Genomic DNA, 229,994 nt, shown 5'->3' with positions numbered 1-229,994 from the left:
TTATACCATTGCCAATTATCTGGCCGATGAGATTCATACCGGAAAAATTTCACCTGATGCTCCTGAGTTTGATGTGGCAGAAAAAACGGTGAAAGAACAGATCCAGGGTTTCATGGATATTAAAGGAACCAAAACAGTTGATTATTTCCATAAAACTTTGGGGAAACTTTTATATGATTACTGCGGTCTGGCCAGAAATGAAGATGGTTTGAAATACGCGATAGAAGAAATCAGGAAATTAAAACAGGAATTTTACAGAGATGTCCGGGTTTCCGGACAGGATAATCAAATGAATTCAGAACTAGAAAAAGCAGGACGTGTAGCCGATTATTTCGAGATCGGTGAGCTCATGTGCTATGATGCTTTAACCCGGAATGAGTCCTGTGGTGCCCACTTCCGCGAAGAATTTCAAACTCCGGACGGAGAAGCGTTAAGAAATGATACCGAATATCAGTTTATCTCAGCATGGGCATGGAAAGGCGAAAGTGCCGAACCGGAACTAATTAAAGAACCGTTGATATTTGAAGAAATACAGCCGACAGTAAGAAGCTACAAATAAAAAACAGAAATTATGGATTTACATCTTAAGATATGGAGACAGAAAGACAGAAAGAGCGAAGGGAAACTGGTCAGTTATGACCTGAAAGAACTGAATCCCCATATGTCTTTCCTGGAAATGCTGGATACTTTAAATGAAAAGCTCATTACGGAAGGCGACGAACCTGTAGAATTCGATCACGACTGCCGTGAAGGGATCTGCGGACAGTGCGGTATGATGATCAACGGAATTGCCCATGGTCCTTTAAAAAATACAACGACCTGTCAGCTTCACTTACGGTCTTTTAAAGATGGTGAAACTATTTTAATCGAACCTTTCCGGGCAAAAGCTTTCCCGGTGAAGAAAGACCTTAAAGTAGACCGATCGGCTTTTGACAGGATTATTTCTTCAGGCGGATTTGTATCGGTGAATACGGGTCAGGCTCCTGATGCAACAGCTATAGCGGTGACTCACCAAACGGCTGAGGAAGCGTTCGATTCTGCAGCCTGTATCGGGTGTGGTGCATGTGTAGCCACCTGCAAAAACGGAAGTGCTGCCTTATTCACTTCGGCAAAAATCACCCACATGGTCCTTCTCCCTCAGGGTAAGGAGGAAAGGAACGAACGTGTCCTGAGTATGGTTACCCAGATGGATCATGAACTTTTCGGGCATTGCTCCAATACGGAAGCCTGTGAAGTGGAATGTCCTCAGGGAATTTCTGTGCTGAATATCGCCCGGATGAATTATGAGTATGGAAGAGCATTGTTTTTTAAGAAAAGGAATAAATAAAAGGACATAAAAGTAAGCGGAGGAAGCAAATTGCCAATCCGCTTTTTTCTATTTTACCTGAGTTCCGGTTATTAATTTTTCATCATTCTAAATTTCCGGGATCGTTATTTTTTTAGGATCGTTTTCGTTGTACAGAATTTCCACAGTTCCCTGTTTTGGAACAGAAGAAAGATCAAGAAGCCGTACAATCTTTTTGTAAACTGCCATGTGTTCAATATCTTTAAAATCTTTAAATCTAACTTGAAACATGATTTGGGGCTGATCATTCACCGTTAATCCGGTTTGACTGACACTGATGATTTCTGCCTGGGCACTTCTCCCGGCAAACAGGATCTGCTCTTCTTTTTTATTCCTTATAAATTTTCCAACGATCAGCTTATATACCAAAAGGGTTAAAATAAACATGACCCCGCTGAAAATAATTGGATGCATAAAGGTAAGGAACCTCCAGCCGAAATCAAATGATTCCCTGAGGTAAAAATAAGCGTACAAACCTATGACATAAACGATCATAAAAATCACAAATAAGATCCTCAAGATCATATTTTTAACTTTAAATTTAGTCTGTGCTCCACTTAGAATAAAATAAGGCTCTTTCGATGGATCAGGATTCAGAAGTATCTTAACCATTTTTCCGACGTCAAATCTTTTTTCCTGGGGTTTTGTATCATAGAACATCATTTCGTGCCGGATCAGTGTATTGCGGAGATTCTGAAAAGAAAGTACAATATGGATGAGATTGATATTGGTTCTGGGATTATATTTTACAAGCTTATAGTCTGTAATTTCCGCTTCCCTCGGAAGTCCGTTCTGCAAAATATAGCTGATAGTATTTTTTTCCTTAAAGGTTTTAATAAGAAGATTGTTGATCAGAAAAGCTAAGACATACAGCCATATTAACAAAGAAAAACCGAGATATACATAGCTCACTGCCAATGTATTTCTCGGTTCCGTTGTTATTTCCGAAGTCGTCATATAAATAAAGATCGGAAATGGTATGCAGAAAAAAAGCATATAAAGCGTCCAGAAAATGATCATAAATTTCATAACTGTTTATTTTGCGGTGCGATATAAAGTTATGATATTATTCTTTAATGGGCTTTTCTCTTTTTAAACTTCTTTATCGAAGTAAAGTCTGTAGTATTTTCCTTTGTCATCTTCTCCCATTTCTAGCTTCTGCCTGTCACCGTGAATATAGATATGGAAGTTCTTGTCCAGTTTGATAATACTTTTGAAATGACGCTGGGTTTTCTTTACTGCTGCTTCACTGATCGGGAATTCTTCAGCAATATTCACCTGCATATCCTGTTCATAATCGGTCTTGAAGTTCACGAAACTTTCAATGACGTGCTGGTCTCCCAATACTTCATTGGCAAAATCATCCAGCTTAAATTCTTCTTTTTCCTTGAAGAAATTGATGGATTTATTGAGGAAATCTGCCTGGTCTGCTTTGGAAACTTCAAATTCCTGCGGAAGTTGCTTGGTGATATAATCTTTGTACACCATCAAAGCTTCCTGGGTATGAAAATATTCGTCGTCACGCTGTTTTACTTTCAGGAAATCTTCGAACCAATAGTACATATCTCCGTTTTTGTTATTATCAACTACAGAAAGTACATATCCGGTCTCTTTATTATTGTTATAGATCAAAGCTGCCTTATCAATTTTAGACAAACCGATTCCCTGGTCTTTTTCAATATCAAATGTTTCTTCCTTAGGCGAAATTTTCAGGAAAGATTCTCTCTTTTCGGTTTTAAAGATCCCGATCTTATCTACTTTATCCGGACGGTCACTTTCTTCCTCGAAAAGTACAATAAACAGCTCCCCACCCTGAACTCTTGGATTTTCAGCCGCTTCAAAAAGATGTTTTGCAATATTTTCAGATTCCCAAAGAAATTTGGCCTTGTCTTCAAAGATCTCGGACACTGAACTGTATACCGGATTATTGACCAAATACGTGTCACTGTAAAAATTGAAGGTTTCTTCTGATTTAAAAGAACCTAAAAAGTAATCTTCAAGCAATTCTGCCATTCCTTCTTCCAGCTTCAGCTCTTCCTGAGACAGCGTTAAAGATTCTCCGTTGATTTTATTTCCTACTCTGTGTACTATAATTTTTGAAAACATGTCCTGAATAATTTGGAGTGCAAAGATATTCATTCTATTCTTTCCATCATACAAATAAAATAATCCCAAAAACCAAAAATTGATATTACATTAAGTTTTGTCAACTGATAAACTAAGACTAAAAAATCTGCTCCATCTGCAAAATCTGTGAGAGATAAAAAATTAAAATATCAACTGTTTATGTTTCCCGCAGATTTTGCAGATGAAGCAGATAATTAAATCATAAATAAGTTCCTTCATTTCGTTTTGATAAAAACCTTATCATTTTGACATGTTTTTTAAGATCGAATATTTTTATTAAAATTAAATAATTATTTGATTTTCAATTGATTAAATAAAAATCACTTTCGAAGGAATGCCATTCGCTTCATTATTTTAAAAATATATAATATGGACTTAAATACCTTAAACCGCATCGACAAGCTAAGAAGATTAAAAAGCAGAGGTCCGAAAACTCCGAAATGGCTGAAACCTTACCATATGCTATTCATGGCTTTCCTGACCATTTTCATCTTTGGAGCCATCATTAAAGTCTTAGAACAAAATCATTAATCATATGAACTATTCAGAAGCTGTCCGGGAAATTTCAAAAATTATCCCTGACTTTGAAAACGAACTTACGAAAACGATGCCCCAGAACTCGTACAGTGTGATTCGTACTTTCACAGAACGCATCAAAAATATGGTCCGACAGGATGACAGGAGTATTCTATTTAAAAGTCTTCAGAAAATGGACAAAATTTATACAGAAGGAGATATTGCATTAAAAAACGCAGTAGAAGGAATTTTCATTTATTCTCTGGACAATTTTACAGCTTTCTGCACCCTAGAATATAGAAAAGTGATCTTTAGTCACATTTCAAAAGATTTACAGCAAAGCTATTCAAGACAGATTTACAATCATGGCACATAAATTTTGTTACATATTTCATGTGTTTCATTACAAAAGCATTTTTTATTCAAAAATTAAAACCATTCAAAATCAATACGTTATGAAAACAAAAATCAGAAAAATTTCAGACTGGAAAACATTGAAAACCACGACTAACAGACACAATGCAGAGGTATTGGCTACTCACATCGCAGTGATTATAGGAGTTTTTATTTTTGCTGCCATGCTGTAAATTTTGGTATACATTTCGCTGAAAGATAAGTACTGAAAAATATTAGTTATGATGAAAGTACAAATGCAGGCTATTAATAAGAAAATAGCCGTTGAATACTTAAAATTTTTCTATCCGCCACTTCGAAATGAAATTACACAGTTATCTGTTCAGGAAAACTTTGCCGGCGTTATTCAGGCTACCATCAATTATTTGAAGGATATGCTGCAGGAATCAAAGATCTACATTGTAGCCCATCACATCAAACTGATGGACTGGATCTACAGAAACGGCGATTCTTATGTAAGAACCGTCATTGAAAACCTGTTTGTGAGATCTTTGGAGAGCTTTAAAAAACATGCAAAGATCCAGCACTGGAAGCTTCTTTATCAGAATATGCCTGATAATTTTCAGCTTATTTATCATGAGCAGCAGAAACAGGACGAGATCTTTTTCGGTAAGTAAAATAATTTAATTTGTAAATAGGCTCTTCAGGCATCTTGTCTGAGGAGCTTTTTATTTAAGTTTTTTGAAATATTGGGCAAAACGGAGACTTAACAAAATATTATTATGCTTTACAGATATTTTATTGAATTATATTTCACCATATGGTGCAAAATACATACTTTTACAAAATGATCCGATGCTGCTGATAATCATCGGAGATACTGATCTTTAGTCAGCTACTGATTATAAAAATTTACAAATTTTGACGATGTGTAATCAGATCATAGAAATATCCTTTCATACATTTATTTGATCTGAGAACAACCTCCCCCGACTAATTGCCAGGGGAGTTTTCTTTTTATTTATCTTTTTTCACAAAGACTTTCTGGATGATCTGAAGTTCCTCTTTATTCATTTTTGAACTCTTTTCCAACTTGGCTAGAAACGAAGAAACTTCTTCAGGAGTTGCGGGTGACCCCAAATTTTCTCCCTTACTGTCGAATGAATCAGCAAGCACTTCTCCTTTCGGATTTAATATCAGCCAGAAAGGAAGTCCGGCATTTTCTCCTTTATAGGTATTCATCAGTTCCTGCCCGCCGGGATTTTCAAGCTTTTTCTTTTCTCCTCTTTCCTGAACATCAATATAAGTCGTTACAAATTTCTTGTCGAAAATAGGCTTTGTTTCAGGAAGATTCATATTCTTTTCCATCAGTTTGCACCAGCCACACCATGAAGCGTGAAATACCAGCAAAACATTTTTCTTTTGGGTTTTAGCTTCTGCAAGAGCTTTATTCAATTCTATATCGGCTTTTTCCTGAGCAGCATTCAGCTGAAACAGGAATAAAGATGCTAAGATGATTACTTTAAAAAATTTCATTTAAATTTTGGTTTGGTTTACTGATACTAATTTACATAAAAGTGAATATCTATATTTCATTTATTTAGAAAAAATGTATTTAAAAAACAAAAATCCCCAAACATGAGTTCGGGGATTTTATATAGTCTGGGATTATTAATCCTTATTTTACTTTTTCGAAAATAATTCCCATTGTAAATCGTTAATTAAATTTTATGATACAAAATGATAAGACTTAGCAAAGATTTTAAGCCTATCATTTTATTTCTTTTCTTTCAACAACGTTTCCAACTTTTCTTTTGTTTCCGGAATTTCTTTTAGCGTCAACGCTTTTTTAAATGATTCTATTGCCTTTGCTTTGTTTCCCATGGCAAGGTAAAGATCTCCAATAGAATCGTAGCAATTCCAACTTTTGGGATTGTTTATAATATTTAGTTTAAATAATGATTCTGCTTTTTTGAATTGCTTATTTGCCATCATCTGATACCCGAAATTATTGACCAAATTCTCATTTGGATTCACAATATACCCCATTTGTTTAGATACATTTTCGTAGTGAGCAACTACTATTGAATCTAGTTTAAAGTTTGGATCGCCCATCTCACTGTCATAAATCTTAAGACGATAAAAATCAAAGATATATCGAAGTGCATCATATTCACCGATCAGTCTTACTGATGGATGGTTATCATTTTCGTAAAATTTGTATTTGTAACGTAGCTGATTTCGATTCGATTTTTTAAGTTCCTCTATAAACCTTAAGTTTGCCCTGATAAGATCTGTACTCCCGCTCGTATCTTTCATCACACTTACCGTATCAACTCCTTTTTCCAACCGATTAGCCATAGCAATATACAATGTCTTTCCTTCATAATTCTGATTGGCTAAAATGCTTTTAGCATCCTCTACAACCTTTGCCTTATTCCACCACAATGCTCCGTCTAGAGAAGCATACGAATTAAACAAATTAGGTTTATGAAGTAATGTATTAATCACTGTTAAACCTCCTACTGAATGACCTATAAATGTCTTATATGATGTGGTAGGATAAGTTGAATCAATATAAGGAATAAGCTCCTTTTCAACAAAAGACATAAAGTTTTCTCCTTTACCGACAAATCCTTTAAATTCTTCATCAGAGTTTGTTGTCAATTCACTCATTCTATTAGAATGTACTATCCCAACTACAATCATTGGCGGAGCTAGGCTTGTTTCTTCCATGTGCTCGGTAATACTTACGACACTATTAAAATTATCATTACCGTCCAACAAATAAATTACTGGGTAACGACCTCTGTCTTTTATTTTGCTTCCACCATTACTGTTTGGAATATGTATTAGAATTTCCCGATCTTCTCCCAATATTTTTGAAGATATGGTTTCTGAAAATCCAGTGCTAAAGCGATCGTAATTCTGTGCTTGAACAAAGAATGAAAATAAAAGTAAGATGAGAGAACTGTAAAATGATTTCATGGTTTTATTTAAAGTATTTTAAATTTAGACTGCAAAGATATATGAACTATCCCATTATGAAATAACATCTTGAACATTCTCTGTTTTTTGAGTCTTAAATTCTATTAAGGTGCATAAGACGCACATACTATCTAAGATATTGCTCGATACAAGTAAAATATAAATTTACAGTAAAAATCGATTAAAATCAATTATTAATGAAAAATGTAAAATAAAAAAATCGCCGTAAACATTAAATTTACAGCGATTTGATAATTTATTTTAATCGATATTAACCGATGATAATTGCTACTTACTTGACTTCTTCGAAGTCTGCATCCTGTACATCATCAGCACTTCCTGCATTACCTCCAGGATTCTGCGCTCCTGCATCTGCACCCTGAGCCTGCTGTCCTGCTGCATACAGTTCTTCTGAAGCAGCCATCCATGCTGCATCTAAAGCTTCAGTTTTAGCCTTCACATCGTCTGCGTTTTTAGCTTCGAAAGCTGTTTTCAATTCTCCGTGAGCTGCTTCAATAGCTGCTTTTTTATCAGCAGACAGCTTTTCTCCGAATTCTTTTAACTGCTTTTCAGTCTGGAAGATCAATCCGTCAGCTTTGTTAAAGATTTCAACTTCTTCTTTTTTCTTAGCATCTGCTGCAGAGTTTTCCTGAGCTTCTTTCTTCATTCTTTCGATTTCTTCGTCAGAAAGACCTGAAGAAGCCTGGATCTTAATTGTCTGCTCTTTTCCGGTACCTTTATCCTTCGCAGAAACGCTTAGGATACCGTTGGCATCAATATCGAAAGTTACTTCGATCTGAGGAACTCCTCTTGGTGCAGGTGGAATATCTGCAAGATCAAATCTTCCGATTTCTTTATTATCGTTGAACATTGGTCTTTCTCCCTGTCCTACTCTGATGCTTACAGCCGGCTGGTTGTCAGAAGCTGTAGAGAATACTTCAGATTTTTTAGTTGGGATCGTAGTGTTCGCTTCAATTAATTTCGTGAATACAGAACCCATTGTTTCAATACCTAGAGAAAGTGGTGTAACGTCAAGAAGCAATACATCTTTTACGTCTCCTGTCAATACTCCCCCTTGGATTGCAGCTCCAACAGCTACTACCTCGTCCGGGTTAACTCCTTTTGAAGGTTTTTTACCAAAGAATTTTTCCACTTCTTCCTGAATGATCGGGATTCTTGTAGAACCACCTACCAGGATTACCTCATCGATATCAGAAGTTGATAAACCTGCATCTTTTAATGCTTTTGCTACCGGCTCCATAGATCTTCTTACTAAATCTGAAGCCAATTGCTCGAATTTGGCTTTAGTTAAAGTCTTTACCAAGTGCTTAGGACCTGTTGCTGTCGCTGTGATATAAGGTAAGTTGATCTCTGTCTGAGCAGAAGAAGATAGCTCGATTTTTGCTTTTTCAGCAGCTTCTTTTAATCTCTGAAGTGCAATAGCATCAGATTTAAGGTCTACTCCTTCTTCAGCCTTGAATTCATCTGCCATCCAGTTGATGATCACATCATCAAAGTCATCACCTCCTAAGTGTGTATCACCGTTAGTAGATAATACTTCGAATACTCCGTCACCTAAATCAAGGATAGAGATATCAAAAGTACCTCCACCAAGGTCATATACAGCAATCTTCTGGTCTTTATGGTTTTTATCCAAACCGTAAGCCAATGCAGCAGCTGTAGGCTCGTTGATGATTCTTTCTACTTTAAGACCTGCGATTTCTCCAGCTTCCTTAGTAGCCTGTCTCTGTGCATCGTTAAAATATGCAGGAACCGTGATTACCGCTCTTGTTACTTCCTGTCCAAGATAATCTTCAGCTGTCTTCTTCATTTTCTGAAGTATCATTGCTGAAATTTCCTGTGGTGTATATTCTCTGTCGTCGATTTTTACTTTTGCCGTATCGTTTGGTCCGGATACTACTTCATAAGGTACTCTTGAAATTTCTTTAGCATCTTCCTTAAAATGAGTTCCGATAAATCTTTTGATAGAGTATACAGTTTTCTTTGGATTCGTTACAGCCTGTCTTTTTGCAGGATCCCCTACTTTTCTCTCACCATCTTCTGTAAATGCTACGATAGATGGAGTCGTTCTTTTACCTTCCGCGTTAGGGATAACAACAGGGTCTTTACCCTCCATTACAGCAACACATGAGTTGGTTGTTCCTAAGTCAATTCCAATTATTTTACTCATAATATTTATATTTTTTCTAATTTTTATATTTTAATTTACACTCTCAATTTCTCAATATCTGTACCATATCCTATTTTGTGACAAAATGACAGAATCAAAAATGGTCAAAGTAAACAACATCCGCCAGATTATGTTAAATTGTACTATTCAAGACAGTTTGAACATTGAGAATATTAAAAAATTAATCAAAGTTTAACCTTAGAAATATCAGATTAAACTGTACGAATTGCTATTTTTGATAAAATATAAACTTTAGAATGTCAGTACACTTCAATCCGCGAGATATTACATGGCTTGCTTTCAATGAAAGGGTTTTACAGGAAGCTATGGATGAAAATGTCCCCTTACATTTAAGAATACGCTTCCTGGGAATTTTCTCCAACAATTTAGATGAATTTTTCAGAGTACGTGTGGCAGGGTTAAAGCGGGCAATGGATTTTAAAGAAAAAGTGATCGCTGAATCTTTCTATCAGCCACCATCAAAGATTCTTCAGCGTATTAACGAAATTGTGATCAGACAACAGCAGAATTTTGATAAAACCTGGAAGCATATTCAAGCTGAAATGGCAGGGCTTAAGGTTTCTATTAAAACCTCTAAGAACCTGACCGCCAAACAGAAGGAATTCGTGAGACAATATTTTGATGAAATAGTAGAATCCAATGTCATCCCTATCCTGCTTCATGAAAATACTCCGATGCCTTATCTGAGGGATAAAAGCCTCTATCTGGGTGTCGCCATGAGAAAAAAAGACTGGCAGTATTCCAGCAATTATGCAATTATTGAAATTCCGTCACGTTTTGTAGGAAGATTTGTCCTGCTGCCTACGGAAGATCCGGAAGAAAAAAACGTTATGCTGCTTGAAGATGTTATTACATTCAACCTTCCGCATATTTTTTCTTATTTTGGCTATGACGAATTTTCTGCCAATGCCTTTAAAGTAACGAAAGATGCTGAACTGGATCTTGACAATGATATCCGGACCAATTTTGCAGAAAAAATAGAAAAGGGACTTAAAAACAGAAGAAAGGGAAAACCTACCCGTTTTGTTTTTGATAAGGATATGGACAAGGCTTTACTAGAACTTCTTATCCGAAAATTGAATTTAACAAAAAAAGACAGCATTATTCCGGGAGGAAAAATTCATAATTTCAAACATTTTATGGATTTTCCTGATGTTTTTGAAACGTATGAAAGACCAGAGGAAAGATCTTCTTTTACCCATCAGGCTTTTGAAAACGGAGAAAGAGTGACTGATGTTATCTTAAAAAAAGATGTTCTGCTTACTTTTCCTTATCACAAATACAATCCGGTAATCGATCTTTTACGCGAAGCTGCCATGGACCCGGATGTAAAATCTATCCAGATCACTGCTTATCGCCTTGCCAGTAATTCAAAGATCAGCAATGCCCTGATCTACGCCGCCAGAAATGGTAAAGAAGTAACGGTCATGCTGGAACTTCAGGCAAGGTTTGATGAAGAATCCAATCTTAAGTGGAAAGAAATGTTTGAGCCTGAAGGAATTACCGTATTGGTAGGCCTCCCGAATAAAAAAGTACACGCTAAGCTTTGTGTAATCAAAAAAAGAGCACACAATAAAACACTCCAGTATGGTTTTGTAAGCACCGGGAACTTCAATGAAAAAACGGCAAAAATATATGGTGATCATTTATTGATGACTTCAGACCGTGGCATCATGGCGGATATCAATAAAGTATTTAATGTCCTGAAAAAACCAAAAGATGATGTTCTTCCGGTTCTGAAAACCTGTAAAAATTTAATGATCTGTCCACAGTTCATGCGCGAAAAGATCGTTCACCAGATAGATAAGGAAATCGAAGAAGCCAAAGCAGGAAGAAGAGCAGAGATCATCGTTAAGGCCAATTCCATGAGTGACAGAGCCCTTATTGAAAAGCTTTACGAAGCTGCAAAAGCCGGAGTCATTACAAAAACGATCGTAAGAGGAATTTACTGCCCCGTCAACCAAAAAGAGTTTAAAGAAAAAATAAAGGCAATAAGTATTGTCGACGAATACCTGGAGCATGCAAGGGTTATGTATTTTTATAATAAAGGCGCAGAAGACATTTACATCTCATCTGCCGACTGGATGACCCGAAATCTGGACTACAGAATTGAAGCGGCTGCAAAGATCACAGACAAGGAACTGAAGAAGGAATTGAAAGATATTCTCGACATTCAGTTAAGAGATAACGTAAAAGCTCGTATTTTAGACAAAAAATTGAGCAACGAGTATGTGAGGAATGATAAAAAGGAATGCCGTTCTCAAATAGAAACCTACAAATATTTAAAAGCTAAAACAAGCAAAAAATGAAGATTGCAGCGATAGATATAGGAAGCAACGCCGCCAGACTTCTGATCAATGAAGTAAAGATCAGCAACAGGAAACCTGAATTTATAAAACTAAATCTTTTAAGAATTCCTTTGAGGTTGGGTATGGATGTCTTCACCATGGGAATGATTGGTGAGGAAAGAGAAAAAATGGTCGTCGATTCTATGAAAATTTTCAGCGACCTTATGAAGATCTATAAAGTAGAGCATTACCGTGCCTGCGCCACCAGTGCCATGCGTGATGCCTCCAATGGAAATGAAATCATCAGACGGGTTCAGGAAACTTCGGGAATCAATATAGAAATTATTTCCGGTGACGAGGAAGCTACCCTTATCTATGAAAACCATGTTGCTGAAGGTCTTGATAAAGAGTTTGCCTATCTGTATATTGACGTGGGAGGAGGTTCCACGGAACTTACTTTTTACGAAAACGGAAAAATGGTCTACGAAAAATCCTTCAATATCGGAACCATCCGTCTTCTAAACAATCTGGTAACTCCGGAAAACTGGCAGGAAATGAAGGATGAGATCAAAAAGAATATAGTCAGTAAAAAGCCTGTTGTAGCTATTGGTTCCGGAGGAAATATCAATAAGGTTTTCTCGATGAGTAAGACTAAAGACGGCAAACCGATGACACTTTCCCATCTTAAAAAGGTTTATAAGGAGTTTAATGAGCTTTCTGTAGAGGAAAGGATGACCAAGCATACCCTCAGAGAAGACAGAGCCGATGTTCTGGTTCATGCTCTCAGGATCTTCAATAACGTCATGTCCTGGTCGGATATCAACAGGATATTTGTTCCTAAAATTTCCGTAGCTGATGGGCTTATCCATAATATCTACAGCCAGTTGCACGAAAAAAAGTAAATTTCTACTCTATATTATTTGAAAACCAGCCATCATTTGGCTGGTTTTATTTTTATGTCATTGAAGTAATCTCAATCTTTAAATTTTTAAAACATTAAAAGTATCCCAGTGATTAAGATTATTAAAAAGATTGCTCACATCATTCACAATGACGGAAGGTTTCATCCTCTAAAGCTACTCTTTAGTATTATCTTTCAAATTGTAAAATTTTTACTGTACATTTAAAGTAAAACTAAACGTAGTACGTCATACATAATATCAACAGAAAAAAATGAATCCGATTAAAATAATTCTTACAGGTGCGACCGGTATGGTAGGTGAAGGTGTTCTAATGGAATGCCTTGAAAATCCTAATGTTTCCGAAATATTAAGTGTAAGCAGAAAGCCTTCCGGAAAAACACATGCTAAACTCAAAGAATATTTAATTCCGGACTTCCTGTCTATATCTCTGAATGATGAAAATCTTAAAGGCTATGATGCCTGTTTCTTCTGTGCAGGAATCAGCAGCGTGGGAATGAGCGAAGAAGATTACACGAAAATCACCTACGATACTACGATTCATTTTGCCAAAGCAGTTCTGAACCAAAATCCGGAAATGGTCTTCAACTATGTTTCAGGAGCATCTACGGACAGTACAGAAAGCGGAAAGCTCATGTGGGCAAGGGTAAAAGGCAGGACAGAAAATGCTTTGAAAAAAATGGGTTTCAGAAACGCCTTCAATTTCCGCCCCGGATTCATGAAACCCGTTGAAGGTCAGATTAATGTGAAATGGTTCTTTAAACCATTTATTTGGATTTTTCCTGTTTTATTACCTTCAAAATCATTAACTTTACACGAAGTAGGTAGAGCAATGATCAATGCCGTACATAGAGGCTATCCTACATCTACTTTGGAAATTAGGGACATTAAAAATTTAGCAATATGAGGGATATGTTAAAAAGAATAGTTCTTGTTGTTTTTATACTTTTGATTCTGATGGCTGTTTCAGGCTTTTTATATATGCAGAAACATCCTCTGGAAGGGAAAAATTCTGCAGATAAAACACTGAATCTTTCAGGAAGCAAGGTAACTGATTAAACAATAAAAATAAAAGAAACCTAGAAAGCAGATCAGTTGGTTTGCAAATTTGCCTTTTTTTCATATACCTTTCTTTCCATTTTGACTTTTCACAATAACTGTTACCTTTTTATTAAACATTTCTTAAAACTCCATTAAAATACTTGCCGTATATAAAGTTCATTTTTGCATACATCTAATGCAAGTAAAAAATGACCCACAATTACCTATTAAAAGGATCTGTCATTGCCGCATTTTTCCTTCAGGGCGGACTTTTCGGACAGACACTTATCCATTACTGGAATTTCAACAACAATGCTTCAGCCACATCTATTACAACTCCCTCTTCCACTCTGGTCAGCGGATCTCTTACTGCTGTAGCAGGCGGGACCAGCGAAATCGATTTTGCAGGTGGGACAGGACAAAATTTCAGTATTGCCAATTTAAATACAAGAAACGGCGATCCTTCCGGAACCCATTTACGATTCAACAATCCAATCGGGGGAGCTTTACAGTTTAATCTTCCTACAACAGGGTATCAAAATGCTATTGTAAAATTCACAACAAGAAGATCCGGTCAGGGGGCAGGAACGCAAACCTGGTCTTATTCAACAGATGGAACTACTTTTGTTCCGTATCAGACTGTTAATCCTCAAGATACCGATCCTCAACTGATCACTTTTGATTTTTCTTCAGTTTCAGGAGTTTCCAACAATCCGAATTTTAAATTAAAAGTAGAATTTTCCGCCACAGGAGGTGGAACGGGAGGAAATAACCGTTTTGACAATTTTACAGTAGATGGCACTGCTACCGGAGGAATAGATACTACACCTCCAACGACTACCTATTTTCCTGCTCACAACACAAATAATGCTTCCATTTCGGTAAACCCAACTATTTCTTTCAATGAAAATGTAAGACTTACTGATAATTCCGCGATCAACGATTCTAATGCACAAAGCCTTGTAGAGTTCCGTATTGGAAATGCTTCAGGCACTCAGGTTCCCTTCACTACAACTTTTAACAGTAATAAGATTACAGTAATTCCGACAACGGCACTTACTCCCGGACAGACCTATTACCTGGCTTTAAAACCCAATACGGTTGAGGATATAAGTGACAATGAAGTAACAACAATAACTTCCAGTACCTTTGCTACAGCGGTAACAACGGTTTCTCTGGATAAAAACTTCATTAAGGTTAATGAAAATGCAGGAACTCTCGCGTTCAAGATCAATGTAATCAATCCTTCCGCAGCTACAGTCAATCTTGTGGTAAAGCCGGCACCGTTCAGTACGGCAGACGGCAATGACTTCACTTTAGCCAATCAGACGATCAATATTACACCTTCTACAGCAAGTTACACAGTCAATATCCCGATCATTGATGATACGATGGAAGAACAGCAGGCAGAATATTTCGTGGTAAGCCTTGAAAATCCAACTGGAACGGCTATTTCCGGAGATAATACAGCCACTGTTTATATTGTGGATAATGATAAGCCTGCACCGGTTCCTTCAGGGCAGATTCAGCTGAACTATGTCGGAAGTTTTGATCCTTCAGGAAATAACAACAGTTCTACGGAGATTGTCGTTCATGACCCGGCCAGCCAGAAATTATTTACCATCAGTTCGATCACGGATGTTTTTGATATTATTGATTTCACTAATCCTAATGCTCTTTCTGTAGTTAGAACGGTGAATATGGCCCCTTATGGAGGAATCACAAGTATCGCTGTTAAAAACGGAATCATTGCAGCGGCTTCCCCGAATGCAGATCCACAACAGAATGGTTCCGTGGTCTTTTTTGATATTAACGGAAACTTCCTGAAACAAGTCACTGTAGGTGCTCTTCCTGATATGATCACTTTCACTCCGGATGGAACAAAAGTGATCACGGCTAATGAGGGTGAGCCCAATGATGCCTATACCACAGATCCTGAGGGAACGATCAGCATCATTGATATCTCGGGTGGTATCGGAAATCTTACGCAAAGTAATGTTACAACCCTTAATTTTAACAGTTTCGATTCTCAGACAGCCGCTTTAATGGCAACGGGGCTGAGAAAAGTGAGAACAAATAATACTCTTTCCCAGGATCTGGAACCTGAATATGTCACGGTAAGTTCAGACAGCCAGAAAGCATGGGTAACGCTACAGGAAAATAATGCAATCGCCGAAATCAATTTAGCCACAAAAGCAATTACAGGAATCTGGGGATTAGGTAAGAAAGATATGAGCCTTCCGGGTAATGGTTTTGATGCTTCGGATAATAATGGTGAGGTACTAATCGCCAACTGGCCTGTAAAAGCCTACTACATTCCTGATGCAGTGCAGAATTACAAAATAGGAACCACCAATTATATCGTCACAGCCAATGAAGGGGATGAAAAAGATCTTTCCGGATACAGTGAAAGAACAACAGTTGGGGCTAACACTTATACTTTAGATCCTGTGTTGTTTCCCCAGGCATCTGTTCTAAAGGCTTCCTATAATTTAGGAAGATTCAGGGTTTCCAGCGCAACAGGAAATACAGATGCAGACTCAGAATTCGAAGAGCTCTCAGCTTTGGGAGCACGTTCGTTCTCTATTTTCAATGCAGATACAAAACAGTTGGTGTATGACAGCGGTGACCGTTTTGAAAGATACATTTTCGCAAAGCATCCACTTATTTTTAATGCTGATAATGAAAGCAACGGTGTTAAAAACAGAAGCCGTGCCAAAGGTCCTGAACCGGAAGGGGTTGCCTTGGGCACCATCAATGGACAGACTTATGCTTTTATCACTTTAGAAAGAACCGGAGGAGTAATGGTTTATAATATTACTGATCCCAATAATCCTACGTTTACGGATTACAAGCATTCCCGTTCTACCTCAGCTTACGGTGGTGATAATGGACCTGAAGGCATTACTTACATCGCTCCGGGAAATACAACAACCGGAAAAGGTTATGTGATTATTGCCAACGAAATCAGCGGAACATTATCACTGTACGAAGTTGCTTCTCCTATAACATTAGGAACCGGAGAAATAAAAACAGATAGAGCGACATTCAATGTATTTCCTAATCCTGTAACGAAAGGAAATACATTATACTTCAACAGGACACAGGATTATGAGCTGTACGATATGTCCGGGAAAATGCTCGGAAAAGAGAAAAATGCTTTAACAATAGATAGTTCAAAGCTTTCTGCAGGCGTTTACCTTGTGAAAACATCAGAAGGTCACATCAAGAGAGTTATTGTAAAATAGAATATCTGATTGAGTTGATTGAAAGGCCCTGGATTTCCGGGGCTTTTTTTTGACGCTTAAATTCAGTAGTTTTGAAGCTACTATGTCCTGAAATAATTAAAACTTAAAATCTTTGCAGATCGCCACGTAAAAGTTATTTTAAAATAAAAAGCCTCGGGCGGAAAGCAAAGCTTTCCGCCCGAGGCATATCCATTATCTTAATGTTACGCTTTCGGAGTTTCAGGCTCCGGATTCATATCATCAAAATTCTTTTTCTCTTTCTTCTCGGGAACCAGTACAACTTCTTTCTGTACCTCATCTGGCTTTCCTTTTAAATATTCGGGTAAATTAAGACCAGCCATATTAAACAGATCGTTCAGCGGCGGTACCGTTTTCATCATTCCTGAAACAAAATTAGCGGTAGAACCATTTCCATCCTGTCCGTTTCCACTGTCCCAAACCGTAATTTTATCGATTTTAATATTCTTAACGGCTTCCACCTGGGTTTTAACCAATTCAGGAAGTTTTTCAATTAACAGTAACTGGAAGGCACTGTTGGTATCCCCTCCTGCAGCCTGTACTATTTTATCATAACCTTCAGCCTGCTTGGTCAGGATCTCATAAAGACCTTTTGCTTCTGCTTCCATTTTTGCGAAAATAGCATCAGCCTCACCTTTTGCCTGTAATCTGATTTTCTCAGCTTCAGCCTGCGCATCAATAATGGCTTTCTGTTTTGCAATTTCTGCATGGACTACAATATTGGCCTGTTGCGTAGAACGTTCTCTTTCTGCTCTTGCGGCTTCCGCTTTCTGTTCTGCAAGGTAAGATTCTTCCAAAGATCTTGCGGCCTGTACTTTTTCTGCTGCAGTGGCAATTCTTAATGCTTCCGCCTCTTTTTCTCTTCTTTCGGCATCAGAGTTGGCTATGGTAATTTTAGCTTCATTCTCTCCTTTTACTGCAATGGAATTTGCTAGTGAGGTGGCAATTCTGGATTCTTTTTCCGCTTCCGCCTTACCGATAGATTCATCTTTTATGGCCGCTGCAATACTGATCTCTTTATCTTTTTGCGTGATGGCAATTTTTACGTCTCTGTCTCTCTGTGTTTCTGCAATCTGAGTATCTTTTTCCCTGTCGGCAATTGCTTTTCCGGTTTCCCCGATCTTCGTTTGCTCGGCAACACTGATAATAGCTTCGTTAATAGCTTTTGCTGCAGCTTCTTTACCCAAAGCTTCAATATATCCGGATTCATCTCTGATATCCGTTACGTTCACGTTGATCAGCTTTAAACCGATTTTCTTTAATTCAGTATCTACGTTTTTAGAAATATTGTCTAAAAATTTATCTCTGTCTGAGTTGATTTCTTCAATCGTCATCGTAGCAATCACCAAACGAAGCTGCCCGAACAGGATATCTTTGGAAAGCTCCTGGATTTGTTCCTGAGCCAGTCCCAATAATCTTTCTGCTGCATTTCCCATAGAATCCGGTTCTGTAGAAATGGCGATGGTGAATCTACATGGTACATCTACACGGATATTCTGTCTGGACAGGGCATTGGTAAGATTGGCCTCTATAGAAATGGGTTTCAGATCAAGGTAAGCAAAATCCTGAATAACGGGCCAAACAAAAGCACCACCTCCATGGATACATTTTGCTGAGGTACCGCCTGTTTTACCGTAAATAACCAAAATTTTATCCGAAGGACATCTTTTGTACCTAGAGATAAGGGCCAAAAATGTGACGAATAGTACAAGTACAATAACTAATGTTAAAATAAGACTTCCTGGTATTGCCATAAATAGTTTTTATAAAATGGTTGATAATAATTAAATTTTTGAAACGACAAGAATCTTGTCATAGATGTAAGTGACCCTCACAGAATCACCGGACGGAATATTTTCTTTTGCTTCCGTCATTGCAGGAAGTTCGTGGCTGGTTCCGTTTACAGAAATGGTGATCTTGCCTTTTCCGCTCATATCTGCAGGAATGGTAAGATAAACTTCTCCTGCCCTTCCAATCAGGTTTTCCATCTTGAATGTATTGTCTTCTGTAAGTTTAAGGATCTGCATGATAAGAATAAAGAACAGAAATATAAATCCGGCCCCTACAAGCACTGCAACAAAAATCAACAGTGACTTGTTGCCTATTGAACCGTAGAATGCTACACCACTCCATCCAAATCCTAAAAGGAAATTGATCAGGTTTCTGAAAGAAAATAACTGAAAAGGACTGTCAGCATGGCTGTCGCCGCTAAAATCAGCATGAATTGTATCTCCGTGGCCGCCTCCGACAAAAGTAAGAACCGTTTGAATTAGAAAGATAAGGCTAGCTGCTATGGCTGTATACCAGAACCCCTGTTGCAGTGGTTCTAAGTTTTGCAGAAATTCAAACATAAGATGCGTTTTTAACAAATATAATTAAAAAAAATAAATAAAGCCAATAAAAATCAGTATAAAAGACAGCTATAAGTGTAAATCGTGGAACGTTAAAATACTCATCAAACATATCCTTAAAAATAGTATCAGGAAATGGGAGCACAAAAAAAGACAGGCTGAAAAAACCTGTCTTAAAAAAATATTTCGTGTAATTTTTTACTCTACATTGATTACTTTTTCAATTTCCGGGGCATGTTGCTTAATGGTATTTTCTACGCCCAGTTTCAGGGTTGAAAAATTCAGCGAACACCCGGAACAGTTACCCAAAAGTTTTACAAAAACCTGGTTATCCTTCACGTCAATAAGCTCGATATCGCCTCCATCCTTATTCAGGAACGGTCTGATGCTTTCCAGAGCTTCCATTACTCTCGTTACTGTATCTTCGTGTGTTATATTTGTTTCCATATTTCTTTAGTTCAATTCGGTTTTTTCAAACTTAATTGAAAATCATTATTTTTTAGCTTTCGGCGAGCATCCTGCCATAGTGGTAATCTTTACAGCTTCTGTAGGCGGAAGGTTTTTATTTCTTTCCACAAGACTTTCCACCATATTTCTTGCCGTTTCGGTGTAGATCTCTGCAATCTTAGACCCTTCCTGAAGCGCAGCCGGTCTTCCGACATCCCCCGCTTCTCTGATACTCTGGATCAATGGAATCTCTCCCAATACCGGAATCCCCAGATCTTCAGCAAGATACTGAGCTCCCTGTTGTCCAAAGATGTAATACTTGTTATCAGGAAGTTCTGCCGGCGTAAAATACGCCATATTTTCGATTAATCCAAGAACCGGAATGTTAATACTTTCCATCTGGAACATTGCGATCCCCTTTCTTACGTCTGCCAATGCTACATGCTGAGGGGTACTCACAATTACAGCACCGGTTACAGGTACTTCCTGGATGATGGATAAGTGAATATCTCCCGTTCCCGGAGGAAGGTCAATCAATAAAAAGTCAAGTTCACCCCATGCTGCATCTCTGATCATCTGGTTCAAAGCTTTGGAAGCCATAGGGCCTCTCCAAACTACAGCCTGATTGGCTCCTGAGAAATATCCTATAGACAGCATTTTCACCCCGTAATTTTCTACAGGCTTCATCATACTTTTACCGTTAACTTCTACAGAGATCGGCTTTTCACCTTCCGTATCGAACATCGTAGGAACAGACGGTCCATAGATATCAGCATCCAGTAATCCTACTTTGAAACCCATTTTAGCTAAAGTAACTGCCATATTTGCAGCCACTGTAGATTTTCCTACACCTCCTTTTCCGGAAGCAATAGCTATAATATTCTGAATTCCTGCAATCTGCTTACCTTTAATCTGGCTCTGCTGAATCTCGCTGGGCTCCGGAGAAACAATTTTTAATTTCAGATTAATATCTTCTCCAAACTCACTGGCAAAAGCCTGCTTCATAGCTGCCTCCAGCTTTTTCTTTTCGTGCATTGCCGGTGAATGGGCAGTCATGTCAATATAAACATCATTACCCATGATTTGAAAGTTATTCACCAAATCGTCTACTTCTATCTCTTTAAGGAAATCTTGAACCTTTTCTTTCGTCAACATACTAAATATAAATTGTTCACAAATTTACGTATTTTTTCGACAATTTAGAATCAATAAAATCTATAACCCGATGTGATAAATAAGATTACAAAAATTCTACCGTTATATTTATTATCCTCACTCTTACAATATAATTTATTACCATAAAAATAACCCATGAATACCAACAGCTATCCTTCTAAATATGCATCTCCCAAAGGTATTTTTGTGCCAGGAAAGACAAGATTCAAATGGTATGACCTTGCCGAAGATCTGTCTGCAGTTTCTGCTCAGGATATTATCAATGCAAAAACCTGCATCGAAAATGCTGAGGAAAATTTCCAGAATAAAGATGACCTGGGTTTTGTCATTATGCACAGATGCGGTGAGCATTACCTGTTATTGGTCTGCACATGGAGGAGCGAAAACGAACTATGGGAAAGCGTTTATTATGATGGTTCAGGAAAATTTGAAGTCTGGGACAGGAACAAAATTCATCTTCCCACGTATTGTGTTTGGGAAATGGGCATTGTATATCATGAGTCCAGAGCCTGGAAAAAATTCCTGGGGACAGACCGAACGGAAGTTGATCAGCAAAATTATTTAGATGATCTTTTTGAAGGAGAAGTTTAGGTCTTAAGATTAAAAGGTGTAAGCAATCTATATAAATTCAAAAAGGATGGGCTTTAGCCCATTAACCAATATATTATTACCATTCATCCGGCTTTAGCCAAAACTTAATCCTGCGAAATATGCACAGGTTTTATTCCTGCTTCTCACAATTCCGGTCTTCTTTTATTACATTCCGTTCTGCCGTTTTTTCAATATATTCGTTGATATAAAATTATGATATGAAAAAAAGCCTGGCAGTTTTCTCACTATGTATTGCCCAGATTATCTATTCCCAGAATTATTCGCAGCATGTAAATCCTTTTATAGGAACCGGAGGTCATGGCCACACCTTTCCCGGAGCCGTTGTTCCGTTCGGAATGGTTCAGCTTTCGCCGGATACAAGGATAGACGGGAGCTGGGACGGATGCAGCGGTTATCATTATTCAGATTCTGTGATCTATGGTTTTTCGCATACGCATCTCAACGGAACAGGGGTTTCGGATTACGGAGATATTATGTTGATGCCTACGATGGGAAATGCAAGCCTTAATTACAAAGATTATTCTTCAAAATTTTCGCATAAAAATGAAAAGGCTTCTGCAGGATTTTATTCCGTCAAGTTAGATAAAAACAATATTGATGTTCGCCTGACCACCACCAAAAGAGTTGGTTATCATGAATATATTTTTAATAATTCAGGTAAGGCTAATATTATTCTGGACCTCAACCACAGGGATAAACTGCTTGAAGGTGAAGTAAAGATTATTGATGACAAAACTATAGAAGTTTTCAGAAGAAGTGAAGCCTGGGCAACCAATCAGTATATCTACGCCAGAATTGAATTTTCAAAACCAATGAAAATCTCAAAGAAAGAGGTTAACGGAAAGCAGGAAGACAAGCTTTTCACAGGAACAAAACTGGCTCTGGCATTTTCGGGAGATGTTAAAAAAGGAGAAAAGATTAGTGTAAAAGTGGCTATTTCCCTCACAGGTTATGAAGGAACGGAAAAAAATATGATGGCAGAAGGAAAATCCAATGATTTTGAAACTGTAAAAAAACAGGCCGAAACTGATTGGAATAAGGAACTGTCAAAAATTGAAGTAAAATCTGATGATAAGGATAAACTTTCTGTCTTTTATACAGCTCTTTACCATGTTTTTACCCAACCGAATATCAATATGGATGTGGATGGAAAATACAGAGGCAGAGACAATAAGCTATATACAACAGCAGGCTTTGATTATTATTCTGTATTCTCGCTTTGGGATACTTTCAGAGCTGCTCATCCGCTGATGACACTGATCGACAGAAAGAGAACAGCCGATTTCATCAATACTTTTATCAAGCAGTATGAGCAGGGCGGAAAACTTCCGGTTTGGGAACTGGCTTCCAATGAAACGGAATGCATGATTGGCTACCATTCTGTTTCTGTAATTGCAGATGCGATGGCGAAAGGCATTCAGGGATTTGATTATGAACAAGCATTCAATGCGTCTAAAAATTCTGCCATGCTGGATATTTTTGGCTTAAATGCTTATAAACAGAATAATTACATCAGTATTGATGATGAACACGAGAGTGTTTCAAAAACGGTAGAATACGCCTACGACGACTGGTGTATTGCACAAATGGCTAAGATTTTAGGCAAAAAAGAAGATTATCAGTATTTCATGAAGCGTTCCCAGAGCTGGAAAAATCTTTACAATCCGAACAACGGCTTTATGCAGCCGAGAAAGAACGGAAACTGGTATGAACCTTTTGATCCGGCGGAAGTCAACAATAATTACACAGAGGGGAATTCATGGCATTATTCCTATTCGGTACAACAGGATATTCCGGGACTGATCGCAGCTCATGGCGGAAAGGAAAAATTTGAACAGTTCATTGATGCTATTTTTGCGGCACCGGATAAAACAACGGGAAGAGAGCAGGCAGATATCACAGGATTGATGGGGCAGTATGCTCAGGGAAATGAACCAAGCCACCACATTGCTTATTTATACAACTATGTGGGGAAACCGGAAAAGACGGATGCGAAGATTAAATATATCCTTGATCATTTTTATAAAAATACGCCGGACGGGCTTATCGGAAATGAAGACTGTGGCCAGATGAGCGCCTGGTATATTTTAAGCTCACTGGGAATTTATGCTGTAACACCGGGATTGCCCGAATGGCAGACAACTACACCTTATTTTGATGAAGTTAAAATTCATCTGGAAGATGGCAGTACAAAAGTGATCAGCAAAAACACCAGCAGATCCGAACTGCAGAAATTAGGTTTTGAAAACAGCAAACCATCAAAAGATTTTAAATATACACAGCTGACTCCAGCACCGGTTATTGCCTCCGACAGGATCTTTGATTTTTCCGCAAAAGTACAGATTACTCCACTGAACCCTGCTGATAAAGTCTATTATATGACCTTAAGCGAAAGTGATGCTAACGTAAGAAAAACCTTCACAGCCTATAAAGGACCTTTCACCATCAGCAAAACCACTCAGGTTCTTGCCTATTCGGAAAGAAATGGAGAAAAAAGCTCTGTTACTGTAGCCAATTTCAACAGAAGACCCAATTATTGGGATATTACTATCAATTCAAAAGTTAATCCACAATATACCGCCAATGGAAAACTGGCTCTGATCGACGGCATCAACGGTGATGTGAACTGGAGAAAGGGTGAATGGCACGGCTATCAGGGACAGGATTTTGAAGCAGTGATCGATTTAAAATCTCCACAACAGATTACTAAATTATCATCCACTTATCTTCAGGACAGCAGAGCCTGGATCCTGATGCCTAAAAAAGTGGAATATTATGCTTCCATGAACGGAAAAGACTTTGTTCTTCTGAAAAACATCGACCATACGATTGATGCCAGAGAAGAAAAAGTACAGATTAAGGATTTCTCCGCTGAAATCCTTCCTACTGAAGCCAGGTACATCAAAGTAAAAGCGTATTACTTCGGAAAGCTTCCGGAATGGCATCAGGGAGCTGGCGGTGAGGCTTATATCTTTATTGATGAGATTTCTGTTAAATAATTAATGGTAAAGAAGCTGGAAAACAGCAATCTAAGATGGCTGAATTTCAATTTTATTAACTCTATCTTTACTAATCAAAAAAATGCACTTCAATTTCGAAGTGCATTTTTTATAGGGGTCTATAAGTTTTTCTTTAGATTATACAAATCCAGGACACCGGGCGCAATTTTCAAATCAGGTCTGAACAGACTAATTCCTTTTAGGAAATGTTTTTTTAATGAGTTTCCATTAGTAATTACAATATCTCCTTCTATGAATAATGCTTTCCTTACCACTTTATTTACCGCATCATCGAATACATAAAAACACAAATCCATATCAGTATCGCTCTGGTCAAGATATATAAAAATGTCATATTCTCCGTTTTCAGGATTTGGCATCAGTTGACTATACTGTATTGATTTTACTAAGCCCTGATTACTATAATGATGAATTCCTGTTTTGTCAACCGTTGCCCGAATTATTTTGGTGGTTGATTTTTCTCTTATTTGTACCATCAAAAGCCATACAAATAAACCAATAACTAATATCGCTAATACAACAATTAAAATTTTTATTTCAAACTTAATGCTGTTTGAAGCTAAGGTAAACCATACCATTAAAATCATCATCAGCGGTGTCAATATGGTGAATATTGAAAAAAAAACTTTAATAGCCAAAGTCAAGCCTTTAGAAGTTTTTGAATCAATGGCCGGAAATTGATTTTCGTCTGATACCATTTTATAGCTGATTTTAATTTAATTTTTCAGACCATTTTAGTCCCTGTGGCAGCTCCATATCAGAAAATTCTATGTGGATCACTCTTCTTCTCCTGCCATCGGTAGTTCTGTTGGAACCGTGAAGCGTAAGAGGTTTCATAATCATGACCCCACCCTTCTGTACATCACAGAATCTTTCCGTTTCCTTACTCCAGTCTATCGTTTCCGGTCTGTAGATTCCTTTGGTGTGAGATCCCGGAATAACTTTCAATGCTCCGTTATATTCATCCGTATCATCCAGATGGATCCTGATGGTACATATGTTCTCAAGAAACGACAGAGGCGGCTGTACAGCAAACTGATCTTTTTTAGTGGTCCAAGGCCCGAAACCCTCCATTTCCAGCTTTTTATCTACTGAAATTGTCAGATCCTGATGATACGCCACATACCAGTTTGAGGTTTCCGGTTTGTCAAAATAAATGCTTTTTACAGCAAAATACTTTTCTCCGAAAAGTTTTCTGACAATGGTTTTAATGGTATCGTTAAATATCAGATCTTTAATTTCCGGAATTTCTTTCAGGAACTGTCTTACAGCAAAAAGGTCATCGGATTTTCTGAAATTCTCTCTCGATTTATCAGCATTTCGAATACTCTTTGCGATCTTTTCAATCTCATCATCAGAAAAGACCGAATTGATTACGGTAAGGCCTTTTGTAAGGAAATATTGTCTATGATTCTCTATATATTGTTTTGTCATGTGCGATTAAACTTCCTGAGGTGTATTTTCAAGCTGTCCTTCCCATTTGGAAACAGCGGAAGTGGCCAATGCATTTCCTAATACATTTGTCATACTTCTTCCCATATCACAGAAATGGTCGATCGGCAGGATCAAAGCGATACCTTCCGGCGGAATTCCGAACATGGAACATGTTGCCACGATAATCACCAAAGAAGCTCTCGGAACTCCGGCAATTCCTTTCGACGTAAGCATCAGAACTAAAAGCATTGTGATCTGTTGCCCAATTTCCATTTCAATACCATAGATCTGGGCAATGAAAATGGAGGCGAACGTCATATACATCATACTTCCGTCAAGGTTGAATGAATATCCTAAAGGCAGGATGAAAGATACAACTCTATTGTTACATCCAAATCTTTCAAGCTCTTCCACCAGTTTTGGAAATACAGCTTCTGAACTTGTTGTTGAAAAAGCAATCAGTAACGGGGCTTTTATTCTTTTAAGGAGTTCGAAAAGACGGTTTCCTAAGATCAGATAGCCTACCAATAGAAGAACAAGCCAAAGTACACCCAATGCAAAGAAAAAGTCTCTCAGGTAAATTGCATAAACTTTGAATATTTCAAACCCGTTCATGGCCACTACGGCAGCAATAGCTCCCAAAACTCCAAGTGGTGCAAACCACATGATATAGCCTACCATTTTAAGAATAGCATGGGCAATAATATCAAAAAGTTTAACTACCGGCTTTGAATACTCTTCCCCTAAATTAGCAAGGGCTACCCCAAACATAATGGAAAAGACAACAATCTGAAGCACCTCATTGGTAGCAAAAGCTTCAAATAAACTTTTAGGGATCATATGCTTTACGAAGTCTTCCAGGGAAAACCCTTTACTGCTTTTTAAAAGATCTTCTGCGGCAGCTGCATCCTGGATAGGCAGTTTGGTTACATGTCCCGGCTCCAGCCAGTTGACCAATACCAGTCCTATAAAAAGAGAAACCAAGGAAGCACTGATAAACCACAGCATGGCTTTTGTCCCTACCCTCCCGATCATTTTGATATCACTCATTTTGGCAATTCCAACGACGAGCGTAGTAAAAACCAACGGTGCAATAATCATCTGTACGAGCCTGATAAAAATGGTTCCCAACAGTTTGATGTTTTTGGAAAACGGTTCGGCACTTTCAGGATACTGTACGTGTACCAGACCTCCGATTCCTACTCCCAGGATAAGCGCAATGATAATGGCAATAAAAAGTTTATTCTGTCCTTTCATATAAATAGTTCAATTCCCACAAATATAATAGTTTTTCAATTGGTACAAGATTTTGTCTGAATTCGGTTAAGATTGGGTTAAGTTTATAATACATTAAAATTAAATCACTGATTCCGAAAATATTGTAAAAAAATTAAGAAACATTTATTAAGCTTTTATTATTTTGGTACAAATTTTATTATTACATTTGATTGTATTAACAACATTAATAAATATACAACTATGAAAAAAACTATCGCAATGGCTGCATTAGCTGTAGCTATATCTTTTGGAGCGGTGTCTTGCAAAAAGAAAATTTCAGATGCCGATCTTCAGACTCAGGCTACAACTGTGGTAACTTCTAATCCCAATGCTTCTGTAGAAGTAAAAGAAGGAGTAGCTCATTTAAGCGGAACTTTCGAAGATCAGCAGTCTAAAGATGCTATGATTGCAAAATTAAAAGCAATTAATGGTGTAAAAGAAGTGATGGATATGTCTACTGTAGCTGCTCCGGTTACAGCTGCACCAGTGGAAACAGCATCTGCTGTAGATCCGGCGGTTCAGAAAAAAGTTCAGGATGCTGTTAAAGATTTCCCATCTGTAAAAGTAGAGGTTGTAAACGGACAACTTACGCTTACAGGAAATGTTTCAGGCCCTCAGGCAAGAAAAATCAAAGAATCTGTAGATGCTTTGAAAATCGGAAAGTATAACAATAACCTAGTGGTAAAATAATTTTAAGATGAGCACATTACAAGATAAATATTCAAGTGTAGTTTCAGCAGCTCAGTCTGCAGGAATTTCTAACCTTCAGGTTCAGGAGCAGGATGGTATTCTTTATGTTACTGGAAATGCTTCCAGCACAGCAGCGAAAGATGCAGTATGGAATGCTTTAGGAACTATTGATTCTACTTATTCGGCTTCAGATATCAATATTGATGTACAGGTAGCAGGATTAACTTCAGGAGCTTCTTTAACGGTAGCTACGGAAGATTCTAATCTGAACATCAGACAGGAGCCTTCTACTGAGGCTGCTGTAGTAGGAAAAGCTGCAAAAGGATCATCGGTAACTTTGATTGAGCAGACTTCTGATGACTGGTGGAAAGTGAAAACTGATGACGGTCAGGAAGGTTATGCTTATTCAAGATATTTAAAAGCTTAATTTTTCAAATAGTTAATCTTCAATAAATATTTACGAAACATCCCCAAATGGGGATGTTTTTTTTATAATTCCCCACAGATCCGGCAAGTGTTTATACTTTGAGAGCTTTATAGTTTTTTATTTCCTTCTATTTTCCATTGAAAGATTGTGTCTATAAGGTATATTAAAGCCATTTTATTTCTAAATTAGCGGTAAATTTTATTTATGAAGATCCATATTTCAATTTTATTTATTTTCTTTTTTATCCTTGGAATTGCACAGAGTACAGACCAGAAGGATACTTTCGTAAAAGATAATTTCACCAAAAAGGAATTCTATATCCCAATGCGTGACGGAGTAAAGCTTTTCACAGCGGTATATATTCCGAAAGATATTTCAAATAAGAACAAATATCCTTTCCTGATGCAGAGAACCTGCTACAGCATTGCTCCTTACGGAGAAAATGAATACAGAACCAAACTGGGGCCTAACCAGTTCCTGATGAAGGATAAGTATATTTTTGTCTTCCAGGATGTCCGCGGAAGATACATGAGTGAAGGTACTTTTACCAATATGACCCCTCAGGTGGACCGCAAAACCAAAAAAGATGTGGACGAAAGCACGGATACTTATGATACCATAGAATGGCTTTTAAAGAATATCAAAGACAATAACGGTAAGGCAGGACAATACGGAACTTCATATCCGGGATTTTATACAGCGGCAGGCATACTGGCACAGCACCCGGCTTTGGTAGCTTCATCTCCCCAGGCTCCTATTTCGGACTTCTGGAATGATGATTTTCTTCACAACGGCAGATTCATGCTGGGATATTTCAGAACCTTCCCTGTTTTCGGGATTCAGAAGACAAAGCCTGAAAACAAAGCCTGGTATATGGATACTTTCGTAAAGCAAACTTCGGAAGACGGCCTTAAGTTCTATAGAGATATGGGAACTTTAAAGGATGGCTACGAAAAATACTACAAGAACAACTTCTTTATGACGGAGATTATGAACCATCCTAACTATGATGAATACTGGCAGAAAAGAAGTCTTCTTCCCCATTTAAAGAATGTAAACCATGCCGTAATGACTGTTGGAGGCTGGTTTGATGCAGAAGATCTTTCAGGACCACTGAATATTTACAAAACCATAGAAAAGACAAGCCCGAAAGCTAAAAACACCATTGTGATGGGTCCTTTCTCTCACGGAGCATGGGCACAGGAGCAGGGAAAACATTTCCACAACCAAATCTATTTTGGAGATAGCATTGCAACGTATTATCAGAAAAATATTGAAACTAAATTTTTCAATCATTATTTAAAAGGAAACACAAAAGAGGATGCTGGGCTTCCGGAAGCTCTGATGTATGATACAGGATCTAAAGAATGGAGAGAATTTGCCTCTTATCCTCCGAAGAATGCCCAGAAAATCAGTTTTTATTTAACTGACGGAACATTGAAAAAAACAGCAGGACAAGGCTTTTCAGAATACTACAGCGACCCGAATAATCCGGTCTTAAGCTCTGACAATCTGAAAGACTTCAATGGTTTTACTCCTAAAAATTATATGTCGGAAGATCAGAGATTTGCAGTTGGCAGACCCGATGTTTTAACCTTTACAACAGATGTTTTAACGGAAGACATCAGTTTTGCGGGAGAGATTATGGCTAAACTGAATATTGCTTCCACTTCTACAGATGCAGATTTTGCAGTAAAGCTGATTGATGTTTACCCTGAAGATTTTAAGCCTGCAGAGAAGAAAGACGGTGTGATTTATCCAAACTACCATCAAATGGTAAGAAGTGAGATCATGCCTGCCAGATTCAGAAATTCAAGAGAAAAGGGAGAAGCATTGGTTCCCAACCAGAAAACTGCAGTGAATTTCAGGCTGCAGGATGTGATGCATACTTTCAAAAAAGGACACAAGATCCAGATCCAGATCAGCAGCACCTGGTGGCCGCTTTTTGCCATCAACCCTCAGAAATTTATGGAGAATCCAAATTTTGCAACGAAAGACGACTATACGAAAGCCTTCATCAAGGTGTATAATGACAGCTCTATTGAAGCTGAAGTATTGAAATAGAAAGAAATGGTAGCTTCGAGAACCTCAGTCACCAGTCAAGTATAGATATATATCAGAAAACATAAAAATCCGGTCGCTTGGGAAACCTCAGCGACCTGATTTTTTATTATGGACCGGCTGACTTCAAGAACCTCAGTCAACAGACGTTAATAATTTCTGTCCAAAAAGATGGTGGCTGAGGCTCCCGAAACTATCATCTTTTTTTATTCCTCAATCGTTCTGAACGTAAGATTCACCCGTGGCGTTTTCACTTTGGTGGTCGGTGGCAGTCTGTGCAGCCAGTTTTCCTGAGTTGTTCCTTTCATGATCAGAAGGCTTCCGTTTTCAAGAAATATTTCTACTTTCTCTTTGGTTGTTTTATGCTTAAATAAAAACTTTCTTTCCGCCCCAAAAGTCAGGGAAGCAATAGCACCGTGTTTCTTAAGATCGGTTTCGCCATCGCTGTGATATGCCATTCCCTCACTTCCGTCGTGATATAAATTGAGGAGACAGGAATTATAAGTTTCGCCTGAAACCTCTTCACATTTTTTCTTTAATTCTAACAGTTCCGGAGTCCAGAATTTCGCCAATTTTGTCCGCTTTGAATAGGTATATTCAAAGGCTTTTTCTCCAAACCAGGCTACTTTTCTTTTTGTTAAAATTAATTTTCCGAAGATCATCGCCTCATCGTTTTCCCATGGAATCTGATTCAATAGATAATTATAGAAAAAATCTGATTTTTCCTTACTAAAAACTTTTCCATAATAATGGACGGTTCCGTCATGCGGAAGAATATTCAAAGGATATTCTGATATTTCTTCAAACAGGCTGTTCATGATTTTGATTTGTAAAAAGTATAATGGATTAGTAACTTTTAATTAATTCTTTAACCATAAAAGTCGTAAAATTTTTTAACACTTTAGTTTTTAAGCTATTATTAAAACATTGAATAAATTGCACTTAAGTTTTTGAAAAAAACTAAGATTTTTATTCTGTAATAATATTTTAAATATATGATTTGCAGTATTTACATCAAAAGGAACGGACTTTAGTCCGTTTTATAAATAAAAACATCAATCTGGCTTTAGCCAAAACTTAAATCAGATTAAGGCAACACGGAATCTAATCTCCAGCGTAAACCTGCGAGCTTTCCCACCCCACGATCAGCTGCTTTCTTCCGCTACCCCATCGGTAACCTCCAATATTTCCGGTAGACTGGATCACACGGTGACATGGAATAAGAAAAGCTACAGGGTTGCTGCCAATCGCTGTTCCAACAGCTCTTGAGGCATTCGGGTTTCCTATTTTCTCAGCAAGATTTCCATAGGTGGAAAGTTTCCCCATTGGAATAGAAAGAAGACTTTCCCATACTTTAAGCTGAAAATCTGTTCCTTTTAGATGAAGTTTAATCGTGTTCAGCTTCGTCCAGTCTTTATCAAATATGGAGAGGGCATTTTTCTGCAGGGCATCCTGTTTTTCAAAAAAAGAAGCATTGGGAAATTTAGCATATAAATTCCCCAATGCTGTTTCTTTATCGTCTTCAAAAGCCATATAGCAGATCCCTTTTTCCGTAGATGCTGCCATTACATATCCAAAAGGACTTTTGGAAAAACTGTAATTGATGTTCAGGCTTTTTCCGCCGTTTTTATATTCCGCAGGAGACATTCCTTCTATATTCACAAACAGGTCATGAAGCCTGCTTGTGCTGGAAAGTCCCGTCTCGTAAGCGGTATCAAATAAAGTCGCTTTCTCTTCCTTCAGCAAATTTTTAGCATGTTCAAGACTGATGAACTGTAAAAATTTCTTAGGACTTGTTCCTGCCCATTCTGTAAATATCTTCTGGAAATGAGCCGGACTCAAGTGAATATTCTCTGCCACTTCCTCCAAACTTGGCTGAAGCCTGAAATTGCTCTGGATATATTCTATCGCTTTGGCAATTCTGTTATAATCTATCTGACTTTGTGCGGACATACTATTTCTTTTTTACCTCACAAATTTCCAAAGAATATAGGGCAGAAAAAATCTGATTCTTGCGGAATTTTAGTTATTGTTATAAATATGGTTGTAAGCAAGCATTTTATAATATAATTTAGCTGCTAAGAAAGCTGTTGGCTTAGCCATCGGAGAATCCATTAATTCTACAATATCGAACGCCACTACATTACATTTTTCAAATACTTTTCTCAACAATTCCAGAGTTGGGTACCACTGAAGTCCACCTGGTTCCGGAGTACCTGTAGAAGGAGCAATTGACGGATCAAAAGCATCAAGGTCGATGGTGATATATACGTTTCCTGAAACTTTTTCTAAAACATCATTGATCCAGTTGTCATTGTTCGCGATCTCATGGGCAAAAAATACTCTTCCTTCCGGCAGATATTGAGCTTCTTCAGCATCCATGGAACGGATTCCCACCTGAACCAGGTTATGCTTCTGATTCGCTTCAAAAACCGCACATGCGTGGTTAGAAGTAGACCCATGGAATTCAGGACGCAGGTCGGTATGAGCATCCAGCTGAAGGACTGTAAGATTTTCAAACTTCTCTCCTACCGCACGGATAGAACCGATAGAAACCGAGTGCTCCCCTCCAAAAAGTGTAAATACTTTTCCTTCGTTGTTCAAAAGCTCTTTTGTTTTTTGGTAAACGGCTTCTGTCATTGCTTCAGGACTTGAATTTTCAGAAATTTCTCCTGCCAGATATACACCGTCAAGGAAAGGCTCAGTTCCTGTTTCAATATCATAAAGCTCCATGTTTTCTGAAGCATCTAAGAATAATTCAGGGCCTTTATCAGCTCCTTTTCCCCATGTTGAAGTTCCATCGTAAGGAACAGTTACCAGCATTACTTTAGAGTTCTCTAGCGTTGCATTTTCTTCAGGAATTCCTGCGTATGTTCTCATGTTTTATTTAAAAATTTAAATGATTTAAAGATTAAATGATTTCACAAAGATACAAATAGTCGTTGAGTTATAAATCAAGAGTGATGAGCTCCGAATTTTTTAATTCTAAAATCTTTTTAATGTTTAAATTTTAAAAGTTATTTTTGTAAAAAACAAAATATGTCCTTAAAAGCTGTTCTTTTCGATATGGACGGGGTTATTGTAGATACGGAACCACTGCACAGAAAAGCTTATTTTGCCACCTTCAACGAACTGGAAATTGCTGTTTCCGAAGATCTTTACACTTCTTTCACAGGAGCTTCCACAAAAAGAGTCTGTGAAACGCTGATTCATAAATATGGTTTAAGCCAAACTCACGAAGCCATTGCCGGCATTAAAAGATCATACTTCAAAGATTATTTTGATAATGATGAGGAATTTGATCTGATTCCGGGAGTAAGGGAATTGATCCAACATTATCATGAAAACGACATTAAACTTATCCTCGCTTCTTCGGCTACAATGACGACCATCAATATGGTTTTTGAGAAATTCGGGCTTGAAGATTATTTCAGCGGGAAAATAAGCGGTGCCGCTCTAAAGGAATCCAAACCTCATCCTGAAGTATTTCTTCTCGCAGCACAAATGGCAGAAGAACCGGTAGAAAACTGCATGGTTATTGAAGATTCCACCAACGGGATCCTTGCCGCCAACAGGGCGAAAATTTTCTGCGCCGCCTACAGAAGCCCGCATTCCAAAAATCAGGATTATACTTTAGCGGATATCGTAGTTACAGATTATGAAGAACTGGAGCTGGATAAGCTTTCAAAATATTTTTAAAAGAAAAAGCTCTCAAATGTTGAGAGCTTTATTTTTCACAAAAATCTTAATGATTAAAATTGAAACATTAAGAAGCAATTTAAATTGTTAAGAGTATTAAGATGAGATTGCTTTATCACTCCCATTCCTCGTTATACTAGTAACCCAGAATTTTCAGAATATCTTCAGGTTCCTGTTTTTCACGAAAAATTTCGTACTGAAGTTCTCCGTTTTCGTCTTTCTGGATCAGGACGTGTCTCGGCTGAGGCATCAGACAGTGGTGAACTCCACCATATCCTCCGATTGTTTCCTGATACGCTCCTGTATGGAAAAATCCGATATACAGAGGCTTTGTATCGCTGAAAACCGGCAGATAGATTGCATTCGTATGCTGTTCAGAATTATAATAATCATCTGAATCACAGGTTAGTCCTCCTAAGAATACTCTTTCATAAGTATCTTCCCATCTGTTCAATGGAAGCATGATAAAGTGTCTTGAAATTGCCCATGTATCAGGAAGTGTGGTCATGAATGAAGAATCGATCATATTCCACTTCTCTCTGTCATTCTGACGCTTCTGAGAGATGATTTTATAAAGGTTTGCACCGCTTTCCCCTACGGTAAAGCTTCCGAATTCTGTATAAATATTAGGTTCTTCTACTCCTTCTTCTTCACAGAACTTTTTGATCTGAGAAACGATTTCCTCTACCATATATTGATAATCGTACTCGAAGTTTAAAGATGTTTTGATCGGGAAACCACCACCAATGTTCAGTGAATCCACTTCCGGAGCAATCTTCTTCAAACGTGCGTATACACGGAGACATTTATATAATTCGTTCCAGTAATAAGCTGTGTCTTTGATTCCTGTATTAATGAAGAAGTGAAGCATTTTCAGCCTTGCATTCGGATGCTCAGCGATTTTCTGGCTGTAGTAAGGGATAATATCTCTATACCCGATTCCTAATCTTGAGGTATAGAATTCAAATTTAGGCTCTTCCTCTGAAGCAATTCTGATCCCGATATCGAAAGTGGTATCTATACTTTCGGTAAGCTTATCCAGCTCACGGTAGTTATCCAGGATTGGGGTAATATTTTCAAAACCGCTGTTGATCATTTCTGAAATTTTCACCAGATAATCATCGGTTTTGAATCCATTACAAATGACTTCAATATTTTTATCTACTTTTCCTTTCTCATAAAGAGATTTTACAATGTCCATATCATATGCTGAAGAAGTTTCGATAGAGATATCGTTCTTAAGAGCTTCTTCCAGCACAAAATTGAAATGACTGGATTTTGTACAGTAGCAGTAGGTATAATTCTTTTTATATTCGGCTTTCTCAAAAGCTTCCTTAAACCAGCTTTTCGCCTTCTGGATATTTTGAGAAATTCTTGGCAGGTAGCTAATTTTTAGCGGGGTGCCAAATTTTTCAACGACTTCCATTAAAGGAACATCGTGAAATAACAAATTGTTCTCAGAAACATTAAATTCTTCCGTAGGAAAATATAATGTCTGATCAATAAGTTCCGAGTACTTTATTTTCATTTCTTGACAAGTGAATTACGAAATGCAAAATTGCTAAAAAAGTTTGATTTTTAAGCGTTAAATTTATTATAAATTTCAAAACAGGATCAGACAAAAACCTGAACAGATTATTAATTTGTAAACTTCTTAATGTATTCTTCCCTCTTATCTGCCGAAATTCCCAATACCTGTTGAATATAAGTGTCGGTGGAACCATATTTCTTATTGATTTCATCAAAAGCTGCATCGAGATAAGCGATTTCTACCCAGCTCAGTTTTTCAAGGACCTTCACATCCATCTTGGGATATAGAAAATGTAGATTATTTGCCAGATTTAGTCTTTTCAGGACCAATTTCTCTCTGTAATTATTGGATAAAAGATAATCATTGTAAATTGTTTCTTTATCAAACTTTAGAATAGTCAGAATTAAAGCCGTTGTGATTCCTGTTCTGTCCTTTCCTGCGGTACAGTGATAGAGAACCGGCTGATCGGATTCCAGGATTTCAGTGATGATTTTTTTGATCACTTCCGGGTTTTCCGTTATATATTCACGGTAGAAATCAATCATTCTTTTATCAGCATCGGAACCATTAACTTTTCCTTTTAAAACAAGCTTTTTAGCTTTGGTCAGCTGGTCTCCCTCATCTTTAAAGGCTGAATATTTTTTATAAATGATGTCATCGGGAAGCTGATCCGGCTTATCAGATATTTCTTTTGAATTTCTAAGATCAATGACTTCTTTTATTCCCAGGCTTTGCATTTCTTTGAAGGATCTTTTCCTCAATTGGTGAAGATGACCACTTCTGTAAAATTTTCCTGCTTTTAAAGTTCTGCCTTCAGTATTTTTAATATTCCCGACTGTTCTGAAATTGTATACTTTTTTGATTTCAATAGATTTCCCTGATTTATTTTTCCCATATTCAGGTTGGATAAAATCCTGTGTTTTACAGGAAAAAACACAAAATGCTGCGATAAGCAGAACCGATATCTTTATGAATTGTTTCAATATATTCCGGGATATTCTATTTCATTAATTCCTACAAAAAACAACAGATCTCCGGACTGATACTGAATGGAAACTTCATCTTCAACCGCAAAATTTCTTGTTCCTATTCTTGAAGTGATACTTAAATTCCCGTTCGCCAAAGGCCAGTTCAATCCTGTTGTTGTTATATTTTCAACCGACGGAAAAGGATACAATGAGATCATTCTATTCTTAACTCCTTTTATTTTAAAATCCTGCGGGACAAAATAATATTCAGAAAAATCATCATAGAATTTTATCCCCAACCGGTCTTTAAATGCATAAGCAACGGTAAGGTTCCCTAAAAAATGATCCTGCTCGCCGCCACTTCCCCCGAAAACATCTACAGAAAGACATCCCCTTTCTAAAATAATTTCCAAAGCTTTATGAAAATCTGTTTTGTCCTGATCCAGGGTAAGAATAAATTTTTCCTGGTAAACATCTTCATCTGCTCCTGAATGGGAATCGAAATCACCGGAAATAAAATCCAGCTTGTCTAAAGGAAAACCCAACTGCTTCAGATAATGAAAAGCGCCATCCGTGCAGGCAATTAAGCCATACTGATCCGGGTTTGGAAAAGTTTTGGGATGGTCTCCGTTGATGAAAAGTAATGCTTTATCTTTCATTCGGATTCCAGTATTCTTCCGGTTCGTTGTTGATTTTTGAAATATATCTTGCTAAAACAAAAAGGTAATCAGAAAGCCTGTTCAGGTACTTGATGAGCTCTGGACGTACTTCTTCAGATTCATTCAGGAAAACCAGAGATCGTTCCGCTCTTCTGCAGATGGTTCTTGCAGCATGTAAAAATGTTGCAGATTTTCCACCACCGGGAAGAATAAAGTATTGAAGGGGCTCCAGCTTTTCTTCAAAAGCATCCATCCACTGCTCCAGCTCTTCGATCTCAGTGTCTGAAATAATCAGTGGCAAACGGGATTTTCCGTTGGCCAACATTAATTTATCAACCGGCGTTGCAGCTTCTGAGCCTACCGTAAACAGATCAAACTGAATTTTCTTCAACTGTTTTAGAACCTCTTCATCTTCAATATGACTTTTAGAAATACCAATGAATGAATTAAGCTCGTCTATATTTCCGTAGCTGTCCACTCTTGCACTGGCTTTGGAAACTCTTGTTCCGCCGTATAATGCAGTCTGACCTTTATCTCCTGTCTTTGTATAAATTTTCATACTACTAAAGTACTTTTTTTTGTACAATGTAAAAAGTAAAATGTAGTAATAACTTCCTATTCTATCTGAAAAAATGATTAACTGACATTAGGAATTAATGTCAGTTAATATTTGTACATGTGGGTTTTTACATCTTTTGAGATTGCTTCCTCTTTGGTAAGCATGACAAAGCAAACGCCAGTTCCTTTATTTATAGATTAAAAAGTATAATTAACATTGAGCTGAAAAGTTGTTCCGTTAAATCCGAACTGATTCACCTCCCAAGGATATTTGAACCTTCCTCCAAGATCTGTTACTACATCGCCTTTGCTGTCTATTACATCCGGATAAATATTAAATAAATTATTTACGACTCCGGAAACTTTAAGATCTTTGGTGATTTTATACGTTAAAACGATGTCAGTAATTACTTTACCGGAAAATGTCTGATCTTTGACAGGATCAGTTGCATGCTGCCATGTAACAGAACCAAAATAAGTATTATTAAGGTTAAAGTTAAACTTTGAAATGTCATACGAAAGACTAAGAATAGTTTTTGTTTTTGGCCTTGCAGAGGTAATTCTAGATTGTTCTTTTCTATCAAAAAAGTTTTCCGAGTAACCATTTTCAGCCAAAATAGGCGGAACGGCAATATTATCTACTATTTTAGTTTCGTTATAATTGAAAGCAGCAATAACTCCCAATCTTCCTTTGCCAATAGCGGAAGTATAATAATTAGCTACGAAATCTATCCCCTCAGTAACTGTATTTACAGCATTAGTGAAAAACTTCAAGGAGGTTATTTTATTATTATCTAATATTACTTCCACAGGGTTTGTTATATCCGGACTACCCGGAGCACCGGTTTTGTAACCAATATCTCCTGAGAAAAGTACCCGGTCTTTAATTTTTATTCTATAATAATCTGCTGTAATCGTCAGGTTTTTAAAGGGTTTTATGGCAAATCCCCCAGTAATGTTAAAGGCTTTTTCAGCATTTAATTTTTGTACCCCAAGATCAGATCTTACAATTTGAGAGTCATTGTTAAAAGTACCCTGATTAGCTACCGTATTCCCTGTAATTTTGGTTTGAACATTGGAATAATAAATCTGGTGTAATGAAGGTGCCCGAAATCCTGTAGAAACAGACCCACGGAAAACTAATTTATCATCTAACAACTTGTATCTTGCATTTCCTTTCCAGGAAACATTATTTCCAAAATCACTGAAATTTTCATATCTCACAGTTCCTCCAAGTAACAGGTTTTTCGTAACATCCCATTCAGCATTCATATAAGCTCCAATATTCTGACGATTTTTATTGACTTCATTTTGAGACTGCAGTCCTGGAAACGATTCTGCACCACTTCCTATATAAGATGCCTCTTCTCCTGCCTTCGCCTGATAGTTTTCATTACGTACTTCAACACCAGCTCCTAAAACAAATGCACCAAAATTTCGGTTGATGTCTATATTTCCTATAATATTACTAAACTGATGACCACCTGCTTTAAAACGGGTTGGTGAATTTGCTCCCAAAGACGTATTAATCGTGTTTCCTACAACATAATCTACTGCATTAGAGCCAAAAGTTGCACTCCCATCAAAACTCCATTTTCCAAACATTCCCTTCCACCCGGAGGTTAAATTATAATCATAAACATCCGTTTTAAATTCCGGCTGAAATCCATTATAAGGTTGCCCTTTTGGAGTTAATAAACCAAAATCTGAAGTTACCCAATAGGGTGTTCTATACAAGCCAAAACTAGTTCCATTCCTGTAAGTTGTACCACCAAAAGCATAAAACTTGCCTGTTTCACCTGTTGGCAATTCAAAATTTACAAACATATTGGCCACTTTTGTCTCCGGCTGCCCTATAATCATTCCTAAACCAGGATTAGCCTGCGTCCAGGCATTATCAACACCAAAAAGTTCATCTTTTGTAACAGAACCTGCGCGGTTAGTTTTATTTTGGGAAGAATATCCCAATGTAAGGTTCAAACTTCCATTTTTTGCAACTCTGATTCCTGTATTAAAATCTGCTCCGATATTAAAGCCGTCTCCTTCTGAAGTAATACCTGAAAAAAGATTGACTGTACTTTTTCCAACGCTGTTCTTAAGAATAATATTGATCACTCCTGCAATAGCATCAGAGCCATATTGTGCAGATGCACCATCTCTCAATACTTCTACATTCTGTAAGGCGGCAGATGGAATACTCTTCAGATCCGTACCTACCTCACCTTTTCCCGGCGTATCATTTACATAAATTAAAGCGCTTTGATTTTTTCTTTTACCATTAACCAAAACTAATGTTCTGGAAGGCCCTAATCCTCTTAAATCTGCCGGATCAAAATGAGCCGTTGCATCAGAAACGGTTTGCTGTGATGAATTAAAAGATGGTACCGAGTACGTCAAAGCTTTATCAAAAGTAATTTGTCCTGTGGATTTTAGCTGTACTGCCGAAATATTATCAATAGGAATTGCTGATGTAATGATGGTTCTAGGTTTAGTTCTACCTGTAGTAACCACAACTTCATCTATACTATTTTCTTTTACACCTTCCTGAGCATATACCATAGTACCCGCTCCGCTTAATACTAATACACAGATTTTTTTATTAAATAATTTTCTTTTCATATATTGTTAATAATTCAATAAATCTAGTAAAAATATCAATATTAAACACAAAAAATAAAAATATAATAAAAATCCCTTTCCCAACTTATGCAAAACATATTATCCTATAAAAATTAAGAATTGATTTACAAAACATTAAGTAGCTTATTAATAATCTGTAAAAGAAATAGTAATAACTTCCTATTCTGTCTGAAAAAGTGATTAGTAGACATTAGAAATAAAAATGATTTCCTTCTAATATGTAGTTTTCAACAGATTAAGATTGCTTCGCGAATAGTTCGCAATGACTGTGTACAAAAAATGACCGGAAAAATCCGGTCACTTACAAATTATTTATTTACCTCTACATATTGTATGACGGTCTGGTTTTTGGGGTTATAGATTATTGTACTGTTGTTGGGAAACCTTTTCAGCTTATAATATTCTATATTTTTATCGTTTTTGATATCCTCCAGGAAACTGGTATCAATAGTATTTTCAGGAAGGAATTTAGAGACAAAGCTTATTTTGTCAATGATGCTTTGTCCGTCTATTTTACGGGCTGTTTTGTCTGATTTGTTTTCGTCGGAAGAAGGCTGCTTTTCCAGAAAAGGAAGCAGTACTGCGATATCCGATTTATATTTGAAAATATAGCCTTCGGAACCGTTAGGGAATTTAAATTTCTTTCCGGTCTCTTCTGAAACTACAGGCTTTCCATCATCGGGAAATACCTGGCTGAACTTTACATCCTGGGAATTCGTTAAAGAATTAATTGATTCACTGACTGTTTTCTTCACTGTTTCTTCAACTGCCTGCTGAGCTTTCTGCTGTACAGTTTCAGTAGTTTTCTGAACAGTCTGGTCGATTTTTTCTTCGATTTTATTACATGACAGTAATAAAAGAGCTGGAATAACAGGTAAAATATACTTCTTCATTTTAAAATTCTAATAGGGATCAATTTTTTTTACCCATACATTTTCTCTCTAACGGAAAAACAGGTATAGATATTTTAATAAAGAAATAAAATATTTTTTTAATATCAAAAATCCTACTGACAAACTGTTGTCATAATGCTGTCATACCTTTGTATCAACAATAACAAACTAAACAATACAATTATGACAACTACAGCAACAGCCACAAAACAGTTCATGACATCCGATCAATTATTAGAGCACTGGCAAGGACACAGAAATCTGACAAGAAGAGTAATAGAAGCTTTTCCTGAAAAAGAATTATTTGAATTCTCTGTAGGAGGCATGAGACCTTTCGCAAAGCTGGCAGTAGAACTGATCAGTATCGGAGGATCTGCTTTGAAAGGAATAGTTGATAAAAACATGGAAGCCTATAATGAGGAAGGATTCAACCCAAAAACAAAAGAAGATATCCTGAAAAAATGGGATGAAGAAACAGAAGTGATCAACCATTATTTCAGCCTGATTACTGAAGAGCGTTTCCAGGAAACCTTCAATTTATTCGGACAGTATGAATTCCCGGTATATCAGAATATTCTTTATTTCGTGGATAATGAAATTCATCACCGCGGACAGGGTTATACCTATCTGAGAGCATTAGGAATTGAACCTCCTTTTTTTTGGGAGAGATTTTAGGATCATTAATGCCTTTATTTAGACTGAAAATGATAATTCAATCCAGGCAAAAAGATGAAACAGCAGAATCAAAATTATTCAAATTATCCATTCATTAAGTATAGACACCCCGATTTTGTTGTTTCTGATTTTTGTCATTCAGTTGAAGTGAAATTTTTTATTCAGATGATATAAATTTCTAAAACTCGGGCTTCACGAATGTGAAGCCCGAGTTTATGTTTTTTATTCCAATCTTTTTGAAATATTTTCCGCCAAATTTCTGAGCTTTGTTTTTAATGATTCCGGCTCCAAGATAGTTGCATAATCTGCAAAAGTGATCAGCCACCTCGGAAAACCTTCATCTATCCATTCTGTATCAAAGATCATTTCCATTCCATTTTCCGTTTCCGTTTCTTCAATAAACCCATAATATCTCCTGGAATTTACGATATGTCCTATTATTTTTTTCTCAACTAAAAGCCTGACCCTTGTTTTCTCTCCGCTTGAATACCTTCTGTAATCATTGATCTGTCCGTATTCCTGGGAAAAAGGGTTCTGGGTTTTGAAAATCTGCAGAATCCTGTCAACACGAAACTGCCTGAAATCTTTTCTCATGGTACAGAAAGCCATAATGTACCAATAATTGAATTCAAAGAAAATACCAACAGCTTCAATGGTTCTGTTCGTCACCCGGGAATCAACTGTTTTATATTCAATAATCAGCTGTGTTTTATCTGCAATACTTTCCAGAATGGTGGGTATCACATTTTTGATCGTATCATTTGTCTGTGGATGGTGATTATAAACATCGATCTGTTTTTCAATATTCAGGATCAGGTTTTTATCTGAATTCCGAAGCACAGAGCGGACTTTCTCCATGGCCATCTGGTAATGGCTTCCAAGGCTTTGGTGAGAAAATTTCTGCATTAGTTTTTCCGCAGTGATGAAGCTCAATACCTCTTCTTTTGTAAACATAATGGGCGGAAGCTTATAACCGTCCATCAGGGAATAGCCGTTTCCCGCTTCTCCTATAATGGGAATTCCGGCATTTTCCAGCGTTTTCACATCCCGGTAGATCGTACGGATGCTGACATCAAATTTTGCAGCAAGGTCCTGTGCCCTTACGGTCGGTTTTGACTGTAATTGTGTGAGAATAGCCGTTACTCTGTCGAGTTTTTTAAGATAGTGATCGTTCATATTGTTATGGCAAATCTATCAATCTTTTTTGGTGTACAGAATATAAATTTAGGTGCTTTTTTATTATATTTAATTTCTTTATAAACAATATTGTTGAATATGAATTCTCCCCGTTTCACTCAAACCATTGAAAGTATTATAAAACCGGAACAATCTGTAATGGAAGCTCTGACATCAAATTTAGAAGCAAAAACTTACAGAAAAGGTGACTTTCTTTTAAAAGGAGATGAAACCTGCAGGTATTTTTATTTTCTTGAGAAAGGTCTGGTAAAGCTGTTTTTTGATAACGGCGATAAAGATTTTATCATGACTTTTTTTGCAGAAAATTCTTTTTTCACAGAACTGAACGGTTTTCTGACGGGCAGTGCTTCAAAATATATGATCGTTGCACTGGAGCCATGTGAAGTTTTGCGCATACACAAAAATGTTATTGAGGAACTATGTAAGAAATACCATACGGCGGAAACACTTTTCAGTAAACTGTATTCAAAAGCTCCGATCAATATGATGGGACGGATCAGCGAAATGCTTGAGGACGACGGTAAAAAACGATACAACAATTTTCTGAAGCAAAGACCTGATCTTATCCAAAGAATCAGTCTTGGGGACATGGCAGATTATATCGGGATCACTCAGGTTTCTTTAAGCCGGATCAGAGCACAGAAATAGTTTTTTATCAAATGTTAAAAAATTCCGGAAAATTCCGGTCTACATTTGTTTCATAATTAATCAAAAAACCAATTATTATGTCACAAAGAATCAATGCATTTGCAATGGGAAACAAAGCTGTAAACGCCCTCCACAATATGGGGTTTCAGGTACAGCATTCATCACTCGACAGTTCATTTCTGGAGCTTCTGTATTTCCGTGTTTCCCAGATAAACGGATGTGCTTTCTGCCTGGATATGCACTCCAAGGAATTAAGAGCCAAAGGTGAAACTGAACAACGAATTTTTCTGGTAAGCGCATGGAGAGAATGCTCTTTTTACACAGACAGAGAAAAAGCCGGATTGCTTTGGGCTGAAAGTTTAACCTCTTTAAATGGTAAAGAAATCCCTGACGAAATTTATTCGGAAGTCAGCAGATATTTTTCTGAAACTGAAATGCTGGATCTTACCATGGCTGTGATTGCGATCAATAGTTATAATAGAATCAATATTGCTTTTGGAGCGGATGTAGGTGCTTATCAGGTTGCTGAAAAAGCACAGTAAATTGATTGTATTTTTTTAACGCAAAGTTTTATGGTGAGAACTTTTAAATATGGAGTCTTACCATAAAATCTTGCGTTTAATCTCTATTTAAGCCCTCAAAAGTTTACTATAGAAAATATATATTCTCTCACTGATTAAGCAGATTTGGCAGATTCATTAATTAAAATACGCGGAGCCTGTATGATCTGCGAGAAATAAAAAGCATAAGATCAGTTATCTTTAAAAGAATTCACCAGCTTATCCAGATTTAAGCTTCTGGCAGAAGCATCGAAAATCTCACGGTATGTTCCATTCATCTGAACCAGCTCATCATGAGTTCCGCTCTCCACTACCCTTCCTTTTTTCATCACATAAATAGTGTCAGAATCCAGGATCTGCGACAGTGAATGAGAGATAATAACCACGGTACGGCCTTCTTTGATGGCATCCAATGAATTTTTGATCTGTTCAGTAGCAATAGCATCCAGACTGGCAGTTGGTTCATCCAGGAAAATAATAGGTGGATCTTTCAGGAATAATCTGGCAATGGCAATTCTCTGCTGCTGGCCACCGGAAAGCTGGGTAGCATCGTGCTGATAACCATCTGGAAGATCCAGAATCTGATCATGAAGATAGGCTTTTTTTGACGCTGCCTGAATTTCCTCGAAACTGGCATTCATATCACCATACCGGATATTGTCTTCAATGCTTCCCTGAAAAATATGATTTTTCTGCAATACCAGACCAAGATCGTCCCTCAGGAAGGTATTGTCAAAATTATTTAAATTGACTCCATCCAGTAATATTTCTCCGGAATCCGGAAGGTAAAATTTACAGAGAAGATTAATCACCGTTGATTTTCCGGCCCCACTCAACCCTACTAATGCAGTAGTTTTTCCGTTCTCTATTTTCATAGATACGTCGTGCAGGGCTTTTGTTCCGTTCGGATAGCTGAAATCTACATTTCTTAATTCAAAATTCCCTTTGATTTCTTTTTCTATAAAAGTTCCGTTCGGTTCTTTCTCATCGTCTGCATTAAGGATTTCAAAATAGCCTTCAGCATAGATCATGGCATCGTTCATATCGTCATAAATCCTATGCAGCTGGCGTATAGGTGCTGATATATTATTGAACAGCATGATATGCAGCATGATCGCCCCAATGGTCATCTGCTGATCCAGCACCAGATAAACAGTCAAAAGAATAATTAAAACCACACCGAACTGCTCTATGAATGTTTTTAAACCATCATAAATAAAGTTGGTTTTTCTGGTGAACATCTGGCTTTCCATCAGTTCCATCTGCAGGTCGTACTGTTTTTTTCCTTCAAATTTTTCACGGACAAAGCTTTTGATCACCATAATAGAATTGATCAGATTCAAAAGCCCTGAAGTTTTTCTCTCCCTTTGATTTCTAAGCTGGCGGCGAACTCCTCCAAGCTTTTTTGCCTGTAGTGAACTTATATAAAAATAAATAGGGACAATGATCGTAGAAACCATCCCTACATATACATTCTGCATATACATGATGATCAGGGCAATAATGGCATTGGAAAAAAGCGGCAGTATATCGATGAAAAAATTCTGTACCAGCCTTGTTAAACTTTCTATTCCGCGGTCTATTCTGATCTGTAATTTCCCGGATTCATGATTCTCATCATTGAAATAGGCCACCCGGTACATCAGTATTTTATCAATAGCAGACTGAGCCAGAACGGAGCTTACATTGATCCTTATTTTTTCACCGTAAAATTTCTGTCCGAAGTTGATAAAAATATTAAGCAGTTCTTTTCCAAGCAAAATAATGGAGATCACCACCAGAATATGAATACCCTCAGACATCGGATGCGGAAGATGGGTAAGCTCTGTTACCTCATCCACCGTATATTTTAATACAATAGGATTGACCTGTGCTGCGAGAGCTCCTAAAAAAGTGAGAAAGAGCGTCCCGTAAATCATCAAACGGTAAGGTTTTATAAATGGAACGAGCTGTTTGTAGATCCCGAATAAAGTAACTGTTCTGTTAAAGGGTTTTGCCATAAGAGTTATTTTAACTAAAAAACGTACCGTTTCCGAGAGAAAAGGTACGTTTAATTCTATTTTTCAGCAAATGCTTTTATTACAGATGTGATTTTTATCCCTCGTAAAAATAGGTTGTAAGGTAATGCAGCTCTGGTTTGCTGGCGGCTTTGGATTCAGCCTGCGCCTGCTCCAGAGGATATTGTGAGGTAAGTTCTTTTCTTTGGAAAACGAATGAATTATTAGCATTTTTATCTACTACATCATTGAAAATATGTTCGATCTCAGAATTGGCAAGCGATGCGAAGCTGATGTCTTCAAATCCGTACATCAGTCTCAGATCGTCATACTGTCCAAAGTGATCATCTACAAATCCCTGCAGCTGCGCTTTAGAATCGAAGTTACCTGCCCAGATATTATAAATGTACTTTTTCTTTTTCGGTTTGTCTAAAATACTCTGGTACACAAAGTTCTCACCAAGATAGGCCTCTCTTACCTGCGGATCATTGGCAAGATCTTCCGGAAGCCCTTCTTTCAGGATTTTTCCTTCAAACATGATGTATGTTTTATTGGTGATGGCTAAGGTTTGCTGTACGTTGTGGTCCGTGATCAGAATTCCGATATTTTTATCTACCAGGCTTCTTACAATTTTCTGGATATCTTCCACCGCAATGGGGTCTACTCCGGCAAAAGGTTCATCGAGAAGAATAAAGTTAGGGCTTGTGGCCAGGCAGCGTGCAATTTCGGTTCTACGTCTTTCCCCACCCGAAAGAAGGTCACCTCTGTTTTTACGTACGTGCTGCAGTGAAAACTCTTCAATCAGCTCATCACATTTAATCTGCTGCTCACGCCTTGAAAGCTTTGTAAGCTGCAAAACACCCATAATATTGTCTTCTACAGACAGCTTTCTGAAAACTGAAGCTTCCTGTGCCAGATACCCGATTCCTTTTTGAGCACGGCGATACATGGCATCGGTAGTGATCTCCTGTTTATCCAGGAAAATTTTCCCTGAAGTAGGCTTAACCAGTCCTACGATCATGTAAAACGAAGTGGTTTTTCCTGCTCCGTTGGGACCAAGCAAACCAACAATTTCTCCCTGTTGAACCTGTACAGAAACGCCTTTTACTACTTTTTTAGGACCGTATTCTTTGATTAAGTTTTCTCCTCGTAAAATCATAGGAGCAAAGATAAAGTTTTTTTGAATTCAAATTTTAGATTATGAAATGTACCTGTCGTTTTTAAGCGAATAATCTTAATTTTTATATTGTTTATAGGTCAGGCCTTATAAAACTCCGAATCTCCTCAGCAAGAAAACATTAGTGAAAGTAATTATTTAAACTGCTATTCTGTAACTCTTAAGGGTTTTATCCGACGTATTGAGAAATCATTTTACTCATCACAAATAAATTAACAATGGAAAATTACGGTTATACAAAAACAGAAGGTACCCAGAATCAAAATCAGCAGAATAATGTTCCTTACCGTTCGGAAAAGAAAATTCCGGCAGCAATACTGGGAATTCTCGTAGGCTGGCTGGCGTTGAATAAATTCTATCTTGGCTATACGAAAGAAGGTGTAATTCAGCTTGTCCTTAATATTGTCACTTTAGGAGCAGCCTCTATTATTCCTTTTATTGAAGGGATTCTATACCTGTTCATGAGCGATAAGCAGTTTGATGATACTTATGTTTACGGAAGAAAAGGCTGGTTGTAAGAATTATTTTATTTCATAATTTTATACGACCAAACCAAGAATTAAAATAATATGGAAAGTAATCAAGACCTGACAGATCTTCTTGCGCTGGATCTGGGTATTAATATTGTCGACAGAAGACCTTATGCCAAGGAAGTTTTCAAATGGCAGGATATGGATCTTCTTCCCCATTCATCCACAGATACACTCCTTTGTGAGATTTTCGAATGGAACGGGAGAAACTGGCGAACTACAGGAAACAACCTTATCGGATACCTGTTTTCGGGGGATGCTCTTAATACAGTAAAGGAGCAGCTGATTAATACGCCTAAACATCCTGCACTGATCCCTGATTTTGAATTCACAAAAGAGAGCATGGTTGAATACGGCCTGTCGCTTCCGTCTTTATTCAATATCGGGGTGAACGGAAATATTAAAAACGCCAAAAGCTTTTCAGTGAGAGTAAACGGCGTAACCAAATCCCGAGTTACCAACATTGATTCTCCCGGAATTGAGATTCTGAAAAATTATTCTCTATTTACACAAAGTAAATCTAAAACCTATAGAAAGAATATTAAGTTCAATTATCTGAGCACCTCCCTGTTTTATGCTGAAAGTGTAGAAATCTTCCTTGAAAAAGAATCGGGAGTGGGGTTAGAGGTGAGTTTTCAGACACAGAATGTAGAAGTGGATGCTAAAATAAATACGGATACCAAGAAACATTTTGTTTTGAAATACTCCGGAAACCAGGCTCCTTTTGCAGCAAAATTCACAAAAGGAAAAGATTTCAACATCATGTGATAAATTTTTACTATTTTAGTTTCACTAACCTATAAAATATTTTTCATGAAAAAGTTAACGAAAAAAGAACTAAAGAACATCAGCGGAGGAAGCATCAGATTTCCTGATGCCAACGGTAATTGCCCTGCTGGATGGTACTTATGTCCTACCAATGTTTGTGTAAATGATAATGGAGGCGAAAATCCTATTCAACCGGGTGATCGCGATTATTACACATGCTTCGGACACAACTAAGAGTATTTCTTACAATAATAAAAACTGCCCCTAAATTTTATTTTAGGGGCAGTTTATTTTGTTCAGTAATTATTTTATTTATTCAGAATCATTGCTGCTTCTTTTGCAAAATAAGTAAAAATCATATCTGCTCCTGCTCTTTTGAAACATGTCAGGCTTTCAATAATAGTTTTATCATTATCCAGCCAGCCATTCTGTGCAGCTGCTTTTACCATGGCATATTCTCCACTCACGTTGTAAACTGCTATGGGAAGATCAATAGCTTCACGGACTTTAGCAACAATGTCCAGATAAGGAAGTCCCGGTTTGATCATGATAATATCGGCTCCTTCATCAATATCTTTGAATACTTCGTTCAGCGCTTCACGGGAATTGTGGAAATCCATCTGGTAGGTCTTTTTATCTTTCGGAATTTCCATATTATCTTTCGGGGCACTGTCCAGGGCACTTCTGAAAGGTCCATAGAAAGAGCTTGCATATTTTGCTGAATAGCTAAGGATTCCTACATCGGTAAATCCGCTTTCCTCTAAAGCTTCACGAATTGCCAGTACTCTTCCGTCCATCATATCACTTGGCGCCACAATATCAGCTCCGGCTTCAGCATGAGATACGGACATTCTTGCCAGTGCATCATTGGTAGCATCATTCACGATCTTTCCGTTTTCAATAATCCCGTCATGACCGTAGATCGAATAAGGATCTAAAGCGACATCAGGCATCACAATCATTTCCGGAACTGCATCTTTGATGGCTTTGATCGTCTGCTGCATCAGCCCGTCTTTGTTCCAGGCTTCTTTTCCTGTATTGTCTTTCAAATGTTCTGACACTTTCATGTACAGATTGACAGATTTTACACCCAAAGAAAATAACTCTTTACATTCTTTTACCGTTAAATCCATACTCCTCCTGAAAATCCCCGGCATCGACGGTATCGCTTCCTGTTGGTTTTCGCCCTCCATTACGAAAATCGGCATTACAAAATCATCAGTTGTAAGACTATTTTCTCTTACTAAACTTCTGATAGATTCATTAACTCTAAGTCTTCTATTTCTTGAATGTATCATTTTGGAATACTTTTTGAATAAGTTTCTACAAATTTACTACAACTTATATAAAAAACTATTGTATAGAATTGTAGAATTGTTTATTTTTGTTTTAATACATTCGAGAAATTATAATTTGATGAAAAAACTTTTACTTTTATTTCTATTTACGGGCGCTTTCGTTGGTTTTTCCAACAATATGCAGGCACAGCTGAGAGAGCCGGGTTCCATCACACAGAAGTCTGATGACGGTGTATTGGTAGCATATCCAAATCCTGCAAAAGATTTCCTTTTGATCAAAGCAAAAGATTCTGCATTAAAGATCAAGAGTGTCACCTTTTATTCAATTTTAGGAACGCAGGTAGCCAATTACTCTGTCAACATGAATTCCGGAGAAATCAATATTGAAAAACTGAAACCCGGGAAATATCTGATTCGCTATATTTTAAGCGATAATACCCAAAAGGTTACTCAAATCGTAAAACAATAAAATTAAATCCTGATAATCATCAGGATTTTTTCTTTTGCATCAGTTCTGCCTTAATATTTCCGTAACTTTAAGGACTTTTTATACTCATTGTTAAAAACAATTTAATGCTTAAAGCTGAACATATCAGAAAGACTTATAGTGCCGGGAAAAAAGTAGCATTGGATGATTTCAGCATCCATGTACCACAAGGCAGTATTTATGGTCTTCTAGGCCCGAATGGAGCGGGGAAAACTTCCTTCATCCGTATTATCAATCAAATTACCCAAGCCGATTCCGGAGATGTATTCATTAATGGAAATAAGCTTAATCCCAGCCACATCAGAGACATTGGTTATATGCCTGAAGAAAGAGGACTGTATAAGAACATGAGCGTGGGCGATCAGATCCTTTATTTCGGGGAACTGAAAGGAATGAGTAAGAATGATGCTCTGAACGAAGCCAAGAAGTGGTTTGAAAAACTGAACATCGACCAGTGGTGGAAAAAGAAACTTTCGGAACTTTCGAAAGGGATGGCACAGAAGATCCAGTTTGTAGTTACGGTTCTTCACCGCCCGCATCTTCTGATCCTTGATGAGCCCTTTTCTGGTTTTGATCCGGTAAATGCCAACTTAATTAAAGACCAGATCATTGATCTTAAAAATAATGGAACTACGATCATTCTTTCTACCCACAGAATGGAAAGTGTTGAGGAAATGTGTGATTACGTGGCGCTGATCAACAATTCTAAAAAAATTATTGACGGAAGAGTTTTTGATGTAAGAGAAAAATTTAAGAAGAATATTTTTGGAGTCACTCTTTCTGAAGTAGATGAAATAAAATTTGAGAATTTCAAAAACAGCTATGATATTTTTAATTTCTCTAATGAAAACAATATGGTTTCTTTCGATCTGAAAAATGAAAGCAGGCAAAATGATATTCTTCTGGACCTTGTCAACGTAGGAAAAGTAAGATCATTCGACGAAAGAATTCCGAGCATGAATGAAGTGTTTATTAATGCTGTAAGTAACCATTCTTAATTTTTTATGAACAATATTTTTTTAATTACAAAAAGGGAGTTTCTTACGCAGGTTAAGAAAAAATCCTTCATTATATTAACATTGCTGGCTCCTCTTTTACTGGTTGGGTTTGGAGCAGTGATCGGATTAATGTTTAAAGCCAACGAATCCCACAGCATTATTGAGGTTGTGGATAAAAGCGGGCTTTTCAAAGACCAGCTAAAATCTAATGACAAGCTGAATTATGTATTTGTTTCTGCAGCGGATGAGAAAGCTAAGATCAATAACCTGAAGGATAATGAATCTCTGGATGGCATCCTGATCCTTCCCGAATTGAAAGATCATGACTATACCGGACTTGAAAATAGTACAAGACTCATCGTAAATGTCAAAATGGGCCCTGATACGAAACAGAAGATCGTTTCTGATATTACGGATGTGATCAAAAAGGAAAAAATCAAGCAGCTCGGTATTGAAGAAGCCCAACTGAACAGCCTTGACAAAGGTTTTACTTTAAAAACCATTAATGTTTCTGATAACAATAAGGAAGATTCTGATCTTGCTTTTGGGGTAAAAAGCGGTTTAAGCATCCTTTTGATGTATGTAACTTTCATGTTCATTATTATCTATGGAGTAAGGGTTATGAGAAGCGTTCTTGAGGAGAAAAACAACCGTGTGGTAGAGATCATTATTTCATCTGTGAAACCGTTTGAGCTGATGATGGGTAAGATATTAGGGGTAACACTGGTTGCTTTGACGCAGTTCCTGATCTGGATCTCCATGTCTGTTATAGGTGCATTGGTTTTAAATACCGGATTTTCTTCTTTCCAAAAGAACATTCCGGGAGGCAATGAGGAGATTGCCAGTAAGCTTGATATTGCCCAGATCGCAACACAGGTTTCACACAGTTTACTGGAACTGAATTTCCCGCTGATCATTTTTGTATTCATCGTATTTTTTCTTTTGGGATATATTTTTTACAGTTCCATTTATGCAGCCATTGGCTCTGCAGTAGATAATGAAACTGAGACACAGCAGTTCACCTTATTTGCTATTTTACCGCTTACCTTAGGAATGTATGGCAGCTTTTCCCTGATGAACAATCCTGACGGTCCGTTAGGCTTCTGGCTGTCTATTATCCCGTTTACCTCTCCAGTTGCCATGATTGCGAGAATACCTTTCGGCGTTCCTGCGTGGCAGATTGCTTTGTCTATTGTATTATTGCTGGGAACTACCATTCTTATGATATTCCTTGCCGGAAAAATCTATCGTGTAGGGATTTTGATGTATGGGAATAAAGCGACTTTAAAGGAGATCTGGAAGTGGATCAGAGGTTAATAAACTCATAGATGGAAGTCTGAAGAAGGAAGATGGAAGTTTACCGGAAGTAATTCCGGTTGTTCTTGGTATTCTTAATAACTTTTCTCTTCCAACTTTATACTTCTATTAAAAACAAAAATCCCGGAAATTAAAATTTCCGGGATTTTTTATCATTGAATAACGAGTTATTCTATTTGAAGATATAGCTTAAGCTGAGGCTGATCACCTGCTCGGACTTTTTCTTATCAGAACCTCCTTTTTCTTTTGCAAGATCAGGATAAGTATCTGAAAGACCTAAGTCATATTTAAGAGCTACTTCCAGCTGTCTTTTATAGCTATAACCAACTCCTAATCCTAAAGCAAGGTTAAAGCTTGATGCTTTTCCACTTACTGACGGATATAGAGGATCGGTAACATCCGGATCATAATATGGTCTGCTTATAGGAGCATTTTTAACATTCTGACTCATCAAAAAGTTAAATCTTGGCCCTATCATTCCAAAGAATTCTGATTCTGCTTCAGAAAAATATCCTTTAAAATAGATAGGTACGCTCAGATAATTGTTACCATATACTGCATCATAACCATCTTTTCCTTTAGCATCTTTATCTTTTCCGGTTTCTCCTGCACCGTAATACACGACTTCGGGCTGTATAAAGAACTGGTTAGCTTTTCCTACGGGGATAAGAGCTAAAGCTCCACCCTGGAATGCGAATCTTGGACCAGAAGGGTTATGGGCATTTCTTACTCTGGAGTAATTACCTCCTGCCGTGACACCAAATCTTGTATTTGCAAAATCAATTTGGGCAAACGACAGTGTTGAAAGGGCCAATGCTGAGGTTAATAAAAGTTTTTTCATATGTTTTGTTTTTGTATGTCTTATCCTAGAACTTTAGCAACTGTAACACCGATATCTGCAGGAGAATCTACAACGTTGATTCCGTTTTCTCTCATGATCTGCATTTTTGCCTGAGCAGTATCTTCATCGCCACCTACAATAGCACCAGCATGTCCCATAGTTCTTCCTTTAGGAGCAGTCTGTCCGGCAATAAATCCTACAACCGGCTTAGTAGATCCGCTGGCTTTATACCATCTTGCAGCTTCAGCTTCCAATCCACCACCAATCTCACCGATCATTACTACCGCTTCAGTTTCAGGGTCATTAATGAATAGTTCCAAAGCTTCTCTTGTAGTAGTACCAATGATTGGGTCACCCCCAATACCGATTGCTGTAGAAACACCGTAACCAGCTTTTACAACCTGATCAGCAGCTTCGTAAGTAAGAGTACCTGATTTTGAAACGATACCTACTTTACCTTTTTTGAAAACGAACCCTGGCATAATACCAATTTTAGCTTCTTCAGAAGTAATGATTCCCGGACAGTTTGGACCGATTAATCTGCAGTCTCTGTCAGCGATGTAAGATTTTACTTTCACCATATCCGCTACAGGAATACCTTCAGTAATACATACGATAACTTTGATACCTGCCTCAGCAGCCTCCATGATCGCATCAGCAGCGAATGCAGGTGGTACGAAAATGATACTTACATTGGCTCCAGCTTTTTGAACGGCATCAGCTACTGTATTGAATACAGGCTTTCCTAAATGCTCAGATCCTCCTTTTCCCGGAGTAACTCCTCCCACTACATTGGTTCCGTATTCAATCATCTGGCCCGCATGGAAAGTACCTTCGTTCCCTGTAAATCCTTGTACAATTACTTTAGAATCTTTGTTTACTAAAATTGACATTTTATTGATGTTTTAATTTATTTAAATATTTTATTAATGCTCACAAATTTACTTATTTTTCTTTGATTTTAGACAAAACCAAGTGAATAGTTTATTTGAGATTTCTCAGCTTTACTTCTTTTTTCAAATAGCCTTTGAAATCTTCTGCAAACATCCCAATATAGGTTCCTTTTTTAAGATCTCTGTTGACTCCTGTTTTACCAAGAATAACAGATCCGCTTTCAATTTTATTTCCGGAAGCGATGCCTACCTGTCCCCAAAGTGTTACTTCATCTCCTATGACACAACAGCCTGCAATTCCCACCTGTGATGCAATGAGACATTTTTTTCCGATAACAGTGTCGTGTCCTATCTGAATCTGGTTATCTAAAACAGAACCCTCCCCGATTACGGTAGAATCCGTAACACCTCTGTCTATCGTACAACCATTTCCAATTTCTACATTGTTTTCGATGACTACATTTCCAACCGAAATAAGACGGTCAAAATTTCCATTCAGCTTTCTGTAATAAAATGCATCACCTCCTAAAACCGTGTTTGACTGAATGACAACATTATCACCAATTACCGTTCTGTCTCCAATAACAACGTTTGGAAAAATTAAAGTATTTTTTCCGATCACAACATTATTTCCGATAACAGCCGTACGATGGATCTTTGTTCCCTCACCGATTTCTACGTCGTGAAGTTCCTCAGTGAAATTATATATTCTTGTAAAGTGGGTATTGATCTTATTAAAATCTCTGAAAGGATCATCAGAAACCAGAAGTGCTTTTCCTTCCGGACATTCTACCCTTTTGTCGATCAGAATAATCGTTGCTGCAGAATTTAATGCTTTATCATAATATTTCGGGTGGTTGACAAAAACAATGTCACCCGGCTTAACCATATGAATCTCATTGGTTCCCAAGACTTCAAAGTCTTCAGGGCCAACAAATTCTGAGCCTATTAAATCGGCAATAGTTTTGAGCTTTTGTGGAGAATGGAATCTCATAACAATTGGTTTTCTTATAAAAACAAAATTCGGACTGCTGATGCAAACCGAATTGATGTAAATTTTATTATTATTTTACTCTTTCTAAGTAGCTGCCGTCTTCTGTACTTACTTTAATTTTGTCTCCCGGCTCGATGAATAGAGGAACCATCACTCTGGCTCCGGTTTCAACGATTGCGTTCTTAAGAGCATTGGTAGCTGTATTTCCTTTTACTCCCGGATCAGCTTCAACAACTTCCAGGTAAACAGACTGAGGAAGTTCAGCAGAAAGCGGCGTTTCGTCAGCTTCTTTCAGAATGATCGTTACTTCTTCTCCTGCTTTCATGAACTGTGAATTTTCAATCATTTCTTTGTTCAAATATAATTGAGAGAAATCATCATTATTCATAAAGTGGAATCCGTTCTCATCATCATAGAGATACTGGAACTTTCTGGTGATTACTTTTACTTCGTCAATTTTATGTCCTGCAGAGAAAGTATTATCAATCACTTTCCCGTTAGTTACTGACTTTAATTTTGTTCTTACGAAAGCAGGTCCTTTCCCCGGTTTTACGTGAAGAAATTCTATTACTTTAAAAATATCGTTACTGTACTCAATGCAAAGTCCTTTTCTGATATCGTTGCTTGTTGCCATTAATTTATGTTATCTTTTATTTTAGTTTTTTACTTCAGGTAAAGTATTAGTTACTTTCCTTGGTTGTTCCGTATCCTTTTACAATACCTCTTGGTGAGTTTTGGATAAACTGAAGGATTTCATCTCTTTCAGCAGTTGGAAGCATTTCTTTTTCAATGTAAGTTACAGCCTGAGAAACGTTCATTTTCATTTGGAAAATTGTTCTGTAGATCTTTTGGATCTCAAAAATTTTCTCATTAGTAAACCCTCTTCTTCTCAAACCAACCGAGTTGATTCCTGCATAAGACATAGGCTCTCTTGCTACTTTTACATAGGGCGGAATATCTTTTCTTACCAGAGTTCCTCCGGAAATCATTACATGTTTCCCGATTTTACCGAACTGATGCACAGCACTAAGACCTCCCATTACAGTATAGTCTCCAATTTCTACATGTCCTGCAATACCGCAACCGTTTACAATGATAACATGATCTCCGATCACACAATCATGTGCAATATGAGAAGTTGCCATGATAAGGCAGTTTTTACCGATTTTAGTAAATCCGAGAGCTTTTGTTCCCCTGTTTACGGTAACGCATTCTCTGATTGTTGTTTCATCACCGATAATTACCTGGGTATCTTCACCATCAAACTTTAAATCCTGAGGAATTGCAGAAATTACCGTTCCCGGAAAAATTCTGCAGTTTTTACCTATTCTGGCTCCATCCATGATGGTAACATTAGGACCAATCCAAGTTCCTTCTCCGATCTCCACGTCCCCTGCAATTGTAGTAAACGGTTCTACAATAACGTTTTTGCTGATTTTTGCACGTTTATCTACGGCGGCTAATTGATGAATCATTTAATCAACTTTATTTTTTGCAACTTGAGCCATTAACTCTGCTTCTACAGCCACTGTGTCTCCCACATATCCGTATCCCTGCATATGTACAATTCCTCTTCTGATAGGCTCTATCAGTTCAATTTTGAAAATCATTGTATCTCCGGGAACTACTTTTCTCTTGAATTTTACTTTATCTATTTTAATAAAATAAGTGGAGTAATTTTCAGGATCCGGAACACTGGCCAATACAAGGATACCTCCTGTCTGTGCCAAAGCTTCTACTTGTAATACTCCTGGCATTACAGGCTCTTTGGGGAAATGTCCTACAAAGAAAGGCTCATTCATGGTAACATTTTTCAGGCCTACTACGTGGGAATCTGAAAGTTCAAGAATTTTATCGATCAATAAGAACGGTGGTCTGTGCGGCATAAGACGCATAATTCCGTTGATATCAAAAACCGGCTCTTTGGTTAAATCAAAATCCGGAACATTTTTTTTCTTTTGCAATTTCCACTGTCGGTTCAGTTTTTTCGCAAACTGGGTGTTCACATAGTGTCCCGGTTTGTTCGCAATGACTTTACCTTTTATTTTTACACCAGCCAATGCCAAATCGCCAATTACATCGAGTAATTTGTGTCTTGCAGCTTCGTTGGGATAGTTTAACGTAAGATTATCAAGAATACCATTCGGTCTGATAGAAACGTTATCTTTTCCGAATGCTTTTTTCAATTTTTCTGTGGTGTCAGGTGTAAGATCCTTATCCACATATACAATAGCGTTTGAGATATCTCCGCCTCTGATCAAACCGTGATCCAAAAGCATTTCCAATTCATGCAAAAAGCTGAATGTTCTTGCAGAAGAGATCTCGTCTTTAAATTCTGAAATATTTTTAAGGGTAGCATTTTGAGTTCCCAAAACTTTGGTTCCAAAATCTACCATAGTAGTCACTTCATAGGTATCCGAAGGAATAATGGTAATTTCTGATCCCGATGCAGGGTCTGCATAGCTCAGCACTTCTTTGATGACCAGGTATTCTCTGGCAATACCCTGTTCTGCAATTCCTACACTTTCAATAGCTTCTACAAAGAATTTGGAAGATCCATCTAAAATTGGCGGCTCGGAGGCATCCATTTCAAGAATGGCATTATCAATATCACACCCCACTAATGCAGCCAAAAGGTGCTCACAAGTAGTAATTTTTACACCTAATTTCTCTAATGTTGTTCCTCTTTCTGTCGCTACTACATAATTAACATCAGCTTCTACCTGAGGATGTCCCTCCAGATCTGTTCTTACGAACACAAAACCTGTATTTTCTTTAGCTGGTTTAATGGTAAGTTTTACTTCTTTACCTGTATGAAGGCCAATTCCAGAAAGTGTTACTTCTTTCTGGAGTGTTTTTTGCATATCACTCATTAGTTTTATCTTTTGAGATATCCTCAAGATTATTTATTCTCTTTACAATTTCAGTGAAATTTCTGAAATGGACATAATTTCTAAGATAGTCATTGTAGCTTATCGCCGGGGACCCATACAATGTTTCTTTATCATTAACACTGGAATTCACACCACTCTGAGCCTGAATTTTCACCTGGTTCCCAATTTTAATATGGCCAACCACTCCTACCTGTCCACCGATCTGATTCCAATCTCCAATTGTAGTAGATCCTGCAATTCCGGCCTGTGCCGCAATAACGTTATTCTGCCCGATCTTCACATTATGTGCGATCTGGATCAGGTTATCGATCTTTGTTCCTTTTCCGATAATGGTAGACCCTATTGTAGCTCTGTCGATGCTGCAGTTTGAGCCGATCTCTACATCGTCTTCGATAATCACGTTTCCTAGCTGAGGAATTTTTTTGAATCCTTCTGCAGTAGGCTGAAAGCCGAATCCGTCGCCACCTACAACCGTATTGGAATGGATCACACAATTGTCTCCGATAATACAGTAGTCATAGATTCTGGCACCGCTGTCGATTTTACAGTTTTTACCAATCTTAACTCCTTTCCCAATATAGACCTGCGGATAGATCTGAGAACCTTCTCCAATCTTAGCTTTCTCCGAAACATAAGTAAATGCTCCGATATAGGCCTTTTCTCCAATTACTGCAGTCTCATGAATAGAAGAACCGGTTTCGATTCCCTCTTTTCTTCCCTGCATTTCCTGGTACAGATTCATTAAAACCTGGAAAGAAAGGTAGGCATCCTTTACAACAATTAAGGTAGGATTATAATTAACTTTATCTATAAGTTTTTCCGAAACAATAATAACGGAGCATTTTGAGGTATTTAAAAAATGTGAAAATCGATCCTGTGCTATAAAAGAAAGATGTCCTGATTCACCATTCTCAATTGGTGAAACCCCTGTAATAACCGTACTTTCGTCGCCTATTATTTGTCCGTCAATAAAACTTGCAATTTGCGAAGCTGTAAATTCCATATTCTGCAAAGATAAGAAATTCTGTAATTCGCAAACATTTTTTGATTTTAGGAACGTGAATTTTAAGATTATTTAAGATATTATGTGGGAAATATCTCTTGGAAAGGTAAGAATATACCGGGCAGTCTTGTGTACCATAAGCCCAGACAATAACTGGTCCTGTGACTCTTCTAACCTAATCTTTTTACCGTTTTTCTGGAGTAAATAAATTGGCTGTTTTTTGGTGTCATAAGGCAGTAATTTTCTTTTAATCTCGTGTACAAGCTCTTTTCCATTATTGATTCCGAAAAATTCATTGGTGTTTTTTATTTTTTCCTCAATAAATTTTCGTTTGAAAGGACGTGTTGAGATAACCGTTTTCGGAAGGTTTCGCTGGATCACACATCTGCACCAATAGGAAAGAATAAAGTCTTCTGAATCCTGCCAGGATTTCATCGCATGAATTATATCATTGTCATCAAGTTGCGTAAATCTATAAATATCTTCATCGGTAGCAGAACTTTTTCCACGATTCAGAAAATATTTCAGGTTTTCCCCGGCAGGCAGATCCATCCCTTCTGAAATCAGATATTTTGCTCTTTCCAGGATCTTAACTAAAAGAAACTCTGCCAATGCGGATGTTTTATGATAGTATACCTGCCAATACATGAACATTCTGGCTGTCAGAAAGTTTTCAATGGAATAGACTCCTTTGGCATCAATAACTAACTCGCCCTCGCTGCAGACATTCATCATAGAAATGATTCTTTGGGTATTGATGTTTCCTTCAGAAACGCCTGTGAAAAAGCTATCCCTGTTCAGATAATCAAGCCTGTCGACATCAAGCTGAGATGAAATCAGTTGGTTAAAAAACTTTTTATGATATTTTCCCTGAAACATTTCAATAGCTATAGAAAGCTGTCCGTCAAATTCCTCATTCAACTTATTCATTAACAGCAGTGAAAGTTTCTCGTGATGCCAGTCGTCCATCAGCATGTTTTCCAATGCATGAGAGAAAGGCCCATGACCAATATCATGCATCAGGATGGCAAGCATGGCTCCTTTTTCTTCCTCTTCAGTAATTTTAACTCCTTTCTGGCGTAGGGTTTCTAATGCCGTAAACATCAAATGCATCGCTCCCAAAGCGTGATGGAATCTTGTATGGGTGGCTCCCGGAAAGATCAGATTCAGAAGTCCGGTCTGTCCGATTCTGCGCAGTCTCTGGAAATAAGGATGCTCTATAACGTCAAATAAAATTTCGTGTGGGATTCTGATGAAACCATGAACGGGGTCGTTAATGATCTTTAGCTTATTCTGCATTGAAACTTTGGTATTAGTAAACAAAGTTAGGGATTTTAAATTTTAAGCATGATAAATTACTATTAAAGAATTCAAACTTGAGAAAACATATTATCTGCATGGCCCATGAAGTAATTATTTGTGATACTTGTGAAGATATTTGTGTGAGTGGTGTTTTATTTTTAACCACAGATTATACAAAATTTACACAGATGTTTTTCGCCATATTCTGTTTTAAACATATATCTTTGATAGCATAAATAATGCTTCATTTTAATGAGAAAAATTTCTCTTTTCATCTTATTTTTTTTCAGCTTACATTTTTCTGCGCAGTCATTATCTGAAACTCAAAAATTAGAATCACTCTGTAAAGTCTGGGGATTTTTAAAATACTATCATCCCCGTGTTGCAAAAGGGGAATTTGATTGGGATCAGCAGCTTTTTCAAAAAATTGAACAGCTTGAGCATATCCAGGATAAAAATCAATTGAACGAATTATATTCCAAATGGATCAGCAGTCTTGGAAAAGTGGAGGAATGTAAAAAATGCTCGAAAGAAGATAAAACGAAAATATATTTTCTGAAAAACTTTGATCCAGGCTGGATGAGTAATGAACAAATATTCAGTAAAGCAGTAACCCAACAGCTATTGTTTATCCAAAACAACAGAAATTCAGGCAGCAGTCATTATTTCGGAAAAGGTGGAAAAAAGGTTTACTTTAAGAATGAAAATTCATACGGTTCACAATTCACTTCAAAAGAAATCGGTCTTCTGGAACTGTTCAGATACTGGAATCTGGTAGAATACTTTTTCCCATACAAGTATCAAACGGATCAGAACTGGAATGATGTCTTAACGGAAATGATCCCAAAGTTCCTCAATATTAATAATGATGAAAGCTATCATTTGGCTCTTGCGGAACTGGTGGCAAAAATTGATGACTCGCATGCTTTTCTTTATTCACCTACCTTCAATTCCCATCAATATGGGAGACGAAAAGTTCCTGTGGAATATATTTATGCAGAAGGAAAACTGGTGGTAACAAAGATCATTAAAAATAAATTGAACGAAGAAACATTTTTGAAAACCGGAGATGTCATTTACGACGTCAATGGGCGGACAATTCCTCAGATGATCAACAGTTTTGGAAAATATATTCCGGCTTCCAATTCCTGGGGGAAGATTTCAAAAGTGAAACATCTTTTTCTTTTCAGTAATAATGATTCTATTGCCTTAAAAATAGAGCGCAACGGACAAAACCTTGCTGTTACTGCCAAAACCTATCTTCTTAAAGATATTGTCAGGGAAACACCAACTGTTCAGCCGAAGTGGAAATTTCTGGATGAAAGTAAAAAAACAGGCTATGTCAATATGGGGAGTATTGAAAAAAGTGACCTGAACGATATGTATAGGGATTTAAAAACCACAACATCCATCATTTTTGATCTCAGAAATTATCCTAAACAGACCATTTTTCCTTTAAGCAAGCTGATTCTTCCGGAAAAATCAATTTATTATCAATTTAATTTCCCGGAGACGGATTATTTAAGTAAATTTTATAGCGCAAAAAGCAGCATCGGCAGAAAGAATCCGGATTACTACAAAGGAAATGTTGTGATCTTAGTGAATGAGAATACACAGAGCCAGGCAGAAACCACTGTTATGATGTTTAAGCAGCACCCTAAAACTAAGGTAATCGGGAGTAATACTTCGGGAGCCAACGGGGATGTGATCAGATTTAAAATTGCGGATCTGGATACCTGTTTTACAGGACTGGGAGCATATTATCCTGACGGAAGGGAAACCCAAAGGATAGGAATTATCCCTGATATTGTCATAAAGCCCACTATAACAGGCATAAAGGAAGGAAAAGATGAAGTTCTGGAAAGAGCTTTAAATTATATAAAGACCGGTTTTTAAATGAATTGAATATCAATAATAATGGCAGGATTTTCATTTAACTAATATTTAACTTTTGTTGTCTCTAATTTGTGAGAATTTAAAAGGGATTGGTCAACATTTTGATGCTATAACCATGTAAAAAAATAAATTATGTCGGAAAAGATATTATGGATAGATGATGAAATAGATTTACTCAAGCCCCATATCGTATTTTTAGAAAAAAAAGGTTACCAGGTAACCCCTGTTAACAACGTGAATGAAGCTCTGGAACTAATGGATTCAGAGAAATTCGCATTAACGCTTATTGATGAAAATATGCCCGGCATTTCGGGATTGGAAGCCATTCCCATGATTAAGGAAAAAGATAATTCTTTAAAGATTGTGATGGTAACAAAAAGTGAGGAGGAACATATCATGGAAGAAGCCATCGGATCTCAGATTGCTGATTACATACTAAAGCCGGTAAACCCTAACCAGATTTTATTGTCGTTAAAAAAGAATCTTCAGGAGGATAATCTTGTAGAGCAGAAAACAATTCTCCAGTACCAGCAGGAATTCAGAAACCTGTCTATGGAACTTTCTTATATCAGAACTTACCAGGAATGGGCAGAATATTATAAGAAGATTCTGAGCTGGGAGATTAAATTTGATAAGGTAGCGGATAATGAGTTTTCCGATCTTCTGCAATCACAGAAAGAGGAAGCCAATATCCAGTTTGCCAAATTCATTGAAAAAAATTACGAAAGTTGGCTTACGGATCCTGATAAGCCATTAATGAGCCATACTCTTTTTAAAGAAAAAGTAAAGCCCGAGGTAGAGAAAGAAAAGGTTCTTCTTCTTATGGTGGATAATCTCCGCTTTGACCAGTGGAGGGTTATTGAACCATTATTCACAAAATATTACAATAAAATATCGGAAGATTATTATTACAGTATTCTTCCTACGGCCACTCAGTATGCTAGAAACTCTTTCTTTGCCGGACTGATGCCTTCTGAAATTGAGAAGCGTTTTCCGGATAAATGGTTCAATGATAATGAAGAGGGAAATAAGAATGAGTTTGAGCGCGATTTCCTGGAAGACCAAATGAAAAGAATTGGTTTAGGGTCTAAATCTATGAAGTATCTTAAAGTTTTGAATGCGGATTTTGAGCGAAAGATTTATGATGATTTCAACCAGCATAAAAATAATGACCTTCTGGTAATTGTTTACAACTTTATTGATATTCTTTCTCACGCTAAAACTGATAATCATATTGTAGACCAGCTAATCAGGGACGATAAAACATTCAGATCCCTTACGCTTAACTGGTTTGAGAATTCATCATTGCTGAAGATTATTAAAGCGGCTGCAGAAAGTGGATACAAACTTGTGATCACTACAGACCACGGAACGGTATACGTTAAAAAACCTAGTAAAGTAGTTGGAGACCGTGAAACATCAACCAATATCCGTTATAAAACCGGAAAGAGCTTAACCTATGACGACAGTGATGTATGGGCCGTTACCAACCCTGAAAAACTGTTTCTGCCAAAAGGGAATTTAAGTTCGAAATATATTTTTGCAAAAAACAATATTTTCCTGGCTTATCCGAAGAATTACAATCACTTTGTGAATTACTATAAAGAGACATACCAACACGGAGGAATTTCATTGGAAGAGTGTATTATTCCTATCAGCATTTTAGAACCCAAGTAGTTTTTTTCATAGTTTATTTAAATTTTGGGTTTAAGGCGGCAAAAATCGAATGATTTTTGCCGCTTCTTTTATAACCACTTTTAATAATGTTAAAGAGTTCATATCTTAGCCAAAAAACAATGTTTATTATCTCGCTGACCTACAAAAGTGACCTGGAAAATGTGGAACGGTTGATCCCGGAACACAATAACTTTCTTGAAAAACATTACGCCTCCGGAAACTTCATTGCTTCCGGAAGGAAAGAACCGAGAACGGGAGGAATTATTCTTGCCAATGCTGGTTCTAAATATGAAATTGAAGACATCATTAAAGAAGATCCTTTTTATATTCATCAGGTAGCAGATTATGATATCACTGAATTTATTCCAACAAAATATAACGAACATTTTAAATTTCATTAAAAACTCATGAGGTTAATCACATATAACGTTAACGGAATCAGGGCTGCCTTTACTAAGGATTTTTTGGGATGGCTGAAAACTGCTGATCCGGATATTGTCTGTATTCAGGAAAGTAAAGCAGGAAACGATCAGATAGACATTGAAAGTCTCGAAAAAGTCGGTTATCACAGCTATTGGCATTCTGCCGTAAGAAAAGGCTACAGCGGCGTCGGAATTGCGTCTAAAATCAAACCTAATCATATTGAATATGGATGTGGTATCGAAAGCTATGATAATGAAGGCAGGATCATCCGTGCAGATTTTGACGGATACTCTGTCATTTCAGTGTATGTTCCGTCTGCCAGCAATATTGAAAGGCTGGATTTCAAAATGCAGTTCTGCCATGATTTCCTGGCTTATATAAAGGAGTTGAGAAAAACGATTCCTAACCTTATTATTTCCGGCGATTTCAATATATGCCATCAGGCTATTGATATTCATGATCCGGTCCGTTTAAAGAATGTTTCCGGCTTTCTGCCAATGGAAAGAGAATGGATGACCAGTTTTATTGAGGAATGTGAACTGATCGACAGTTTCCGTTTTTTCAATAATGAACCTGACAATTATACGTGGTGGAGCTACAGACAGAATTCACGGGCGAAGAACAAAGGCTGGAGACTGGATTATAATTTCGCAACCTATACTTTGAAAGATAAGCTCTCACGAGCAGTAATTTTAAAAGAAGCTGTACATTCTGATCACTGCCCAGCTTTATTGGAATTTAATGTATAGAAAGACTAAAAATAAAAAGCCAGCTGAATCAGCTGGCTTTTATAAATTTAAATCATAAATTTAATCGACAATTTCATATTCAACCGGAATGGTACCACGATTGGTATCCCCGATTTCATCGAACGCAGCTTTAGAAATATCTAATGCTCTTGATGCATGGAAAGGTCCTCTATCATTGATCTTCACTATCACCTGTTTTCCATTGTTCAGATTGGTAACTCTAATATTAGTCCCAAACGGAAGCGTTCTGTTTGCAGCAGTGAACTTTGAGTTACTAAAAATCTCTCCGCTTGCTGTTTTTCTACCATTAAACTTATCGTGGTAGTACGATGCATAACTTGTTTTCTTCGCATCTAAGGTATTACCTGTAAAAGAATAAACACCTAAGGTTGAAATCATCATTATGATTACGAGAATGAATCTTTTCATCATCTTGAATTTTATTGGTTTTGACGGAGCAAAAGTATAAGGAATGTTGTAAAGTCCCTACTCCATATGTTAAAAACCGTTAATGAAAACAAAATTATATGTTAACAAGAGCTGTAAGTCCCTATTATCAGGGGTTTTAGATAGTACTGTTAAAAAACGTTAAAAAAATAACCTAAAAGTTAATATAATTAACTTATTGTCAAAAAAATTCAAAATATGAACTAATCAAATGATTGATAATCAATGTTTTATATATTCAATGAAAATTTAAAATATAAGTACAGCTCACTCGAAAAAATAAAAATTTTATGATATCAAATGGACAGAAGCGTTTAATAGAAGTCAACAAGAGCACAGCATATATCACTCTATATTTATTTTAACAAAGGTTTTAACAGTAGAATGGATTAAACATCAATTTCTATGTTTAAAAAATATAATTAGTAAAATCTTCATTTTAAACATTCTTCTTCATATTCAAATTAAGTACCAAATGAGATTTTGAATATTAAGGATTCTTCTTATTAATAAACTTCATCATATTAAAACAAAAAACCAATGATTTCTCATTGGTTTTAATTTATATTTAGATATAAGTATTATCTTATTTTAAATATTCTATTACATAGTCATATGTTCCAGAAGGATAAACCACTGACATACTTGGCGAACCTGTAATTGCATTTCCTGCAGTAGTTGCAATTGTATAAGAATACAAGCTTCTGTCATATACAGTGTTTGTACCCGCTTTATAAATAGTAATACCATATAAAGCAGTCATACCTGTCGGCGCTGGGATATTTACAGCTGTTGAACTTCCTGTTGCGTTAAATGTCCCTTTAATAGCGTAAACTTGCTTATTTGCTACTAATGTATTTGTAGCTGTTTCAGCAGCGGTTACGTCAAATTTAGCGTTACCTCCTCCTATTGGTAGCCATCTACCTCCGGTAACATCAGTACTTTTATTAGGGTTATCAAAATAATAGAAACCACGGCTTACTGGTGTAGAAACAACACCATCATTTGTAAGCGTGTTACCAACACCAATATTAAAAACTATCATGCCATCATAAGCAGAAGGGAAGTTAATACCATCTAAACTAGCTACTTTAAATGTAAAAGCTGTTAGATCTGTTGTAGGAAACAATAGACCTTTACCGTCATTTACTGCAGCATTGTTATTTGTAGAGGCATCTAAGAAAATGTTTTCATTAGGGAAAGTGTTTGCAATTACACCGTTAGATAAAGCCTGTGCACTGGCCAATGTACCTAGTGATACAAACAGTGCTAATATGATTTTTTTCATCTGTTTAAAATTTAATGATTGTTATTATCTACCTGAAAGAATACCCCAGTTATTTACACCAGCATTACTCACTACAATAAAGCAGAAAGATCCACCTGAAGTTACCGTTGATGGTATGCTATTCATTCCTCTAGTGATACCTGGAACCGCTGCAGGATCCCAACCCACGTTACCTGGGCCATTCGCAGATACACATCTTACTGAGTTTAATGGCAGTGACGTGGCTGCAGGCAATAATAGCTGGCTAGTTCCTCCCATAGCAGTAGTAACGACAGAATAATCATCCGATGCCCATGTAATAGGAGCATTTAAAGAGTGAAGTCTACCTTTCTGAATCTGGAAGTTTGGAGGTGTTGAACCACCACCACCTACAGCAACCCAAACAGAATTTGGAGCATCATAGTAATAGAAGCCAGTTCCAATTACATTTACTGTCTTACCAGCTGCACTACCATCTAAAGTGGTAACAAATGTAAGGGCACCATTCTGAGCAGCCGTATATGCTGCGTCTTTAGCTGCTAACTGAGCTCTTGACAAACGAGGGACTAGCAAAGCATCAGGTCTAGCATTGTCAGTAGTATTAGCTACTACGTCTAGTGTTGCGGCTGGTGTAGTTGTGTTAATACCTACACGACCCGTTGTCTGAGCCTTGGAAACTGCCGAAAGGCCAACGAGCATTGTCGCTGTTAATAAAAATTTTTTCATAAGTTTTTAAAGATTTTAAATTACATTATTTTCCATCAATATTTGCAAATGGGACATGCATCCCAACTTGTGCTAAACATTAAAGTTCCTATTTAACATTATTAGATAGATAACTTATTGAAGCATTTGATTTTAAAACATTGCTTATTGCGCAAATTTAAGACATAATTTTCAAATTTATTCATTTTATATAAAAAAAATAAAAGAGTTTTACCATGCAAAACACCAACTACCTGAAAATCAGCCTAATCATTAAATTAATAACTACTTTAATTATGTTAAATTTTATTAATATTTTTAATTATCTGAGAAAACCATACAATTGTTATAATTGCAACAGGACTAGATTGTTAAACTAATTGTCCATATAAGTCAAATTCTTCTGCAGAAGTAATTTTCACTTCAGCAAATTCTCCTATAGAAATGTAAGTTTCATCGGCCGAAACCAAAACAGTATTGTCTACGTCAGGTGAATCAAATTCTGTTCTTCCTATAAAATAATTGCCTTCTTTTCGATCAAATATACATCTGAAAGTTTTTCCGATCTTCTCCTGATTCTTCTCCCAAGAAATCTGTGATTGCAACTCCATAATCTCTTCTACTCTTGCTTCTTTCACTTCCTGTGGAATATCATCCTCTAAGACATAAGCTCCTGTATTTTCTTCATGAGAATAGGTGAAGCAACCCAACCTGTCGAATTTTTGCTCTATTACCCAGTCTTTCAATTCCTGGAATCTTTCTTCTGTTTCTCCCGGGTAACCTACAATCAAGGTAGTTCTAACAGCCATATCCGGAACCTTTTCTCTAAACTTAGCTAATAATGCATTTGTTTTTTCATGAGTTGTTCCACGTTTCATTGATTTCAACAGATCAGAATTGATATGCTGAAGAGGGATATCAATGTAATTGCAAACTTTAGGCTCTTCGCGGATAATATCAAGAACATCTTCTGGGAAACCACTCGGAAAAGCATAATGAAGGCGGATCCACTCTATCCCCTCAACTTTTACAAGCTCTTTTAAAAGTTCTCCAAGCGCACGTTTTTTATAAAGGTCCAGACCATAATAAGTAAGGTCCTGCGCAATAAGAATAATCTCTTTTGTTCCTTTTTTTGCAAGCTTTTGAGTTTCCAAAACCAATTTTTCGATAGGTGTGGATATATGTCCGCCTCTCATTAAAGGAATCGCACAGAAAGAACAAGGTCGATCACAACCTTCTGAGATCTTGAGGTACGCATAATGTTTGGGAGTTGTTGTCAGTCTTTCTCCTACCAATTCATGTTTATAATCTGCACCAAGGTGCTTTAGGAGAATGGGCAAATCTCTTGTCCCGAAATACTGATCTACATCAGGAATTTCTTTAATAAGATCCGGTTTGTATCTTTCGGAAAGACAGCCTGTAACAAAAACTTTTTCGACTTCACCTCTGTTTTTTGCGTCTACATAATCAAGAATTGTATTAATTGATTCTTCCTTGGCATTATCAATAAATCCGCATGTATTAATTACTACAATATCTCCGCGGCCTTCGTGAACCACTTCCTTTCCATTTGCTTTCAGCTGACTCATTAATACTTCAGAATCATATACATTCTTGGAGCATCCAAGTGTAACCACATTGATTTTCTTCTTCCCTACAGATTTTGTGCGCATCGTTTTGATTTTGAGTGTGCAAAGATACAAAATATAAAAGAGTGAGGTGTAAAAAATAATAACCACTTTAGGAAAGTGGTTATCAATATATTATTTAAAAATTTTTCTCTTTAAAGCTTGGTGCATTTAGATCTTTTTCCGAAAGTACCATATCTTTTTCATTAATCTTCCAGTCTATGTTAAGATCAGGATCATTGAATTTCACGCTTCCTTCAGATTCTTTATTATAAAAATTATCACATTTATAAGTAAAAACTGCAGTTTCACTTAACACTGAAAATCCATGTCCGAATCCACGAGGAACGTACATTTGTAGTTTATTTTCTGCGGTAAGCTCTATTCCGTACCATTTACCAAAAGTGGGAGAATCTTCTCTGAGGTCAACCGCAACATCCCACACTTTCCCTTCTAAACAGGAAACTAATTTTGCTTGGGCATGGTCTCCTTTCTGCAAGTGAAGCCCTCTAAGTACTCCATATAATGACTTTGAAATGTTATCCTGAACAAAATGTCCATTCAAACCGGTAAGCTCTTCAAATTTTTTTTCATTGAATTTTTCAAAAAAATATCCTCTATCATCTTCGAATATAGTCGGTTCTATAATATAACAGTCCTTAAGTGGAGTTTCTTTTATTTTCATGGTATACTTCTATAAATTATATTTTTTTTTCAAATTCCATTTTAACCCTAAATAAATTCCGCCTGCAGGAATAAATATAATTAAAATAATGATCCAAACAGGAAGTTGTGAATGAATTAAGAATATATTAATTAACAATTGACAAACAGCATAAACTGAACTTATTAGTAAGTGTGAAACTTTTTTCTCGTTGGCCAAAAGTTGGTATAAGTGCCGTCTGTGTGCTTCAAAAATATTCTCTTTTAATAATATTCTTTCAGTAATTGTAAGGACTACTTCCATCCCGTAAATTGAAAGTAACAATATATATTTGTATTCCCCTGTCCTCATGATAAGAAGCGTAATAAGACCTATTACCCAAAAGCCAATCCCCATGCTCCCAACATCTCCGGCAAAACACTTCGCTTTCTTTCTAAAATTAAAAAAGAGAAAGACAAAACACGCTAAAATTGAATACAATATGAAATTCTCATCTGTAAACTGGATAATATTCTTATTAATATATGCTAATGAACTCAGAGTTATAAGACTATAAATGCCTGTCATTCCATTTATTCCATCCATAAAATTATAAGCATTTAGGGTACCAATTATAATTACAAACAATATTGGCCATACCCAGAAAGGCATCAGGGCAAAAGCATCTGTAAAATATAAAAGTAAAACTACTGAAGCCAAATGAACTGAAAGTCTGATTTTATTTGATAAAGTCTTAACATCATCAATAAAACTGATTATACATATGGCTAAAAGTCCTAACCCGAAGGACCAATAATTCTGTATGGCTTCATTAAGATTGAAAAGACAGAAAATAACAAATGCTACTGGAAAAATAATTCCTCCTCCTCTTAATGTAACCTGGGTGTGTGCACTTCTGTGATTGGGTTTATCAATAATACTATATTTATTGGCAATTCTGAAATAAATCAGCATTGCAATAAATAAAACAATTATTATAACTATATATTCCATTATGTGTTTTTGAAGCTTTTTATTGTTTTAAGAAGGCCCTCTTCTGCAGAGACAGGCATATTTTTTATATTTAAAGCTTTTTTAATTTTTTCATTGGAAACTTCATAGCTTTCCGTTAGTTTTTTTAATCTTTCAGAGTTTAAAGGCAACTTTAATGTATCACCTAATTTTGCAAGTGAAGAAATAATTCCAGAAGGTAGCCTCCACAATATGCTTTTTCTACCTGAAGCTTTTCCTATAATTTCTATCAAATCATTTGTAGAAATACTTTTATCATCCGCAAAATTATAAATTCCGGAAGAAATACTTTTATTCTTAAGCAATTCATATATTAAAAAATTTAAATTATCAATGCTCAGAAATGAACGCTTATTTTCGAAAGCGGCTAATGGCCATGGAATACCTTTTTCTACAATTCTATATAGTAGATTCAGATTCCCTTTATTTCCAGGACCGTGTATCATGCATGGACGGATTATAAAAAATCTCTTTCCCTCAGGAAGGATTTTAGATAATAAATATTCTTCAGCAAAAAGCTTAGATTTTCCATAAGGTGTCTTAGGAACAGAGACATGTTCTTCATCTAAAATTCCATCAACTGTATCTGCTGTTGCTTTTACGCTACTGAAGTAAATAAAATCTTTGATATCTGAAACCAAAAAATCATCAAAAAGTTTTTTTGTAAGTTCAGTATTTATTTTAAAGTATTCTTCTTCGAAAGAAGTATTTGCTGTATCGTGAGCTTTTCCAGCAAGATGAATGATTGCATCTGCGTCTCTTTCTAGTCCCCATTCTTTTCGTAATGAAAGGCTTTGAAGGTTATAACTATTACCTTTTAAAAATTTTGAAAGGTGTTTTCCTACAAACCCTGACGCTCCCGTAATTATAACTTTCATTTTCGTGAGATTATTTTTTCAAGATTTGAGATGCATTCTTCCAGTTTGAAATTCTTTTCATAAAATGACTTGCCGTTTAATCCCATTCTGTTCAGTTCCTCCACATTTTTTTGAGCTGCATCTTTTAGTACCTGGGCAAGTTTTCCGCCGTCTCCGGCAGGAACAACAAATCCACAATCCGCTTCTTTTATATTTTGTGATCCTTCTCCGTTAAGCATAGCCATAATAGGTTTTCCTGAACTCATATATGCCTGAACTTTAGCCGGAACTGTAAGATTAAAAATTGGATCATCTTTAAGACTAACCAGCAGTATATCTGCAGCACTGAAAAAAGAAGCCATGGCTTCAACAGGAAATCTTCCCAATGTATACACAGTTTCCTGAAGATGATGCTCTTTAATAAAATCCTGAACAAATGGCATTTTACGACCGTCCCCTATTAAAATAAATTTAATATTGGAATGCCTATCTTTAAGTTTTAATGCTGCACCCATTATACTTTCCATATCCTGAGCTTCTCCAATATTTCCTGCAAACATTACTTTGAACCCCTCCGGAAGAACTGGTATAGGATAATCAAGATTCCCAGAAGAAATAGTATCCTCTGCCCAATTAGGAAAATACTCAATTTTATGATCATAATCTCCTTTTTCTAATATTGATTTTTTAAAACCTTTGGAAGTAATCAATATCTTTTCAGATTCGTTATAGAATTTCTGAACCATTCTTTTAAAAAAGTTTAATATAAACTTATTCTTTACTCCACCTGCAATTTCTAAACTCTCAGGCCAAAGATCCATCACCCAGAAATAAACAGGTGTTTTTTGAATTCTTTTAACCATTAAAGCCGGATAAAATTGAGTAATGGGAGAAGGTTCATGAACAATAACAGCATCGAATTTTTTAGTATATGAAAGCCTTATTGATTTTAAAGAAGCAAAAAAGGCCCAGCTAAAATAGTTAAGGAAAAGCCTGATTCCTCCTCCAACTCCTCTGGGTAATAATAATGCCCGTATAATTTCCACCCCATTTATTTTCTGTTTCCTTTTTTTGAAAACACTATATCCATCATAAATTTTTCCTTCAGGATAATTGGGTATACCTGTCAAAACAGTAACGTCGTGTCCTCTTTTCTGAAGTTCAAAAGCAAGATCGTTACTTTTAAAATTTTCCGGATAAAAATACTGAGTTACGATTAATATCTTCATTACCTTTTGCTCCAAACTACTCTGTTAACGTAATCGGTATAACTTAAGATAATTCGTACCATTTTCTCAGACACATTTGGCATCGAATAATCAGACACGGATCTGTAGTTTCTTTCTTTACCTGTTTTTTGCTGTTGAAGTTGGCTCAGTCCCTGTAAAATTCTTTCCGGAGAAAGTCCCACCATCATTACTGATGCTTCTTCCATAGCTTCGGGTCTTTCGTGAGCATCTCTGATATTAAGAGCTCTGAAATTAAGGATAGATGATTCTTCGGAAATTGTTCCAGAATCAGACAGCACAGCATAACTTCTCATCTGCAATGCATTATAGTCATGGAAGCCCAATGGTTTTAAAAACTGAATTTCAGGCCTTACTGCAATCTGCTTTTTATCTATCATATTTCTTGTTCTGGGATGGGTAGAAACAATGATAGGATATCCAAATTTTTCGGCAATAGCATTAAGACTTTCCATTAAACCGTTAAAATTCTTTTCCGAATTAATATTTTCTTCTCTATGCGAGGATACTACAAAGTATTTTCCTTCTTCAAGGTTTAATCTCTTCAAAACATCAGAGTTTTCTATTTCCGGTAAATAGTGGTTCAATACTTCGAACATAGGTGATCCTGTTTTAATAATTCTATCTGCAGGAAGACCTTCTCTTAATAAATATTCACGGGCAATATCTGAATACGTCAGATTGACATCCGCCGTATGATCTACAATCTTACGGTTAGTCTCTTCCGGAACTCTCTGATCAAAACATCTGTTTCCTGCTTCCATATGAAAGATAGGGATCTGTCTTTTCTTTGCCGGAATTGCACAAAGGCAAGAGTTGGTATCTCCTAAAACCAGGAAAGCATCAGGCTGAAGTTTTTCAAGAAGCGGATCAATTTTGATCAGGATATTCCCAACGGTTTCGGTGGCTGTTTTTCCTGCTGCTTCCAGGAAATAGTCTGGTTTACGTAAGCCCAGATCTTCAAAAAAGATCTGATTCAACTCATAGTCATAATTTTGCCCTGTATGGACAATAGTATGTTCTACAGCTTCGGAAGCATCCAAAGCAGATAATACTCTTGATAGTCTAATAATCTCAGGCCGTGTACCTACGACCGTCATCACTTTTAGTTTCTTCATTTTTCATTGTGTTTAGCCATTGCTAATGCTTTAGCTGTTACTTCTGCCTTTTTTAATTTTTCAATTGAAGTTATTCTAATGAAATACTATACTTCCAAAAAGTATGTATCAGAATCTTCCGGATTGAAAGGTTCATCAATCCAGAAAATGGTATACAGCTCCTCATCTCCAATATTTTTGATATTATGAGTATACCAAATCGGCATATCTACATAAGCGGGCTCTGTTCCATCTAAGTAAAAATCCAAAACTTCATTAGTATTAATTTTTCTTAACTGAATTAATGCTTTTCCTTTTATTACTGCAAAACGTTCTATTTTTCGGGTATGATAGTGATTACCTCTGGTAATACCCGGCACTGTAGTTGAAAATGAACACTGCCCACCAATTCCTAAACGGATTACTTCCACAAAAGCTCCTCTTGGATCAGTATGTTGTACAAATTTTACTGGATAACGTTCTTTATGGTTAATATAAGAACGGTAGGTATTAAACAAATTATGTTCAAATTGATCTTTTAAAACAGGTATTTCTCCTCCATCAAAATATTTAATTTTAAAATCGTTCAGTAAAGCTAAAACTTCTGAAACCTTTTTTGTAGAAGTTGCTTCAACTATTACCTCCTCCTGGCTTTGTGCTGAACGGATTTCTGCAATTATTTTCATAACCAGCTCCTGAACATAAATCAATTTCACCTCTGCGTCATTATCAATTTTGGGATTACCTCCATTGGTTAGTTGATAGCAAAACGTTGCAATAAATGAATTATAAAATGGTTTTCCAAATGCACCAAAAACATTAGGAATGATTAATCCTGTTACTTTTCCTCCATTTTCATTGGCCCAGTTCACAATGGCCTTGCGACCCTCGAGTTTGGATCTTCCATAAAGGTTATCACGTTCTTCCTGAGTAGATGATGAAATCAAAACATGTGCTTTAGACTTCGCTCTCTTTAATGAATTTAATAATTTCTCAACTAAATCAAGATTGGTTTCATAAATAACTCCTTGATTTTCATGACGATTCATTGCAGCCAAATGCACAATAACATCACATTTTGAGACAAAAGCATCTAATTGGGTTTCGTCTTCAAAGTACTCTTTTTGGAAATCAATACGTACAAATTCTTCAAAAAATAAGCCTAAAGTATTGTATAAATGTTGGCCAACAAAACCATTTTGGCCAGTGATTCCTATTTTTTTCATAGTTTAATATTAAAGTAATTCAGGGGAAAACGGTATTCATCTTTTATTTCTCCTAATCCATAATCAGCAAGCACTAACAACTTACTGTCTTTTTCTGCTGCTTTGATAGCTGTTATACAACCGGCCTTTATATAAAGGAAATCTAATGTGTCTTCCCTAAGATCATAATATTCGGCTATTAAGTCTAATGATGGATGATCAAAATCATCAACCTGAATAACAGCAATTCTGAAACTTCCTTTGATACAAGAGAACCAACGTTGTTCTATTGCATGCCCCTGCCATCCTCTTACAAAATCAATCTGTGAGTTCTCTATCATATAGATTCTCTTAACTGCAGAGGCATCAAAATCATTATTGAACCTGATAATTCCTCTTTCGTCTTCAAATTTATTTCCTTTATTAAGCATCATAATCTCCTTTTATAATTTTTTACAGTAAAGAGATTAAATCTTAATAAGGATATTGCATCACATCCTCTCCAAAAACTTCTTTCCGTATTAAGGGTAAAGAAGAAACGAGCTTCTTGAGCCCTTCCACATCCTGTTGTTCAGTATTATGAGAATGATAATCTTCTACTTTTGAGATATCTTTTTCACCTTCTGAAAAATATTTAGCATAATTAAGATCACGGTTATCTGCTGGAATTCTATAGAATTCTCCCATATTCTCTGCTTTCATCATTTCTTCGCGTGTACACAACGTTTCATACAGTTTTTCACCGTGCCTTGTTCCGATGATCTTAATCGGAACCTCCTTTCCTGTTAATTCAATTAACGCTTTTGCAAGATCACCAATACTCCCTGCCGGTGCCTTATTCACAAATAAGTCTCCTGAATTTCCATTTTCAAAAGCAAATAATACCAAATCTACGGCGTCCTCTAGGGACATAAAAAAACGAGACATATTTGGATCTGTGATCGTAATCGGTTCTCCTTTCTGAATTTGATTCAAAAATAATGGAATAACTGAACCCCTTGATGCCATTACATTACCATATCGTGTAAGGCATACGACAGTATCTGTAAGGTTTCTTGCTTCAGCAACCGCTACTTTTTCCATCATTGCTTTGGAAATTCCCATAGCATTAATAGGATATGCAGCTTTGTCCGTAGAAAGACAAATCACTTTTTTCACTCCGTTTGCTGCAGCAGCGCGAATAACATTTTGAGTCCCCTCTACATTGGTTTTTACAGCCTGCATGGGGAAAAATTCACAGGAAGGAACCTGCTTTAATGCCGCTGCATGAAAAATATAATCTACCCCCCGCATTGCTGGTTCTACAGAATTGTAATCACGAACATCACCAATATAGTATTTTATTTTTTCATTTTTATAAAGATTCCGCATATCATCTTGTTTCTTTTCGTCACGGGAAAAAATACGGATCTCTTTAAAATGATCAGTTGCTAAAAAACGGTTAAGCACAGCTGTTCCAAAAGAACCAGTACCACCGGTAATCAAAAGTGTTTTATTTTGAATTTGCATAATTATTTGCTTAATAAATTTTCTTTTTCTTCTTTAATAGGATAGTTAATCAGAACAGCCTTGTATTTTCCTTTAAAAACAAATAGGCTTCCTGCTGCAACCCCTATTATTTTGTGTTTATTAATAACTTTTTTAATATCATCCAGATTTCCGGCTCCCCCTAGCACAGTCATTGGAAGTGATGTTTTTTCTCTGGCTTTATCAATCAGTGGCATGTCATAGCCTTTCATCACACCATCTTGATCTATAGAATTAATTACAATTTCTCCGGCTCCTAATCTTTGTGCTTTTTCAATAAACTCGAAAGGATTAATTCCGGTTCCTTTTTTACCGTTATGAGTATAAACTTCATAGCCTCCGAATAGTTTTTTCTTAACATCCAAAACTACAATCACACTTTGAGCTCCAACTCTATCGGCAATCTTGGTAATAAGATCTGGATGTTCCAGTACCGCTGAAGACAGAGCAATTTTTTCAATTCCCAATCCAAAAATCCGTTGAGCTTGTTCTAATGTCTTAACTCCTCCCCCATAACACAGCGGCATTCTAGACTGATTAGCAATTCTCTCGATCAGACTATAGTTTGGTTCTAATCCTTTAGTAGTTGCATCAATATCAAAAATAGCTAATTCATCAACTTCTTTTTCGTTAAAAATTTTAACGGCATTGATAGGATCTCCAACATATTTCGGATTTTTAAAATTAACAGTTTTTACCAGTCCATTATCTTGTATCAGTAAACTTGGTATAATTCTCGGTCTAAGCATCTTTATTAGAGTTTAGCAAAATTGTGAAGTAATATTTCTCCGTAAGAATGACTTTTCTCCGGATGGAACTGTATACCATATTTGTTTTCATGATGAGCAGCTGACGCAAATTCGCCACCATAATCAGTTATAGCCATAATATCTTCCCGGCTGTTGCATTCAAAATAATAGGTATGGAGAAAATAAAAGATAGCATCCTTTTCTAAACCTCTGAAAAGATCAAGGTCTTTAACCGGCTTCACATCATTCCACCCCATATGAGGAAGACGGGTAACTTGTTTGATTTTGCTTTCATCAAATTTCTTAACAGTGGCATCAATCCATTTTAACCCCTCCATATTTCCTTCATCACTATTATTAGCCATCATTTGCATCCCTACGCAAATACCTATTACCGGAACTTTTTTATCCAAGACCAATTCATCAAGCGTTTCTCTCATACCAGAATTATTAAGCTGAGACATGGCATGATCAAAATGCCCTACCCCTGGCAGGATCAGCTTTTGTGCATTTAGCAAATCTTCTTTTGTTTTTGCAATTTTTACTGGAACATTCACTCTTTTATATACATTGACAAAGGCGTTGATATTACCAACACCATAATCTATAAGTGTTATCATCTGAATAATCTTTTTTCTAATCCAAGCTTTTGCATAGCCTGTGCTCCAAGCTTGATGATGCCCATTTTATTTTTATAATTCTTGTAGGTTTTGTTTTCACCTTCAAAAATTTGTTGTAATTCCTCTTTTGTTAAATCCAGCTTATTAGCTACATATTCAAATTCTTTTTGTAAGAACTCTTCAGAGAGTTCAGGTCTTGAAACTCTATCTAATGCTTCTTCTCTAGTCATTTGTCCAGTCAGAATCAAAGAAGAGAAATGAGCCTTTCTTTTTTGATAGCCAAATTTTCTAGGTAACCAATAATCTTCGTAAAATCTTGTAAACCTTGATTCGTGATGCTTGTGTTGAAAAGGTTCCCAGCCAAATTTAGTTTCCAAAAGATTTTCTGCATCTTTTTTGATATATGGAATTAAATTAAGCGGTTTAAAAACTTCCATACCATAGACGTATTTATAATAAATCTTGTAAGAAAGAATATCAACTAATGGAAATGTTTTTAAAGGTCTCTTACCAAATTTAGAGTGAATATCTTTTACTAAAGTCGTATCAATACCTGGAAAACCTCCCCATTCTTCTGGTTCACGACAACATTCTGTGGAAAAGTTCCCACCTGTAAGCACATAATTGATCTTATGTTTTTTCGCAAATTTGTAAAGTCCTGAGAAAAATGCATAATCCTGGGGAAGGTCCTGATCTGAAATTTGAGATTTCAAAAATGCTACCTGCAGATCTTTCATCTCTTCCCAATTAATTACTTCTGTATATAAATCGAGATTAAGACCATTAATCAACTTCTCAATATTTCCTACCGCTTTATCAGTATTCCAACCTGCATCTACGTGAAATATCAGTGGACGTATGCCCATAATTTCTTTTGCAACATATGCTGCATATGAACTATCCAGGCCGCCACTAAGGCCAATAATACAGTCGAAGTCTTTATTTTTACTGGTTTTTTTGATTTTATCTGCAATTTTCATCAGCTCGTCATATCCGCTCTGATCTGTATGCCAGTTGGGTTCAATATTTTCTTTGAAATTTGTATAATAATCACTTTCACCTTTTTCATTGAAAATGATATTTGGATCGGTAGTATCCATTATTGTCTTAGTACAAATTTGATATAGTCTGTTATTCACCATTTTCAATATTCTATTTGAGTTTTTTAATATTCAACTTTTTTAATTTGTTTATTAGAATTAAATCCTTCTATTATCCATGCCATTGTAACATATCTATATATTATATCGATATAAAATTTTTTGTTGCCATCTGTTGCAAAAACAAACTTCTCAGCTGGTACACGAAAAAAAGAAGAACACAATATTTTTATCATTAATTTAGATAAGGTTTTCTTCAAACTTTCTTTTTTTGTATTCACAGGCATTAATAAATCATATAAAGAGTTTTTAATTAATTCAGGCTCTTTTTCTTTTAGTGTTTTTAGACTATATCTTCCTAACTCTTTGTACTTAATTCTCCAATAATGAGGAAGGATATTGCTATCATAATGAATTAACTTCGCTTCTGTACAAAATACTATTTTAAATCCTGCTTTTCTAAGCCTATATCCAAAAAGCTCATCCTCGGATCCATATTTTTTTAATCCTTCTTCAAAAAGCCCAATTTTAAAAGCGTCATCCTTTTTACAGGAAGAACCACCTCCCGCAAAAAAATTACTTGGTAAATCTGATAAATCAATTCCCCGCATATATTTTTCGGAACGATATCCTATCGCTCTGCTTTGAATAAAACGTCCAAAATTTGTTTTATCAAGATCGTTAGGTTGATAAGTTACATTACTAACAATCGCTATATTTTCGTTTTGTTTTACCTTATAAAGCTTTAAATGCGCTTCTAGAAATGTATTTGACATTAATAGGTCATTGTCCAAAAACAGTACTATATCCCCTTTCGAAACTCTAATTCCAACATTTCTGGTTGTTGCCTGCCCCAGATTTTTATCATTACGAATATATCTTACATTTTTAGATTTTAAAGTATAGTTTTTGCAAAATTCTTGGGTATTATCAGTGGAACAATCATCCACAATAATCACCTCATAATTTTCAGTCCCAATACTTTGGTTTTCAAGATGATGAAGGCATTTAAAAAGTGTATCAACTCTATTATATGTTGGAATAATAACGGATATGAACATAAATATATATAATTTTTAATCTTAATTTAGTGTTTTTTATTCTCTCTCTTAAAAAGTTATTTTATTATCTGTTCTTCCCCAGCTTTAATTTTTTTTACAAAAATATCCAAATTATTAGCATTTATCTTTTTGTTATTAATTTTTAGATTTTTAAAATTTATCTGAATGTTAGATTTTGAACTATAACCATTTCTCATCGCATATTTATTATTATACAACTTAATATTATTAATGTTAATTGTTCCTTTTAAAGGTTCTAAAAATTTATTATATCCTCTATCCACATAAAATTCAATCCCTTTATTTGAAAAATAATCTACAAAGTTATTAACATCTATTTTTATACGATCCAATCGACTTCCTTGTAAATTGTCTAATGCAAAAATAAGCCCGCTTTCCGCATTATTATAAGTAACAATATTTTCTAAAAAAATATTATTAATATAATCAGTCGGCTTATTTGGTTCAATATCAATCCCAGATTGCGGAACTGCACCATAAGTATTAGCAATTAAACTATTTTTTATTTTCACATTTTCCCCTGCCACAATTGATATACCATTTCTCCTATTATCATCAATCACTGCATAATTTATTTCAATTTTCTCAGAAGGCCTATCCAAATTTCCCACATAAATACCATCGCCCCACATTTTTTTAATAGAAGGATTGTATATTTTTACATTTTTACTATTCCGGATAAAAAAACCCATTCCCCATTCTCCTTTATTTCCCTTATGCTGATCTCTATCTCCGACTAAGCTTGCAAAATATACCTCTACATTTTCTACTCCTTCAATATAAAGCAAACCGTATAATTCTTCACTATTGGGCTCCAGCAATAACTTCGAATTTTCCTGAAACAAAACTGAAGAATTAGACTGTAATCTTAATCCTCTAAAATCGATAAGTACAGGAAAGTCAGGAAGAATAACTTTCTTATTATCATTAATTCCCACCTGTAAATATTTTGTATAATTTACATCTCCTTTTTTAGAAAAATTCTTAGGCAGATAATCTGTAAGATTTTTGGCTTTTGAAAATAATTCCAATTTAATCTTTTTTATTTCAGCTCTTCTGTCGAATGCTGAAATAAGTGAATTATCAATTTTCCTATATTGAAATTGAGGTGAGATATCGGATGAAAGTAAAATGAAAAGAAAAAAAATAATTCTATAGATTTTGTCATTTTTCATTTTATTCTTTTTGAAGGTTATTTAAATATTGGTGTACATCCATTGCATGCGAATATTTTCTTGTTTCTAGCAAATTACTTACCATTTCTGTAGCTTTGCAGGCTAATAGGCTAAATTGATCATAATTTTCAAAAGCAAAAGTTAAAGATAAAACAATATCTTTAATAGACCTTGGTTCAATTTTGATACAATTTACCCCATCTCTCATTAAAGAAGATATACCTCCTACAAATGTAGTAATGATGGGAGTTCCATATATCATTGCTTCATATAACGTTCTTGGAAATCCTTCGTGATAAGAAGGTAATATGTAGATATCCGAATTTAGAAAGTGCCAGCGAATTTCCTGCGGATCAAAGGTTGCCCCTTTAAAAGACACAATATCGTGTAAGTTTAAATGATCTGCTAATTTCTTTAGTTCATCAAAATACTCTCCATCTCCAACCAAACTTAATTCGAATTTATATTTCGATTCCTTTAACTCTGCCACGGCATGAAGTAACTCCAAAATACCTTTATCATTAGTCATACGACCCAAATAAAGAATTTTATAAGAATTTCTTTTCTCATATTGCCTGTCTACAATAATATCCATTTCGGTAAGCGTAATCATTGGTCTTATGGTGTAAGCAATTTGTTTTCCAGCAATTGTATTAATATTATCTGTAAAAAAATCTGCCACACAAAATCCAACAGCAGCCTGTTTATATATCAATGACGGAATCTTTCCTTGCATATCATCCATTCCTCTGACATAAAGTCCATATTTTTTCTGTAATATACTACAAATAAACGCTGTATATTTAAAAGCTGTAGGATAAAAAATGTAAACAAAATCAGATTTCACTATTTCAGGGATAACTCTCAAATACAGCAATATATAATTCAGAATTTTGTTAGATTTTCTATATAACCCTTTAACGTTCAGATTATTTTCATTAAGTTTATAGACATGAATATTGTTCGGTTCGTCAATGATTTGGCCATATATTGTAACTTCTGAGCCTAACCTTTGCAATTCTGCTGCGAATTCTCCAGTGTTTTTTTCAACAGCAAAATCATTTTTTACTTTCGTAATTTCTGCATTAGGGATAATTAATATCTTGTTTATTTTCATTTCTTAATTGAATTTAAAAATTCCAGCATCCCTTTAATATATGTATTGGCATTAAATTTAAATTTAGCCGTGTTCAGAGCATTTTGCCCTACAATCATTGCTTTTTCAGGATGGTTTTCAATAAAAATAATTTTATCTGCCATACAGTCCAAATCTCCCACATTACATAAAAAGATATCATAGTTATTCGTAACATACTCTGATATTTCACCAGCTTTGGTAGCTACTATTGGAACTCCGGAAAGCATATATTCTCCCAATTTCGTAGGAAAACCGCCGGAAACATATTTTGTAGGTGTGGTAATTAAACATTGAGCCCCAGACAAAATTACCGGAACTTCCTCAATTGGCTTTCTACCCAAGAAAAGAACTCGATCTTCAAGTCCATTTTCCTGAACATATGTTTTAATAGCATAGCATTCAGGGAAATTTTCGCACAGTGTATTATAATCACCTATTAGGTAGAGCTTAAAAGATTTTTTTTGTGATTTGTTCAGGTATTTATGAAAAGTAATGATGCTGTCAAACAGTCCGTCCCGATTGTGTACACCAAAAGTCAAGCTAATATACTGCCCCCTCTCTTCTCCTCCAGAGACTCCATCAAATCTATCGGGATCAATCGTCATTGGCAAAAGAAAAACATTCTTTGATATTTTAGAATAAAAGTCTCTCAACGTATTTGAAATTACTATAAAACCATCAAACAAATATAAATTTAAACGTTCTAATAATTGTCTCATTTTAGACATTTGAAAATATCCATAAGGGTATTCTGTCTTGTCAATAACAAATGGTATAGAAGTTAATAGGGTAAATAGTTTTACAAAAAAATTAGTAAGAAAATTATCATGATAAGATAAAACTGCGTCCACTTTTTCAGTAAAAATAAATTTTCTGATATTATTCAAGCCAAAGAATCTAAAATACAATTTATCAAGAAAATTTCCATTATAGTACTTTTTATCTGAAAGAAAAGTATATTTTACCCCTTCAAAAACTCCCTGTTCAGGACATTCTGTTAGAGCCGGATAAACCATTAGTACATGTATATTTATTCCCTTTTTTGCCATTGCTTTACAGTAGCTATGGATTCTTAAAGATGAAACATCGTGTATTGGAAAATAATATGATGCTATCAATATAATTTTCATGGTGAGCTGTAAATAAGGTTAGATTCGAACAATGGATAATAGGTCCATTTCAGAGTACTTGACAAAAACTGGTATAAAATAATAGAATACATGCCTATTAAAATTAAGCCCAAAATGACACGTAAATTGATTTTTTTGTAGCAATAAAACAAATAGAGTATAAAAAATAATTCTATGGGAAATAATACTCTAAAAAACCTGCCAAAATCAGGAATAAAAAAGTACAAGGGAATATATATAAGTGTTATTATATTCACTTTTTGGAATAAAATTATAATCCGCTCTTTTTCCAAGGAAAGATCGAGTTGTTTATTCCTGGTATAATAACTAAATAATAACAATGCAAATACAATAACTGCATGGCTTGCAGCAGGGCCTATCGGGCTATCCCCAGTTGCGTAATAAAGTATTTTCCCGGCAATTAACTTGTTTCCAATAAACGAAATAAATATTGTCATAGAGGTTGCGAGCAATATAATTATTCCTAAAATAAGAAGAGAAAGTTTTTTAATACTCATTTTAGTTCTTAAAACGAGTAAGAATGTAAAGTAAAATACTCCGGTATTATGAAATGTAAAGGCCAGTAATAATAAAATCACCGATTTCAATATCAAATACTTAGAGTTGTTAAAAACAAGTGTTAAGAAGAGGAAGAATAATGCATTAGTCATATAATTACGCATAAAAACGTAATCCATAATGAAAATAATAAAATATAAAATGGCAAATGCCGCAGGATACGGTGATATGGTCGTAAAATATAGTATTATTCCTAAAATAAGAAAAGAATAAACAATCATAAAACCTTGAAAATCGAGGCCTAAACTATAAATAAAACTATTAAATATTGCATACCCTTTTTCAACATCAATAACATCTAATCCAAATTTTCCAATTGTATTATAAAAATATTCATATTGCTCGTAATCTCCATTCCAGCTATTCCAGCCCCATAATTGCCAAATAAACAGGAAAACACATCCCGCAATAATCTTGGATTTTGGGAAAATAATACACAATAATAAAAGGAAAACAAAAATTGCAAAAATCATAATCCTTTAATTTCTTTTCTATAATAATATAAAATTACCAATGCATACATTAAGCCTGATAAAATACGGGCAACTGCAGCCCCTGCACCTCTATATAAATAGATAAATATAATGTTTGCTATTAGTAACGTAAAACCAACAAGAAATGATGCATTCCTAAGTTCTTTTCCTTTTCCTTTTGCCAATAAAAATCTATTAAAAAAATCTCCTATCCCATAAAGAACAAATCCTATGGATAAATATTGCAACATTACCACAGATTCAAGATACTCTTTCCCAAAAAAAACAGAAACTATAAGATTAGAAGTAAATATAATAAATAACATAAGAAAAATGCTTAATCCAAATGTCATGAATATCAACTTTCGTGGTATAAATTGGCTTTGCGCAAAATTTTTAAATTGTGTTGTTGCAATAATATTGGGAATCATAGACAAAGGTGAGGCCAGCAGAGTAGCTAATGTATAATAGCCTACTTCTATATTGTTGACTCCAAAATGGCTGATTAATATTCCAGATAAGCTTCCACTACCAGAAGCTATCAGGGCTCCAAAATAAATATCAAAACCAAATTGCTTATTTCCAACCAATATTTCAGAAAGCCTTCTTTTAAACTGTTTAAATGTAGGTTTAATTTTTACAAAAACGTATAGATAAGCAATTATAAAGGTAAGGTAATTAAGTAAAACGATAGTTACAAGACTTACATTTTTAAAATAGAAGAAAATAATAATCAGTATTCCTGCTAGAAAAATTTTAGGAAGCAGGCGTGACCAAGACAAAAGGTTGATCTTATTATCACCGGGAAGATAATTTTCATTTAATGTTGTAAGCAAATAAATCCATGAAAGTGGTATAGAAATCAATAATACTTTAAAAAAACTGCTTTTATTCATATTTTCAGAAAAGAACGCATAGACTGTAACTGACACAGCCATTAGGATGAAAAGTATTATAACAAAGAAAAATCCTACAAGATAATAACCTCTTATTTTATCTTTATCATTACTAATTGCAACTAATCTTGAAATAGTATAAAATATCCCGAAATTAAAAATTATCTGGCAAAAACTATATATGTTAAATAACAATGCGTAATCCCCATAAAGTTCTTTCCCTAAGATACGGGTTAAAAGAGAATTGGTTGCAAAGCCCAAAACAAGTCCTACTATTGTAGAAACCAGTAACCCAAAAGCTTGAGTAACATTTTCATTTTTATATCCCTCTCGAAGAAAATTAATTAATTTTACCATTATAAAACTGACTACATTTCCCGTAAATTATTTATAATCTTGTGACATTATCTTGTTGGACAAAGCCTTTTATGTCATAGATTACCCCGCCCTCAATCAGATATTTCTTAAAATCAAAATCTACAAATTCTTTATGAGCTACAGTTAATACAATAACATTAAATTTTTCATCTGGAATTTCATTATAAATAGACAGTCCATACTCATGTGCTACCTCCAAAGGATTTGCCCAAGGATCATAGGTCATAACATCTAAGGAATAATCTTTCAGACCTTTTATTACATCTACAGCCTTTGTATTTCGAACATCTGGACAATTTTCTTTAAAAGTGATTCCTAAATTTAAAACTTTACTTCCATTAACTTTAATATTTTTCTTGATCATTGTTTTTATAATCTGTGAAGCAACATATTCACCCATAGAATCATTTAATCGACGACCAGCTAAAATAATTTCAGGATGATAACCATGTTCCTGAGCCTTTTGTGCTAAATAGTATGGGTCAACTCCAATGCAATGACCACCAACTAGTCCTGGTTTAAATGGTAAAAAATTCCACTTTGTAGATGCGGCTATTAAAACAGCATGGGTATCAATGCCTAAAATATTAAAAATTTTTGCCAACTCATTCACAAATGCAATATTAATATCTCTCTGAGAATTTTCAATGACCTTTGCAGCTTCTGCAACCTTAATGGTTGGAGCAAGGTGCGTACCAGCAGTGATAATAGACTGGTATAATTCATCCACAATTTTGCCGATTTCCGGTGTAGAACCTGAAGTCACTTTTAGTATGTTCTCCACTGTATGTTCCTTATCTCCAGGGTTAATTCTTTCTGGGGAATACCCTGCATAAAAATCTTTGTTAAAGACTAATCCTGAAACTTTTTCTAATACGGGAATACATTCTTCTTCTGTAACACCAGGATATACTGTCGATTCATAAATCACAATATCTCCTTCTGAAAGAACTTTCCCTACCGTTTCAGAAGATTTATATAAAGGAGTTAAATCCGGGCGGTTATTCTTATCTACAGGCGTAGGAACAGTAACTATATAAATATTTGCCTCTTGGATATCAGTAATACTGTTTGAGCAAAACAATCCATTTTCACCTTCTTCAAAAGGATTTCCTTTTATTAGTACAGATTGTAAAATCTCATCTTCAACTTCTAGCGTTATATCTTTCCCTTCATTTAGTTCTTTAACTCTTTGTTGATTGATATCAAAACCAACCACAGGATATTTAGTTGCAAATAAGCGAGCTAAGGGTAATCCTACATATCCTAACCCTATAACCACAATTTTAAAATCTTTCATTATTTATGTTTTTGTAAAGCTTTATTAATACCATTCATAAATTCTTCATCAAATTCTTTAGATACTACTTCGGTTCCATATAAATTTAAATGTCCTTTATCATAATACATTAATGTGTCTCTATTGAATGGTATATCTTTTAATTTACTTCTAAAATCAATATTGATCACGTGTACATTCTTGTATCGTTCCAAAACTTTTTTGATTCTAGCAGGCAGGCGCTTATATCCAATTTTGTATTTATAGTTTGAGTCAGGATTTTTAATAAAATCTCTATTAATTCTTATTGGATTATTATCAGGAGTTGGGTAGTCTGGCAAGACTATAACTGTTTGAGAGCTATCTAGGCTTCCCAAAAATTGATTTAGTGCACTTGGCAATGTAGGCAAATCATCAAACCACACTGAACAAATGAAGATAACTTTAGCTTTCTTTATTTCTTCAGTGGTAGCTTTCATTATCTTAGAATATTGTATAAACGATTCCTTATTTAAAAAATCAGGTTCAGTAAAACCAGGAATATTAAGATACCTATCATTTGTTACTGTTCTGAAATTAAAAAAATGTGATTTTCCCAGATTATTTAAAATATTCTTGTACGCTAAAGCATGACTGTCTCCAATTAACAAAATTGAATCTCTTTTTTCAATTAGATTCCCGAAACTTTCAACTTCTTTAAAATCGTAGGAATGTGATTTAAGGCCAAAAACCGGTCGAGAATACTTATCTGGTATTTTATAAAAATAGGTATTTATTCGTGGTAATAACACAGTCAATAATCCAAGAGTAATAACAGGAATACTGAAAAGAGTAAAAAACCTAACGTTATTTGTTTTTCTAAAATATTTTTCTATTGTATAATAGGTGAATAAGGATAGCAAGTAAGTAGAGACTGTAATTAAAGCAATTTCACTAAAATTAAATTCATTGCTACTTTTGTAATATCGATATAATGCCATTATAGGCCAATGCCATAAGTAGATAGAATATGACAATTCTCCAATATGCACTGCTATTTTATTGCTAAGAATTTTCTTGTTAATAAAACTAACTTTATTGACGAGTAAAAACGCTGTCGCTATACAAGGAAAAATAACCAAATACCCAGGATAATCGGATTTTTCGGAAAATAGAAAAGAACAAACAATGATTATAATCAAACTAACTGCTGATATGCAATTGAGTGTTGTACTTCCAACCTTCTTTAAATAATCTTGTTTAACTGCAAATAAAGCTCCAATACAAAACTCAGGAATTCTTGCTGGTAAAGAAAAGTACATTTGGCTTTTAAGATCTAACAAATAGGTTCCACACAATGAATAACCTAAAAGGCCAATTATTAGAATAATCAATAGAGTTGGCAGCCATTTTTTGTTGACAAAGAAAAGTAATAGCGGTAACAAAAAATAAAACTGCATTTCGATGGCTAACGTCCAAGTATGAAGAAAAGGATTCTCTATACTTGATGCTCCAAAATAAGTATCTAAAGTAGAAAAATATACGTTTGAAGCAAAAATTGAAGACCAGAAAGCGTTCATTCTAAGTTGCAAAATATCACTTGGCAAATAGATAATAATTGCGGCAATTAGTACAGCTATTAAAACAATGTAGTAGACTGGAACTATACGTTTAAGCCTTCCAATATAAAAATTTGTAAATGTAAAGTTTCCTTTTTCTTTTTTGCTTAAAATAATACCAGAAATTAAATAACCAGAAATGACAAAAAAAATATCTACTCCTAGAAATCCTCCAGGTAAAGAGGAAAAAGAAATATGGAAAATAAACACTAAAAAAACCGCTAGAGCTCTTAACCCCTGGATATCCGCCCTAAAATCATTCATATAATTTTATCTTAGGTTATCCCAATACCATTTAACAGCCTCTCCCAGCCCTTCTTCAAGAGTATGGCTAGGTGAATAGCTTAATAATTTTTTCGCTTTCTCTATTGATGCCAATGAGTGAGGAATATCACCTTGTCGGTGAGGTCCATATATTATTTCAATATTAGCTATTTTTTCATCATAATTGCTTAACAATTTTTTTAGACACAGTACCAAATCATTTAAGGTAGTTCGTTCTCCTACCGCAGTATTGTAAACAGTATTAATTCCCTCCTGATTTTCTGTTAACATTGCTAATTCATTCATCTGAATAACATTATCAATATAAGTAAAATCTCTGGAATAATCTCCTACCCCATTAATTTTTGGCGATTGCCCACTGATAAATTGTTTTACGAATAAAGGAATAACTGCTGCATAAACTCCATTGGGATCCTGACGGCGTCCAAAAACGTTAAAGTAACGCAAACCAATACACTCCATCCCATAAGTTTTACTAAAGATATCTGCATATAGTTCGTTAACATATTTTGTAATTGCATATGGAGACAATGGGCGTCCAATTACGTCTTCCACTTTCGGTAAAACTTGAGAATCACCATATGTTGAAGATGAAGCAGCATAAACAAATCTTTTAACATTTGCATCTCTTGCTGCTACTAACATATTTAAAAAGCCAGAAACATTAACTTCATTAGACGTTTGAGGGTCTTTTATTGATCTGGGAACTGATCCTAATGCGGCTTCGTGTAGTATATAATCTACACCGTGTACCGCCATTGTACAGGTTTCAAAATTACGGATGTCACCTTCAATAAGTCTATATTTTGGATTCGCTAGAAAAGATTCAATATTAAGGCGATGGCCAGTAGAAAAATTATCCAAACAAATAACTTCATATCCTTTCTCTAAAAAGTACTCGGTAAGATTTGAGCCTATAAACCCTGCACCTCCTGTAATTAAAATCTTTTTCATTTAAAATCTATCTTTTATTTTTTGAAACCAAGTTTTCTTTTCAAAAGTATATCCGTAACCATATTTATTATTATAACCTAAGTTTTCATGGCTAATATCATTTAACACAAACCCAACATTTTTAATTTTATTTTGGTTTACATTAGTATTAGCAAATTCAATTAAAGATTTTTCAGTATAATTTGATCTTGTCACATAAATAGTAACATCCGCCATATCTGAAATCAAAAAAGTATCTGTAACTAAAAGTAATGGTGCAGTATCTAAAATAATATAATCATATTTTAATTTAAGTTGCTCCACCAAGACTTCATATCTACCATTCGATAACAACTCAGTAGGATTAGGGGGAATCATTCCTGAATAGATCACATCTAAATGCGGGTTAAAAGACGAAACATGAACTATATCCTCAAGCTGAGTTTGGTTTGAGTGTAAATATTCAGTAAGCCCTGCCAATCCTTTTCTTGAAGGATTATATCTCTGTAGTTGAGGATTTCTAATATCTGAACCAATTATAATTGCCTTTTTCTTTGGATTTGCCAATGTTAAGGCTAAATTGACAGAGGTGAAAGTTTTGCCCTCTCCTTTAACTGTTGAAGTAACAAATACAACTTTTCCTTTAACGTTACCTTTAGGAAGCATAAAATTCATATTCGTTATTAAAATTCTAAATGCTTCAGCCATAGGAGTAATATCATTCATTTGAACAATATCCGAGTCCCCTTTCTCCAAACTTGGTAATTCTGCAATTACAGGACGATGTATTAAATGTTCAAGATCATGTTTAGAAACAACTTTATTATTCAATAATCCAAATAAGTAAATAATTGCAAAAGGAATCAAGAACCCAACGATTAAAGCAGCAAATAATATAATGCCTTTCTGAGGTGATACTGGAGAATTTGAAGCATAGGCTGTATCAATGACTCTTGCCTTTGGTGCCATAATAGACAATCCAATTGCAGTTTCCTCTCTTTTCTGAAGAAGAAGAAGATATAAATTTTCTTTAATCTGCTGCTGTCTTTCAATACCCCTGAATAGTCTTTCTATGGAAGGAAGCTTAGATATTTTATCTGAAACCTTATTTTGCTCGCCCACATACTCATTTCTTGCTAACTCCAAACCTTCTTTATTTCTCTGTAAACTCTGTGCTATTGTAGCCCGCATCGAATTAATTTGTTTGGTAATATCAACCACAGCTGGATTTTCTGTAGTCCCAGATTCTAATAATCTGTTACGCTGCATTATCAGCTGATTATATATAGAGATACCACTTGTTGCATCAGTATTATTTAAACCTACATTAGCAGGCAGGACCTGAAACTGTCCTTGCTTCGAAACAAAAGCAATTAAAGAATTTGTTAATTCTAGCTGCCCATCAATTTCTAATTGCTTACTTCTTGCAGAAGCAGAACTTTCTAAATTTATTTTGGCTTCTGTTTCAAGATCTGTAAGATTATTTTTTGCTTTAAATATTTCTTTTTGACTTTCTACCTCACCAAGTTCGCTGGAAAGCTTTTTAATTCTGTCTTCAATAAAATCTAATGTTTTTGTAGATTCTAAGTTTTTGTCTGAAATAGCATCATTGTTATAGGCAACAACTAACGCATTAAGTATGTCAATAGCCTTTTCACGTTGAGGATATTTCATTGATAATCCCAAAACAGTAGCATCTTTACTAACAGTACCAACCTTAGAAATATTTTGAAAATATGAAACTTTCTTTTCTATTGGTAATATTCTAAGCTGTAATTCGTTAGTATTTATATCCTTTGTAGTTAAAGGATTAAATTCATTATTTTTAACAATAATAACTGTCACATATGGTAAATTTATCGTTTTACCAAATTTTGAAACAATTTCTTTACCCAATTCATCTGAATTAAGATGTAATTCATCACCAATTATTTTTAAATTGACAGGATCTTTAGGAAACTCAGATAATGGCTTTTCTGAAACAACCTTAACTTGAATTGGAGAAGATTGTTTATATAGCTCAATACTTCCAATTTTCTTTTCCGCAAAGATATCAACTTGTAAGTCTTGAGATTTCACAACATCTCTCATAAGTTTCTTAGACTTAAAAAGCTCAATCTCATTGTCTATACTATTGGTTTTCATCCCTCCAAATCCAGACAAATCTCGAAGAATACCTATATCACTTCCTGCAGCAGGAGAATTCTTAGAATCTTTTACAAGCACTGTTGTTTCTATATTGTAAACAGGAGTTACAAATTTCAAAGCGAAATAAGTAACAAGTACACATAAAAACGCTGAAAGAACAAACCATTTCCAATTTCTTAAATAAGGTTTAATAATTTCATTGATATTATTTGAATTTTCTCCTTCTGAAGAATACAGTTTTTTTTGGTTATCCATTAATTTTTTACTTCTTGATTAAACTTACAATAACTGCCGCTGCTGTAATAGCAATTGAAGCAGCCGTTAAATATAATCCTGTATTTGGGTTTTGTTTAGATGCTAAATCTTTTGTGTTAGTAGAGGCTACAATGATAGCATCACCTTGCTTCAAATTGTAATAAGGTGAATTAATCAAATTTGCATCCTGCAAATTTATTTTACCATGAGAAATCTGTCCATTTTCAGTTCTTATCACCAAAACATTATCTCTTTTACCATATGCCGTTAAATCACCAGCCATACCAAGTGCATTTAAAATAGTTGCTTGTCCATTAGAGATTACATAATCTCCCTGCCTAGTTACCTCTCCTAAAACAGTGATTTTAAAATTTGCCAATCTAATACTAACAGTCGGATTAATGACGTAACGAGTCATTTCTGATCTAAGCTTATCTTTGAAATCCATTAATGTTTTCCCAGTAGTATTAAGTTTTCCTATTATCGGAAAATCTATATTTCCTTCAGAATCTACAATATAGGTGGGACCACTAATAGTTGTTAAGCCTTGATTAGGTGTATTTCCTCCAGCAAGAGAGTTGGTTTGAATCAGTTCAGAAGATGAATAATTTTGATTAAATGCTTTGACAACATCCATATCTTTTGCAGTGATCAAAATTACTAATTGATCACCGACTTGTATTGTAGAATTAGAATTTTTTGAAGAAGCTTCTATAGCAACATTCTCTATATTTTGCATATAGTTCAAATCATTCTTAGCATTTTCTTTAACTTTGCAGGATACTAATAAGAATATAGAAAATACCCCTAATATTTTACTCTTCATATTTTTAAAATTGTACAAATATACATTTATATTTTTCTATTTATCTAATTGTTCATACACAGAATTATTGCTCTTAAACTCCGGAACAATTGTTTTTAAAAGCTTGACTACATTTACTTTATCTTCCATTACAGAAGCATCAGTAATCAACTTAATGAGGCTTTCTATTTCCAGGAATTCCATAGTTGGATCTTTAGAAATCATGATCTTTTCATTATGAGTAGGAAGTGTTTTAGCATTATCGCTTAAAAGCTCTTCATACAGTTTTTCACCTGGTCTAAGACCTGTATAGATAATTTTTATATCAATGTTAGGTTCAAAACCTGATAATTTAATCATTCTTCTCGCAAGATCAAGTATTTTTACCGGCTCTCCCATATCGAAAACAAAAATTTCTCCTCCCTGTCCCATTGTTCCTGCCTGGAGAACTAGTTCGCAAGCTTCAGGAATCGTCATAAAATATCTTACGATATCAGGATGAGTAATCGTCACTGGTCCCCCAGCTTCAATCTGTCGCTTAAAATGTGGAATAACAGAACCGTTTGAACCTAACACGTTTCCAAATCTTGTTGTAATAAATTTTGTTTTATTTCCTTCAACATGCTGTAAGGATTGAACGAACAATTCCGCTGCTCTTTTAGAAGCTCCCATTACATTCGTAGGATTTACAGCTTTATCTGTAGATATCATTACAAATCTGTTGACTTTATAACGGCTTGATAAAAGTGAAATATTTTTTGATCCTAAAACGTTAACACGGATAGCTTCATTAGGATTTTCCTCAACCAATGGAACATGTTTATAAGCGGCAGCATGGTATACCATTGAAAAGTTATAGATCTGAAATATAGGTTCAACTCTATGTATATTGGAAACATCAGCCAAAACAAATTTAAATCTGATATGAGGAAATTTTTCCTTCATTTCGAGCTCAATATCATATAACGGAGTTTCAGCCTGATCCAGAACAACAATCAATGCAGGATTAAACTGAGCTACCTGTCTTACGATTTCGCTTCCGATAGATCCGGCACCACCAGTCACTAAGATGTTTTTATTAAAATGTCTGCTTTTGACCTCTTCGCTTTCTATTTTTATTGGTTTCCTGTTAAGAAGATCCTCTATCTGAAGATTCCTGATTGCTCCCCCCAAGTCACTGTCTCTTAATTTCTGTACAGATGGAGCTTTGAAAATATTTAAGTCTTTTTCTAAAAATAAATTAACCCATGAGTTCATTTCATCTTTAGACATCATTTCTTTTACAATAATGACTCCGTCAATAATAAGATCGTCTTTTGTAGATTCTTCAATTCTACTTTTCTCATAGATAGGCTTTCCTAATAAAGAAGCCCTTTTGGAGTCTGTTCTCTGCGTAAGAAATCCTACTACCTGATAAGGCAGGCTTGGATTATCTAAAATAGCACGAGCTATAGCAATAGACTGCTCATCAATACCCAATACCAAAATCCTCTTTTTTAGAGCACTTCTTCTATATTCTCTGACGATATGAAAAAATTCTTTCACATACAATCTGAAAAGAAACAGTCCCATAAAAGAAATGATGAAGTAGAGTATCAGGAATGGTGTCAGTATAAACTTTCCGCCTGTAGACCAGAAATAAATAAGGTTGACTAATCCTACTACTGTCATAGTACAGAAGCAAGAAATCAGCAGTTTGAAAAGATCAATAAACGTAGAGTGCCTTATAATTCCTGCATAAGTTTTGAAAAAATACATAAAGATTGTATTTATCAAAATAATAAAGGCAAAAACAATGCTTTTATCTTCATGATAGATAAACTCTTTTTGGGTAATTTTTTCAATAGTATAAGTAGAAAGAAATAAAGACATTACCAGAATAATAATATCTATTACAAGTATTATCCATCTGGGAAGATATCTTACGTCTGAGAGATTGACAACATTATCACCTCCAAATATTTTTTTTCTAAGAGAGTTATACATTGTCTGAATATGTGTTCATGTTTAAATAGGTTAACACCTGCTTTTATTAATATTAATTCTTTAAGAATGGATACAAAAATAAAATAAAATCCTATCTATCCTTAAATTTTAAACAAATTTAATGAATTTCATTTTCTAAAACTTCAGAAATTCTAGATCTATAATCATTTGTTAAATTGGTCCCGGACGGCAGGCAAAGTCCTGTGTCAAAAAGTGTACCACATAAATTATTTCCAAAAAAATCACACTTTTTATATAGGGGCTGAAGGTGCATTGGTTTCCATAGATATCTGGTTTCTATATCATTCTGTGAAAATATCTCTCTAAGCTTTTCTTTTGAAAGCTCATTTTTTAAAATAACGGTATTAAGCCAATAGTTTGAAAAAAAGTCATTGTTGGGAGCAGAAAACAGCTCAATATTTTCATTATTTTTCACCAGTTCTTGATAAAAATCATGATTTTTTCTTTTCTGTTTGATTTTTTCGTCCAGTGTTTCCATCTGTCCTCTTCCTATCCCTGCTGCAATATTATCCATTCTGTAATTATATCCTAATTCAGAATGGCTGTAAAATTCTGCATTATCCTTGGCTTGTGTTGCAAGAATAAGTGCTCTGCTTTTGAATTGTGCATTTCTTGAGATCAAAATTCCGCCGCCACCGGTTGTAATAATTTTGTTTCCGTTAAAACTTATAACAGAAAGGTCTCCAAAAGTTCCGCAGGGCTGTCCTTTATATTTACTTCCCAGTGCTTCTGCACTGTCTTCAACAATAGGAATTTCATATTTTCTTGAGATCTGGAGTATTTCTGCTGCCATAAAGGGCATTCCGTATAAGGATACTGCAATAATAGCTTTAGGCTTTTTTCCCTGCTGTATGCAATGCTTTACGGCATCTTCCAGGGCATTTGGACACATATTCCAGGTCTCGCTTTCGCTATCTACGAATACAGGAATGGCTTTAAGATAAAGAATAGGATTGGCAGAGGCTACAAAGGTAAAAGACTGGCAGATCACAAAATCTCCTTCTTCTACATTTAATAATCTCAATGCCAGATGGATAGCTGCAGTACCGGAAGACAAAGCTGTGACATGCGAATTGTTGCCTAAGTAATTTTCCAGGCTCTTTTCAAATTCATCTATGTTAGAGCCGTATTGGGAAATCCAGTTGGTATCAAATGCGTTGTGTATATATTCAAGCTCACTTCCTCCCATATGAGGAGGTGAAAGCCAAATTTTTTCTTTTTTCAATTATCTATTTATGTTTCGTCAAAAGTATCACTTATTTTTTCATATTCAAAGCCTCTGCTCATTAAATATTTTATTGTTTTAGATTTTTTCTGATATTCCTGCATTCCTTTTTGCCTGGAATAATAATCTTCGAAGATTTTCCTGATCATTTTTTCATAATCATCTTCATCTATTTCATCAAAACAGCTGTTAATTAGCTTTTCCGAGATCTGTTTTTGCTTAAGATGCATTCTTATCTTATTTCTACCCCAGTGCTTGATATAAAACTTTCCCCTGATATAGCTGCGTGTAAACCTTTCTTCATTAAGATAATTCTCTTTCAGAAGGTAGAGGATAATTTCATCTTTTGCCTCATCAATCAGCAGAAATTCTCTCATTTTTTGCTCAACTTCTGCATGACAGCGGTCCTGATAAACGCAGTAATTTACCAGTTTCAGCTTTATTTCATCAAAGGTGAAAGATTTCTTCTCCATAATAGATATGAAAAAGAATGGACAGATGCCCATTCTTTATTATAATGTTTTTTAATCAAATTAATAGTTGAACAGGGCTTTGCCTTCCATCAGTTCATTTACTTTCTTTCTTACCGAAGCAATAACTTCTTCATTTTTAATATTGTCAACCACATCAGAAATTAGTCCCGCAATCGTATCCATATCGTTTTCTTTAAGGCCTCTTGTCGTGATCGCTGCCGTTCCCAGTCTGATACCGGAAGTGGTGAATGGCGACTTGTCATCAAAAGGAACCATATTTTTGTTACATGTAATATCTGCAAGCACTAAAGCTTTTTCTGTTTCTTTTCCGTTTACATTCTTATTTCTAAGGTCTACCAACATTAAGTGATTATCTGTACCACCGCTTACAATATTGAAGCCTCTGTCAGTCATAGCTTTTGACAGTGCCTGTGCATTAGATTTAACCTGCTTGGCATAGGTCTCGAACTGACCATCCAATGCCTCTCCGAAAGCAACTGCTTTACCAGCAATAACATGCTCAAGCGGCCCACCCTGAATTCCAGGGAAAACAGCTCCATCCAATACCTGGCTCATCATTTTTGTTTCTCCTTTCGGCGTTTTGTGGCCATATGTATTTTCAAAGTCTTTGCCCATCATGATCATTCCTCCTCTTGGACCTCTTAAAGTCTTGTGGGTAGTAGTCGTTACTACATGACAGTGTTCAAACGGAGAGTTCAAAAGCCCTTTGGCCACTAAACCAGCCGGGTGAGCAATATCTGCCCAAAGTGTAGCCCCGATCTCATCCGCAACCTCTCTGAATTTAGCATAATCAAGATCTCTTGAATAGGCCGAGAAACCTGCAATAAGCATTTTCGGTCTTTCTCTCAAAGCAACCTCTCTCATCTGATCGTAATCGATAAGTCCTGTTTCTTTCTGAACACCATAAGAAACCACCTGATACTGAATTCCTGAGAAATTAACCCCTGAACCATGAGTGAGGTGTCCTCCCATTGAAAGATCCATACCCATGATTTTGTCTCCTGCTTTCAAAACGGCAAGGTAAACGGCAGCATTCGCCTGAGATCCTGAATGCGGCTGTACATTAACATAGTCAACACCGAAAAGCTCTTTTGCTCTGTCGATGGCTAATGTTTCAACCTCATCTACTACTTCACAGCCTCCGTAATATCTTTTTCCGGGATATCCTTCAGCATATTTGTTGGTCAGTACACTTCCCATTGCTTTCATCACGTTCTCAGAAACAAAGTTTTCTGATGCAATAAGCTCTAATCCATGGGATTGTCTTTGTCTCTCTTTTTCAATCAGGTCGAAAATAATGTCCATTTTACTTTTAGTTTTTGAAATTTTTCACCCCAAATGTACGGAATTTCCTGTAAGATTTCTTTATCCTAAAATCCGATTTTGGAATAAAATTTCAGGCATTATGCAGTAATTTACCATCAATGGTGACTTTTTTACTCCAATTTATACCTGCTTTTTAAATACAAACTTGCTTTAACCAATAATATCAATATAGGAACTTCCACTAAAGGACCGATAACTCCTACAAAAGCCTGTGAGGAATGAATTCCAAAAACAGCAATACTTACTGCAATAGCCAATTCAAAATTATTTCCTGTCGCCGTAAAAGCAATGGAGACATTTTTATCATAAGGAACTTTAAGCCATTTGTTTATTGAAAAACTAATAAAAAACATCAATACAAAATAAATGATCAGTGGAATTGCAATTTTTACAACATCCATGGGCAGTTCCAATATTTTATCCCCTTTTAAGCTAAACATTAAGACAATCGTAAATAATAAGGCGTATAAAGTAACAGGTGATATGAAAGGAATGAATTTTTGGCTGTACCATTCTTTTCCTTTGAGTTTCGTAAGAAAATAACGGCTTAGAAAACCGGCTAAAAAAGGAATTCCCAGATAAATTAAGACGCTTTCCATTACGTCCCTGATAGGTACAGAAACATTAAAATTACCCAATCCTAATTTTTGAGGAAGAATATTAATAAACAGCCATACCATAAAGCTATAGGATATAATTTGAAAAATACTATTTAAGGTGATCAGCAAAGCTGCATATTCCCGGTTTCCTTTTGCCAGATCATTCCAGACAATAACCATGGCAATGCATCTTGCCAGGCCTATAAGAATCAGCCCTATCATAAAATCCGGCTCATTCTTAAGAAAAATAACAGCTAAAACAAACATCAAGACTGGACCTACGACCCAGTTTAATAATAACGAAACGGATATTACTTTTTTATCCCGGAACACTTTTGGCAATAAGCTATAATCTACCTTCGCAAGAGGTGGATACATCATCAGGATTAAGCCGACAGCTAAAGGGATATTAGTGGTACCTGAAGAAAATGAATTTGTTATTACAGAGATGCCAGGAAAAAAATATCCCAAACCGACTCCGATGATCATAGCCAGAAAAATCCAAAGGGTTAAATACCGGTCAAGAAATTTTAATTTGGTCTTCATTTTAATGGTTTATTTGGGAAAAAACATAAAACATTTCGGCCCCGATTTGTAGACTTCTTTCACTGTATATTCTGGTTTGTTCAGGTGTGCTATCTGAGATTTTCGGATCTTCAAAGGTAACAGGAATACGTTTCTCTGCACCTGAAATGAAAGGGCATCCTTCATCTGCCTGGGAGCAGGTCATAACTGCAGCAAAACCTGTATTTGGATTAAAATGATCATCGTACTTTTTAGAAAATCCAATGACAGGTAAAGCATTTTCAGAATACTTAACAGCATATACAGGGTTTTCGCTTTCACTTAATTTCCAAATATAAAAGCCAGCTTCCATCAATGTTTCAACAACTTTAGGAAATAAAGCAGTTGTCTCTGTACCTCCGGAATAGCAGTTTACATTAGAGATTTTAAAATAGGCGGATGCAGTTTGTGCCCAGATTTGTGCCAGATGGCTTCTCCGGGAATTATGGGTACAGATAAAATTAATAGATATTGATTCTTGATTTCTTTTTTTCTGCTCTATAAAATCTATTAATGGCTGCAGAACAGCTTTTCTTTCTTCGCCGATCTCTATAGAAAGAAGTTCTTCTATATATTTTGTCAATTTAAGATACATTCCAGTCATTATAAAGGTTAATATTAGCAACAGCCCGAACCTGGTGTACAGCTAGAATCCTGATTAGCCTTCAGCCCGCTTAAGCTTATTTTTTGCTTTTCCTGAGGAATTCCACAGGCGTCTGTAGCTAAACAAGCCGTCAGTTTATTTTTTAAGATAAAGTTGTTACCGTTAAATTCCAGATCATATTTTCCAATAGTCTGATCCTGATATTCTACTTCAATTTCAAAATCTCCGATTCCCAGCTTCTCTTCTGACAAATTAATAATATGTAATAATTTTCCGGGTTTAAGACGGTGTTCGTAATCTTCCGCATTCCAGAGCTGAAAATTTATGCGTTCTTCTCTTCTGATAGTTCCTCCGCAATCGATGAAGTTTTTGGTAACCATTCCTATCTCAGTAACGTGGAAGTGTTCCGGTACAAATCTTCCGTCCTCCAGCTGGAATTCTACATTTTCCAAGCCTGGTAAAATGCTTTTAATGTCTGATAATTTCATAATTCAATATTTTAATTGTTATAATGCAATATTACGATGATTCAATTCAAAAAAAATTTAGCAGCAATTCTGCTTTTTAACGGTGGAAATAATATTTGAAAAGAAAGCATTTAAAATTTCGAACACTTTTTCATCGATACAGTAACATACAGAATTGCCTTCAATGTTTCCTTTGATCAGGCCCGCATTCTTTAATTCTTTCAGATGCTGGGAAACGGTAGGCTGTGCAAGAGGCAATTCATTAACAATATCTCCGCAGATGCATTCATTAACTTTCAGAAGATATTCAATGATGGCAATTCTTGCCGGATGTCCCAAAGCTTTTGCAATGACAGCGATCTTATTCTGCTCATCTGTAAAGAAATCTGTTTTTGTAGCCCCCATACTTTTTATTATATCGCAATATTACGATAATATATTTTAGCAACAAAATTTTAAGTGAAAAATCCCCACAGAAAATTTCTGCGGGGACGGCACCAATTTATAATATATAATTAAAAACTTTCTTCTGCAAGCTCTTTATTGACAATAGCTCCTGTGAAATTTCCCTGGGCAACAGCATTGGCTACAGACCTCATCATGGTGACATTGTCACCACAAGCAAAAACACCGGAAATATTGGTTTTATGCATAGAGTCAATTTTGATAAACCCATGCTCGGTAAGCTCACAGCCAAGATATCCTGAAGCATTGATATTCTGCTCAAAAGGTATTTTGGCATACAGTGCTTTCAAGGAGATTTCTTTTCCGCTTTTAAAGATGACTTTCCGGATGTTTCCGTTTTCATGCTCTATTTTTTCAATTTCATCTTCAACAAGAATGATATTATTCTGGGCCAGTTTGTTTTTCTGATCTTTTGAAAGAACCGATTGGCCATTACTGAATATGAAGAGGTTCTTTGTCAGGTTATATACCAGTTTTGAAAATTCAAAGGCCATATCACCATCTGAAAAAATTCCGGTTACTTCATCTCTCACTTCATAGCCATGGCAGTACGGGCAGTGGAGAACTGAAATTCCCCAGCATTCTGCAAATCCGGGAATATCAGGCATGAGATCAATCACTCCTGATGCCAAAATCAGTTTTTTAGCATAAAATTTTTCGCCCCCAGAAGTTTCCGTTTCAAATCCTTCATCAGTTTTTCTCAGTTTTATAACAGAATCTTCATGAAACTTCACTGTATCATATGCTTCGACCTGCTTGCGGGCAAGATCAGCAATTTCTTTTGGCACTTTTCCGTCATGGGTAATAAAGTTATGTGAATGGGGCGTCTGTCTGTTACATGGTTTCCCACTGTCTATGATCAGGGTATTTCTTAATGATCTTCCTAAAGACATTCCTGCTGATAACCCGGCATAGCTTCCGCCTATAATAATAACCTCGAAATTTTTCATTTTACTAAATAATATTGAATGTTAGTCTGTTTTTCAGCTGTTCGCTTCTCATCACAAAGTTAAAATAAAATCTCATTAATGCAATATTGTTGCATTAATATTTTATTACAATAATAAAAAGATTAAAAAAAGAAACAGCTGATTTTAAACTTATTAAAATTTAAAATCAGCTGTCAGTCATATTTATTGTCGAATATGATCTGTGAATCAATTATTTTTGAAGAGTTTTATGGTGTAATCCAGGAGTTCTATCCCACCTGTTTCTCCATGTCCCGGAATTATAAGTTTGACATCAGGATATTGGGCTTTTACTTTTTCAACGGTTTGGGACCAGGCCTGAACATTGGCATCTCCGAGGTATCCTTTTGTAGCATTCATTTCTTTGATCAGACAGCCTCCGAACATTGCTTTCTCATCAGGAATATAGGCTACTACATTGTCTTTTGTATGTCCTTCTCCAAAGTATTTCACCAAAATTTTGTGTTTTCCGGCATTCAGTGTGATGGTATCATTAAATCCATGCTCCGGAACATTTGCTCCATTTTGCTTTGCCAGTTCAATAGTTTTATTGCTGGCATAAGACGGAATATTATTTTTGCCAAACTCTTTCAGTCCGCCTACACAGTCATCATGGAAATGGGTTGCCACAACAGCATTCACTTTGGAATGAAGGTTATTCTTAATCCATGAAATCAATTCCTCTGTACTTTTATCATTGGCAGGGCTATCCAGGATTACGGTTTCATTTCCGTCTTTCACAATCATCCCATTACATTCTACTTTTCCAAAGGAATCTGTATTCAGATAGGAAATGTGCTGATAAATACCGTTGGACAGCTGAATGATGGAGAGGTTATCTGTTTTATAGACTACTTGGGCCTTCTGAGTTTCTTTCTGAGAACTGCAGTTTAAAAATAACAAAGCTGAGGATAAAAATAAAATTTTGGATAGTGATTTCATAGGGCATTACAATTACAGCGAAATTAGAAAATATTTCACCCTATGATGTGATTCATTATAGTTAATTAAGTGTTAATATCTGTGCTTCACCTCATTAATTTCCTCCCTGATGTTTGTACGGATGTCAATTTTTGCTCCTTTAAAACTAAAGATTGTAGTTCCTTTTTCACGGGCAAATTTATTGACAATGGAATCTGCGGCTTTGGAGTTTTCGAAATAAGGACCTGTCTCTTTTAATTCATCTTCTTCTTTGGAAAATTCTTTTACCCGGATCAGGTTATCGTATTTTTTACTGAGATCAAACCAATTGATGTAATCCGCATTAAAGGAGACTGCCTGTACTCCTTTTTTGGAATAGTAATTAACAGCTCCTGCCTGTCCATAATTATCACAAAGAACTAAAGTCCTTCCGCTCCCTGAAAGCAGGGAATATTCCTTGTCTACTTTTTGGGCAAGCTCTTTCCATCCCTGCATATCTGCAAAATCCTGGGGCAGCGGATGGTCTTTACCGTCTTCCCAGCGGAGCAATCCCATTTTTTTATATTTTTCAGGATGGTTGACTATGTATTCCGGACTTTTATTGGGCAAAGCAAGATTATACAGAGGCAGAAACAGAAGTACAGGAACAAGGATAAAAACAGGCTTAAGAAACTTTTTCCAACTTTTATCAAAGATGTGCGCCAGAAAAACAGCCCCGAATGCTATGAAAACCGGATAAATCCCAACAGCGTAATAATCTTTAGCTTTGAAAAATAAAAACAGGGCAATAGTTATGACATATGCCCAAAAGAAAGATCTGAATTTCTCAAACGGTTTGTAAAATAACAACGCATAAAAGCCTGCAATAATGACCAATAACGAGCCTATAAAGAAAAGGATCTGGGATTTAAAAAAACCGAACCGGTCAACATGAACCAGCTGTCTTTCCGAAAGTTCTTTCATATGTGAAACAACTGGAAAATCGAATTTGTATTGCCAGATCAGATTAGGAAGCATAATTAATACAGCTACGAAGGCCGCACCATAAAGATGAGGCTGAGCAAATATTTTTCTTTGTCTGGTCAGTAGAACAGCAGGAATAATTCCCAATACGGAAAAAACAATATTATATTTATTCAAAAAGCCTATCCCAAAGATTACCGCAGCAAGGTAGAGCCATTTTACTTTTTCGGAATTAAAATACAGGATCAAGACATAATAGATAAGGGTCCATAGCAATACCTCCAGGGAAGTCGGCTGAAAAAGCAAATTGATGCGAAGAAGTACTGAAAGCAGGATCCCTGTTGAAGCCAATATTTTGGCATACAAACTACCCTGAAGCTCATCAATAATTTTCCATACAACAACAATGGTCATTGCTCCGAAGAATGCCGGGAAAAATTTCACCCAAAATATGGACCCTCCGAGTGTTTTAACGAGCCAGGCCAGCCATGAATTCACCGGAGGAACGGAAAGATATCCCCAAGCCAGATGATTGCCCTGATCCAGATGGAGGTATTCATCTCTGTGTAACTCATATTCGGAGCTGATCAGAGAATATTGGAGGATGAATTTTACAATGATAAAGAAAAAGAGAATCAGGTAGCTTTTCTTCATAGTTATGAGATTGTATGGTTACTGTTTCTTGTAAGACAATTTATTAAAAATATCCATTACATCCATTTAAACAATAAAAATCCTGAGAAAAAATTTCCCAGGATCTTACAGTTTAAATATATAGTGATTGTTTACTATTTTTTCTTTTCTTTAAGCTCTTCCTTGTCCTTATCGGAAGGGTTCCATACTTTCACTTCAGAGTCTTTGGTGATTCCTGAAAGGATCTGAACATTGATCCCGTCGCTGGCCCCTAATTTCACATATACTTTCTTGAACTTTCCATCCGGCTGTTTCACTTCTACAAAAGGGGTATCTTTTCCGTTTTTCTTTTCGTACTGGATAAGTGATTCATCCAAAAGCAATGCATTTTTTTCAGATTTCAGGACAATTTCACCGTTAGCAGAAAAACCGGCTCTGATGTATTCGTTGTTAGGGTTGTTTACGTCACCTTCTACCGGGAATTTTATCGTTCCCAGATTATCTTTTCCTTTAGGAGCAATCATGGTCAGTTTTCCCGGGAATGTTTTGTTCTGAAGGGCACCGATCACGATTTTCATATCCATTCCCTGCTTCAGTTTTCCTGCCTGAGCTTCATCTATTTCTCCCTGAAAGATCAAAGAATTAAGGTCTGCAATGGAGCAGATGGTTGTCCCTGCGTTGAATGAGTTAGCCTCGATTACCTGGCTTCCTACTTTTACAGGAACTTCAAGAACAGTACCTGCTGCTTTGGAACGGATCTGCGTTGTTGCAAGGCCCTGAAGTTCCGGAGTAGCCCCCGTTTTTACGATCTGTAATCTTTTTTGAGCTGTAGCCAGCTGCTGGTTGGCATTTCTAAGGGCCTGCTGCTGTGAAAACAGTTGCTGCTGAGAGTTCAAGTACTCCTGCTTGGAAATAACGCCTTGCTTGTACAGTTTTTCCTGCATAGAATATTGCTTCTGCATATTATCCACATTCATTTTAGCGTTGCTGATCTGCAGCTGAGAATTCACCACTTCCTGCTGAGCATTGTTTACATCAGCAATATTAGGAATGATTCTTACTGTAGCAATCAGCTGTCCTGCCGTTACCTTATCTCCTTCATCCACCAGAATTTTATCAATGATTCCTGCAATATTCGGCTTGATCTCGATCTCTTCTTTTGGAATGATCTTCCCTGTCGCCATCACCTTGTCTTCCATGTCCTGGTATTTTGGTTTTCTGGTCAGGAAAGCTTCACTTTCTTTAGAATTTGATTTTACGAGATACCCAATCCCGAAGATCAATGCCACTGCAAATAAAAGCCCGAGTACAATATAAATGGCTTTTTTCCAAGTGAATTTCTTTTTCATATATCTAGTTTATTTTTTACGATTAAAAGGAGAAAAATTAATTGAGAGGATTTAAATATTTAAACATTAAAGCCAATCATTATTTTTTCAAATTATTTTATTTTCAAATTAACATATTACTATTCTGATCTCAGAGCTTCAATCGGCCGGATCTTTACTGCACGCTGTGCAGGAATCATCCCGATAATCAAGCCAAGAATCACCATTACTGCCATGGCTCCGAATACGTTTCCATAATTTACGGTTGGGTTATAAAACGGAAACTCATCCTGGTTCTGGGTCACCATATTTAAAATAATCAGAACAAATATCCCGCACATGAATCCGAGAATCCCCGAAGAGAGTGTAATAACAACACTTTCCAGAAGAATCTGGTTTCTTACTTCAGCTGGTTTTGCCCCTAAAGCTCTTCTTATCCCGATTTCCTTTGTTCTTTCTTTTACCGTGATCAGAAGGATATTCGAGATGGCAATAACTCCTGCAAGGATCGTCAGTGTTCCTACGATGATTGTTAAAAGCTGCATTCCTGTAAGGAAACCTGTCAGTTTTTTAAATTCTTTACCTAGGTTAAAACTTCCGAAAGCATTGGTATCTTCGGGAGATACTTTATTTTTAGTCTTCAGTACAAGTTTTACGTCTTCTTCTACTCCATTAACGTTAGCATTGGGCTTGCTCACGATGGCAAACATATCAATCTGTTCTCCGGCGTTATACATTTTCGTATAGGTTGAAAGAGGAATAAAAGCAGTCCGGTCATTTTCAAAACCACCTCCTTTTTTCACTCTGAAAACACCAATCACATTAAAGAACAGTCCTTTTATATTGACTTGCTTCCCAACAGGATTTTCTTTTTTCTTGGCGTCAAAGAAATTCTTATAAATCTCTTCCCCAATCACCACTACATTCTTATTTCCCATAACATCAGCATCGTTAAGATAGCGTCCGAAAATAAGTTTTTTCTCAGAAATTTTATTTCCTACCGCATAATCTCCCGTAAGGGAATAGGTGCCGTTTTTACCATTTCTTGACATGGATTCACCGGGGGTTCCGGTAAAGCTTCCCCTAGCATTCTGCGGAGAGATATAATCTATAGCAGTCACTTTTCTTTTCAGCATATCCATATCGGATAACTGCAGATGAACTTCCCTTCCTTTCGGAAATCCCTCATATGGAATAGAGGTTTTCTGAGCCCAAAGAAAAATAGAGTTCGTCGCAAATCCGGAGAACAGCTTATCGAAACCATTTTCCATCCCTTTTGCCGCTCCAAGAAGACTCACATACAAAAACATTCCCCAACCTACCCCAATCATGGTAAGGAACGTGCGGAGCTTATTATTCCTCAGTGAATAATAAATTTCCTGCCAAGTATCTTTTTTAAATAAAATGTTCACTTCTTTGAGTTATAAGTTTAAAATATATATGAATGATGATTGATAATTGATCAATGATGATGTCTGTTTACCGCATCACTACTCAGTTCTTAACGCCTCTATTGGTTTAATCCGCGAAGCTCTGTATGCCGGAACGAATCCTGCAATAAGCCCTGAACACACCAAAGCTATAAATGCCATGAAGATGGTTCCCCACCCTACACTCGGGCTTTTGATGAAATATTCTTCAAGACTGTCTCCTATTAAACTAAGCGCCAATACACCTACTGCCACTCCAACAATTCCTGAAACTACCGTTATCACCACACTTTCCTGTACAATAAGAGCTACAATACTTTTCGGTTTGGCTCCAATAGCCTTACGTACACCAATCTCTTTGGTTCTTTCTTTTACGATATACACCATGATATTACTGATCCCGATAATTCCTGCCAGCAATGTTCCCAGTCCGATAAAGCCTACAATAAGGGTAAGCACGGCCATAAACTGGAAGGTTTCATTCATATTCTGGGCATTATTCCAGACACGGACTCCGTTTTCATCGTCAGGAGCAACATTCTTCCTGGCTTTTAAGCGGTCTTTAAGCTCATCCCCATATTTTATGGCTTCCTGGGGTGTTAGTTTTTCGTTATAGGCAATATATGCGGTAGATACGGTATCCGAACCTTTTTTCATCTGTTGAAGGGTTGTAATAGGAACGGTAATATGTCTTTCGTCCCAGTCTCCTCCGTCATCGGAAAATACCCCAACTACTTTGAACATGGTTCCGTTGATATTCAGGTCTTTTCCCACCGGACTTCCGTTCTTGATGAGGTCACGCTGAACCATCCTTCCGATCACCGCTACATTCTGTTTTCTTGCAAGGTCCATAGGCGAAAGATAGCGCCCGTCCAGCATCTTCCTGTTCTCAATAACCTTTTCTCCCGGTTCCGCTCCGTTAATCTGGTAAGTACCGCTTTCCTTTCCGTATTTTACCATTAAACTTGTGGTATATCTTGGGCTGGCATCACCTACTTTTTCTTTATCTGTATTGATCAGGAAATCATAATCTTCATTATCCATGGTGACCGTTCTGTCAGACTGAAGTCCTTTATAGGCCAACGTGGTTTTACCGGTATAGATCGTGATAAGATTCTGTGCATCTCTTGCAAAACCTTCGGTAAAGGCATTCTGAAGCCCTTTCCCTATTCCGAAAAGAACAACAAAAATAAAAAGCCCCAAAGCCACTGTAAACCCCGAAAGCACCGTCCGCAATACATTACTGCGAATAGAACTGAATATTTCCTGCCAACGATCTAGGTCAAACATTTTTATTAGTATTTAAAGATTGAAAATTTAAAGATTAAAAAACAGGCTCTAAATTTTCAAATTATCTTATTATCAAATTCAAATCAATACAGTTTACAAAACAATCTGCTTGATAAACTCATCACTTTCTATGATGCCATCCTTCAGTATTACGTTTCTTTTCGTCTGTGCGGCTACGTCCGGTTCATGGGTGACAACGATGATAGTTCTTCCTTCATTATTGATATCCTGAAGAAGTTTCATAATATCGTGCGTCGTTTTTGAATCCAGCGCTCCGGTTGGCTCATCGGCCAGAACTACTTTAGGATCTGTGATCAGCGCTCTTGCAATGGCTACTCTCTGCTTCTGTCCTCCGGAAAGCTCGTTGGGAAGATGTCCTGCCCATTGCCCGAGACCTACTTTTTCCAGATATTCCAATGCTTTCTGGTTACGCTCTTTTCTCGGAACGTTTTGGTAATATAAAGGAAGTGCTACATTTTCCAGAGCTGTTTTATAGCTGATCAGGTTGAAGGACTGAAAAATAAAACCCAGAAACTTGCTCCTGTACTCTGCAGCTTTCACTTCAGACAGATGCTCAATTGGAACATTATCCAGCTCATATGTTCCCGAATCTTTTTCATCCAGAATACCGATGATATTAAGAAGCGTAGATTTCCCGGAACCGGAACTTCCCATAATAGAAACAAACTCGCCCTCGGAAATATTAAGATTAATCCCCTTAAGAACGTGCAGTTTGCTTTTCCCCGTATCGTATGATTTATGTAAATCCTGAATTACTAACATGAAGTGATGCTTGTTTTATACCCAATAAGTAGGTGTTATTTTCAATTTGTTACAAGAACAATAATTTATTCGAATATTTTATTGTTTAACTTTTTAAACCTTTATTTACAGTACATTAAGGAAAAGTGTTTAACTGTAACTTTAATTTTTCATTTATTTTTTACTCATACCCCCGTCTAAGCCATTATCCGTGCTGGTTTCATGTAAATGTGGAAAACTTTTACAGTTAAAACTCAGCCAATTACTATTTACCCCTTTCAAAATCAGTTCTTTTTTTCGAACTTTGTCATTAGTTCTTTACAAGAAACCTCCACTCATGAATGTGAATATGTTTCTCACGTAAATACCAAACATACAAGAAGTTAAGCATTACTTCAACGTTATCCACAGTGATGCAGATTATTTAATTTTTAAAGCTATTTTAATATGGGAATTTTCGATAAAAGAGTAAGTTACAAGCCATTTGAATACCCTGAGGTTCTTCAGTTTGTAGAGGCGATCAACAAATCGTTCTGGGTGCATTCGGAAGTGGATTTTACTGCAGATGTTCAGGATTTTCATTCGCAGTTAGAGCCGCACGAAAAACACGCTGTAAAAAATGCACTTTTAGCCATTGCACAGATCGAGGTGTCTGTAAAGACATTCTGGGGAAACCTATACAATCACTTGCCAAAACCTGAATTCAACGGCCTTGGAGCTACTTTTGCAGAATGCGAATTCCGTCATTCTGAAGCCTATTCCCGATTGGTAGAGGTATTAGGATATAACGAAGAATTTTCCAATGTTATTGAAATTCCTGCCGTGAAAAAGAGAATTGACTTCCTGTCAAACGTTCTGAAACACGCCAATTCTACAACACCGAAAGAATATGTATCTTCTCTTTTATTATTCAGCATCCTGATCGAAAACGTATCCTTATTCTCACAATTTGCGATCATCCTTTCTTTCACAAGATTCAAAGGGTATATGAAGAATGTTTCCAATATCATCGCATGGACATCCGTTGACGAGCAGATTCACGCCAATGCAGGAATCTATCTGATCAACAAGATCCGTGAAGAACAGCCTGATCTGTTAACAGATTCAGATATTGAAGACATCTACACATTGGTAGATCAGTCCATTGAGCTGGAAGGTGAAATCCTTGACTGGATCTTCGAACTGGGAGAATTAAGCGTTTTCTCAAAAGAAGACCTTCTGAACTTCATGAAGTACCGTGTAGACGACAGCTTAAAGAAAATCGATATGGAAACCCGTTACAACGTTTCTCCTGAGCAATACCGTCCAATGAAATGGTTTGAAGAAGAAGTTTTCGCAAATTCAATGGATGATTTCTTTGCCAAAAGACCGGTAGATTATACAAAACACGACAAGAGTATTACAGCGAACGATTTGTTTTAATATAAGTGAATGTAGCGCGAGCGAAGCGAGCGTCAAAGCAGATAGTATCAGCAATATCAAACTGAACCTATCGAATTATATCATTCAAATAAAGTTTCTTCATTCTTTACAGCGACAAAAAATTCAAAGTACAACAATGATCAATGTAATTGTAACCTACACCGTAAAACCCGAATACGTTTCGGAAAACAAAACCCATATTCAAAAGTTTCTGGATGATTTCAAAAATCTGGATCAGGAGACATTTGAATACAAGGTATACATAAAAGAAGACGGTGTTACTTTTTTACATTATTCAAACTACATTAATGAAGAGGTTCAGTATGAGGTTTTGAATACTCCTTCTTTTAAGGAGTTTCAAAGATTAAGAGATGAAAGCGGACTGAATGGTACGCACAAAGTGGAAATATTACAATCAATATAAAAAGCAACAAAATTCCGGAGCACAAACACTGTTCCGGAATTCGAAAATATAACATCTATGGAAGAACAAAATTCAAATATATGGTGGCTCAATGAAGAGTCTGAGCAGATGCTGAACAGAGGATATCTGTTGAAAGGAGAAACTGTGGACGGAGCCATCGACAGAATTACCACTGCAGCTGCAAAAAAATTATACAAGCCGGAACTACAACCTGCTTTCAAAGAAATGATCACCAAAGGATGGATCAGTTTCTCATCTCCTGTATGGGCGAACATGGGAACACAGAGGGGGCTTCCTATCTCTTGTTTCAATGTTCACATTCCTGACAGCATTGAAGGAATTACTCACAAAATGGGTGAAGTTATTATGCAAACGAAAATCGGAGGCGGAACTTCAGGGTACTTTGGAGAGCTTAGAAACAGAGGAACTGCCGTAACGGATAACGGAAAATCTTCAGGAGCGGTTTCGTTCATGAAATTATTCGATACAGCAATGGATGTAGTTTCGCAGGGAGGCGTAAGAAGAGGTGCTTTTGCTGCTTATCTGGATATTGACCACGGAGATATTGAAGAATTCTTATCCATCAAAGATATCGGTAGCCCGATCCAGAACCTGTTTACAGGGATCTGCGTTCCTGATTACTGGATGCAGGATATGATTGATGGGGATATGGATAAGCGTAAAATCTGGGCAAGAGTTCTTGAAAGCCGCCAGCAAAAAGGTCTTCCATATATTTTCTTCACCGATAATGTTAACAGAAACAAACCTCAGGTTTACAAGGACTTAGGAATGCCTGTCAATGCAAGTAATCTTTGTTCCGAAATTATGCTTCCTTCTACCAGAGAAGAATCTTTCATCTGCTGTTTATCTTCTATGAACCTGGAATTATATGACGAGTGGAAAGATACTGATGCTGTAAAATTAGCTGTTTATTTCCTGGATGCTGTTTTAACTGAATTCATCGAAAAAACAGAAGGAAACTACTACCTGCAGGGAGCCAGAAACTTTGCACTGCGTCACAGAGCGCTTGGATTGGGAGTTTTAGGATACCATTCTTATTTACAGAAAAATATGATCCCGTTTGAAAGTTTTGAGGCAACTCAATTCAATGCGAGAGCTTTCAAACACATCAAAGAGCAGGCAGAAACTGCTTCAAGAGAATTAGCCAACATCTATGGAGAGCCGGAATTACTGAAAGGTTACGGATTGAGAAATACCACCACAATGGCTATTGCTCCTACCACTTCAAGTTCTGCGATCTTAGGACAGACTTCTCCCGGAATTGAGCCATTTGCTTCCAACTATTATAAAGCAGGTCTTGCCAAAGGAAACTTTATGCGTAAGAACAAATATTTGGCAAAATTACTTGAAGAAAAAGGTCTTGATAATGAAGAAACCTGGAGAACGATCATGCTGAACCATGGTTCTGTACAGCATCTTAAAGAGCTGACAGACGAAGAGAAGGCAGTATTCAAAACGTTCAAAGAAATTTCTCCTATGGAAATTATCTCTCAGGCTGCTCAAAGACAGCAATATATTGATCAGGCTCAATCTCTGAATTTACAGATTCCATCTACAATGCCTGTAAAAGATGTCAATTACCTTTATATCGAGGCTTGGAAAAAAGGAGTAAAAACTCTTTATTACCAAAGAAGCTCCTCTGTCTCTAAAGAAATGATGGTCAATTTTGTGACCTGCTCCGCTTGTGAGGCATAGCAATTTGTAATGAACTAGCTAAATATTAAAAGCACACTGAAAAAGTGTGCTTTTTGTTTATATCAAAATTTTAACAAATTTTAACGCTCAAGTTAGAAAAACAAAACTTCTCATTAATCCTTCATTAATGCTTAAAATACTCACTCTACATTCACCAAATAGTGAATCAAGTATCTGCTGCAATAATTTCTAAGTATTATTTTTAATAATTTTATATTACATTTGTTGAAAATTTATTAAAAAACACAGATTCCAAATTAAAGTATTTAATATTAAATCAGCAAGAAAAATAGATCATTTGAGCTTTATTAAAATATATAAAGCAGATATATTTTGAATAAATATGATATAATTTAATATTAAACATTTGTAATCAAAAACAGAAATTAATTATAATAATTCATTTCCAGATTATACAAAAGAAATAGGTATTCATAAAAAAACACAAATAAAATACAGGAATACCAAAATGTATAAATAGAAAAAACACAAAAAACAGCCTTGTATAAATGCTAAACGATGAATTTAACAAATTTTATTTATAATATAAAATAACAAAAAAATTTAATTAAACAATTAATTTACTATTGGCAGGAAGTTTGCTAATAGTACACAAAAACAACACAAAAAAAATTATTTCGAAATGCACAAGATTATTACTTTAATTTTGGTAATGGCTTTTTGTACCATTACTGCTCAGGTGGGTATTAACACTTCTACACCTGATCCAAGCTCAGCTTTAGACATTACAAGCACTTCTAAAGGACTTCTTTTACCAAGAATCAGCAATCTAGCAACAGTTACCAATCCAGCAACAGGACTCGTTATTTTTGATACCAACAAAAAATGTATCAGTCAAAATGTAGGAACACCTGCCGCTCCGGACTGGGTATGCCTTTCTCCGTATGTTGCTAAGTTCTTTTACATGCCGAGCGTAGTTTTTGACACGACTACTCCTGCAACAGGACAGACAAAGGATCTGTATACTTTATATAAAAACCAGTTTTCCAATATCCCGGCAAATGCAAGAAGCACATCAGCTCCGGCTGCGATTCCGTTTTTTCCAAACGCAACAGATTTACACTATTATGTAACGGGTTATGATACTTCTGTTTTCAAAATAAACAGCATCAGCAACACAGGTGTATTAAATTATGATGTTTTATCAAATGCTACCTCAGCATCTTTCATCAACATCGTATTTGTTGTAAAATAAGCAGCTATGAAAAAGAATTTAAAAGGGCTGTCTTGGATGAGCCTGATTTTCGTTCTGTTTACCAACTTCGCGTATGCACAGACAGATAGTACTGAGGTAGCAAGTATTTACGGGTTTTATTCCTATTCAAGTTCATTAATGAATGCTTCTGCGGCACCAGAACTTTCAATACAAGGAAGCGCTTCCCATACTTCTACAGGAATACAGCTTACTCCTGCAAGCTCAGGACAGTTTGGAGGATTGTTTATCAACGGAAGAACTTTTACTTCGGTAAACGGGCTTCATGTTGAATTTGAATATGACATGAAAAATGGAACACCCTTGGGTGGTGCCTATGGAGACGGATTGTCTTTTTTCCTTTATGACGGGGCAGTAACAAGCCCTACCATTGGAGCACCTGGTGCCGGTATCGGATATTCCTATAACAGGACACAAAACACCTATGCAAGCCAAAGAAAAGCTGGTTTATCTGGGGCTTATCTGGGTATTGCCCTGGATGAATTCGGAAATTTTAAATCGAAGCGTTTTCAGGGTGAATCCAGAGTAAATGGTATTGCGGGGGTAGCATGGAGCCAGGCAACAAGCCATGTCACTTTAAGAGGGGCAAGAGGAGCCGCCATTAATGCCAATGGTTTAGGATTGGGATATACCGGATATCCCGTATTGGTTACCCGTTCTACCTTAAGCAACTCAGGTGCGGTAGGAAGAATCCTGCAAACTGACAGAAGCTATCTTGCGACTTCCAATTCACTTCCCTCTTTATTTGACCTCAGAAACAACGCAGGAGAGTTCAGGAAAGTATACCTAGATCTAATTCCCCATTTTACAACTCCGACCACAACAGACGGGTTTGATATAAAAGTGGATATCCAGACTACACAGAACGGAACTCCTGTGAATGTCATCAATTATTACCACTACAAAACTTCAGTACCTTATACCGAGAATGCCAATCCTCAGATCACTGATTTTAATACTTCGGATGTTGAAGGAGCCGCTACTCCTCAAACTTTGGATGCAACGGTTCCGGCTGTTTTGAAGCTTGGTTTTGCAGCAGCTACAGGAGGAGCTTATCAACAGCATATTATCAGAAATGTAAAGCTTACTCTTCCTTATGCCGCTGTTGCTAATGATGATATAGCTTCTACGTGTAAGTTACAACCGGTTAATATTCCTGTCTTCACTAATGATATAGCTTATAAAGGCCCTATCAGCGTTACGACCCCACCAACCGGAAGCAGTTCTAATATTGATTATTCGACATTCAGTTTTACAAAAAACAATGATACAGATCTTACGCTGTACCGTAAAAAAGTGACTCCACAGGGAACATGGACTTATAATAAAACGACAGGTATTGTTACCTTCAATCCTTCAAGCGGATTTACAGGAACAGCAACGATGACCTATACGATAAAGGGAAGAACTGTAAAAGACTCAAACGGTAAGATTATTGAGCCTTATGGTGATACTGCTTACCGGTCTACTCCCGCTACTATTACTGTCAATTTAAAAACCACAGGTTGTATCTATTCTGTTATTTCAAACAGAATGGTAACACAGGGAGTAAAATAAGACATTAGTATCCAATTATAAAAGGCATTACAAAACCATAGAAATTTCTATGGTTTTTGTTTTATATTTGTTATACTCGTTTAATCCTAAAAATATAGATATGAAATTCGGCCAGGTAGAAGACCCTTCAAAAATAGATTTTACACTTCCTAAAGATCATTCCGGAACTAAGGAAATTCTAAGTCAGAATAAAAAAGGATTGGAAAATATTTCTATTGGATGTGCAAAATGGAACAAAACCGATCTTAAAGGATTTTATCCTAAAGGAACCAAGGACGAATTGACCTATTACGCCAAACAGTTTAATTCTATTGAGCTGAATGCTACTTTTTACGGAATGCCTACCCCAGAACAGGTAGCGGTCTGGAAAGAAAAGACGCCTGAAAATTTTAAATTTTTTCCAAAAATCACCAATACTGTTTCGCATTTCAGAAGGCTGATTGACGTTACTGAACCGGTAACCAATTTTGCATCGGCCATCATGAATTTTGATCAGAAACTAGGCATGGCTTTTTTACAGCTTCATGATAATTTTAAACCTAAAGATTATGACAGGCTGGAAAAATTTGTAAAAGACTGGCCTCAGGAAGTTCCTCTTGCTATTGAACTCCGCAATACGGAATGGTTCTCTGATGAAGAGATCTTCAATACAACCTGCGAGCTTTTTGAAGCCAACAACATTACCAATATTATTGTGGATACTGCCGGGAGAAGGGATATGCTCCATATGCGTCTCACTACTCCCAACGCTTTTATCCGATATGTTGGCGCCAATGCAGAAAGCGACTATGAAAGGCTGGATGATTGGATGAAACGTCTGACAAAATGGAAAAAAGAAGGTCTGCAGAATGTATACTTCTTTGTTCATCAGAATATTGAAAAAGCGTCTCCCCTACTTTCCGCCTATTTCATTAAACAGATGAATGAGGAATGGAAAACCGATCTACATATCCCGCAAATGGCCACCGATAATAACGGAACTCTGTTTTAACTAAATTAACCAAATAAGTTTTTAATTGTTGTATTTTTCAGCCAGACCTGCAAAAAGATGCTTAAAAAGCTATTTTTGTTGAAAAAAAACAGTAAATTAGGATATACTGATGTTCATTATAAAGCACAGTATCCTAAAAACAAATGTCATGGAAAAAGAAATTTGCACAATCAGTATTGCCAGTACGTGGCTCGGTGATGAATATACGTTTTACGAGGATCATAAAATAAAAAGAGTCTACGATAACCATAGTCTGAGTTCCAACCGGACCGAGTGGCTGGAACCCCACCAGATCAGTAAGCACAATAAAGATAAGCTGATTAAAAACTGTCCTGAAGAATTTAAGGAACAAGTCATGCAGATTCTTGATTATCCATAATATATAAGCAATGAGTAATAAGGTTAAAAAAAACTGCTTATTGCTTATTACTCATTGCTTATTTTTTCTTAACAAAAGTACAAGATTCAGGAAGAGGAGCAGGAGATCTAAGGATACCCAGATACCCAGCTTTGCATTTTCATAATTATAGGTCTCCACCTGTTTTTTTGCTGCTTCCGAAAGTTTTACACTCTGGTTGATATAGTTTTGGACTTCAACAATCTGGTCAATATTTTTGTTTGGAACAGCATGTTGGGAGAAATAGACCATATTCTTTTTGCCTAAATATCCTATGATCCAGTATTCGTCGGATTGGTCCATTTTAAGATATTCTATCCTATAATATTCCGGACGTATTTTCCCGATATGTTTAGGTTCCAGATTCTGGATTTTGGCAGTATCCACTTTGATCAGATAAAAATCCAGGGTCTGTGGAAGCTTATTGACCACCTGTAGTCCTACAGAATTATCTACAAAGCTTACCGCACTTTTTTTAATGAACCAATACGTAAACGTTGAGATTGAAAAAACCAGTGTAAGGATACGGAACAGCTTTGCCCATTTTGCCAGCCTTCCCGATTTTACTTTAAATAAAATCAAAGAAAGGACACAAGCCCAAAAGATAACAAAAATGATAAATACCATACTGCAAAGATACTGATTTAAGATTTTTCAGAGGAATGTTAATCTACATTCCATTCTTTGTAGAACTGATCCAGGAATCCCAGCATATAATCATGTCTTTGCTGAGCGATCTCCTTCCCTTTCTCAGTATTCATCAGGTCTTTTAAAAGCAGAAGCTTTTCATAGAAATGATTAATCGTTGTTCCGTTAGACTTTTTATATTCATCCTTAGACATATTTAGACTTGGCTGCACTTCAGGGTCATACATCGGATTATTTTTAAAGCCTCCAAAGTTGAACGTCCTTCCAATTCCAATAGCACCTATCGCATCTATACGGTCTGCATCCTGTACAATCTTAAGCTCAATTGGCAATTCAGCCGGAACTTCGCCCCTATTTTTAAACGAGATATTTTTAATGATAAATAAAACTTTTTCTATCACTTCTTCAGAAACCTGTTGTTCTTCTAAAAATTCTCTTGCTATTTTTGGAGCAATGGTTTCGTCTCCGTTATGAAACTTTGGATCAGCAATATCATGCAGCAATGCAGAAAGCTCCACAACTTCCTGGTTACAGTCTTCTGATGCCGCTATTTTTTTCGACAGCTTCCATACTCTTTCAATGTGATACCAGTCGTGCCCGGCTTCGGCGTCTTCTAATTTTTCTTTTACAAATTCTACGGTGTTTTCGATCGTACTTTTCATTTATCTGCCAATTCGTTTAAAATAATATTCCAGAGTTTTTTGTTATAACTTCTAAAAAAATTGACGTGCCCGATTTCGTTTTTATCAGATTCTGAGGCTTTTATCAGCCTGTAAATAGGTCTAAGGTTAGGATATGTATTGTTCAAAAGGCTCAATACTCCTTTTTCAGTCAGCCATACATCGTCTTCTGCCCGGATCACAAACACTTTTTGCGTCAATGTTTTAGAATAGTCATCAATTTTCTCCAACAGCCTGTTGGTTGATTTCCTGTTTAAAATTAAGGTTCTCCAGTCATATGCACAATTTTTTGGCAGACTTTCTCCAAGTCCAAACCAGTTTGCCGGAAAATAGCCTAATAATCTGGTGGTTAGTGGCTGAACAATTCCAAAGCCAAGATAAGCTTCTATTTTTGTGCGAATCTTCAGGTTTCCTACGAATGCATTCTGAGTTCCCACAAAAATGAATTCATCAAACATCATGGAATCTTCATTCATACCAAGAATCAATGCCCCGACCGAGTGTCCAAGACAATACTTCTTATATTCCGGAAATTCTGTTTTAATATATTGAGTGATTGTTTTATAGTCTTCAGAACCCCAGATTCTCATAGAGGCTTTAAAACCTTTCATGTTTTCCGGTTTTGACAGTCCTATTCCTCTGTAATCATAAGCTATGACCGTAAATCCATGTTCTGAGAAGAAATGGGCAAATGAAAAGTACACCTGCTGCTTTACACCTGTTGCAGAGTTGATCAGAAGCAGCTTTCCGTTACTTTTTCCAGGCCTGAAAAGATGAGCTGCCAGAGATATATGGTCTTTTGTAATGAGTTCCAGTTTTTCCATATTATAAAAAGAAAAAATCCACTATAAAAGTGGAGATTTTACTTATATTTTTATGTTAAGTTTACAGCTTTCGATATGCGGCAAATAGCTTTAGGAAAGGAAATCCGACATTCTGGGAAGTCCGGTCTGTGAACCTTTCCCTCCGGAAACCCTCGAAGAAACTTCATTACCGAATTTCACACAATCTTCGATAGAATTTCCGTGGCATAGTGCTACAGCAAATCCTGAAGTAAAGGCATCTCCCATTCCCATTTTGTAAACCGTCTCGTCTTTATCATTCCTATAGTACTTCATTTCCGTTCCATCAAAATAAACCGTTGAATTGGTATCATCCCTTACGAAAACCTTATTGAAATATTTTTTAAGGATCTCTTCTCGCTTATCTTCACCGAAAACAGTATGCAGTTCACTACTTTTTGTCACAATAAAATCTACATTTTCTATAATTCCTTCACTGATTCTCATCGCCGGCGAAGCATAAAGGCCTACTTTTTTTCCGTATTTTTTAGCTTTTCGGATTGCATATTCTACTACCTCCATCGCCACTTCAAGCTGAACGAGAACAAGATCCACACTGTTAAAATAACGGTCCGCATCTTCCACATGCTGAATGCTGAGGTGTTTATTAGCAGCAGGAACTACTACGATGGCTGCATTTCCATGGCTGGTAGTTACATATGCTGTTCCCGTAGATTCCATATCGGTTTCATGGACAAAGCCTACATTTACACCTTCACCTACAAGATTTCTCATGATCTGCTGGCCAAGAGGATCCATCCCCACACATCCTATAAAATAGACACTGGCTCCCAGCCTTGCAGTTCCCACCGCCTGATTGGCCCCTTTTCCTCCAAAATAACTATCTGATTTGACAGCTAGAACCGTCTCATTGGATTGAGGAATTTTTTCGGTTTCTAAAACGAGATCAATTGATGAGCTGCCTACTACAATAATTTTGGGTTGTTCTGATGAGAATTTCATTGGTGTTTTTATCTGAGTTTAATATAATGTTTTCAGAGAACTAGGTTCAAAAATAACTAATTTAATTAACTTATTTCAATAAATTCGGTAATTATCTTCACAGGTTTGTGATCCTGGTCGTATGCAATATAGCTGGCATAAAACCCTTCACCATATCCTGTTTCAAAGGCAAAGATTGTTCCGGGATGCTCCTCAGCAGGTTTCAGAAATGCATACTGGTCTATAGCTCCTTTCTCATCAAAGAAATAATCATGGAAAAATTCTTCATAGATTCCCATGAAATCTGCCCCTTTATTGTGATACAACTTTTTTTCAAGCTCGTTAAGGCTATGCTGGGTATCTACATCCATCAGGCATCCCATTCCACTTTCTACAGGATATCCGAAAACTTCCTCTTCAGCAAGATCTTTAATATCCTGGCCTTCAGTAACAGCCATTTTCCAGTCTGTAATTTCTGTATTGCTGAAAATAACTTCTGCATACGCAACACAGTTGCTTTCTCTTTCTTTATGCAGTAAAACAGAGAAATTACCTTTTGGAAATTCTGTTGTGAAAGGCAACATGTCATTCGTGATCAAAGGATCACAGGCAACGAGCTTTCCACTGGAAAGATAGAGTTTCCCAACTTCAAAGCTTTCCAGTAAAGGACTTTCCACGAAGTTTCTTGAGAATAGTTTTTTTATGTTGTCTATGTGTGTCATTTATTCTTTATTAATCTGCACCAGTCAATGTGATGTGTACATTTTCACTCCCTACATTGAGACAAAATAAAATATTATTCATTTCATCTTCCGGGCTTTCAATTATTAAAAGCTGATAAATTTTAGGGTCATTAGCCATTTCAATATCTTCTGTAGAAGAAATTTTTGCAGAAACTGCCAGGCTTGAATTTAAAACAATATTGACATAACTGTTTTCTATCAAATTTCCGTCCAACAGTTCTCCAATCAGGTAAAACTCTTTTTTTCTTCTGATGGTAAAACTGCTAATGACCCTAAAAGTCCCAACTTTATCTTTAAAGTTCATTACAAACTTTTCAGTTTCTCTTCCAGAATTGCAATTTTATCCTGAGCATCTTTTTGTTTCTGGCGCTCTACTTCTACAACTTCAGGTTTAGCGTTAGCTACAAACTTTTCATTGGAAAGCTTCTTGTCTACAGAGATTAGAAATCCTTTCAAATAAGCCAATTCTTCTTCTGTTTTCTTTTTCTCTGCACCCAAATCTAAATTTTCGCTCAGAGGAATAGAAACTTCTGTTGCACTAACAAGGAATGTAAAGCTAGGCTTATCTGTCTTTGCTGCGAAATGAATTTCAGTAACATTAGCCAGCTTTCTGATCACCGCTTCATTTTCAAAGTTTGAGGCACTTGTATAAACCTCAACAGCTTCTTTAGGCGAAATTCCTTTGGTCTGACGGTAATTTCTGATTCCGGAAATGATTTCTTCAGCAGTTTCAAAGTTTTTGATTATCTCTTCATTAAATACTGCGGCTTTCTTCTGCTGAGCAACAATTAAAGCTTCTTCAATACTTCTCTCCGAGATAAGCTGCCAGATTTCTTCAGACTGGAACGGCATAAACGGATGAACAAGTTTCATCAACTCTTCAAAGAAAGCTATTGTTGTCTTATACACTTCTTCAGAAACTCCTTCCCCATAGTTTGGTTTCACTGCTTCGAGGTACCATCCGCAGAAATCATCCCAAATTAGTTTATAAATCAGGTGCAGAGCATCAGAAATTCTGAATTTCTCAAACTGCTGCTCAATCTCCCCGATTGTTTTATTTAATTTATGTTCAAACCATTCGATTGCATTTTTATCTGAATCGTTCAATGGTTTATTTTCTCTGCTCCATCCTTGGGTTAAACGGAATGCACTCCAGATTTTCGTCATAAAGTTTCTTCCCTGAAGCATCAGATCTTCGTCAAAGAGAAGGTCATTTCCTGCTGCAGAACTCAATAAGATTCCTACACGAACTCCATCTGCACCATATTTATCCATCAATTCAAGCGGATCCGGAGAGTTTCCTAAAGATTTTGACATCTTTCTTCTCTGCTTATCTCTTACAATTCCTGTAAAATAAACATTTTTGAACGGAACTTCTTTTCTGTATTCCAATCCGGCCATGATCATTCTGGCTACCCAGAAGAAAATAATATCGGGACCTGTAACCAGGTCAGAGGTTGGATAATAATAGTTGATATCTTTATTTTCAGGATCCAGAAGACCGTCAAATACAGACATTGGCCATAACCATGATGAGAACCAGGTATCAAGAGCATCTTCGTCCTGTTTCAGACCTTCAAGAGTTAATTCCTGATTTCCTGTTTTTTGTTTTGCCAATTCTAAAGCTTCTTCTTTAGTCTCTGCAACCACAAAATCATTTTCTCCATCTCCGTAGTAGAATGCCGGAATCTGCTGTCCCCACCAAAGCTGACGGGAGATATTCCAGTCACGGATGTTTTCCATCCAGTGCTTGTAGGTATTCTTGAATTTTTCCGGGTAGAATTTCACTTCATCATCCATTACTACATCCAATGCAGGCTTAGCAATTTCAGACATTTTTAAGAACCACTGAACTGAAACTTTAGGCTCAATAACTGCACCTGTTCTTTCTGAAGTTCCTACTTTATTTACATAATCTTCTGCTTTCAGTAAAAGATCTTTTTCCTGTAATTCTTTTGCGATCTGCTTTCTTACATCAAATCTGTTTTTACCTGCATAGTGTAAACCGTGCTCGTTAAGATTTCCGTCATCATCCAAAGCATCGATCATTTTTAACTGATGCTTCTGCCCTATCTCGTAGTCGTTGGTATCATGGGCAGGTGTAATTTTCAACGCTCCGGTACCGAATTCAATGTCTACATATTCGTCTTCAATAATAGGAATTACTCTGTCAACGATCGGTACGATTACATTTTTACCTTTCAGATGAGCATATCTTTCATCATTAGGATTGATGCATACGGCAGTATCCCCGAAAATAGTCTCGGGACGTGTTGTAGCTACGGAAAGAAATTCTTCTGACCCTTCAATTTTATATTTAAGGAAATATAGTTTTCCGTTCTGTTCTTTAAATATTACTTCTTCATCAGAAATATTGGTCTTTGCTTCCGGATCCCAGTTAACCATTCTGTAACCTCTGTAGATTAATCCTTTATTATATAGATCTACAAAGCTTTTAATCACCTGTTGAGAAAGTTTTTCTTCCATGGTGAAACGGGTTCTGTCCCAGTCGCATGAACATCCCAGCTTTTTCAGCTGTTCAAGAATAGTTCCTCCATATTTATCGGTCCATTCCCAGGCATGCTTTAAGAATTCTTCACGGGTAATATCTGATTTATTGATCCCTTCAGACTTCAGTTTAGCAACAACTTTGGCTTCAGTGGCAATTGAAGCGTGATCTGTGCCCGGAATCCAACAGGCATTAAAGCCCTGCATTCTTGCACGGCGGACGAGAACATCTTGAATGGTATTGTTCAGCATATGTCCCATGTGTAATATCCCCGTTACGTTTGGCGGAGGAATTACCACAGTATATGGTGGTTTCTCATTGGGTTCCGAATGGAAAAATTTGTTTTCCATCCAGAAGTTGTACCATTTCTGTTCAGTTTCCTGTGGATTGTACTTTTCTGAAATCTGCATAAAATTCTATTTCTTTTGCTTACAATTTGCAAAAATAGTCTAAAGAAAAAAAATTTTAAGTATGAATTAAAATAATTTTTAACTTTGTTTCTTGAAATTTATCTAACAAACATATTAACATTCAAGAATATGAAAAAATTAATTGCAGGAATTGCATTATTCGGAACATTTGCATTGGCATCTGCACAAACAATTACGTTTGACAAAACTACTTTTGACTATGGTACTATCAAACCAAGTGCTGACGGTACAAGATTCTTTACAGTAACAAACACTGGTGACAAGCCTTTGATCCTTTCTAATGTAAAACCTTCTTGTGGATGTACTACACCTGAGTTCAGCCAGGATCCTATTATGCCAGGAAAATCTGCTAAGATTAAAGTGGGATATAACACTACTCTTAACGGACCTTTCAATAAAATGATCGAAGTTTTCTCTAATGACCCTGCTAACAGCAGAAGCGTAATCTACATCAAAGGTAATGTAGACGCTAATGCTCCTGAACCAAAGCCTTTAACAGCTGAAGAGCAGAAAGCAGCAGCAAAAGCTGAAAAGAAAGCGGCTAAACTTGCTAAAAAAGCAGCAGCAAAGTAATCTCTACTAAAAAATAAAAAAACCGTCTTCAATATGAAGACGGTTTTTTTATTACATTTAAGTAGGATTTAGAAGTTAAATTTGGATATTAGTTAATGATACCTTTTAATTCTTAATCTTTAAATCTTCAATTTTTCAATCTTTAAATATTAAAAAATATGGATACCAATTTTTCAGATGATTTCCTGGTAAAGGGAAAAATTTCGATAAAAAAAATTTCAACAGAGTATAAAGGAAAGCTCACAAAAGAAGAAGGTGAGCAGTTGTTAATCGCGGAAAAAGAAAAACTGCGGGAACTGCAGGAAAAGCTTTATGCTGATGGCAGCAAATCCCTGCTTGTGGTTCTTCAGGCAATGGATGCAGCGGGAAAAGACAGTTTGATAGAGCATGTTTTCGGAGGTGTAAATCCACAGGGATGCAATGTTACCAGTTTTAAGGCTCCAAGTTCAAAGGAATATTCCCACGATTTTCTGTGGAGACATTATCTGGCGCTCCCACAGAAAGGAATGATTGGTATTTTTAACAGATCACATTATGAGAGTGTTCTGGTATGTAAGGTTCATCCTGAATATAACCTCAGCGAGAAAACATGGTCTTCTGTAAAGGATTTTGATGCAAAATTCTGGGAAAACAGATATGAAAGTATCCGAAATTTTGAGCAGCACCTGGCACAGAATGGAACTACTATTGTGAAAATATTTTTAAATGTTTCTAAGGACGAGCAAAAGAAGAGGCTTCTGGACAGAATTGATGAACAGGAAAAAAACTGGAAATTTTCTGCCGCAGATCTTCCTGAAAGAGCGCTTTTCCCAAAGTATATGGAAGTTTATGAAACCGCTATCAACGAAACTTCAAAGGATCACGCCCCATGGTATATACTTCCCGCAGATAATAAATGGTTTGCAAGAGTAGCTGCTATACAGATTATTATTGATACTCTGGAGAAGATGGACCTGAAGTATCCTCAACTTGGAGAAAAGGAAAAAACAGAGCTTGCCGAAGCAAAAAAAACCCTTGAAGGTGAATAATACATAAGTGTAAATTATTACGTCGTAGCTAAATAAGATAAAATAAATTTAACATAGAAGACACTAAAAAGTGAATAATATGTTGTTCATATTAGTTTTTTTTATAAATTTATCAAAAATTAATTTTTAACCCCTAATCATTAAACTTTAGCTATGAAAAAACATTTATTATTATCAGCAATTGCTGTAATAAGTATTATCTCCTGTAATAGTGAAGGAGCAGCTGTCAATACTGTACAAAGTATGAAGACTCCTCAAATGGAAAACTTCGACAAAGCTTTCAAAAGTCTTGGTGATCCTCAGAACAGACCTACGGAAGAAGAAAAGAAAAGGAACACTTCCGAACTGAGTGACAGAAGAAAAGCACTTCTTGTACCGGCTTCCAAAGAACTTATTATTTCCTCAGGCGTAACAGAAGCCGAATTAATGAGAAAAACAGGAGGCGATATGAGCCAGATTATTGTATGGGCCACCAACATCTACATGCAGAAAAGTGATGAGATCCGTAAAAACTTAAAATCTGAGAAATAGATCATGAAGAAGCTGCTACTCCTGCTGGGGATCTGTTTTGTTTCCTCAGCATACGCCCAGGGAGGAACTCTGATCATTCAGAATCTGACTTCCAATTATGATTTCCATGGAACTATTTATGCCAATAACAACGTAGGAGGAGGATGTTATCCGTTAGTTATCTCCAAAGATCCTGACCCCATAATCATACCGCCAGGCACTATTGTAAAATATGAGAATTACAGAGATCAATATTCTTTTTCCGGTTACCCGATTTCTACCTGGGATGTTATTTTGGGAGCAGGATCCCCTGCCTCACCAAGACCCTGGAATCATGGAAGCCTAGTTCCGGGCGGCGTTATTTCCAATAACACAAAATGGTCTATGTCTAAATTCCAGATGTATCATGCCGGAACTTCGGTACCTGAGACCTACTTCAATGGGGATATCGGAGGAACTGCCGCTCCGTGTAATACTGCCCCTGACACTGTTACAACATCGTGGGGAAGCGCCAAATGGTTTACCATCACTTCCGGAACAGATGTTTACACTTACCTGATCATCCAATAACCCTTATTACTATGAAAAAGATATCATTACTTTTATCAGCTTTGGCAGGAGTTCTTTCTTTTGCCCAGACTTCTCCCCTGATTATACAGAACTATAGTGCATATGATGCCGTAGGCCGACTCCGTACCGGTACACCGGGAGTGCCCGGTCCTTATATGTTTGCAGCTCCTAATGCTCCTTACGGTACCTACACTGTTCCTGTCGGAGTTACTACACAATATAATACATTCAGTACATCAGGTACAGCTTCTCTTCCTATTACAACATGGTATGTCACAGATCCTGTCAACCCTGCAAATAGCGGAACATACCCATACAACCATCCTTTTATTGCAACGGTAATGAACCCTTCCAATATATGGGGTGGATTCCATTTCTGGCTGACAGATCCATCATTAGGAACTGATATGTATCAGCTTGGGAATCCTGTGGTATATTCAGGATTCACAGCTTCAGGAACAGGAGCTTTTTCGAGCGCAGACTGGTTTACAATAACCACGCCTAGCGGCCCGACCACTTACCTGCAGATATTCTAGATAAACGGCAGCTGTTCTGCAGCTGCCTATTTTATTGAACATCCCTTACGGAAAGCAGCAGTTTTGCTCTCCGAGGGATATTATATGCCCCAATTTCACTAATCATTTACCTTATATTAATGCAACTTAATTATGAAAAAAATCTTTTTATCGGCTTTACTGGCCGTTTTAACATTAGCAGCATGCAACAATGAAAATACTGTTGCAAATACTGTGGAAAGCATGAAAACGCCACAGATGGAAAACTTTGACAAAGCTTTTAAAAGCCTTGGTGATCCGCAGAACAGACCTACGGAAGAGGAAAGAAAAAGAAATACCTCCGAGTTGAGTGACCGGAGGAAGGCCCTTCTGGTTCCGGCATCTAAAGAGCTAATTCTATCCACAGGCATTACAGAAGCTGAACTGACAAGAAAAACCGGTGGTGATATGAGCCAGATTATTGTTTGGGCTACGCAGATCTATATGCAGAAAAGTGACGATATCAGAAAAAATTTAAAATCAGAGAAATAATTATGAAAAAGTATTTAGCTATTCTAGGATTGGTATCCTTATCTTTTGCCTATGCACAGGGTGGGCCTCTTGTTATCAACAATTATACATCGTATGATTTCCATACAAGAGTTACTGCGGCCAATCTGTTTACACCGGGATGTTATTTTTATGTCGCTTTAGACAATCCTGAGCTTGTAATTTCCGGTGGTAATTCTGTCAGTTACAACAGCTACAATATTCCGGGGACAACCTGGAAAGTATCTACATCATCTTCGCCTGCGACCCTGAGATTGGGGAGTAATCCAAGTCTTGCCCTGGGAGGAACAATCTCCAACAATACGAAATGGGTGGTCTCTCAATTTCAGCTTTATCAGTCAGGAACATCTTTATCGGTAGGAGCTGTGGGAGATACTACTTATACATGCAATCCTGTTCCCAATATTTTCAACACTCCTCAGGCAATGGTAGAATGGTTTACGATTACTTCCGGTACTACCACATCTACATATGTCCAGATATATTAATCAGTTTATCCAATTAAATCCTAATTCTTTATGAGAAAACATTTTTTACTGGCAGCTTTTGCCTTATTAATCTTAACCTCATGCAGCAATGAAAGTTCTGCTGTAAGTACGGTGGAAAGCATGAAAACCCCGCAGATGGAAAACTTCGATAAAGCTTTCAAAAGCTTGGGAGATCCACAGAACAGACCTACGGAGGAGGAAAGAAAAAGAAATACATCTGAGCTGAGTGACCGGAGGAAAGCTCTTCTGGTTCCGGCATCTAAAGAGCTAATTCTATCCACAGGCGTAACAGAATCTGAACTGACAAGAAAAACCGGTGACGATATGAGCCAGATTATTGTCTGGGCTACGCAGATCTATATGCAGAAAAGCGATGAGATCAGAAAAAATATTAAATCCGATAAATAAACACTAACCATTCAATTTATTAAAGTATGAAAAAATTAACTGTTATTCTAGGAATGCTAGCAGGAATAAGTATTTCTGCACAATCTTCCTCAATAGTAATCCATAATTACAGCGCTTATGATGCTGAAGGCAGGTTTATGACAGTAGGATCAGCCGGCACAGGATCGTCTCAGCCCTATATGTATGCCCTTCCGAATCCTCCTTACTCAGTATATACTATTCCTGCAGGAGGTCACACGAAATATGACAAATTCGATAATACAGGCAGCCCGAATCCCATTCCCATTCCCGGATGGTACTATATCGATCCTTTAAACAGTTCCAACACCGGCAATTATCCGTACAATCATCCTATAATCACAGCGGTTACTCCTGTTGATGAGTGGATGGGCTTTGCTTTCAGGCTCACAGATACCACGGGATATACATATGATACTTTTGAGGTAGGGGATCCGATTCTTTCCAACGGTTTCTTAAGCTCAACCCAGACCGGGCCCAATACCACTGTTTCTGCAGACTGGTTTACCATCACAACAACGGGCGGACAGGTTACCTATTTCCAAATCTATTAATTCCCGTTACACAACCAGAAGTTTAACGTAATTAAAAAAACAAATATTTAAATACTTATGAAAAAACTACTTATATCATCAGTCTTTGCCCTATTAACTCTGGCATCATGCAATAATGAAAGCGCTGTCGTCAATACGGTGGAAACTATGAAAACCCCGCAGATGGAAAACTTTGACAAAGCTTTTAAAAGCCTTGGTGATCCACAGAACAGACCTACGGAGGAGGAAAGAAAAAGAAATACTTCCGAGCTGAGTGACAGAAGAAAGGCTCTTCTAGTTCCGGCTTCCAAAGAATTAATTCTGTCCACAGGCATTACGGAAGCAGAATTAATGAGAAAAACAGGCGGCGACATGAGCCAGATCATTGTTTGGGCTACTCAAATTTACATGCAAAAAAGTGATGAAATCCGTAAAAACATCAAATCTTAAAAATAATTATCATGAAAAAAGTATTAACATTACTGGGATTAGCAGCCTTTTCTTTCGGTTACTCACAAGGAGGAACGCTTATTCTGAACAACTATTCACAATATGATTTCAAAGGATTCATAGTGGCTAATAATTTTGCCGGAGGGTGCTATCCTTACATCAGCTCCAACAATCCGGATATGGTAACGGTTCCCGCCAATTCTCATATTGGCAATGGTCAGGAGCTGAGATATACCAACTACAGAGATCAATTCAATTCTTCCTTATACCCGATGACGGAATGGCACGTCAGCACATCATCTGCGCCCGGCATACCAAGGTTATGGAACCACCCAGCCATAATGCCCGGCGGGGTTCTTTCAAACAATACAAAATGGGCCACCACCAAATTTGTAATGTATTATCCGGGAACAACAACCCTTGCTCCGGATAATTTTAACGGTGCCATCACTCTTGCCGGCAACTCCAACTGCTACAGTGCCTCTGACAATATGACGACTTCAACAGGAAACAATAGTGCAGAAATATTCACCATAGCAAGTGGCGGAATTACCTATACTTATATCCAAATCTATTAATTTGAATTCCTTATGAAAAAAATATTCACCATTCTTTCCTTAGCATTGTTCTCAGCTGCATATTCCCAAAGCAGTATGATGATTGTTAATAATTATTCTACCACCTACGATTTTCAGGGAAATATCAGTGCTCACAATTTTTCAGGAGGATGCTATCCCTATGTAACATCCAGCACACCTGCGGCGATTACTGTTCCTGCCAATTCGCATACAGGTAATGGTCAGGAACTTGCCTATAAAAATTTCAAAGACCAGTTTACCGGCTCATTGTATCCTACTACAAACTGGACAGTACAGCTGAACCCTACTACATCCCAGATACGTGCCTGGAACCATCTAAGTATAGCACCCGGAGGAGTTATTGCTTCGAATGTGAAATGGGCTTCTTCACAGTTTCAGATGTACTTTGCAGGAACTTCCACACCGGAACCATCTTTCAGCGGGCTGATCGGAGAATCTCCCGATCCGTGTACAGGTGCCACAGGGTATATATCAACGCCTTATGGGGATGCAGAGTGGTTCAATATTACTACGAGCAATGTAGATTATTCTTATTTGCAAATTTATTAGTCAAAAAAATCAAACCTAAATTCTAATTAATTATGAAAAAACTTTTTTTATCGGCAGCTTTTGCTGCCCTAACCCTGATTTCGTGCAACAATGAAGGAAGCGCTGTCAATACGGTGGAAAGCATGAAAACTCCACAGATGGAAAACTTCGATAAAGCTTTTAAAAGCCTGGGAGATCCACAAAACAGACCTACGGAAGAGGAAAGAAAAAGAAATACTTCCGAACTGAGCGACAGAAGAAAGGCTCTTCTTGTTCCGGCTTCCAAAGAATTAATCCTGTCCACAGGAGTTACCGAGACCGAATTAATGAGAAAAACCGGTGGCGACATGAGCCAGATCATCGTATGGGCTACGCAGATCTATATGCAAAAGAGTGACGAAATCCGTAAAAACATCAAATCTGATAAATAATGAAAAAGATCTTGTCAATATTAGGTATTGCAGCCTCCATAGCTGCATATGCGCAAGGAACCCTTATTATCAATAATTATACAATTTATGATTACAGGGGAGATGTAATTGCACACAATATGTTTGCCCCATGCTATCCTAGAGTGGTCAACAATGTTCCTATCATAGTGCCCGCCAATTCCAATACAGGAACAGGAACCCAGCTCCAATATGATAACTTCAGGGATCAGTATACTTCTTCTTTGTATCCGATGGCTGAATGGAGTGTCGGAACCTCTCCCAACACCACGAATGTAAGACCATGGGATCACCCGGTTTTAGTTCCCGGAGGTACGTTTTCAAACAATACGAGATGGGGTATAACTAAATTCGGGATGGTATATGCAGGAACCAATAATAATGTTGTTGGTTTTAGTGCTAATATAGCTATAGCAGGAAATCCATGTTATACTTATCCTGATTATTTTACGACCCCAAATGGACTTAACAGCGGGGAAATGTTTATCATTACCAGCGGAAGTAATGTGACCACATATATCCAGCTTTATTAATCAAAAAATCAAATCTAAATTCTAATTAATTATGAAAAAACTTTTTTTATCGGCAGCTTTTGCCGCTTTAGCTCTGGTTTCATGTAACAATGAGGGAAGTGCTGTCAATACGGTGGAAAGCATGAAGACTCCACAGATGGAAAACTTCGACAAGGCTTTCAAAAGCCTGGGAGATCCACAAAACAGACCTACGGAAGAGGAAAGAAAAAGAAATACTTCCGAACTGAGCGACAGAAGAAAGGCTCTTCTTGTTCCGGCTTCCAAAGAATTAATTTTATCCACAGGAGTTACCGAGACCGAATTAATGAGAAAAACCGGTGGCGACATGAGCCAGATTATTGTATGGGCTACACAAATTTATATGCAGAAAAGTGACGAGATCCGTAAAAATATTAAATCTGATAAATAATGAAAAAGCTATTAACCATATTGGGAATCACTGCAACTTCGTTCGCTTATTCCCAAGGGATGTTCATACTTAACAATTATTCCCCTCACGATTATCACGGAAATCTTATGGCCATCAATCTTAGCGGCTGTGTTCCGGCTGTCATAAACAATGATCCTGCCACAATTATTGTTCCTGCCAATTCACATATGGGCAACAACCTTGCCTGGAAGATAGATAACTACAGAGACCAGTTCAGTAATTCCCTGTATCCTATCACCAGCTGGCTTGTAACACTTGGGCCATCACCAGCAACCGTAAGACAATGGAATAACCCCAGCCTTATGCCGGGCGGTGTAATCGCCAACAATACCAAGTGGGTGACGTCTAAGTTTGCCATGTATTATGCAGGAACAGGCAACAAGGTTTTCGGGTTCAATACGAATCTGGGAGATGCAACCCCGAATACATGCGTCACCAGTGTTGATTATTTTTCTACTCCTGATGGCTCCGCAGAATGGTTTACCATTACAACAGGTACTGAAACAACAACTTATCTACAAATATATCCATGAAAAAAACAGCAGCTTTATTATTGGGTTTAGCGGGAATACTTTCCTCAGCCCAGACTTCTTCTTTTGTATTTAATAACTATAATATCTATGATGCAGTAGGAAGACTAATGACCTGCAGCCCGACTCCCGGACTGATTAAATATATGTATGCCTCTCCAAACGGTATTTTTGGTTCGTATACAATGCCGGCAGGAATTTCTTCATCTTACGCCTCTTTCGGCACCACCGGACTGGCGCCTTTCCCTATGAATATGATACAGTGGAATGTGACTGATCCTACTAACACATCCAATAACGCATCTTATCCTTACAATCATAGCTTTATAACATCTACAATGTCAGCTATTAACGAATGGGCTTCATTTCATTTTACGCTGCGTGACAGCTCCGGAAACGCCATTGATTCCTATCTCGTGGGAGATCCTGCTGTTGCAATTAATGCAGGTGTAACGGCAAACGCATATCAGATAGGTGCCAGCAGCGGGATAGAAGCAGAATGGTTTACCATTACAACATCTACCGGAAAGGTAACCTATTTCAGTATTTACCCATAAAAAAAGCGGAGACTGATCTCCGCTTTTTTTATTTTAAACAGTTTGTATTGAATAAAAATCACGAGAAAATCTGTAAGCCGGATTTTGTTCTTCCGAAGAAGTGCCTGTTATTTATCTACGTCTTACATTGCTGTAAAACTTGAGCTGATTACCCCTCGGCTTTCAGGACGAGCCGCCCCTATTTCCATTACTGAAAAGAACCGATATACTTATCATTGCACCGCAAAGAGTTTACCTGGTTTCACTACAGCCGAACTGTACCTGCTTTCTGTTGCACTTGTCCTACCCTCACGGGTGACGGATGTTATCCGCTTTGCTGCTCTATGGTGTCCGGACTTTCCTACCCCTGCCGAAACAGGAATCAACAAGCCGATTTTCTCGCGGTTGCAAAGATACACGATAATTTCGACAATTGAGAATGTGGAAACAGGCCAATTTGAAATCTTAAAATGCAGGGCCTTTTCAAATGAACAAATTATACCATCATATATCAACAAATTACCACATTATTATTATCTTCGTGCCATTATATATCTATGACTTCCAGGGAAAAAGAATTTGCGCAGCTTATTAAGGATAATCAGGGCCTGATTATTAAAGTTTCGCGCTTGTATACCAATTCTCTTGAAGACGAAGAAGATCTGTTTCAGGAGATCGTCCTCCAGCTTTGGAGAAGCTACGATTCTTTTAAAGGAAATTCTAAAATTTCTACGTGGATGTACCGCGTAGCGCTTAATACAGCCATTACACTTTTCAGAAAAAAAAGCAAAAGCCTTCTTACAAACGAGCTGGATATCAATCACAAGGATTTTGTAGAGGACGACGACGATAAGCAGCAGCAGATATCGCTTCTGTATACCGTAATTAAAACACTTCCCCATGTAGAAAGAGCAATTGTAATGATGTATCTTGACGACCTGCCTTATAAGGATATCGCAGAAAACCTAGGGATTACCGAAGTTAATGCGCGTGTAAAAATGAACAGATTAAAGAAAACCCTTAAAGAACAGATGCAAAAATATGCCTGATTTTGATTTAGACAGTTTTAAGAAAACATGGCAAGAGCAGCCTGTTCAGCCAAAATACGACAGCAATGAGATTCTTCAGATGCTGAACAAAAAATCACGCAATTACGTGAAGTATATTTTTTGGATCAGCGTGGCAGAATTTTTATTCTTTTCCGTTCTGGGATTATTTTATTTCTTTCAGGACGAGGAGTCGGATAGCTTCCGTAAGATCTTAGAAAAACTGGGAGCTCAGAAAGCCCCTGAAATAGAAACTAATTTTGACCATGCTTATTTAGCCATAAAAATTTTAAGTCTTTTAATTACAGCTTATTTTGTCCTAAAGTTTTATCAGAATTACCGCAAAATAAGGATCGAAGAAAACCTAAAAGGTCTTATTATACGGATCATCAAGTTTAAGAAAACAGTGAATGCTTTTATCCTTATCAGCATTGCGCTGCTGGTAGCTTTTACATTTGTATTCACAGCCTTTATTTTCTATGTATTAAATTCCCAAAACGTACGGCCGGATAATACCAACCTTATTATTGTTATTATTGGAATCATTGTAAGTACGGTATTATGTGTCCTGTTGATCTGGCTCTACTACAGGCTTGTGTATGGAATTATCATTAGAAAACTGGACAAAAATCTAAAACAGCTTAAAGACATAGAATCTCAGGAAAATTAGATAGACAGGCATCATTTCAAGATTTTTCATTAATTTTATTCCACCAAATCTTAAACTATGCCATTATCTTACGTCTATGGAGCCTCTGCTATTCCATTACTGGGACAAACCATTGGAGGGAATCTTAAAAAGACTGTTGAAAAATTCTCAAACCATGAAGCCTTAGTCTGTGTTCATCAGGATTACAGAGCTACCTATCAGGAATTTTATAATCAGACCACCGCTGTTGCTAAAGCTTTAATCTTTTTAGGAGCCAAAGCAGGAGACAGAATCGGAATCTGGGCTTCGAACCGCTATGAATGGGTTTTGCTTCAGTATGCTACAGCCCGGGTAGGTACCATACTGGTCAATATCAATCCTGCTTACAGAACACACGAACTTACGTATGTGATCAATCAATCCGGAATTCGGTTTATGTTTTCTTCTTTAAGCTTTAAAACGAGCAATTATAAGGAAATGGTAGAATATGCCAAGGAAGTATGCCCCAGCCTGGAGCATGAAATCTTCTTTGATGACAACTGGGAAGATTTCTTGAACAACGGGCAGGATATTTCGGATGATACGCTTCACAGCTTTGAAGAGCATGTACAATTTGATGATCCGGTGAATATTCAGTATACATCCGGAACAACAGGCTTTCCAAAAGGTGTTACTCTTTCCCACCACAATATTTTAAATAACGGATATTTTATCGGCATTCGCTTAAAATACTCGGAGAAAGACCGTGTCTGCATTCCTGTGCCATTCTATCATTGCTTTGGAATGGTGATCGGAAATATATGCTGTACAACTCATGGCGCATGCATGGTGATCCCTAATGACAGCTTTGATCCTGAAATTACTTTAAAAACAGTTTCTGAAGAAAAATGTACCTCTTTATACGGGGTTCCAACAATGTTTATCGCTGAACTGGCTGTTAAAGATTTTGCCTCCTATGATTTTTCAAACTTAAGAACCGGCGTTATGGCTGGGTCTGTATGCCCACCCGAAATTATGAAAAAGGTGGAAAGCCTGATGAACATTAAAGAAATGAGTATCTGTTACGGAATGACGGAAACGTCTCCAGTTTCTACACAGACGCTGATAGGAACGCCATTGGAAAAACAGGTCAGTACTGTAGGAACCGTGCAGGACTATCTTGAAATAAAGATTATTGATGAAAACGGGAAAACCGTACAACGTGGTGAACACGGCGAATTATGCACCAGAGGCTATTCCGTAATGCTGAAATACTGGAATGATCCGGAAAATACAAAGAAAGTACTGGATGACGCCCGATGGATGCACACCGGCGATATGGCCGTAATGGATGACGATGGCTATATTACCATATCCGGAAGAATAAAGGACCTCATCATTCGCGGCGGTGAAAACATTTCGCCTAAAGAAGTTGAAGATTTCCTATACACTTATCCAAATATACTGGATGTACAGATCATCGGGGTTCCGAGTGAGAAATTCGGAGAGGAAGTCATGGCCTGGGTAAAAGTGAGAAAAGGATTTGAGGTATCGGAAACCGAACTTTTAGAATACTGCCAGGGAAGAATTGCTCATTATAAAGTTCCGAAATACTGGAAATTTGTAGATGAATTTCCAATGACGATATCCGGAAAAATAAGAAAAGTAGAGATGCGTGAGATTTCTATAAAAGAACTGGAACTGGATAAATTGAAACAGCGTTCTTAAGGAAAATATTATAATAGAACTTTGCGTTAAAAATATCTTGCAGATCGAACATATTTTCACTTTAAAAACAAAAAAGCCCAGAAATACTGGGCTTTACTTATGTATAGAAAACTTATTAAAGTTCTTTTCTTAATCTCGCTACCGGAATATTGAGCTGTTCGCGGTATTTAGCGATCGTTCTTCTGGCAATATTATAGCCCTGCTCTTTCAGCATCACTACCAGTGCATCATCTGTAAGGGGTTTTCTTTTATTCTCCTTTCCGATTACTTCCTGAAGATGAGTCTTGATTTCTTTGGTAGAAACTTCTTCACCATCATCATTGGTCAGACTGTCAGAGAAAAGATCTTTCAGATAAACAATTCCGTTCGAGGTATCTGCATATTTACTTTTTACTACCCTTGAAATGGTAGAAATATCAAATCCGGTAATATCAGCAATGTCTTTCAGGATCATTGGCCTCAGTGATTTTTCGTCACCAGTAATAAAATAATCCTTCTGAAATTTTACGATAGCTGTAATCGTCTGCAACAAGGTGTTCTGACGCTGGTTAATAGCATCTATATACCATTTTGCCGCATCTAATTTCTGTTTGATGAATAACGCCGCCTGTTTATGTTCAGAAGAGTTTTTATCGTGCGAATAGGTAGTTAAAATATCTTTATATTCTTCAGAAACTCTTAGAGTTGGCGCATTTTTACTGTTAAGCATAGGAATTACCATCCCATCTTTCACCTGGATCACAAAATCCGGAATAATTTCCTGATTAATGGTGATCGTCTGTGTATCAAAGTTTCCTCCTACTTTTGGTGAAAGTTTGGAAATCTCGTCCAAAGCATCTTTAAGGTCATCTTCTTCGATATCATATTTCTGAATAATCTTGTTATAATGCTTATTGGTAAGAGCATCGAACTGATATCTTAAAATATTGGCAGCCAGAGAAACCGCTTTATCAGAGCTTACTTTTTTCTCGATCTGAAGCAGCAGACATTCCTGAAGACCTCTTGCTCCTACTCCTGGCGGATCAAGCTTCTGAATATAATTTTCCAGAATATCTTCCACTTTTTCTTTGGTAGTATAAATTCCCTGAGAAAAAGCAAGGTCATCTACAATCGCTTTGATCTCTCTTCTTAAATATCCATCGGTGTCTAAATTTCCAATCACATATTCAGCAATCTTCTCGTCTTCTTCATTGATATTGACCAAATGGATCTGCTCCAGTAGATAGTCGTACAAGGACTGCCCTTCGGTAAGAAGACTTTCGTTGTCGAATTCTTCATCGTCAGGAGAATAGTTGCTTGATGCAGTTTTATAGCTAGGTTCGTCATCGTAAATATACTCGTTGACGTCAAAATCCGTTTGAATACTTTCTGTTCCTTCATCCTGATAAGCATCTTCAAGAGAAGAATATTCATCTTCTTTAGGATCTTCCTTTACAATTTCCAAAGCAGGATTTTCCTCTAGCTCTCTTTCCAGCTCCTCTTCAAATTCCAGTGTATGAAGCTGAATAAGCTTCATCAACTGAATCTGCTGAGGTGCCAGCTTCTGTCCTAATTTGAGTTGTAAGTGTTGTTTAAGCATATTAGTCGTTGTGTTTTAACATAACATATCTACGAATTTAATAAATTAATTCGACAAAAAACACATTTAGCATGATTTTTGCTTTAACTTATTAACATAATAAACTATTAGAAAATAAAAAAAGCCTTAATTTTTATATTAAGGCTTTTTTATTGATCTAGAACTCAGCACTTTTCGGCGTTCTAGGGAAAGGAATTACATCTCTGATATTGGTCATTCCTGTTACGAAAAGAACCAGTCTTTCCAACCCCAAACCAAAGCCTGCATGTGGTACAGAACCGAATTTTCGGGTATCTAGGTACCACCAAAGCTCGTGCTCGTCTACATGCATATCTGCCATTTTCTGTTTAAGTACGTCCAATCTTGCTTCTCTCTCTGATCCTCCGATGATCTCTCCGATACCTGGGAAAAGAACGTCCATTGCTGCAACGGTCTTATTGTCATCGTTTAGTTTCATATAGAAAGCTTTTATCTCTTTAGGATAGTCAAACAATACTACCGGGCTTTCAAAGTGTTTTTCCACCAGGTATCTTTCATGTTCAGACTGAAGGTCCGTTCCCCAGTTTTCAACCGGATACTGGAATTTTCCTTTTTTATTTTCTTTTGAGTTCATCAGGATCTCAATTGCTTCCGTATAGCTTACACGTTTGAAACGTTTAGCTATAACATTCTGAAGTTTTTCGATAAGTCCTTCTTTTGCTCTGTCTTTTTCTGGTTTTCCTTTCTGCTCTTCCTCAAAACGTTTGTCCAGAAACTCAAGATCATCTTTACAATTGTCCAGAACATACTGGATCACATATTTTAAGAAATCTTCTGCAAGGTCGATATTGTCTTCAAGGTTGTTAAATGCCACTTCCGGCTCTATCATCCAGAATTCTGCAAGGTGTCTTGTTGTATTTGAGTTTTCCGCACGGAAAGTAGGTCCGAATGTATAAATTCTGCCCAGCCCCATTGCTGCAGTTTCTCCTTCAAGCTGTCCGGAAACCGTCAGGTTGGTCTTTTTTCCGAAGAAATCCTGTGCAAAATCAATTTCACCGTCTTCAGTTCTTGGGATATTGTTTAGGTCAAAGTTCGTTACTCCAAACATTTCTCCTGCTCCTTCTGCATCGGCTCCTGTAATCACGGGTGTGTTAATATAGAAGAACTGGTTTTTGTTAAAGAATGAATGCACCGCAAAGCTAACCGCATGACGCACTCTGAAAACAGCTCCGAATAAATTCGTTCTGAATCTTAAATGGGCCTGATCTCTCAGAACTTCCAGAGAGTGTTTTTTAGGCTGAAGAATCGTTTTATCTCTGTCTTCCGTAAAGTTATCTCCTAAAATAATAATTTTTTTAGCTACAATCTCCACATTCTGTCCGGCTCCCTGACTTTCTACAACTTCACCTACTACCTTTAATGAGGCAGCTGTACTGATTTTACTGATAATTTCTTCATCGAAATTTTCAAAATCAACAACAATTTGCAAATTATTAATTGTAGAACCATCATTTAGCGCTATAAAGCGATTGGCGCGGAATGTTCTTACCCAACCGTAAACCGTAATGTCATGATGTAATACTTTCTTGTAATCCTGTAGGATTTCTTTAATCGTCTGCTTTTTCATTTGTTGATTATAAATTTTCTTATAAAAATTAACGTCTGCAAAGTTACAAAAAAACAGCGCAACTTGGTGATTACGCTGTCCTTTAAAAAATCATTTATCAAAATATTGAATCTAAAACTATGCTATGGATATTATTTAAAGTAAATTGGGAGCTTGGAAGCTGGAAGAAGGAAGCTGGAAGTGACTGTATGTTCGTGATTGGCATCCTTGTCAAGGTTTTGAACCTTGACAAGGATAAGACCTAGACAGTTCACCAAGCTGAAAAAAGTCAATGAAAACGAGTGACAGTAGTGCTTTTAAACTTCCCGTTTCCTTAGATACAATCTCTAATTAAAGAATACGGTTTTCTTCCGTTCTTTTCCGTTTCTAATTTTCCACGCATGATAGGAACTTGGTACGTCGTACTGCCATTTCGGAAGCAGTAAGATGATTAAAATCACGTCAATATGAGACACAAACCCTAATACAATCGTAAGATAAAATACCCAGTTTGTTTGTTGAAATCCTATTAAATAGGTAAAAGCAATCAGCAGACTCAAACCCCACATTTTTGACAAAAAAGCATGGGTACAGGTTTCTTTTCCAAATTTCCAGATACTGACAACATAGCAAAGCGCTTCCATGATGAAGATTAAAAGAATTCCCTGCCATTCATTTTTAATCAATCCAGGATTGAGAAAATAGGACGCAAATCCCAATGAAAGCCAGAAAATCAGATCGGTCTGGCTGTCTAGTCTTCTTAACTTTTCTGAGGAAATACCGACCTTTCGGGCAATAATTCCATCGAAGATATCCGTTAATAACCCGAAATACATTAAAGCTACAATCAAGAACTTTGATTCTGTGCCTTTATAATAGGCTAATAACAGAATAACCGGAGCAAGGATAAATCGGGTTGCGATAAGCAGATACGGTAGCTTTTTCATGACTTTTTATTTTTAAAATTCCAATTAATCAGGGGAAGTTTTCTTTTTTCATTCTCGTTCCAAAAACCGATCTGTATCCCCCTTGAGTCTTTACATACATTAATCAAGGCTATCTGGACGCCTCTGCATTTTTGACTCACATTCGCAAAAGTAGAAATGGCAACACCTTTTGTGGTATGGTGAAAGTTGTACAGCGGCGAAACGGCAGCCCCGTTAGTTACCGATGGTGCACTTATATTACTGGATAAACTTAATTCCAGACCGTTAGTGACGGTAGGCTCCATATTGATGATAGAGAGTTGCATTCCGTTAATTGTATTCATTTTAGCAGGTAAGGGTTCAAAATCGACATCATTAATTGCCCAATTATCAATGGATGCAATATTGACAAGAAACAATACAGGAAAAAAAATTCCTAAGCCATTAAACCCCAACCCAACACCATTTACTTTCTTAGGCTGTAGTTCATTATCAATTTCATCATAATATTTAATCAGCATTCCATTAACCTTTTTAGTTTCTTTCGAAGGGGAAAAAGCGATAAACTTAGTTTTATCCGATGTAGTAATCAAGCTATCCTGAGCACTGATAACACTTCCTGTAAAAAGGCCGATCATTATCAAAAGTTTTATTTTCATAACTTATTGTTTTAAAATTACACTTCAAAAGTATCTGTGGAAAACACAAATCCGAATGCGAAAAAAAATTAAAATAAAGAAGTACATTTGTGAAAATCACAAAAACATGTATCAGGAACTTTTACTTAAGGAAATTCGCAGAAAAATTGGTAACAAATCTTTAAATGATGAGATTGCCAATATCCTCAATATAAGTTATGATGCGGCACACAGAAGGACATCTATGAAGGCTAAATTCAGTTTTGAAGAAGCTTTGGAACTGGCCAGGTTTTATCAGATTTCCCTCAATCAATTTATCACCTCGGATCAACAGATTGTGGTTCAGAAAACCTCAGTAGTGAACGAAACAGAAGACTTGCAGTCATTCTTCCAGAATAATCTCAGCATCTTTGAAAATCTGCCGCTTTCTGATGAAATGACCATCTATTATTCTGCGAAAGATATTCCTTTTTTCTATACGCTTTCAGATACTTTACTCTCCCGTTTTAAAATTTATGTCTGGATGAATCTGCTTAACGCGAAACAGGTTTTCGTTCCCTTTTTGCAGTTCTCGCCTCCTTATTTTGAATCCAACACACAGGAGCTCAAGAAAAAATACGAAGCACAAAACATAGTGGAACTGTGGAATGACAGGACCATATCCAGTATTTTGCAACAGATTTTATTTTATTACGAAACCGGACTTTTACGAAAAAATGAAGGTGAAATTATTCTGCAAGAGCTCAAAGAACTTATAGAGTACATTGAACAGAAGACCGAAAACAATCCAAAGTTTCACCTGTATGAAAACGAGCTGATGCATCTTTCCAATGACATTTTTTTTCACCATCCGCACCAATCCCTTTTTGCTATACCTGTGAATATGTTTGGGTATATTTTGATAAATGATGAGAAAACCTGTGGTGAAGCGATAAATTATTTTGAGCATCAGATTAAAAATTCAAAGTCTCTGAACACTTCCGGAAACCGCGACAGAAAAATATTTTTCAATAAAATGTATGAGCAGGTTGAAAATTTAAAACAAAAACTATAATATGAAAAGCCTCCATAATGGTGAATTTTTCGGAAAGACCAATGAAACCCTGCGTTTCGATGGACTGACTATTACGGATACGGAATACACACATCCTTACGTCGACTGGCACTATCATGAAAATGCTTATTTCACTTTTATGCTGCAGGGAAATATGACAGAAGGAAACAAAAAAGAAACTTATGACTGTCCCGCCGGAACGCTGCTTTATCATCATTGGGAAGATGCCCATTACAACATCAAACCAAATATCTTTACAAGAGGATTTCATCTTGAAATTACTGAAAACTGGTTTGAACAATTTCAGATTTCAAAAAATTCTATTGAAGGAAGCTTTAATTTGAAAAATCCGGCTTTAAAACTGTTAATGTACAGGATTTTCAGAGAAACGAAATTGAATGATCCGTCTTTTGAACTTTCTGTTCATGAGCTTTTATTCAACATTTTCAGCGAACTATCCGATAGGGCTCAGAACTCTGATAAAAAACCAAGCTGGGTAAACAAAATTGATGAAATACTTCATGAAAGCTTTACGGAAAAACTGAACCTGACAGATCTTTCTAAAACTATAGATATTCATCCGGTTCATTTGAGCCGGGATTTCCAGAAACATTTTCATTGCAATTTAGGAGAATATATAAGAAAACTGAAGATCAATAAATCCATAACACTTCTCAACACCTATCCGTCTTTAGCTGAAGTAGCTCTGGAATGCGGTTTTGCAGATCAAAGTCATTTCATCAGATCATTCAAAGAAAATACAGGAATTACCCCGTTACAGTATAAAAACCTTCTCAAGAAATAACAATGTTAATTTCGTTCTATTTTTTCTAAGGACGACTTTATATTTTTGCTTAGATAAAATATCAAAATGAAATCTATTCTACTGTTTGTTTTGCTTCTTAGTTTCGGACTCTCTTCAGGGCAGTCCAAAAATAGTATAGCCCCCGACACCATCATACATCCTCTGCATAAAAAATACATCAACAAAATTGTTTTCCTGGATAAGACAGTCTCTCCAGACCAGATAAAAGAAACTGATTTTCTCAAAACAATAGTATTTCAGGAAGATAAAGACCTTGACATCCGTATTTTTATGGACAATTCTTTGGTTAATTATTTACATCAGCTCGATTCCTCTTTATCACCAGATGAATTACTGAAAAAAGGGAATTATCAATTCAGTTTCTATGTTGACGAAAAGCTGATCTACACTGAAAATCTGAATACCGGAGCAGGAATTTCAGAAGATAAAAAGAAGAAAACTACCTTTAGAATTCCTCTATTAAGTTCAAAAAATGAAGATTCGTGGGGAAAATATATGTGGATGAGATTTTATCTGGGTAATGGCGGAATTGATGCACTGGAGGAAGGAAATCATGTTTTGAAAATTGAAGTCAAACCTTATTTAAAAACTTCATCTCTAAAAGTTGGAAATACTATTGCTGCAGGTGAAATTCACGTAACAGTTCCTCACAAAAATAGCTCGGAGCAGCAAATTGCCATTCAAAAGGTACAACCTAACAGCGGCTGGAAAGTGTCTGATGAAAAATTGGATCAGGAAAAAATCAGGCTTTTAAATACAAAAATTGCAGAAAACAGGTTCAGAGATATCACCAGTATTGTGGTCATCAAAAATGATAAGCTTCTTTTGGAAGAATATTTCAGCCAGTCCGGAAGAGATTCTTTGCAGGACACGCGTTCTGTAGGAAAGTCTTTTGCCTCGGCTCTGATGGGAATTGCCATTAATGACGGATATTTTAAAAGTGAAAATCAAATGCTGAAAGAATTTTATGATCTGAAGCAATTCAAAAATTATTCGCCTCGAAAAGATAGCATTACTATCAAAAGCCTGCTGACGATGAGTTCCGGATTTGACGGAAATGATGCAGACGAAAGCTCTCCCGGCAATGAGGAAAATATGTATCCTACAGAGAATTGGGTGAAGTTTGCGCTGGATCTGCCTACAACACAAAACAGGCCCGGAAAAACCTGGAATTATTTCACTTCAGGTGTGGTACTGACCGGAGATATTTTAGATAAAAAAGTTCCTAAAGGCCTTGAAAATTATGCTGAGAAAAAGTTATTTCAACCTCTTGGAATCACGAATTACAAATGGCAGTTTACCCCACAGCAGAAACCTTCTCTGGCTGGTGGACTTCGTATGAGAGCATTGGATTTTGCAAAATTCGGGCAGCTTTATAAAAATAACGGAATATGGAACGGCAAAAATATCATTGACAAAAACTGGATCAAGAAATCTTTCACTAATTATTTTCCGAATGATCATGATTTTGAAGGGTATGGCTATTTATTCTGGAGGAAAATTTATAAAGTGGGAAACCAGAATTTTGAGGCCTACCAATCCAGTGGAAACGGTGGTAACAAGATTATCATATTCACAGAAATTCCTGTTGTGATCGTAGTTACAGCAAAAGCTTACAACAGACCTTATGCCCATATACAGGTAGAAAAAATTGTTCAGGAGTATTTGCTTCCGGCCATTAATAATAAACAATGAGTAATAGTCTCCCATAGTTTTCCCGGAAGTATGACCTGATTAATTATAGTATTTATGGATGTATGAAATTGGAGAAAGATTCGCGTCTGATCCTATACAAATCAAAGCGGAGAAATATTTTTCAGGAAGTAAATTGAAAGAGGGTAAGTTTCAGATCTATTATCTGAGAAGCTGATTATTCGTCTTTTTTAGAAGAAACTAAAAAGACATCGATAAGTCCTTCCGGAAGCTGCATTTTGATGAATCTTTCTTCCCGGTTCACCTCAAGGATCCAGTCTTTGATGATCGGAATTACCACTTCTTTTCCGTCCAGATTGGTCACGAAATAGTTTTGGGCAGTCTGGTCATTTACAGACCTTATCACACCGCATTCTTTATCGTTTTCATCAAGGATATCGAATCCGATGATCTCATGATAATAAAACTGCTTTCCTGAAAGTTTTGGCAGGGTAGCAAGCGGTAAGTAAACGTTTTTCCCTAAAGATTGGTCTACTAATGCTTCGGAAGAGTTTTTAAAGGCAAGATTCAGAGCATCATTTTTACTCCATGCCGATTTGGCAATAAAAAATGGAACCAATAATCCGTTGATTTCAACGAATATTGATTCCAATTTATTGTAAAGCTCGGGCTGGTCGGTATCCAGTTTAAGGATAACATTTCCCGCAAGGCCATGTCTGCGTGTGATTTTTCCTAATAAATAGCAATCTTCTTTACGCATACAGGGTTATTCTTAAGCTTCAGTGTTTTCTTCAGTTTCAGCAGCAGGAGCTTCTCCTTCTGTAGCTTCAGCAACTTCTTCAGCAGGTGCGTTAGCAGCTTCTTCAGCAGCTTTAGCATCAGCCTCAGCTTGTGCAGCAGCAGCAACTCTGGCTTCGTTTACTTTAGCTTCAGCTTCTAAAGCAGCTTTCTTAGCGTCAGCCTGAGCTTTAGATAAACCTTCTACTTTACCTTGTACTTTTTGTTCTTTAGATTCTACCCAAGCATTGAATCTTTTTTCAGCTTCAGCTTCGTCAAAAGCTCCTTTAGCAACACCACCTTGTAAGTGTTTTTTGTAAAGGGCACCTTTATAAGAAAGGATCGCTCTTGCAGTATCAGTTGGCTGAGCACCGTTGTTTAACCACTTTACAGCAGAATCAACGTTCAAATCGATAGTTGCAGGGTTAGTAATTGGGTTGTAAGTTCCTAGCTTCTCGATGAATCTACCATCTCTTCTAGCTCTAGAATCTGCAACCACGATGTGGAAGAAAGGCTTACCTTTTTTACCGTGTCTTTGTAATCTGATTTTTACTGACATAATGTTGTGAATTTTATGGGAACTCGTCCCAGTTAAATATTTAAGAGTGCAAAGATAATAAAAAAAACTAATCCTACACATAATAAATTATTTTCCCCAACATTTAACTTAATATTATTATTGCAATTGGATAAAAATACTAGAAAAAATCAGGATATTTGGCCTAAAAAAACGAATGCTTAAATACTTATTTTTCGTCCTTGTTGTTTTATCTGTTGTAAAAGTTCAGGGCCAGACTAAAGAAGAAAAAATCAATACCTTGGTAAGTACTTATAATAGCCTGGATCGCTTCAACGGAAGTGTTCTGGTTGCAGAAAAAGGAAAAATAATCTTCGAAAAAAGCTTTGGAATCCAGGATTTCCAAACCAAAATAAAAAATACCAACCAAAGTAAATACCGGATCTATTCTACCACAAAAACATTTACGGCTACGGTAGCTCTCCTGTTAAATGAAGAAGGAAAACTATCACTGAATGATAAGCTCTCTAAATATTATCCGGATTTTCCTAAAGGAGACAGCATTACCATAGAGAATTTAATTACCCATACTTCGGGAATTCCTAGTGATAGCGGACCTGAGAACACCAAGAATGAAGATGTTTTTATAAAATCCATTTCCCAGCAGCCTTTTGTTTTTTCTCCGGGAAAAGGCTGGGGCTATAGCAATTCCAATTATTATATTTTAGGATACATCATTACAAAGGCAAGCGGGATGCCGTATCCGAAAGCTATTCAACATTATATTCTCGATCCGCTGGGAATGAAAGATACAGGTTTTGGTTTTAAAGATTTAAAGGATAAAAACAAAACAACAGGCTACGAATACCTGTCTCCCAACAACTACCGTGAAGCAGTTGTTTACGATTATGATCATCCTCATGCGGCAGGTGCCATGTATTCTACCGTTGAAGATTTATACAAGTTTGAAGAAGGGATTAAAGCGTATAAGATTCTGAAAAAAGAGACTCTGAAAAAAGCCCAGACTCCTTTCAAAACTTACGATTTCGGGTACGGCTGGCACCGCCAAATCATCAAAGGAAGAACAACCATTGGTCATGATGGGGCCGGACCTGGTTTTATAAGCCGTTTTATAACAATCCCTGATGAGGATATTTCTATTATTGTTTTAAGTAATTTAAAGGACAACAGTGTTTTTGAAATGACCGACAAAATCATTGCAATTCTTTCCGGCAAGACGTATGATCTTCCGAAAAAAGTCAATATTGGAGCAAAATATGAAAAAGAGCTGACAGGTCTATACCAATCAAAAAATTCCTTTTTCTATATTTTAGCCAATGACAACATGCTGAGCTTTAAAGAAACCAATGAAGGAGAAGGTATCCTTTTTACAGAAAGCCCTGCAAAATTTTATATCAACAACCAGATTGGAGATAGAATCTATTTTGAATTCAAACCTGACAGTAAGGGTAAAAATACAGTATTAAACATTGTCATTAAGGATAAAATCGTAAAAGAAGCGAAAAAGATCGATGATCATTTTCTTTGGGGTGTAACCGGAAGTGCAACGGCAAACGGCTGGAACGGCCCTGATACCAAACTTACTCCGACCGAAAAGAATGAGAATATTTTAGAAGCTAAAAATATTCCGTTGAAATCGGGTCAGATCAAATTCAGAGGCAACAACGAATGGACTTTAGATCTTGGTATTAATGACAATAACCAACTCGTTCAATACGGCAGAAATATCGATGTGGAACCCGGAACTTACGACATCATTTTTAATACTACCAATCCGGTTCGCCCGACCTATCAATTGATCAAAAAGAAATAGATTAGCAGTTAAAACCCGTTGTACATTTTAAATCTTATGGTTCAATTATTTCTGAATATGAAGATTTAAAATGTACAACGGACTAATAAATCAATTTATATTTCCCATATAAAAAAGTCCCAGACATTTCTGGTTTTCCTCAATGGTTAAAGATTCTTTAAGGTGGTTTACAATAGCGGGAGAACTCCAGTAACAGCCTATATTATTGGCTGTACAGGTAAGGTACATATTCTGAACGGCCATGGAAACAGCAGCAATCTCTTCCCATTCCGGAACCATACCACTGAAATTGACCACAATGGAAACAACAGCATCTGCTTTATTGATTTTAAAGCCAATGTCCTGATATTTCTTCTCCAAAAAAGTCTGTTCGGGTTGTGTTGCTTTGTAAATAGCCTGCATTTCTGAAGCCAATTTTGCTTTTTCCTCTCCTTTAAAAATCTTAAAACGCCAGGGCTTTGTACGCTTATGATTTGGGGCTAAGGTTGCGGAGTGTAGAATTTCATCCAGGATTTCCTGGGATATTTCCGTTTCAGAATAATCTTTTGGAAAGATGCTTCTCCTCTGCTCTATGATTTGTTTTAAAATTTCTGCATGATTCATACTGCAAATTTACAATATGTAATTGAATGCATTCTATTGATTTATGCCTGATTTTTCAACAGTAAATTTTGTTTTCTGTTCATTTTATAATTCGTGAATAGAAATGAAAGGATTTGAGAGTTTGAGGGTATCTGAGTTTACAAATTATCTGGCATTTTGATTCTTGGCTCTTCTATTCCCTATCAAATCACCTCTACAATCTTCTGGTGGATATTATTCAATGTAAAAGCATCACCGGATTTCATTCCCATCATTTTTTTAGCCATAGGGCTTTCCGGGGAAATAGCGTAAAAACGGTCGCCTTCATAAAAGAATTCTCCCAATGAAACCGAAATATAGAAACGGGCTTTGTTAGTAATTACCAGGGAACCCAGCTGTATCTTTTCTGTAGAAGTGTTCAGAACTTTTGACATATTTCTTTTAAGATCATTCAAAGCACCCAGCTGACGTTGCATCTGATAAATTTCTTCCTGCATTTCCTCCCTCATACTGTCATATTTTGGAGTCTTTTTAATATCACGGCTTGCTTCCAGGGTAAACTCGATAAAATTTTTAAGTTTTTCTATTTTTTCAGAAATAACTGTTTTCACATAATTTCTTATATCACTTTTTTCAAATACGATCTTCTCCATGAATCTAATCTTTACATAAAGATAATAATTTTTTAAAATAACCTGAGCCCGGATAATAAAATGTGTGGTCCAAAAAAAGCCTTGCATTTCTACAAGGCTTATATCTTTATTTTTCAGCAATCTTTTTAAGATTTCCCAACCCCTGGTCAAACATCTTTTTCATATTCATATCCATCATAGGTTTCATGATCTTCATCATGGTAGTCAGTTCATAATCAATTGCCCAGGTTACTTTGGTTCCGTTTCCGTCAGGAGTTAACACAAAAGCAGTTTTAGCATCGCTTTCAAAAGGTTTGATAAAATGAAGTTTTGTAATTAATTTTTCATTGGGTACAATTTCAGTGATGGACTGCTCGCCCTCTCCTACCTGATCATTCCCTTTCCAGTGGTAGGAATCTCCCACTTTGTCGCCGGCTCCGGAATAGGTAATTACGATATCCTTGTCCGCTTTGGAAAAAGGATCCCAGACATTGTATTCTTTTAATGAGCCAACATGCTGCCACACTTTTTCTTTCGGTGCATTGATCACGACTGATTTCTCAAAGTGATAATTTTTATCGAAAACCAGCAGTGCAATAATTGCATATACTACGGCTAAAAGGATGATTACGCCAAGGATTTTTAAGAGTGTTTTCATAGTTTTTGATTATTTTGAGTTATTTTGTCTTAATTTTTTAACTCTAGCAGTTTAATAGCTGTCCAAAGTTTATAATTCCCTGTTTTCAAAATTAGTCATTCCACCCTCGCCGGCTCTTTTCATATGACAAGATTATTAAAGATAAAGTTTTTTTGTCACATCTCGATATCCGGGCATTATTTTTGTGGATTTCAGCTCTGATTCCCAATGAATCATTAAATTTACCTTTTATATAAAAATCGAAAAATGAATATTTTAACAGAGAAATTCAATACACCATATCATGCAGCGCCTTTTAACGGCATTAAAAATGAAGATTTTCTTCCTGCTTTTACGGAACTGATCAAAAAATCTGAAGACGAAATCAATGCTATTGTCAGCAATCCCGAGGCACCTACTTTTGAGAATGTCATTGAAGCATTGGCTTATTCAGGTGAGCAGCTGGATGTGGTCTCAAATATTTTTTTCAATTTAAATTCTGCAGAAACAAGTGACGAAATTCAAAAGATCGCCCAGGAAGTTTCTCCGCTTTTAACCGAATATTCTTCAAAGATCTCTCAAAATGAAGCTCTTTTCAGTAAGATTAAAAAAGTATACGACGAAAAAGAAAAATACCATCTGAATGAAGAACAAAAAATGCTGTTGAACGAAACTTATAAAGGTTTTGTAAGAAGTGGCGCTCTGCTGAATGAGGAGGATAAAGAAAAGCTGCAGAAGATCAATATGGATCTGTCTTTGAAGTCACTTCAGTTCGGGCAGAATGTTTTAGCATCTACCAATTCTTATTTTAAACATATTACCAATAAAGAAGAGCTCGCAGGAATTCCGGAAGCCATCCTTGAGCAATATGCTGATGAAGCAAAAGAAAGGGAACTGGAAGGCTGGGTGGTTACATTACAGTATCCAAGCTATATTCCATTCATGACCTATGCTGAAAACCGTGAGCTGAGAAGGGAAATTGCTCTGGCCAATGGTAAAAAATCTTTTGACGGTGGAGAATTTGACAATCAGGAGCTCATCAAGGAGCTTCTGCAGTTAAAGCAGCAGAAAGCTGAATTATTAGGCTATCAGAATTATGCAGATTATGTTCTCGAAGAAAGAATGGCAAAATCTCCGGCAAAAGTTTTTGATTTTTTAAATGAACTTTTAACGAAAGCAAAGCCTTATGCAGATAAAGAGATTGAAGAGCTGAAATCCCTTGCCAAAGCAGACGGAATAGATGAATTGCAGGGATATGATCATACTTTCTACGCAGAAAAGCTGAGAAAACAGAAATATGATTTTAATGATGAAGAACTGAAGCCGTATTTCCCTTTGAACCAGGTACAGGAAGCTGTTTTCGGCCTGGCAGGAAAACTTTTCGGACTTAGTTTTGAGGAAAGAAATGATATTCCGAAATACCATGAGGATGTGAAAGTATATGAGGTTTTTGAGGCTGGAAGTGTGAAGGTGGAAGATGGAAAAGAGCAGCCTGAAAAGAAGTTCAAAGCATTGCTTTATGTAGACTATTTTCCAAGAAAAGGCAAAAGAGCCGGAGCATGGATGACCAGCTATAAAAATCAGTATAAAAAAGACGGCGAAAACTCCCGGCCGCATATTTCTATTGTCTGCAATTTCAGCAAGCCAACAAAAGATACCCCAAGTCTACTGACATTCCAGGAAGTGACAACCTTATTTCACGAATTCGGGCATGCGCTTCATGGGATGATGGCAGATACACAATATCCAGGTCTCTCCGGAACTTCTGTGAAATGGGATTTTGTAGAACTTCCATCTCAGTTTCTGGAAAATTTCTGCTACGAGCCTGAGTTTTTAAAAACATTTGCCAAACATTATAAAACAGGCGAAGTTCTTCCGGATGAAAAGATCGAAAAGATTGAACAGTCTAAAAATTTCATGGAAGGTTACCAAACCATGAGGCAGCTTGGTTTTGGACTTCTGGATATGAACTATCATACAAAAGTTGAAGAATTAGAAGGTGAAAGCGTGAAGGCTTTTGAGGATAAATATACAAAGGCAACAACACTTTATCCTGTTAATCCTGAAACCGCTATGAGTCCAAGTTTCTCTCATATTTTCCAGGGTGGATATTCTGCCGGCTATTATTCTTACAAATGGGCAGAAGTTCTGGATGCAGATGCATTCCAATATTTTAAAGAGACCGGAATTTTCAATCCTGAAACTGCTGCAAAATATAAAGTTCTTCTTTCTTCCGGCGGAACAAAGGATCCGATGGAGTTGTATAAGAGTTTCAGAGGAAGTGAGCCAAAAGTGGAGAGTTTGTTGAAAAGGGCGTTTGGATAATCAATATATTAATTAATTTATAAAAAGAACAGTGAATAGCTGTTCTTTTTTGTTTAAAGCTGAACCATAGAGTAAAAACAAGTGTTTCAATCTGAATTTTAATTTGCATCTCTATAAAAATGTATAAATTAGCCTGAATATATAGCCTTAAAAATAAAAAAATAGGGCCCGTTAGAATATAATGGATGATAATAAAAAAACAATATGGAAAAACAATTTTATGCAGTTTATTTAAACCCCTCAAGACCTGACTTTGCTACGACCATGACAGACCATGAAAGGGCAATTATGATGGAACATGTTGCTTACTGGACAGAAAAAATGCAGCAAGGAAAAGTATATGCTTTCGGACCTGTTATGGATCCAAAAGAAATTTACGGATTGGGAGTTATAGCGGTAGAAAATGAACAAGAGTTAAAAGACTTCATTGTCAATGACCCGGCAGGAGAAATAAATACATATGAATATTTCCCAATGAAGGCTGTAGTGCCGAAGCATTTTACATAGTGATTTTATATGAACATACAGGAATACATCAAAGAATATATCACCAGTCAGCCTGAGCCAAAACGAAGTGACATGCAAGAACTGCACCGCATCATTCAGGAAATCATACCAGGATGTAAACTATGGTTCTTGGATGGTAAAAACGATGAAGGTAAAACTGTTGCCAATCCTAACATTGGCTATGGACTTCACACCATACACTATGCTGATGGAAAAATCAAAGAGTTTTATCAAATCGGGCTCAGTGCAAACACAACCGGAATTTCCGTTTATATCCTTAGCATCAAGGATAAGGCTTACTTAGCTGAAACATATGGAAAAACAATCGGCAAGGCGAGCGTGACCGGGTATTGCATTAAGTTCAAGGCTTTAAAAGATATCAACATTAACGTGCTTGAAGCAGCCATACGGGATGGATTTGAGGCAAAGTAACACCATCACAAAAACTACAACAAAGAACAAACTGAAATTTCTTTACCCTCAGCATACGTTTTTCCCCAATCGCAAAGGCTTTCCAGAATAGGAACTAAGTCCTGACCTTTATTGGTCAAAACATACTTAACCCCAATAGGAACAGTTTCGGGAATTTCTTTCTTGACAATTACTGCGTGTGTTTCCAATTCTTTGAGTTGCCTGCTCAAAACCTGCTCAGAAATATTCGGCAGCTCCTTTTTCAGCAAATGAAAGCGGTTGTTTCCCTGTGAAATGGAATAAACAATTTGTGACTTCCAACGGCCGCCAATCATTGCTATTGCTGAATTTAATTCACAGACTTGAAATAAGAACTGCTCATTTATCGCATTGGTGGAATTTTCTTTACGCATAACTCATCATTTTAACAGCTCACAATTTTGTTCGTTATTGTATACGACAAATTGCTTGCCGAATTTTGCAATAAAAATACAAAATATGAGCAAAGTAATTTTTACGATCATTGGATTATTGGCTGCAATTTCATTAAAAGCACAGGAAAAATGGATTATAAAATCTGAATATTTAGCACAACCAGACACCATTCTGGTTTTTAAGCCAAAGGCATATAATAAAACAGAAAAATTTCCTTTGGTGTATCTTTTACACGGTTACAGCGAAAATTACAAACAATGGTCGCAAACTACAGATTTACAAAAAATGGCCGATCAATACGGTTTTATTATTGTTACTCCCGACGGTTTTACCTCTTATTATATCAATAGCCCGATCAATAAAGGCTCACAGTATGAAGATTTTTTCTTCAAAGAATTAGTCCCGAAAGTGCATCATTCATTTAATATTGATGACAAGAATATTTTCATCAGCGGTTTAAGCATGGGTGGTTACGGTGCCTTGCGGTATTTTATTTTACATCCTGATTACTTTAATACAGCAGGTTCCACAAGCGGAGCCCTGGAAATTGATTATCTGAATTTTCAGAAGGTAAGCCAGCAATTCTGGCAGAACAACAGAATGCCAGAGGACCTGACAAAAAAGTTGGGTAATCCGAAAACCACAAATTGGAATCAATTCAGTATATCTACTCTTTTGAAACAGCATCCGGATTTTAAAAGAGCCTTTATTTTTGACTGCGGAACAGAAGACATTTTATATTCAAATTCCATCAGTTTGAAACAACAAACCGAAAGTCTGAAAATCCCGGTAACTTTTATCAGCCAGCCGGGTGACCATAATACGGAGTACTGGAGCAGATCTATTGAGCATCATTTCGTATATTTCCAGCAGCATTTGATAAGATAGTGAACCAAAAGCGGGTGAAAAATGACTTAAAATCAATAGATTAAAAGTAAAAGTTAATCAGGTTCTTTCTCCTGGACATTTATAAATTCACCATTTTTCACAACAACCTGGTTGCCCCATTCTGTAATTGCCTCTAAAACAGGGATAAAAGTTTTTCCAAGATCTGTTAAACTGTACATTACTTTAATAGGCGGTTTTTTACCAAAAACTTTTCTTGATATTAAACCGTCTTTTTCTAATTGCTTTAACTGTAAGCTCAACGTCATTTCGGTAACTGTTGCCAGCTCTTTACGAAGTTCGCTATATCTTTTAGATTCGTCCTTCAAATGGTAAAGTATAACTGCTTTCCACTTTCCACCTACCAAATCCATGGTAAGGCTTACTGTACAAGGATATATTTTCCCTTTCAATTTCACGTGATCCCCAATGCATTCTGTTTTCATTTTAATGTTATTTAGCCTATCTGTTTAGATAGTTATTGCATATTCAGTGTACTAAAAATAATTTTGTAACTCAATTAATTATAGTACAAATTTAGAAAAAATGAAAATACTAATTATTCTTGCTCATCCTGAAGAAAAAAGTTTCAATGCAGCTATGTTCAACACTGCGATCAGCACTTTAGAAAATGAAGGCCACGAAGTCAAAACAACTAACTTATATCAAGATAACTACCAGCCTGTAAGCGGAAAAGGAAATTTCACCCGGTTAAAAAATACAGATTATTTCAAACAGCAGGACGAAGAGGTATTTGCCTTACAGCAGTCTACATTCATGCCGGATATTATATCTGAACAGGAAAAAATCGAATGGTGTGAAATGATGATCTGGCAGTTTCCTTTGTATTGGTTTTCGGTCCCTGCCATCTTAAAAGGCTGGATCGACAAGGTTTTTACAATGGGGAAATTCTATGATAACGGAAAAATTTTTGACAATGGATTTTCGGCAGGGAAAAAAGCAATGCTCTCTGTGACGACCGGCGGTCCTGAAAAAAATTATGTAGATGACAGATATGGACATATAAATTCAATCTTGTTTCCAATACATCGCGGAATTCTCGAGTTTCTTGGCTTTTCAGTGGTACAGCCGGAAGTAGTTTATTCCGTAGAGCGGCTTACTGAAAAGGAGAGGGAAAGTGTATTAGATACCTGGTCAAAAAGATTAATCAATATTGAGGAGGAAATCATAAAGGATTAAAAAAACAACCGGATTGAAATAGTACATTTGTATTGGCCATAAAGCCCACCACCATAATACATCCGAAAAATTGAAAAATACACTAAGCCTAATAATCCTATTTTTAACTTCCATCCATTTATATTCTCAAAAAACATACGTCTTTTTTAGTTCATTTAACCGGAATAAAACAACAGAAGGATTGTATGTGTACAAATTGGACACCATAAAAGGAAGATTATCCAAAGTAACTTCTGTAAAAGGAATTTTAAATCCATCATTTCTGACTGTATCTCCAAACGGTCAAAACATTTTTGTATGTACAGAGAGTAAAACGCCCAATGCAGGAAGTGTCAGCAGCTTTAAATTCAACCCTAAAGATGAAACACTTACTTTTATAAACAGCCAGAAAAGCGGTGGTGAAAATCCAGTCTACGTAACTGTTCATAAAAATGGTAAATGGTTAGTTAATTCCAATTATACCGAAGGCAGCGTTTCTGTATATCCATTGTCTGAAGATGGAACGATACATCCATATGTACAGAATTTTCAGTTTTCAGAGGGAAGTATCAATAAAGGAAGACAGGACAGGTCGCATATCCATGCAGCTGTTTTTTCTCCGGATTTCAAGCAGCTGTTTTTACCGGATCTCGGTGCCGATAAAATCAGGTCTTATAGGTTTGACACTGATAAAACAGAGCCTCTTCAACTGGCAAATCAACCGTACATACAATCCGCATTAGGAAGTGGGCCAAGGCACTTTACCTTTCATCCCAACGGAAAATTTGCCTATTGTATCAATGAATTATCCGGAACTATCAATGCCTATCGGTATGAAAACTCCGGTATGGAAAGTATTCAGATAATTAATGCACATACAGACCAATACAAAGAGGAGTTTGAAAGTTCTTATATTCACATTTCCCCGGATGGTAAATTTCTATACGCTTCCAACCGCGGATACGAAAATAATATCGCTATTTTTTCAATCCTTGAAGATGGAACATTAAAAAACATTGTTTATCAGCCGACTTTCGGGAAACAGTTAAGAGTTTTTGATATGGATGAGACCGGAAAATTTTTAATTGTAACCAATGCAGCCACCGGAAATGTTTTTGTATTTAGGCGTAACCTTGAAACAGGTTTATTAAAAAAAGTGGGAGGAAGAACAAAAATTGATGGGGTTTCCAGTGTGAAAATCAGAAAGTATTAATTCAAAAGAAGATTCTCCGAATTCATTGCTTTTAGTCTTATTTATTCAGATTCATTATTTTATGATTTAGTAACAAATAGGATTGTATTGATACTTATAAATCAGAAAACCCAATAAAAAATATCATCAAAACTTAAAATCATGTTACTAGCAATCCTACTTCCTTTTCTGTCTTTCATGGTCCGGGGGAAAATTCTTACCGGAATCATCTGTTTAATTTTGCAAATCACTGTCATTGGCTGGCTTCCTGCTGCCATCTGGGCTGCCCTATCCTTAAACAGTGCAAGAGCAGACCGACGCAATGAAAAACTCATTCGCACGATCAAACAAAATCAAAGATAAACGGCAGTACACCATTTCATTTTTATGAAAAAACTAATTTGTACATCTTTACTCATCTTCTTTTTTAACACCTTTTTTTCTCGGGTTATTGAAACTGGAAAATACTGCACAAAAACAGAAAGATCATGTTTAACGCTGCTTCCGGACAACCGCTTTGAGCAGCTTACCAAGGCCGACATTGATCTTATCGGACTGGGCACTTACTCCATAAAAAAACAAATTCTGACCCTTAAGTATGATAAAAAACGCGGACCTGATTCTGATACAATATTTAAAATCATAAAAATAAAACCCAAAAAATTACGCTTGAAGCTACAAGTTTCGAAGAATAAAAACAAAGCTGTAACGCTCTACAGAAAATAAAAATGACCGCATTGGTCATTTTTTTATTAATCACTATAAAGTATAACATAGTAATGAAAATATATTATATCTTTGCATTACAAAATAATAATTATGATTACTAAAAAATTATTTCCAGTACTAGCATTTCTTTTGCTTTTTTGCAATATCAGCGCACAAACCTATGAAAAGAAACTAGACAGTTTAATTGCTACTGAATTCAATGACCCAAACGGACCCGGAGGTGTATTTATGGTTTCTTATAAAGGAAAAACCATTTACCGTAAAGCTTTTGGAAAGGCCAATCTGGAACTGAATGTCAATATGAATCCTGAAAATGTTTTCCAGCTTGGTTCCATGACTAAGCAATTTACATCGGTAGCTATTCTTATGCTGGAACAGCAGGGAAAATTAAACGTCAATGATCCTATTTCAAAATACATCAAGGAATATCCTTCAGGAGACAAAATCACGATCCACCATCTGCTAACCCATACTTCAGGAATCAAGGATTTTACGAAAATGAAAGCTCTGTCTACGATTGCACAGAAAGAAATGAAGCCCGCCATGATGGTAGATTTTTTCAAAAACGAACCGGTAGATTTTGCGCCCGGAGAAAAATTTGAATACAATAATTCGGGATATGTGGTGCTAGGATATATTATTGAACAGGTATCAGGCCAGACTTATGAAGATTTCATTAAAAAAAATATCTTTGAAAAAGCGGGCATGGTTCATTCTTACTATGCCACCGACCGTCAGCTTATTCCAAAAAGAGCATATGGATACCACCAAAAAGAACAGGGATTTGTCAACAGAACAGTCATCAACTTCAGTGTTCCTTTTTCATCCGGCTCTTTAATGTCAACTGTGGATGATATGCTGAAATGGCAAAAGGCTTTGAACCAAAATGTGCTTCTTAATCAAATAGAAACAAAAAAAGCCTTCCGGAAGTATAAATTAAACAACGGAGAAGAGTTCACTTACGGTTACGGATGGCATCTTAAAGACATCAATGGAACTCCGGACAGGGAGCATGGCGGAAGTATTTTTGGGTTTAAAAGTATGGGGGTATATATTCCCAGTGAAGATATGTATGTTATTGGACTCAGTAACTGTGACTGCCACTCGCCAACGGAAATGACCAGAAATATGGCAAAAATTGCATTACAGTCAGTAAAAAAATAATTGTTTTTACAAAAGATTCTGGAAACCAGACTGTATACGAATACGCAGATCCGAAAAAGCAAATAAATTTGTATACCCAATGACGAAATAATATCTTTATGATCCAAACCATTGATATGAAAAGAATTTTACAAATCCTTTTATTTGTAGTAAGTACTTCAGCATTTTCCCAGGAACAGTTTAATATTGAATTAACGGCACCTTTATTTGAAAAAGACTCCCTGTTTTTAGCGCCACCACCCACTTCAAGAAATATTATATCACTGTACAGTCTTACTTTAAATGAGAACAACAAAAATGTAAAATCTATAGGAAATTCAAAAGGAGCACTCATTAAAATCCTGCCTCAGAATAACATCAGCGGAATTGTCCCTTGCCCTTTGCCCATGATGATAATGAGTTCTAAAGAAGATAGGAAGGGGTTCTATTTGTCCGAGCTATTTTTTATTGAAAACGGGAATTTAAAAGTTCAGGTCAGTGATAAGAATTTAACGCTGGTTCTGCCACCTGATGCAACCATCAATAATGATTATAAAAAACTGAAAAAATATCTTCAACAGGTAGACGAAAAACTCAAGCCTTTTGAGAAAAATGATCCTGCAGACCTTGAAACTAAAGAAAAACTCCTTAAAGCATACATCAGAAAAAATCCGGGATCATATCCTGCCTTCTGGGAAATCATTGATGTTTTTTCAAAATATGGCTTCCATAAAAGTTACTTAACTGATCTTCCCTTATTCTCAAAAAAAATAAAAGCTTCATCATGTTTTAAGGATTTTGAAAAAATAATGTACCTTGAAAACTCAACGAATGTAGGGGGAAATTTCCCCGAAATCGATTTCGGTTCTGAAGGCAAGATCACAAAAGAGGTATTCTCAAATTATAAAATTATCATGATCGACTATTGGTCCACGAGCTGCAAACCCTGTATTCAAGAGCTCCCTGAACTTGTTAAACTGTATGAAAAGTACAAAGATAAAGGAGTGAATTTCATCAGCGTAGCAGACGAAAAAACGCAGCAGAGAATTGATCTGGCCACTAAAATATTCCAAGAGAACAATGTCAGCTGGAAAAACTATTTTGACACCACCAAAGAATTCACCAAGAAGCTCAACGCCGGAGGCTATCCGCTTTTCATTGTGGTAGACCAAAACGGAAAGATTCTTTCAAAAGAACTGGGCGGACAGGAAACTCTGGAAACTGTAATAGAACAGCATTTAAAATAATTAGGATTTAAAAATTTTTCGTTTTCCTACGGGAAGTATATGGTCCGGAACTTTTATTATCGAAAATAAGACAATAAAAAGACAGATAATATTGACAGCCAAAGCCACCGAGAAGGCTCCATAATAATGCTGTGCTGAAGGCTTCGCTCCAAGAAAATAATAGAAAATACTTCCCACCACAATAATTCCTACAATCGCAGCGGCCTGCTGAAAAGTATTGTAAACTCCCGAGGCATTGCCGGCAAGTGTTTCCGGTAGCCCTGACAAAGTAATATTAGCCAATGAAGGAATAATAGATCCCACGCCAATTCCATGAAAGAATAGCAAAAGACAAAGCACAACAAAAGGTGTTTCCCTGTCAAATAAAAGGATTTGAAGAATAAGAACGGTCATGATTAAACCTAATCCAGTTATTAAAAACTTTTTACCATATCTTAAAATCAGTTTTGCAGAAAACAGGGAGGCCAAAATAAAACCAAAGCCCTGGAAAACAATGATTTCTCCTGCTGCTAATGATCCTATCTGCAGCCCGTCCTGAAAAAACAGCGACAGAATGTAAAAATAAGAATCCAGCATAATGAAGAAAAAAGAAACTGCCAGTATCCCCAGATTGAAATTTTTATAGTTGAATAAACCAAAATCCATAAGGTAAGGCTTTCCGTGCTTTAACCTCAACTTTTGATTTTTAATAAAATAAATTAAAATGAGTACTGAAAACAGCATCATTATTATACTTTTAAATTGAATTCCCTGATGTTCAGACATGGTAAGAGCATACGTAAAACAGAAAAGCCCTGCAGCCAATATGATTACACCAGCGAAATCAAAAGTATTTTTTTTAGCTGAGGTTTTAGATTCATTTAATAATTTCTGACTGAAAAATATCGCCACGATACATACCGGAATATTGATAAGAAAAATAAGTCTCCAGGATTCCTGCATCAGGGTTATTGATGAGAAATAGCCTCCAAGAAACTGCCCCAGAACTGTTCCCGCGCCAATCGTGATTCCATACCAGCCCATCGCCTTCGTTCTTTCTTCATGTCCGGCAAACAGGATCTGTATCATTGACAGCACCTGCGGAGACATCAACGCTGCACTGACCCCCTGAATGAAACGGGAGATGACAAGAAGCACCGCACCAGACGAAATTCCACATACAACAGAGCTCAGCATAAAAAATAGCAAACCCATCATAAAGATCTTTTTCCTTCCATATAAATCCCCAAGCCTTCCTCCTGTGATCAGAAATGAAGCAAAACCGATAAGATAAGATGCAATCATCATCTGCATTTCGCCATTGGAAGCATGAAGGTCACGCTGGATAGACGGAATGGATACATTGATAATGAAAATATCCATGATAGTAAGCAACTGACCGGATAGTATTAGCATCATTTTCAAATATGTAGAATTCATTTTTATATAGATATATCTATTTTTAAATATTAAAAAAAATTAAGTCAACTGAGCCTTAACCATTTTTTGGATCTGATCAAAAGAATCTGCGCTTTTATTGATTGTAGAAGTTACCACAGCGCCTTCTATCAAAAGGAAAATATGTTCTGTAATCATTTCAGTGTCGATACTCTTTTTGCCTTCTGCATATTCATAGACTAAACTTCTTATCATCCCTTTCTGTTTTTCTTTGTGGTTTTGTACAAAATCAGAAACTGCTGGATTGCTCTCTCCCACTTCAGCAATAATTTTAATGAAATGACAGCCTGCAAATGTAGAAGACTGCTGAAGCTTTTTGCGGTAAGCAATCAAGGAAAATATCTTTTCTCCCGGATCGGAAATTTTTGCCGAATGCTCTTCAAACCCTTGGAACCATTCAGTCTCTTCCTTGATCAGATAAGCCTGGAGAAGATCATTTTTGGATGAGAAATGATTGTACAGGGATCCTATGGCTATATCTGCCTCAGCAATAATCTGGTTGATACCTGTTGAGTTGAATCCCTGCCTGTAAAACAGATCCGAGGCTACTCTAATGATTCTTTCCTGTACTTTTTCTTTTTTCATCCTGAAAATTTTTACAAATGTAGATAAAAAATAGATAAATCTATCTATTTTTAAGAAAAGATAAGAATAGTTTATTTTTAGGGAGTCAAAAAACAAACTAAAAGTATGTTGAAAGCCCTACTTCTCAATTCATCCTTACTACTGATATCCGTATCTTGAGTCATTCCAAAAAAGAGATTATGCATCCGTCCAATCCTGTTGTCTACTTTGAAATTCCAGTTACCGACATGTAGTGTGCTGAACAGTTTTATACTGCACTTTTAATTTCAGCCTTGAAAAAGACAATATTTACGGTTACGAAATGTCCCTATTTCCATCCGAAGAAAAGAGCAGTGGTATTACGGGAGCTCTGGCGAAAGGTGATATGTACAAACCGACAAAAGATGGAATTATTATTTATTTTAAACGCAGAATATCGATCGGCACCTGATCAGAGTACTTCAGAATGGTGGCAAAATACTCTATCTTAAAAAAATCAATGAAAAATATGGATTGGCTGTTGCTGAATTTGAAGATTCTGAGGGAAACAGAATTGCGCTTCACGAAACCATACAAAGTGATTAATAATTTACTGCATAATATTTTTAATTTTAATCGCTACATATTTTGTATCTTTAGTTACCACTTTACAAAAAGATCATGTGGTACAAAGCAATGGCAGAAGAACTTTATTTCATCAAAACGAATCCGAATATTGCTAAAATCAATTTGTACAATAAACTTTGCCGTGAAGAAGAAAATATCATGAAATTTCTTCAGGCTGATCCCAAAGTAAGTCTTGAAATTATCAAAAATAAAGTAAAAGACTCGGTAGAAAATCTCTCGAAAGAGGAGCTTTCAAGCATTTTTACGTGGTTCAGCAGCATTTATCCGGCTGACCGTGAAGAGGCTAAAACCCAGCTTTTCATCCATGGACTTGATCTTTTTTATGAAATTCCGAAAGAACAGAATGTAAAAACTTTCCAGGAGATGCTTTCAGCATACGAAAATTACTCTAAACAGAAACTGGATTTTATGGTAGACGCTCAACATTTCAATCAGTTCCTTCTTTACGGATTGTTTTTCACAGACATCTCCTTAAAAGAAAAAGGAAACTCTACCACTCTTTCTCATTATTTGAAAACAGATTATCCGTCTTTATACGCCCTTGCGGAAGATCATTTCCGGACAAAAGGTTCTGAGGAGAATAATGATCTTGCTTTGCAGAACTACTTTGGGGAACTGTATGATCTGACTAAATTTTATAAAGGATCAATTATTCAGCTTCACACTTTATAGCGCCGTTTTTGTTATTTAGAGTACATGCATTGAGCCTAAATGCATAAAAATTTGATTTCCTTCCAGACTACAGATTTTAACAACTGTCAAACATAAATTAGATCATTTGTTCTAATTTTGAAATATGATTTAAACTCTCTTATATTTGGACCATGAAAACCAAGGATAAAATATTGTCAAAAGCGATGGAGCTGTTCAATGAAAAAGGCTATAATAATATCACAACAAGGCATATTGCAGCAGGTCTGAACATCAGTGCGGGAAATCTACATTACCATTTTAAACATTCAGAGGATATTATCAAAATCCTTTTTTCCGAACTGGTCATTAAAATGGACATTTTATTCAATGATTTACAGACTATAGAAAATAAAACACTGGAGGATCTGTATCATTTTACTTTTTCAATGTATGAAATCTTTTATTCTTTCCGGTTTATTTTCATGAATTTCTTTGATATTTTAAATCATATTCCAGCCATACAGTCCCAGTATGAATCCATTAACATTACCAGAAAGAATGAATTTCAGATGATTTTCAAGGGTTTTCAGAAAAATAATATTTTTAGAGATGATATTCCTGACTTTATTCTGAAAAGCCTCACCACCCAAATATTTATTATAGCAGATAACTGGATTATTCATAACAGCCTTGCTTTTAAGCTCAACAAAGATGAAGCAGTAAAACATTATGCATTGATACAGATGAACCTGTTTTATCCGTTGCTTGCTGAGGAACAGCAGAAGCTTTATGAAGAAAAATATATCAGTTAGATCATGATCATCAGAAAAGGAAATATTAACGACCTGACGGAGATGCTTAAGATTTTTACAGATACCATTACTGCTATCTGTAAACACGATTACAACAGCGATCAGATTAATGCATGGAAATCCGGCGCGGAAAATGAGGAAAGGTGGCTCCAGGTTATAGACCATCAATTTGTTATTGTAGCTAAAGTTAATGGTCAAATGGCAGGGTTTTGCACCCTCGATCAAGGAAATTATATCGATCTTCTTTTTGTTCACAAAGATTTTCAGCAACAGGGAGTTGCCCGGAAAATGTATACTTTTATAGAACAGGAAGCCACACTTCGGAAGGAAAAGTTACTCTCTTCTGATGTAAGTAAAACAGCAAGATCTTTCTTTGAGAAAATGGGTTTCAAAGTGATCAGCGAACAGACTGTTGACATAAAAGGAATTGGTCTTACCAACTATAAAATGAAAAAAGAACTGAATTAAAAACTGTACAATGCAGAATTTAAACCCGGAATATCATCAGTTAAAAATATCAGTTCCAAAAGAATTCGAAAACGTATTCACGCATTTTTATTACGCGAAAAACAATTCTTCACATCCTGTTACAAAAACTCTGCTCCCCTCCTACCAAACGATTATGCTGTTCTGCTTTGGAGAAAATGCTTTTATGACAACCCGGGAGCAAACCACTGTTGAAGTTAATCAGTGTATTGTTTTAGGGCCAGTACGCCAACCCATTGAATATACATTGCCGGCAGGAACTTCAATTCTTGTTGCCAATTTTAAGGATGATGCATTTTACCGGTTTTTTGGACAAGCTGTGATTTCCAGCCAGGGAATACATCCTGGTAAGCTTTTGCAGGACAATTGTTTTACGGAACTCTGGCATCAGATCTCGGTTTTACCTTCTCCGGAAGAAAAAGTCAATTATATACTAAGCTTTTGCAGACCTTACCTGCAGGATCAGGATAAAATAATCATGCTATTAAGCCATTTCGAAAACAACGGCCTGAATCCCATTAAAACCATTGCAGAACAGACCCGCCAAAGCGAAAGAAATATTCAGCTTAAACAGAAAAAGCAGTTAGGATATTCTTCCAAAGAATTAGCACGCTACACTCGTTTTCTGAAAGCTATCACGACCATTGAAAAAGAACTGGGAAACGACAAAAAAATTGAATGGTTCAGTATTATTGATGAATGCGGCTATTTCGATCAGAGTCAGCTTATCCACGATTTTAAACATTTTATAAATATTTCTCCATCCCAATATTTAAAATTTCAGAAAGACATCTGCCGCTCCGGTTCAGAATAATTCTATTTCGTTTTCTTACAATTTTTGCTGTTTTTGCTGCTCTACATTTGTCTCATAATTTAAATACTAAAAACAATGAGACATTTAATCATTTATGCCCATCCCAATGAAAAAAGCCTGAACAACCATCTGCTTCAAACTGTTATTGAAAATCTGGAGAGAGGCAATCACGAGATCGAAATAAGAGATCTGAACACAATAGGATTTAATCCAGTCTTTTCACTGGAAGATATGCAGGGCCAGATGGCAGGAAAAGTTTCGGATGATGTAAAAACGGAGCAGAATTATATTTCATGGGCAGAACAGATTACCTTTATCTATCCGATCTGGTGGACCGGAATGCCGGCTATTATGAAAGGCTATATTGATCGTGTTTTCAGTTACGGTTTCGCCTACCGATATGATCAGGGCATACAAAAGGGCCTGTTGAAAGGGAAAAAAGCAGTCATTATCAATACCCACGGAAAATCTCACGAAGAATATGAACGTATGGGGATGGACAAAGCGCTTACCCTCACTTCGGATAATGGAATTTTCCTGTACAGCGGTTTTGAAATTATTCAACACTTCTTTTTTGATAAGGCTGATAAAGCATCTCCTGAGGAAGTGGACATTTGGAAAGAACAGATCATGAACACATATTCACAGCCGGTTTTTAACCTTTAAAATTTCTACGGATTATCTTTCTCGCTCACCGGCCTCGGAAGCTAGAGCGTTAAAAAAATTAAAATTTGATCCGTTAAAAAATTCCCACTGTCTGAGTGCAGGTAGCATATCCAACTGAAACGGTTACAGCAAATCCGCACGAGTTTTGGGAATTTTAGGATCAAATTTTAATTTTTAGCGAAAGATTCCAGCCTTGAATTTTTGGTTCATTTTGTTTCAAGACAAAAGAACTCATGAAATAATAAATCATAAAATACGCATTATTTATAATGATTCTTTATTTTGCTTATGAGAGATTTATGGCATAGAATTAGCTCCAAGACCGATAAGTAAAATTGTTTTGAAACCTTTATTTTAGACCATTAAGATTGATAAACTGTTAAGAACAGTAAGTTTTTTAAATCTTAACTGATATGGAACTTTACAGCAGATCTTAATGGTTTAAATATTGGAATACTAATAAAAAGCTTTTACATTTGTATTATTGATGAAACATTTAAACAGCATATTGTGTCTCCCTTTTTTCAGTGAATATTACGCCCCGACGAACCGTTCGGGAAGACTTTCTATATCTGTAATTTAACAAGAATAATTTAATTTATATATAGAGCCCGGACAGCATTGTCCGGGCTTTTTTTCATTTAAAATCAAAAAGATGATCAGCACACTAAAAGAAAACACAGCCATTATTCTTCCGGAAAACGGTCTGGAAGAGAAACTGAAACAGGCTGAACAGGAAAACAGGAAATTAATTATCAAGCTGGGATTTGATCCTACAGCCCCGGACCTGCATCTGGGCCATGCTGTCGTGCTCAAAAAACTGAAACAGTTTCAGGAACTGGGACATCAGATTATGATCGTGGTTGGAAGTTTTACAGCCAGAATTGGTGATCCGACAGGGAAAAATAAGGCAAGGAAACCGTTAAGTGTTGAAGATGTCAGCCATAATGCACAGACGTATATCAATCAGCTTTCGAAAATCATTGATGTGGAAAAAGCCAAAATCGTTTTTAATTCCGACTGGCTGGATGCACTCAACTTTTCAGAAGTGATTCAGTTGATGTCAAAGGTAACAGTAGCCCAACTGATGCACCGGAATGATTTCAATAAAAGGTTCACGGAAAATACTCCAATTGCCATGCATGAGCTTGTGTACCCTATCCTCCAGGGCTTCGATTCTATACAGATTGAAAGTGATATTGAAATGGGCGGAACGGATCAGCTTTTCAACTGCACCATGGGAAGACAGCTTCAGGAAGTTCATCTTATGTCAGCGCAGGTTGTAATGTGTATGCCTCTTCTGAAGGGTCTTGACGGCAAAGAAAAAATGAGTAAATCGCTGAACAATATTATTGGCCTGACTGATGAGCCTAATGATATGTTTGGAAAAACCATGTCGATCCCGGATAGCCTGATTAATGAATTCATTGATCTGGCTTCTGATTTTTCTGCTGAAGAAAAAATTGATTTGAAATTAAAATTAGAGAATGGTGAAAACCCGATGAATATTAAGAAGCTGATTGCTAAGAATATCATTACCCAATACCATGACCGTAAAGCAGCAGAGCTTGCAGAAGAATTTTTCAGCAGCCAGTTTCAAAGCAAAAATGCTGAAGAAAAAGTCTATGAACCTGTTTCTCTAGCTTCACTTCGTCATAGAAAAAAGCTGATAACACTGGTAGAACTCTGCAGTCAGTTAAAAAGTGACCTCAGCAAATCGGCGGTCCGAAGAATGATCCAAAGCGGAGGCATTCAGGTTAATCATATCAAAATAACGGATCCTGATGAAGAGATTGAATTACTTTCACAGACAAAAGTAAAAATCGGAAGAAGAGATTTTTTTGAACTCGTTTGAATCTTCAGAATCGTGAGGTAATTTTCAATATATTCGTTTCATTAAATAAAAGTGATGAGCTATATTATGGTCGATATTGAATCGGATGACCCGATTCCCGGATATTTTTCAATGATCTGTTTCGGAGCAGTCCTTGTGAATGAGGAACTGGATACTACGTTCTACGGAAAACTGAAACCTGTTTCGGAAAAATTCAATCCGGATGCTTTGGCTGTTTCGGGCTTCAGCAGGGAAGAAACGATGCAGTTTGATGATCCAAAAGAAGTGATGCTGGAATTTGAAGAATGGATTGAGAAAAATTCCAAAGGAAGACCTATTTTCATCAGTGATAATAACGGTTTCGACTGGATGTTTATCTGCTGGTACTTTCATCATTTTACCGGGAAAAATCCTTTCGGTTATTCATCAAGAAGGCTTTCTGATCTGTATTGCGGACTGGAAAAAGATACTTTCGCGCAATGGAAACATCTCCGTAAAACAGAACACACGCATCATCCTGTAGACGATGCAAAAGGAAATGCCGAAGTTTTGCTGTATATGAAAAAGGAAATGGGGTTAAAGATCGCGCTAAAATAAGATCACCTTATTGCTTCAAACCTGATCTCAAAAACAACTTATGAACATGACTATCACCTATAGAAAAGCCTCAGAAAATGACATTGATTATCTTCTTGATTTAAGAACAAAAACCATGAATCCGCACTATGCCGATTCCAACCTCCCAACGGATAAAGAAACAACACTTCAGAGAATTCTGTATCAATTTGAGAAAGCCCATATCATCCTTTTAAACAATGAACCTGCCGGATTACTAAAGATCAGCAAAGCTGAGGATAAAACAGAAGTTCTGCAGCTTCAGATAGACCCTAACCAACAAGGGAAAGGACTGGGAAAAACGATTTTAACAGATATTCTGAAGGAAGCTTCCGCAGAAGAAAAAATAGTCTCATTAAGTGTATTAAAAACCAATAAGGCCCAAAACTTATATAAAAGTTTAGGCTTTAAAGTTGTGGATGAGGATGAGCATTCTTATTTTATGGAGTTTCAAGGTGGCTTTAGATTAGTTTAACCACAATAGCCTCAGAAGTTTTTAAACACTTAAGTTATTTTTTAAGCTAAATACTTGGTGGATAAGAAGTACACAGAAGTTTTAAGAAAAAATCGAAGATTTTTATTCAGACAATATCCATAAACATCCGTGAAAATCTGTGCAATCCGTGATTAAAAAATATCAACCACAAAAGTCACAAAAGATTTTAAACACTTAAGCTATTTTTCTAAGTTAAATACCTTGTGAATAAGAAGCACACAGAAGTTTTAAAGAAAAAATCGAAGATTTTTATTCAGACAATATCCATAAACATCCGTGAAAATCTGTGTAATCCGTGGTTAAAAAAAAGATTATTAACTCTAAAAAAATTATGATTGATTCGCTAAAGTAACAAAGATGAGCCTCCCACCTTCTTCGGCAGACAAAAGTATTTTCTTTCCATCAGTAAGCTCTACCATAGATCCCGGTGGAATCTCTTTCTGTTCCGTAACATCCTTCATCGAAGTCAGACTCTGATTCACCAGCACCCATCTTCCTTCATGAAAAGTGAAATATCCGACCGGCATTTTATCCTGCATCGTAAGATTTTCATTTCTGATGACCTTTCTTGACACATGCCATTTGAATAAATACTGGTTGTTATAAACCATCAATCGGTGGTTTTCAGGTTTCCAGACCTCATCATCAAATTTAAAATACAGATCCAGTACAGGAAGCGTTCCCCGGTGTGGTGTTCTGCAGAAAGGGCATTTCGGGTTACTGGTATTATCGAAGACGTACCATTTTTCGGTACATTCCGGATTGTGGCAGGGCTGAATCAGATCGGCGGTTTTTAACAGGGCAGTTTCCCATTCATTGGCGGTGGGACGTCTGATTGGATCGTGAAGCCCGTCTATAAATGCTTTTTTAAACAGTTCGGAAAGATAAGGACCCGCAGCCGTAAAAGGAATTTTCTGAGGATCGCCCCAAAATGTGTCCCATTTTCTGAGGTGGTCAGCTTTTACCTGATTGGACGGATCCTGGAAATGTTCTATGAATAAAGCTTTTTCACCCATAGAAATGATCTCATCTTTTTCGGAATCCAGATCCCAGATTTTCCCTCCTCTCAAAGGATGTCTTCTGAACAGGTACATATAAATCAGCACTGCCAAAGCATGAAGATCCGTTTTCTGATTAGGCAGATGCCTTCCGGGATCCTGCATGCTCAGATGTTTGGTCTTTAAAACTTCAGGAGCAATAAAATCAGCCGTTCCGATGACTTCCGGCGGGAAGAGCTTTGGAACAACCAATCCGTCTATATCAATAATACAGGCAGATTTCGTCACTGGATCTATCAGAATATTGTTGTAGGAAAGATCGGAATGCGCCAGTCCCATCTGATGAAGCTTTTTCACGCCTCTGCTGATATTGATGGTGATCTGAAAATAGCTCAGCCAATCTCCGAGTTCCGAATGATCGAGCCGCAGCGGATATTGCTGGTTTCTGAACATGGGAGCAGTGAACCATTTCCCAACCTTATCCTGACCCTTGATATTATCTGATCCGATGTATCCCTTCGCAAAGAAGAATTTTTTATGGTAAACAGGAACCACAATTCCTGTCAGCTTATTTTTTTCTACAATATCATACGGCCATCTGAATATTTCGTTCAGAAAATAATCCGATGAATTTCCGTTCTGTATATTTCCGAGATAAGTGGAAACAATCCTCATGATACGCTCTTTCTGTCCGGCATCCAGAGGAGTGCGGTAAAATGCCACCACATATTCTCTGTCCGGCGAAAAATAGACATCTTTCACTCCGCCCCGAATCGGACTTTCATCTACGTATTCATAAGATTTTGCTGTATCCAGGATAGAAGCAACTTTAACGGTTTTTTTCATGTTTAATAGATTATGGCCAGTGTTCTGTCATCATGATTTCCCCGGCTCCAGAAATCGGTCCATGTCAGAAGCTGTTGATCAATATGAGTATCGTTAATAAAATCTACTTTCGCCCGGTCATCGTTGTTCCCGGCCAGATCATTAAAGAATACTTTCCAGCTGTCAATATCTTCAAGCTTGTTTTCTGTCATGAATTTCGGGTCGTAAATACCATCCGTCATCAGTACGAGATAGGAAAAATCATTCACACAGGTTATTCCAAATCTTGAAACCATATCATCACTGAAGATCTCTTTCATCGTGATAAAACGGGTTCCGCCGCCAAATTCTCCAACATCCATTTGATTCAGAAGCTTTACTTCAGAAAAATCAGGACTGATCAGGTTGATCGGGCAGTCTCCCACTCCAAAAGTGAGAATGACATAACCGAAATCAAACTTTTTTGTCAGCGCAAAAATCAGTGTTGTGTGGAAATCTTTTATAGAAAATGAATGCTCTGCTGCCGTTTGATCCAAAATATTATAAACATGAAGAACACCTTTATACAAGAGCTTTAAAACATTTTCTCCGGCTTCGGACTGTATTTCTTTTGATGAATCAGAACTATTATAAACGATTTCAATATTTTGTTCGATTCTGTTTAAAATTTCTTCTGAATTGAAAAAACTGTTTACAGAAACGACTGCCAATCTTGAACCTTCTCTTGCCATAATTGCGGAGCCGGCACCATCAGCAACTGAAACAATGCTCCAACCTCCGGGAAGCTCGTTCACCGCAAAATCATCATCTCTGAATTTTCCTTCATGGGCATGTGAACGTCCCCTTTTTGAAACAACGGTGATTTTTTTATCCAGAAATTTCCCTTCGTAGGAGGTTTCATCAGGTTTATGGTAAACATCATTGGTGTCGGATGGAATATTCTTCCAAAGGTCTTTCGGATCTGCATTCACGAACAGATGTACTTTTTTGATCTCCGTACTGTCTTCATCATGGGTATGATAGAATTCAATATCCAGATCATGGACACTGTTTACATACGGAATTCCGGATATTTTGTTGTTCTCGAAGGTAAGTCCTGTCTCCCGGAGATTGGTGATATTTTTAATCTTTATATTCGGAAAGTCATCCATCTCAAAACGGTATTCATAAAACTGCTTTGAACTGGCATTTTTAAGCACCAGATGAACTTCTTTAAATTCTTCTATTTCTCTGTAAATAAGAGCTTTTTCCATGGTTTTATGTTGGGTTTTGGCAATAGGATTTCCTTTCGTTATCCCAGCGTTCGGTTAATATCAAATCCTTCGCTGGAAAATCCGTAATAATCCGAAGTTCCGCACCATGGGCATTTGTTATAGCCTTCTCCTTTCAGGCAATGAATTCCGCCACACGAACAGGTTGCCAATGCGATGGGATTGGCACAATGAGGACATGATGTTCCTCCCTGAAGTTCTTCTATGGAAATTTTAAGATTATTTTTCTGGGAAGAGGAAAGCCTGTAATAGGATTTTTCGTCAATTTTATAGGCTCCATCCAATCTGTAATATCTGGTAGACATTCCCGGTATGCTTGATTCGGCGAATGTCTTTTTAAACTTCATTAAATACAGTTTCTCCGTTTCTGAGCATTTTCCGTTTAAAACAACAAAATTATTGTCCGGAAACTTCTGCTCGAGTTCAGGGTCTACTTTTTCGAGAATAATAGAATCGATCTTGGAAAGATTAATTCCTTCTTTATTGGCTTCGGTAACACTCTGGCTGGTTGTTTTAATGGAATCAGTCACCCATTTGAAAAATTCTTTATAGGAATTTTCATCAGAATTATTGAACAGTAAAACATTGTCCGACAAAGTCCCAAGCAGCTTATAATTGGTATTTTCGCCTATCGAAACCGCAATCGTATTGGGTTTTCCATGGTATTTATTGTTCCATCTTTCGATAGCTTTTGTAGCATCATCGGTAGGAACGCCGTCTGTAAAAAGAAAAACAATCGGTTTCCAGTCGCCTTTTCTTTCGTAAGTTGTCTTCACAATATCCCTGTCTATGCAGTCCATCACTTTAATAAGCCCCTGAGACAGCGATGTACCGCTTCCAATCGGGATTTTTGGAGGATAAAAGCTGATGATATCCTGAAGCGGCGTAATGACCTCAGCCTCTCCCGCGAAACCTATAATGGAAATATAGACCGTTTCCAACGAATACGGGTCTTTCTTTAATTCTCTGATGATATTGGCAATACCTTCCTGTACCTGCTCAATAGGTTCTCCAACCATAGATTCGGAGACATCGACTAAAAAATAAATGGGCAGTCTTCTCATGATTATAAAGACAAGTGATTTAGATAATAATATTAAGCTCGGATGGCGGCGGAGGCAACGGTGCGCTTTCTCCCGTTCCCTGCGATTTCCCTCCCATGGTGATGGATGAACTTACCCATTTGAAAAATGAGGAAAGCGTAATCGCATCGGTAGTATCCAGTTTTACCACGTGATCTGTAAGCTCCTTCAGGAACTGTTCATCTGCTTTTGGACCTGCAGCACAACCTACGATAGCCCCAAATTCAAGATCTCTGATTACAGGGATCATTTGTCTGTATTTCTGGATATCGGAAGGCTTTCCGTCAGTAAATATGAACAGCAGCGGCCGCCAGTCTTCTTTTTCATCCGAAGATCCTTTGATCAGTTCTTTTTTCACCAATTCCGCAACCATCTCCAATGCCGCACCAGTATGGGTGGGTCCACTGTCCGGACAGGTAATTTCCATAGGATAAAAACTGGCCAGATCGGTCAACGGAATGATATTTTTAACCTCACGGTCGAAAGTAATCACACTCAGATGAAGGCTGTCCATCGCCTGGGGATCTGCCCGAAGCATGCTTATCAGCCCGTTAAATCCGTTATTCAGTGCCTGGATGGGTTCTCCGTTCATAGAACCTGAAGTATCCAGTAAAAAGTATGCTAATAATCTCCTGCTCATGGTATGGTGTTAATTCTGAAGCCGGCAGCGGAAGTTGAAAACTTCCCTGCCGGCTTTATGTTTGATAAAAACCTGGGACTAATTGGAATATGCGTATTGTTTAAGGATCTCAATAAAATTATCGGTCTGATGTGGCTCTCCGATAGCACGGAACTTCCAGTCACCATTGTGACGGTAGGCTTCAGCAAAAACCATCGCACATTTACCATTCATACTGGCATCCCCTGAAAGGCTGTATTTTGTAATCTCTTTACCTTTGGCATCTACGGCTCTGATAAAGGCATTCTCGATCATTCCGAAATGCTGGTTATTCTGCTTTCCCTGGTAAATGGTCACCAGGAATAATATTTTCTGATAACTCTGGTCCAATTGGTCGAGTTTGACGATGATCTGCTCATCATCACCATCTCCGGCACCAGTTCTGTTGTCTCCTGTAAGCCATATATTACCGCTTGGATGCTGCATGGAATTAAAGAAGACCACATCACCCTGATACAATGCGATCTGCCTGCCCTCGTTAGTCTGTACCGTTTTTCCAAGATTGGCTACTTTACCGTTGCCGTCTAAAAGAAAAGCAACGGCATCCAGATCATACTCCGCCTCTTTGCTGAACAGTTTTCCAAAGAAACCGCCCTGTTTCCTTACATCCCATCCTAAACCGATCGTTACTTTTGAAAGGTCGTAAACACTTTCGCCACGGTCATTTTTTCTTAAATCAATCGTCTGACCTTTCTGTAAATTAATTGCCATAGTTATCGTTTTTGTATATTTGAAAATATAGTTATTTTATGATCTGTCCTTTGTAGTATTTCTCAAGGAAGAAAGCAAGGTCTGCCCTGTAGCCTATTCCTGAGGCTTCAAATTTCCAGCTTCCGTTTCTTTTGTATAAACGTCCGAATTCTACTCCGGTTTCGATAGAGAAATCTTCATCCAGCTCATATTTTGCGATCTCCTGATTGGTACTGTTATCCACAATTCTGATGTATGAATTTCTTACCTGTCCGAAGTTCTGCTTTCTCCTTTCAAAGTCTTCAATAGTGACCACGAAAAGAATTTCTTCAGCTTTCGAATCTACTTTTTCAAGATCTACAATAATCGCCTCATCATCGTCACCGTCACTGTTTTTACCGCTCGGATCATCTCCTGTATGCGTCAGTGCACCATCGGGAGACTGAAGGTTATTATAAAAAACAAAACATTCCTCATTGATTAATTTTCTATCGGAGTCAATCATGATGGCAGAAGCATCCAGATCGAAGTCGAAACCGGTCCCTTCATTCGGATCCCAGCCCAGTCCTATCGTCATTTTTGTCAGTCCTATCTCGATCTTCTGTCCTTTCTGTAAATTAATTGCCATAGTGTTTTAGATTATTAATTATTTTTTGTTTAAGATAAATGTGATTTGTGGAATGACCAAATTTATTGATAAAAAAATGAATGACATGCGGTAATGCTTTATTTTAATAGGGTTTTAACATAAAAAAAGCCCAATTATAAAATTGGACTGTATCATTAAAAGTTATTGTTGAACTTAATTTTCAAATTCTTTTTCAGAAACTGCTTTTTCTCTTGCTTTAGCTAACATCGGAATAGAAATAAGTCCCATCACCAACATAATAGTGATCTGCAACGGAAGCGAAATAAATGAATAGGTCAGTCCCATTTCACCTCCTAATTCCGCACTTTTCCCCATTGAGATAAATAAAGCCATAAATCCATACTTCATAGCCAGATTAAATGCACCAATCCCTCCGCTTGCAGGAACGATCATTCCTAAAGTACCAACAACGATAATAAAAAAGCCATCGGCAATAGTAAAATTAGAGGTTTCAGGAAGTGCAAAACACACAAGATAAGCTGCAAAATAGTAGCAAACCCATATTCCTATAGTATAAAGGATGAATTTCCCTTTTTCTTTTAATTTAAATACAGAAGTTAAGCCTTGAAGAATTCCTTTTCCAAAATTGATTACTTTTTCTTTCTTGTATTTATAAAAAACTATTAAGCTTAATATTAGTAATACACCTATTGAAATTTTTAAATAAAAATAAAATGAATCAAAATCATTAACTCCAATTTTCATTAATAATCTTTCAACAAAATTAGGTTCAAATTTAGTTTTTTTAGCTTTTTGCTCTGTAACAAATTTATAAAATGAAATTATTGCATCAAACTTAAATATTACCGTCAATCCCAGAAATCCCAGCATACAGATAAGATCCACTACTCTTTCCAGGATAATTGTTCCGAAAGATTTGTCAACAGGAACTTTTTCCACACCATACAAAGCTGTAGCCCTTGCTACTTCACCACTTCTCGGGATGGTAAGATTCATCAGGTATCCGAAAGATATGGACCAAAGTGAATTTGAGTTAGATATTTTATGTCCCATCGGTTCCAGCATCAGATTCCAACGCACAGCCCTGAACCAGTAAGCCAGTATACCGAAAACAGAAGCAAACAGTACCCACAGGTAGTTAGCTTTCGCTAAAGATGCCTTAATAACCTTAAAATCAAGACCTTTTAAAGCAAGCCATAAAAAAAAGCCTGCAAAAGCAAGCGATATTACTATTGTTAGTATTGATTTTAAAGGATTCTTTGATTTTTTCTCCATAGACTAGGTTAGAAGATTTGTTTTTTCATCCGGGAAAACAATTTTTGGCTGAAATACTTTCGCTTCCTCGGGTGTCATCTGTGCATAAGCAATAATGATAATAATATCATCTCTCTGTACTTTTCTTGCAGCAGGCCCATTTAAGCATACTTCTCCGGATTTCCTTTTCCCTTTGATAACGTAGGTATCAAAACGTTCTCCATTATTCACATTGACGATATAGACTCTTTCTCCTACTACCAGACCGGCAGCTTCTATAAGATCTTCGTCGATCGTTATACTCCCAATATAATTAAGGTCTGAGGCCGTAACCCGTACCCTATGGATCTTAGACTTGAAAACTTCTATTAACATTCTGCAAATTTATTAATAAAAATTAATAAATCGGTCTTTTGAAATCATTTTAAAACTCCCATAAACCCAGTCATTTAATTTTGTACTACACAAGCTTTCAGGCTATTATTTATAAAATCAACAAACATATCGGTAAAAATATTAATTCTTTACACATAATTTAGGATTTAATAAATACAGGAAATAATATTAATTTTTTGCTAAAGTCAATACTCATAAGCATTTGGCATGATTTTAGTGAGCGGTAACGTAGATTTTACGTGGAAAGTGAAATTATCATATTTTAACTGTTTTCATCAAAAAGCAAAAAAATTTTATAACTTTTAATAAAATAATTGCACAATTAGAAAATAGTATTATATTTGCTATAATTACGAACTAACTTAATATTAAAAATTATGAACAAGTCTGAATTAATCGACGCAATCGCAAAAGATGCAGGAATCACTAAAGTTGCAGCTAAAGCTGCTTTAGAATCATTCATTGGTAACGTAACTACTACTCTAAAGAAAAAAGACGGAAAAGTTTCTTTAGTAGGATTCGGTACTTTCTCAGTAGCTGAGAGAGCTGCTAGACAAGGGATCAACCCTGCAACTAAAAAACCAATCAAAATTGCTGCTAAAAAAGTTGCTAAATTCAAAGCAGGAGCTGATTTATCTAATGCAGTTTCTGGTGCTAAGAAAAAATAATCATTCAGATTAAAAATTCAAAGGCCGTTTCTAAGGAAATGGTCTTTTTTTATGGATATAAATGACTTCGGGACCTCCGTCATCCAGAAATATTGAAGCAAAAAAGAAGTGATTCTGGATTCTTTAAGTTTTGGCTAAAGCCGTTTCAATGTTTATAAATTGAAAGCGGGCTAAAGCCCGCTCCTATTGAATTTTAAATGATATTTTTCAAGATTAAAGAGATCAGGAATGTTCTTTGAATAAAGACTACCAAATTCTGATAAATCTATCAAAACTCCATCCTCCGGGACCCACCCTCTAACTTCTAATCTCTAATTTCTAGCTTCTAATTCCTATGGTGCTAATCTAGAAATCTTCCAGTCCAGGTTTTCGAGCTGATAAACAATCCTGTCATGAAGGCGGTTGGGTCTTCCTTGCCAGAATTCAATCTCATAGGGTTTTGCAATATATCCGCCCCAGTTAGCAGGTCTTGGGATCTCACTGGTTTCATATTCTTTTTCCAGTTCTTTTAACTTTTCTTCCAGAAACTCCCTGTTCGGAATTGCCTGACTTTGGGGGGAAACGACCGCTCCAAGCTGACTTCCTTTAGGCCTTGAATGGAAATATCCGTCACTCAGATTTTCTGCAATTCTTTCAAGATCTGCTTTAATAATGATCTGCCTTTCAAGATTTGGCCAGAAAAAACTAAGACAGGCCTTATGGTTGTTTTCTATTGCTTTTCCTTTTCTGCTGGTATAGTTGGTATAGAAAATAAATCCTTCATAAGTATATTCCTTAAGCAGCACCATTCTGGTCCTCGGACATCCATCTTCCTCTAAAGTAGAAACAGCCATGGCATTGGCTTCTGAGACCGCCGGACTATTGCTGGCCTCGAGAAACCAGTCTCTAAACTGTTCAATGGGATTTTGTTTTATCTCACTTTCAATAAGTTGGGATTTCTCATACACTTTTCTCTTGTCGTGCAGGTTTTCCATAAATATTTTTTATTAAATTTGAGTATGAATTACTCATACAAAGGTAAAATATTAATTTCCACACCTGACATTTCCGGCGATATTTTTTCGAGATCGGTGGTGTTGATCGTTGAGCATAACGAAAGCGGGGCATTTGGTTTGATATTGAACAAAAAAAATAGCCAGATGAGTAGTAAGTTCAAAAACTTTTTTGATTTCAAAATAGAGGTTTATGATGGTGGTCCTGTGGAAAACGACAAGGTCTTTTTTATCGTTAAAGAAAAAAAGGTTACCGAGGTCTATTCTGAGATCAGTAAGGGATTTTATATTACGGAAGACATTGAAAGCATTATCAGTGCTGTTCTTAATAAAGAACTCAGCATCAATGATGTGAAAATTTTCTCAGGATACTCAGGATGGTCTGCCGGGCAACTGGATGATGAGATACAGAGGAAGATGTGGACTGTAGTAGATATTTACAATTTAGACTATACACTTCCTAATGATCAGACCCTCTGGAAGTCGATTATGCAGAACCTCGGCGGGGAATATCTGCTATGGGCCAATTCGCCTGAAGACATTTCTCTTAACTAGCTGAATTCCTATCTGATACACTTTAAAAACATTAACAAATTTTAAGATTATGTTAACCAATTTTAAAGAAAGAATTCACGTTATTTGAAAAACCAAAACCACTGACATGAAAGGAATCAAATTACTTGCTTTATCAGTCTTTTCTGCTTCATTTTTATCATTTACTCCTATCAATAAAAAGTATATCGTTATAGATGCCGGACATGGCGGAAATGATATGGGGTCAGTATTCGATAAATTCTCCGAAAAAGAGATTACAATAAATATTGCCAGAGAGATCCAGAAACTGAATGAAAATCATGATCAGTATGAAGTGGTATTGACGCGGGATTCTGACACATCTCCAACCCTTCAGGATAGAACAGCCATAATCAACAAGCTGAACCCTGAAATTGTTATTTCTCTTCATATGAATAGCAGTCCTCACAAGGAAACTCCAAAACAGGGAACTGAAGTGTATATTCAGAATACTGACGGCTCAAAAAAACTTGCAGAAAAAATTTCAAAGAAATTTAATGTCGCTAAAATCGAGGAACGTAATCTCCACATGCTGAGAGAAACAAAAGCTCCTGCAGTATTGGTAGAACTTGGCTTTATTAATAATACTAAAGACAGGGAATATGTTACCAGCGAAAACGGACAGAAAGAAATCGCTCAAAAATTCACAGAGATCATCCGTGAATACTAAATAAGAAACAATTTCTGATTATTCAGAATAAAACCCGGTAAAGGACTTGGGTACTTTGTTGTTTACCGGGTTTGTCAATTTTAAAAACTATTCTTCCAGCTTTCCACCATTTCTATAAAACGGGAGCTTTCAAAAGTCTTATTTCTTATTTTACCTACACAAAATATGCCTTTCTCATCAGAGATCATTAAAATCTCTTCTGCCTTTTGTGATTCAAAAGCTATTATCTCATGTTCCTGAACATCGGCAAGGTTATTTTTATGTAAGAAAGTCACGAAATTCTCCATCAAAGGAGAGATGTATGCCCCTTCGGACTGCTTGGGAACTTTTATGACATTTCCTTCTAAAAATAATAAATTTCCGGAAGTTGTACGCGCAATCCTTTTGTTCGGATTAAGCAGAATGACATCATCCAAATCATTTTCTTCCGCATAAATGCCTCCGTAAATATTTTCCGGACAATGAACCCTGATATTGCTTAACAAATTATTGTTTACATTGATTTCCTTGATAAGATCCATTTCCAGTGCTCTCTGGTGAACCGCAAGTACATCGTCCGATTCCGTTACTTCATAAAAATATGATACGGAAGATTTTGAAACGGTCACCGCATCATTATTTCTGAAAACCTGAAAATTGATTATTCCATTTTTTATTCCTCTGCCATCAATAACATCTTTATGAAAAAGGGTCTGAAAAAATTCCAGGGTATAGGTAAGCGGAATATTCATTCTCATTTTTCTCATGGAGGCCATTAAGAAGAAATAACATTCCTCATCCATAATCAATTCTCTGTTTCTCACGAAGAAAGAAACCTTTACTGCGTCGCCCAAAAGGAACGCTCTGTTCTTTACATTTAATCCGTCTGATGTAAAATATTGATTTTCCAATTTTTGAAGTGATTTATTTATAAAAAAATAATGAACGATAAATCGTTCATCAGTTTTACCATTCAATAGTGTACGGCTTATGCCGCACCTAATTTTATTCTAAGGTTTTCTATAAGGTTTTCCCAATACAGTGCATTTTCTTCTTCACCACCTTCTTCACAGAAATCTGTAATATTTAAAGCCAAATCTTCTGTAATATCATCTATTGTGATCGTCATTTCAAAGAAATTTTTAGTTCCCTCATCTTCTTCCCATCTGAAACGAACGAAACCTTCAGGCTTATATCTAATCAAAGTGGCCTTTTCAGCAGGTCCTCCTCCCCAGCTAAAAAAGAAATCATCGCCTTTCTCTGTTACCTCATCCGCAAACCATTCAGATAATCCCTCTGCCGTCGCCAGATATTCGTATAAAATCTCTGATAAACAATGCATTGGAAATTCGTAATGGACTTTATGTTTAGCCATATAATCTTTGTTTTTATCGTCCCGCAATATATAAATTAATTTTTTTATTACACTAAAAAGCGGTTATTTTTTTAAAGAATCTTCATGATATTTATCACAGCTTTTAAATATTTTATGAATATAATTTTCAGTCCGAAAACTGCCATGTAATACATAAAAAAACTCTCCATTTTGGAGAGTTTTATCGTCTATTTTTCATTTAAAACATCCAGAATGATCTGGCATCCCTGTCTGATTTCATCCATCGAAATAGTAAGTGGGGGCGAAATTCTCATGTATTCATTTCTGTAGAGCTGCCAAAATACAATAAGCCCCTTTTCCATACACTTTTTAGCCACTTCAAGGGTATATTCTGGTGTTCTGAGATTTACGGCCAGCATTAAGCCTTTTCCGTTGATATTTTTAATCTTTGGATGGACAAGCAGTTCTCTGAACAGTTTTTCTTTTTCTACGGTTTCATCCATCAGACCGCTTTCTAAAACTTCTTTCAAGGTAGCATAACTGGCGGCTGCAATCAGAGGATTGCCTCCAAATGTTGTAATATGTCCCAACTTTGGTGAATGTGACAGGGTTTCCATAATTTCCCTGGAGCTCATAAAAGCACCTACCGGCACTCCTCCGCCCATTCCTTTCCCCATAACAAGGATATCGGGAACAATTCCGAAATGTTCGAAAGAGAATAATTTACCGGTTCTGCCAAACCCGGGCTGGATTTCATCGAGGATCAGAAGTGCACCTACTTCTTCACATCTTCTTTTAAGCTTGATTAAATAATCACCTTCCGGAACTAAAAATCCTGCTGCTCCCTGAATGGTTTCAAGAATCACACAGGCAGTTTTATCTGTAATTTTATCCAGATCATTTTCATTGTTGAATTCTATAAAGCTGACCATAGGCAACAGCGGGCGGAATTCTCTTTTATGGGTTTCGTTTCCAGACACACTCAATGCGCCGTGCGTGTTACCGTGATATGAATTTTTAAAGGAAACAATTTCTTCTCTTCCTGTATAACGCTTAGCCAGCTTAAGACTTCCGTCAATAGCTTCTGCCCCACTGTTTACCAGGTAGGTAATTTCCAAGGGATCGGGAGTAGCTTCTGCAAGAAGTTTGCACAATGCTACAGGTTTTTCCTGTGCATATTCTCCATATACCATTACATGCAGGTATTTGTCTGCCTGCTCCTTAATGGCTTCCACCACTTTAGGATGTGAATGCCCTAAAGTATTGGCAGAAACGCCTGCCACGAAATCCAGATATTTTCTTCCATCTGTTCCGTAGATATAACTTCCTTCTGCCTTTTCCACTTCAAAACCTGCGGCAAATTTTGTGGTCTGTGCCTGATATATAAAAAAGTCTTTATGCATTTCCATTTCGCAAAAATTTTCAGCAAAGCTAAAAAAGATTCAGCACATGTAGAAATTATCTGTCGGGAATAAAAAAATCACCCCTGATGATCTCAAGGGTAATTTCATATAAATAATAAAAAGTAGAAGACTAATTTAAAGTACTTTTTCGACTGTTACATAACTGTTGTTAATCACATTATAAGCAGTTGTTCCCCCGACTTCAGAAATAGCCTCTAAAGTAATATACTGTCCCTGAACTGCATACACTGAAAAATCCAGGCTGATTTTTCTGACTGTGCCATCAAAATTCACCGCATTTTCCAAAAGCTGGAATCTCTTGGCATCGTTGACATATAAACTTGCTCCCAGTCTGCTGCTAAATGTACCTGCAGCACCTGTAAAGTTCAGGCTTACATTAATTCTGTACAAACCGCTTTGACGGATATAAAGCCTGTTTAAATCTGCACCTGTTGTCGGAACATTTGTTTTAAGCTTTAACGGATCTGCTAAAAAATTAGGCTTGTCAATTAAGGAATTAATAGGCAACATTACAGAACCTGAAGTCGTATTGACAGGATTTATCGTAAACCTGGAAATATTATCAGATTCAATTTCAAAGGCTTTGCTCCACACAAGCCCGTCGAATACCATTACCTGGCCTGTACTTTTCACAAATATGAGCATGCCTCTTAAAACTTCTATCCTTGTGGCAGGAGCGTTTACTCCGGTATAAGGCAAATCGGTGGCAGTTTCAACCGCAGGTAAACCGAAACCTTTAACTCCGGTTGCTTCACTTGTATTTGTTATGTACATCATTACCTGATCATTACCATTAGCATTGGAATCAGGGTTTGGTATGTTTGTAAAATTAACTTGCGCACTGTAAATGCTTATTGAAAACAAGAACAGGCAGAATATATATTTTTTCATCACTAGTAAGCTTTAATTAAACGGGCTCCAATATATGAGTTGATAGAACTGCTATCCGTTCCGTATGCGGCAAGAGATCCTCCGGACCCCCCAATAGTTGTTATCGTTGGAACAACTCTCAGTTCTGCACCAGCAGGTAAGGATATTGTTTGGGAAAAACTGGATGTTTTACTTCCCTGAGTATCAATGATAAATATAATAGAATAATTACTCTTGGTAACAACAGTTTCCCAAGCCGAAGCCGGAGTATATTTAACCTGCAGTGTCAATTTAAATTCTGTAACACCTATCTGGGCTCCCACACTGCCCCCGGTAAAACCTAGAGCTGCTGCTACGTCATACATTCCATTTTGTTTTATGGTCACCGAACTTGCATTTTTCATAAGAAGGTTATCAACAAGAACCTGGCTTTTATCATCCGGTGCAAGATACTGGGGAGATCCTAAGGAAAGGCATATTCCAAGACCAAAAGCCAGGCAGGGGATTGTAATCCCGGAAGAAATTCCCAATCTTGAACCTTTAGGCTGAAAGATTCCCTGTATCTGTCTTGCAGGGTTCCAGGCATAGCCATCGTATTTATAATATTGATCGTCGGCTTTATCATATATAAGCCCTCCTACAAGGTTAGGATAATCACTAAAGAGATCCGGTGATGCAGCATCATATTTAGGAAAAGTGGTATAGGTATTGGAATAAGGAAGTATTGCTCCTCTGGTTCCGTCTTTTATTTTTAATATATTCTGATTGCTGGGAATGTTGTCACCAATGACTACCTGTGCATTTAAGCCGTATTGAAATAAACACACTAAAATTAATATTATCTTTTTCATTTTATTGCATATTTATTTTTTCAACAATGATTTCTGACACTGCGTTTCCTGTAGTATTCATTGAAAAAGACAATATATTTCCGCCAATAATGCCGGTACAAACCCCTGTTCCAATGTTCTGGTTCCCATAGAACCTAAGTCTTAAATTGTCGCCTGCTTCAAAGCTGCCTACATAAGTAAGAACTAATGACTGTCCTACATCAATAGCTCCCGGAGATAAGCTTCCTAAGGATAATGCACCGCTGGTGGAACTTGTGGTGTTATTTGTAATAGGCTTCCATGTAGCAGGAGCTGCTGCAGTACTTGTTTCCAAATCAACCTTTGAGTATAGATTAATTGTTACTCCTACACACAAAGCCGGGGTCTTAACATCTATAGCTCCACTTTTGAAAGAAATTTTATACAAACCTCTTGTCTTGATATTAATAATATTACTTGTAGCCGACGCAAGAGAAACATCTGCTGAAATATCATTATAACTTGGGCTGGCACTTGTAAACGGAACATCCATTGCTCCTCCTGTTTGCGGGCAAAGTCTGTTTTCCCCTCCACATCCCAATCCACACGTTCCGCAATCTGCCGTTATGGCAGCGCTTCTTATAAAACGGGCCATTTTATTGTTCTTTAAGGCCGTTACAATAGGATCTGAGATTTTCCATACCGTACCGTCATTCTGAACAATACTTCCTGTTTCTTTGTTGAAGATAATAGAACCCTGAGTTCCGTTTCCTGTGGTACCAGTAGCAGATGCCGGCAGTACTGAAGCAGTGTTAGTCCTTGGCAATCTGGCTGCGTTATCATCCTGTTTTACATGTAAAAGTGATCTTGTGTCGGGTTGGAAACCTGGAGCTTTCGAAATCCCAACCTGTGCGTTAATCCTTATAAAGCAACAAATAAGGACTAAGAGGAAATAGTCGATTTTCATTTTAAATTTTTTTATCATTCTTCCTTTAAATTTATAAAATATTACAGCTTAAATCATAAAAAAAAATGTTAAATAAAAAATGAAAAAAACAAAACATAGATTTAAAGCGGCATTCGAGAACTAAATAATCTATTGTAATGATTGAAAAAAACAATTATTTTACTGCATTTCAACCGTATTTTCACATTCATCATAAAGAAAATCACCATTTTTTGATTTAAAATGGTGATTTTTTATTCTTTGTTGAAAAATATTGAGTCTATTTCCGTACCCGTTTAGGCTTTTTGGCTTCTTCTTTAGCTCTTTCCTTGTCTATTGCTTCCTGAGCCTGATTAAACAGTTCATTATCCGCGGAATACTTTATTTCTTCATAATTAGGGCTGTCTACAAGGATATCCTGCCATTTTCTGATGCGGTCCTTGGTATTCCAGTTAAAATCGGGGAACTTTCTCTTTTCAGGTTCTATTTTACTCATTGGGTAGGTATCTGAATTGGCCCCTATACTGCATGATATGATCTGTAAGGTTCTTTCTTCAAATAAAGCTCCAATGATCCCACAGGTAGAAAGGGTAATTCCTATTCTCTGAGGCTGCTTAGTTTCCTGATCTACATCGTCTACATAAACAATTGACTGTGCATTTCCTACTACTCTGGCTTCCTTAATATCATTATTTTCATAGTAAACGGTCATAAATTTACCTTTTACCTGATTAAATTCATCTTTAAGGTTTAATGAATCTACTTTGCTGATCGCAAAAGCATTTCCAATTACTTTAAGCGAGTCTATATTTTCAGTTTTGGTATTAAAATAAGCTTCAACCTTATCTCCTGTTACCTGTTTTTCACCACTCCAAAGAATAGGATTGGTATACATATGCATAATGCCGTCTGTTTCATTGAATGCGATAGAATCTGCTCTCCCCTGGGCATTTGATTTGAAGATACGTGCTTTTTTGTAAGCTCTTAAAAAGCTTTTCTTTATTGTAATATCTGCTGAATCGGGTCTCTGGTAGGAAAGGATTTTTTCTGCAGCAAAATAAATAGAGTCTTTTTCCATGATTTTAACAGCATAAGGACTCTTGGTCATCATAGCAGAATCTTTTTTCTGAAAAACTTCTCCGTAACCGCCTTTGATATATCTTTTTTCTATAGGATCATCGAGTGTAACATTTCCGGTTGCCTTACCGAACCCGGTGATATTGTTAAAATACATATCATCTCCTGTAAGGATCTTGTCATTATAAAAAATTTTGGAATTTTTATTAAGGAAAGCCTCCTTAGTTTCCATCCTATAGGTTCCTCTTTCGGTGTAAATCCTGTTTTTGGGATTGGCGCGGTTGGTAATTGTTGTAGGACCAAAAAACTCAGCAACCTTTGTATTTTGATTTTGTTTGATATTGGGACCTTCTATGATATAATCCGGACTGTCAATTTTAACGTTCCCAACAAAGTCGATCATTTTGGTGTCAAGAAAGTAGGTTGCAGATTTGGTATACATAACATTCTGCGCATCGGAAATAGTTCCTCCGGTATTGAAGTACGCCTGGTTGGCAAGCCTGTCATAATACAGAATGTCGGTTTTAATGGTCTGTTTCGGATCGGTAAGAACAACATCTTTTTTAGCAACTCCTTTCTGCGTAACCCCATTGTACTCCATTTCATGGGCAGTAATCACAGAGCCGTCTGCATTTTGAAGCTTTGCATTGCCAATAGCTTTTACAAGGCTTTGATCATTGTACAGAATAACTTCATCAGCATACAGAATAGATCCCTGATGTTCTATCTGAACATGACCTACCATGTACTGGTTTCCTTCGTACTTGGTGTCTTTTTTAAATTCATCGGAATGGATGATTTTCACCTTATCTTCTGGTCTTACTGCAGGTGTAGGTTTCGTTTTATTTTGGATATAAGGGTCCATCTGCGTAGTTTTATTGTCCTGTGCGGAGCTGAACGCAGAAATAAAAATTAACAGAAAAAGGATTATTCTCATTGATTAATCATTCTTAGTACCATAGAAATACAGCGAATGCGAATCAATATTTACGCCAAATGCTTCTTCAATTGCTTCTTTAATTCCCTGTATTCTCGGATCACAGAATTCGATAATTTCTTCAATTTCCTTATCAGAGCCTTTTTTGTAGATTACCAAATGGTCATGCTGTTTATCAAAATAAGACTTCTCATAAGATGAAGAGGTCAATGTTTTTTCTCCAAACTGATGCTTACGGATTAAACCTGCATCGAGGAAAATTTCAATAGTGTTGTAAATCGTTGCTTTTGAAACATGATATTTCTTCTGCATCATAAGAAGATACAGATCATCCACATTGAAGTGATGATCCATACTATAAATCTCTTCTAATATCGTATATCGTTCAGGTGTGTTTCTGAAACCCTTTTCTAAAAGGTAGTTTCGGAGAACATCCTTAATCAAAGCAATATTTTTTTCTTTTTGTACTGTATCCATCAAAAAAATTATCTACAAATTTATTGATTTTTATTTAAATAGGCGATATGGTTTCTTACCCCTTGTTTTTAGGAATTATGACGGAAGAAGCCGGATTGCTCAATCTTGTTATCGTAAACCGTAAGCTCTGTAATCGGGGCAGACTCCACTTCTACGTTGTGAGAAGATACCCCCCAAGCTTTGAAATCATCACTTCCGATGTACTTCACAAAATTGTAGATATTGAGTGTAATCTTCTGTTTAACAGTTAAAAGTATATCGTTGATATATGTATTATCAATAATTACGTATTTCAGATCCGGCGGAATGTTGTGCGCTCTCAGGGACGGATGACTGCTTCTTGATGGAATGGTTCCGTCTGCCATAAGATCTTTCAGTACCATATTAAAATAATCATTGATTCTACGGTCTACTTTAAATCCTAGAAGGAAATTGACTTTGTATACGGTTCCCGGCAGAATTTCGTCTACCGTATATTTGAAAGTATATGGATCTTCCTGATTAACAATACTTAATATGAAATAATGATCCGCTCTTTTGGGCTGCTTCTTGATGATGGAATAGATAATTTTCGATTCTACTTCATCATTCCTTTTGGCTCTGCTCAGGTAAGCAAGATTAGTTGCATATTTGGGAATGCTTTCATCCAGTTTCATATCTTTTATGATGGCGACATATTTCTCTATTTTTACAAACTGGATAAATCTTGTTTTTATCAGTCTTCCATTATACCATGCGTACATTGAAATTCCAATAGAACCAGCCAGGACAACCGTAATCCATCCACCTTCCATGAACTTGATGATATTTGCACTGAAAAATCCTAGTTCAATAGCCATATAAACTAAAGCAAAAAGTACAATTAATACTTTGCTTACTCTATGCTTCAACAACCAGAAAACCAGCAGTACTGTCGTCATCAGCATGGTTACTGTAATGGAAAGTCCATATGCAGCTTCCATTTTCCCTGATTCCCTAAAATGAAGCACAACAATAATACACAGAATAAGAAGTCCCCAGTTGATTCTTGGAATATACATTTGTCCTTTAACTCCGGAAGGGTAATCAATTTTTTGATTAGGCCATAAATTAAGAGACATTGCTTCTGAGAAAATGGTAAAAGAACCTGTAATCAAGGCCTGACTTGCAATAATTGCTGCTGCAGTAGCCAAAATTACTCCTGGTACAATCATCCACTCTTCCATGATTCCAAAGAATGGGTTGATTACAGAAAATCCAGGCTTCCCATGATTGGTTAATAACCATGCCCCTTGTCCAAGATAGTTTAAAATAAGCATGATCTTAACAAATCCCCAACTTACTCTTATATTTTTGGCACCGCAGTGTCCTAAGTCCGAGTAGAGAGCTTCTGCCCCTGTTGTACACAGGAAAACAGCACCAAGAATGACAATTGCACTTGGAGAATTTGCAATAAGCTTGTAGGCATAGTAAGGGTTGAAAGATCTTAAAATTTCTAAATTTTCGCTTAAATGCATTACTCCCAAACCTCCTAGAACTAAAAACCAGACAACCATTACAGGGCCAAAAAATTTCCCGATAAAACTGGTTCCGAATTGCTGTACTACAAAAATTACAATCAAAATTCCAATGGTAATGGGCACAACAGGTGTATGGGGATTATAAATTTCCAGACCTTCAATAGCTGACATTACTGTAAGTGAAGGCGTAATCACCCCATCCGCGATGAGTGCTGCTGCACCTATGATAGCGATAAGATATAGCCATCCTTTTTTAAGGTTTTTAACTAATGAGAATAAAGCTAAAATACCTCCTTCCCCTTTGTTATCTGCCCTTAGAGCAATGATCACATATTTTATTGTAGTCTGAAGGGTAAGTGTCCAGATGATACAGGATAACGCCCCTTCTATATATTCGTTGAAAGGCATATTACTACCTCCGTCTTTTGCATTTACAATTGCTTTCATTACGTAAAGCGGAGATGTTCCAATATCTCCGAACACAATTCCGAGAGAGACTAAAACTCCAATAAAAGAAAGTTTCTTTATGTCAAAATGATAACCATCTTCTGTAAGGTCTGCCATATCAGCTTATTTTTTTAAACGCGCAAATTTATACTAATTTTATGACGTCGAGAACTATTCTTCATGAATAGAATAAATGAAAAAACTTCCTTTCGGAAGTTTTTCTCTATAATAGTTATTTTACGTACATCGCTTTTTTGATCTCCTCTTTTACTTTTTCAAGTTTAGGGAACCATTCTGCAAATAATGCAGCGGAGTAAGGCGCAGGCGCATCAGGAGTAGTAATTCTCTTGATTGGCGCATCCAGATAGTCGAATGCTTTCTGCTGTACCATATATGTAATTTCAGAAGATATCGAAGCGAATGGCCAGGCTTCTTCCAAGATCACCAGTCTGTTTGTTTTTTTAACGGAAGCTAAAACAGTATCAAAATCAAGAGGACGAACGGTTCTAAGGTCGATCACTTCTACAGAGATTCCCTCTTTAGCCATATCTTCAGCAGCCTGAATAGCCAGCTTCATGATTTTACCGAAAGAAACCAAAGTAACGTCTGTACCTTCTCTCTTGATATCTGCTTTACCTATTGGCAAATAATATTCTTCTTCAGGAATTTCCATTTTGTCGCCATACATCTGCTCAGATTCCATGAAAATAACCGGATCATTATCCTGGATAGCAGTTTTCAACAATCCTTTCGCATCGTAAGGATTTGAAGGAACCACTACTTTAAGTCCCGGAACATTCGCAAACCAGTTTTCAAACGCCTGGGAGTGTGTAGCTCCTAATTGTCCTGCCGAAGCAGTAGGTCCTCTGAAAACGATAGGACAGTTCCACTGACCACCACTCATCTGACGGATTTTCGCCGCATTATTAATAATCTGATCAATACCTACCAATGAGAAATTGAACGTCATATACTCTACAATTGGTCTGTTACCATTCATCGCAGCTCCTACAGCAATCCCTGTAAAACCAAGCTCAGCAATGGGTGTATCGATTACTCTTTTAGGACCAAATTCATCCAACATTCCTTTTGAAGCTTTATACGCACCATTGTATTCTGCAACTTCCTCCCCCATTAAAAAAATGGATTCGTCTTTACGCATTTCCTCGCTCATTGCTTGTGCAATTACCTCACGAAAAGTATATTCTGCCATATTTATTTGAAAAATTTAGACTACAAAAATAGTGTTTTTTTATTACTAACATAACAAAAAAGGCATCTCATTGAATGAGAAACCTTAATTATTTAATCAGAGAGGCTTTTCTTCAGTGCGGTTGAGTTCTCTGTAGTTTTTCCTAAGGTTTGACAGAATTTTCCCATATGTTCTTTTATAAATAAGATACAGAATATAAAATCCTAGTAACATAAAAAATCCAAATATTACATAATTCCCCAATTCAGGGACCATACTATCAGGGTTGGAACGTTTTAGAATATGGTGCCCATTATTCCACCCATCTTTTGCTCCTGCCATAAAATCTTTTGTATAGATATTGAAATGGATCAGGTTATCCAGAATGATCAGAAGAAAAGAAATCCCGGCATACCCAAAGATAAGCCTTCTTATATTCAGAATGTTTTTTATTAATGATAAGGAGTCCTGCCCAGCTTTCAACCTACGAAACAGCAAAACTGTCAGAATTATAAATACGGAAAACAGGATTATCCTTAGATATGGAAATTCGCCATTAATATACCCATAGACAGACCAGAGTACAATTTCTACCGAGCCTATCAGGAATAAAGTTTTTGCCACAGAAACAGATTTGTTTTTAATCATGATATAAATTTCATTTTCGGAATAATCTTTAAATTCACCTTCATCCTTATTCCAGTCTTTTTTTAAAAGTTCCAGTTCCTCCATATTATTTTGTGTTTATTTTGGTTTTTAAATTATTCTTTGCCCTATTCATTTTCACTCTTGCATTACCTTCAGTAATTCCCAGAATTTCACCGATCTCTTTGTATGGCCTGTCTTCGAGGTACATCATAATTAAAGCTTTTTCTACATCGGACAGCTCGTGAATGGCTTTGTACATTTTTCTCAATTTATATTCATCATCTTCATATACTTCATATTCCATTTTCAAAGAGGAAACGTCTATATCAGAATGCCACAATACTTTTTTCTGTGGTTTCTTAAAAAGGGTCATAGCCGTATTAAGTGCCACCTTATACATCCAAGTAGAAAATTTGGCTTCTCCTTTAAAACTGGGAAAGGACCTCCAAAGCTGAATGGTAATTTCCTGGAAAAGATCTTGATGGTCTTCGGCATTATCTGTATATATCTTGCATATTTTATGAATAAGCCTTTGGTTGGGCTTAAAAAAATCAACAAAATTTCTCTCCAGTGTTGTGCTCATATCTTATGAGTGGGAAATTTTTATTTTCGTTACAGAATTTTTTTTAAAAAATAAAAACGGTATCTCATTTCTGAAATACCGTCCTAAAGTTTATATAAAAACTGATTAATTCACTTTGTCCCAAACCTGAGTCCTTCCAAATACAGAAACCCCCATATATCCTCTTACATTCAGTTTATCACCGCTTTTTGTAATGGTACATTTATAAGTTTTACCTGTTTTAGGGTCAGTAATAGTTCCTCCTGTAAATTCATCTCCTTCTTTTTTAAGACCTCTGATGATCTCCATTCCTAAAATTGGCTTCCCTTTTCTGTCATCCTTACATCCTGTACAATTTGGATTTGCAGGTTTTATAAGCAACTGGGAAACTTTTCCATAATACTTCCCATCTGATTTTTTATAGATCTCAACAATGGATTTAGCCTGTTTTGTTTCGTCATCTATAGTCTTCCATTTACCTTCAATCTGTGCAAACGATAATACGCCAAACAGGGAAAGCACGAATGTTAATAATAATTTTTTCATATTTCTTATAGTTTTAATTCTGATATACGTTTTTTGTTATGTATCTATTGCTAAATGTATAAATTAAATTTTAAACAGACAAAAACTTTTGCTATACAAAGCATATGATAGGCCAAAGTGTAAAAGGTTAAATGAACAGTTATGATGATTTCAGATTTCAGACACAAGATATGAGACTTTTGACTGTAGATTTTAGTAACTCATAAAGCTTAAGGATGCGGGTTTCTGACCGGCAACTATCAACAATCAACTAAACCATAAAACTCTCTGGGCCCTCAGATTCTCAAACCTGAATTCAGACTATTTAAGTTTTCTATTGATTACCCTGTCCATATAATCCTGATACCAAGCTTTTGCAGTCTTCATTTCCTGTTCTATTTCAGGGGTCTTTAATTTTCCTATTAAATTGTTTGCAAATCCGAGGTCATTCTTCTCGTATATTCCTGTAATTTCCTTGCCGTCGAAACGGTACATATGATCTCCAATGATAAACTGTTCTGAACTTCCATCTGAATTCACTACAATAGACGGATATTTTTTATCGCTTACAAGGCTTCTTCCCCAGCTTCTGATCTGTTTATTGTATCCGATAAGATCTGCAAGTGTAGGATAAATATCTATTTGCTGTGCCGTTTCAGGATTCACGCCTTTAAGGTTATATTTCGGATTTGGGGAATACAATATCAGAGGAACAGCAAAACGGTTCATAGCTTTTTCATATTCACCATAAGCGATCTGGTTGGTATGATCTCCCGTGAAAACGAAGATGGTATTATTGAACCAAGGCTGTTTTTTAGCAGTTTCAAAATATTTTTTGATCGCATAATCCGTATATTGGATCGGTTCATGCATTTCTATGGTTCCTTTTTTAAATTTCCCTTTGTATTTTTCAGGGATTTTAAACGGATGGTGTGATGAGGCAGTAAATACTGTAGTCATAAATGGCTGCGTCTTCCCTGTATTTTTTGCAAAATACTGAAGAAACGGCTCATCCCATATCGCCCACATTCCGTCGAAATCTTCATCATGGTTGAATTCATTTTTCCCGAAATAATGTTTAAAGCCCAATATATTTCCAAATCCAAGGAAGCCCATTGACCCGTTGGGAGCCCCATGATAAAAAGAAGTATCATACCCCAGATCATTACACACTGAAACAATAGACTGGATTTTCTGATTGGAATAAGGCGAACTTGTGAAAGCATCGGTAAGGCTTGGAATTCCAGCCAGCACACTGCTCATTCCATGAATGGACTGTCTTCCATTGGCAAACATATTAGGGAAAATCAGGCTCTGGCCTGCAAGACTGTCTATAAATGGTGTATAGGAAACATAGCCATTAATATTTTTGTCTTTATTAAAAGCACCTGAATATTCCCTGCCGAAAGATTCAACAATAAAAATAACAATATTGGGGCGGTTCTCCACTTTCCTATCATATATTTTATAAGGCTGAACATGGTCGGCAATATATTTTTCGTCTACAAAATGAACTTCTTTAAAGTTATTGGTTCCTAAAGTTCTGAAAAATGAAAACGTACTGTTCAACACTATATTGCCCTGAAGCGGATTCACCACAAAACGGTTGGCATCCACTAGGTTAATGGGTCTAGTACTGTGCTTGAAATCACCGCGGATTCCTCCAACAACCAAAACTGCCGTGCCACAAAGCACAAGCACTGACCAGATAAAGTATGGAATAAGTTTTACAGGTTTCTGTTCTGTAATCTTCACCTTTTTATAAAGGAAAACCCAAAGTGCCATTAAAATAATGAACCATATGAGAACAAATGGATGCTGTCCCAATGAAACCGTGAAAACTTTAAAAATGTTGGTTTCATGTTTTGCAACTTCTAATGCCGTGGATGTTAATCTTGCCTGCGAAAATTTATAATAGACAAAATCCCCAAAATTCATGGCATAGGCAATTCCGTTGGTTATAAAGTACAGCCAGAACAAAACGGTTTGGTATCCTTTTTTTGTATTGATGACAATCGGGACCAGGCTTAAGAGAATAAATAAAGCGTTGACATATAAGATCGCCGTGGTATCAAAGGCTATTCCATGAAATGCCAGGTTGAGATAATCTGAAACGGAATCTACTTTGATGAGCTCTTTATTGAAGTACCAAAATAAAAGCCGGGCAATCTGATAAAAAACATATGCTAAGAAAATCCGGTAAAAAAGGACCAGAACTTCTTGTTTTCTAAATTCTTTAAAAAATTTCATTCGGCAAATTTACATCAAAAAACTATTAATGTATTTTTTCCTTCATAATATTTCGGGTTAAAATTTGGAAAAACTGTACTTTTGTTGACATGAATTTCATAAAAAATAATCTTGCCAATTTATTGACGCTTGCCAATTTATTTGCAGGCTGTGTAGGTGCGATACATCTTATTTTAGGAGATTACCAAACTACGGCCATCTGTCTCATTCTTTCTGCTATTTTTGATTTTTTTGACGGGTTTGTGGCCCGGGCTCTAAAATCGAACTCTAATCTGGGGCTGCAGCTGGATTCGCTGGCGGATATGGTAAGCTTTGGGCTGGTCCCTGGCCTTACAATGTATAAAGCACTGGAGCCTTTCGGAAATGAAATATTAGGGCTGCATCTTCCTTTTGATGTAAGTTATGCCGGCCTTCTGGTGACTGTTTTCTCTTGTCTCAGACTGGCGATCTTTAACCTTGATGAAGAACAGCGTTATTATTTTAAAGGACTGAATACACCTACCAATACTGTTCTGCTATTCGGATTATATTATGCCTTCAAAGAAACAGGAACTTTCGGATTTTTATTTGAAAATTCTTTGTTTCTGATCTTATTGACCATAATCACATCATGGCTTCTGATCAGTCCAATTAAGATGATGGCTATGAAATTCAAATCTAAAAAGCTCCAGGACAACTACCCGAAAATTATTTTACTGGGTGGTGGAATTGCCATTCTGGCCCTGTTTCAGATTGTTGGCATTCCGATGCTTGTTATTTATTATATGATAGTATCACTGGTTTTCCAGAAACAGCTGAAGTAGCTATCAGATGTGAGACATCAGATTTTAGACTTTAAAAGCTACAAATTTAGAGACAGCTTATTTTCAAATTAACACATTATCAATTATAGACATGAATTTAAAACTCCATAAACCTCTCTGCATTTTTGACCTTGAAACCACAGGAACCAATATCGGAAAAGATAAAATCGTAGAGATCTGTATTTTAAAAGTAAATCCGGATGCCTCCAGAGAAAGTAAAACCTGGCGCGTAAATCCGGAAATATCTATTCCGAAAGAATGCAGTGAGATCCACGGAATTTATGACGAAGATGTAAAAGATGCTCCGACATTCAGAGAAATTGCTCCAAAAATCATGGAAATGCTTTCAGGAAGTGATTTGGGAGGCTTTAATTCCAACCGTTTTGATGTTCCGCTTCTGGCAGAAGAGCTTTTAAGAGTGGAGATAGATTTTGATCTGAGCAAATTCAAACTAGTAGATGCGCAGACTATTTTCCACAAAAAAGAACCAAGAAATTTAGGGGCTGCCTATCAGTTTTACTGTGGAAAAGTGTTAGAAAATGCTCACTCTGCAGAAGCAGATGTGATGGCCACTTTTGAAGTACTGGATGCGCAGGTCGGAAAATATGACGATATCCCAAATGAAATCGGTCCTTTAAGTGAATTCAGTTTCCATAATAAGAATGCTGATCTTGCCGGATTTATCGGATACAATGAAAAATCAGAACCTGTTTTCAATTTCGGAAAATATAAAGGACAGGTCGTGAAAGCTGTTTTCCAGAAGGATCTGGGATATTACGGATGGCTTCAGAATGCCGATTTCCCGCTTTATACGAAGAAAATCTTCACAAAAATTCAACTGTCAAGCAAATTTTAAATAATGTCAAATCTGGTCCGTTTTAAATTTTATGAAACAGCCCTTGAAGCCAACAGGGACAAGCAGATCCTTGCCGAAAACGGAGTGAATGGTTTCATTGCCAATGAGCAGCTCATCCAGTCTGACTGGCTGCTTTCGCAGGCTGTGGGCGGTATTCAGCTTCAGGTTTTTGAAGATGATCTGGAAAAAGCGAAACAAATCCTGCAGGATTATAATGACAATGAAGCCTATTCTTTGGAAGTGGAACATACGATCAAGGATCCGGCTTTTGATTTTGTATGCCCGAAATGTGGTTCAAACCATATCTACAGGGACGATAGGGCGACGAGCTTTTTTGGAATTTCCATTTTGTCAAGCCAGAATTTTGTATGTTATTATTGTGGGAATGAGTTTACGCATTAATATCATTTAAAAATAAATAAAGGATACTTCTTCGTGGCTGAATTGTATTCACAGGCCTACAAGTCTGTTAAAATAAATAATTAAGAGTTATGAAAATCATTTGTATAGGAAGAAACTACAGTGAACATGCAAAAGAATTAGGAAATGAAATTCCTGAAAAACCGGTTATTTTCATGAAACCCGACACGGCGGTTTTGAAAGGAAATGATTTCTATATTCCTGAATTTTCCAACGACATTCACTATGAGCTGGAAGTTGTTGTAAAGATTTCAAAGGGAGGAAAATACATTCAGAAAGAGGTAGCTCACAAACATTATGAAGAAATCAGCTTAGGAATAGATTTTACGGCAAGGGATCTTCAGAGCGAACTTAAATCCAAAGGTCTTCCATGGGAACTTGCCAAAGGTTTTGACGGTTCTGCAGTAGTAGGGAATTTCTTCAAAAAGGAAGATTACGATCTTCAGGGACTGCAGTTTTCGTTACTGAAAAATAAGGAAGAGGTTCAGGACGGCAATACAAAAGATATGATTTTCAGTTTTGATGATATCATCGCTTTCGCCTCTCAGTATTTTACATTAAGGGTGGGAGATCTTATTTTTACCGGAACTCCAAAAGGAGTAGGAAAGGTAAATGAAAATGATATTCTTGAAGCTTATCTGAAAGATGATAAAATTCTTGATATTCGAATATTATAAGTATTTAACATAAAAAACTGGGCAATTTTTCTTATCTTTAAATAACAAAATTAAAGGTCATGATAAATATTGTACTACCCGTAGATTTTGGGGATAAAACAGAACAGCTTGTAGATGGAGCTGTAAAATTTGCAAAACAGCTGAACGGCAGAATTTTTCTGATTCACGTTGCACCTTCGGATATTGGTTTTGCTATCGGTGATATGGGATATCAATATTTTCCTGAAGTAGAAGCCAATGAGATCAGAGAGGAGCTTATACAGCTGAATAAGATTGAGCAAAGGATTATTGCTCATGATATAGACTGTGAGCATTTATTGAAGCAGGGTATTGCAAAAGATACCATCCTGGAATATGCGAAAGCCAAAAATGCTGATTATATCGTAATGGGATCACACGGAAGAAGCGGAATATATGATGTTTTTGTAGGAAGTTTAACGAAAGGACTTACCAAAGATTCTCATGTTCCGGTACTGGTGCTTCCTATCCACGACTAGAAAAAAATAAATTTTAATCGTTAATAAAAAAACCGATCAGACTAAAGTCCGATCGGTTTTTTACTATATAACCAATTAATTAACCTTCTTTTTTATAGATCTTAGGATCGTAGTAAGGGTTCTTACCCTCAGTTGGAGAATAATAGTCTTTATCTTTATCACCACCTAGTTTTACAACCAGTACATAGCACCAGTAAGTAAACAATACGCAGCAAACGATAAATAAAATCCAGTTTAGAACATTTCCAAACGCATCAAAAAAACCGAAGGCCCATTTGAAAACTTTACTTAAGAATAACCAGAAAGACGTCATTATTTTCCTTTTTTAAATTAACTTTGTACAAATTTATAAAAAATGTTTAAATTACTTTCAAAAGAAAGCAATATTTTTTCAATTCCTGTTTATATTGGTTTTCTTCTTTTAGTAGTCATAATATTTAACATACTGAATTTCAACACTTATGAAGCAATCATCGCAGGAATAACTTTCCTGGGGATTGCTTTGGGATATTTTTGTTTTCACAGTATTGCCCTTAATTACCAGACGCATCTGCCGCTATTTTTATATACCTTTTTTATTTTTGGACTTTATCCCGGGAATCTGGATATAGGAATTGCCGTTTCACTGCTCACCAATTCTTTTCTGCTGTTGCTTTTAACCAGTGCGGATGAAGATATCAGAAAGAAATCTTATGTTCTGGTAGGCGCCATTGTTGCGCTGAATTTTATTTTCCTTCCTACCACATGGCCCATGGCTCTTTTTGTGATTGTTCACGTAATCGCAACTTCCCAGAAAATAAGTTTAAATCTGTTCAGATTTCTTTTAGGAACCATATTGATTGCTTTCAGTTATTTTTCGATCATGTTCTTTTTCCGGTTCACTACATGGAATATTGATTATTTCCCTTTTGGAAAAATGAGGCTTATGACAGATTATATTGATCTGATACCTTTAATTCCTATTCTCCTGATGCTTATTTATGCTGTATACGACCATTTTAAAAACTATAATAAGAAAAGCCCGATAAGCAGATATAAGTACACGTTTTTGCTTGTATTCTCACTGGCCCAGCTGGTGACTATTATTTTGTATATGAATAAAAACTATGAATATTTACTGCTTCTGGCATTCCCGTCGAGCATTATCCTGAGCAGGATGATGAGATTTTTGCCTAAATACTGGATGCAGGAGGTGAGCTTATGGCTTATCATTATAAGTTTGATTGCTTTTAAAGCAGGTACGTATTTTAATTTATTTTAAAGATTATGATTCAGATAGACGATAAATTGATTTCAGAGGATATTTTTTCCGAAGAATTTGTTTGCAACCTTACGAAATGTAAAGGTGCATGCTGTGTGGAAGGAGATGTAGGTGCTCCGCTAGACAAGGATGAACTTGAGATTTTAGACAGTATTCTTGATAAAATAAAGCCTTATCTTACCCAGGAAGGCATCAAAGCCCTTGAGGAACAGGGAACATGGACAACCGATCCGGAGGACGGAATGTACGTTACACCTATGGTAGAAGACCGCGAATGTGCTTATGTAACCTTCGATGAAAGAGGAATTACTAAATGTGGTATTGAAAAAGCATATGAGGATGGTGCTGTAGACTGGCAAAAACCAATTTCCTGCCACCTCTACCCGATCCGTGTTACGGAATATTCTACTTTTACTGCCCTGAACTACCATGAATGGAATGTATGCAGTGATGCCTGCACGCTTGGAAAAGAACTGCAGGTTCCTGTTTATAAGTTCCTGAAAACTCCACTGACCAGAAAATATGGTGAAGAGTTTTACAATGTTTTAAGTGAAGCAGCCGATGAATGGAAAAAAGCATATGGCTCATAAATAAAAAAACCGCAGACTGATCTGCGGTTTTTCTTTATCAATTATTTTAAAATAAATTACTGTTTAACTACTGTTGCTCCCACTGCTGCTGGTTTTGCCTCTTCTTTTTTAGCGTTTTCCCATCCGTCTTCCGGCATCAGCGTTGCTGTAATTTTTCCTTTTACCAGGTACTTTTTAGCTACATCCTGAAGGTCTTTCACGGTAAGTGCTTTTACTTTTTCCTGGTAGTTCAGGATGTCGTATTTATCACTTCCATCCAACTGATTTTTAGCAAGAGCATTCAGCCAGAACATATTGTCCTTAAGCTCTGTTTTGTTGTCATTATACTCTCCTTCTTTATATTTGTCAAGGTCTTTCTGCTCAGGACCTTTATCAATCAGCTTCTGAAGCTCGGTAACAGCACTTTTCGTAAGCTTTTCTGCATTTTCAGGTCCGCAAGGGAAACTGATGCTGAAATTGTAAGCACTGTAAGGGATTTTATTCATGCTTCCTCTTGCTCCACCACCGTAAATTCCGCTTTCGTCTTCTCTAAGTTTTTCAATAACTTTGATGGTAGCTACTTCTCCAAGCGCTGAAAGAGCCAAAGCTTCTTTCTCGTTGTAAGGTGTTTCCCCGCTGTAAGAGATTGTCACCAGACTCTTAGGATCTTTTCCTTTTTTGTAGACTTTGGAATGATCTCCGGTTAACTGTCTGTAGCCTGTATCTTTGAATGTTGACGTTTTTCCTGATGAAGGAAGACTACCGATATATTGAAGCACCTGCTCTTTAAATACAGCCTCGTCAATATTTCCAACAAAATAGAACTGGAAGTTTCCTGCGTTGGCAAATTTCTCTTTATAGATGTCGTATGCTTTTTTGTAATCTGTATTAGCCCAGTCTTTTTCCATCGGGAATAGTCCGATGAATCTTGGGTTCTTCTGGTTCATGAATTTTGCATGTTCGTTGGAGAAGTAAGCCTGAGGGTTAGACAACAGGTTATCCAGCATGGCAGACTGCTTTTCTTTGTAAGCATTGAATGCGGCAGGGTTGTAATTTAATCCTGTAAAATAAGCGTACGTAAGCTCCATAGCGGTTCCTAAATCTTTCTGGGAAGTTCTTCCTGAAATTCCCTCATAATAAGGTCCAACCATTGGATTTACACTTACCTGCTTTCCTGCAAGGTAGTTGGTAAGATCCGCTTTTGACAATCCCCCGACTCCTGCTTCAGATAATGCTGCAAAGGCGAACTGAGTTTTGATAAAGTCTGCATCAGAGATTAGGGAATTTCCGCCTAAGCTTCTTGCTGAAAATACAATTTCGTCATCTTTGAAATCGGTTTTTTTGAAGGTTACTTTTGCACCGTTGCTTAATGTCCAGGTTGTTGTTCCCAGTTTGGCATCCGTTTCTGTTTTAGCAATTTTACCTTCTGATTTGAAAGGCTTCACTAAGTTTTTGATCGCTGCTTTTTCTTCGTAAGGCTTAAGATCCGCCAACTTTACAGATTCAAAGGTATTCAGAACCATTGCTTCTGTAGGCATTGTAATGTTATCTTTTTTAGGTCCTGTAATGACGATCACTCTGCTGTCATTCTTCACCATTTTCTTGATCACTTCATTGGTTTGGGCCAAAGTAACTTTAGGAAGGAAGGTCTTTGTATCTTCATATTCCCAGGCAATTCCCGGCATCGGTTCCTGCTCCAGGAAGTTTCTTACATACTCATCTACCAGCATATCACTTTCAGTCTTGTCGCGGTTGTTGTAAGATCTTTCAAGGTTGGACAGCATTTGTGCTTTTGCTCTGTCAAGTTCAGTCTGTGTGAACCCGAATCTTTTCGCTCTTTCCACTTCTTCCAAAAGAACTTTCAGAGCGTTTAACTGATTTCCTTCTTTTACCATGGCAAATCCCTGGAAGGCTTCTTTGCTTCTTGCATAGGTTCCTCCATGATAAACCGACCCGAAGGTAAAAGGCGGATTATTTGAATTGATCAGTTCTTTTAATCTATTGTTCAGCATCGTGGTGGAAAGACCTTCCACAATGCTTTGGTTGTACTGCTCAATTGTTACATCGGGCTGATACGCCTCAGCGTCTTTCATAATGAACTGAACCATTGAGTTTGTAGCATCCGGATCAGTTTCTATAGCTACTAAAGTTTCTTTATGGTTGGGCAAATCGAATACCTTTCTCTCCCTTGGTTTTGAAGGGTTTTTGTATTTGCTGAAATTATCTTTAATCTTTTTTTCCACCTCATCTACGTTGATATCTCCCACGACTACAATTGCCATAAGATCCGGCCTGTACCAATCCTGGTGGAATTTTCTTATCACATCCGGCTTAAAATTTTCCAGCACGTCTTTTTTACCGATCGGAAGTCTGTCTGCGTATTGAGATTTGTATAATAATTTAGGAAGATATTTGTCTGCCATTCTTTTGTCTGCGCCAAGACCCAGTCTCAGCTCTTCCAGAACAACCCCTCTTTCTTTATTGATCTGTGCATCGGAGAGCGTTGCATTAAAAGCCCAGTCTTCCATTACTTTTAGTCCTGCATCCAGGTTTCCTGGCTTATCCAATGGAACAGGAAGCATATATACAGTTTCGTCAAAGCTTGTATAGGCATTAAGGTGCTGTCCGAATTTCACCCCGATAGACTGTAGAAAATCCACCAGCTTATTGTCCGGGTAATTCTTTGTTCCATTGAAGTTCATGTGCTCCATAAAGTGCGCCAAACCTCTCTGGTTTTCATCTTCAAGAATAGACCCGGCATTGATAGCCAGACGGAAATCTACTTTCTTTTCAGGTAATGTATTTTTTTTAATGTAGTACTTCATTCCGTTGGGAAGGGTACCGATTCTCACGGAAGAATCCAAAGGGATATTCTGTCCGAAAACATTTGAAGACATCAGGAAGATGACCGCAAATGAGGATAAAACTTTCTTCATATTATTAATTTTATTTTGGAACTAAAAGTATCAATTATTCACCACCTGAAGAAATCTTACAATTGACATTATAGTTAAATTTGAGTTAAAATTAAAAAGACAACAAAAAAGCCGGATATTGTCCGGCTTTTGTTTTGTAAAATATCAGTTTTTATTTAAAATCTGCATCAGATGTAACGGTATTTAAAACCACTTTAGTTGTTTTTATGGTTACCTTTTGCCCTTTCCCGTCAATATCTACTTCAGAAGGGAATTTTATGCCTTCCACGGTCATATAGTTTTTCACGGTAACACTTCCTTCTCCTACAGAAGATTGGTATAAAAGTCCGGTAGCGGCATCAAAGTAAAATTTTCCTTTATCTGAAGACAATACATTGTAATCTTTAGCATTCAGCTTTTCCACAGTAACATCTTTGAACTTTGAGGGATCAAAAGCCAGCGCCTCAATAGTTGTTCCTTTCTTCAGTTCGGCAATATTATCAGCAGGGAAATCGGTTTTCTGTCCGGCTCTTTCTATATATCCTTTTTCACCGTCAAAAACCTGGCTTACCGTCTGTCCCATTGCAGTCTGTACAGATTTGAATTTATTGCCCATTTTTGTAGTGCTCATGGTGATATCCATTCCCTGAACATTCAGTGTATTATCAATAACCGTAGATTTTACTGCTTCTAATTTGCTTTTACCGCCCAAGGCTTTAAAGTAATTATCAATAACTTCTTTTGGGGTCAGCTTAGATTTCACGACTTCCGTATTCGCGGGAGCTGCACTGGTCTTTTGAGCTGCTGCCGGTACTGCAAAGAGTACGGCACAGAAAAACGGAATGATGATCTTTTTCATATCTATAATAAGTTTAGGGTGTAAATATATGAATATTGACCAGAAGAAAATAAACACAGGATATTTATGAGGAATACGGAAGAATTCCCGTCCGAATATATTAAGGTTTTTTAAGAATATTCGAAATTAAATGATAAAATTATCTTTATGATATGGACTTATAGTAGCGATTTCGGGTAATAAAAATGAGAAATATATTAAAAGAAATATAAATTTTAGCCCTGCAAATAAAAAACCTCCGATTTCTCGGAGGTTTTGAAATATTTATATCGGAATACATTATTTTTTAAGCTCTTCTAAAAACTCGTCGTGAGAGATTTTAGTTTCTTTTTTAGATGCTTTTTCAAGAATTACATCTTTCAGTTTAGCCATAGCCACTTCAGAAGAAATCTGTCTTACCTGCTCCTGATCTTTTAACATTTCAACAGCATACTTTTGAATTTCCTCATCACCTAAGTGGTGGATTCCGTAGATCGCCAATTGGTTTCTCACCAACTGCTCAGCCTGTGCCAATACATCAGCATAATCTAACTGGATGTCGTTATCCGTCATTAATTTACCTTCAATGATCTGGTATCTTAACTGGCTTTTCTCTGCTTCAAGAATTCCTTTAGCCTGCTCTTCAGACTGGATATTCTGGTTAGAGAATAATAACCATTTTACAAGGAAATCTTCAGGAAGTTTTACTTCTTCTTTTTCAGTAACCTGCTCCAATACTTTATTCACATAGTGAACATCAGCATTCTGCTGGAAGTACTCATCTAACTCAGATTTTACTTTTTCTTTAAGTTCTTCTTCAGACTTGATTGTTCCTTCTCCGTAAACTTTGTCGAATAGCTCCTGATTAAGTTCAGCAAGGTTCAATGAATAGAAGTCTTTTACTTTAACCTCTACTTCAGCGTGGTGTAAATGCTCAACTTCTTCTTTGCTGAATCCTAATTCTTTAGCCAATTCTTCATCACCTGCAAGAGTTTCTTTAGATACTTTTACAGAACCGTCCATTTTTAAAGATTTTACCAATTTGAAAGCTTCTTTGTTTTCAGCAGTAATGGTAACGTTCTTTGGGTGGTGGTGGTGCTCTCCTTCAGCATCTTCTTCTACAACCTGAGAAATTTCTAAAGCTACATAAGAATCTTTAGTGATTTTATCCTGAGGAACCTGCTCTGCAAAACGCTTCTGCATGTTCTCAATACTCTTCGTGATTTCTTTGTCAGAAGCTTCTACTTTATAATGAGGAGCTTCATATTTAGCTAAATCTATAGTGAATTCAGGCTCATATCCTACTTCGAAAGCAACTTCAATTTTTTCAGCGTTGTAATCCAATTGGTTTACTGGCTGAGGAACAGGCTGACCAACTAATCTTAACTTGTTTTCGTTAACATAGTTATTCAATGCGTCAGAAACCTGTTTGTTGATTTCTTCGAATGCAATACCTGCTTCATATTGTTTTTTAACCATACTCAAAGGCACTTTCCCTTTTCTGAAACCAGGAACTTGCGCATTTTTAGCATAATTAATCAACTGCTTGTCTACTTTTTCTTTGTAGTCAGATTTTTCCAATGTCACTGTAAGTAATGCACTTACGTCATCATGGTTTTGTGCGGTAACCTTCATTATTGATTAAAATTTTAGGTTGCAAAAATATGAAATTTTTATGAGAATTACCTACTTATAATCAATTCTTAGCATTCAAATGTTTATAAATAAAAAACCGCTGAAAATCTCAGCGGTTTTACCATTAGGTTTATCTTTTTAATTGATCAGATTATAGGTTGCCTGAGCATCAGTTTCCCCGCCTGACTGCACACCGTATACTACTCCATTTCCACTTACAGCAGAAGCTTCAGAAACAGAAACTGGCTCATGGTATAGCGTCAGAACAAGCTGACTTGGGGCAGAAGCATTTTTAACAGCTGTATTGACTACCCATTTCGTTTTAAGTCCTACACGCTTACCGTCTGCTCTTGTAGAAGCAGCACCGTCAGTACGGGTCATTACAATATCAGAATTAGGAAAGTTGTATACTAAAAAGTGTTCGTCTTTTGCCGTTTCTATTTCTTCGTTAGCGTCTTCGTCCCCATTTTTGAAAATAACTTCCACATTATAGGTATGTCCGTTTACTAATTTAACGTTAGGGTTACTGGTGCTGTTTACCTGATAATCATAAATTACCGCTGTTCCCGTAGCCTCATCCGTTACTTTCAGCAGGACATCAGAAAGTTCCTCCTGTGGAAGGTCATCTTTTTCATCATCATCTCCACGGTTACAAGAAGTTAAGCTTAAAGAAAAAGCAATCATCAATAGACTTACAATAAGTGTTGTATTTTTAAAAATATTTTTCATTTTTTTGATTTAAAGAATTAAAATTGATATTTAAGAGTTACAATAAAATTTCGTCCCATTTCGCTGGAGAAATATCGTAACCTGTTCAGATAATCTCTGTAAGAAGTGTTGAAAACATTTTTTACAGAGAAATCAACTCCGAAATTTTTTGACAGATTCACCCCTGCCTGAAGGTTCCAAAGCGAATACGCTTTGGGAGGAGTAGAAATATCTACTTCCTGACTGTAAGAATTTCCCTCCGAATCATATCTTTTGATAAAAACATTATAAATTGGGAATCTTGTTTGGGCAAGAACTGTTTTGTTACTTACGTTCACATAAAAGTTCTTCCACTCTTTTTTACTGAATTCCAGTGAATTGTTGAAATTAGTAGGCATCATCATGATCAGTGGAACATCATGGGTAAGGTCCTGTCCGTATACATAAGACAGATTTCCCTTGTAGGCCAGATTATCATTAATTTTAAGGGCCAGATCCAGATCTGCTCCATACATTTTCACATCGATCTGCTGATAGCCATACACTACAAAGTCGCCGCCCCACTGGGTATTTCGGTACCCTATAGGAACCTCATTGATAAAATTTTTGGTATAAAAGAAATATGGATTTACAGAGATATCCAGGCCACCCAGAACATTTAATTTGGCATCAGCAATTAAATTAAACTGATTTCCGGTTTCACTTTTAATCCTCATATCTCCTTCTTCTATAATGGCTGCAGAATGGTGAAGTCCGTCGGCAAAAAGTTCAGCGACATTGGGAGATCTTGAAACCCTCGCGTAGTTTAGCTTCAGATTAAAATTATTTGACGGATGATAGCTGATTCCGGCATTACCTGAAAAATTATTATAGTTTAATTCAGGCTTGGTAAGGATTCTATTCTGATTAATCCTTACTACAAAATCTGAATAATCTTTGGCATATAATCTATTCCAGTCACTCAGATCGTACCATTTGGTCACTTCATAGCGGTCAAAATCATAACGTGCTCCAGCCTCCAGATCCAGCGAAGGCAGAAGTTTATATTTATAGACAGAATAAACTCCGGCATAAAAACGGTCATAGTTAGGTACCAGACGTCTCGCTTCTGTTTCCGGGTTGGAGTAATTATTCTGATATCCACCATTAATTCCTGTTTCAAGACTCCATTTTGGTCTTTCAATAAGATGGTTGATATTTAAATCATTCGTAATCAGTTCCAGATCCAGTCCCGGTTTCTTGCTAAGCTCTTCACTCCGGCGGATGTCATATTCTTTTCTGTGATTATACTGAAAACTGTAGGTAGCCGTAAGCTTTCCAAAGTTTTCAAATCTATAATATCCCGAAAGTTTAGCAATATGATGCTCGATCTCCTGTCTTGGATTATCGATATCATAACTGAAATCCCTTTTAAAAATAGGTTCCTGACTTGACAATGCCTCATATAAATCTTCAGCAGATCCTACATGTGAACTCCTCAAAATGCCTATTGAATTATTCGTTAAATAATAATCAAAAGAAAACCCTGAATTAAAAGTCATTTTTTGAACCCCAAAATTAAAACCGGAATTCTGAATCCCTGTATTCATCAACCCATAGTCAGGAGCCGTAAGATCACCCAATTTCCTAAAGCTACCGTTGGTTTTAACAGCCCAGCCGCTTTCCCAGGTTTTTGCCAGCTTTACATTTACATCTGCTCCGCGCCCGTTTGAAATACCGGACAGAGAAACAGATCCCATAAGGGTATCTTTTTTGGGTAGCACCTGAGGTTGTAAAACCACGACCCCACCTACGGCACCATTTCCGTATTTCAGGGCTGATGCTCCTTTTACAACATCAATATGTTCAAAATTATTTACATCTACATTCGGAGCATGTTCTACACCCCATTCCTGTTCAGCCAATTTTACACCGTCATTCAGGATGGAAACCCTGCTTCCATACAGTCCGTGGATGATGGGTTTAGCAATGTTATTCCCCGTTTTAAGAACATTGACTCCCGAAATATTGGTAAGTAAATTTCCCAGATTCTCGGTAACATTTCTAGAAAGCACAGATTTATCCAGTGTTTTCATTACTATGCTTCCATTATTTTTATGACTTCCATGAACGGTCACCGTCTCAATATCATGGCTATGATGCTCCAGGGTAATTACCAAATGTAAATCCCGATCAACTCCTATATTTTCAGTATAATCATTACAATCAGGATGTTTGGCAATGAGTATATATTTTCCCGAAGGAATTTTATTAAATGTAAACTTACCTTTACTATCCGTTGTAGCCGTGAAACCCCCGATTTTCACTACCGCATTTTCCAGCATGGTTTTATCGTGAAAATCCTGAACGGTTCCTTCTATCGAATACGATTTTTGTGCACTTATCGATGCCAGTCCACAAAAGACTAACATCAGACTATATATCAATTTCATTGTCTATAGATTGATTGCGTACCTTTTACAGGTACATTTTTTCGTAAAAATTTGTTGGATGGGTTTATTTTAATTGTAAAATGTAAAAAATATTAATGACTGATGAACCAGATGTCAGATATGAAGTTTCAGATATCAGACTGAGATATCAGACAATTAATTCTGCCTCTATATTCTCAAATCCTAAAACTCTCAATCCCCCGAATCGCAAAATCCGGAATCCTGAAACGACATCTAACAGCTATCAACCAATAGATTTAAACCCAAAATATTGAACTTTAAATATAATTAAAGCCAATTAAAATCGTGATTATGCAACTGCGGGAGGCCCCCGGAGCTGAAAAGTGAATTTGGTCTGAGACCATACTTTTTCCTGAACAGCAATAACCTGTTTTACTTCGTGCGTAAAATGTTCGAAGGAAAAGCTGAACTCTTCAGGAACCAGTGTATGTCCTGTAGCTAAGAAATGACACGCCAGACAGTCGCCCGGCTTTTCTTTGGCTGAATTTTTACCCATGGTGTTTTCTGTCTTTTTAAGATTGAAGATCTTAAAATTATCGACAGCATCATGATGGTGAAAACTTTGTGAAAACAGCGCAATGAAGTAGATCCCAAACAAAAGTTTGGAGATAAAGCTCTTCAGATTTCTGCTTTCCTTAAAAATCATCCTGTAAAATTATAAAAATAATTTAAGTTTTAAATTAAGTTTTCGTAAAACTATTCAATACGTTGGTGTAAGTATGCTTTTGTTACAAACTTATTCCCGGACGAATGCGTTTTTATACTAAAATCCTTCGACTCCGCTCAGGATGACACTGTTAAAAAATAATACCGTTCGTATTAGATTAAGTATTAGCAATGTCATCCTGAGCGGAGTCGAAGGATCTGTATATCTTAATTCAAAAAAATTAAACCAATTGAGAACCCAAATGCTCCCATTCCTGTAAAGCAACTTCTAATTCTTCTTTAGTTTTATTATACTTCTCTAAAGTTTCTTCAGAAGGATTTTCCTTAGTGAAGGAAGCTTCCAATGTTTCAATTTCAGATTCAAGCTCAGAGATTTTCTCTTCTACTTTCTTTAGTTTATTCTGAATATTTTTTTGTTCTTTGCTTACAATGGTTGATGATTTCTCTTCCACCTTTACTTCTTTCGGAGCTGGTTTTACCTCAACTTTCACATCATCGCTGTGTAGTTTTGCCTTTTCAGCAGATATTTCCCGAAGGGTCTCTTTTTGTCTGTATTCAAGGTATTCACCAACACTTCCCAGGAATTCTTTCATTCTTCCGTCACGGAATTCATAAATCTTATCACAAAGCCCATCCAGGAATTCCCTGTCGTGAGAAATCACGATTAATGTCCCTTCGAAATTTTGTAAAGCCAGTTTAATGATCTCCTTAGACTGGATATCCAAGTGGTTGGTAGGCTCATCCATAATCAACGTATTGAAAGGACGAAGCAACAGTTTACAAAGAGCCAGACGGTTTCTTTCTCCTCCGGAAAGCACTTTTGTTTTCTTGGTTACCGCTTCACCCTGGAAAAGGAAAGATCCTAAAAGATCTCTTACCCTAGGTCTGGTTTCTTCTGTTGCCGCATCTTCGGCTTCTTCTAAAACTGTTTTATTGGGTGTCAGTACTTCTTCCTGGTTTTGGGCAAAGTATCCGATGTTTACGTTGTGCCCCAGATTCCATGTTCCTGTATAATCTTTGATGTCTCCGGCAAGAATTTTAGCTAAAGTTGTTTTTCCCTGTCCGTTCTGTCCCAAAAGGGCAATCCTGTCCCCTCTCTGAACAATAAAGTCTACATCATCGAAAATTTGTTTTTTCCCGTAAGCTTTTCCTAAATGATTGGCCTCAAAAATAACTTTTCCGGGAACCATAGACTGTACGAAACGGATATTGAATTTTGAAACGTCTTCATTATCTACTTCAATACGTTCAATTTTATCTAATTTCTTAATAAGCGACTGGGCGAAAGATGCTTTGGTAGCGCTGGCACGGAACTTATTGATGTTGTCCTCCATCTGCTTAATCTCCGCATCCTGATTCTTCTTAGCCTGAATCAGTTTTTCACGGCGCTCTTCACGCATCACCAGATATTTGGAATAGTTGGCTTTATAGTCGTCAACCTTTCTATTATTAATATCAAAAGTCCTGTTGCAGACAGCCGTCATAAACTGCTTATCGTGACTTACCAGAACAATGGCTCCGGGATAATCTTTCAGGAAGTTTTCCAGCCAGATAATGGATTCCATATCGAGGTGGTTGGTAGGCTCATCGAGAAGCATAATGTCGTTCTTCTGAAGAAGAAGTTTTGCCAGCTCAATTCTCATTCTCCATCCTCCGGAAAATTCATCTGTAATTTTGTGGAAATCATCTGCCTTAAAACCTAAACCGAATAATATTTTCTCCATGTCACCTTCCAGGTTGTAGGCATCATGGTTCATCAGAAGATCATTCAGTTCTGTCATTTTGTTGATCAGATCTGTATAGGCATCACTTTCGTAATCGGTTCTTGTTGCCAGTTGGTGATTAACTTGTTCCAGTTCATCTTTCCAGGCATTGATCTGTTCAAAAGCCTGCATTGTTTCATTCCAAACGGTTCTTCCTTTTACAAAATCTAGATCCTGCTTCAGGAAACCGATGGTAACATTTCCTTCGGGTACAACGCTTCCTTCGTAGAAGTTAATTTCTCCGGAAAGCATTTTCAGTAAAGTAGATTTTCCGGCTCCGTTTTTTCCAACGAGACCTACTTTATCATCCTTTTTAATGGTGAAATTTGTATTTTGAAACAGATAGTTTCCTGAATGATGTAATCCTAAACCTTGAACCGAAAGCATTTTATTAAATAAAAATTAAATGATGAATAATGAATTTTCGGGTGCAAAAGTACGGAAAAAGAAATGAATAGCCCAGAAATAAAAACTGCCAGCTCTGGAATACAGTAAAAAGGGATGCCCTGACAGACATCCCCTCGCAACCTAAATTTAAAACTGAAAAGTACATTTAATTCTGTCCTGCAACAAAGGATCTTAACTCTATTGTGCGGCTCCAGATATTATTATTGGGAACATTGGTCCCATACATAAAGTCTGCAGTAAAGCTGTCTTCGGGAAGATGCAGCTCGGTAAGAAGATTGGTATGGATCTCCTGGTCTACAGATGTACTGCTGGGTACATTCAGGCCAATATTGATCAGCTCTGCTTCTATCTCATCAGCTGATTTTTGTAATGCATCATCATGGTACAGTCCGAAATTAGCCGAAATATGGGTATACCCTGCAAAATCTGTATAATCATAATGGGGTTTCATAGCAGGTGAAAAGTCTTTAATATATGCTGCAAGATCTGTATAAAAGTCTTCGAGAAAAGTATCATCCTTAATCTCAAGACCTGAATTGGCAAGATCTGTACTGAAAATTCCAGACACGGCATTATTGGTTTCATCCAGCATTATCCTGCCATATACAAACGGAAGGGTATTAAGGACCAAGTCTCTGGAAACGTAAGCCTGGGTGAGAACAATTCCTTTCTCGATCTGAAAATCTGACAGCAGTGAATTCCAGATCTTGTTTCCTTCAGCATCGATTTTTGAATTTCTCACCTCTGAAACATAGGCCCGCAAATCACTGACATTCATAAAATCTGTAGAAATATAAACTGACTGGGGAGCCTGAAGATAGCCACCACCCACATCGGCATGAGCTCCGGGAATGAAAACTTCTTTCCAAACGGAACCAGCTGTCTCTGTTTTGGTGTCCTGCATATTTTTTGAATTTTCAAAAAATCCGGTGAGCGGGAAAAAGAACCTACATTCATTAACTGCACACAGATGAAGGGCATTTTCCACTTCCTGAGGTAGGTTCATATCGTATGTGTTAAATGGTTTGGACTCCACGGTATCAAAAACTCCCAAAAATTTTATAGTAACATTTGCTGTGGGATAATCTACAACCAGCCGGTTGCAGAATTCTCTTGCCAGCATGCTTCCTCTACTGAATCCGTAGATGTAAAAATGATAGTCAATATTTTTGTCATTGATTATATTCTGTACAAAAGCATTGGCCTTCTGCAGCTTGTCATCGGAAGAATATCCCTGTGCATCCGGAGGATTAGCGCAGGTACCCATCGCAAAATTGCTGTCTTCTCCGCCAGTAACCGTTCCTATTCCTTCGACATATAGTTTCCTGTTTTGACTGAATAAATTGAAGAGTTTATAAACATTGGTCGGTGCTCCTTTATAACTTTCATTGTTTACCGAAGGCATATCGGGGGAGCCTGCATTGATCCCATTATTTCCGGTTCCGTCAAAAAAAATTCCGACAGGCAATACTGTATTGTTTTCCATCGCTGTGTTTTGCTTTAGTTGTTAAAAGTTTTCAGTACAGCGTCTTGAATCTGGTTCTGCTTTGAAATCTGTAAAACTTATTTTTCAAATTAACGGAAGAAGGAAAAGCGATACTAGCGTGAAAAATACCAAATAAAAAATTCCGTATTTCTACGGAATTATATTTTATCAAGAGAATATATGTTGTTTACAACGGCATAAATAACAATGCCTACGGTATTTTTGGCCCCAATCTTTTCAAGGATCCGCTGGCGGTGGCTTTCTACTGTTCTGGGACTGATGAAGAGCTTCTCCCCGATCTCATTATTGGTGTATTCCTGACAGATCAGCTTCACGACATCTTTTTCCCGTTCGGAAAGCTCGTCTTCCATTTCAAAAAGAGATTTCTTTTTTGTGGAACTGTTCATATAGGTAAACAGCATCTGATGGTCTTCTGCTGTAAAGAAAACCCCATTTTTGTAAACCATGGTAATGGCATCGATAAATGTTTTCCGGTCTGAATTTTTAGGAAGAAAAGCTGAAACCCCCAATTTAACCATATAGCCCAAAATGGAAGTTTTGTAATGGGAGGAAAGAATAATGATCCTTAGATCCGGATATTTTTCTTTAAGAATTTCTACAAGTTCAAAACCGTTCATAGGCTGCATCTGTACATCGACAAGAGCTATGTGGGGAAAATCATCTTCGGAAAGGCTTCCCAGCTTTTCAATAAAATCCGGGCCGTTATTGGAGGTAAGACATACGGATATATTTTTTTCATTCGAAAGCAGCATTTTTACCCCTTCCAGGATCAGCTGTTCGTCATCAATTAAGGCTATTTTGATTTGGGAGTTCATGATTGTTTGGAATTAAAATGATTAAACGGCTTCCTTTGTTCAGGGTATTTTTCCATTTATGGACGGCATTCATGGATTTTATCCTGGATTCTATGTTTTTAATGCCCATTCCTTTTTTCACCAGATCATAATCAAATCCCTGTCCGTTGTCAGAAATAATAACGGCCATATGCCGGGGATAATCTTTAATGTAGATCCATAAGTCTGTAGCCGTAGAATGTTTGATCACATTGGTCGTAAATTCCTGGATGATCCTGTACAGCTGCACTTCTATAAAAATATCTTTTTTCTCGTGTCCAGGCATTACCCGCATAGAAATATTGATCTTATGGGAAAGGTTGGCAATCATTTCTTCTACATAGAGTACAAATCCTACCGATTCGAGGTTAACGGGATACAGGGAATGGGAAATACTCCGGGCGGCATCAATGAGAGACGACATCTGGCTGTAGATCTTTTTCTTGATGACTTCATCTCCCTTTGTATCAAGGTTGTTGAGCCACAGGGAAAGGATATTGAGCCTGTTTCCAATATCGTCATGGATCATTACGGCTATTCTCTTTCTTTCTTCTTCCTGGGCTTTGATATTTTCAAGCACAAGTTTTTTCTGATGAAGAACCTCAGCTTCATGCTGAACATTTTTTTCTTTGATAATCCGGCTGATAAAAGACCTGTAGGCTAAGAGAATAAAGGATACTATAACTGTTATGGTAACAATTATAAGGATGAGCAGGCTAATATTTAAGGTTACTTCTTTAATTTGATGAAGGTATATAAAAATGAACAGTATAAAATGCTTGACAGAATATTATTCACACTGAGAATAATTAAGTAATCATTTTCTGAAAGATCTGCGATCTGATGCTGGATAATAAAAATAAATACTGAAACTGAATAGTAGAAAAAAATACAGGCATCCACAAGAAGAAAACGGTTCTCTGCAGAAGCGCCTCTGATCTCCCGGATCAGGGTAAATCCTGAAAGGCAGATAATAATGATATTGGATATTACTTTTACAATATCACTGTTGAAGGGATCATTAAATCCATATTTCGAGATCATAAATCCAGTGGCGAGAAGCGCTGTAATGCCTAAAAGGTATTTTGGAAGCTCCAATTTTCTGATAAATAAAGCAGTGACCAGGAAAAATTCGCCGGCGATATACAAGGGATACAGGAAAGAGGTATCATTAAGATTGAAGAGATAAGGCAGGGCCAAATTTAATAATTCGATAAAAAAAAGAAAAGCAATACAGTGAAAATATTGCTTTTCTTTGGTATTCAGTATACGGTATTTTGCTGCTCCCAAAAATATAACGGACAGAAGCAGTCCATAGTTTAGGAATAAAATGGCTTTAAAAAAATCTGTCATTCCTATTGATGCTACATATTAAGATCCAAGTTCAGGAATACGGCAGACAGGCGGACATGGTTTTGCCCAATCATACGTATTTGAAATAGTGGCCACGTTGCTTCCTTCCTGTAACATCTCATGGAAAGAAATAAAGATCAGTGTTACCAGCATTCTCTGATAAATGTCATTATATCTAAGTCCAAAAGAGCATTTGATGCCTAAAACCTCCGGGCTCGGGTGAGTCAGGTCTTCCATAGAAATATAGAATCTTCTGAAAACTCTTTCTCCACCGAACTCATTACACTCACGGAAAAACCATTCCATTCCTTCATCTCTCCAGCGTTCAATAGCATCTACAGCAATGTCCTGGTCCAGAACCGGCTGTTCGGTTACCGGAACAGAGGTATTGGTATTGCCATCTATTTTGGTAAGGTTGCTGGAAAGAACTGCATTTTTGGTCACCGTAAATTCTTTAGTTTCCTGCAGTTTCAGATCATATTTAAGAGGTCCCAGGGTAGTATACTGATATTCAGTAATGCTTTTATCCACATGTCCCTGTGCATCCAGCGGAAGAAAAATCAAGACAAGACTGCCGTTGAATACGCCTACTTCTGCGCACACATCCACATATTTGTTTTGTTGTTTGATTTTATCGATCTGCTGTGAAGAAAGTTCGAAAATGTAATTGGTAGGAATTAAATTTGTGATTCTGGAATAATCTGACACGCAATTGCCCCATTCGGCAGCGGCCAGCCTGTAATCGTTCTCATTCATAATTTCATAGTTATTTAGTTGTATAAAATTATACAAACTAAACATCCTGTACAAATAATCGTATCATAAATTTATTATCCGTAAAATAAATTTAATTTTAACCCGTAAAAGTTTCAGATTACAAAGTAGTTTGTGATCAGCTGACCGTGCTAATAATTCCTCACCGTGATGTGATAACAGCTCTGCTGCCTTTCCCTGATGTAATAAATTCTGCCGGCATTGGCATAATATTTTAAAACTTTTTCCAGCGCTGCCTCCATTTTAGGATTATATTTCAGTACATCATTGAACCTGATATAGGAAATATCAAATGAATTACCGTAATTATGGGAGCTTATCCCTAAAGATGCATTGGAATTCACTCTTCTCAGTCTGCACTGATCTTCAAGTGTTCTTGTAATGGATGAAACGGTAAAAGTATGCCCTTTTGTTTCTTTACTGAACCTGGATGCCATGTTTTCCAAAGTAGTTTTTGCTTTAGAAACCATATAAGGCCTGCTGTAATCAAGTTTCTGAACCCGATAGCCTTTTCCGCTTTTTTTTATTTTATGAAACTTTCCATTACCTATATATTTTTGCACTGTTTTGGAATCTTTCAGCAGTTTTACATTAAAACTTTTTGAAGCATCCAGATGTGGCTTATACAGAGCGGTAGGTTCTACTTTCAGAACCGAAGTCAAATCATAGCAGGGAAGTGCTTTTTTTGCTGCCTGCGGGTAATAAAAGCTATACATAAAAGGCACGAAGGCTACACAAAAATACTTTCTCATTAACCACACTTTTAAATTACTAAACGAAAGATAAACATTTATGATATACTATTCAGTTTACCGATAATATCATTATGAAAAAATTCCCAACAAACATTAAACCAAATTACTAAATATGTAATTTTATATTAAGAAATCTTAAAAGATTTTTAAGTTTTATCTTTTGATTTTAAAATTTAAATTTTACATTTGAGATACATTTAATAATAAACATATGATAAAAAAACTTTTTGCTGAATTTTTCGGCACATTTTGGCTTGTTTTCGGTGGCTGCGGAAGTGCAGTTTTTGCTGCCGGAGTTCCCGACATAGGTATTGGTCTTTTAGGGGTTTCTTTAGCCTTTGGTCTTACTGTTCTTACGATGGCTTATGCTGTCGGACATATTTCTGGCGGACATTTTAATCCGGCAGTATCTTTCGGACTTCTAGCAGGAGGGAGATTTTCAGCTAAAGATCTTATCCCTTATGTTGTAGCACAGTGTCTTGGAGCTCTTCTTGCTGCAGGATGCCTGTATGTAATTCTTAACGGCTCAGGAGCTGTAGACTTTTCGAAACCGGGGGCATTTGCCACCAATTTCTATGGAGAAGCAGTTTACAACGGAAAAGCATTCAGTATGGGAGCAGCATTTCTTGCTGAGTTTTTATTAACAGCTTTCTTCCTGATTGTTATTATGGGAGCTACAGATAAGTGGGCTAACGGAAAATTTGCAGGTATTGCTATTGGTTTAGCTCTTACCCTGATTCACCTTATTTCCATTCCTATTACCAACACTTCGGTAAACCCGGCAAGATCGCTTTCACAGGCTATTTTTACGGGCGGGCTTGCGATGTCCCAGCTTTGGCTGTTCTGGGCAGCACCTATTTTAGGAGGGATTGTAGGAGGATTGATCTACAAATTCCTGCTTCAGAGAGACACTGTTGAAGTTACTGATTAAAAAAATCATAACATTAAATATAAAATCCTGTCGTCTGGCAGGATTTTTTTATGTTAAAATACTTCAATAATGCAATACTCATTATAAAGTTTACTGAATAGAATCATATGTTTGCAAACAATTTTAGTAATCCTTTCCTTATTACGAGACTGTTGCCGTTTTACATTTATGAAAAGAACAGAAACAGTTATTGGATAATCTTTCACATTTGCTAATTACTCTTTTGGCAGTCGGATAATAAGCTTCAATTTTAGTTAAGATTAATCGAAATAAATAAAATAATAATCTAAAAATTTAACTAAAATGAAAAAAATTCTCTTTTTACTATTCTTTGTATCAATTTGCCAAAACCAATTGGACGCACAAAAAAATACAGCTCCCGCACCTACCTATAACATTACTGTTACCAGAAATGATATTTTTGCCGAAAATACCCCTGGTCATGCCCATACGGATGTTAAATTTGACATTAAAATCGGGTCCAATGAACGGGTCGCTACACCTTTCCCTCCAGATATCAGTACATTCAGAACTTATAACTTTCCTGTAACTTTCACACTTCCCGGAGGAACTCCCCCAATCAGATACGGCAAAGTAAGCTTTAGCAATCCCTCTACATTATATAGCGGATATTACCCGCTTCCAACTGCAATTGGAGACCACACTACAATTCCTTCAGATCCTACCATGATTTATTATCCGGGGCAGTTTGGGTATGGCGTAGACATTACCTGCACAGGCCCCAATCAATATCTCATAGGTGTTACCAGGTTTGAATGTTATATATGCGTTCCCGGTGGTGGCACGGTATCAAAACAGACAGCATCACAGCCTAAAACAGCTATAATATCCAATCAAAACATGGGAATAAGCGAGCTTTACTATACAGCCGCAGGCAGAGAAACTGTTTCAATACGTGTTATTGACCTTAACGGTAAAACAGTGAGAGCATATACTACGGATATAGGAGCCGGACAAAATAAACTGCCGATTGATCTCCAGAATCATCCGGGAGGTACTTATCTTGTTAAATGGAGTTCCAGCACCGGCGCAAACGGCACTTTAAAAATGGTGAAAAACAAATAACCGTGTTTAATATCTTTATATTCAACTTCTGTAAAAATGCAGGAGTTTTTATATTTATTTTTTCCTGATATCAAAAGGATTTCTGAAAATAAGCTCTTCCTGTCTGCCCTTGATTTCCATTTTACGCTGCAGTAAATTCAGGGCCATTTTCCGGATAAAAAGATCTTTGTCAGTCAGTTTCCAATAAGGATCTTCATGGACTCTTTTAGGTTTGCGTATGAGGTAGAATTCCGTTTCCCAGGTATCTGCATTGTGGTAAAATTCAATAATCCCGCAGTGCTCCGGAATTAAATTATGCTCTATCATCCCCATGGGAAGCAGAAAGCTGAAGGCATTGCAGATATAGTCACCACATGAGATTTTATCATGTTTCAGGAATTTTTCGCCGGTATCTTTATTGAGGTACGATTTTTTGAAATCGTTTTTAAAATCACTTTTTGAAAGCTTAATTTCAATTTCATGGCTAAACCCTTCAGAATCTATGAACAGCATATCCGCTTCCCAGTCGGCCTGGAAATAATTCGTCAGCACAATTTCTTTTTCGAAATCGCAATGAGAATGGATATATGCGTGAACAAGCTCTTCTATTTTCAGCATTTACAATTAAAGTTTTTTGATTAAGTTTTACTTTTTTCAAGCTCTACTATCCCATAGTGCAGCCATATTCCAAAGACACCTGTTTTGGTAAAGTACTTTTCATCCTTTCCAAATGTAACGGAAGTACCGGGCTGTGTCTGACAAATAAAAAAATGTCCACCATCTATGCAGTTCATTTTCCCGGATTTGTGCAGATCTGTCCAGCCGAATTCTTTATAGGCATCCCGATCATTTTTCGCATCAAACAGGAATCGCTTAACCGTAATCTCATCTTTGCCTCCATCTCTTTTTGAGGTCATAAACCATCGAACTAAGTCGGATTTTTCTTTAGCAGGGATTTCATTCGGATCAGCATCTTTAATTCTCGCAATCACTAAAGTATCCGTAACTCTGGAAACTCCATTATTGATTTCATTTACCAGGTAAGTTCCGGACCAGATATCCTTTTCGGACTTTTTTTGTGCTGACAAAAGGCCGGATAAACTTATGAGCAGTAAAAAGAAGCTTTTCTTCCAGTCCATAGTAAGAAGTCTTTATTTTTTTATTTTTGATATCAAGAGACCAATAAGCTGCATCCACGGATATCGGAGTGATCTATTCTTCCGAGCACCTGAAATTTATCTTCCGGAAGGGTTTTCCCTAAGTCTTGCGTTGCTATAAAACAGCATGAGTGGATATTGGCAAGATCTATAATGTTTATGGCTCCGGTTCTTCCCTCTTTTTCGTAAGAAAAGGGGTCTTCTGCATTCCGGACCAATATTTTCATCCAATTAGGACATTCATATTCATTATTTCCAAGAGAATAGGCTTGCGAAAGCAGTTCCGTCATTGAATATTCTGAGTAAATCTTTTCTGTTTTAAAACCATCCTGCAGAATTCTCAACAGCTCGTCTTTGGTCATTTCTTCTTTTCTTCCCTTCATACCTCCGGTTTCAATAATCGTCAGGTTTTGAGATCCGGAAACTGAAAGATTCTGAGATTCAACAGAATCCAGGAAGTCTAGCAAGGCGAAAGATACTCCGAAAAGAATGACCTTTTTATCTTTCAAAGTGTTTAAAAGCTGAAACAATTCGGAATGGTTGTAAAGAAAATATCCGTTTTCGGGTTTTGCGGATTTTTTCATGAGATAATCCACCATATAGATCAAAGAGGAGTTCTGCTTTTCCAGATAGCTTGGAAGCAGGCCCAGAAAAATAAAATCTTCCGGCTTTCCTATAAACTGTTCAAAGCTTTTATAGATGCTTTCTTCATAGACCGCCGGATCTGCAATAAAATGTTTTGAAAGATTCATCTGTGTAGTCCCTGAACTCTGAAAAAAAAGGTCAGCCGATGTGTTTTTGTCTAAAATCTGATGGTTTTTAAACATTTCTATCGGCAGGAAAGGAATTTTTTCCAGACTGTGAACCTCATCCGGATTTATTTTCAGAAAATCCACGAACTTTCTATATATCTCAACATTTTCATACTGATAACGAAAAGCTGTCAATGATGCATCCAGGAAATTCTGTTCTGTCTGTATGCTGAATATATTTTCCAATTTATGAAGACTATTTTAAGCTTATTACCAGCTCATAATGAGCCAATTATGTAAAAAGTATGTTTTTTAATATTTTTTTAACCGGATATTTACACTTTGGTAAACTTCTTGCAATTATAAACTCGGAATATGGATTAAAAACAAGAATGGACCTTGGTTCATTCGGAGATTACCTCTCTCAGGGGTAATTTTTTTTTGTTCCGCCCGCAAAAGTTTTAAGTTCAAATTCTTTCTCAAAGACTCCATAGGTAAAGTAGGAAATCCAATCACCCAGATTAATATATTTTGCTTTGGGCTCAAGATCCAGCACCATCGGAAGGTGACGGTGGCCATAAATAAAATAGTCAATTTCCTGAGTCTTCAGCTTCTCTTTTGAATAGATGACGAGAAACTCTTTATCTTCTCCTAAAAACGCTTTATCCTCTTCTCCGGAGATCATTTTATTTTTCTGGGAAAGATACAGTGCCACTTTCATGGCAATATCGGGATGAAGCCATTTGAAAAACCATTGTGCCACCGGGTTTGTGAACAGCTTTTTCATTCTCTTATACCCTTTATCACCAGGTCCGAGACCGTCTCCATGAGCCAGCAGAAACTGTTTTCCACCCATTTCAAAATACTGCTTCTTATAAAAAACAGTGCATCCTATTTCTTCTTCAAGATAGTCTTTCATCCACAGATCGTGGTTTCCTACAAAGAAATAGATATGAATTCCCCGGTCTTTCAGTTCGGCAATTTTTCCGAGAACACGTACATATCCTTTTGGAATAACATGTTTCCACTCGTGCCAGAAATCAAAGAGATCACCCATTAGAAACAAAACCTGGGCATCTTCCTTAATCTCATCCATCCAGCGGATAAATTTCTCTTCACGCACTTTGCTTTCCTTCGGTGTAGGAGCACCAAAATGCTGATCTGAAGCGAAATATACTTTTTTTCCAGGTTCTAAATTAATAATCGTTTTTAACACCAGTCTGAATTTTTATTGGTCAATACTGTTTACTTATTGTCTTCTGCAAACCATTCTCCATAGGAGTTTTCTGTTTCGTGAAGTTTAAGATAGGCCAGAGAAACCTCAGCCGGAAGCCTGGATTTTATTTTGGCAGCAATGGCATACAGCATATTCTCACAGGTAGGCTGAAAGCTGCAGTAGATCACCTTGTGACCTTTATTTTCAAGGTCTTCACCCAGTTCTTTATGGGGAGACAATGCGTTAACAAGAACTGCATGATCCCAAAGATCCACAATCTCAGATTTTACGATACTTTTAATATCTCCAAAATCCACCACCATCCCGTTTTTGGGATTTTCCAAATCATTAACCGGTCTTCCTTTTACCGTTACAAAGAGCTTATAGGAATGTCCATGCATATTTTTACATTTCCCATCATAGTTATACAGCACATGGGCTGTCTCGAATGTGAAAATTTTTGTAATACGTATCATAGTGCAAAGATATGACAAAACATAATGATAAGTTGCGTGCGGAGAAAACAGAATTTAATGGAAAGTGTAAATTAATTTAATGTTTACTTGATTTAAATAATGGATGATTGTCCTATTAATTTTAAAATATTAGATATTTTATTAAAATCGTATCCTATAGCTTCCCTTTCTTTTCTTAAAACTTTTTGAAGAAATTCCCAGTCTTCCTTTATACTCCCAATAGTAAAATCTTCTGGCTTTTGGTATACATTATACAAATCTTCATCAGGAATATTCCAATATAAATCTTTTTCTAATGAAAACTTATTACTATTAGAGCTTTCTAGTTTATCAACTAAAATAAAAAGAATTTTTTTTAGATCTTCTTTTTCAATTTCTATATTATTTTCCATTTGTATTTTATGAAAAGTTATTATTATGTGTTCCAAATGCTTGATTCAGAATTGTATGATTTCATTTTTATCAACTTCATCATTACGTTGGGTTATAGGTACTCTTTCGGCTGGGTCTACAAAATTAACCAGATTATTGAAAGCATAATTATACGGGGAATGCCTTCTCATCTGCTCCGCTAATGGATCTTTATAAAATATTAGGGTACTGATTTCAATACCCCTAATTGTTTATAAAGTTCTCTCAAATTAGAGAGTATAAGAAGCATAAACTTTTTGTTTAAATAAGATAGTAACTACAAATTGGAATGTTACTTTAATTATCTATAATTACATTTTTCCAATTCGTTTTACAACTATCTTTCCATTCCTTAGGAAAATATTCATCATTTAATATACTTTTAGCTATTGAAACATATTTAAGTTTTTTTCTTTTACTTCCTTGTCTTTTAACATAAAAAAAAGGAGAATTTTTTTCTTTTAGAATAATATCACCCAAATCTACGCTATCAACACTTTCTCCTAAAAAAATTAAAGTATCAGATTTATTATGTCTTGATATTTTTGCATGTGTTATAAGCCCTTCTCTAACAGCAACTTTCTTTTTTATTTTCCCTTCTATTGCAACTTTAATATCTGCAACAACAAACTTATAACCATCATTTGGTGAATAAGTAAATATATATAATACAAGTCCTGCGGTTGCTAGAGCTAAAAAAAGATATAATATAATATGTCTTTCTTTTTCATTTTAAAATATTTTTTTTAATAATGTATAATCAGACCAAAATACTTTTCCTCCTAGACTTCCTCCAACAGATGCTAATTGGTCATAGCTACCACCTCTATCTCCTAATCCCACAGCCAGTTTGGATTGGTCCAGCCAGAACTTACATCCACATTACCGAATCCATCGCCTGCCATTGCAAATTGTCTTGGAGCCATCCCATCCGGATCTATAAAGCTTACAGGGTTATTAAATGCAAAATTATAAGGCGAATATCTTCTCATCTGTTCAGCAAGAGGATCTATTGCCAATATCTGCCATGTACATTCTGGCTCCGTAATCACTCCAGCCGGTTTCTTTCTGCAGCTCTTTGCCATTGTACTGGTATTGATAAGCTGGATTTCCTAATAAGGCATTATAACCGTCGTGTTTTAATCCAAACGCATAATAATTGTTTTCTTCAAGAGCTTCTGCACTGTCTTAGCAAAATCTATTTTAAATTAAAATTAGGGCATTGAAATCAATACCTAACTGTTTATAAACCTCTCAAATTAGAGAATATAAGAAGGATAAACTTTTCGTCCTAAAAAAGATAGCAACTTCAGTCATTTATTATTTTACCATTCATTAATTATCATAAAAAATCATTCTTATAATATTTCAATCTACCTTCACTATCTACGAATTTTAAAAACTTTTCTAAAATAGCTCCTTTTGTTTTAAAATTATCTTTTGCTTCTTTTAATGTCATATGATTTACATGACTATACTTAGATTCATCCTTGCCTCCATCATCTTCCCAAAAGCATACTCTACAAATTTGATAATTTCCTTTTTCAAGAATTGTTTTGTAATTACAACAAGGGCATGTAAATAATTCTTTTGGAGTACCATTAACATTAATTGATAATTGATACAATTTTTTGATTTTTTCCTCTATATATGATAATTTTATTCCAATATATCTATCTTTTATATATTCAAATAATTCTTCTTTATCAAACCCTTCCTCATCAGTCATTTTTTCACGTTCTTCAATTGTCATCTTTGAATAGTCATCTAATGATAATATATTTATAGCTGAATTTAAATCTAATTCTATCATAATTTATTTTATTAAAGTTGTTGCGGCATAATTGATAAGCTGGATTTCCTGATAAGTCATTATATATTCATACTTTATCCGAATGCATAATAATTGTTCTCTTCAAAAACTTCTGCGTTGCCACTTAAGTATTTAAAGTGACTTATTTTAATTAAAAATTAGGGCATTGAAATCAATACCCTAATTATTTATAAAATCCTCTCAAATTAGAGGATATAAAAAGTATAAAATTTCATCCTATAATAAGGAAGTAACTCCAACGCTGAATTTATCTTTGCTTAAATACAAATGTATCATCATCATTGTCTCTTAGTTTATTTACATACCAAGCTTCAAAATCATTTAATTTTAATAGATCGACCTTTTCTAGAGTATCAAGATTTTTTGATTCATTTTGTATAAAAATGAATATTTTTTCATATGTTTCAGCAATATTTAATAGCTCTTTAAGGATTAACTTTATACTTTCAAAATCTATTCCCATTGTCCCAACTATAAAAATATCATAGCTTTCAATCTCATTTATAATTGCATAAACTAACTGGTTAAATACATCAATAATTTCTTTAGGCTTTATAAATTCTAAATTGTATTTTTTAATTAATTTTTCATAGTTCTCAATAGATAAATCCTTATTATCTATATATTCTGAGATTTTAATAGAATTATGAAAAGGTAAATTAATATAAAAGATTTTTTTTGAAGAATCTAACTTGTTATCTTGTGATAAGTAATTATTAAACATTACATATACACTTCCAATCTCTAAATCGATATTTTTATTAAAAATCATTATTTGTTTATACATTATTTTATTTTACGGGTAGTTTATAAACTTTATAATTATCTATTAAAGGATTTCTTCTTATAAAGTTTCCTTTATTGATAATTTCCTCAATATATTTAAAATTGCCACTTTCTATTCCATATTTAATAGCTGCATTCATTCTGTGATTCCCATCTGTTAAAATATATTTTCCTTCATAAATATATCCTGCTCCTCCGGTGGGCTTGTAGGTGCCATTTGACATTTGTTCAAAATATTCGGCAACTTTAGCTGGATTAATTCCTCTTTGAGTACTTAAAATACCGTTCGCTTCTGCTTCTGCAGAAATTTTTGAAATTATAGAAACTTCTTCTACAGCACCTGCAACATTTCCAATTCTTCCATATCCTCCAAACATATTATATCCTCCGCCACCAAAATCCTGCATTATTTCTATATGAGAGCTATTCATCAATCTAAAAGACCTATCTAAGCTAGATTCTCCTTCATTATAAAAAGGATTATCACGGTTAGCTCTGTATTCTTCCATTGGATTATAATTAGCACCTGTTATTAATCCAAATAATCTAACTCCGTCGGCATCATAATCAGCAATCCTTTCAGCAGGGCCAACCTCTAATCTGCCTGAGCTTTTTTTACCTCCTCCAAAAAGCTCCCTTATAAAGTTCCCTGCACGTTTCCAAAAACTCGGTCTAGGGGGATCAGTATTACCAGACATTAAAGCTGAAAAGGCATCTGTAGCAGCACTTCCTGTATACACAGTTCCCTCATCAGTCTGATAAATAAGACCTCCTCCACCAACAGATGCTAATTGATCATAGCTTCCACCTCTATCTCCTAATCCCAACCAGTTTGGATTAGTCCAGCCTGAACTTACATCCACATTACCGAATCCATCACCAGCCATTGCAAATTGTCTTGGAGCCATGCCATCCGGATCTATAAAGCTTACAGGGTTATTAAATGCAAAATTATAAGGCGAATATCTTCTCATCTGTTCAGCAAGAGGATCTATTACACTCCATCTGCCAATATCAGCCATATACATTCTCGCTCCGTAATCTCCCCAGCCTGTTTCCTTTTGTAGCTCTTTACCATTATATTGGTAATTGTAAGCCGCATTTGCCGTCGGGACCATTCCTGCACTATGCTTTAAACCAAATGCATAATAATTGTTTTCTTCAAGAACTTCTGCGCTGCCATTCAGGTTCTTGGAGTAGCTTAAATGCACACTTCCTAAATGGTCTGTATAGCTGTAAATATACTTATTATTTCAAAAATTATTTATTGCTAATTTTATTACCAACTTGTCTGAAACATGATCACTTTTACCTGCATAAGGATTCCAATTTTCTATTAAAAAACAAATAGAGTGACCGTTTGGTCACTCTATTCTATAAAATTAATACTTATTATTTCTAGTTAAGTTCAATTAATAAAGAAAACCAACATTTTTGAAACATTGCCATACATCTGGAACATTATCAGATAGCGACTCCAATGCTAAATTAATTTATCAAATTCATCATCATTAATTTCCCGTTCTAAATACCCAATAACTTCATCCCAATTCTCATTCAAAAAAAACATTCCATAATATTTTTCGCCTAATAAGCTTACAAATCTCAATTTATTTTTAGAATAATTTTCCAAATTTAATATTAAAGCGCCTATTTCTTGTGATAACTTATCATTCCTCTCCCTTGTAGCAGTATACTGTCTAATCTTATATACTCCTATTAAATTCTCCCTTTCAAAATTATTGCTATCACTGATTTTAATTTTATATTCCTGAATATTTCCTAGGAAATTTCTTTTTTTCTTAATTAATTGAAAGATATCTTCTGATGTCAACATAATAAATATTTTTTATTTTGATCTAGGTAAAACATATTTAACTTTAGCCCCATATGTAACTCCGGGTACGAGCCATTCAGCTTCTGCATGTGTAAAGGGATTTGGCACCGCTTCACCTACTCTAAATGTTTTAGACATAATAATTCCAGGAATTCCATTTTCGTAAAATGCATTACCTGTAGCAAAGTCTCTAGCAACTTCTTCACTAGTACTCCAACTTGTCCAAATACTGAGATTATCTCCTCCAGCATGTAGTTCCATATCGCTATGTGGTCCCCATGTTGTTGCAATTTGTCTAAACCCATTAGGTATTGCAATCCCTTGCATTGCTTCAAAATACATAGAGCCTTTAGCTTTTGATGAAACTCCTCTAAATAATGTGATTGTTCTTTCAGGATTATTATCCGTTGTTGTTATTGGTATATCAATTCCTTTTGAATTAGCAGCAAATTGAGTATCCCCATTCAACATTAATGGCAATCCCCACAGACTACGGGTTGCTAAAGTACCGGCAGCACCATAAAATACCTGTGCATTTACCTCAATAATCTCTCCAATCTGAACAATTCTACCAAGTCTGCTGACCTGTGCCCCAGCTGCAATACTTGTAATACCAGCACCTTTTTCATTGCCTCCAAAGATACCTTTAAAGAAACTACCAACTCGGTTCCAAAAACTCGGTCTTGGAGGATTATTATTACCAGACATTAAAGATGAAAAGGCGTTTGTAGCTGCACTTCCTGTATACACAGTTCCCTCATCAGTCTGATAAATAAGACCTCCTCCTCCTCCAACAGATGCTAATTGGTCATAGCTTCCGCCTCTATCTCCTAAGCCCAGCCAGTTTGGATTGGTCCAGCCGGAACTTACATCTACATTACCGAATCCATCACCAGCCATTGCAAATTGTCTTGGAGCCATCCCATCCGGATCTATAAAGCTTACAGGATTATTAAAGGCAAAATTATAAGGCGAATATCTTCTCATCTGTTCAGCCAGAGGGTCTGTTACGCCCCATCTGCCAATATCAGCCATATACATTCTCGCTCCGTAATCTCCCCAACCGGTTTCTTTCTGTAGTTCTTTACCGTTGTATCCATAACTGTAAGCTGGATTTCCAGCTAAAATATTATAACCTTCATGCTTTAAACCGAATGCATAATAATTGTTTTCTTCAAGAACTTCTGCGCTGCCATCTATAACTTAAATTAGGGTACTGATTTCAATACCCTAATTATTTATAAACCTCTCAAATTAGAGTGTAAGAAGCATAAACTTTTTTTTCTAAATAAGATAACAACTCCAGAAGTATCTTAGGACATTTCACATTTGTAATCCTATTTTTTATCTTCACCATAGATTTTTTGAAGATTTTCTATTTGCTGGGCTTTCTGTAAAGAATCTTCTCTTCTTTTTTTTGCCACAATTTCTGGCGCATACGGGCCTATTTGGTCTCTTTTGGCTTTTAAGTCTAAACAATAATATGAAAAAATCATATTAATAACTACAAGTAAAATCACAGCCCAAGCAATAATACTATATATTCTATTTTTTTTAGATGATAATTGATCAAAGTTTGCAACAATATTTTTCCATTGATTTTTATGATGAAATACGAAATAATCAATTATCATCAAAATTATCACCATTAAAAACCAAAATATATTAGTTCCTAAAATATCTACAGATGAATTACTAAAAACTTTATAATAAATCAATATTGATATTACAAACCATATTTCTAATACCCCTAAAGCCATACTTGCCTTCCAATCACTTAACCATTTTGAAGGGGCCGCTTCAGACATTTTATATAGCCTATAAAACAAATAATAATAACCTTGTTTAATACTCTTCATAATTTAAAATTTTTGAGAACCATACGGTGCTGTTATAAATCCAGGTATAATTGCTGCATTTTGAGATTGTATACTTTGATAGTCATTTCCATAGCCTTCCCATCCTCCTGGATAAAATGCATCTACACCAAAATATATAATACCAGCAGCCGGATTTACCCAAGTAGCGTACGCTCCTACAGCTGTATTTAATCCGGCCTTCGCTGGATGTACTACATTACTTGAAGTTGGATTATAATAATAATTATAAGCACCTTTGGCATCCATTGCAGCACCTGCCCAAAAAGAAGCCTTACCTAATAGATTTCCTACTTTACTCAACCCTATTGTTTTAACATATTGATTTTTAATAAAAACATTACCATTAATATTGGGACGGTATAATTTAATAGATTGTCCTACAGATGTAACCCTTGTCTGTCCTGAGAGTTTTTCTAATCCTAATGCAGCAGCTCCGAATCCCCAATTTGCTCTTCCTCCAAAGGCATACCATTCTGGTATATTATCAGCTATATAAGGATTAAAATTATGATACGATTGCCTAATCTCCGGACCATCAGAATTAGAGAGATTTATCATATGTGCTACTGCTTCCTGCAATGTATTTCCATATCCTGCAGCCCCTCCTGTCCAATATGACAGATAGCCATTCTTCGAAATTTTAGCATCTATACCTTGTGAT

Annotated in this window: 233 protein-coding genes, 1 other RNA gene and 3 pseudogenes (1 of these 237 running past the window's edge); 91 read left to right on the top strand and 146 right to left on the bottom strand. The window is 36.4% G+C overall.

Going from position 1 to position 229,994, the window contains the following annotated elements; all coding sequences use genetic code 11:
* Both ACTJIV_RS17275 and ACTJIV_RS17270 read left to right on the top strand, forming a co-directional pair.
* Positions 1–559, top strand: partial view of a fumarate reductase/succinate dehydrogenase flavoprotein subunit gene (locus ACTJIV_RS17275; protein ID WP_440628893.1) — the 3' end only. It extends 1,358 nt beyond the left edge of the window; the window shows 559 of its 1,917 coding nt (coding positions 1,359–1,917); its start codon lies beyond the left edge, outside the window; it ends in the stop codon at positions 557–559.
* A 12-nt stretch (positions 560–571) separates the two neighbouring features.
* Positions 572–1,327, top strand: coding sequence for a succinate dehydrogenase/fumarate reductase iron-sulfur subunit (locus ACTJIV_RS17270; protein WP_440628891.1), 756 nt, complete (start codon positions 572–574; stop codon positions 1,325–1,327).
* 87 nt (positions 1,328–1,414) lie between these two features.
* Here ACTJIV_RS17270 and ACTJIV_RS17265 read toward each other — a convergent pair whose 3' ends face one another.
* Positions 1,415–2,374 (bottom strand): hypothetical protein, encoded by a 960-nt coding sequence (locus ACTJIV_RS17265; RefSeq protein WP_440628889.1) that lies wholly within the window; start codon positions 2,372–2,374, stop codon positions 1,415–1,417.
* A gap of 63 nt (positions 2,375–2,437) precedes the next feature.
* Positions 2,438–3,451 carry a nucleoid-associated protein gene (locus ACTJIV_RS17260; protein WP_111956908.1) on the bottom strand — a complete coding sequence of 338 codons (1,014 nt, stop codon included), beginning with the start codon at positions 3,449–3,451 and terminating at the stop codon, positions 2,438–2,440.
* Between the two features lie 390 nt (positions 3,452–3,841).
* Between ACTJIV_RS17260 and ACTJIV_RS17255 the strand changes: the two genes are divergently transcribed.
* The 4 genes from ACTJIV_RS17255 to ACTJIV_RS17240 all read left to right on the top strand — a co-directional run bounded on the left by ACTJIV_RS17255 (position 3,842) and on the right by ACTJIV_RS17240 (position 5,019).
* Positions 3,842–4,003: a hypothetical protein gene (locus ACTJIV_RS17255; protein WP_223559978.1), complete on the top strand. Its 162-nt coding sequence runs from the start codon at positions 3,842–3,844 to the stop codon at positions 4,001–4,003.
* Between the two features lie 4 nt (positions 4,004–4,007).
* On the top strand, positions 4,008–4,364 hold the full coding sequence (locus ACTJIV_RS17250) for a DUF7674 family protein (RefSeq protein WP_223559979.1): 357 nt from the start codon (positions 4,008–4,010) through the stop codon (positions 4,362–4,364).
* 79 nt (positions 4,365–4,443) lie between these two features.
* Positions 4,444–4,575, top strand: a complete 132-nt coding sequence (locus ACTJIV_RS17245; RefSeq protein ID WP_262510831.1) for a hypothetical protein — start codon at positions 4,444–4,446, stop codon at positions 4,573–4,575.
* A gap of 48 nt (positions 4,576–4,623) precedes the next feature.
* A complete protein-coding gene (locus tag ACTJIV_RS17240) occupies positions 4,624–5,019 on the top strand; it encodes a DUF7674 family protein (RefSeq protein ID WP_111956717.1) in 396 nt (131 codons plus the stop codon).
* Positions 5,020–5,359: 340 nt separating this feature from the next.
* Here the strand turns inward: ACTJIV_RS17240 and ACTJIV_RS17235 are convergent, their stop codons facing one another.
* From ACTJIV_RS17235 to dnaK, 3 genes are all read right to left on the bottom strand, one after another.
* Entirely contained in the window at positions 5,360–5,878 is a 519-nt protein-coding gene (locus ACTJIV_RS17235) for a thioredoxin family protein (RefSeq protein ID WP_440628885.1), read from the bottom strand.
* Between the two features lie 240 nt (positions 5,879–6,118).
* Positions 6,119–7,330: an alpha/beta hydrolase-fold protein gene (locus ACTJIV_RS17230; RefSeq protein ID WP_111956713.1), complete on the bottom strand. Its 1,212-nt coding sequence runs from the start codon at positions 7,328–7,330 to the stop codon at positions 6,119–6,121.
* Between the two features lie 292 nt (positions 7,331–7,622).
* Positions 7,623–9,521: a molecular chaperone DnaK gene (dnaK, locus tag ACTJIV_RS17225; protein WP_111956710.1), complete on the bottom strand. Its 1,899-nt coding sequence runs from the start codon at positions 9,519–9,521 to the stop codon at positions 7,623–7,625.
* Between the two features lie 257 nt (positions 9,522–9,778).
* On the opposite strand from dnaK, the gene ppk1 reads away from it, so the two are divergent.
* From ppk1 to ACTJIV_RS17200, 5 genes are all read left to right on the top strand, one after another.
* Positions 9,779–11,851, top strand: coding sequence for a polyphosphate kinase 1 (gene ppk1 / locus ACTJIV_RS17220; RefSeq protein ID WP_440628882.1), 2,073 nt, complete (start codon positions 9,779–9,781; stop codon positions 11,849–11,851).
* Positions 11,848–12,732 (top strand): Ppx/GppA phosphatase family protein, encoded by an 885-nt coding sequence (locus ACTJIV_RS17215; protein ID WP_111956706.1) that lies wholly within the window; start codon positions 11,848–11,850, stop codon positions 12,730–12,732. The genes ppk1 and ACTJIV_RS17215 overlap by 4 nt, the downstream gene beginning before the upstream one ends.
* 271 nt (positions 12,733–13,003) lie before the next feature.
* Positions 13,004–13,657, top strand: a complete 654-nt coding sequence (locus ACTJIV_RS17210; RefSeq protein ID WP_440628880.1) for an NAD-dependent epimerase/dehydratase family protein — start codon at positions 13,004–13,006, stop codon at positions 13,655–13,657.
* 5 nt (positions 13,658–13,662) lie between these two features.
* Positions 13,663–13,809 carry a hypothetical protein gene (locus ACTJIV_RS17205; RefSeq protein ID WP_440628878.1) on the top strand — a complete coding sequence of 49 codons (147 nt, stop codon included), beginning with the start codon at positions 13,663–13,665 and terminating at the stop codon, positions 13,807–13,809.
* 191 nt (positions 13,810–14,000) lie between these two features.
* Entirely contained in the window at positions 14,001–17,039 is a 3,039-nt protein-coding gene (locus ACTJIV_RS17200; protein ID WP_440628876.1) for a choice-of-anchor I family protein, read from the top strand.
* A gap of 203 nt (positions 17,040–17,242) precedes the next feature.
* Here the strand turns inward: ACTJIV_RS17200 and ACTJIV_RS17195 are convergent, their stop codons facing one another.
* The 4 genes from ACTJIV_RS17195 to ACTJIV_RS17180 form a co-directional block, all read right to left on the bottom strand.
* The gene (locus ACTJIV_RS17195) at positions 17,243–18,811 is read right to left on the bottom strand and encodes a flotillin family protein (protein WP_223559987.1); all 1,569 of its coding nucleotides are present in this window, start codon (positions 18,809–18,811) and stop codon (positions 17,243–17,245) included.
* Positions 18,812–18,841: 30 nt separating this feature from the next.
* Complete coding sequence (locus ACTJIV_RS17190) at positions 18,842–19,408, bottom strand: NfeD family protein (protein ID WP_111956696.1); 567 nt, start codon at positions 19,406–19,408, stop codon at positions 18,842–18,844.
* A gap of 198 nt (positions 19,409–19,606) precedes the next feature.
* A complete protein-coding gene (locus ACTJIV_RS17185; protein ID WP_002977212.1) occupies positions 19,607–19,855 on the bottom strand; it encodes a NifU family protein in 249 nt (82 codons plus the stop codon).
* A gap of 45 nt (positions 19,856–19,900) precedes the next feature.
* Positions 19,901–21,010 (bottom strand): Mrp/NBP35 family ATP-binding protein, encoded by a 1,110-nt coding sequence (locus ACTJIV_RS17180; protein WP_111956694.1) that lies wholly within the window; start codon positions 21,008–21,010, stop codon positions 19,901–19,903.
* Between the two features lie 156 nt (positions 21,011–21,166).
* Here ACTJIV_RS17180 and ACTJIV_RS17175 point away from each other — a divergent pair, with 156 nt between their 5' ends.
* Positions 21,167–21,622 carry a hypothetical protein gene (locus ACTJIV_RS17175; RefSeq protein WP_440628872.1) on the top strand — a complete coding sequence of 152 codons (456 nt, stop codon included), beginning with the start codon at positions 21,167–21,169 and terminating at the stop codon, positions 21,620–21,622.
* 218 nt (positions 21,623–21,840) lie between these two features.
* Entirely contained in the window at positions 21,841–24,642 is a 2,802-nt protein-coding gene (locus ACTJIV_RS17170; protein ID WP_440628870.1) for a GH92 family glycosyl hydrolase, read from the top strand.
* A 119-nt stretch (positions 24,643–24,761) separates the two neighbouring features.
* Here the strand turns inward: ACTJIV_RS17170 and ACTJIV_RS17165 are convergent, their stop codons facing one another.
* The 3 genes from ACTJIV_RS17165 to ACTJIV_RS17155 are packed head-to-tail and all read right to left on the bottom strand — an operon-like array spanning position 24,762 to position 27,354.
* Positions 24,762–25,361 carry a hypothetical protein gene (locus ACTJIV_RS17165; protein WP_440628868.1) on the bottom strand — a complete coding sequence of 200 codons (600 nt, stop codon included), beginning with the start codon at positions 25,359–25,361 and terminating at the stop codon, positions 24,762–24,764.
* 13 nt (positions 25,362–25,374) lie between these two features.
* Entirely contained in the window at positions 25,375–26,097 is a 723-nt protein-coding gene (locus ACTJIV_RS17160) for a phytanoyl-CoA dioxygenase family protein (RefSeq protein WP_440628866.1), read from the bottom strand.
* A 6-nt stretch (positions 26,098–26,103) separates the two neighbouring features.
* Positions 26,104–27,354 carry a dicarboxylate/amino acid:cation symporter gene (locus tag ACTJIV_RS17155; RefSeq protein ID WP_111956684.1) on the bottom strand — a complete coding sequence of 417 codons (1,251 nt, stop codon included), beginning with the start codon at positions 27,352–27,354 and terminating at the stop codon, positions 26,104–26,106.
* 222 nt (positions 27,355–27,576) lie between these two features.
* On the opposite strand from ACTJIV_RS17155, the gene ACTJIV_RS17150 reads away from it, so the two are divergent.
* The 3 genes from ACTJIV_RS17150 (at position 27,577) to ACTJIV_RS17140 (ending at position 30,556) form a co-directional block, all read left to right on the top strand.
* A complete protein-coding gene (locus ACTJIV_RS17150) occupies positions 27,577–28,065 on the top strand; it encodes a BON domain-containing protein (protein WP_111956682.1) in 489 nt (162 codons plus the stop codon).
* A 7-nt stretch (positions 28,066–28,072) separates the two neighbouring features.
* On the top strand, positions 28,073–28,492 hold the full coding sequence (locus tag ACTJIV_RS17145) for an SH3 domain-containing protein (protein WP_111956680.1): 420 nt from the start codon (positions 28,073–28,075) through the stop codon (positions 28,490–28,492).
* A gap of 204 nt (positions 28,493–28,696) precedes the next feature.
* Positions 28,697–30,556 (top strand): CocE/NonD family hydrolase, encoded by a 1,860-nt coding sequence (locus ACTJIV_RS17140; protein WP_440628862.1) that lies wholly within the window; start codon positions 28,697–28,699, stop codon positions 30,554–30,556.
* Between the two features lie 203 nt (positions 30,557–30,759).
* Here ACTJIV_RS17140 and ACTJIV_RS17135 read toward each other — a convergent pair whose 3' ends face one another.
* From ACTJIV_RS17135 to speB, 3 genes are all read right to left on the bottom strand, one after another.
* Positions 30,760–31,371, bottom strand: a complete 612-nt coding sequence (locus ACTJIV_RS17135) for an alpha-ketoglutarate-dependent dioxygenase AlkB family protein (RefSeq protein ID WP_336378812.1) — start codon at positions 31,369–31,371, stop codon at positions 30,760–30,762.
* Positions 31,372–31,657: 286 nt separating this feature from the next.
* A complete protein-coding gene (locus ACTJIV_RS17130) occupies positions 31,658–32,506 on the bottom strand; it encodes a bifunctional helix-turn-helix domain-containing protein/methylated-DNA--[protein]-cysteine S-methyltransferase (RefSeq protein WP_336378813.1) in 849 nt (282 codons plus the stop codon).
* Positions 32,507–32,575: 69 nt separating this feature from the next.
* Positions 32,576–33,433, bottom strand: coding sequence for an agmatinase (speB, locus tag ACTJIV_RS17125; protein WP_111956672.1), 858 nt, complete (start codon positions 33,431–33,433; stop codon positions 32,576–32,578).
* A 159-nt stretch (positions 33,434–33,592) separates the two neighbouring features.
* Here speB and ACTJIV_RS17120 point away from each other — a divergent pair, with 159 nt between their 5' ends.
* A complete protein-coding gene (locus ACTJIV_RS17120) occupies positions 33,593–34,252 on the top strand; it encodes an HAD family hydrolase (protein ID WP_440628860.1) in 660 nt (219 codons plus the stop codon).
* Positions 34,253–34,388: 136 nt separating this feature from the next.
* Here ACTJIV_RS17120 and ACTJIV_RS17115 read toward each other — a convergent pair whose 3' ends face one another.
* From ACTJIV_RS17115 to ACTJIV_RS17090, 6 genes are all read right to left on the bottom strand, one after another.
* Complete coding sequence (locus ACTJIV_RS17115; RefSeq protein ID WP_111956668.1) at positions 34,389–35,780, bottom strand: arginine decarboxylase; 1,392 nt, start codon at positions 35,778–35,780, stop codon at positions 34,389–34,391.
* A gap of 110 nt (positions 35,781–35,890) precedes the next feature.
* The gene (locus ACTJIV_RS17110; RefSeq protein WP_440628859.1) at positions 35,891–36,766 is read right to left on the bottom strand and encodes a tyrosine-protein phosphatase; all 876 of its coding nucleotides are present in this window, start codon (positions 36,764–36,766) and stop codon (positions 35,891–35,893) included.
* Positions 36,763–37,410 (bottom strand): thiamine diphosphokinase, encoded by a 648-nt coding sequence (locus tag ACTJIV_RS17105; RefSeq protein WP_440628857.1) that lies wholly within the window; start codon positions 37,408–37,410, stop codon positions 36,763–36,765. The genes ACTJIV_RS17110 and ACTJIV_RS17105 overlap by 4 nt, the downstream gene beginning before the upstream one ends.
* Complete coding sequence (locus ACTJIV_RS17100) at positions 37,400–37,969, bottom strand: cob(I)yrinic acid a,c-diamide adenosyltransferase (protein ID WP_116010911.1); 570 nt, start codon at positions 37,967–37,969, stop codon at positions 37,400–37,402. Before ACTJIV_RS17100 ends, ACTJIV_RS17105 begins: the two co-directional genes overlap by 11 nt.
* Positions 37,970–38,166: 197 nt before the next feature.
* Positions 38,167–40,587: a TonB-dependent receptor plug domain-containing protein gene (locus tag ACTJIV_RS17095; RefSeq protein WP_440628854.1), complete on the bottom strand. Its 2,421-nt coding sequence runs from the start codon at positions 40,585–40,587 to the stop codon at positions 38,167–38,169.
* Between the two features lie 329 nt (positions 40,588–40,916).
* Complete coding sequence (locus tag ACTJIV_RS17090; protein WP_111956658.1) at positions 40,917–41,501, bottom strand: hypothetical protein; 585 nt, start codon at positions 41,499–41,501, stop codon at positions 40,917–40,919.
* 183 nt (positions 41,502–41,684) lie between these two features.
* On the opposite strand from ACTJIV_RS17090, the gene ACTJIV_RS17085 reads away from it, so the two are divergent.
* On the top strand, positions 41,685–42,176 hold the full coding sequence (locus ACTJIV_RS17085; protein WP_111956656.1) for a DinB family protein: 492 nt from the start codon (positions 41,685–41,687) through the stop codon (positions 42,174–42,176).
* Between the two features lie 222 nt (positions 42,177–42,398).
* Here ACTJIV_RS17085 and ACTJIV_RS17080 read toward each other — a convergent pair whose 3' ends face one another.
* Positions 42,399–43,352 (bottom strand): helix-turn-helix transcriptional regulator, encoded by a 954-nt coding sequence (locus tag ACTJIV_RS17080; RefSeq protein ID WP_440628853.1) that lies wholly within the window; start codon positions 43,350–43,352, stop codon positions 42,399–42,401.
* Positions 43,353–43,451: 99 nt separating this feature from the next.
* Here ACTJIV_RS17080 and ACTJIV_RS17075 point away from each other — a divergent pair, with 99 nt between their 5' ends.
* Both ACTJIV_RS17075 and ACTJIV_RS17070 read left to right on the top strand, forming a co-directional pair.
* Positions 43,452–44,021: a Crp/Fnr family transcriptional regulator gene (locus tag ACTJIV_RS17075; protein WP_111956652.1), complete on the top strand. Its 570-nt coding sequence runs from the start codon at positions 43,452–43,454 to the stop codon at positions 44,019–44,021.
* Positions 44,022–44,098: 77 nt separating this feature from the next.
* A complete protein-coding gene (locus ACTJIV_RS17070) occupies positions 44,099–44,563 on the top strand; it encodes a carboxymuconolactone decarboxylase family protein (protein WP_440628852.1) in 465 nt (154 codons plus the stop codon).
* Between the two features lie 209 nt (positions 44,564–44,772).
* Here the strand turns inward: ACTJIV_RS17070 and ACTJIV_RS17065 are convergent, their stop codons facing one another.
* Together ACTJIV_RS17065 and lptB are read right to left on the bottom strand one after the other, a co-directional pair.
* A complete protein-coding gene (locus ACTJIV_RS17065) occupies positions 44,773–46,500 on the bottom strand; it encodes an ABC transporter ATP-binding protein (protein WP_111956906.1) in 1,728 nt (575 codons plus the stop codon).
* Between the two features lie 511 nt (positions 46,501–47,011).
* Positions 47,012–47,737 (bottom strand): annotated as a pseudogene (lptB, locus tag ACTJIV_RS17060) (LPS export ABC transporter ATP-binding protein); the annotation flags it as partial.
* A gap of 236 nt (positions 47,738–47,973) precedes the next feature.
* Here lptB and ACTJIV_RS17055 point away from each other — a divergent pair.
* Genes ACTJIV_RS17055 through ACTJIV_RS17045 form a run of 3 tightly spaced genes read left to right on the top strand, consistent with a single transcriptional unit; the run spans position 47,974 to position 49,287 of the window.
* Complete coding sequence (locus ACTJIV_RS17055; protein WP_111956646.1) at positions 47,974–48,273, top strand: TM2 domain-containing protein; 300 nt, start codon at positions 47,974–47,976, stop codon at positions 48,271–48,273.
* Positions 48,274–48,324: 51 nt separating this feature from the next.
* Positions 48,325–49,053 carry a hypothetical protein gene (locus tag ACTJIV_RS17050; RefSeq protein ID WP_111956644.1) on the top strand — a complete coding sequence of 243 codons (729 nt, stop codon included), beginning with the start codon at positions 48,325–48,327 and terminating at the stop codon, positions 49,051–49,053.
* A gap of 45 nt (positions 49,054–49,098) precedes the next feature.
* Positions 49,099–49,287 (top strand): bacteriocin, encoded by a 189-nt coding sequence (locus tag ACTJIV_RS17045; RefSeq protein WP_111956642.1) that lies wholly within the window; start codon positions 49,099–49,101, stop codon positions 49,285–49,287.
* Positions 49,288–49,361: 74 nt separating this feature from the next.
* Here ACTJIV_RS17045 and hemB read toward each other — a convergent pair whose 3' ends face one another.
* Positions 49,362–50,351, bottom strand: coding sequence for a porphobilinogen synthase (gene hemB / locus ACTJIV_RS17040; protein WP_440628849.1), 990 nt, complete (start codon positions 50,349–50,351; stop codon positions 49,362–49,364).
* A gap of 118 nt (positions 50,352–50,469) precedes the next feature.
* Between hemB and ACTJIV_RS17035 the strand changes: the two genes are divergently transcribed.
* From ACTJIV_RS17035 to ACTJIV_RS17025, 3 genes are all read left to right on the top strand, one after another.
* The gene (locus ACTJIV_RS17035) at positions 50,470–50,820 is read left to right on the top strand and encodes a T9SS type A sorting domain-containing protein (protein WP_111956638.1); all 351 of its coding nucleotides are present in this window, start codon (positions 50,470–50,472) and stop codon (positions 50,818–50,820) included.
* 104 nt (positions 50,821–50,924) lie between these two features.
* Complete coding sequence (locus tag ACTJIV_RS17030) at positions 50,925–51,836, top strand: ABC transporter ATP-binding protein (RefSeq protein WP_223560004.1); 912 nt, start codon at positions 50,925–50,927, stop codon at positions 51,834–51,836.
* A gap of 6 nt (positions 51,837–51,842) precedes the next feature.
* Positions 51,843–53,153 carry an ABC transporter permease gene (locus tag ACTJIV_RS17025; protein ID WP_440628847.1) on the top strand — a complete coding sequence of 437 codons (1,311 nt, stop codon included), beginning with the start codon at positions 51,843–51,845 and terminating at the stop codon, positions 53,151–53,153.
* Between the two features lie 172 nt (positions 53,154–53,325).
* Here the strand turns inward: ACTJIV_RS17025 and ACTJIV_RS17020 are convergent, their stop codons facing one another.
* The 8 genes from ACTJIV_RS17020 to ACTJIV_RS16985 all read right to left on the bottom strand — a co-directional run bounded on the left by ACTJIV_RS17020 (position 53,326) and on the right by ACTJIV_RS16985 (position 61,077).
* Entirely contained in the window at positions 53,326–53,994 is a 669-nt protein-coding gene (locus ACTJIV_RS17020; protein WP_111956632.1) for a porin family protein, read from the bottom strand.
* 20 nt (positions 53,995–54,014) lie between these two features.
* A complete protein-coding gene (gene sucD, locus ACTJIV_RS17015) occupies positions 54,015–54,887 on the bottom strand; it encodes a succinate--CoA ligase subunit alpha (protein ID WP_111956630.1) in 873 nt (290 codons plus the stop codon).
* Positions 54,888–54,978: 91 nt separating this feature from the next.
* Entirely contained in the window at positions 54,979–55,881 is a 903-nt protein-coding gene (locus ACTJIV_RS17010) for a UDP-3-O-(3-hydroxymyristoyl)glucosamine N-acyltransferase (RefSeq protein WP_440628845.1), read from the bottom strand.
* Positions 55,882–55,951: 70 nt separating this feature from the next.
* Positions 55,952–56,515 carry an elongation factor P gene (efp, locus tag ACTJIV_RS17005; RefSeq protein WP_040997887.1) on the bottom strand — a complete coding sequence of 188 codons (564 nt, stop codon included), beginning with the start codon at positions 56,513–56,515 and terminating at the stop codon, positions 55,952–55,954.
* Between the two features lie 46 nt (positions 56,516–56,561).
* Complete coding sequence (gene lpxA / locus ACTJIV_RS17000; protein ID WP_111956625.1) at positions 56,562–57,356, bottom strand: acyl-ACP--UDP-N-acetylglucosamine O-acyltransferase; 795 nt, start codon at positions 57,354–57,356, stop codon at positions 56,562–56,564.
* A complete protein-coding gene (locus tag ACTJIV_RS16995) occupies positions 57,357–58,754 on the bottom strand; it encodes a bifunctional UDP-3-O-[3-hydroxymyristoyl] N-acetylglucosamine deacetylase/3-hydroxyacyl-ACP dehydratase (RefSeq protein ID WP_111956623.1) in 1,398 nt (465 codons plus the stop codon).
* The gene (lpxD, locus tag ACTJIV_RS16990) at positions 58,747–59,778 is read right to left on the bottom strand and encodes a UDP-3-O-(3-hydroxymyristoyl)glucosamine N-acyltransferase (protein ID WP_306843399.1); all 1,032 of its coding nucleotides are present in this window, start codon (positions 59,776–59,778) and stop codon (positions 58,747–58,749) included. Before lpxD ends, ACTJIV_RS16995 begins: the two co-directional genes overlap by 8 nt.
* A 72-nt stretch (positions 59,779–59,850) precedes the next feature.
* The gene (locus ACTJIV_RS16985) at positions 59,851–61,077 is read right to left on the bottom strand and encodes an HD domain-containing protein (RefSeq protein WP_111956618.1); all 1,227 of its coding nucleotides are present in this window, start codon (positions 61,075–61,077) and stop codon (positions 59,851–59,853) included.
* A 255-nt stretch (positions 61,078–61,332) separates the two neighbouring features.
* On the opposite strand from ACTJIV_RS16985, the gene ACTJIV_RS16980 reads away from it, so the two are divergent.
* From ACTJIV_RS16980 to ACTJIV_RS16965, 4 genes are all read left to right on the top strand, one after another.
* Positions 61,333–62,976, top strand: a complete 1,644-nt coding sequence (locus ACTJIV_RS16980) for a S41 family peptidase (RefSeq protein WP_440628841.1) — start codon at positions 61,333–61,335, stop codon at positions 62,974–62,976.
* Positions 62,977–63,108: 132 nt separating this feature from the next.
* A complete protein-coding gene (locus ACTJIV_RS16975; RefSeq protein ID WP_111956614.1) occupies positions 63,109–64,653 on the top strand; it encodes a bifunctional response regulator/alkaline phosphatase family protein in 1,545 nt (514 codons plus the stop codon).
* A 119-nt stretch (positions 64,654–64,772) separates the two neighbouring features.
* Positions 64,773–65,054 carry a YciI family protein gene (locus tag ACTJIV_RS16970; protein ID WP_111956904.1) on the top strand — a complete coding sequence of 94 codons (282 nt, stop codon included), beginning with the start codon at positions 64,773–64,775 and terminating at the stop codon, positions 65,052–65,054.
* Positions 65,055–65,060: 6 nt separating this feature from the next.
* On the top strand, positions 65,061–65,825 hold the full coding sequence (locus ACTJIV_RS16965; protein ID WP_111956612.1) for an exodeoxyribonuclease III: 765 nt from the start codon (positions 65,061–65,063) through the stop codon (positions 65,823–65,825).
* 60 nt (positions 65,826–65,885) lie between these two features.
* Here the strand turns inward: ACTJIV_RS16965 and ACTJIV_RS16960 are convergent, their stop codons facing one another.
* The 41 genes from ACTJIV_RS16960 to ACTJIV_RS16760 all read right to left on the bottom strand — a co-directional run bounded on the left by ACTJIV_RS16960 (position 65,886) and on the right by ACTJIV_RS16760 (position 110,170).
* Positions 65,886–66,257, bottom strand: a complete 372-nt coding sequence (locus ACTJIV_RS16960; protein ID WP_048502358.1) for a septal ring lytic transglycosylase RlpA family protein — start codon at positions 66,255–66,257, stop codon at positions 65,886–65,888.
* 601 nt (positions 66,258–66,858) lie between these two features.
* Positions 66,859–67,560 carry a hypothetical protein gene (locus ACTJIV_RS16955; protein ID WP_111956610.1) on the bottom strand — a complete coding sequence of 234 codons (702 nt, stop codon included), beginning with the start codon at positions 67,558–67,560 and terminating at the stop codon, positions 66,859–66,861.
* Positions 67,561–67,584: 24 nt separating this feature from the next.
* Entirely contained in the window at positions 67,585–68,238 is a 654-nt protein-coding gene (locus ACTJIV_RS16950) for a hypothetical protein (protein WP_223560010.1), read from the bottom strand.
* A gap of 377 nt (positions 68,239–68,615) precedes the next feature.
* Positions 68,616–69,917 carry a 30S ribosomal protein S12 methylthiotransferase RimO gene (rimO, locus tag ACTJIV_RS16945; protein WP_440628836.1) on the bottom strand — a complete coding sequence of 434 codons (1,302 nt, stop codon included), beginning with the start codon at positions 69,915–69,917 and terminating at the stop codon, positions 68,616–68,618.
* Between the two features lie 94 nt (positions 69,918–70,011).
* Positions 70,012–70,557 carry a dTDP-4-dehydrorhamnose 3,5-epimerase gene (gene rfbC, locus ACTJIV_RS16940; RefSeq protein WP_440628834.1) on the bottom strand — a complete coding sequence of 182 codons (546 nt, stop codon included), beginning with the start codon at positions 70,555–70,557 and terminating at the stop codon, positions 70,012–70,014.
* Between the two features lie 9 nt (positions 70,558–70,566).
* The gene (locus tag ACTJIV_RS16935; protein ID WP_111956602.1) at positions 70,567–71,529 is read right to left on the bottom strand and encodes an MraY family glycosyltransferase; all 963 of its coding nucleotides are present in this window, start codon (positions 71,527–71,529) and stop codon (positions 70,567–70,569) included.
* Positions 71,529–72,425: an NAD-dependent epimerase/dehydratase family protein gene (locus ACTJIV_RS16930; protein ID WP_440628832.1), complete on the bottom strand. Its 897-nt coding sequence runs from the start codon at positions 72,423–72,425 to the stop codon at positions 71,529–71,531. Before ACTJIV_RS16930 ends, ACTJIV_RS16935 begins: the two co-directional genes overlap by 1 nt.
* Positions 72,422–73,633, bottom strand: coding sequence for a glycosyltransferase family 4 protein (locus ACTJIV_RS16925; protein ID WP_440628831.1), 1,212 nt, complete (start codon positions 73,631–73,633; stop codon positions 72,422–72,424). The genes ACTJIV_RS16930 and ACTJIV_RS16925 overlap by 4 nt, the downstream gene beginning before the upstream one ends.
* Entirely contained in the window at positions 73,633–74,769 is a 1,137-nt protein-coding gene (gene wecB, locus ACTJIV_RS16920) for a non-hydrolyzing UDP-N-acetylglucosamine 2-epimerase (RefSeq protein WP_440628829.1), read from the bottom strand. The genes ACTJIV_RS16925 and wecB overlap by 1 nt, the downstream gene beginning before the upstream one ends.
* Before the next feature lie 86 nt (positions 74,770–74,855).
* The gene (locus ACTJIV_RS16915) at positions 74,856–75,974 is read right to left on the bottom strand and encodes a polysaccharide biosynthesis C-terminal domain-containing protein (protein ID WP_440628827.1); all 1,119 of its coding nucleotides are present in this window, start codon (positions 75,972–75,974) and stop codon (positions 74,856–74,858) included.
* Entirely contained in the window at positions 75,971–76,387 is a 417-nt protein-coding gene (locus ACTJIV_RS16910; RefSeq protein ID WP_111956592.1) for a WxcM-like domain-containing protein, read from the bottom strand. Before ACTJIV_RS16910 ends, ACTJIV_RS16915 begins: the two co-directional genes overlap by 4 nt.
* A gap of 40 nt (positions 76,388–76,427) precedes the next feature.
* Positions 76,428–77,462, bottom strand: coding sequence for a polysaccharide biosynthesis protein (locus tag ACTJIV_RS16905; protein ID WP_111956590.1), 1,035 nt, complete (start codon positions 77,460–77,462; stop codon positions 76,428–76,430).
* Between the two features lie 2 nt (positions 77,463–77,464).
* Complete coding sequence (locus ACTJIV_RS16900) at positions 77,465–78,229, bottom strand: AglZ/HisF2 family acetamidino modification protein (RefSeq protein ID WP_111956588.1); 765 nt, start codon at positions 78,227–78,229, stop codon at positions 77,465–77,467.
* A gap of 5 nt (positions 78,230–78,234) precedes the next feature.
* On the bottom strand, positions 78,235–78,849 hold the full coding sequence (hisH, locus tag ACTJIV_RS16895; protein WP_111956586.1) for an imidazole glycerol phosphate synthase subunit HisH: 615 nt from the start codon (positions 78,847–78,849) through the stop codon (positions 78,235–78,237).
* On the bottom strand, positions 78,846–79,991 hold the full coding sequence (locus ACTJIV_RS16890; RefSeq protein ID WP_111956584.1) for an N-acetyl sugar amidotransferase: 1,146 nt from the start codon (positions 79,989–79,991) through the stop codon (positions 78,846–78,848). Before ACTJIV_RS16890 ends, hisH begins: the two co-directional genes overlap by 4 nt.
* 23 nt (positions 79,992–80,014) lie before the next feature.
* Complete coding sequence (locus ACTJIV_RS16885; RefSeq protein WP_440628823.1) at positions 80,015–81,010, bottom strand: glycosyltransferase family 2 protein; 996 nt, start codon at positions 81,008–81,010, stop codon at positions 80,015–80,017.
* Positions 81,011–81,066: 56 nt separating this feature from the next.
* On the bottom strand, positions 81,067–82,206 hold the full coding sequence (locus tag ACTJIV_RS16880) for a right-handed parallel beta-helix repeat-containing protein (protein ID WP_440628821.1): 1,140 nt from the start codon (positions 82,204–82,206) through the stop codon (positions 81,067–81,069).
* 1 nt (position 82,207) lies between these two features.
* Positions 82,208–83,323, bottom strand: a complete 1,116-nt coding sequence (locus tag ACTJIV_RS16875; protein WP_440628819.1) for a glycosyltransferase family 4 protein — start codon at positions 83,321–83,323, stop codon at positions 82,208–82,210.
* On the bottom strand, positions 83,320–84,393 hold the full coding sequence (locus ACTJIV_RS16870; protein WP_157963377.1) for a glycosyltransferase family 4 protein: 1,074 nt from the start codon (positions 84,391–84,393) through the stop codon (positions 83,320–83,322). The genes ACTJIV_RS16875 and ACTJIV_RS16870 overlap by 4 nt, the downstream gene beginning before the upstream one ends.
* A gap of 77 nt (positions 84,394–84,470) precedes the next feature.
* Positions 84,471–85,526, bottom strand: a complete 1,056-nt coding sequence (locus tag ACTJIV_RS16865; RefSeq protein WP_111956574.1) for an EpsG family protein — start codon at positions 85,524–85,526, stop codon at positions 84,471–84,473.
* Positions 85,523–86,779, bottom strand: a complete 1,257-nt coding sequence (locus ACTJIV_RS16860) for an oligosaccharide flippase family protein (protein WP_440628817.1) — start codon at positions 86,777–86,779, stop codon at positions 85,523–85,525. Before ACTJIV_RS16860 ends, ACTJIV_RS16865 begins: the two co-directional genes overlap by 4 nt.
* Positions 86,780–86,810: 31 nt before the next feature.
* On the bottom strand, positions 86,811–88,100 hold the full coding sequence (locus tag ACTJIV_RS16855; RefSeq protein WP_111956570.1) for a nucleotide sugar dehydrogenase: 1,290 nt from the start codon (positions 88,098–88,100) through the stop codon (positions 86,811–86,813).
* Positions 88,100–89,941: an acyltransferase family protein gene (locus ACTJIV_RS16850; protein ID WP_440628814.1), complete on the bottom strand. Its 1,842-nt coding sequence runs from the start codon at positions 89,939–89,941 to the stop codon at positions 88,100–88,102. Before ACTJIV_RS16850 ends, ACTJIV_RS16855 begins: the two co-directional genes overlap by 1 nt.
* 6 nt (positions 89,942–89,947) lie before the next feature.
* Positions 89,948–90,916 (bottom strand): SDR family oxidoreductase, encoded by a 969-nt coding sequence (locus ACTJIV_RS16845; protein WP_440628812.1) that lies wholly within the window; start codon positions 90,914–90,916, stop codon positions 89,948–89,950.
* Positions 90,917–93,298, bottom strand: a complete 2,382-nt coding sequence (locus ACTJIV_RS16840; protein WP_111956564.1) for a GumC family protein — start codon at positions 93,296–93,298, stop codon at positions 90,917–90,919. It abuts the gene before it with no gap.
* 7 nt (positions 93,299–93,305) lie between these two features.
* On the bottom strand, positions 93,306–94,124 hold the full coding sequence (locus tag ACTJIV_RS16835; protein WP_111956562.1) for a polysaccharide biosynthesis/export family protein: 819 nt from the start codon (positions 94,122–94,124) through the stop codon (positions 93,306–93,308).
* A gap of 36 nt (positions 94,125–94,160) precedes the next feature.
* Positions 94,161–96,089, bottom strand: coding sequence for a polysaccharide biosynthesis protein (locus ACTJIV_RS16830; RefSeq protein ID WP_111956560.1), 1,929 nt, complete (start codon positions 96,087–96,089; stop codon positions 94,161–94,163).
* A gap of 118 nt (positions 96,090–96,207) precedes the next feature.
* The gene (locus tag ACTJIV_RS16825) at positions 96,208–97,299 is read right to left on the bottom strand and encodes an aminotransferase class I/II-fold pyridoxal phosphate-dependent enzyme (RefSeq protein WP_440629045.1); all 1,092 of its coding nucleotides are present in this window, start codon (positions 97,297–97,299) and stop codon (positions 96,208–96,210) included.
* A 44-nt stretch (positions 97,300–97,343) separates the two neighbouring features.
* Positions 97,344–97,808: a regulatory protein RecX gene (locus tag ACTJIV_RS16820; RefSeq protein ID WP_223560028.1), complete on the bottom strand. Its 465-nt coding sequence runs from the start codon at positions 97,806–97,808 to the stop codon at positions 97,344–97,346.
* A gap of 60 nt (positions 97,809–97,868) precedes the next feature.
* Positions 97,869–99,134, bottom strand: a complete 1,266-nt coding sequence (glyA, locus tag ACTJIV_RS16815; protein ID WP_111956556.1) for a serine hydroxymethyltransferase — start codon at positions 99,132–99,134, stop codon at positions 97,869–97,871.
* Positions 99,135–99,265: 131 nt separating this feature from the next.
* Positions 99,266–100,300, bottom strand: a complete 1,035-nt coding sequence (gene arsB / locus ACTJIV_RS16810) for an ACR3 family arsenite efflux transporter (protein ID WP_440628809.1) — start codon at positions 100,298–100,300, stop codon at positions 99,266–99,268.
* Between the two features lies 1 nt (position 100,301).
* Positions 100,302–100,913, bottom strand: coding sequence for a protein-tyrosine-phosphatase (locus ACTJIV_RS16805; protein WP_440628807.1), 612 nt, complete (start codon positions 100,911–100,913; stop codon positions 100,302–100,304).
* 23 nt (positions 100,914–100,936) lie between these two features.
* A complete protein-coding gene (locus ACTJIV_RS16800; RefSeq protein ID WP_111956552.1) occupies positions 100,937–101,410 on the bottom strand; it encodes a DUF6428 family protein in 474 nt (157 codons plus the stop codon).
* A gap of 57 nt (positions 101,411–101,467) precedes the next feature.
* Positions 101,468–101,794 carry an ArsR/SmtB family transcription factor gene (locus ACTJIV_RS16795; RefSeq protein ID WP_440628805.1) on the bottom strand — a complete coding sequence of 109 codons (327 nt, stop codon included), beginning with the start codon at positions 101,792–101,794 and terminating at the stop codon, positions 101,468–101,470.
* Between the two features lie 110 nt (positions 101,795–101,904).
* The gene (locus ACTJIV_RS16790; protein ID WP_440628803.1) at positions 101,905–102,804 is read right to left on the bottom strand and encodes an NAD(P)/FAD-dependent oxidoreductase; all 900 of its coding nucleotides are present in this window, start codon (positions 102,802–102,804) and stop codon (positions 101,905–101,907) included.
* Between the two features lie 207 nt (positions 102,805–103,011).
* Positions 103,012–103,764, bottom strand: a complete 753-nt coding sequence (bla, locus tag ACTJIV_RS16785) for a subclass B1 metallo-beta-lactamase (protein ID WP_440628801.1) — start codon at positions 103,762–103,764, stop codon at positions 103,012–103,014.
* A gap of 72 nt (positions 103,765–103,836) precedes the next feature.
* On the bottom strand, positions 103,837–105,360 hold the full coding sequence (locus ACTJIV_RS16780; protein WP_440628799.1) for a glycosyltransferase family 39 protein: 1,524 nt from the start codon (positions 105,358–105,360) through the stop codon (positions 103,837–103,839).
* 134 nt (positions 105,361–105,494) lie between these two features.
* A complete protein-coding gene (locus ACTJIV_RS16775) occupies positions 105,495–106,688 on the bottom strand; it encodes an efflux RND transporter periplasmic adaptor subunit (protein ID WP_111956544.1) in 1,194 nt (397 codons plus the stop codon).
* Between the two features lie 119 nt (positions 106,689–106,807).
* Positions 106,808–108,079, bottom strand: coding sequence for an ABC transporter permease (locus tag ACTJIV_RS16770; protein ID WP_440628796.1), 1,272 nt, complete (start codon positions 108,077–108,079; stop codon positions 106,808–106,810).
* A 78-nt stretch (positions 108,080–108,157) separates the two neighbouring features.
* On the bottom strand, positions 108,158–109,387 hold the full coding sequence (locus ACTJIV_RS16765; RefSeq protein WP_111956540.1) for an ABC transporter permease: 1,230 nt from the start codon (positions 109,385–109,387) through the stop codon (positions 108,158–108,160).
* A gap of 93 nt (positions 109,388–109,480) precedes the next feature.
* Positions 109,481–110,170, bottom strand: a complete 690-nt coding sequence (locus ACTJIV_RS16760) for an ABC transporter ATP-binding protein (RefSeq protein WP_111956536.1) — start codon at positions 110,168–110,170, stop codon at positions 109,481–109,483.
* Between the two features lie 426 nt (positions 110,171–110,596).
* On the opposite strand from ACTJIV_RS16760, the gene ACTJIV_RS16755 reads away from it, so the two are divergent.
* The 7 genes from ACTJIV_RS16755 to ACTJIV_RS16725 all read left to right on the top strand — a co-directional run bounded on the left by ACTJIV_RS16755 (position 110,597) and on the right by ACTJIV_RS16725 (position 117,872).
* Positions 110,597–111,571 (top strand): ribonucleotide-diphosphate reductase subunit beta, encoded by a 975-nt coding sequence (locus tag ACTJIV_RS16755; RefSeq protein ID WP_223560035.1) that lies wholly within the window; start codon positions 110,597–110,599, stop codon positions 111,569–111,571.
* Between the two features lie 136 nt (positions 111,572–111,707).
* A complete protein-coding gene (locus ACTJIV_RS16750; RefSeq protein ID WP_440628793.1) occupies positions 111,708–111,995 on the top strand; it encodes a hypothetical protein in 288 nt (95 codons plus the stop codon).
* 48 nt (positions 111,996–112,043) lie between these two features.
* On the top strand, positions 112,044–113,711 hold the full coding sequence (locus tag ACTJIV_RS16745) for a ribonucleoside-diphosphate reductase subunit alpha (RefSeq protein WP_223560202.1): 1,668 nt from the start codon (positions 112,044–112,046) through the stop codon (positions 113,709–113,711).
* Between the two features lie 643 nt (positions 113,712–114,354).
* Positions 114,355–114,927 (top strand): hypothetical protein, encoded by a 573-nt coding sequence (locus ACTJIV_RS16740; RefSeq protein ID WP_111956526.1) that lies wholly within the window; start codon positions 114,355–114,357, stop codon positions 114,925–114,927.
* 6 nt (positions 114,928–114,933) lie between these two features.
* Positions 114,934–116,502 carry a hypothetical protein gene (locus ACTJIV_RS16735; RefSeq protein ID WP_440628791.1) on the top strand — a complete coding sequence of 523 codons (1,569 nt, stop codon included), beginning with the start codon at positions 114,934–114,936 and terminating at the stop codon, positions 116,500–116,502.
* Positions 116,503–116,602: 100 nt separating this feature from the next.
* Positions 116,603–117,493: a DUF72 domain-containing protein gene (locus ACTJIV_RS16730; RefSeq protein ID WP_440628789.1), complete on the top strand. Its 891-nt coding sequence runs from the start codon at positions 116,603–116,605 to the stop codon at positions 117,491–117,493.
* Between the two features lie 148 nt (positions 117,494–117,641).
* Positions 117,642–117,872: a hypothetical protein gene (locus ACTJIV_RS16725; protein ID WP_111956898.1), complete on the top strand. Its 231-nt coding sequence runs from the start codon at positions 117,642–117,644 to the stop codon at positions 117,870–117,872.
* A 51-nt stretch (positions 117,873–117,923) separates the two neighbouring features.
* Here the strand turns inward: ACTJIV_RS16725 and ACTJIV_RS16720 are convergent, their stop codons facing one another.
* The 7 genes from ACTJIV_RS16720 to ACTJIV_RS16690 all read right to left on the bottom strand — a co-directional run bounded on the left by ACTJIV_RS16720 (position 117,924) and on the right by ACTJIV_RS16690 (position 124,664).
* On the bottom strand, positions 117,924–118,517 hold the full coding sequence (locus ACTJIV_RS16720; RefSeq protein ID WP_440628787.1) for a hypothetical protein: 594 nt from the start codon (positions 118,515–118,517) through the stop codon (positions 117,924–117,926).
* 38 nt (positions 118,518–118,555) lie between these two features.
* The gene (locus ACTJIV_RS16715; protein ID WP_440628785.1) at positions 118,556–119,200 is read right to left on the bottom strand and encodes an HD domain-containing protein; all 645 of its coding nucleotides are present in this window, start codon (positions 119,198–119,200) and stop codon (positions 118,556–118,558) included.
* Positions 119,197–120,042, bottom strand: coding sequence for an alpha/beta hydrolase family protein (locus ACTJIV_RS16710; protein ID WP_111956514.1), 846 nt, complete (start codon positions 120,040–120,042; stop codon positions 119,197–119,199). The genes ACTJIV_RS16715 and ACTJIV_RS16710 overlap by 4 nt, the downstream gene beginning before the upstream one ends.
* A gap of 90 nt (positions 120,043–120,132) precedes the next feature.
* Positions 120,133–121,023 carry a ribokinase gene (locus ACTJIV_RS16705; RefSeq protein ID WP_111956512.1) on the bottom strand — a complete coding sequence of 297 codons (891 nt, stop codon included), beginning with the start codon at positions 121,021–121,023 and terminating at the stop codon, positions 120,133–120,135.
* A 65-nt stretch (positions 121,024–121,088) separates the two neighbouring features.
* Positions 121,089–121,724: a DUF4241 domain-containing protein gene (locus ACTJIV_RS16700; RefSeq protein ID WP_111956510.1), complete on the bottom strand. Its 636-nt coding sequence runs from the start codon at positions 121,722–121,724 to the stop codon at positions 121,089–121,091.
* Between the two features lie 10 nt (positions 121,725–121,734).
* Positions 121,735–122,049, bottom strand: coding sequence for a hypothetical protein (locus tag ACTJIV_RS16695; RefSeq protein WP_111956508.1), 315 nt, complete (start codon positions 122,047–122,049; stop codon positions 121,735–121,737).
* Entirely contained in the window at positions 122,049–124,664 is a 2,616-nt protein-coding gene (locus tag ACTJIV_RS16690) for a valine--tRNA ligase (RefSeq protein ID WP_440628782.1), read from the bottom strand. The genes ACTJIV_RS16695 and ACTJIV_RS16690 overlap by 1 nt, the downstream gene beginning before the upstream one ends.
* 129 nt (positions 124,665–124,793) lie before the next feature.
* On the opposite strand from ACTJIV_RS16690, the gene ACTJIV_RS16685 reads away from it, so the two are divergent.
* From ACTJIV_RS16685 to ACTJIV_RS16605, 17 genes are all read left to right on the top strand, one after another.
* Positions 124,794–125,258: a DUF1573 domain-containing protein gene (locus tag ACTJIV_RS16685; protein ID WP_080780350.1), complete on the top strand. Its 465-nt coding sequence runs from the start codon at positions 124,794–124,796 to the stop codon at positions 125,256–125,258.
* A 158-nt stretch (positions 125,259–125,416) separates the two neighbouring features.
* Complete coding sequence (locus ACTJIV_RS16680; RefSeq protein WP_440628780.1) at positions 125,417–126,286, top strand: polyphosphate kinase 2 family protein; 870 nt, start codon at positions 125,417–125,419, stop codon at positions 126,284–126,286.
* 153 nt (positions 126,287–126,439) lie between these two features.
* Complete coding sequence (locus tag ACTJIV_RS16675) at positions 126,440–126,817, top strand: hypothetical protein (protein WP_111956500.1); 378 nt, start codon at positions 126,440–126,442, stop codon at positions 126,815–126,817.
* 3 nt (positions 126,818–126,820) lie between these two features.
* Entirely contained in the window at positions 126,821–127,366 is a 546-nt protein-coding gene (locus ACTJIV_RS16670; protein ID WP_111956498.1) for a hypothetical protein, read from the top strand.
* 11 nt (positions 127,367–127,377) lie between these two features.
* A complete protein-coding gene (locus tag ACTJIV_RS16665) occupies positions 127,378–127,902 on the top strand; it encodes a hypothetical protein (protein ID WP_440628778.1) in 525 nt (174 codons plus the stop codon).
* A gap of 132 nt (positions 127,903–128,034) precedes the next feature.
* A complete protein-coding gene (locus ACTJIV_RS16660) occupies positions 128,035–128,412 on the top strand; it encodes a lipoprotein (protein ID WP_440628776.1) in 378 nt (125 codons plus the stop codon).
* Positions 128,413–128,414: 2 nt separating this feature from the next.
* Complete coding sequence (locus tag ACTJIV_RS16655) at positions 128,415–128,918, top strand: hypothetical protein (protein WP_336378859.1); 504 nt, start codon at positions 128,415–128,417, stop codon at positions 128,916–128,918.
* A gap of 30 nt (positions 128,919–128,948) precedes the next feature.
* The gene (locus ACTJIV_RS16650; RefSeq protein ID WP_111956490.1) at positions 128,949–129,326 is read left to right on the top strand and encodes a hypothetical protein; all 378 of its coding nucleotides are present in this window, start codon (positions 128,949–128,951) and stop codon (positions 129,324–129,326) included.
* Positions 129,327–129,352: 26 nt separating this feature from the next.
* A complete protein-coding gene (locus ACTJIV_RS16645) occupies positions 129,353–129,898 on the top strand; it encodes a hypothetical protein (protein WP_111956488.1) in 546 nt (181 codons plus the stop codon).
* Between the two features lie 57 nt (positions 129,899–129,955).
* On the top strand, positions 129,956–130,327 hold the full coding sequence (locus ACTJIV_RS16640; RefSeq protein ID WP_111956486.1) for a hypothetical protein: 372 nt from the start codon (positions 129,956–129,958) through the stop codon (positions 130,325–130,327).
* Between the two features lie 11 nt (positions 130,328–130,338).
* On the top strand, positions 130,339–130,905 hold the full coding sequence (locus ACTJIV_RS16635; protein ID WP_111956484.1) for a hypothetical protein: 567 nt from the start codon (positions 130,339–130,341) through the stop codon (positions 130,903–130,905).
* A 12-nt stretch (positions 130,906–130,917) separates the two neighbouring features.
* Complete coding sequence (locus ACTJIV_RS16630; RefSeq protein ID WP_440628775.1) at positions 130,918–131,475, top strand: hypothetical protein; 558 nt, start codon at positions 130,918–130,920, stop codon at positions 131,473–131,475.
* A gap of 32 nt (positions 131,476–131,507) precedes the next feature.
* Positions 131,508–131,885, top strand: a complete 378-nt coding sequence (locus ACTJIV_RS16625) for a hypothetical protein (protein WP_440628774.1) — start codon at positions 131,508–131,510, stop codon at positions 131,883–131,885.
* Positions 131,885–132,436 (top strand): hypothetical protein, encoded by a 552-nt coding sequence (locus tag ACTJIV_RS16620; protein ID WP_111956478.1) that lies wholly within the window; start codon positions 131,885–131,887, stop codon positions 132,434–132,436. The genes ACTJIV_RS16625 and ACTJIV_RS16620 overlap by 1 nt, the downstream gene beginning before the upstream one ends.
* Before the next feature lie 31 nt (positions 132,437–132,467).
* The gene (locus tag ACTJIV_RS16615) at positions 132,468–132,845 is read left to right on the top strand and encodes a hypothetical protein (RefSeq protein ID WP_440628773.1); all 378 of its coding nucleotides are present in this window, start codon (positions 132,468–132,470) and stop codon (positions 132,843–132,845) included.
* Complete coding sequence (locus ACTJIV_RS16610; protein WP_111956474.1) at positions 132,845–133,399, top strand: hypothetical protein; 555 nt, start codon at positions 132,845–132,847, stop codon at positions 133,397–133,399. The genes ACTJIV_RS16615 and ACTJIV_RS16610 overlap by 1 nt, the downstream gene beginning before the upstream one ends.
* Entirely contained in the window at positions 133,396–133,953 is a 558-nt protein-coding gene (locus ACTJIV_RS16605) for a hypothetical protein (protein ID WP_440628772.1), read from the top strand. Before ACTJIV_RS16610 ends, ACTJIV_RS16605 begins: the two co-directional genes overlap by 4 nt.
* Positions 133,954–134,010: 57 nt before the next feature.
* Here ACTJIV_RS16605 and rnpB read toward each other — a convergent pair.
* Positions 134,011–134,334: RNase P RNA component class A (gene rnpB / locus ACTJIV_RS16600), an RNA gene on the bottom strand.
* A 155-nt stretch (positions 134,335–134,489) separates the two neighbouring features.
* Between rnpB and ACTJIV_RS16595 the strand changes: the two genes are divergently transcribed.
* From ACTJIV_RS16595 to ACTJIV_RS16585, 3 genes are read left to right on the top strand one after another with little or no spacing between them, the layout of a single operon-like run.
* Positions 134,490–134,981: an RNA polymerase sigma factor gene (locus ACTJIV_RS16595; protein ID WP_440628771.1), complete on the top strand. Its 492-nt coding sequence runs from the start codon at positions 134,490–134,492 to the stop codon at positions 134,979–134,981.
* A complete protein-coding gene (locus tag ACTJIV_RS16590) occupies positions 134,974–135,648 on the top strand; it encodes a beta-carotene 15,15'-monooxygenase (protein WP_223560054.1) in 675 nt (224 codons plus the stop codon). The genes ACTJIV_RS16595 and ACTJIV_RS16590 overlap by 8 nt, the downstream gene beginning before the upstream one ends.
* A 57-nt stretch (positions 135,649–135,705) precedes the next feature.
* Positions 135,706–137,334 (top strand): AMP-binding protein, encoded by a 1,629-nt coding sequence (locus ACTJIV_RS16585; RefSeq protein WP_440628769.1) that lies wholly within the window; start codon positions 135,706–135,708, stop codon positions 137,332–137,334.
* Positions 137,335–137,449: 115 nt separating this feature from the next.
* On the opposite strand, the gene rpoN is transcribed toward ACTJIV_RS16585, so the two are convergent.
* The 4 genes from rpoN to ACTJIV_RS16565 all read right to left on the bottom strand — a co-directional run bounded on the left by rpoN (position 137,450) and on the right by ACTJIV_RS16565 (position 142,083).
* Positions 137,450–138,913, bottom strand: a complete 1,464-nt coding sequence (gene rpoN / locus ACTJIV_RS16580) for an RNA polymerase factor sigma-54 (RefSeq protein WP_111956464.1) — start codon at positions 138,911–138,913, stop codon at positions 137,450–137,452.
* Positions 138,914–139,070: 157 nt separating this feature from the next.
* Entirely contained in the window at positions 139,071–140,519 is a 1,449-nt protein-coding gene (asnS, locus tag ACTJIV_RS16575) for an asparagine--tRNA ligase (protein WP_111956462.1), read from the bottom strand.
* Between the two features lie 326 nt (positions 140,520–140,845).
* Positions 140,846–141,445, bottom strand: coding sequence for a CDP-alcohol phosphatidyltransferase family protein (locus ACTJIV_RS16570; RefSeq protein ID WP_440628766.1), 600 nt, complete (start codon positions 141,443–141,445; stop codon positions 140,846–140,848).
* A complete protein-coding gene (locus tag ACTJIV_RS16565; protein ID WP_440628763.1) occupies positions 141,442–142,083 on the bottom strand; it encodes a hypothetical protein in 642 nt (213 codons plus the stop codon). Before ACTJIV_RS16565 ends, ACTJIV_RS16570 begins: the two co-directional genes overlap by 4 nt.
* Before the next feature lie 106 nt (positions 142,084–142,189).
* On the opposite strand from ACTJIV_RS16565, the gene ACTJIV_RS16560 reads away from it, so the two are divergent.
* The 3 genes from ACTJIV_RS16560 (at position 142,190) to ACTJIV_RS16550 (ending at position 145,637) form a co-directional block, all read left to right on the top strand.
* Entirely contained in the window at positions 142,190–143,116 is a 927-nt protein-coding gene (locus ACTJIV_RS16560) for an XRE family transcriptional regulator (protein WP_111956456.1), read from the top strand.
* A gap of 1 nt (position 143,117) precedes the next feature.
* Positions 143,118–143,921 (top strand): helix-turn-helix domain-containing protein, encoded by an 804-nt coding sequence (locus ACTJIV_RS16555; protein WP_440628761.1) that lies wholly within the window; start codon positions 143,118–143,120, stop codon positions 143,919–143,921.
* Positions 143,922–143,987: 66 nt separating this feature from the next.
* Positions 143,988–145,637, top strand: a complete 1,650-nt coding sequence (locus ACTJIV_RS16550; RefSeq protein WP_440628759.1) for a serine hydrolase domain-containing protein — start codon at positions 143,988–143,990, stop codon at positions 145,635–145,637.
* A 175-nt stretch (positions 145,638–145,812) separates the two neighbouring features.
* Here ACTJIV_RS16550 and rimM read toward each other — a convergent pair whose 3' ends face one another.
* Both rimM and ACTJIV_RS16540 read right to left on the bottom strand, forming a co-directional pair.
* On the bottom strand, positions 145,813–146,355 hold the full coding sequence (rimM, locus tag ACTJIV_RS16545; protein ID WP_111956450.1) for a ribosome maturation factor RimM: 543 nt from the start codon (positions 146,353–146,355) through the stop codon (positions 145,813–145,815).
* 12 nt (positions 146,356–146,367) lie between these two features.
* Positions 146,368–146,931, bottom strand: coding sequence for a 30S ribosomal protein S16 (locus tag ACTJIV_RS16540; RefSeq protein WP_111956448.1), 564 nt, complete (start codon positions 146,929–146,931; stop codon positions 146,368–146,370).
* Positions 146,932–147,106: 175 nt separating this feature from the next.
* Here ACTJIV_RS16540 and ACTJIV_RS16535 point away from each other — a divergent pair, with 175 nt between their 5' ends.
* Entirely contained in the window at positions 147,107–148,723 is a 1,617-nt protein-coding gene (locus ACTJIV_RS16535) for a serine hydrolase (protein ID WP_440628756.1), read from the top strand.
* A 90-nt stretch (positions 148,724–148,813) separates the two neighbouring features.
* Here the strand turns inward: ACTJIV_RS16535 and ACTJIV_RS16530 are convergent, their stop codons facing one another.
* The 3 genes from ACTJIV_RS16530 to ACTJIV_RS16520 form a co-directional block, all read right to left on the bottom strand.
* Entirely contained in the window at positions 148,814–149,326 is a 513-nt protein-coding gene (locus ACTJIV_RS16530) for a nitroreductase family protein (RefSeq protein ID WP_440628754.1), read from the bottom strand.
* Positions 149,327–149,508: 182 nt separating this feature from the next.
* Positions 149,509–149,958 (bottom strand): hypothetical protein, encoded by a 450-nt coding sequence (locus ACTJIV_RS16525; RefSeq protein WP_223560062.1) that lies wholly within the window; start codon positions 149,956–149,958, stop codon positions 149,509–149,511.
* 106 nt (positions 149,959–150,064) lie between these two features.
* A complete protein-coding gene (locus ACTJIV_RS16520; RefSeq protein ID WP_111956444.1) occupies positions 150,065–150,595 on the bottom strand; it encodes an SRPBCC family protein in 531 nt (176 codons plus the stop codon).
* Positions 150,596–150,841: 246 nt separating this feature from the next.
* Here ACTJIV_RS16520 and ACTJIV_RS16515 point away from each other — a divergent pair, with 246 nt between their 5' ends.
* From ACTJIV_RS16515 to ACTJIV_RS16505, 3 genes are all read left to right on the top strand, one after another.
* Positions 150,842–152,899 (top strand): M3 family metallopeptidase, encoded by a 2,058-nt coding sequence (locus tag ACTJIV_RS16515; protein ID WP_440628751.1) that lies wholly within the window; start codon positions 150,842–150,844, stop codon positions 152,897–152,899.
* A 204-nt stretch (positions 152,900–153,103) separates the two neighbouring features.
* Positions 153,104–153,406 (top strand): YciI family protein, encoded by a 303-nt coding sequence (locus ACTJIV_RS16510; RefSeq protein WP_223560064.1) that lies wholly within the window; start codon positions 153,104–153,106, stop codon positions 153,404–153,406.
* 9 nt (positions 153,407–153,415) lie between these two features.
* Positions 153,416–153,838: a DUF1801 domain-containing protein gene (locus ACTJIV_RS16505; RefSeq protein ID WP_440628749.1), complete on the top strand. Its 423-nt coding sequence runs from the start codon at positions 153,416–153,418 to the stop codon at positions 153,836–153,838.
* 14 nt (positions 153,839–153,852) lie between these two features.
* Here ACTJIV_RS16505 and ACTJIV_RS16500 read toward each other — a convergent pair whose 3' ends face one another.
* Positions 153,853–154,230: a winged helix-turn-helix transcriptional regulator gene (locus tag ACTJIV_RS16500; protein WP_111956436.1), complete on the bottom strand. Its 378-nt coding sequence runs from the start codon at positions 154,228–154,230 to the stop codon at positions 153,853–153,855.
* Between the two features lie 85 nt (positions 154,231–154,315).
* Between ACTJIV_RS16500 and ACTJIV_RS16495 the strand changes: the two genes are divergently transcribed.
* Positions 154,316–155,140: an alpha/beta hydrolase gene (locus ACTJIV_RS16495; protein WP_440628747.1), complete on the top strand. Its 825-nt coding sequence runs from the start codon at positions 154,316–154,318 to the stop codon at positions 155,138–155,140.
* A 53-nt stretch (positions 155,141–155,193) separates the two neighbouring features.
* On the opposite strand, the gene ACTJIV_RS16490 is transcribed toward ACTJIV_RS16495, so the two are convergent.
* On the bottom strand, positions 155,194–155,583 hold the full coding sequence (locus tag ACTJIV_RS16490; RefSeq protein WP_440628745.1) for a winged helix-turn-helix transcriptional regulator: 390 nt from the start codon (positions 155,581–155,583) through the stop codon (positions 155,194–155,196).
* A 100-nt stretch (positions 155,584–155,683) separates the two neighbouring features.
* Here ACTJIV_RS16490 and ACTJIV_RS16485 point away from each other — a divergent pair, with 100 nt between their 5' ends.
* The 6 genes from ACTJIV_RS16485 (at position 155,684) to ACTJIV_RS16460 (ending at position 160,627) form a co-directional block, all read left to right on the top strand.
* Positions 155,684–156,337: an NAD(P)H-dependent oxidoreductase gene (locus ACTJIV_RS16485; protein ID WP_440628743.1), complete on the top strand. Its 654-nt coding sequence runs from the start codon at positions 155,684–155,686 to the stop codon at positions 156,335–156,337.
* Between the two features lie 70 nt (positions 156,338–156,407).
* Positions 156,408–157,529: a lactonase family protein gene (locus ACTJIV_RS16480; RefSeq protein WP_440628741.1), complete on the top strand. Its 1,122-nt coding sequence runs from the start codon at positions 156,408–156,410 to the stop codon at positions 157,527–157,529.
* 141 nt (positions 157,530–157,670) lie between these two features.
* On the top strand, positions 157,671–157,871 hold the full coding sequence (locus ACTJIV_RS16475) for a YqaE/Pmp3 family membrane protein (RefSeq protein ID WP_202974502.1): 201 nt from the start codon (positions 157,671–157,673) through the stop codon (positions 157,869–157,871).
* A 24-nt stretch (positions 157,872–157,895) separates the two neighbouring features.
* Positions 157,896–158,234 (top strand): hypothetical protein, encoded by a 339-nt coding sequence (locus tag ACTJIV_RS16470; RefSeq protein ID WP_440628739.1) that lies wholly within the window; start codon positions 157,896–157,898, stop codon positions 158,232–158,234.
* A gap of 93 nt (positions 158,235–158,327) precedes the next feature.
* The gene (locus tag ACTJIV_RS16465; RefSeq protein WP_440628737.1) at positions 158,328–159,401 is read left to right on the top strand and encodes a serine hydrolase domain-containing protein; all 1,074 of its coding nucleotides are present in this window, start codon (positions 158,328–158,330) and stop codon (positions 159,399–159,401) included.
* Positions 159,402–159,517: 116 nt separating this feature from the next.
* Positions 159,518–160,627: a TlpA family protein disulfide reductase gene (locus ACTJIV_RS16460; protein ID WP_440628735.1), complete on the top strand. Its 1,110-nt coding sequence runs from the start codon at positions 159,518–159,520 to the stop codon at positions 160,625–160,627.
* Here ACTJIV_RS16460 and ACTJIV_RS16455 read toward each other — a convergent pair whose 3' ends face one another.
* Positions 160,628–162,025: an MFS transporter gene (locus ACTJIV_RS16455; protein WP_440628733.1), complete on the bottom strand. Its 1,398-nt coding sequence runs from the start codon at positions 162,023–162,025 to the stop codon at positions 160,628–160,630. It lies immediately after the preceding gene.
* Positions 162,026–162,085: 60 nt separating this feature from the next.
* Complete coding sequence (locus tag ACTJIV_RS16450; RefSeq protein ID WP_440628731.1) at positions 162,086–162,649, bottom strand: TetR/AcrR family transcriptional regulator; 564 nt, start codon at positions 162,647–162,649, stop codon at positions 162,086–162,088.
* 639 nt (positions 162,650–163,288) lie between these two features.
* Here ACTJIV_RS16450 and ACTJIV_RS16445 point away from each other — a divergent pair.
* The 8 genes from ACTJIV_RS16445 (at position 163,289) to ACTJIV_RS16410 (ending at position 169,590) form a co-directional block, all read left to right on the top strand.
* Positions 163,289–163,927 (top strand): hypothetical protein, encoded by a 639-nt coding sequence (locus ACTJIV_RS16445; protein WP_440628729.1) that lies wholly within the window; start codon positions 163,289–163,291, stop codon positions 163,925–163,927.
* 152 nt (positions 163,928–164,079) lie between these two features.
* Positions 164,080–164,700, top strand: a complete 621-nt coding sequence (locus ACTJIV_RS16440; protein WP_111956414.1) for a TetR/AcrR family transcriptional regulator — start codon at positions 164,080–164,082, stop codon at positions 164,698–164,700.
* A 3-nt stretch (positions 164,701–164,703) separates the two neighbouring features.
* Positions 164,704–165,168 carry a GNAT family N-acetyltransferase gene (locus ACTJIV_RS16435; protein ID WP_336378883.1) on the top strand — a complete coding sequence of 155 codons (465 nt, stop codon included), beginning with the start codon at positions 164,704–164,706 and terminating at the stop codon, positions 165,166–165,168.
* A 10-nt stretch (positions 165,169–165,178) separates the two neighbouring features.
* Positions 165,179–166,000 (top strand): helix-turn-helix domain-containing protein, encoded by an 822-nt coding sequence (locus ACTJIV_RS16430; protein WP_111956410.1) that lies wholly within the window; start codon positions 165,179–165,181, stop codon positions 165,998–166,000.
* A gap of 75 nt (positions 166,001–166,075) precedes the next feature.
* Positions 166,076–166,666 (top strand): NAD(P)H-dependent oxidoreductase, encoded by a 591-nt coding sequence (locus ACTJIV_RS16425; RefSeq protein WP_440628726.1) that lies wholly within the window; start codon positions 166,076–166,078, stop codon positions 166,664–166,666.
* Positions 166,667–167,321: 655 nt separating this feature from the next.
* Entirely contained in the window at positions 167,322–168,521 is a 1,200-nt protein-coding gene (tyrS, locus tag ACTJIV_RS16420; RefSeq protein ID WP_440628724.1) for a tyrosine--tRNA ligase, read from the top strand.
* Between the two features lie 54 nt (positions 168,522–168,575).
* Positions 168,576–169,097, top strand: a complete 522-nt coding sequence (locus tag ACTJIV_RS16415; RefSeq protein ID WP_440628722.1) for a 3'-5' exoribonuclease domain-containing protein — start codon at positions 168,576–168,578, stop codon at positions 169,095–169,097.
* Positions 169,098–169,137: 40 nt separating this feature from the next.
* Positions 169,138–169,590, top strand: a complete 453-nt coding sequence (locus ACTJIV_RS16410; protein ID WP_440628720.1) for a GNAT family N-acetyltransferase — start codon at positions 169,138–169,140, stop codon at positions 169,588–169,590.
* 350 nt (positions 169,591–169,940) lie between these two features.
* Here ACTJIV_RS16410 and ACTJIV_RS16405 read toward each other — a convergent pair whose 3' ends face one another.
* The 8 genes from ACTJIV_RS16405 to panD form a co-directional block, all read right to left on the bottom strand.
* On the bottom strand, positions 169,941–171,455 hold the full coding sequence (locus ACTJIV_RS16405; protein WP_440628718.1) for a helix-hairpin-helix domain-containing protein: 1,515 nt from the start codon (positions 171,453–171,455) through the stop codon (positions 169,941–169,943).
* Positions 171,456–171,457: 2 nt separating this feature from the next.
* Positions 171,458–172,687, bottom strand: a complete 1,230-nt coding sequence (locus tag ACTJIV_RS16400; protein WP_440628716.1) for a PP2C family serine/threonine-protein phosphatase — start codon at positions 172,685–172,687, stop codon at positions 171,458–171,460.
* A 38-nt stretch (positions 172,688–172,725) separates the two neighbouring features.
* Positions 172,726–173,769 carry a TerY-C metal binding domain-containing protein gene (locus ACTJIV_RS16395; RefSeq protein ID WP_111956398.1) on the bottom strand — a complete coding sequence of 348 codons (1,044 nt, stop codon included), beginning with the start codon at positions 173,767–173,769 and terminating at the stop codon, positions 172,726–172,728.
* 19 nt (positions 173,770–173,788) lie between these two features.
* Positions 173,789–174,427, bottom strand: coding sequence for a vWA domain-containing protein (locus ACTJIV_RS16390; RefSeq protein ID WP_223560085.1), 639 nt, complete (start codon positions 174,425–174,427; stop codon positions 173,789–173,791).
* 78 nt (positions 174,428–174,505) lie between these two features.
* Positions 174,506–175,177, bottom strand: coding sequence for a TerD family protein (locus ACTJIV_RS16385; protein WP_111956394.1), 672 nt, complete (start codon positions 175,175–175,177; stop codon positions 174,506–174,508).
* A 31-nt stretch (positions 175,178–175,208) separates the two neighbouring features.
* Positions 175,209–175,784 carry a TerD family protein gene (locus ACTJIV_RS16380; RefSeq protein WP_440628713.1) on the bottom strand — a complete coding sequence of 192 codons (576 nt, stop codon included), beginning with the start codon at positions 175,782–175,784 and terminating at the stop codon, positions 175,209–175,211.
* 174 nt (positions 175,785–175,958) lie between these two features.
* Positions 175,959–177,041 (bottom strand): lysylphosphatidylglycerol synthase transmembrane domain-containing protein, encoded by a 1,083-nt coding sequence (locus ACTJIV_RS16375; RefSeq protein WP_440628711.1) that lies wholly within the window; start codon positions 177,039–177,041, stop codon positions 175,959–175,961.
* 3 nt (positions 177,042–177,044) lie between these two features.
* The gene (panD, locus tag ACTJIV_RS16370; RefSeq protein WP_034706528.1) at positions 177,045–177,395 is read right to left on the bottom strand and encodes an aspartate 1-decarboxylase; all 351 of its coding nucleotides are present in this window, start codon (positions 177,393–177,395) and stop codon (positions 177,045–177,047) included.
* 398 nt (positions 177,396–177,793) lie between these two features.
* Here panD and ACTJIV_RS16365 point away from each other — a divergent pair, with 398 nt between their 5' ends.
* Positions 177,794–178,084, top strand: a complete 291-nt coding sequence (locus ACTJIV_RS16365; protein WP_002976900.1) for an HU family DNA-binding protein — start codon at positions 177,794–177,796, stop codon at positions 178,082–178,084.
* A 332-nt stretch (positions 178,085–178,416) separates the two neighbouring features.
* On the opposite strand, the gene pdxH is transcribed toward ACTJIV_RS16365, so the two are convergent.
* On the bottom strand, positions 178,417–179,058 hold the full coding sequence (gene pdxH, locus ACTJIV_RS16360; RefSeq protein WP_440628708.1) for a pyridoxamine 5'-phosphate oxidase: 642 nt from the start codon (positions 179,056–179,058) through the stop codon (positions 178,417–178,419).
* A 24-nt stretch (positions 179,059–179,082) separates the two neighbouring features.
* On the opposite strand from pdxH, the gene ACTJIV_RS16355 reads away from it, so the two are divergent.
* Positions 179,083–179,631: a YqgE/AlgH family protein gene (locus ACTJIV_RS16355; RefSeq protein ID WP_111956384.1), complete on the top strand. Its 549-nt coding sequence runs from the start codon at positions 179,083–179,085 to the stop codon at positions 179,629–179,631.
* A 106-nt stretch (positions 179,632–179,737) separates the two neighbouring features.
* Complete coding sequence (locus ACTJIV_RS16350; RefSeq protein WP_336378893.1) at positions 179,738–180,319, top strand: N-acetylmuramoyl-L-alanine amidase family protein; 582 nt, start codon at positions 179,738–179,740, stop codon at positions 180,317–180,319.
* Between the two features lie 80 nt (positions 180,320–180,399).
* Here the strand turns inward: ACTJIV_RS16350 and ACTJIV_RS16345 are convergent, their stop codons facing one another.
* From ACTJIV_RS16345 to ACTJIV_RS16280, 14 genes are all read right to left on the bottom strand, one after another.
* Positions 180,400–181,209 carry an aminotransferase class IV gene (locus tag ACTJIV_RS16345; protein ID WP_440628705.1) on the bottom strand — a complete coding sequence of 270 codons (810 nt, stop codon included), beginning with the start codon at positions 181,207–181,209 and terminating at the stop codon, positions 180,400–180,402.
* A gap of 77 nt (positions 181,210–181,286) precedes the next feature.
* Positions 181,287–181,673 (bottom strand): START-like domain-containing protein, encoded by a 387-nt coding sequence (locus tag ACTJIV_RS16340; protein WP_111956890.1) that lies wholly within the window; start codon positions 181,671–181,673, stop codon positions 181,287–181,289.
* A gap of 188 nt (positions 181,674–181,861) precedes the next feature.
* Entirely contained in the window at positions 181,862–183,037 is a 1,176-nt protein-coding gene (locus tag ACTJIV_RS16335; RefSeq protein ID WP_440629044.1) for an aspartate aminotransferase family protein, read from the bottom strand.
* Positions 183,038–183,172: 135 nt separating this feature from the next.
* The gene (locus tag ACTJIV_RS16330; protein WP_223560089.1) at positions 183,173–183,949 is read right to left on the bottom strand and encodes a hypothetical protein; all 777 of its coding nucleotides are present in this window, start codon (positions 183,947–183,949) and stop codon (positions 183,173–183,175) included.
* A gap of 2 nt (positions 183,950–183,951) precedes the next feature.
* Positions 183,952–184,779 carry a hypothetical protein gene (locus tag ACTJIV_RS16325; RefSeq protein WP_111956376.1) on the bottom strand — a complete coding sequence of 276 codons (828 nt, stop codon included), beginning with the start codon at positions 184,777–184,779 and terminating at the stop codon, positions 183,952–183,954.
* A gap of 1 nt (position 184,780) precedes the next feature.
* On the bottom strand, positions 184,781–185,704 hold the full coding sequence (locus ACTJIV_RS16320; RefSeq protein ID WP_440628702.1) for a hypothetical protein: 924 nt from the start codon (positions 185,702–185,704) through the stop codon (positions 184,781–184,783).
* 259 nt (positions 185,705–185,963) lie between these two features.
* Positions 185,964–187,697: an OstA-like protein gene (locus tag ACTJIV_RS16315; RefSeq protein ID WP_440628700.1), complete on the bottom strand. Its 1,734-nt coding sequence runs from the start codon at positions 187,695–187,697 to the stop codon at positions 185,964–185,966.
* Positions 187,698–187,700: 3 nt separating this feature from the next.
* The gene (locus ACTJIV_RS16310) at positions 187,701–188,174 is read right to left on the bottom strand and encodes a Fur family transcriptional regulator (RefSeq protein WP_034706517.1); all 474 of its coding nucleotides are present in this window, start codon (positions 188,172–188,174) and stop codon (positions 187,701–187,703) included.
* A 68-nt stretch (positions 188,175–188,242) separates the two neighbouring features.
* Positions 188,243–190,237, bottom strand: coding sequence for a KUP/HAK/KT family potassium transporter (locus tag ACTJIV_RS16305; protein ID WP_111956370.1), 1,995 nt, complete (start codon positions 190,235–190,237; stop codon positions 188,243–188,245).
* A gap of 115 nt (positions 190,238–190,352) precedes the next feature.
* Positions 190,353–191,333: a pyruvate dehydrogenase complex E1 component subunit beta gene (locus ACTJIV_RS16300; protein WP_034709939.1), complete on the bottom strand. Its 981-nt coding sequence runs from the start codon at positions 191,331–191,333 to the stop codon at positions 190,353–190,355.
* A gap of 96 nt (positions 191,334–191,429) precedes the next feature.
* Entirely contained in the window at positions 191,430–192,044 is a 615-nt protein-coding gene (locus tag ACTJIV_RS16295) for a hypothetical protein (protein WP_440628697.1), read from the bottom strand.
* 1 nt (position 192,045) lies between these two features.
* Positions 192,046–192,543, bottom strand: a complete 498-nt coding sequence (locus tag ACTJIV_RS16290; protein WP_440628695.1) for an RNA polymerase sigma factor — start codon at positions 192,541–192,543, stop codon at positions 192,046–192,048.
* Between the two features lie 105 nt (positions 192,544–192,648).
* Complete coding sequence (locus tag ACTJIV_RS16285; protein ID WP_111956364.1) at positions 192,649–193,068, bottom strand: DUF2147 domain-containing protein; 420 nt, start codon at positions 193,066–193,068, stop codon at positions 192,649–192,651.
* A gap of 300 nt (positions 193,069–193,368) precedes the next feature.
* Positions 193,369–195,297, bottom strand: coding sequence for an LTA synthase family protein (locus tag ACTJIV_RS16280; RefSeq protein WP_111956362.1), 1,929 nt, complete (start codon positions 195,295–195,297; stop codon positions 193,369–193,371).
* Between the two features lie 89 nt (positions 195,298–195,386).
* Between ACTJIV_RS16280 and ACTJIV_RS16275 the strand changes: the two genes are divergently transcribed.
* The 5 genes from ACTJIV_RS16275 (at position 195,387) to ACTJIV_RS16255 (ending at position 198,550) form a co-directional block, all read left to right on the top strand.
* Complete coding sequence (locus ACTJIV_RS16275; RefSeq protein WP_111956360.1) at positions 195,387–196,100, top strand: CDP-alcohol phosphatidyltransferase family protein; 714 nt, start codon at positions 195,387–195,389, stop codon at positions 196,098–196,100.
* A gap of 91 nt (positions 196,101–196,191) precedes the next feature.
* Positions 196,192–196,956: an exonuclease domain-containing protein gene (locus ACTJIV_RS16270; protein ID WP_440628692.1), complete on the top strand. Its 765-nt coding sequence runs from the start codon at positions 196,192–196,194 to the stop codon at positions 196,954–196,956.
* Between the two features lie 3 nt (positions 196,957–196,959).
* Positions 196,960–197,358 carry a putative signal transducing protein gene (locus ACTJIV_RS16265; protein ID WP_111956356.1) on the top strand — a complete coding sequence of 133 codons (399 nt, stop codon included), beginning with the start codon at positions 196,960–196,962 and terminating at the stop codon, positions 197,356–197,358.
* Between the two features lie 89 nt (positions 197,359–197,447).
* Positions 197,448–198,053, top strand: coding sequence for a fumarylacetoacetate hydrolase family protein (locus ACTJIV_RS16260; protein WP_111956354.1), 606 nt, complete (start codon positions 197,448–197,450; stop codon positions 198,051–198,053).
* Between the two features lie 59 nt (positions 198,054–198,112).
* Positions 198,113–198,550 (top strand): universal stress protein, encoded by a 438-nt coding sequence (locus ACTJIV_RS16255; protein WP_111956352.1) that lies wholly within the window; start codon positions 198,113–198,115, stop codon positions 198,548–198,550.
* 79 nt (positions 198,551–198,629) lie between these two features.
* Here ACTJIV_RS16255 and ACTJIV_RS16250 read toward each other — a convergent pair whose 3' ends face one another.
* Positions 198,630–198,863 carry a DUF6341 family protein gene (locus tag ACTJIV_RS16250; protein ID WP_111956350.1) on the bottom strand — a complete coding sequence of 78 codons (234 nt, stop codon included), beginning with the start codon at positions 198,861–198,863 and terminating at the stop codon, positions 198,630–198,632.
* 42 nt (positions 198,864–198,905) lie between these two features.
* Between ACTJIV_RS16250 and ACTJIV_RS16245 the strand changes: the two genes are divergently transcribed.
* Complete coding sequence (locus ACTJIV_RS16245; RefSeq protein ID WP_223560094.1) at positions 198,906–199,811, top strand: DUF6427 family protein; 906 nt, start codon at positions 198,906–198,908, stop codon at positions 199,809–199,811.
* Between the two features lie 5 nt (positions 199,812–199,816).
* Positions 199,817–200,401: a DUF3109 family protein gene (locus ACTJIV_RS16240; protein WP_111956346.1), complete on the top strand. Its 585-nt coding sequence runs from the start codon at positions 199,817–199,819 to the stop codon at positions 200,399–200,401.
* Positions 200,402–200,457: 56 nt separating this feature from the next.
* Here the strand turns inward: ACTJIV_RS16240 and ACTJIV_RS16235 are convergent, their stop codons facing one another.
* The 13 genes from ACTJIV_RS16235 to ACTJIV_RS16175 all read right to left on the bottom strand — a co-directional run bounded on the left by ACTJIV_RS16235 (position 200,458) and on the right by ACTJIV_RS16175 (position 216,985).
* Positions 200,458–203,316, bottom strand: a complete 2,859-nt coding sequence (locus ACTJIV_RS16235) for a M16 family metallopeptidase (protein ID WP_440628688.1) — start codon at positions 203,314–203,316, stop codon at positions 200,458–200,460.
* 151 nt (positions 203,317–203,467) lie between these two features.
* Positions 203,468–204,154: a hypothetical protein gene (locus ACTJIV_RS16230; protein ID WP_336378900.1), complete on the bottom strand. Its 687-nt coding sequence runs from the start codon at positions 204,152–204,154 to the stop codon at positions 203,468–203,470.
* Between the two features lie 279 nt (positions 204,155–204,433).
* Positions 204,434–205,768, bottom strand: coding sequence for a trigger factor (locus ACTJIV_RS16225; RefSeq protein WP_440628686.1), 1,335 nt, complete (start codon positions 205,766–205,768; stop codon positions 204,434–204,436).
* Between the two features lie 138 nt (positions 205,769–205,906).
* Positions 205,907–206,497, bottom strand: a complete 591-nt coding sequence (locus tag ACTJIV_RS16220; RefSeq protein WP_223560097.1) for a hypothetical protein — start codon at positions 206,495–206,497, stop codon at positions 205,907–205,909.
* A gap of 17 nt (positions 206,498–206,514) precedes the next feature.
* Complete coding sequence (locus tag ACTJIV_RS16215) at positions 206,515–208,908, bottom strand: TonB-dependent receptor (protein WP_440628684.1); 2,394 nt, start codon at positions 208,906–208,908, stop codon at positions 206,515–206,517.
* A gap of 310 nt (positions 208,909–209,218) precedes the next feature.
* Positions 209,219–209,575, bottom strand: a complete 357-nt coding sequence (locus ACTJIV_RS16210) for a hypothetical protein (protein WP_440628682.1) — start codon at positions 209,573–209,575, stop codon at positions 209,219–209,221.
* Between the two features lie 241 nt (positions 209,576–209,816).
* Positions 209,817–211,745, bottom strand: a complete 1,929-nt coding sequence (locus ACTJIV_RS16205) for an ABC-F family ATP-binding cassette domain-containing protein (RefSeq protein WP_223560099.1) — start codon at positions 211,743–211,745, stop codon at positions 209,817–209,819.
* Between the two features lie 166 nt (positions 211,746–211,911).
* Positions 211,912–213,252, bottom strand: coding sequence for a T6SS phospholipase effector Tle1-like catalytic domain-containing protein (locus ACTJIV_RS16200; RefSeq protein WP_440628680.1), 1,341 nt, complete (start codon positions 213,250–213,252; stop codon positions 211,912–211,914).
* A 158-nt stretch (positions 213,253–213,410) separates the two neighbouring features.
* Positions 213,411–214,088 (bottom strand): response regulator transcription factor, encoded by a 678-nt coding sequence (locus ACTJIV_RS16195; protein WP_111956326.1) that lies wholly within the window; start codon positions 214,086–214,088, stop codon positions 213,411–213,413.
* Positions 214,057–214,686: a sensor histidine kinase gene (locus ACTJIV_RS16190; RefSeq protein ID WP_440628677.1), complete on the bottom strand. Its 630-nt coding sequence runs from the start codon at positions 214,684–214,686 to the stop codon at positions 214,057–214,059. Before ACTJIV_RS16190 ends, ACTJIV_RS16195 begins: the two co-directional genes overlap by 32 nt.
* Positions 214,687–214,835: 149 nt before the next feature.
* Positions 214,836–215,459 carry a hypothetical protein gene (locus tag ACTJIV_RS16185; protein ID WP_223560102.1) on the bottom strand — a complete coding sequence of 208 codons (624 nt, stop codon included), beginning with the start codon at positions 215,457–215,459 and terminating at the stop codon, positions 214,836–214,838.
* An 18-nt stretch (positions 215,460–215,477) separates the two neighbouring features.
* Positions 215,478–216,215 (bottom strand): hypothetical protein, encoded by a 738-nt coding sequence (locus tag ACTJIV_RS16180; RefSeq protein WP_111956320.1) that lies wholly within the window; start codon positions 216,213–216,215, stop codon positions 215,478–215,480.
* Positions 216,216–216,364: 149 nt separating this feature from the next.
* Positions 216,365–216,985, bottom strand: coding sequence for a DUF5715 family protein (locus ACTJIV_RS16175; protein ID WP_336378909.1), 621 nt, complete (start codon positions 216,983–216,985; stop codon positions 216,365–216,367).
* 217 nt (positions 216,986–217,202) lie between these two features.
* Between ACTJIV_RS16175 and aqpZ the strand changes: the two genes are divergently transcribed.
* A complete protein-coding gene (gene aqpZ, locus ACTJIV_RS16170) occupies positions 217,203–217,919 on the top strand; it encodes an aquaporin Z (RefSeq protein WP_440629043.1) in 717 nt (238 codons plus the stop codon).
* A 354-nt stretch (positions 217,920–218,273) separates the two neighbouring features.
* Complete coding sequence (locus tag ACTJIV_RS16165) at positions 218,274–219,005, top strand: hypothetical protein (protein ID WP_440628674.1); 732 nt, start codon at positions 218,274–218,276, stop codon at positions 219,003–219,005.
* Between the two features lie 54 nt (positions 219,006–219,059).
* Here the strand turns inward: ACTJIV_RS16165 and ACTJIV_RS16160 are convergent, their stop codons facing one another.
* The 14 genes and pseudogenes from ACTJIV_RS16160 to ACTJIV_RS16095 form a co-directional block, all read right to left on the bottom strand.
* Positions 219,060–219,602, bottom strand: coding sequence for a hypothetical protein (locus ACTJIV_RS16160; protein WP_111956314.1), 543 nt, complete (start codon positions 219,600–219,602; stop codon positions 219,060–219,062).
* A 20-nt stretch (positions 219,603–219,622) separates the two neighbouring features.
* Positions 219,623–220,123, bottom strand: coding sequence for a phosphate ABC transporter permease (locus tag ACTJIV_RS16155; protein WP_440628672.1), 501 nt, complete (start codon positions 220,121–220,123; stop codon positions 219,623–219,625).
* Positions 220,124–220,155: 32 nt separating this feature from the next.
* Positions 220,156–221,139, bottom strand: a complete 984-nt coding sequence (locus ACTJIV_RS16150; protein WP_440628670.1) for a LuxE/PaaK family acyltransferase — start codon at positions 221,137–221,139, stop codon at positions 220,156–220,158.
* Between the two features lie 178 nt (positions 221,140–221,317).
* Positions 221,318–222,109 (bottom strand): UDP-2,3-diacylglucosamine diphosphatase, encoded by a 792-nt coding sequence (locus ACTJIV_RS16145; protein ID WP_440628668.1) that lies wholly within the window; start codon positions 222,107–222,109, stop codon positions 221,318–221,320.
* 29 nt (positions 222,110–222,138) lie between these two features.
* On the bottom strand, positions 222,139–222,585 hold the full coding sequence (locus ACTJIV_RS16140) for a 6-pyruvoyl trahydropterin synthase family protein (protein WP_111956308.1): 447 nt from the start codon (positions 222,583–222,585) through the stop codon (positions 222,139–222,141).
* 92 nt (positions 222,586–222,677) lie between these two features.
* Positions 222,678–222,977 carry a hypothetical protein gene (locus ACTJIV_RS16135; RefSeq protein ID WP_440628665.1) on the bottom strand — a complete coding sequence of 100 codons (300 nt, stop codon included), beginning with the start codon at positions 222,975–222,977 and terminating at the stop codon, positions 222,678–222,680.
* Between the two features lie 942 nt (positions 222,978–223,919).
* A pseudogene (locus ACTJIV_RS16130) lies at positions 223,920–224,178 on the bottom strand (RHS repeat domain-containing protein); the annotation flags it as partial.
* Between the two features lie 160 nt (positions 224,179–224,338).
* Positions 224,339–224,809 carry a CPCC family cysteine-rich protein gene (locus ACTJIV_RS16125; RefSeq protein ID WP_202974466.1) on the bottom strand — a complete coding sequence of 157 codons (471 nt, stop codon included), beginning with the start codon at positions 224,807–224,809 and terminating at the stop codon, positions 224,339–224,341.
* 268 nt (positions 224,810–225,077) lie between these two features.
* Positions 225,078–225,617 (bottom strand): hypothetical protein, encoded by a 540-nt coding sequence (locus tag ACTJIV_RS16120; RefSeq protein ID WP_440628663.1) that lies wholly within the window; start codon positions 225,615–225,617, stop codon positions 225,078–225,080.
* A 4-nt stretch (positions 225,618–225,621) separates the two neighbouring features.
* The gene (locus ACTJIV_RS16115; RefSeq protein WP_440628661.1) at positions 225,622–226,827 is read right to left on the bottom strand and encodes an RHS repeat-associated core domain-containing protein; all 1,206 of its coding nucleotides are present in this window, start codon (positions 226,825–226,827) and stop codon (positions 225,622–225,624) included.
* A 272-nt stretch (positions 226,828–227,099) separates the two neighbouring features.
* Complete coding sequence (locus tag ACTJIV_RS16110; RefSeq protein ID WP_426046293.1) at positions 227,100–227,453, bottom strand: enoyl-CoA hydratase; 354 nt, start codon at positions 227,451–227,453, stop codon at positions 227,100–227,102.
* A gap of 917 nt (positions 227,454–228,370) precedes the next feature.
* A pseudogene (locus tag ACTJIV_RS16105) lies at positions 228,371–228,647 on the bottom strand (RHS repeat-associated core domain-containing protein); the annotation flags it as partial.
* 143 nt (positions 228,648–228,790) lie between these two features.
* Entirely contained in the window at positions 228,791–229,312 is a 522-nt protein-coding gene (locus ACTJIV_RS16100) for a hypothetical protein (RefSeq protein ID WP_440628659.1), read from the bottom strand.
* Between the two features lie 3 nt (positions 229,313–229,315).
* The coding region (locus ACTJIV_RS16095; RefSeq protein WP_440628657.1) for a hypothetical protein at positions 229,316–229,994 on the bottom strand (679 nt) is incomplete at its 5' end.

Source organism: Chryseobacterium sp. 22532 (assembly GCF_052044665.1).
Classification (GTDB): Bacteria; Bacteroidota; Bacteroidia; order Flavobacteriales; family Weeksellaceae; genus Chryseobacterium; species Chryseobacterium lathyri.
Note: the sequence above shows the minus strand (reverse complement) of the source record. Positions and strands in the feature narration are given on the sequence as shown.

What these genes read in the sequence shown, in the direction of transcription:
- ACTJIV_RS16665 (WP_440628778.1), top strand. Translation starts at nt 127,378, where the DNA reads ATGAAAAAGATATCATTACTTTTATCAGCTTTGGCAGGAGTTCTTTCT.
- ACTJIV_RS16840 (WP_111956564.1), bottom strand. Translation starts at nt 93,298, where the DNA reads ATGGATAACCAAAAAAAACTGTATTCTTCAGAAGGAGAAAATTCAAAT.
- ACTJIV_RS16615 (WP_440628773.1), top strand. Translation starts at nt 132,468, where the DNA reads ATGAAAAAACTTTTTTTATCGGCAGCTTTTGCCGCTTTAGCTCTGGTT.
- ACTJIV_RS16335 (WP_440629044.1), bottom strand. Translation starts at nt 183,037, where the DNA reads ATGCATAAAGACTTTTTTATATATCAGGCACAGACCACAAAATTTGCC.
- ACTJIV_RS16935 (WP_111956602.1), bottom strand. Translation starts at nt 71,529, where the DNA reads ATGGAATATATAGTTATAATAATTGTTTTATTTATTGCAATGCTGATT.
- ACTJIV_RS16520 (WP_111956444.1), bottom strand. Translation starts at nt 150,595, where the DNA reads ATGAAAACACTCTTAAAAATCCTTGGCGTAATCATCCTTTTAGCCGTA.
- ACTJIV_RS16820 (WP_223560028.1), bottom strand. Translation starts at nt 97,808, where the DNA reads ATGGAGAAGAAATCTTTCACCTTTGATGAAATAAAGCTGAAACTGGTA.
- ACTJIV_RS16295 (WP_440628697.1), bottom strand. Translation starts at nt 192,044, where the DNA reads ATGGAGGAACTGGAACTTTTAAAAAAAGACTGGAATAAGGATGAAGGT.
- ACTJIV_RS16750 (WP_440628793.1), top strand. Translation starts at nt 111,708, where the DNA reads ATGATCAATGTAATTGTAACCTACACCGTAAAACCCGAATACGTTTCG.
- ACTJIV_RS16435 (WP_336378883.1), top strand. Translation starts at nt 164,704, where the DNA reads ATGATCATCAGAAAAGGAAATATTAACGACCTGACGGAGATGCTTAAG.
- ACTJIV_RS16175 (WP_336378909.1), bottom strand. Translation starts at nt 216,985, where the DNA reads ATGAGAAAGTATTTTTGTGTAGCCTTCGTGCCTTTTATGTATAGCTTT.
- bla (WP_440628801.1), bottom strand. Translation starts at nt 103,764, where the DNA reads ATGAAATCACTATCCAAAATTTTATTTTTATCCTCAGCTTTGTTATTT.
- ACTJIV_RS17140 (WP_440628862.1), top strand. Translation starts at nt 28,697, where the DNA reads ATGAAGATCCATATTTCAATTTTATTTATTTTCTTTTTTATCCTTGGA.
- ACTJIV_RS17095 (WP_440628854.1), bottom strand. Translation starts at nt 40,587, where the DNA reads ATGAAAAGAAAATTATTTAATAAAAAAATCTGTGTATTAGTATTAAGC.
- ACTJIV_RS16440 (WP_111956414.1), top strand. Translation starts at nt 164,080, where the DNA reads ATGAAAACCAAGGATAAAATATTGTCAAAAGCGATGGAGCTGTTCAAT.
- ACTJIV_RS17010 (WP_440628845.1), bottom strand. Translation starts at nt 55,881, where the DNA reads ATGAGATTCCATTCTCCACAAAAGCTCAAAACTATTGCCGATTTAATA.
- lpxD (WP_306843399.1), bottom strand. Translation starts at nt 59,778, where the DNA reads ATGGAATTTACAGCTTCGCAAATTGCAAGTTTTATTGACGGACAAATA.
- ACTJIV_RS16220 (WP_223560097.1), bottom strand. Translation starts at nt 206,497, where the DNA reads ATGAAAAATATTTTTAAAAATACAACACTTATTGTAAGTCTATTGATG.
- ACTJIV_RS16250 (WP_111956350.1), bottom strand. Translation starts at nt 198,863, where the DNA reads ATGACGTCTTTCTGGTTATTCTTAAGTAAAGTTTTCAAATGGGCCTTC.
- ACTJIV_RS16650 (WP_111956490.1), top strand. Translation starts at nt 128,949, where the DNA reads ATGAGAAAACATTTTTTACTGGCAGCTTTTGCCTTATTAATCTTAACC.
- ACTJIV_RS16700 (WP_111956510.1), bottom strand. Translation starts at nt 121,724, where the DNA reads ATGACACACATAGACAACATAAAAAAACTATTCTCAAGAAACTTCGTG.
- ACTJIV_RS16205 (WP_223560099.1), bottom strand. Translation starts at nt 211,745, where the DNA reads ATGCTTTCGGTTCAAGGTTTAGGATTACATCATTCAGGAAACTATCTG.
- ACTJIV_RS16970 (WP_111956904.1), top strand. Translation starts at nt 64,773, where the DNA reads ATGTTTATTATCTCGCTGACCTACAAAAGTGACCTGGAAAATGTGGAA.
- ACTJIV_RS16885 (WP_440628823.1), bottom strand. Translation starts at nt 81,010, where the DNA reads ATGTTCATATCCGTTATTATTCCAACATATAATAGAGTTGATACACTT.
- ACTJIV_RS16350 (WP_336378893.1), top strand. Translation starts at nt 179,738, where the DNA reads ATGAAAGGAATCAAATTACTTGCTTTATCAGTCTTTTCTGCTTCATTT.
- ACTJIV_RS16620 (WP_111956478.1), top strand. Translation starts at nt 131,885, where the DNA reads ATGAAAAAGATCTTGTCAATATTAGGTATTGCAGCCTCCATAGCTGCA.
- ACTJIV_RS16565 (WP_440628763.1), bottom strand. Translation starts at nt 142,083, where the DNA reads ATGAAAATAAAACTTTTGATAATGATCGGCCTTTTTACAGGAAGTGTT.
- ACTJIV_RS16985 (WP_111956618.1), bottom strand. Translation starts at nt 61,077, where the DNA reads ATGCAGAATAAGCTAAAGATCATTAACGACCCCGTTCATGGTTTCATC.
- ACTJIV_RS16730 (WP_440628789.1), top strand. Translation starts at nt 116,603, where the DNA reads ATGAAATTCGGCCAGGTAGAAGACCCTTCAAAAATAGATTTTACACTT.
- ACTJIV_RS16315 (WP_440628700.1), bottom strand. Translation starts at nt 187,697, where the DNA reads ATGAGAATAATCCTTTTTCTGTTAATTTTTATTTCTGCGTTCAGCTCC.
- ACTJIV_RS16530 (WP_440628754.1), bottom strand. Translation starts at nt 149,326, where the DNA reads ATGAATCATGCAGAAATTTTAAAACAAATCATAGAGCAGAGGAGAAGC.
- ACTJIV_RS16915 (WP_440628827.1), bottom strand. Translation starts at nt 75,974, where the DNA reads ATGAAAAAAATAGGAATCACTGGCCAAAATGGTTTTGTTGGCCAACAT.
- ACTJIV_RS17085 (WP_111956656.1), top strand. Translation starts at nt 41,685, where the DNA reads ATGACAACTACAGCAACAGCCACAAAACAGTTCATGACATCCGATCAA.
- ACTJIV_RS17185 (WP_002977212.1), bottom strand. Translation starts at nt 19,855, where the DNA reads ATGGAAACAAATATAACACACGAAGATACAGTAACGAGAGTAATGGAA.
- rpoN (WP_111956464.1), bottom strand. Translation starts at nt 138,913, where the DNA reads ATGCTTAAACAACACTTACAACTCAAATTAGGACAGAAGCTGGCACCT.
- ACTJIV_RS16755 (WP_223560035.1), top strand. Translation starts at nt 110,597, where the DNA reads ATGGGAATTTTCGATAAAAGAGTAAGTTACAAGCCATTTGAATACCCT.
- ACTJIV_RS17045 (WP_111956642.1), top strand. Translation starts at nt 49,099, where the DNA reads ATGAAAAAGTTAACGAAAAAAGAACTAAAGAACATCAGCGGAGGAAGC.
- ACTJIV_RS16550 (WP_440628759.1), top strand. Translation starts at nt 143,988, where the DNA reads ATGAAATCTATTCTACTGTTTGTTTTGCTTCTTAGTTTCGGACTCTCT.
- ACTJIV_RS16930 (WP_440628832.1), bottom strand. Translation starts at nt 72,425, where the DNA reads ATGAAAGTTATAATTACGGGAGCGTCAGGGTTTGTAGGAAAACACCTT.
- ACTJIV_RS17075 (WP_111956652.1), top strand. Translation starts at nt 43,452, where the DNA reads ATGAATTCTCCCCGTTTCACTCAAACCATTGAAAGTATTATAAAACCG.
- ACTJIV_RS16610 (WP_111956474.1), top strand. Translation starts at nt 132,845, where the DNA reads ATGAAAAAGCTATTAACCATATTGGGAATCACTGCAACTTCGTTCGCT.
- ACTJIV_RS16590 (WP_223560054.1), top strand. Translation starts at nt 134,974, where the DNA reads ATGCCTGATTTTGATTTAGACAGTTTTAAGAAAACATGGCAAGAGCAG.
- ACTJIV_RS16125 (WP_202974466.1), bottom strand. Translation starts at nt 224,809, where the DNA reads ATGATAGAATTAGATTTAAATTCAGCTATAAATATATTATCATTAGAT.
- ACTJIV_RS17030 (WP_223560004.1), top strand. Translation starts at nt 50,925, where the DNA reads ATGCTTAAAGCTGAACATATCAGAAAGACTTATAGTGCCGGGAAAAAA.
- ACTJIV_RS16790 (WP_440628803.1), bottom strand. Translation starts at nt 102,804, where the DNA reads ATGAAAAATTTCGAGGTTATTATTATAGGCGGAAGCTATGCCGGGTTA.
- ACTJIV_RS17025 (WP_440628847.1), top strand. Translation starts at nt 51,843, where the DNA reads ATGAACAATATTTTTTTAATTACAAAAAGGGAGTTTCTTACGCAGGTT.
- ACTJIV_RS16675 (WP_111956500.1), top strand. Translation starts at nt 126,440, where the DNA reads ATGAAAAAACATTTATTATTATCAGCAATTGCTGTAATAAGTATTATC.
- ACTJIV_RS17200 (WP_440628876.1), top strand. Translation starts at nt 14,001, where the DNA reads ATGACCCACAATTACCTATTAAAAGGATCTGTCATTGCCGCATTTTTC.
- ACTJIV_RS16390 (WP_223560085.1), bottom strand. Translation starts at nt 174,427, where the DNA reads ATGAGCAGGAGATTATTAGCATACTTTTTACTGGATACTTCAGGTTCT.
- ACTJIV_RS16955 (WP_111956610.1), bottom strand. Translation starts at nt 67,560, where the DNA reads ATGAAAAAAATCATATTAGCACTGTTTGTATCACTAGGTACATTGGCC.
- ACTJIV_RS16830 (WP_111956560.1), bottom strand. Translation starts at nt 96,089, where the DNA reads ATGTATAACTCTCTTAGAAAAAAAATATTTGGAGGTGATAATGTTGTC.
- hemB (WP_440628849.1), bottom strand. Translation starts at nt 50,351, where the DNA reads ATGATACATTCAAGAAATAGAAGACTTAGAGTTAATGAATCTATCAGA.
- speB (WP_111956672.1), bottom strand. Translation starts at nt 33,433, where the DNA reads ATGAGAACATACGCAGGAATTCCTGAAGAAAATGCAACGCTAGAGAAC.
- ACTJIV_RS17240 (WP_111956717.1), top strand. Translation starts at nt 4,624, where the DNA reads ATGATGAAAGTACAAATGCAGGCTATTAATAAGAAAATAGCCGTTGAA.
- pdxH (WP_440628708.1), bottom strand. Translation starts at nt 179,058, where the DNA reads ATGGAAAACCTGCACGACAAGAGAAAAGTGTATGAGAAATCCCAACTT.
- ACTJIV_RS17115 (WP_111956668.1), bottom strand. Translation starts at nt 35,780, where the DNA reads ATGAAAATAAAGTACTCGGAACTTATTGATCAGACATTATATTTTCCT.
- ACTJIV_RS16570 (WP_440628766.1), bottom strand. Translation starts at nt 141,445, where the DNA reads ATGAAAAAGCTACCGTATCTGCTTATCGCAACCCGATTTATCCTTGCT.
- ACTJIV_RS16495 (WP_440628747.1), top strand. Translation starts at nt 154,316, where the DNA reads ATGAGCAAAGTAATTTTTACGATCATTGGATTATTGGCTGCAATTTCA.
- ACTJIV_RS16485 (WP_440628743.1), top strand. Translation starts at nt 155,684, where the DNA reads ATGAAAATACTAATTATTCTTGCTCATCCTGAAGAAAAAAGTTTCAAT.
- ACTJIV_RS16135 (WP_440628665.1), bottom strand. Translation starts at nt 222,977, where the DNA reads ATGGAAAATAATATAGAAATTGAAAAAGAAGATCTAAAAAAAATTCTT.
- ACTJIV_RS17210 (WP_440628880.1), top strand. Translation starts at nt 13,004, where the DNA reads ATGAATCCGATTAAAATAATTCTTACAGGTGCGACCGGTATGGTAGGT.
- ACTJIV_RS16850 (WP_440628814.1), bottom strand. Translation starts at nt 89,941, where the DNA reads ATGAATGATTTTAGGGCGGATATCCAGGGGTTAAGAGCTCTAGCGGTT.
- ACTJIV_RS17180 (WP_111956694.1), bottom strand. Translation starts at nt 21,010, where the DNA reads ATGTTGACGAAAGAAAAGGTTCAAGATTTCCTTAAAGAGATAGAAGTA.
- ACTJIV_RS16560 (WP_111956456.1), top strand. Translation starts at nt 142,190, where the DNA reads ATGTATCAGGAACTTTTACTTAAGGAAATTCGCAGAAAAATTGGTAAC.
- ACTJIV_RS16460 (WP_440628735.1), top strand. Translation starts at nt 159,518, where the DNA reads ATGAAAAGAATTTTACAAATCCTTTTATTTGTAGTAAGTACTTCAGCA.
- ACTJIV_RS16735 (WP_440628791.1), top strand. Translation starts at nt 114,934, where the DNA reads ATGAAAAAGAATTTAAAAGGGCTGTCTTGGATGAGCCTGATTTTCGTT.
- ACTJIV_RS16490 (WP_440628745.1), bottom strand. Translation starts at nt 155,583, where the DNA reads ATGAAAACAGAATGCATTGGGGATCACGTGAAATTGAAAGGGAAAATA.
- ACTJIV_RS16540 (WP_111956448.1), bottom strand. Translation starts at nt 146,931, where the DNA reads ATGTCAGTAAAAATCAGATTACAAAGACACGGTAAAAAAGGTAAGCCT.
- ACTJIV_RS16980 (WP_440628841.1), top strand. Translation starts at nt 61,333, where the DNA reads ATGAGAAAAATTTCTCTTTTCATCTTATTTTTTTTCAGCTTACATTTT.
- ACTJIV_RS16655 (WP_336378859.1), top strand. Translation starts at nt 128,415, where the DNA reads ATGAAAAAGTATTTAGCTATTCTAGGATTGGTATCCTTATCTTTTGCC.
- ACTJIV_RS16210 (WP_440628682.1), bottom strand. Translation starts at nt 209,575, where the DNA reads ATGATTTTTAAGGAAAGCAGAAATCTGAAGAGCTTTATCTCCAAACTT.
- ACTJIV_RS16510 (WP_223560064.1), top strand. Translation starts at nt 153,104, where the DNA reads ATGGAAAAACAATTTTATGCAGTTTATTTAAACCCCTCAAGACCTGAC.
- ACTJIV_RS17260 (WP_111956908.1), bottom strand. Translation starts at nt 3,451, where the DNA reads ATGTTTTCAAAAATTATAGTACACAGAGTAGGAAATAAAATCAACGGA.
- ACTJIV_RS16710 (WP_111956514.1), bottom strand. Translation starts at nt 120,042, where the DNA reads ATGGAAAAACTGGAACTCATTACAAAAGACCATATATCTCTGGCAGCT.
- ACTJIV_RS16605 (WP_440628772.1), top strand. Translation starts at nt 133,396, where the DNA reads ATGAAAAAAACAGCAGCTTTATTATTGGGTTTAGCGGGAATACTTTCC.
- ACTJIV_RS17265 (WP_440628889.1), bottom strand. Translation starts at nt 2,374, where the DNA reads ATGAAATTTATGATCATTTTCTGGACGCTTTATATGCTTTTTTTCTGC.
- ACTJIV_RS16215 (WP_440628684.1), bottom strand. Translation starts at nt 208,908, where the DNA reads ATGAAATTGATATATAGTCTGATGTTAGTCTTTTGTGGACTGGCATCG.
- ACTJIV_RS16310 (WP_034706517.1), bottom strand. Translation starts at nt 188,174, where the DNA reads ATGGATACAGTACAAAAAGAAAAAAATATTGCTTTGATTAAGGATGTT.
- ppk1 (WP_440628882.1), top strand. Translation starts at nt 9,779, where the DNA reads ATGTCAGTACACTTCAATCCGCGAGATATTACATGGCTTGCTTTCAAT.
- ACTJIV_RS16805 (WP_440628807.1), bottom strand. Translation starts at nt 100,913, where the DNA reads ATGTATCTTAAATTGACAAAATATATAGAAGAACTTCTTTCTATAGAG.
- ACTJIV_RS16470 (WP_440628739.1), top strand. Translation starts at nt 157,896, where the DNA reads ATGAAAAAACTAATTTGTACATCTTTACTCATCTTCTTTTTTAACACC.
- ACTJIV_RS16825 (WP_440629045.1), bottom strand. Translation starts at nt 97,299, where the DNA reads ATGGGAGGAAGTGAGCTTGAATATATACACAACGCATTTGATACCAAC.
- ACTJIV_RS17195 (WP_223559987.1), bottom strand. Translation starts at nt 18,811, where the DNA reads ATGGCAATACCAGGAAGTCTTATTTTAACATTAGTTATTGTACTTGTA.
- ACTJIV_RS16775 (WP_111956544.1), bottom strand. Translation starts at nt 106,688, where the DNA reads ATGAAAAAGAAATTCACTTGGAAAAAAGCCATTTATATTGTACTCGGG.
- ACTJIV_RS16330 (WP_223560089.1), bottom strand. Translation starts at nt 183,949, where the DNA reads ATGAAAAAATATATATTCTGCCTGTTCTTGTTTTCAATAAGCATTTAC.
- ACTJIV_RS16845 (WP_440628812.1), bottom strand. Translation starts at nt 90,916, where the DNA reads ATGAAAAAGATTTTAATTACAGGAGGTGCAGGGTTTATAGGCTCAAAT.
- ACTJIV_RS16195 (WP_111956326.1), bottom strand. Translation starts at nt 214,088, where the DNA reads ATGAACTCCCAAATCAAAATAGCCTTAATTGATGACGAACAGCTGATC.
- ACTJIV_RS16400 (WP_440628716.1), bottom strand. Translation starts at nt 172,687, where the DNA reads ATGGAAAAAGCTCTTATTTACAGAGAAATAGAAGAATTTAAAGAAGTT.
- ACTJIV_RS16225 (WP_440628686.1), bottom strand. Translation starts at nt 205,768, where the DNA reads ATGAAGGTTACCGCACAAAACCATGATGACGTAAGTGCATTACTTACA.
- ACTJIV_RS17190 (WP_111956696.1), bottom strand. Translation starts at nt 19,408, where the DNA reads ATGTTTGAATTTCTGCAAAACTTAGAACCACTGCAACAGGGGTTCTGG.
- ACTJIV_RS16760 (WP_111956536.1), bottom strand. Translation starts at nt 110,170, where the DNA reads ATGTTAGTAATTCAGGATTTACATAAATCATACGATACGGGGAAAAGC.
- ACTJIV_RS16500 (WP_111956436.1), bottom strand. Translation starts at nt 154,230, where the DNA reads ATGCGTAAAGAAAATTCCACCAATGCGATAAATGAGCAGTTCTTATTT.
- ACTJIV_RS16740 (WP_111956526.1), top strand. Translation starts at nt 114,355, where the DNA reads ATGCACAAGATTATTACTTTAATTTTGGTAATGGCTTTTTGTACCATT.
- ACTJIV_RS17100 (WP_116010911.1), bottom strand. Translation starts at nt 37,969, where the DNA reads ATGAAAATTTATACAAAGACAGGAGATAAAGGTCAGACTGCATTATAC.
- ACTJIV_RS16855 (WP_111956570.1), bottom strand. Translation starts at nt 88,100, where the DNA reads ATGAAAGATTTTAAAATTGTGGTTATAGGGTTAGGATATGTAGGATTA.
- ACTJIV_RS17130 (WP_336378813.1), bottom strand. Translation starts at nt 32,506, where the DNA reads ATGTCCGCACAAAGTCAGATAGATTATAACAGAATTGCCAAAGCGATA.
- ACTJIV_RS16155 (WP_440628672.1), bottom strand. Translation starts at nt 220,123, where the DNA reads ATGGACTGGAAGAAAAGCTTCTTTTTACTGCTCATAAGTTTATCCGGC.
- ACTJIV_RS16180 (WP_111956320.1), bottom strand. Translation starts at nt 216,215, where the DNA reads ATGAATGAGAACGATTACAGGCTGGCCGCTGCCGAATGGGGCAATTGC.
- lpxA (WP_111956625.1), bottom strand. Translation starts at nt 57,356, where the DNA reads ATGATTCATCAATTAGCCGCCGTAGATAAACGTGCAAAAATCAGCAAA.
- ACTJIV_RS16230 (WP_336378900.1), bottom strand. Translation starts at nt 204,154, where the DNA reads ATGAAAAAGATCATCATTCCGTTTTTCTGTGCCGTACTCTTTGCAGTA.
- tyrS (WP_440628724.1), top strand. Translation starts at nt 167,322, where the DNA reads ATGATCAGCACACTAAAAGAAAACACAGCCATTATTCTTCCGGAAAAC.
- ACTJIV_RS17155 (WP_111956684.1), bottom strand. Translation starts at nt 27,354, where the DNA reads ATGAAAGGACAGAATAAACTTTTTATTGCCATTATCATTGCGCTTATC.
- ACTJIV_RS17215 (WP_111956706.1), top strand. Translation starts at nt 11,848, where the DNA reads ATGAAGATTGCAGCGATAGATATAGGAAGCAACGCCGCCAGACTTCTG.
- ACTJIV_RS16405 (WP_440628718.1), bottom strand. Translation starts at nt 171,455, where the DNA reads ATGAAAAAAACCGTTAAAGTTGCTTCTATCCTGGATACAGCAAAATCT.
- ACTJIV_RS16705 (WP_111956512.1), bottom strand. Translation starts at nt 121,023, where the DNA reads ATGAAATTCTCATCAGAACAACCCAAAATTATTGTAGTAGGCAGCTCA.
- dnaK (WP_111956710.1), bottom strand. Translation starts at nt 9,521, where the DNA reads ATGAGTAAAATAATTGGAATTGACTTAGGAACAACCAACTCATGTGTT.
- ACTJIV_RS16680 (WP_440628780.1), top strand. Translation starts at nt 125,417, where the DNA reads ATGGATACCAATTTTTCAGATGATTTCCTGGTAAAGGGAAAAATTTCG.
- ACTJIV_RS16865 (WP_111956574.1), bottom strand. Translation starts at nt 85,526, where the DNA reads ATGATTTTTGCAATTTTTGTTTTCCTTTTATTATTGTGTATTATTTTC.
- ACTJIV_RS16410 (WP_440628720.1), top strand. Translation starts at nt 169,138, where the DNA reads ATGAACATGACTATCACCTATAGAAAAGCCTCAGAAAATGACATTGAT.
- ACTJIV_RS16160 (WP_111956314.1), bottom strand. Translation starts at nt 219,602, where the DNA reads ATGCTGAAAATAGAAGAGCTTGTTCACGCATATATCCATTCTCATTGC.
- rimO (WP_440628836.1), bottom strand. Translation starts at nt 69,917, where the DNA reads ATGCGCACAAAATCTGTAGGGAAGAAGAAAATCAATGTGGTTACACTT.
- ACTJIV_RS16890 (WP_111956584.1), bottom strand. Translation starts at nt 79,991, where the DNA reads ATGGTGAATAACAGACTATATCAAATTTGTACTAAGACAATAATGGAT.
- ACTJIV_RS16240 (WP_111956346.1), top strand. Translation starts at nt 199,817, where the DNA reads ATGATTCAGATAGACGATAAATTGATTTCAGAGGATATTTTTTCCGAA.
- ACTJIV_RS16670 (WP_111956498.1), top strand. Translation starts at nt 126,821, where the DNA reads ATGAAGAAGCTGCTACTCCTGCTGGGGATCTGTTTTGTTTCCTCAGCA.
- ACTJIV_RS16635 (WP_111956484.1), top strand. Translation starts at nt 130,339, where the DNA reads ATGAAAAAAGTATTAACATTACTGGGATTAGCAGCCTTTTCTTTCGGT.
- ACTJIV_RS16355 (WP_111956384.1), top strand. Translation starts at nt 179,083, where the DNA reads ATGAATTACTCATACAAAGGTAAAATATTAATTTCCACACCTGACATT.
- rfbC (WP_440628834.1), bottom strand. Translation starts at nt 70,557, where the DNA reads ATGAAAATAAAAGAAACTCCACTTAAGGACTGTTATATTATAGAACCG.
- ACTJIV_RS16270 (WP_440628692.1), top strand. Translation starts at nt 196,192, where the DNA reads ATGAATTTAAAACTCCATAAACCTCTCTGCATTTTTGACCTTGAAACC.
- ACTJIV_RS16860 (WP_440628817.1), bottom strand. Translation starts at nt 86,779, where the DNA reads ATGGTAAAATTAATTAATTTTCTTCGAGAGGGATATAAAAATGAAAAT.
- ACTJIV_RS17150 (WP_111956682.1), top strand. Translation starts at nt 27,577, where the DNA reads ATGAAAAAAACTATCGCAATGGCTGCATTAGCTGTAGCTATATCTTTT.
- ACTJIV_RS17055 (WP_111956646.1), top strand. Translation starts at nt 47,974, where the DNA reads ATGGAAAATTACGGTTATACAAAAACAGAAGGTACCCAGAATCAAAAT.
- ACTJIV_RS16430 (WP_111956410.1), top strand. Translation starts at nt 165,179, where the DNA reads ATGCAGAATTTAAACCCGGAATATCATCAGTTAAAAATATCAGTTCCA.
- ACTJIV_RS16645 (WP_111956488.1), top strand. Translation starts at nt 129,353, where the DNA reads ATGAAAAAATTAACTGTTATTCTAGGAATGCTAGCAGGAATAAGTATT.
- ACTJIV_RS16965 (WP_111956612.1), top strand. Translation starts at nt 65,061, where the DNA reads ATGAGGTTAATCACATATAACGTTAACGGAATCAGGGCTGCCTTTACT.
- ACTJIV_RS17205 (WP_440628878.1), top strand. Translation starts at nt 13,663, where the DNA reads ATGTTAAAAAGAATAGTTCTTGTTGTTTTTATACTTTTGATTCTGATG.
- ACTJIV_RS16905 (WP_111956590.1), bottom strand. Translation starts at nt 77,462, where the DNA reads ATGCAAATTCAAAATAAAACACTTTTGATTACCGGTGGTACTGGTTCT.
- ACTJIV_RS16120 (WP_440628663.1), bottom strand. Translation starts at nt 225,617, where the DNA reads ATGTATAAACAAATAATGATTTTTAATAAAAATATCGATTTAGAGATT.
- ACTJIV_RS16285 (WP_111956364.1), bottom strand. Translation starts at nt 193,068, where the DNA reads ATGAAAAAATTATTATTAACATTCGTGCTTTCCCTGTTTGGCGTATTA.
- ACTJIV_RS16535 (WP_440628756.1), top strand. Translation starts at nt 147,107, where the DNA reads ATGCTTAAATACTTATTTTTCGTCCTTGTTGTTTTATCTGTTGTAAAA.
- ACTJIV_RS16555 (WP_440628761.1), top strand. Translation starts at nt 143,118, where the DNA reads ATGAAAAGCCTCCATAATGGTGAATTTTTCGGAAAGACCAATGAAACC.
- ACTJIV_RS17165 (WP_440628868.1), bottom strand. Translation starts at nt 25,361, where the DNA reads ATGGTATCAGACGAAAATCAATTTCCGGCCATTGATTCAAAAACTTCT.
- ACTJIV_RS16245 (WP_223560094.1), top strand. Translation starts at nt 198,906, where the DNA reads ATGTTTAAATTACTTTCAAAAGAAAGCAATATTTTTTCAATTCCTGTT.
- ACTJIV_RS16475 (WP_202974502.1), top strand. Translation starts at nt 157,671, where the DNA reads ATGTTACTAGCAATCCTACTTCCTTTTCTGTCTTTCATGGTCCGGGGG.
- ACTJIV_RS17175 (WP_440628872.1), top strand. Translation starts at nt 21,167, where the DNA reads ATGAATACCAACAGCTATCCTTCTAAATATGCATCTCCCAAAGGTATT.
- ACTJIV_RS17090 (WP_111956658.1), bottom strand. Translation starts at nt 41,501, where the DNA reads ATGAAGAAGTATATTTTACCTGTTATTCCAGCTCTTTTATTACTGTCA.
- ACTJIV_RS17245 (WP_262510831.1), top strand. Translation starts at nt 4,444, where the DNA reads ATGAAAACAAAAATCAGAAAAATTTCAGACTGGAAAACATTGAAAACC.
- ACTJIV_RS17170 (WP_440628870.1), top strand. Translation starts at nt 21,841, where the DNA reads ATGAAAAAAAGCCTGGCAGTTTTCTCACTATGTATTGCCCAGATTATC.
- ACTJIV_RS16765 (WP_111956540.1), bottom strand. Translation starts at nt 109,387, where the DNA reads ATGTTTGACCTAGATCGTTGGCAGGAAATATTCAGTTCTATTCGCAGT.
- ACTJIV_RS16880 (WP_440628821.1), bottom strand. Translation starts at nt 82,206, where the DNA reads ATGAAAAATGACAAAATCTATAGAATTATTTTTTTTCTTTTCATTTTA.
- ACTJIV_RS17160 (WP_440628866.1), bottom strand. Translation starts at nt 26,097, where the DNA reads ATGACAAAACAATATATAGAGAATCATAGACAATATTTCCTTACAAAA.
- ACTJIV_RS17235 (WP_440628885.1), bottom strand. Translation starts at nt 5,878, where the DNA reads ATGAAATTTTTTAAAGTAATCATCTTAGCATCTTTATTCCTGTTTCAG.
- ACTJIV_RS16305 (WP_111956370.1), bottom strand. Translation starts at nt 190,237, where the DNA reads ATGGCAGACCTTACAGAAGATGGTTATCATTTTGACATAAAGAAACTT.
- rimM (WP_111956450.1), bottom strand. Translation starts at nt 146,355, where the DNA reads ATGCGTAAAGAAGATTGCTATTTATTAGGAAAAATCACACGCAGACAT.
- ACTJIV_RS16630 (WP_440628775.1), top strand. Translation starts at nt 130,918, where the DNA reads ATGAAAAAAATATTCACCATTCTTTCCTTAGCATTGTTCTCAGCTGCA.
- ACTJIV_RS16720 (WP_440628787.1), bottom strand. Translation starts at nt 118,517, where the DNA reads ATGGTATTTATCATTTTTGTTATCTTTTGGGCTTGTGTCCTTTCTTTG.
- ACTJIV_RS16585 (WP_440628769.1), top strand. Translation starts at nt 135,706, where the DNA reads ATGCCATTATCTTACGTCTATGGAGCCTCTGCTATTCCATTACTGGGA.
- ACTJIV_RS17080 (WP_440628853.1), bottom strand. Translation starts at nt 43,352, where the DNA reads ATGAACGATCACTATCTTAAAAAACTCGACAGAGTAACGGCTATTCTC.
- ACTJIV_RS16625 (WP_440628774.1), top strand. Translation starts at nt 131,508, where the DNA reads ATGAAAAAACTTTTTTTATCGGCAGCTTTTGCTGCCCTAACCCTGATT.
- ACTJIV_RS16595 (WP_440628771.1), top strand. Translation starts at nt 134,490, where the DNA reads ATGACTTCCAGGGAAAAAGAATTTGCGCAGCTTATTAAGGATAATCAG.
- ACTJIV_RS16835 (WP_111956562.1), bottom strand. Translation starts at nt 94,124, where the DNA reads ATGAAGAGTAAAATATTAGGGGTATTTTCTATATTCTTATTAGTATCC.
- ACTJIV_RS16185 (WP_223560102.1), bottom strand. Translation starts at nt 215,459, where the DNA reads ATGACAGATTTTTTTAAAGCCATTTTATTCCTAAACTATGGACTGCTT.
- ACTJIV_RS16950 (WP_223560010.1), bottom strand. Translation starts at nt 68,238, where the DNA reads ATGCTCGTTGGCCTTTCGGCAGTTTCCAAGGCTCAGACAACGGGTCGT.
- ACTJIV_RS16515 (WP_440628751.1), top strand. Translation starts at nt 150,842, where the DNA reads ATGAATATTTTAACAGAGAAATTCAATACACCATATCATGCAGCGCCT.
- panD (WP_034706528.1), bottom strand. Translation starts at nt 177,395, where the DNA reads ATGTTAATAGAAGTTTTCAAGTCTAAGATCCATAGGGTACGGGTTACG.
- ACTJIV_RS16975 (WP_111956614.1), top strand. Translation starts at nt 63,109, where the DNA reads ATGTCGGAAAAGATATTATGGATAGATGATGAAATAGATTTACTCAAG.
- ACTJIV_RS17050 (WP_111956644.1), top strand. Translation starts at nt 48,325, where the DNA reads ATGGAAAGTAATCAAGACCTGACAGATCTTCTTGCGCTGGATCTGGGT.
- ACTJIV_RS16780 (WP_440628799.1), bottom strand. Translation starts at nt 105,360, where the DNA reads ATGAAGAAAAGCTACCTGATTCTCTTTTTCTTTATCATTGTAAAATTC.
- ACTJIV_RS17230 (WP_111956713.1), bottom strand. Translation starts at nt 7,330, where the DNA reads ATGAAATCATTTTACAGTTCTCTCATCTTACTTTTATTTTCATTCTTT.
- ACTJIV_RS16140 (WP_111956308.1), bottom strand. Translation starts at nt 222,585, where the DNA reads ATGATACGTATTACAAAAATTTTCACATTCGAGACAGCCCATGTGCTG.
- efp (WP_040997887.1), bottom strand. Translation starts at nt 56,515, where the DNA reads ATGGCAACAAGCAACGATATCAGAAAAGGACTTTGCATTGAGTACAGT.
- ACTJIV_RS16995 (WP_111956623.1), bottom strand. Translation starts at nt 58,754, where the DNA reads ATGAGTGATATGCAAAAAACACTCCAGAAAGAAGTAACACTTTCTGGA.
- ACTJIV_RS16455 (WP_440628733.1), bottom strand. Translation starts at nt 162,025, where the DNA reads ATGATGCTAATACTATCCGGTCAGTTGCTTACTATCATGGATATTTTC.
- ACTJIV_RS16870 (WP_157963377.1), bottom strand. Translation starts at nt 84,393, where the DNA reads ATGGCAAAAAAGGGAATAAATATACATGTACTAATGGTTTATCCGGCT.
- ACTJIV_RS16425 (WP_440628726.1), top strand. Translation starts at nt 166,076, where the DNA reads ATGAGACATTTAATCATTTATGCCCATCCCAATGAAAAAAGCCTGAAC.
- ACTJIV_RS16265 (WP_111956356.1), top strand. Translation starts at nt 196,960, where the DNA reads ATGTCAAATCTGGTCCGTTTTAAATTTTATGAAACAGCCCTTGAAGCC.
- sucD (WP_111956630.1), bottom strand. Translation starts at nt 54,887, where the DNA reads ATGTCAATTTTAGTAAACAAAGATTCTAAAGTAATTGTACAAGGATTT.
- ACTJIV_RS16800 (WP_111956552.1), bottom strand. Translation starts at nt 101,410, where the DNA reads ATGAAATTATCAGACATTAAAAGCATTTTACCAGGCTTGGAAAATGTA.
- ACTJIV_RS16340 (WP_111956890.1), bottom strand. Translation starts at nt 181,673, where the DNA reads ATGGCTAAACATAAAGTCCATTACGAATTTCCAATGCATTGTTTATCA.
- ACTJIV_RS16725 (WP_111956898.1), top strand. Translation starts at nt 117,642, where the DNA reads ATGGAAAAAGAAATTTGCACAATCAGTATTGCCAGTACGTGGCTCGGT.
- ACTJIV_RS16685 (WP_080780350.1), top strand. Translation starts at nt 124,794, where the DNA reads ATGAAAAAATTAATTGCAGGAATTGCATTATTCGGAACATTTGCATTG.
- ACTJIV_RS17070 (WP_440628852.1), top strand. Translation starts at nt 44,099, where the DNA reads ATGTCACAAAGAATCAATGCATTTGCAATGGGAAACAAAGCTGTAAAC.
- arsB (WP_440628809.1), bottom strand. Translation starts at nt 100,300, where the DNA reads ATGAAGACCAAATTAAAATTTCTTGACCGGTATTTAACCCTTTGGATT.
- ACTJIV_RS16715 (WP_440628785.1), bottom strand. Translation starts at nt 119,200, where the DNA reads ATGAAAAGTACGATCGAAAACACCGTAGAATTTGTAAAAGAAAAATTA.
- ACTJIV_RS17145 (WP_111956680.1), top strand. Translation starts at nt 28,073, where the DNA reads ATGAGCACATTACAAGATAAATATTCAAGTGTAGTTTCAGCAGCTCAG.
- ACTJIV_RS17020 (WP_111956632.1), bottom strand. Translation starts at nt 53,994, where the DNA reads ATGAAAAAACTTTTATTAACCTCAGCATTGGCCCTTTCAACACTGTCG.
- hisH (WP_111956586.1), bottom strand. Translation starts at nt 78,849, where the DNA reads ATGATAACACTTATAGATTATGGTGTTGGTAATATCAACGCCTTTGTC.
- ACTJIV_RS16925 (WP_440628831.1), bottom strand. Translation starts at nt 73,633, where the DNA reads ATGAAGATATTAATCGTAACTCAGTATTTTTATCCGGAAAATTTTAAA.
- ACTJIV_RS16275 (WP_111956360.1), top strand. Translation starts at nt 195,387, where the DNA reads ATGAATTTCATAAAAAATAATCTTGCCAATTTATTGACGCTTGCCAAT.
- ACTJIV_RS16255 (WP_111956352.1), top strand. Translation starts at nt 198,113, where the DNA reads ATGATAAATATTGTACTACCCGTAGATTTTGGGGATAAAACAGAACAG.
- ACTJIV_RS17270 (WP_440628891.1), top strand. Translation starts at nt 572, where the DNA reads ATGGATTTACATCTTAAGATATGGAGACAGAAAGACAGAAAGAGCGAA.
- ACTJIV_RS17035 (WP_111956638.1), top strand. Translation starts at nt 50,470, where the DNA reads ATGAAAAAACTTTTACTTTTATTTCTATTTACGGGCGCTTTCGTTGGT.
- ACTJIV_RS16365 (WP_002976900.1), top strand. Translation starts at nt 177,794, where the DNA reads ATGAACAAGTCTGAATTAATCGACGCAATCGCAAAAGATGCAGGAATC.
- ACTJIV_RS16960 (WP_048502358.1), bottom strand. Translation starts at nt 66,257, where the DNA reads ATGATGAAAAGATTCATTCTCGTAATCATAATGATGATTTCAACCTTA.
- ACTJIV_RS16260 (WP_111956354.1), top strand. Translation starts at nt 197,448, where the DNA reads ATGAAAATCATTTGTATAGGAAGAAACTACAGTGAACATGCAAAAGAA.
- ACTJIV_RS16910 (WP_111956592.1), bottom strand. Translation starts at nt 76,387, where the DNA reads ATGATGCTTAATAAAGGAAATAAATTTGAAGACGAAAGAGGAATTATC.
- ACTJIV_RS17135 (WP_336378812.1), bottom strand. Translation starts at nt 31,371, where the DNA reads ATGAACAGCCTGTTTGAAGAAATATCAGAATATCCTTTGAATATTCTT.
- ACTJIV_RS17120 (WP_440628860.1), top strand. Translation starts at nt 33,593, where the DNA reads ATGTCCTTAAAAGCTGTTCTTTTCGATATGGACGGGGTTATTGTAGAT.
- ACTJIV_RS16200 (WP_440628680.1), bottom strand. Translation starts at nt 213,252, where the DNA reads ATGGAAAACAATACAGTATTGCCTGTCGGAATTTTTTTTGACGGAACC.
- ACTJIV_RS16795 (WP_440628805.1), bottom strand. Translation starts at nt 101,794, where the DNA reads ATGGGGGCTACAAAAACAGATTTCTTTACAGATGAGCAGAATAAGATC.
- ACTJIV_RS16320 (WP_440628702.1), bottom strand. Translation starts at nt 185,704, where the DNA reads ATGAAAATCGACTATTTCCTCTTAGTCCTTATTTGTTGCTTTATAAGG.
- ACTJIV_RS17105 (WP_440628857.1), bottom strand. Translation starts at nt 37,410, where the DNA reads ATGAAAGATAAAGCATTACTTTTCATCAACGGAGACCATCCCAAAACT.
- ACTJIV_RS16445 (WP_440628729.1), top strand. Translation starts at nt 163,289, where the DNA reads ATGTGGTACAAAGCAATGGCAGAAGAACTTTATTTCATCAAAACGAAT.
- ACTJIV_RS16280 (WP_111956362.1), bottom strand. Translation starts at nt 195,297, where the DNA reads ATGAAATTTTTTAAAGAATTTAGAAAACAAGAAGTTCTGGTCCTTTTT.
- ACTJIV_RS16235 (WP_440628688.1), bottom strand. Translation starts at nt 203,316, where the DNA reads ATGAAGAAAGTTTTATCCTCATTTGCGGTCATCTTCCTGATGTCTTCA.
- wecB (WP_440628829.1), bottom strand. Translation starts at nt 74,769, where the DNA reads ATGAAGAAACTAAAAGTGATGACGGTCGTAGGTACACGGCCTGAGATT.
- ACTJIV_RS16875 (WP_440628819.1), bottom strand. Translation starts at nt 83,323, where the DNA reads ATGAAAATAAACAAGATATTAATTATCCCTAATGCAGAAATTACGAAA.
- ACTJIV_RS16465 (WP_440628737.1), top strand. Translation starts at nt 158,328, where the DNA reads ATGATTACTAAAAAATTATTTCCAGTACTAGCATTTCTTTTGCTTTTT.
- ACTJIV_RS16380 (WP_440628713.1), bottom strand. Translation starts at nt 175,784, where the DNA reads ATGGCAATTAATTTACAGAAAGGACAGAAGATCGAGATAGGACTGACA.
- ACTJIV_RS16300 (WP_034709939.1), bottom strand. Translation starts at nt 191,333, where the DNA reads ATGGCAGAATATACTTTTCGTGAGGTAATTGCACAAGCAATGAGCGAG.
- ACTJIV_RS16450 (WP_440628731.1), bottom strand. Translation starts at nt 162,649, where the DNA reads ATGAAAAAAGAAAAAGTACAGGAAAGAATCATTAGAGTAGCCTCGGAT.
- ACTJIV_RS16415 (WP_440628722.1), top strand. Translation starts at nt 168,576, where the DNA reads ATGAGCTATATTATGGTCGATATTGAATCGGATGACCCGATTCCCGGA.
- ACTJIV_RS16660 (WP_440628776.1), top strand. Translation starts at nt 128,035, where the DNA reads ATGAAAAAAATCTTTTTATCGGCTTTACTGGCCGTTTTAACATTAGCA.
- ACTJIV_RS16325 (WP_111956376.1), bottom strand. Translation starts at nt 184,779, where the DNA reads ATGAAAAAGATAATATTAATTTTAGTGTGTTTATTTCAATACGGCTTA.
- ACTJIV_RS16385 (WP_111956394.1), bottom strand. Translation starts at nt 175,177, where the DNA reads ATGGCAATTAATTTACAGAAAGGTCAGACGATTGATTTAAGAAAAAAT.
- ACTJIV_RS16525 (WP_223560062.1), bottom strand. Translation starts at nt 149,958, where the DNA reads ATGGAGAAGATCGTATTTGAAAAAAGTGATATAAGAAATTATGTGAAA.
- ACTJIV_RS17255 (WP_223559978.1), top strand. Translation starts at nt 3,842, where the DNA reads ATGGACTTAAATACCTTAAACCGCATCGACAAGCTAAGAAGATTAAAA.
- ACTJIV_RS16375 (WP_440628711.1), bottom strand. Translation starts at nt 177,041, where the DNA reads ATGGAGAAAAAATCAAAGAATCCTTTAAAATCAATACTAACAATAGTA.
- ACTJIV_RS17250 (WP_223559979.1), top strand. Translation starts at nt 4,008, where the DNA reads ATGAACTATTCAGAAGCTGTCCGGGAAATTTCAAAAATTATCCCTGAC.
- ACTJIV_RS16290 (WP_440628695.1), bottom strand. Translation starts at nt 192,543, where the DNA reads ATGAGCACAACACTGGAGAGAAATTTTGTTGATTTTTTTAAGCCCAAC.
- ACTJIV_RS16900 (WP_111956588.1), bottom strand. Translation starts at nt 78,229, where the DNA reads ATGCTTAGACCGAGAATTATACCAAGTTTACTGATACAAGATAATGGA.
- ACTJIV_RS16690 (WP_440628782.1), bottom strand. Translation starts at nt 124,664, where the DNA reads ATGCAGATTTCAGAAAAGTACAATCCACAGGAAACTGAACAGAAATGG.
- ACTJIV_RS16640 (WP_111956486.1), top strand. Translation starts at nt 129,956, where the DNA reads ATGAAAAAACTACTTATATCATCAGTCTTTGCCCTATTAACTCTGGCA.
- ACTJIV_RS16395 (WP_111956398.1), bottom strand. Translation starts at nt 173,769, where the DNA reads ATGAGAAGACTGCCCATTTATTTTTTAGTCGATGTCTCCGAATCTATG.
- asnS (WP_111956462.1), bottom strand. Translation starts at nt 140,519, where the DNA reads ATGAAAAAGCAGACGATTAAAGAAATCCTACAGGATTACAAGAAAGTA.
- glyA (WP_111956556.1), bottom strand. Translation starts at nt 99,134, where the DNA reads ATGGACATTATTTTCGACCTGATTGAAAAAGAGAGACAAAGACAATCC.
- ACTJIV_RS16505 (WP_440628749.1), top strand. Translation starts at nt 153,416, where the DNA reads ATGAACATACAGGAATACATCAAAGAATATATCACCAGTCAGCCTGAG.
- ACTJIV_RS17065 (WP_111956906.1), bottom strand. Translation starts at nt 46,500, where the DNA reads ATGATTTACGGGACGCTCTTTCTCACTTTTTTAGGAGCTCTCGCAGCA.
- ACTJIV_RS16695 (WP_111956508.1), bottom strand. Translation starts at nt 122,049, where the DNA reads ATGAACTTTAAAGATAAAGTTGGGACTTTTAGGGTCATTAGCAGTTTT.
- ACTJIV_RS16110 (WP_426046293.1), bottom strand. Translation starts at nt 227,453, where the DNA reads ATGTTGACATCAGAAGATATCTTTCAATTAATTAAGAAAAAAAGAAAT.
- ACTJIV_RS16100 (WP_440628659.1), bottom strand. Translation starts at nt 229,312, where the DNA reads ATGAAGAGTATTAAACAAGGTTATTATTATTTGTTTTATAGGCTATAT.